Source organism: Bifidobacterium saguinibicoloris (assembly GCF_019331725.1).
Lineage (GTDB): Bacteria > Actinomycetota > Actinomycetes > Actinomycetales > Bifidobacteriaceae > Bifidobacterium > Bifidobacterium saguinibicoloris.
Genome location: NZ_JAHBBF010000003.1, coordinates 57,672 through 235,372, shown reverse-complemented (window position 1 = coordinate 235,372; position 177,701 = coordinate 57,672). Strand labels below are relative to the sequence as shown.

Sequence of the window (177,701 nt, the reverse complement as noted above, 5' to 3'; positions counted from 1 at the left end):
CCATAGGGGCGGCCCGTGGGAGCGTCGGACGGGGGACGGACGGCGGTATGGCCGGCGATGGCGGCGTGTGCGCGAAGTTTTGAACCCCGCGTACTTCTCGGAGACCTCACCGGCGGTCTCGCCCACGCCGGAACCCACCCCACCCCCGGTATGTTGGTGGCGGTGCCCGGCGACGCGGCCACGGTGTTTGCCTCGCATCCGTCACGAACGCGTGTCATCGCCCGTCGTCCTTGCTGCCGCAACGGTTCCGGCCATTTTCGCAACAGAAGGCGGGACCGGGTTTCGTCGCGTGTGCACGAACGGGCGTGCTGTCCACCGGTCATAGGCAGTCACGTTCGGAGACTTCCCCCACGGGGGTCGCGTCGCCTTCGGCTGGGATCGTGGCGGCGCGTCCGTCTCGCGTGACGCGTCCGTGCCGGCCGCTGCCGGCGTCGGCGCGCGCACCCCTCGCGCGCGCATGATGGGGTGCCCCGTCGCGGGGAGAGGGGAAGCGCGGGCATGCGGATAGTGTCCCGGCCGCGAAGACGCCGACGATTCCACCGCCCTTCCCGGTTGTCGGCGGCTCCAATGGCCGGCGAGCGCAGCGCGCGTGACACGTCGTGTGCGCGGTGAATCTCGTTGTCGTCGCGTGGTTGCTGCCGGTGCCCTCGCCCGCGTGTGCCCCGTATTTCGTCCCGGTGGCGTCGTCTAGGCGCGTCCCGTATGCCGTGATGGGGGTTTCCCGTGTCGTGGCTGTCGGGCGTTCTATGGGCCGGTTTCGTGACGGGGCGTGATGGGCGGTGCCGGTGCCGCGTCGTGTTGTGGTGATCGCCGGTGCTTGCTGCCTGTTGTCCCCGACGATTCACGCCGGGACGGATGTGGCGGGCGTTTCGTGGGTGTGTTCGCGTGGTCGTTGCGGGTGCTGTCCCCGTCGTATCGGGTAGGTTCGTCTACCTCTTCGCGCGTAGGTGGGGTGATATGCGCCCTCTCCATGCTGTGACCGTTGCCATGGGGCGCGGTCGGTGCTCGTCGGTGTGCGCTGTTGCCGGTGCCGCCCGAATGACGCGCCGGTGAATAGGGTGCCCAAATCGGCATCCTTGCTTTATTCAGATTGGATTCTCTTGGATTCTATTGGATTACTTGTATTAGGGGTGTCCGAATCGGGCATCCTATGTGACCCGAATCAGGCATCCTATGTGACCCGATTTAGTCACCCTTTGTGACCTGAATCAGGGCGTAAAGGGTGCCCGATTCAGGTCGCATATTCATGTGTGACGGGGTGCTTCGTTCCGCTAAGGGTGCCCGAATCGGGCACCCTTACGACGGCATGGGAAAAGGGGTGTCCGAAACGGATGCCCCCGAGATGCCGGCGAGCGCCAATCAGGTCTTTTCCGGTCCTTGCCATTGGTCGTACATCTCGGCGACGTGCAGACGATAGGCGGCTGTGCTGCCTTTGTGCCCCGGTGAAACGCGCTCGATAATGCCTATGCCGGCGAGTTTCCGAACGTGTTCCGCGAACTTGCGCGGGCTGATACCGAGGGTGTCGCAAGACTTTTCGCGCGACTCGGTGAACAATTGGGCCGGATCTCCCTTCTTGGTCTGTCCATACCGCCGTTCGTCGCCTACGCCCATGCCGCCGTTGTCCCATGCCCTTAGCGCCATGTGCTGCAATACGAGCCGGGTGGTAGCGGCGAGCTTGAGTCGGTCGCGGCCTCCCAGCCATTCCGCTTGCTCGATTAGTCTCTTACCCATCCGTCACCGCCGTTCGCGCTCGCCGGCTGTCGGGTGGTAATATGGGCGTCGTCACCGAAGCCCCGCCCCGTGCGGGGTTTTGTTTGTTCCGGGGCGGCATGTGTCACGCTCCGACCGTTGCTATGGTGTGGGCTTGCATCCATGCTTCCACGACGTCGGATTTGTAGACGACGCGCCTCTTGCTCAGGCGGATGAACGTGGGACCGCGTCCCGTATAGCGCATGTTGTTCAGGTATTTCGTGCTCACTCCCAGCATTTCGGCGGTCTGTGAGTTCGTGAGCGTCTTGGATGCCGTGTCGGGCGTGTTCCTCGCCGCCGCGTTAGTAGTGTGGCTCATTGAGTCCTCGTTTCCTGTGGTCAGGGCGCGGCCGTGCCGCGTCGGGGGCTTGCGGGGCTTCGCCGGCTGCTACCCGGTGAGGCCCTTTTTTTCGTATCCGGTCGTACCGGAGTGTTTATCACATTAGCCAATGTTTGACACGATGGTAAAAGTATGCCTACAATCGGCGTGTTGTTGTTTTGACAGACAAAAGGCTTCGGTGACACGATGACTCAAACGACGGATACCCCTGTGTCCACATTCGGGCAACGCTTGCAGCGCTGCCGCAAATCCCAGAAGATAGGCGCGGAAAAGCTTGCCGAAATGGTGAACGCCGAATATGGCGAAGGAACCACCACGCGAAGCGTCATCACCGCGATAGAGACCGGCCGCAAGCTGGAAGGCGTGACCATGGCCGAAGTACTGCGCTTCGCCCATATGCTTCACGTCTCGCCGCTATGCCTCATTATCGACCTCGAACAACCGTTCTTGCGCGCTGATTTCCCCGGGTTCGATGGGCTATGCAACTATCAAGCCATGCGGCGTATGACGGGCGGTGTCGTTTTCGACAGGTTTACGGAGTCGTACCCGGAATACATGCGCAAGGGACAACGAATCGGGTTGGCGCTTGACGATGCCGTGAGAAGCCGCGCGTCTGTGATTTCTTCGCTAAAAGAGTTGGAAGAGACCGAATCAGGTAAACGCCAAGTCGATTACGTTGCAGAATCCCGTGAAATAGGCCTTAGCGCTGCCGAGTTGGCCGCGATAGAGGAACAGGAACAATGGGAAACCCGGCAATCCATGTGTGTCTCATTGGGGGGTTTCGTGGAACAAAGGCAAATCCTCATTGATGAAGGCGTGATAATCCCCGATGCGAAGAGCGGCCTTGCGGCGAGATTCACGGAATCGGCAGTAACCTTACTGCAAAACAAAGTCGCCCCCTATAAAGTCACGGTACCCCGTTTCGATTCCGAAGACATGTGGGGTGATGCCCTGTGAGTGTCATCGAAGAAAAGTCGAAAGACGGCGTCTTCAAGTACTCCGCCAAGAAGTTCCCCAAAGGTTACGGCTTCGGATTCCGCTACACCGATCGCCAAGGACGGGAACACAAGCGGCGTGGTTTCGAGCGCCGCATAGACGCGCAACGAGAACGTACGCGAGTATTGGCCGAAATGAACGCCGGGAAATACATCGACCCACAACGCGGCCGCTGCACCGTCGCCGACCTCGGCACGGCATGGCTGGAAGCCAAGAAAAGCGTTGTCAAACAAGCCTCATACGACAAATACGCAAGCCTGTGGAACTGCCACGTGAAGCCGAAATGGGGCGCGGTCGCCGTATCCGACGTGACCCACGGCGACGTGCAGCGCTGGGTAAGCGACCTCGCCGGCCGGTACAGCAGCAAACAGACGCGCGGCATCGTGAGCGTACTAGGCATGGTGCTACGTCAGGCCGTGCGAGACAAACGAATCGCCGAAAACCCGTGCGACGGCATCGAACTACCCCGCGCCGAAGTTCAGAAGCCCCGCCGATATCTCACCATGCGGCAGCTGCTCACACTCGGTACGACGGCGAGCGCTCGCAAACGTTGCGATTACTCAACCATGGTGCTGTTCATGGGTACCACTGGTATGAGATTCGGTGAAACCACCGCGTTGCGTGTGAAGAACATCGACCTTGCCAAGGGCACTGTGCGCGTCTGCGAAAACGCCGTGTGGTCTGAGAGCGGGTGGCATCTGAACACCGCGAAGAACGGCGACGATAGAACGGTGGTGTTCCCCAAGGGGCTGTTAGGCGAGCGACTGCGCAAGGCGTGCGAGTTCAAGGACTCCGACGCCCTCGTGTTCGAGCGTCCCGGCGCGCTCAACGATGGGCGTCACCTGACCGAAGCCGACTACATGCGCCCGCCTGACAGGCGCGACGGGTGGTTTGCGGTCTCCGTGGAAGAGGCCGGCTTACCGCCTATGACGCTGCATGATCTACGGCACACGGCCGTGAGCCTTGCCGTTCACGCGAAGGTGCCGGCGAAGGTGGTTCAGGCCATCGCGGGACACAAGACGTTCTCCATGACGATGGACTACTACGCCGATCTATTCACGGATGACCTTCATGTGTACGGCGAAGCGCTGGACAGGGAAGCGGCGAAGGCTCAAGAAGCGCTCATTCAAGAGGCCATGTGCGAGCCGTCCAATACCGTTGCCGTCCAAATTCCGTCCAAAACGACTCAACCCGGAAAACAGAAAAGCGCCAAAAACCTTGGGTTTCAGCGCTTTTCGTGGCTCTCGCCGCGAGTACCCCCAGAGAGAGTCGAACTCTCGTTGTCAGATTGAAAGTCTGGTGTCCTAACCGTTAGACGATGGGGGCGTGACAACTCGCCCAACAATACGCAAGCTGTCGCCGTTGCGCAAGCCCGGCGTGTCGTCGGCCGTTGCGGTCGCGCCCGGTCGTGCCTGATTGTGTCCGGTCGTGTCTGATCGTGTCCGGTCACGCCTTGCGGTAGGTGAAGTCGTGGATGACGCGTCCGGCCTCGAGGCCCTTTCGCTCGAAGTTGGTGAGCACGCGTCCCTCGAACCGCGGCGACTCGGGGAAGTCGGCGTGTGGCATGTCGGCCGCGAGGTCGGCGTTGCCCTTGCCTACGTGTCCGGTGGGCAGGCTCACGGTGACGCCGCCCTCGTTGCGCCAGCCCTCGAGTCCGTCCATCACCTCGTGCACGTGCAGGGCGTAGTCCTCGATGTCGGTGGCGATGCGCCATGCGCCGCCGTCGGTCAGGGTGCGGCGCACGTCGGCGGCCAGCGCCGGCTGGACGATGCGACGCTTGTGGTGCTTCTTCTTCGGCCAGGGGTCGGGGAAGAAGGTCCAGACCTCGGCGGCGACGCCGTCGGCGCACGCCTTGAACAGTTCGGGGGCGTTGACCTGCGCGACGCGCAGGTTCGTCAGGCCGCGTTTGCCGGCGAGCAGCAGCGTGTGCGCCACGCCGGGCTCGTAGACCTCGAGCGCCAGGAAGTTCTCGTCCGGGTGGGCCTCGGCGGCCGCGACGACGTTCTCGCCCTGTCCGGTGCCGATTTCGATGACGAGCGGCTTGTCGTCGCCCCAGAGGCGACGTACGGTCTCCTTGTCGAGCGTGAAGTCGGGGCGCACGTCGAGCGAGCCCTCGCCGTCGTTGATGTCGAGCAGGTAGTCGTGCGCGTAGTTGTCCCAGGCGCGTTGCAGTCGCGCGTCCAGGCGCGCCGACCGGCGGACGAACGACAGCACCCGGTGCATGGGGTGGCCTTCGGCGGTGGTTGTGGCGGTGGTTGCGGTTGCGGCTGCGGTGGTGTCCGGCGCCGTCGGCGCCGTGGCGTCGGCCGTGCCGGCGGCCGTGTCGTTCATGGGGTGCGTGGGGGGCGTCTGGTCCGTGGTGTTCTGGTCCGTGGTGGCCATGGGGCGTGTCTTCCTTTCGGGGGTGTCCGATGCGCGATTCGTCGATCGACGGCCGATCCGCGCGGCTCCGCGATGCGGTCGCCGTTCCGTCGCCGGGCGTCGTTTCCGGGTGTTGCCTTCCGATGTCGTCGTCCGTGCGTCCGTGCGGATGCCTGTTCGTCCGTTTCCTGTGTCCCATTATTCACCACGCGGTCGGAGAAACCGCGTGTGTTCGGTCTTGTTACGTGTTATACTCAAATTGTTCGAAAAAATAACAAATGTGAGCAGAAGCGAACAGCGGCTCGCGTGGTCGGACCGCACGCCAATGTCTCATCAAAGGAAAGGTCAGACATGACTGTTCTCGTCACCGGTGGGTGCGGTTACATCGGCGCCCACGTCGTCCACGCGCTTCACGAGGCCGGCGAAAAGGTCGTCGTCGTCGACGATCTGAGCTACGGCAAGCCCACGCGCATCGAAGGCTCCCGCCTGTACGGCATGGACATCTCCGCGCCGGGCGCCGGCGAGCGTCTCGCCGAGATCCTCGATGCCGAGGACGTCGACGCCGTCATCCACTTCGCCGCCCGCAAGCAGGTCGGCGAGTCCGTCGAGAAGCCGCTGTGGTACTACCAGCAGAACATCGGCGGCATGCTCAACGTCCTCACCGGCATGAGCAAGTCCAAGAAGACCCGCAAGCTGGTCTTCTCCTCCTCCGCAGCCACCTACGGCGTCCCGCCGGTCGACGTGGTGCCCGAGGACGTCGTCCCGATGCTGCCGATCAACCCGTACGGCCAGACCAAGCTGTTCGGCGAGTGGATGGCCCGCGCCTGCGAAGGCCGCTACGGCATCCGCTTCTGCGCCCTGCGCTACTTCAACGTGGCCGGCTGCGGCCCCGTCGAACTCGAGGATCCGGCCATCCTCAACCTCATCCCGATGCTGCTCGACCGCCTCAAGAAGGGCAAGGCCCCGCTCATCTTCGGCGACGACTACCCGACCCCGGACGGCACCTGCGTGCGTGACTACATCCACGTCTCCGACCTGGCCGACGCCCACCTCGCCGCGCTGAAGTACCTCGATCGTGACGAGCGCAAGTACGACGCCTTCAACGTCGGCACCGGCGAGGGCACCTCCGTGCGCCAGATCGTCGACGAGCTCAAGAAGGTCACCGGCATCCCGTTCGAGGAGCATGTCCAGGGCCGTCGCGCCGGCGATCCGCCGCACCTCATCGGCTCCCCGAAGCGCATCAACGAGGAGATGGGCTGGCATGCCAAGTACAACGTCGAGGACATCGTGAAGTCCGCGTGGGCCGCATGGCAGGCCAACCCGGAGCACCACATCGACGTCGAGCACTGGAAGCAGGCCGACTGATCCGGTCCCGTCCGGTGCCGTTGCGGCGCCATTCGATGCCGTGGGGCGCGTCCGTTCGTCGGGCGCGCCCCACGCGCGTTTCGCGCCGGAGGCAGGTGGGCTTTCGAGGTGATGGCGGATGTGTTCGGCGGTGTCCCGGATGATGCCGGTCGCCCTGGGAGTAGGGTGGAAACCGTTGCGATATAAGGCGACACGCCGTAACTTGCACGATGGCTCGGTGTGAGTAATATATCTACTCGTTGCCTCACGGAAACGCGAGAAACAACGGCCGCGTAGCTCAGTTGGTTAGAGCGCCGCCCTGTCACGGCGGAGGTCGCCGGTTCAAGTCCGGTCGTGGTCGCTGGATGGTCTGAAAGCCCGGTTCTCGGGCTTTTATACTGTCTCTGGCTCTGTAGCTCAGTTGGTAGAGCGAGCGACTGAAAATCGCTAGGTCAACGGATCGACGCCGTTCGGAGCCACCACGGGAAACCCCGTGAGCCAAGCAATCACAAGGCTCACGGGGTTTCGCATATTCGCCGCCGCGGTCTGGCCCACCTCCAACTCTGGGGTTATTCACACGTTCGTCCCGCACATTCACTGGCAAAGCGGTGCCTGGAACGGTGCCGTGGCCCCGGAGCAGGAATCCGGGATGTGTGTATGTTCCGGGCCGGCGTGTGGTGGGCCGGAACGCGCGGTGATGCAGTTTCCCTGTTCCAGGGCCGCAACATATGAGCCCGGAACCCGATTCGTGTGGGTATCGCCGTTCCGGACCAAGACCCGGTGGGCCGGAGGGATGCAACAGGGCCGTTCCCGAGTTCCGGGGCCATATCGGCGAGGTGGTTTGGTGATGTGCTACGGAATCGGTTCGTGAAGAGGGGTGTGGGCGATGCGAGTTGGCCGGGTTGTGGCGGGTTGCTTCGCTGAGGGGTGCTTCCGCGAAGTAGGTCGGTTGATTCCTGACGAGTTGTTTCGCGGGGGAGCCGTTCCGCGACGCGGTATGGCCGGATCGTGACGAGCCGTTTCGCCAATGGAGGCGGGTCGACAGGCGCCGGATTTCACATAGTGACCATTATGCGGCCGGATGTCCGAAACGTGACTGAGTGGAACGTGATCGCGCACGGCGTGTGTTCAATGGTGGACGTGAACGAAACAGACAGGACATACGACTACTACGTGGCCGGGCCGTTCTTCGACCCGGAACAGTCGGACAGCATGGAACGGCTGGAACGCACCTTGGAGGACCACGGCAAGACGCTGTTCAAACCGCGGTTCGTCAGCCAGATCGAGGACGTCGGCCCGGACGGATGCTTCCGCGACGACATCGCCGGCATCAACGCCTCGAAGGCCGTCATCGCGAACCTCATGGACGAGGACGCCGGCACCATGTTCGAGATCGGATACGCGTACGCGCAGGGCAAACCCGTGTACGGCTACCGGGAGGGGCTCACCCCCATGGACCGGGTGAACCTCATGGTGGCCCAGGCCGTGACGATGGTGTTCTCCGGGCCCGAGGATCTGGCGAAGTGGCTGGAGACGGGGGAGCACGAGGAGATCGACTACATCCAGTTCTGACGGTCCTGAATACGGCCCAATATGGCCCGTATGCGACGACGCCCGCCGCGGTCCCGAAAGACCGCGGCGGGCGTCGTCATCGGTTCGTCACCCGACGTGCCGTGCCGGACGGCTCACGCCCTCCACCACGGGCGCAGCGGATACCACTTGCCGTCCGGATGTCCCACACGGTCCGGACGGACGGCGAGGAACTGGTGGATCTGGATGCCGTCGAGCTCGAAGTTGAGCGCGCACGCGGCCATGTACAGGCCCCACACCTTCGCACGTTCGAATCCGACCTGTTTCACCGCGTCGTCCCAATGCTCGGACAGGTTATGGTTCCAATGATGCAGCGTCAGCGCGTAATGCTGGCGCAGGTTCTCCTGATGCACCACGTTGAAGCCGGCGTCGTGGATGCAGGATTCGATGAAGCCGGGCGCGCCGAGATCGCCGTCCGGGAAGATGTAGCGGTCCAGAAACTCGTCGGTGCCGGGCTTGCCGTCCGGCTTGTCGTGGCTGATGGTGATCTGGTGGTTGAGGAGACGTCCCATCGGCTTCAGCAGCTTGTACATCTCCTCGAAGTAGCTCTGGTAGTTCTTCACGCCCACATGCTCCATCATGCCGATCGAGCTGATGCCGTCGAAGTCGCGCTCCGGCACCTCGCGGTAGTCCTGCACGCGCACCTCGGCCAGATCCTGCAGTCCTTCGCGGGCGATCCACTCGTTCGCGTACGCCGCCTGCTCCTTGGAGAGCGTGACGCCCAACGCCTTGATGCCGCGACGCGCGGCGGCGATGACCATCGAACCCCATCCGCAGCCGATGTCGAGCAGGCGCTGCCCGGGCTCAAGACCCAGCTTGTCGAGGATGAGGCGCAGCTTGTTGGCCTGAGCGTCCTCGAGGCTCATATCCTCGTTCTCGAACACCGCGCAGGTGTAGGTCATCGATGGGCCGAGGAAGTCGGCGTAGAACTCGTTGGACATGTCGTAGTGGAAGCTCACCGTCTCGGAGTCCGCCTTCTCGGTGTGTGGGAGCAGCCCCTCCTTGATGCGCGCGAACTTGCTCGGCCCCTCGGTGGCCGGCACCGGCGGCCTGCGGAACCCGTGGCTGAGGATGCCCGCCGAGACGCGGGCCAGCGAGACCGGCGTGAACGGCTTGACGTACTTCGCCATCGACACCATCGCGCGCATCGCCGGATACGGGTCGGCGTAGTCGATGCCGTCCACGTCGAAGTCGCCCAGCACATAGGCGCGCACCACTCCGATCTCGTTCGGATGGGCGAGCAGCTGGTACATGCAGTTCGGGCTGGTGATGCGGACCTTGAGCGCGGCGTCCGCCGAACCGAAATGCGAGCCGTCGAACGCGTCCACCCGCACGGGCGCGTCGTCCTTGAGGAACAGGCCCACCATCTCCCCGACCGTCATCGATTTTCCATTCGCCATGTCACTGCCTCCATCCGTGTTCTTGTCATCACCGTGCATGGAACCGCCGCACGGTCCGTATGAAACCCCGTTTCGAGGCATATCCTAGTCCCGGGCTTTTTGGAGGAAACGCCGTGCGCTGTGGAGTATGGCCGCGTGATGATGGTTTCGTTGACATCGCCGGCGTGCCGCGGTTTAGCGCCGATTTCCGCGGTTTCGGCAAGGACGGCGGCCGGAACGGGGCGTCGCCGCGACACCGTCTCAGGGAATTCCCGGGAAATTCTCCGGCGGGATGCCGGCGACGCCCGCAGCCGCGAGTACACTAAGAGGCTGTCGGGCGGTGCAGCGATGTACCGGCCCGCAGTGAACACAATGGACATAGCTTAAAGGAGAGCCTCATGGTCTATCGCATGATCTTCAACCAGACCGCCTACTTCGGACGCGGCGCGATCAAGGAGATTCCGGCCGTCGCCAAGCAGCACGGCTTCACGAAGGCGTTCATCGTCACCGATCCGGTCCTGCTCGAGACCGGCACCGCCGAGAAGGTCACCAAGGTCCTCGACGAGGCCGGCCTGCCGTACGAGGTGTTCTCCAACGTCAAGCCGAACCCGCCGGTCGAGTGCATCAAGGACGGCGTCGAGAAGTTCGCCGCCTCCGGCGCCGACTTCCTCATCGGTCTGGGCGGCGGCTCCCCGCAGGACACTTGCAAGGGCATCGGCATCATCACCGCCAACCCGGAGTTCTCCGACGTGCTGTCCCTCGAGGGCGTGGCGGACACCAAGAACCCGTCCGTCCCGATCTTCGGCGTGCCGACCACCGCCGGCACCGCCTCCGAGACCACCATCAACTACGTGATCACGGACACCGCCAACAAGCGTAAGTTCGTGGCCGTCGACCCGCACGACATCCCAATCGTCGCGTTCGTCGACCCGGACCTGACCGACTCCATGCCGCGCGGCCTCAAGGTCGCCACCGGCCTCGACGCCCTGACCCACGCCATCGAGGGCTACATCACCCCGGGCGCCTGGAGCCTGTCCGACTGCCTGTCCATGCAGACCATCCGCATGATCGCCAAGAACCTCGCCAAGAGCGCCGACGGCGACGTGCCGGCCGGCGAGCAGATGGCGTACGCCTCCTACATCACCGGCATGGCCTACTCCAATGTGGGCCTCGGCCTGGTGCACGGCATGGCCCACCCGTTGGGCGGCCGCCTCGGCGTGGCGCACGGCGTGGCCAACGGCATCCTGCTGGCCCCGGTCATGGAGTACAACAAGGACTACACCGGCGAGAAGTACCGCGACATCGCGGACGCGTTCGGCGTCGAGGACGCCTACACCGGCGATCTGGAGAAGGTGCGCGAGGAGGCCGTGCAGGCCGTCCACAAGCTCACCGTGGACCTGAAGAACCCGACCACGATCTCCGAGGTCGGCGCCACCGAGGCCGACCTCGAGCCGCTGGCCCACGACGCGTTCAACGACGTGTGCACGCCGGGCAACCCGCGCAAGGCCACCGAGGAGGACATCCTCGCCATCTACAAGTCCCTGATGTGATGTGAGGCTGGTTCCCGATTTCCTCTTCCGGGGAATCGGGAACCAGCAACGAACAGGAACGAACAAAGCCCGGAATCGGCTTCGGCCTGATTCCGGGCTTTGTCGTGTTCGGTCGCACAGGGGGCCGGTTCACGGTTCCACAGGTATGGCGATCGTGAACCGGACGTCCCGGACGTCCCGGACGGACCCAAAGTCACTCGTGCTTCTCGTCGTAGGTCTCGTCGGTGGGCGTCTCGTCGTAGAGCTCGTGCCCCTCCTTCTCCGCGAGCTCCATCTGCTCGTTGATCCACGCCGCCTCGGCCGGGTTGATGTCCGCCGTGTTGAGCACCTTCTGCCACACGGGGTAGAACAGGTGCATCACCGGGTACATGGCGGTGAACAGGATCTCCGGCTTGTGCTTGCGCCAATGCTGCGGGTGGGCGTCGAACGTGTTGCGGAACCGCTTCATGTAGTTGCGGAACGAGGAGAGCGACGTGTCCATGCGACGCGCGCTCATGCCGGCGATCATGCGCGGCGAGTACACGGTCTTGAGCCCCTTGCCCATGAGGTGCAGGGAGATGTCGATGTCCTCGTGCATCACGTCGGCCTTGTCCCGGCACACCTCGCCGGCGATCGCATGCCAGGCGGAGGCGCGCAGCGCCATGTTCGAGCCGAACAGCAGCGGCTGGCCGCCGTCCGCGCGGTAGATGCGCCTGCGCAGCGAGTTGTCGCTCTTGAGGCCGAAGTGACGCGACGGCATGTCGTAGTACATCACCGGACCGGTGGCGCCCATCGCCTCCGGGTCCTCGGTGAAGATGCCGGAGACGACCTCCACCCAGTCGGGCTTGATCATGCAGTCCGCGTCGAAGCGGCCCAGCACGTCGCCGGTGGCATGGTTCAGGCCGTAGTCGCGCGTGGGGATGAGGCCCTGTTCGGCGTCCTGGTGCAGCAGCTTGACGGGCGCCTCCGGATGCTCCTTCATGAACCGTTCGACGATGGCGCACGTGTTGTCCGTGGACCGGTTGTCGACGACCAGGATTTCGTAGGGCATCACGGTCTGCCGGATGGTGTTGAGCAGGCAGTCGGCGATGCGTTCGGCCTCGTTCCAGGCCGGGATGACGATCGAGACGTTCAACATGATGTCCAAGAATAATGCTGTCGGCGTACACGGGGTGATGCGGACACGGCCGTGGCGCGCCCTGAAAGCGAACAGCAGGAGAACTTTCCGTGGCCATCGCCCCGGTCGCTACAATGGGGAGCCATGAATCAAAGCGTGCGTGAGCATACCGCAGCCGAGGACGCCGAACAGCGTTGGGATTTCGGCACCCTCTTCCCCTCGAAGGGCGATCCGCGCAAACCTCCGGAATGGTTCAGCCGCGCGTTGCTCTACGTGGCCATCGCCATCATCGTCTTCGCCTTCTGCTGGCGCTCGTGGGGCAAGATCGACTATCTGGTGCTCGACATCATCATCTCCTTCTTCCTGGCGCTCGCCATCGAGCCGATGGTCGTGGCGCTGGTCCGCCACGGCTGGAAGCGCAGCTTCGCCTCGCTGGCCGGCCTGTTGACGGTGGCGGTCGTCATCGGCGTGCTGCTCTCCCTGTTCGGCAGCATGTTCCTCCAGCAGATGATCGCCATGATCTACGGCATCCCCGCCACCTACGAGCAGATCAGGACGTTCGTGGTGGACCAGTTCTCGGTGGACATCCCCGACATGGACAATCTCGGCTCCGAGCTCATGAAGTCCGATCTGCTCAAGAACATCCAGAGCTCGTGGGTGAGCGACTTCGCCGGCACGGCGATCAGCACGGTGGGCGGGCTGTTCTCCTTCCTGCTCCAGCTGCTCACCGTGGTGATGACCACCTACTACATCTCCGCGGCCGGCCCGAAGCTCCGCCGCTCCTTCTGCCAGTGGATGGCGCCGGGCATGCAGAAGCGCTTCCTACTGGTGTGGACGGTGGCGCAGGACCAGATCTCCTCGTTCCTGTTCTCCCGTTCGATCCTCGCGATGATCAACGCCGCCTGCACGGCCATCTTCCTCGAGGTGCTCAACGTGCCGTACTGGCTGCCGCTCGCCCTGTTCTGCGGCGTGGTCTCCCAGTTCATCCCGACGGTGGGCACGTACATCGGCGGCGCGCTGCCGGTGGTGTTCGCGTGGGGCAACCGCGGGTGGACGTATGCGGTGGCGGTGCTCGTGTTCATCATCGTGTACCAGCAGATCGAGAACCTGCTGCTCTCGCCGATCATCTCCCGCCGCACGATGGACATCAACGAGGCCGTGGCGTTCCTTGCCGTGCTGGCGTTCGGCTCCGTGTTCGGCGCGTTGGGCGCGTTCCTCGCGCTGCCGGTGACGGCCTCGCTGCAGGTGATCTTCCGCGTGTACACGCGTCGGTACGAGCTCGTCGATTCGCCGTTGATGAACGATCCGGTGACGGAACGCAAGTCGAAGGTGGTCGAGGCGTCCGAGGCGTTCAACGAGCATGTGCTCCATCCGATCGGCGACCATATGCCGCGTGCGGCCAAGGGCTCCACCAGCCGCGTGCCGATGAACGACGAGATCCGCCGTCTCCAGGAGGCGATCTACGCCATTCCGTCCGACGAGGCGGGGGAGGGCGAGGGCGACGATTCCGCCACCGTCGCCATTCCGAAGGGCGTGCTGTCCCGTCGCGCCGCGTCCGGTCTCAAGGGTGTGGGCGACGACGGTCCGTCCGACGACGACGCGTCGTCCGACGGTTCCGTCCCGTCCGATGACGCGGCTTCGTCCGATTCCTCCGACGTTCCGTCCGATGCCGCGACGGACGACAACCCCCGTGCGAGGTGGCACTGATGGTCCTGCTCACCGTACTCGACATGCTGCTGTTCGTGGTCGGCGCCGTCGGCATGATCTACCAGGGCGCCTGCGTGCTCATGTCCCTGTTCTCCAAGCCGGTGCGTTTCCCCGAGGCGCCGATGGACCGCAGGTACGCGGTGCTCATCTCCGCGCGCAACGAGGAGAACGTCATCGGCAACCTCATCGGATGCATCCACGACCAGACCTATCCGTCCGACCTCATCGACATCTGGCTCGTCGCCGACAACTGCACCGACCGCACCGCCCAGGTCGTGCGCGACCTGGGATGCCACGTGGTGGAACGTCACAACGACAAGCTCATCGGCAAGGGCTATGCGCTCACCTACCTGCTCGACCACATGATCGACGAAGGCATCGCCGACGACTATGACGCCTACTTCGTGTTCGACGCCGACAACCGTCTCGACAGGCACTACTTCGAGGAGATGAACAAGGCCTTCCAATCGGGCTTCCGCATCCTCACCAGCTACCGCAACTCCGTGAACCTCAACGACAACTGGGTGTCCTCCGGCTCCGCGCTGTGGTTCATCCGCGAATCCAGGTTCCTCAACAACTCGCGCATGCTGTTCGGATCCAGCTGCCACGTGGGCGGCACCGGCTTCATGTTCTCCAAGGAGATCATGAAGCGCAACAAGGGATGGAAGTTCCACCTGCTCACCGAGGACCTCGAGTTCACGATGGACTCCGTGCTCCACGGCGACCGCGTCGGCTACTGCGGTACCGCCATCCTCTACGACGAGCAGCCCGTCACCTTCGCGCAGAGCTGGCGGCAGCGCCTGCGCTGGAGCAAGGGCTTCCTGCAGGTGTTCCGGTACTACGGCCCCGCGCTCATCCGCCGCGCCGTCCGCGAACGCGACTTCTCCGCCGTGGACTTCACGCTCCTGCTCTGCCCGTTCACCGTGCTCGGCGTGGCGCGCATCCTTCTGGGACTCCTGTTCGCCGCGTTCGGATTCGTCACCTGGAGCAGCCAGCTGAGCTCGCTCACCGGATGGGCCAACGGCATCGTGCTGTCCATCGTCGCCATGATGGGCCTGGCCGCGTTGACCATCGTGGCCGAACGCAAGCAGATCGGCGCCACCAACAAGGAGCTGTTCGCCTACGTGCTCGCCTTCCCCATCTACATCCTCTCCTACGTGCCGATCTCCTTCCAGGCCATCTTCTCCAAGGCCCAGTGGAAGCCCATCGCCCACAAGGGATGACCGGACGGCCGCGCCGGTCTCAAGGCATGGCGGTACGCTGGTGGGGCAACGGGCCCGTCGGCGAACCGCCACGGGCCATATGGAAGCAGGACATCGACTGGTAAGGACGGTGGAACCAGGTGGCACGCAGGGCACGAGGCAGGAGACCTGTCGGACATCGCGTCATCACATGCGCCGTGGCCGTGGCGTTGACGCTCGCCGGGGGCGTGGCGTACGCGGCCGGCGACATCGCCGACGTCGTTCCCGGACCGCTCACCCTCCGGCAGACCACCGTCCGCACCTACGCCGACCCGGCCTCCACCATTGCGGCCGGGACCATCGCCGGGGACGCGGAGAAGGACAAGCCCATCGACGCCTCCGCGGCGCAGGCGCTCATCGACGCGTTGGGGACGGCCGAAGGCGTCGGCTCGGACTACTCGGCCGTCATCGCCGCCACGGACGGCACCATCGTGGCGCAGCATGAGGCGGACACCCCGCGGGAACCGGCCTCCACCACCAAATCACTCACCGCGTACGCGGCCGCCGCGACCCTCGACATGGGCTCGACGCTCGACACCACCGTCCACCTGACCCACACCGACGGCACCCCCGTCATCGTGCTCAAAGGACACGGCGACATGCTGCTCGGCGCCGGGCAGAGCGACCCGGACCACATCAACGGGCGGGCCGGGCTGGCCACGCTCGCCGACCGGACCGTCGAGGCGCTCGGGAAGCGGGGCATCACCGCCGTGGCGCTCGCCGCCGACGACACGCTCTTCGGCGAGGACCGCACGCCCGACATGGTCGACAACAATCCCGAAGGCCGCTACTACACGCCCATCTCCACGATGGCCATCGACGGCGGACGCGACTGGACCGGACTCGAGACCCAGGACAAGGACCAGTTCACCGAATACCCCGCGCTCTCCCAGCACACCGCGCAGGACGTCGCCGCCACGTTCAAGACGCTGCTCTCCGAACGGGGCATCACCGTCACCGACTCCACCGACATCAGCGGGCAGGAGGACTCCAACCGCATCGCCGCCGTGAGCTCCGCGCCCCTCAACGAGATCATGGCGTTCATGATGCGCCATTCGGACAACACGCTCGCCGAACTGTTCGGACGCCTCACCGCGCTGAAGACCGGACAGGAGAACTCCATCGCCGGCGACACCGCGGCCGTGGCCAAGGTCCTCAAGGACAACGGCATCACCACCGAGGGGCTCACCCTGAGCAGCTGCTCGGGCCTCGCCCCCGGCACCACCATCACCGTGTCCACGCTCATCGGCGTGCAGGCCAAGCTCGCCGACCCGGACGGCGGGGCCGCCGCCGCGTCCGAAGGACTGTCCATCCCCGGTCTCGTGGGCACCGCGAAGAACCGCGTGGCCGACGACGCCGTGCGCGGTCTGGTGCGCGTGAAGACCGGATCGCTCACAGGCGTGCGCTCGCTCGTCGGCAACGTCTCGCGCACCGGCGGCGGCGAGCTCATCTTCGCGGTCATCGTCAACCACGCCAGCAACGAATGGGCCGCCAACAAGGCCATCGACCAGATGGTCGCCGGTTTGGTGAAACTCTAGAACCCTCACAGGAACCACCCAGAAACACGTCACTCTCGTGTGCCAAGATGGTGGGCATGCGAATCGCTGACGTACAAGACGACATCGACCACGAGCTGGTCAGCACAGAGGAAATCCACGCCATCATCGACCGGGCGGCCGCCGAGGCGAGCCGGGACTACGCGGGGAAGGACCCGCTGCTGGTCGCCGTGCTCAAAGGCGCGGTGAACACCATCGCCGCATTCTCGCAGGCGCTGTCCATCCCCTGCCAGCTGGACTTCATGAGCCTGTCCAGCTATGGATCCGGCACTGAATCCAGTGGAACCGTGACGATTCGTCAGGATCTGTCCACCGATGTTCGCGGTCGGCACATTCTCATCGTCGAGGATATCGTGGATTCCGGCAGGACGCTCGCGTGGCTGGTGGAGGAGCTCAAACGCCGCGGCGCCGCGTCCGTCGAGATCTTCGCCCTGCTGGAGAAGCCGTCCAGGCACGAGGTGAAGGTCGATGTGAAGTACAAGGGGCGTGAGATTCCGGACGAGTTCGTCGTGGGCTTCGGTCTGGACTATGCGGAGAAATACCGCAACCTCGATTCGATCGCGGTGCTCAAGCCGCACGTCTACCAAGGAGGACAGGCATGAGCTTCCCCCAGGGGCCGGGACCGAACAACAACGGCGGCAACGGCAACAACCCGTTCACCAACCCGTTCCACCGCAACGACGACAACCGCGGCAACGGCAACAAGCCGAACAGGAACGGCGAGGGCAGGCCGGTCTGGCAGTCCCCGTGGCTGTGGGGCGCCGTCATCGTGGTGCTCGTCGCGGTGATGTTCCAGCTGTTCGCCGGCACCGGCACCCAGACCATCGACACCAAGGACGGCCTGCAGCTGCTCAAGGACGGCCAGGCCACCTACGCGAAGATCGTCGACAACAAGCAGAAGGTCACCCTCGAGCTCAAGGACGACTTCAACAAGAAGGACCCGGACACCGGCAAGAACCACGACTACGGCAAGAAGGTCCAGTTCTACTACACGTTCGCCCAGGGGCAGGATATCCTCAAGGCCGTGGAGAAGGCCGAGCCCTCCAAGGGGTGGAGCGCCGACATCGAGCAGACCAGCATGCTCAGCTACCTGGTCACCTCCATCCTGCCGTTCATCATCTTCTTCGTGCTGTTCTGGTGGCTGATGAGCCGCATGGGCGGCGCCTCCGGCATGCTCGGCATGGGCGGCAAGAAGAACAACGGCAAGCTGCTCGAAGGCCAGACGCCCACCACGAAGTTCTCCGACGTGGCCGGCGAGGACGAGGCCCTCGCCGAGGTCGAGGAGATCAAGGACTTCCTCAAGGACCCGTCCAAGTACAAGGCGCTCGGCGCGCGCATCCCGCGCGGCGTGCTCCTGTACGGCCCTCCCGGCACCGGCAAGACGCTGCTCGCGCGCGCCATCGCCGGCGAGGCCGGCGTGCCGTTCTACGCGATGGCCGGCTCCGACTTCGTCGAGATGTTCGTCGGTCTCGGCGCCTCCCGCGTGCGTGACCTGTTCGACGAGGCGAAGAAGAACGCCCCCGCCATCATCTTCATCGACGAGATCGACGCCGTGGGCCGCAAGCGCGGCTCCGGCATGGGCGGCGGCCACGACGAGCGTGAACAGACCCTGAACCAGCTGCTCGTCGAGATGGACGGCTTCGACAACGACACCAACCTCATCATCATCGCCGCCACCAACCGTCCCGACGTGCTCGACCCGGCCCTGCTGCGCCCGGGCCGCTTCGACCGTCAGGTGGGTGTGGCCGCGCCGGACCTCGAAGGCCGCGAGGCGATCCTCAAGGTCCACGCCAAGGGCAAGCCGTTCGTGCCGGACGTCGACCTGCACATGGTGGCCGTGCGCACGCCGGGCTTCACCGGCGCCGACCTGGCCAACGTGCTCAACGAGGCCGCCCTGCTGTGCGCCCGCGCCGGCGCCCAGCTCATCGATAACCGCGCCATCGACGAGGCCATCGACCGCGTCCAGGCCGGCCCGAAGCGCAAGTCGAAGGGCATGGCCCTCGACGAGCTGCGCAACACCGCCTACCATGAGGGCGGCCACGCGCTCGTCGCCGCCGCGCTCCACCACACCGACCCGGTCACCAAGGTGACCATCCTGCCGCGTGGCCGCGCGCTCGGCTACACCGCCGTCATGCCGACATCCGACCGCTACTCCGAATCGCGCAACCAGCTGCTCGACCAGATGGCGTACGCGATGGGCGGCCGCACCGCCGAGGAGATCGTGTTCCACGACCCCACCACCGGTGCGTCCAACGACATCGAGAAGGCCACGAAGATCGCCCGCACCATGATCACCCAGTACGGCTTCTCCGCGAAGCTCGGCGCCATCAAGTGGTCGGACGACGACGCGCAGAGCGGCGACCTGGAGAGCCTCGCGCCGCACAACTACTCGAACCGCACCGCCGAGATCATCGACGAGGAGGTCCTCAAGCTCGTCGAGACCGCGCACACCGAGGCCTGGGAGATCATCAACGCGAACAGGGACATTCTCGACGAGCTCGTGCGTCAGCTGCTCGTCAAGGAGACCCTCAACGAGAAGGAGCTCGCCCAGATTTTCGCGCCCATCCGCAAGGCACCGGAACGCCAGGTGTGGCTGTCCGACGACAGGCGCCCCGATTCCGACACCCCGCCCGTCGAGATCCCCGAATCGCTCAAGCGATCCGTGGGCATGAAGGCCGGTGAGTGAGCGCATGGCCAGACATGCGCATAGCGTCCCCGACGCCGCCCGCCGTCCCGCGCCGCAGTCCGGAACGCCGAGAGCGCCGAAGGCGCCCGTCCCCGCGGACCGTCCCGCCGTGGACATGCCGTCCGTGGAGGAGCGGACGCCCCGCCCGGCACGGTTGGCGCGTCCCGTCCGGTACGACGAGGACGGCGTGCGCCGGGCCGTGAGGCTGTTCCTCACGTCGATCGGCGAGGATCCGGACCGCGAGGGGCTGGCCGAGACGCCGGACCGCATCGCCCGCGCCGGCCGTGAGCTGTTCGCCGGCCTGTCCGCCTCGCCCGAGCACGTGCTGGAGAAGCGGTTCGCCGTGGACACCGACGAACTGGTGCTCGTCAAGGACATCGAACTGTACTCGGTATGCGAGCATCACCTGCTGCCGTTCCACGGCGTGGCCCATGTGGGCTACATCCCCGCCAAGGACGGTGTCATGGGCTTGAGCAAGCTCGCCCGGCTCGTCGAAGTGTACGCGCGGCGTCCGCAGGTACAGGAACGCCTCACCCAGCAGATCGCCGACGCGCTCGTCGAATACGCCCACGCGCGCGGCGTGATCGTCGTCACCGAATGCGAGCACCTGTGCATGTCGATGCGCGGCGTGAGGAAATCCGAGGCGCGCACCGTGACCTCGGCGGTGAGGGGATTGCTGCGCAACCCAGCCACCAGGGCCGAGGCCATGAGCCTGATCATGAACCATTGACCGATACCGCGGCGAGGCTCCCGATGAGGGAGCCTCGCCGCAGTTATCGGACGGAACACGGAGCCATTGAGGGGAGACGGACATGACGGACCTGCGTGCACTGCACGAAGCCGACCACACGCTGGTGATGGGCGTGCTCAACATCACCGAGGACTCGTTCTCGGACGGAGGCCTCTGGCTCGACCCGGACGCCGCGGCGGCGCACGGCAGGGCCATGGCCGCCCAAGGCGCCGACATCATCGACATCGGCGCCGAATCGACCCGGCCGGGCGCCAAACGCGTGGCCGAACAGGACGAACGCGCCCGGATCGTCCACGCCGTCAAGGCCCTCGCCCCCTCCGGAGCAGTGCTGTCCATCGACACCACGCGCGCCGCCGTGGCCGCCGCCGCGCTCGACGAGGGCGCGCACATCATCAACGACGTCTCCGGCGGCACCCTCGACCCGGACCTGCCCCACGTGGCGGCCGACCACGACTGCCTGTACGTCGTGCAGCATTGGCGCGGCTGGCTCGCCGGCTCGCACGGCGCCACGCCCGACGCCGACACCTCGCACTACGAGCACGGCGTGCTCGCCGACGTGCGCGACGAGCTCATGCGTCAGGTGGACCGCGTGCTCGCCGCCGGCGTCGACCCCGAACGCATCGTCATCGACCCGGGACTGGGCTTCTCCAAACCCGGCATCGAACACAACCTGCCCCTGCTCGCCGGCATCGCCGCGTTCCGCGCCACCGGCTACCCGGTGCTCATCGGCCAATCCCGCAAACGCTTCGTGACCGCCGTCCTCGGCGAGGCCGGCATCGAGGACCCGGACATGGCCGCGCGCGACGACGCCACCGCGGCGCTCAGCGCCCTGTGCGCGGAACACGGCGCATGGGCCGTGCGCGTCCACGACGTGGCGCGCTCCAAGGCCGCCGTCGCCGTGGGCGACGCGTGGCGTCGATACGCCGACGACGCCGACCGTCCCGCGACGCACGAAGGGGTGCCGTCCGGCCGCTGACGGCCGCGACGCCGCAATCGGAAAGGAACCCGATGGATACGATACGACTGACCGGCGTGCGTGCCAACGGCACGCACGGCGTACTCGACTTCGAACACGAGCGCGCGCAGACGTTCATCGTCGACGCGACGCTGCATCTCGACCTGACGCGCGCCGGATTGACCGACGCGCTCGAGGACACCGTCGACTACGGGCGTATCGCCCGCGACATCACCGACGTCATCGAAGGGGACCACGTCGACCTCATCGAGGCGCTCGCGCAGCGCATCGCCGACCGTATCCTCGCCCATGTCGCCGTCGCGGCCGTCGACGTCACCGTGCACAAGCCGCACGCGCCCATCACCGTGCCGTTCGACGACGTGGCCGTCACCATCACGCGCGGACGCACGGAGGGCGCCGCGGAAGCGCACACGACGGACGCGTGCGCCGCGTCCGTCGCCTCGGACGTCATCCACCGCACCGTCATCGCTCTCGGCGGCAACCAAGGCGACGTGGCCGCCACCCTGCGCGCCGCCGTGCGCGACATCGACGCGCTCGACGGCACGCAGATCGTCGGCGTCTCACCCCTCTACCGCACCGCCGCATGGGGCATGCTCGACGGCACCCCCGACTTCCTCAACGCCGTGGTCGAGGCGACCACGCTGCTGGACGCGCGCGACCTGCTCGCCGCGCTGCGTCGCATCGAGACCGCGCACGGCCGCACGCACACCGAACACTGGGCGGACCGCCCGCTCGACCTCGACATCATCGACTACGACGGCAGGGAATCGGACGACCCCGCGCTCACCCTGCCGCATCCGCGCGCATGGCAGCGCGCGTTCGTGCTCGTCCCCTGGTCGGCGCTCGACCCCAAGGCCGACCTGCCCGGCATGCACGGCGGACCGGTCGCCGAACTCGCCGAAGGGATCCTCGCCGAAGCCGACCCCGACGAACCGCCGGTGACGCTCGAGGCGCGCGACTGGATGAGCGGCACGCGCACGGACACGGCCGCGGCGACGACCCGAACGGCGGCGCCTGCGGCGACGACCGCGCCGAATGAAGGACAGGTGGGACAGTCGGACGGCGTGCACGCCGGCGACGGCCTCACCTCCCGCAGAGCCGTCATCTCCATGGACTCCACACGCACCGACGCCGAACGCCTCTTCCGCGAGGCCATCGTCGCCATCGACGGCATCCCCGGCAACCAGGTGGAAGGCATCTCGCCGCTCTACCACGTGAGCAACCTCGACGGACCCGACGCGATGGCCGCCGTCATCCAAGTCGAGACGAAGCTCGGCGCGCGCGAACTCATCGGCGCGCTGGACGCCATCGAACACGGACGCGCCGGCGCGGAACCCGGCGACGGCGCACGCGCCCTCGACCTGGACCTCATCGACATGGACGGCGTGACCTGCGACGAACCCGACTGCCGCGTCCCCTGGCCCACCGCGCGCGAACACGCGTCCGTCCTCGCCCCCTGGATGGACATGGACCCCGAAGCCCGGCTCGGCGGCGACCCGGTCTCCTTCCTGCTGGCCATGGCGCCGGACGCCGGACGCGTGGGACTCCTGTCCGACAACTGGATCATCCAAGGCGGGGAAGGAGACCTCCGATGAACGCGCGACGCACCCCCTGGTGGCATCCGGCCGTCGCGATCGCGGCGGGCGTCGCCGCCGGCGCCGGCGTGGCCGAACTCGGCGAACGGTTCAACCTCACGCTCATCGGCGCGCCATGGTTCGTGGCCGCCGTGCTCATCGCCATCGGCGTCATCGTGCTCGTGCTCGCCGTCAACGTGCACAAATACGCCAACACCGACCCACGCAAACGCCCCAACACGTTCATCAACCCCACGCTCGCGTTCAACACGCTCGTCCTGTGCAAGGCGCTCATCCTCGCCGGGGCGGCGCTCGCCGGCTGGTACGGCGGGCAAATCATCCCCGCCGTGGCGCACATCGAGGCCGAATACTACGCGCAGGCGGTGCTCGAATGCGCCGTGACCGCCGTGGTCTGCCTCATCGACATGGTCATCGGCATCGTGGGGGAGCGGCTGTGCCAGCTGCCGCCCGGCGAAGGGCCGGAGAACCCCAGGATGCGCAAGGCCGCCAAGGAGCGCGGTGTGGCGCCGACCGCGGCGAAGACGGGGCGCTGACGTCATACATGTGAAGGGCCGGCGACGGATGCCCATCCGTCGCCGGCCCTTCACGAGTGCGCGATTCCGTTGGTCGCGTTGGTCGCGTTGGTCGCGTCGGTCGCGTCAGTCCTGCGGGACGCGGATCATCGCCTCCTGCGCGATGGCCGCGACCAGCTCGCCGTCCTGCGAATACACCTTCGCGAGACCCAGCCCCCTGCCGTGCGCGGCGGTAGGCGTGTCCTGCACGTACAGATGCCACTGGTTGATATCGACGTCCCGGTACCACCACATCGAATGGTCGATGGAGGCGTACGAGATGCCCGGCGTGGAGATCGACAGGCCGGCGCGTCGCAGCACCGGCTCCATCATCACCTGGTCGCAGCCGAGCGCCAGCATGGCGCGGTGCATGAGCTGCGGCACCTCGACCTCGCCGTCCGCCTTCATCCACACCATCTGGCGGCCCGAATCGGCCGCGGCGGACTCCTTGTCCGGTCCGAGCATGATCGTGCGGGTGATGTGGCGGATGTCGAACGGCGACTTCTCCGCATAGTAGTTCGCGAACGGCGACTTGCCGGCGTAGGGGGCCATGAGGTCCTTCGCGCTGGTCAGCGACTCCGGATCAGGCAAGTCGGACGGCATCGGGTCGGCGAACTCCACGCCGGACTGCCCCTCCAGCTGGAACGAGGCGATGGCGGTGAGGATCGGTCCCTCCGCCTGCGTGACGTTGACGCGGCGCGCGGAGAACGACCGTCCGTCGCGCAGCGTCTCCACGTCGAACAGCAGGTCCTGACGAATGTCGCCGGGGGCCACGAAATAGCCGTGGATGGAGTGCGGCAGACGGTTCGGGGCCACCGTCTTCGCGGCCGCCATCAGCGACTGCGCGATGACCTGGCCGCCGTACACGCGTCCGGTGGGGAAGTAGAGGCTTTCGCCGTTCACGTACGTGTGGTTGCGGTAGTCGGAGGGCCTGCCCAGCTTCAGCACCTTCACCAGGTGCTCCAATGGTGTCGTCGTGCCGTCCGTCATGGTCTTCCCCTTAGCTGCGTTCGATGGTCGAATGTTCAATTGTGCGTGATACATAACGCCCGGTCGATGGTATCGCAACGACGGTCCGCGCGGGACCGTCCGTCCGGGGCGTGATGGTCATCACTGATGGTCATCACTGTAACGGCGGGGCGTTAATGGCTGGCGGGACGATTGTAACGAGCGCGTGAGCTACGTGAACGGCCGGTTATGACGAGGAGCCGCGGCGCGATCTGGGCGGCCGCGGATGGTGCGGATGGCGCGGGGGTGGCCGCGAAGACGGGAGGAGCCCGCCACCGATGGTGACGGGCTCCTGCGGTACGGCGTGCGGCCGGCGTGACGCGTGGCCGACGGCGGTGTGTCACGCCGCCTGACGCGTCAGCCGCGCACGAGCTTCTTGTGCAGACGGTGCGGACGGGCCGCGTCCTCGCCGAGGCGGGCGACGCGGTTCTCCTGGTACGCCTGGAAGTTGCCTTCGAACCAGTACCACTTGGCCGGGTTCTCGTCGTCGCCCTCCCACGCGAGGATGTGCGTGGCGACGCGGTCGAGGAACCAACGGTCGTGGGAGATGACCACGGCGCAGCCCGGGAAGCCGAGCAGCGCGTTCTCGAGGCTCTCCAGCGTCTCGACGTCGAGGTCGTTCGTGGGCTCGTCGAGGAGCAGCAGGTTGCCGCCCTGCTTCAGGGTCAGGGCGAGGTTCAGACGGTTGCGCTCGCCGCCGGAGAGCACGCCCGTGAGCTTCTGCTGGTCGGAGCCCTTGAAGCCGAAGCTCGCCACGTAGGCGCGGGTCGGCACCTCGACGCCCGCCACCTCGATGAAGTCGAGGCCGCCGGAGACCGCCTCCCACAGGTTCTTGTTCGGGTCGAGGCCCTCGCGGTTCTGGTCGACGTAGCTGATCTTCACGGTGTCGCCGATCTTGAGCTCGCCGGAGGTCAGCGGCTCGAGGCCCACGATCGTTTTGAACAGCGTGGACTTGCCGACGCCGTTCGGACCGATCACGCCGACGATGCCGTTGCGCGGCAGCGTGAAGCTGAGGTCGTCGATGAGCACGCGGTCGCCGAACGCCTTGTGGATGTGGTTGGCTTCGAGCACCAGCGAACCCAGACGCGGGCCGGCCGGGATCTGGATCTCGGAGAAGTCGAGCTTCTTGTTGTTGCGCGCCTCCTGCTCCATCTGATCGTAGCGCTCCAGACGGGCCTTGTTCTTGGCCTGGCGGGCCTTCGGGGAGGAGCGGACCCAGTCGAGCTCGTCCTTGAGGCGCTTGGCGAGCTTCGCGTCCTTGGCGCCCTGGATCTCCATACGCTTGGCCTTGGTCTCCAGGTAGGTGGAGTAGTTGCCCTTGTACGGGTACAGGTGGCCGCGGTCGACCTCGCAGATCCACTCGGCCACGTTGTCCATGAAGTAGCGGTCGTGGGTGACGGCGATGACGGCGCCCTTGTACTGGTGCAGGAACTGCTCCAGCCACAGGATGGACTCGGCGTCCAGGTGGTTGGTGGGCTCGTCGAGCAGCAGCAGGTCCGGGGCCTCGAGCAGGAGCTTGCACAGGGCCACGCGGCGGCGCTCGCCGCCGGAGCACACGTTCACCGGGGTGTCCGGATCCGGGCACTGCAGGGCGTCCATCGCCTGCTCGAGCTGGGAGTCAAGATCCCAGCCGTTGGCGGCGTCGATCTCGGTCTGGAGCTTGCCCATCTCCTCCATCAGCGCGTCGAAGTCGGCGTCCGGGTTGGCCATCTCCTCGCCGATCTCGTTGAAGCGGGCGACCTTCTCTGCGATCGGGCCGAACGCCATCTTGATGTTCTCGCCCACGGTCTTGGTGTCGTCCAGCGGCGGTTCCTGCTGCAGGATGCCGACCGTGTAGCCCGGGGTCAGGGTGGCCTCGCCGTTGGACACGGTCTCGAGGCCGGCCATGATCTTGAGCAGCGTGGACTTGCCCATGCCGTTCGGGCCCACCACGCCGATCTTCGCTCCCGGCAGGAAGCTCAGCGTCACGTCGTCGAGGATGACGCGGTCGCCGAACGCCTTGCGGGCCTTGATCATCTGGAATACGAATTCTGCCACTTGCAGTTACTCCTTAAAGGTTGGAATTCCGCCGTTCCTTGGTTTGCACATGTCGGCCGCCCCGTGCGGCGTCGCCGTCGGCGCCCGTCCGCATAGCGGCCGGACGCAGGCCAAACCACCGCCCACCATGCTATCGGAAGGGCTGGAATGGCGGCGTTCGTCGCCATGTGCGCGTGCGCCGGCCCGGGCAGGCGAGGGCCGGTGCGGAGGTTCCTACAATATGAGGAATGAATGAAATCGAACGGCGGGATGCGGCAGGCACGCGCCGGCATGACGGGGACGCGACGGATGCGTCCTCCCCGGTTCCGGCGGTACCGGCGTTGCTGGCGGCGTTGGTCTTCCTGGTGGCGTTGAATCTCCGGCCGGCGATTGCGGCGGTCGGCCCGGTGCTGGCGCGCATCGGCGACGACCTCGGTTGGGGCGAGGGCGTGCTCGGCGTGCTCGGCGCGATGCCGCTGTGGGCGTTCGCCGCCGTCAGCCCGTTGGTGCGGTTCGTGACGAGACGGCTCGGCGTCGACCGCACGATCCTCGTCGCGCTGCTCGTGCTCGCCGCCGGCGACCTCGTGCGGTCGTTCGGCGGTCCGACGGGGGTGTGGCTCGGCACGTTCGCCGTCGGCGCGGGCATCGCCGCCGGCAACGTGCTCGTCCCGGTCATCGCGAAACGCGATTACGCGAGGCATGTCGCCCTCGCCGCCGGCGTCTACTCAGGCTGCATCACCGCCGGTTCCGCCATCGCCGGCCTCACCTCGGCGTGGCTCGCCACGTCGCTCGGCGGATGGCGGCCGTCGCTCGCCGTATGGGCCGTTCCGGCGTTGGCCGTCGCCGTGTTGTGGTCGGTCCGCGTGGCATGGGGCTCGCGGAACGGCCGCGGCCCAAGGGGCGTGAAGGGGGCCGTGAGTGGGGCCGTCGCGCCGATGGGCCGTCCGCCCGCGCCCGCATCCGGTCCGGTCCCGGCCGAAACGTCGCATCCCCGCCCGCTGTGGCGCCGCCCGATGACGTGGTGGGTCACGCTGTTCATGGGATTGCAGTCGGCCGCGTTCTACACGATGTCGAACTGGCTGCCGTCGCTCGTCTCGGCCGCGGGCTTCACCGAAACGCAGGCCGGCGTGCAGCTGTTCGTCTTCCAATCGTTGGGCATCCTGTCCGGACTGCTCATCCCCGCGCTGATGCACGTGCGCGGGAACCAGGTGTGCGCGGCGCTCGCCGCCAGCGCGCCGATGGCCGTCGCCGGCATCGGCTGGCTGGCGGCTCCCGCGGCGTCGCCGCTCTGGAGCGTGGTCGGTGGCATGGGGCAGGGCGCTTCGCTGGTCGTCGCGTTCACGCTGATCTCGCTGCGTGGGCGCACGCCGGAGGAGACGGTCGCGCTGTCCGGCATGGCGCAGTCGATCGGCTATCTGGTCGCCTCCGTCGGTCCGCTCGCCTTCGGTGCGCTGGCCGAATGGTCCGGCGCGTGGACCGCGCCCCTCGTCCTGTTCACCGCGCTCGCCTTCGGCCAGTGCGTGGTGGCGGTGCTCGCCGGCGACGCGCGTCGGCCGTCCGACGACGCGTGAGGCCAGCCCGGTCCGTCACGGTGAGTTTCGCGTAACATTCGCCCGTACCATGACATTGTTTGATATGCAACAATCGCCGCGGGGTGCGGCGGAAAGGACGGGTACATGAACCAGACGGACGAACGGGATCTGCGGTCGCTGCGTGCGGGCGAGGGGACGGAGGCCGCCCGACGCGCGGCCGGCGCGCCGGCGGCCGGCTCCTCCACGTCCGCCAAGCGTCCTGTCCCCGCCAGGCTCGTCGTCTGCGTGGTCGCGCTCGCAATCCTCACGTTCCTCGGCATCCTGTCCGAGACGTCGCTCAACATCGCCTACTCCACGCTGATGGGGGAGTTCTCGATCGGCGCGTCCACAGTGCAATGGCTCACCACCGGATACCTGCTGCTCCTGTCCGTCGCAATTCCAAGTTCGCCGTTCATGGTGCGGCGGTTCGCCACGAGGACCCTGTTCGTCGCGGCCGTCGCGGTCTTCACGGTCGGCACGCTGATCGGCGCGCTCGCCGTCAGCTTCCCGATGCTGCTCGCCGCGAGACTCGTCATGGCGCTCGGCACCGGCATCTCCCTGCCGCTCATCACCACCATCATCCTGGAGAAGGCGCCGCTCGAACAGCGAGGCGCGATGCTCGGCATCGTGAGCCTCGTCACCTGCGCCGCGCCCGCCATCGGCCCCGTGTTCGGCGGCGTGGTGATGGAATACCTCGACTGGCATTGGATCTTCTATACGATGCTGCCGTTCCTCGCCGTCTCGTTCGCGATGGGCGTCGCCACCGTTCCGGAGATTCGGCATAAGGGCGATGCGGAGCGGGCTTCGATCAGCGTGCCGTCGCTGCTGATGGTCGCGCTCGGCCTGTCCGGCCTCATCGTGGCGGTGAGCTTCTTCGCCGAATGGAACGGCGACTGGCGGTTCTGGATGACGCTCGCCGCGGCCGTCATCGTGCTCGCCGTGTTCGCCGCCGTGCAGCTGAGGATGGCCCGGCCCCTCGTCGAGGTGCGTGTGTTCGCCTATCCGGGATTCTCGCTCGGCATGCTCATCCTGCTCATGGCCTCCGGTGGCGTGCTAGGCCTCAATTTCATGCTGCCGATCCTGCTGCAGCGCGGGTTCGGCTTCGGCTCGCTCGTCGCCGCGCTCATCCTGCTGCCCGGCGCGGTGGTCGGCGCGCTCGCCGCGCCCATGATTGGAGGCGCGCTCAAGCGGCATTTCCCGCCGAAATTCATCCTCGTCGGCTTCGCCGGCGTCACCGTGATGGATGTGGTGCTGATCGTCGCCTCCCGCAATGTGTGGGCGGTTGCCCTCTCCTACGCGCTGTTCATGGCCTGCTCCGGATTCGTGCTCGTGCCCGACCAGACCCACGCCCTGAACCAGCTGCCGTCCCGTCTCAACGCCGACGGTTCGGCCGTGATGAACACCGTCCAGCAGCTCGCCGGCGCGGTCGGCACCGCTGTGGCGAGCACGCTGATCTCCGAATTCTCGGCGATGGCGGCGCGCGGTGGCGTGGGGGAGTCCGTCTCCTATCTCCAGGGGTTCTCGTGGAGCATGTGGCCCATCACGGGCATGGCCGTGTGCGGCGAGGCGCTCGCCGCGCTCATGTTCCGGTTCTCCATGCGCCGTCCGCCGGAGCTGGTCGAGGCGTAGTCCGGGACCCCGGCGACGCCTCGACCCTCACACGAAGACGAGCTGCACGAGCACCATGTAGAGGACGGTGCCGCCGGCGATGGACAGCAGCATGCTGTGCCGCCACTTGTGCAGCAGGATGATCGCGAGCACGGAGATCGCCTCGGGAATGCCGTGCGAGCCGGAGGTCAGGGACGTGTCCTTGAGCGCATAGACGACCAGCAGTCCGGTCATCGCGGCCGGCAGCACGTGCCCGAGATACTCGACGACCCGTGGCGGACGCTTGGAATCGGGGAACAGAAGGAACGGCAGGAACCTGGTGAGCATGGTGCCTACCGCCACCACGGCGATGGTGGCGACGGCCTGCCAGACGGTCATGGTCATCATCGTGCGGTCTCCTCTCCGTTGGTTGCGTCGCGTCCGTCGTTGCCGTCACGTCCGTCCCCGGCCGCTCCGGCCGCGTCGCCGTCGCGCCCGTCGTCCAGCCATGGGCGCAGCGCGAGGAACAGGACGAGCATCAACGCCAGCGAGGGGATCATGAAGCGGTCCGGGCCGAGCACGACCAGACACGCCAGCGAGGCGAGCACGCCCACCAGCGCGGGGGCGTGGCGCCGCAGCGCGCGCAACGCCGCGGACGGGCGGTCATGGCCGCGGTCGTCGTGCGGCACGTCCGTCTCGTCGACCTCGTCCCACTGGCCGAGGAGGATCGTGAGGAACAGCGCGGTGAGCACGAATTCGATGCCCTTCGTGCTGAACGGCAGCAGGCCGCCGATGAGCCATCCCAGCGCCGTGCCTATGATCCAATACCACCGGTTGAGCAGCGAGACGAACATCATGAACCAGCCGCGGTCCACGTCCTGGGGGATGCGTGCGCCGGAGTTGATGGCGAAGCTTTCGTCGCACATCGCGAAGATCAGATACGGCTTCTTCCAGCCGAGCCCACGGAACCTGTCCAGCATGGACAGGCCGTAGAACAGGTGGCGCGCGTTGACCATGAGCGTCAGCAGGAACGCGGCCAGTGGCGCGAACGCGCTCAGCAGCAGGTTCACGGTGACGAACTCCATCGACCCGGCGAAGATGAAGTAGGCCATCGCCACCGGATACCAGAAGGCGAAGCCCTTGGCGTGCATGAGCAGCCCGTACGAGCAGCCGAGGAACAGGAATCCGGCGGCGATCGGCACAGTCAGCGGGAACGCCGTCCTGAACGCCGCCGGTATCGTCCCGCCTCTCCTCCGTGCATCCGTGATGCCGTTGCCCATGCCTCGCACGTCCTTTCCTTCCTTCCGGCTGCTCGGCCGCCGGATGCCGTGGGGGCGGTTCCGGCGAACCGTGGACAGATGAATGCTAGTCGATGGGGTGCGGTCCGTGCCTCCCGCCGTCCATCGGGCGGAAGCCGCGCCGGGCGTCCGCGCCGTCCGGCGCGACACGCCGGGTTTGGCGATTGCGGCAAGTCATGTAATATATCCACTCGTGCCTTGATGAAAGGTGCGAAACGGCCGCGTAGCTCAGTTGGTTAGAGCGCCGCCCTGTCACGGCGGAGGTCGCCGGTTCAAGTCCGGTCGTGGTCGCCACTGCAAGGGCTTCCGATTCGTCGGAAGCCCTTTTTCGTTTCCGCCGCCGTACAATGGTCGATGACGACATCGCCGCGCACAGGGGAGGGCAACTATGGGAACGAATATGGCCGACGGGGACGTGATCTGGACGCAGCGCAAGCGCAACTGGTGCCGTACGCCGTTCACCTTCACCGTCTACACGCTCACCGCGGACGAGCTCGGCGTGAAGACCGGCGTGCTGCGTCAGACGTTCGACACCACCAAACTGTTCCGCATCATCGACATCACCATCGAACGTTCGCTGCTGCAGCGCCTGTTCGGGCTGAGCACCATCGTCATCGACGCGCGCGACCAGTCCAGCGGCGGACGCATCGTCCTGAAGAACGTCATCCACGGCTTCGACGTGCGTCGCGTCCTGCAGCATGCGGTGGACGACGCGCGCAACGTGAACCGTGTGAGCACGCGCGAGTTCATGGATTCCGACGGCGACGGATACACCGACGGCTATGCCGACGGCGGATACGGAGATGGTCCGGCGTACTGAGTCCGATCCGGCCGCCCGCGGGCGGCCGTAGGTCGACGGCCCGTCGCGTCGCGCACACAGGATGTGCGCGATGCGACGGGCCGTTCCGTTTGCGTGGGGTCGCCGGCCCGCGCCCTGTGTCCCGTAACGTCGTGCGTGGGTTCCGCCGTGTGGCGCCGCAATGCGATTGCAACGGTTTTCGCCGCGATTGCGGCACTGCTTCCAGCGTGAGGCGACGAGGACGTCGGTGCCTGAAGCGTTGGGGGAGTAGGGTTCCGGGCACCCGGTAAAGGTGCATTGACATGGAACGCCCGGCGTGTTCCGTGGAACCGACGGCAACGGATTCGTGGGAACCTTCATGTCCTTTGTACCGTTGGGGCCATCAAGGCAAACGGCCCGAACGCAGTGGTGAGGGCCGGCACGACGGACGTGACGCGACCATCCGAAGGAATCGAGGCAGACCATGCGCAACGACACCGATTTCCATGTCCCGGGCATCAGACCGGGCGGCGTGCTGCTCGCCGGCGAGGCCATGGGCCTGTTCACCGCCGGACAGGAGGGCCCCTGCAGCACCGTGGGCACCTTCCAGGCCTCCGTGGCCGGCGCCGAGCTCAACGTGGCCATCGGCCTCAAGCGGCTCGGACAGCATCCCGCATACCTCACCAAGGTGGGCGACGACCCGCTCGGCGTGCGCATCCGCATGCTCATGGAATCCGAGCGGCTCGACCAGCGTCTGGTCTCCGTGGACGCGCGCCACCACACCGGCTTCATGATGAAGACCCGCGAGACCAAGGGCGACCCGAAGACCTACTACTACCGCAAGGGCTCCGCCGCCTCCACCATCTCCAGCGCCGACATCGACGCCGTCGACCCGTCCGGCCTCTCGCTCGTCCATCTCACCGGCATCCTGCCGCCGCTGTCCCCGTCCACGATGGATGCGGCCGAGGCGATGGTGGTGTTCGCCCGACGCAACAACCTGTTCCTGTCCTTCGACCCGAACCTCCGCCCCGCCCTGTGGGTGAACGAGGCCGTGATGAAGTCCACGCTGCGCCACCTGTGCGCGCAGTCCGACCTCGTCCTGCCGGGCATCGCCGAAGGACGCGAGCTGTTCGGCGTGGACGACGTCGAATCGATAGGCCGGGCGTTCATCGACAACGGCGCCCGCGTCGTGGTCGTCAAGGACGGGCCGCGCGGCGCCTACGCCACCAACGGTACCGATTCCGTGTACGTGCCCGGCTTCGTGGTGGACCATGTGGTCGACACCGTGGGCGCCGGCGACGGCTTCGCCGCCGGACTGCTCTCCGCGCTGCTCGAAGGCCACGGCATCGCGGTGGCCATGGAGCGCGGATGCGCGGTGGGCGCCATGCAGACGCAGGTCGTCTCCGACAACGAGGGCCTGCCCACCGCCGACCGCCTCGACGAATTCATGATGCTGCACGAACGCGCCACGCCGGCCCAGGCCTCCCTGGTCTGAACGGGCGGCATCCCCGATCCCCATACGAATCGCAATCGCACAATCGCCTATATATAAGGAGACGAACATGAGCACCGCAATCCTGGAACCCGTCGCCACCCTGACGGACAAGCAGCAGTATCTCGACGCGATGACCACGCTGGGCGTCGTGCCGCTGGTCACCCTCAACACCGCGGACGAGGCCATCCCGTTGGCGCACGCCCTGTATGAGGGCGGCGTGCCGATTGCCGAGGTCACTTTCCGGTCCGAGGCCGCGCTCGCCGGCATGGCCCGCATCCACGACTACGTGCCCGAGGTGATGCTCATCGCCGGCACCGTGCACAGCGTGGAGCAGGCGCGCCAGGCCGTCGCCGCCGGCTGCGTCGGCATCGTCACCCCGAGCTTCGACGAGCGCGTGGTGGACTGGTGCCTCGACAGCGACGTGCTCGTCCTGCCCGGCACCGCCGTCCCTTCCGACATCGAGAAGGCGTACGACCGCGGCTTGCGCTACGCCAAGTTCTTCCCGGCGGAGGCGTACGGCGGCGTGAAGACGCTGAAGGCGCTCGCCGGCCCGTTCGGCGAGATGCGGTTCCTGCCTACCGGCGGCGTGAACCTGAAGAACGTGGCCGACTACGCCGCGCTGAAGAACGTGTTCGCCGTCGGCGGCAGCTTCCCGGTGCCGTCCGCCGCCCAGAAGGCGCAGGACTGGAATGCCGTGGCCGAAGCCTGCCGTTCCGCCCGCGAGGCCGTCGCGAAGGCGCGCGCCTGACCTGCGGCCGTCCGCGGCCCATCCCATTCCCGCCGGCGCCCGTGACGGGGCCATCTCCTGCCTCGATCCCGTCACCGCGCCGGCGTTTCCATGACAAGACGAAGGAGCATCGATGACCATCAATTTCGGAGTCCGCGGCCATGACGTGCCGTTCGACGGGACGCCCGAGGATCTGGCGCGCGGCATCGCCGCCACCGGCGCGCACAACGTGCAGTTCGCGCTGAACGCGCTGTTTCCCGACCTCAAGTCCGGCGCGGAGGAGATCAACCCCGGCATGGGCATGTATTTCCGTCGTGTGCTCGGCGAACAAGGCATTGGGATCGCCGTGCTCAGCTGCTACATCAACATGATCCATCCGGATCCGGAGATCCGGGAGGGGCTGCTGCGCAAGTTCGAGGCGTATCTGCGCCACGCGCGCTACTTCGGCGCGCCCATGGTGGCCAGCGAGACCGGATCCGTGCTCGAGACGCTCGGCGTGTATACGGAGGCCAACTTCACGGAGGACGTGTATCTGGACACCGTGGGCGTGATCCGGCGACTCGTCGCCGCCGGCGAACGCCACCACACGCTCGTGGGCATCGAACCCGGCCGCAACCATCCCATCCACGACCTCGACACCATCCGCCGGCTCATCCACGACATCGACTCGCCGTGGATGGGCATCGTGCTCGACCCCTCCGTGCTCATCGACGGCGAGACGTTCACCGGCCAGATCGACCTCATCGAGGAGGCGTTCCGCACGTTCGGCGACCGCATCGTGGCCATGCATCTCAAGGACTTCCGTCCGGTGCCGGGACAGCGAGAACTGGAAATGTGCGACATCGGCGAGGGCGTCATGCGCATCGGCGACGCGCTGCGCGTCGTGGAGCGGTACCGTCCGTACCTGCCGGTCATCACCGAGGAGACGAAGGGGGACGCCATCGCACGGGCCATCGCCACATACCGCGACGTGTGACGCATCCGGCGGCGTGTTTCCGCGGAAAATGCACAATCCGCGGAAACACGCTGCAAATGAATTTCCATATTTGTGGAAAATGATGTAAACTCTTGCATGAAAGCGACAACGACACCTCCAGTCGCTTTCTCGCCGGGGACGGTCAAGGCAGACCCAGCCCGGCGCTCCGCACCATCAGAAACGAGGACACATGGACACACCACAGATGCCGGCCACCCGTGACCAGCTGCTGCGGCTGATCGACGCCATGTCCGACAATCTCGTCACCATCGCGTCCAACGACGGCGAGGGATTATGGAAAGTCGGCGACGTCGTCATCGACGACAAAAGCTGGAACGTCTGGAACTGGCCGCAGGGCGTGGGCCTCTACGGCCTGTACCGCACCTTCGAGGTCACCGGTTCCGCCAAGGCGCTCGACGCCGTCCGACAATGGTACGAACGCGCGTTCGCGCAGGGCACCCCGCCCAAGAACGTCAACACCATGTGCCCGCTGCTCACCATGGCGCTGCTGTACGAGCGCACCGGCGACCCCAAACTGCGCCCCTACCTCGAGCAGTGGGCGAAATGGGCCTACGAGGACATGCCCCGCACCGACCACCGCGGCATGCAGCACATCACCCTGGGCGAACCCCACCACAACCAGCTGTGGGCCGACACCCTCGTCATGACCGTGCTGCCCCTCGCCAAGATCGGCAGGATGCTCGGCATCTCCAAATACGTCGAGGAGGCCAAGTACCAGTTCCAGATCCACATCAAATACCTGGCGGACAACGCCAGCGGCCTGTGGTACCACGGCTGGACCTTCGATGAACGCCACAACTTCGTCGGCGCCCACTGGGCCCGCGGCAACTGCTGGGCCACCATGGCCATCCCAGAGGCCATCGCCATCCTCGGCCTCGACGAGCGCGACGCGCTGCGCACCTGGCTCGTCGAGACCCTCGAGGCGCAGGTCGAGGCCCTGGCCGAACACCAGGACGCCAGCGGCCTGTGGCACACGCTCATCGACGACGAGACCTCGTACCTCGAATCGTCCGGCACCGCCGGCATCGCCTACGGCATCCTCAAGGCCGTGCACACCGGACTCCTCGACGAACGCTTCCTCGACGTGGCCTACAAGGCGGTCAAGGGCCTCATCGCCCAGATCGGCCCGTACGGCGAGGTCGGCAACGTGTCCGTCGGCACCGGCATGGGCGCCGACCTTGACTACTACCGCAACATCGAGATCTCCCCGATGCCCTACGGCCAGTCGCTCACCATCCTCGCCTTCACCGAAATGCTGGTCTCCTACTGCTGACCGGCCATCCAGACCAGCCGCCGCACCGCGATCTTCCAACCTCCTTACTCCTGCGCGGCGCGGCGGCATCCACACCCATAACCGAACACGCTCCAGCTCTCCGACAACCAAGCGGGACACCCGCGGAAAGGACACACACCATGAGCTACGACATGAGCAGATTCTCCCTCGAAGGCAAGGTGGCCCTCGTCACCGGCGCCAGCTACGGCATCGGCTTCGCCATCGCCTCGGCCTTCGCCGCCGCCGGCGCGAAGATCGCCTTCAACGACATCAACGAGGCCGCCGTCGAACGCGGACTGAAGAACTACGCGGAAGCGGGCATCGACGCCAAGGGCTACGTCGCCGACGTCACCGACGAGGAGGCCGTCGCCGGCCTCGTCGAGAACATCGAGCGCGACCTCGGCACCATCGACATCCTCGTCAACAACGCCGGCATCATCAAGCGCATCCCCATGCTCGAGATGTCCGCCGCCGACTTCCGCAAGGTCGTCGACGTCGACCTCAACGCGCCGTTCATCGTTTCCAAGGCCGTCATCCCCGGCATGATCGCCAAGGGCCACGGCAAGATCATCAACATCTGCTCGATGATGAGCGAACTCGGCCGCGAGACCGTCGCCGCCTACGCCGCCGCCAAGGGCGGGCTCAAGATGCTCACCCGCAACATCTGTTCCGAATACGGCGAGGCCAACATCCAGTGCAACGCCATCGGCCCCGGCTACATCGCCACCCCGCAGACCGCGCCGCTGCGCGAACGCCAGCCCGACGGCTCCCGCCACCCGTTCGACGCCTTCATCGTGGCCAAGACCCCGGCCGCCCGCTGGGGCACCCCCGAGGACCTGCAGGGCCCGGCCATCTTCCTCGCCTCCGACGCCTCCGACTTCGTCAACGGCCACGTGCTCTACGTGGACGGCGGCATCCTGGCGTACATCGGCAAGCAGCCCCAGTGAGCGGAGACGCGCGATGACGGAGCGTCCGCGGCGTTGCCCTCGGTCGACGTGCCTTCGCACGCCTTCCCTCGGTGCGCCTTGCGGCCACACGCGTCATCGTGGTCTCCCATACAACCAACCGCCACCCATCACAAGGAACCAACGCATATGAGAATCGCACTCATCAACGAGAACTCGCAGGCAGCCAAGAACGACGTCATCTACGGCGCGCTGAAGAAGGTCGCCGCCACCCACGGCCATGAGGTCGACAACTACGGCATGTACGCCGCCGACGACGCCGCTCAGCTCACCTACGTGCAGAACGGCATCCTCGCCGCCGCCCTCCTCAACACCAGGGCCGCCGACTTCGTCGTCACCGGCTGCGGCACCGGCGAAGGCGCCATGCTCGCACTCAACAGCTTCCCCGGCGTGATCTGCGGACACGTCGAGGACCCGCTCGACGCCTACACCTTCGCCCAGATCAACGACGGCAACGCCGTCGCCATCCCGTTCGCCCTCAAGAACGGCTGGGGCCAGGAGCTCAACCTCGAATACACGTTCGAGAAGCTCTGGCTCGAGGAGCCGGGCGGCGGCTACCCGAAGGAGCGCGTCGTGCCCGAGCAGCGCAACAAGCGGATTCTCGACGGCGTGCGCGCCGCCGCCTACCGTCCGCTTGTCGACATCTACAGGGACCTTGACCCCGAACTCGTCAAGGGGGCCTTCGCGGGCGAGCACTTCCGCGAACTGTTCACCGCCAACGCCGAGGACGGCGAGATCAAGGACTACGTGCTGTCCCTGATCGACTGACCGACGGCGTTTGCACGACCTTTCGCAACCAAGGCCGGGGAGCATCATGCGCTCCCCGGCCTTTCCCATAAACGGCGTCCATATTGGAAACGCTTGTGCAAATCGGGTGGTACACCGCTGTGTACCATTGGAAACCAATGATGACTTTTCGAAACGGAGGTCCATACATGTCGGAAGCCACCATCACCGACGTCGCCAAGGCGGCGGGCGTGGCCGCGTCCACGGTCTCCCGCGCCCTCAACGGAGGCAACGTCAAGGCCGAGACCCGCGAACGCATCATCCAACTCGCCCGTCAGATGGGGTACCGCAACGGCGCCGTGGCCGCGGCCCCCGCCCCGTCCGGCGACGGCAGCAGCCGCGGCAACATCGCGGTGCTCGTCACCGACATCGGCAACTACTACTTCACCGACATCTTCAAGGGTCTGTTCTCCGTGGCCCAGAACGCCAAATACCGTCTGTTCGTGACCGACATCGACGTCTCCACGGACCGCGGCGAGACCATCCAGAGCGTCATCGGCGCCTCCGAGGGGCAGCTGCTCGTCTCACCGCGTCTGAGCGACGCCGAGCTACGCCGCTACTGCGACCCGGCCACCACCGTATTCACCAACCGCCAGGTGGAGGGCTACTCGTGCGTGGGCATCGACGACGCCTCCGGCATCCTCCAGGCCGTGCGGCACCTCGCCTCCTTGGGGCACCGCACCATCGCGTACGTCTCCGGCGCCGGCAACTCCTACGCCAACAAGGTGCGTTGCGCCACCTGCGTGGATGCCGCCAAGTCCTTCGGTATGGACTGCATCGTCATCGGGCCGTTCGAACCGTCCTACGCGGGCGGCGTCAACGCGGGCGACGCGCTCCTGCTCGAGCAGGGGATCACCGGCGTGGTGGCGTTCAACGACCTCGTCGCCTCCGGCGTGATGGGGCGTCTGCAGGAACGCGGCGTCGACATCCCCGGCGAGATGAGCGTGATCGGCGTGGACGACAGCATCCTGTCGCGCGTGGTGCGCCCGCAGCTCACCACCATCGACGTGAGGCAGGAGCGCATGGGCGCCCTCGCCATGCAGATGCTCATCAACAAAATAGAGTCGTTGGCGCTCGGCGACGAGGACCCCGAATATCGGGAGCCGCGGGTGGAACTCGTTCCGGAAATCCTCGTCACCAGGGAATCCACGGGCATGGCGCCGGTGCTGGAACCCCCGGAAAGCCAGGAACCTCCGGAAACGGCGGAAAACAAGGATTGAGAGAAGCGGCGAAAGCCGCTTCTCTGTTGTTTGCACGCCTTGCTGCAATGATTTGTGGAAATAATTGCGGAAACAAGTTGCAACAAGGCGTGTTGTTATGGAAATCTTTGCTATAGTCTTTCTTGTCAAGGAAAACGTCATAGAAGACGGATTCCACACAGCCGACGGTCGATGAAGATCACGCCTTCGGCAGTACAAGAAAGGTTCGCAGGATGAAGACCTATAAGAAGATCGTGGCCGCGATCGCCGCCGGTGCGGCGATGTTCTCGATGGCCGCGTGCGGCAACTCCACCTCCTCCGATGGCAAGGACGCCAACACCCTGACCGTCGCATGGTGGGGCAACCAGCAGCGCAACGAGCGCCAGGCGAAGGTCAACAAGCTGTTCGAGGAGGCCAACAAGGGCGTGACCGTCAACGGACAGTTCTCCGAGTGGGACGACTACTGGAAGAAGCTGTCCACCAACGCCGCCGGCAAGCAGATGCCCGACGTCATCGCCATGGACTACTCCTACCTGCAGCAGTACGTCGACAACGGCCTCCTGCTCGATCTCGACGACTACCTCGGCAAGACCATCAAGACCGACGACATCGACAAGAACGTGCTCCAGGCCGGCAAGCTCGACGGCAAGACCTATGCGCTGAGCCTCGGCAACACCGCACCGGCCCTCATCTACAACAAGACCCTGCTCGACAAGGCCGGCATCGAGGTCCCGGACCAGATGACCACCGACGACTTCATCGACATCTCCAAGCAGGTGTACGAGAAGACCGGCGTCAAGACCAACTACCGCTACTACGAGGCCTCCGAACTGCTCGAATACCAGCTGCGCGGCGAAGGCAAGACCCTGTTCGGCGACGGCAAGCTCGGCGCCAGCGCCAAGGACGTGGAGAAGTACCTCGACGTCTACCAGACCGGCATCGAGGACGGCTGGCACATCGCCCCGGAGATCTTCGCCCAGATCAAGGCGGGCTCCGTGGAGCAGGATCCGCTGGTCTACGGCTCCGACCCGTCCGCCCGCTCCTGGTGCTCCTTCAAGTTCACCTCGCACTTCACTTCGATGCAGTCCGTGCTCACCGACGGCACCGAACTGGCCATGACCACCTGGCCGGCCAAGAACGTCAAGAAGGCCGACTACGTCAAGCCCGCCATGTTCTTCGCAATCTCCAAGAGCGCCAAGAACCCCGAGCTCGCCGCCAAGTACATCGACTTCTACACCAACAACGAGAAGGCCGTGAAGGCCATGTCCACCGACCGCGGCCTGCCCATCAACTCCAAGATGATGGACGCCCTCGAGCCGACCCTCGCCGACACCGACAAGAAGTCCGTCGCCTTCCTCAACGACCAGGTGATTCCGAACAGCTCCAAGATCAACCCGCCGGCCCCGGCCGCCGCCACCGAGTTCAACTCCACGATGCTGCCCACCGCCGAGGAGAACGTCCTGTACAAGAAGAACACCGCCGCCGAGGCCGCCAAGACCTTGGTCGACGAGGCCAACGACGCGCTCGCCAGCGGCAAGTGACGAAAGCGAGCGTGACAGCCACAAGCCGAACACACTTGTTCTGACGGACCCGGACCGGGGTGACGAGCCTCTTCCCGCCAACACACCTCCTCCGGTTCCGGTCCGCCAGGACATGCCAACCCCACCAACCCCGCGGCGATCCGCCGGACCGCCGACTCCCTCCCTCCTCCTTTTTCTCCTTTTCCTTCCCATCTTCTCCTTCACGATTCGGGCCGGGACACGGCTGGACATGCATGTGCCCCGGCCCGAACCGTGTACGACCACACCTCTTCAGCATCAGATTTCGAAAGGCATTGCCATGTCTCACGCAACCGCAGTCGCCCCCAGGGCGAACGGTCTACGGGCCAAGACGACATCCGGGGTGAGCTTCCGCAAGGAAGGCGCGATCCGCGGCTTCCTGCACAAGGAAAGCGTCTCAGGGTATGTCTGCGCCTCGCCGTTCATCATCGGCTTCCTCATGTTCATGATCGTCCCGATGGTGCTCTCGCTGTACTACTCCTTCACCGACTACAGCATCATCGGCGAGGCCTCCTGGATCGGCCTCGACAACTACGTCGAGATGTTCACCAAGGACGACCTCTTCTGGAAGTCCCTCGGCGTGACCTTCCTGTTCGCCCTCATCTCCGTGCCGCTCAAGCTGATCTTCGCCCTCCTCGTGGCCATGCTGCTCCTCAAGAACTCCAAGGCCTCCGGCTTCTACCGCGCCGCCTACTACCTGCCGTCCATCCTCGGCGGCTCCGTGGCCATCGCCGTCCTGTGGAAGCAGATGTTCGCCTCCGACGGCACCATCAACCAGGTGCTCGGCCTGTTCGGCGTCAAGTCCGACTTCGCATGGCTCGGCAACACGAAGACCGCCATCTGGACCCTCATCATCCTGGCCGTCTGGCAGTTCGGCTCCTCCATGCTCATCTTCCTCGCCTCCCTCAAGCAGATCCCCGCCGAACTGTACGAGGCCGCGAGCGTCGACGGCGCCAGCAAGTGGACGCAGTTCTGGAAGATCACCCTGCCCCTGCTCACCCCGACCATCTTCTTCAACCTGGTCATGCAGATGATCAACGGCTTCCTGGCCTTCACCCAGTGCTACATCATCACGCAGGGCAAGCCGATGAACTCCACGCTGTTCTACATGGTGCACATGTACGACGAATCCTTCACCAACTACCATGCCGGCTACGGCGCCGCGATGGCGTGGGTCATGCTTCTTCTGGTCGGCGCCGTCACCCTGTTCCTGTTCGCCACCAAGCGTTTCTGGGTCTACGACGAGGAGGCCTGATCCATCATGACCGCTGCAACCGCTTCCACCACCGTCACCGCGTCCAAGCCGCGCATCAAGCCGGGCCGCGTGGTCTACCACGTGCTGGTCTGCGCCTTCGCGCTGCTCATGCTGTACCCCATCGCATGGATGGTGTTCAGCTCCTTCAAGCCCACCAAGACCGTGTTCACCACCGCCGGCCAGCTCCTCCCGACCACGTGGACGCTCGACAACTACGTCAACGGCTTCCGCGGCTTCGAACCCGGCATCCCGTTCTTCCGCTACATCGGCAACTCGCTGTTCATCGCCGTGACCGCCACCATCGGCACCGTGTTCTCCTCCGCCATCGTGGCCTACGCGCTGAGCCGCCTGAGGTTCAAGGGACGCAGGCTCCTGTTCGTCGCCATGATGATCTCGATGATGCTGCCCGCCCAGGTGCTCATGGTCCCGCAGTACCTGTGGTACCAGAAGCTCGGCTGGACGAACTCCTACCTGCCGCTCATCGTCCCCTACTGCTTCGCCATCCAGGGCTTCTTCATCTACCTCATGATGAACTTCATCGAAGGCATCCCGAAGAGCCTCGACGAGGCCGCGAAGATCGACGGCTGCTCCTTCTACGGCATCTTCGCCCGCGTCATCTTCCCGCTGCTCACCCCGGCTCTCGTCACCGGCTGCATCTTCTCCTTCATGTGGCGCTGGGACGACTTCCTCGGAGCCCTGCTGTACGTGTCCGACACCGAGAAGTATCCGGTGGCCTTGGCTTTGAAGCTGTTCTCCGACCCCGGCTCCTCCTCCGACTACGGCGCCCTGTTCGCCATGGCGTCCGTCTCCATCCTTCCCTCCGTCCTGATCTTCCTCTTCTTCCAGAAGTACCTGGTGGAAGGCGTCAGCACCTCGGGTCTGAAGGGATAACACCAACCAACCAACAACCGATGCGTCCGGCACCATGCTTCTTGCTTCTCCTTCCTTCCGGCATGGTGCCGGACGCATCGCCGTCACGTGGTTTCCATCTGTTCCATCCGTCCTTACGAAAGTGGTGCGCCATGAGCCTGTATTCGATGCTCTACAACGGCGGCGCGCATGAGAGCGACCGCCAGGCCAACCCCAAGGGCATCGCCCTGTTCTTCGCCGTCATCAGGTGGCATTGGGGCCGGCTGATCGGCCTCAACCTCATGTTCATCCTCTCCTGCCTGCCCGTCGTGACCATCCCGTGCGCGATGACCGCGATGAGCGCGGTGGCCGGACGTCTGGTGCAGCGCCGCGTCTGCTATCCGGTCCACGACTATTGGCGTGCGTTCACGCGCGAATGGAAACGTTCCAGCCTGTGCGGCCTGGCGCTGTTCGGCGTGCTGGCGCTCGCCCTGTTCGGCGTGCTGTTCTACCCGCGTTCCGGCATGCCCGCCGGCATGGCGCTCGGCGGCGTGTGCCTCGTGGTGGCCGTGTTCGACGTCATGACCATGATGATGGCGTTCCCGATGGTGGCGTTCACCGACCTGCCCGTGCGTCGGGTGCTCAGGAACGCGGCGCTGGTCACGCAGATGCGTCTGGGATGGATGCTGCTTGCGTTCGCGGCCTCGGCCGTGGTGCTCGTCGCCACCTACGCGTTCCTGCCGTACACGGTGGTCGTCATGCCGCTGTTCGGTTTCTCGCTCATCGCCCTGATCGGCGTGTTCGCCGCATGGGATGGCATGAAGCGGTTCGTCGTGGTCGATTCCGGTGATTTCGGGCGGGAGGATGCGCGATGAACGGCAAGGTGACGATCTACGACGTGGCGAAGCTTGCGGGCGTGGCGCCGTCCACCGTCTCGCGCACGTTCGCCGCCCCCGGGCGCGTGAGCGCCGCCACCGCGCAGAAGGTGCAGGAGGCCGCCGACGCGCTCGGCTATCACGCCGCCCCCGTGCCCACGCGCAGGTCCGGCACCGGCAAGGGCCTCGTGGCGGTCATCGTGCCGGACCTGTCCAATCCGTTCTTCGCGGCCATCTGCCGCAGCGTGCAGGACGAATGCTCGGCGCGCGGCTTCGGCATGGTGGTGAGCGAATCGCGCGAGGTCGTGGCCAAGGAGCGCATCATCTTCGACGAGGTGCTGCCCTACGTGCGCGGCGTGCTGCTCGTGTCCCCGCGCATGCCCGACGTGATGATCCGCAAATGCGCCCAGCTGTGCCCCATCGTGGTGGTCAATCGCAACGTGCGCGGCGTGCCCAACGTGATCATCGACATCGGCGACGCCGTCAAGCAGGCCATCCGCTACTTCGCCATGATGGGCTTCCACCGGATCACCTACCTGGACGGCCCTCCCACCTCCTGGGTGGGCGGCGTGAAATGGCGCACCATCTCCGACGAATGCAACGCGCGCAACATGACACTGCGCCGCTCCCACCCGTGCCTGCCCACCATCGACGGCGGCACCGTGTTCGTGGACGAGTATCTGGTGAACCCCACCGGGGCCGTCATCGCCTACAACGACCTCATGGCGCTGGGTTTCGTGGCCGGCATGCGCAAGCGCGGCTACGACTGCCCGGATTCCGTGTCCGTCATCGGCTTCGACAACGACAAGGTGGCGGCGCTCAACAACCCGTCGCTCACCTCCATCCACATGCCGGCCGCCGCGTTGGGCGCCGACGCCGCGGCGGCTCTGCTCAGCCGTCTGAGCGGCGGCGACGTGCCCGGCACCTCGGTGACCGTGCCGGCCCGACTGGTGCTGCGCCACAGCGTGGGTCGCGCCGCCTGAACCGCAAGGACGTCGCCCCGGGGAAGGGGTGCCGAAAAAACGAAAGTGAGGACGTCCGATGAGGGACGCACGACATGCCGCGACGGTGCGGCGATTGGGGGCCGTGCTGTGCGCGGCCGGCATGGCGATGACGTTGGCGTGCGCGCCGCAGGCGGCCGTGGCGGACGATGGGGGCGTCGCGTCCGTCGTCGGCACGCACGCCGCGGCCTCCGGGGACGGGCGGCTGATGGAGAACCTCGCGCGCGGCGTCGTCGCCGTGCGCCGCAACGCCACGGAGGTCATCGTCACCTGGCGTCTGCTCGCGAAGGACCCGTCCGACATCGCGTTCGACGTGTATCGCACGCCCGCCGGCGGCGCGCCGGTGAAGCTCAACGACGCGCCGCTGACCGGCGGCACGAACCTCGTCGACACGACCGCCGACCCGGACGTCGACAACACGTACCACGTCGTCCCCGTCATCGACGGCGAGGAGATGACGGCACAATACGGACGGAGCACCGGGGGAGACGCGAACTCGTTCACCCTCAAGGCCGGCGCCGCGGCCGAACCGATCGTGCGCATCCCCGTGGACGCCTCGCACGACCCGATCGCCTACCTGTGGCCCGGCGACCTCGACGGCGACGGCGAATACGACTACGTCATCGACCGCCAGCCGGAAGACACGTCCACGGCCGCCGGCACGCAGAAACTCGAGGCGTACTCCTCCGACGGCACGCTCCTGTGGCGCGTGGACCTCGGACGCAACAGCCTCGACCGCGGGCGCATCGAAGGCGGATCGGCCACCGTGGACCAAGGGTCCGCCGACGGCGTCACCGTCTACGACCTCGACTCCGACGGCAAGGCGGAGGTCGCCGTGCGCATCGCGAACGGCACGACCTTCGCCGACGGCACGACGTACGAGGGACTCGACGGCGACGTGCGGCAGGCCATCGCCGTCATCGACGGCGAGACCGGCGCGATGCGCGCCGTCGCGCCCGTACCCGAGACGTACCTCGCCGACGGGCCCATGTACGCGCGCTTCGGCGTCGGCTACCTGGACGGGCGCACGCCCAGCCTCATCGCCGCGTTGAAGAACCGGCAGGACGGGACGAACGGCAAACCCAACGCCGGCGACTTCAACCTCATGTACACCGCGTGGGACTTCGACGGCACGTCGCTGAACCGCCGGTGGGAATGGGACGCGCCTGCCGACCTCACCGACGACGCGCACAACATCCGCATCGTCGACGTGGACGGCGACGGCCGCGACGAGACCTGCTCCATCCTCTTCTGCTTCACCCCGGACGGCACGCTGCGGCAGTCGTTCGCCGCCTCCGAGGGCACGCACCACGGCGACCGGTTCTACATCACCGACCTGCTGCCGGACCGCGACGGGCTCGAAGGATACGCGGTGCAGCAGCTCAACCCGAACGGCATGAAGGAATACGTGTACGACCCCGCCTACGTGGGGGAGGAGCCCGGTGCCACCTTATGGAAATACCCGGCCTCGAGCGGCGAGTGGGACGGCGTGGCCGAGGACGTGGGACGCGGCATGGTGGGCGACATCGACCCCGACGTGCCCGGCGCCGAGGTGTGGTCCAGCAGCACCGGCCTCAAGAACGCCGCCACCGGCGAGACCATCGCGCCGCGCCAGGCGGGCGTCTCCGGCAGCATCTGGCCCGACATGGGCGTGCTGTGGGACGGCGACCTCGGCCGCGAACTGCTCAACTCGATGACCTTCAACGAATGGGATCCGGCCGCGAAGAAGCTCAGGCGCATCACCTCCGCCTCCGGCACGGGGCTCAACGCGAAGAGCTTCGGCGCCGTGGCCTCGCGCGGCGGCTACGAATCGTCCGGCACACGCACCTTCCGTCCGCTGTTCTACGGCGATCTGTTCGGCGACTGGCGCGAGGAGGTGGTCTACACGGACGCCTCGTTCGGGGAACTACTCATCTTCACCACCGACCAGCCCACCGACTACCGGGTGGCCACATTGGCGCAGAACCCCGCCTACCGCAACGACATGACCGTCAAGGGCTACATGCAGGACCACGAGCTCGACTACTACCTGGGCTTCGACACGCCGCTCGGCACCGACGGGCAGCCGATCACCCCGGAACGGAACATCGAACCGATCGGCGCCGGCGGGGAGACGGACGGTCCCGAGGGTACGGGCGGCGATGCGGGTGGTTCCGACGGATCCGGCGACGGTACGCAGGGCTCCGGCGGAACGGGGGACGGCTCCGGCGGTGGCGCGTCCGAGACCGGGAAACCCGATGCCGGGGACGATTCACCGCAACATCATGCAAATGGTTTCGAACAAATGGAAACCCTTGCCAACTCGGGTTCGTCGGTGTCCGCGGCGCTCGCGGCGGCACTGATGGCGGCCGTATTCGGGGGAGCTGTGCTGCTGGCGCGCCGCCGGCGGTAGTGTCCGTTGCAACAACGCGCGTCCGTTGCCAAAGCAATTCTATGCTTGGGTGGCGGACGCGTTTTTTCATGTTATGCTGTATCTAAGCAAATTAATGGAAAGTTTGCAGAAAATATGGCAAGCCAAAGTTGGCTTTGCCTCAGGTCCACCGCAACGCCGCATCCGGCATCCATAGTGGGCCGATCAGAGGAAAGGAAACGCATGGGTGCATTCAGACAATGGGCTGCACGCGTCGTCACGATAGGCGTCTCCGCCGCAATGGCCGCGGCGATGATGCCGACGACGTCGGCCTTCGCCGACGCGTCCGCGGCCGCGGGCTTCACCGGGTACACCGACAAGACCGCGCTCAAGGAAGCCGGACGGAACGTCGTCAAGGCGGGAAGCCTGCTCGTCGCCGACGACTCCGCCCCAGCCGGCGACGGCACCACCTACTACGTCGACTCCGCGGGCGGCGACGACGCCGCCGACGGCACCAGCGAAGCCACCGCATGGAAGACCTTCGCGAATGTGAACGCCAAGGAGTTCCAGCCCGGCGACCGCATCCTGCTCAAGGCCGGAAGCACCTGGACCGCCGAAGGCGACGCCGTCGCCAAGGAGGCCTACGACTACACCACGTGGAAGAACGGTGCCGGCACCGACGTGGACGGCGCGGCCCCCACCGCCCTGCTCGCGCCCAAGGGCTCCGGCACCGCCGAGAAGCCGATCGTCCTGTCCAGCTATGGCGACGGCGACGCGGACGCCGACCCGGCCCCCAAGCTGGAAGGCCGCGGCGTCGTCAACGACGTGCTGCAGCTCACCAACCAGCAGCACTGGGACATCTCCAACCTCGACATCTCCAACCTCACCGACGGCTTCGACCCCTCCAGGTTCACCTCCGACGAGGACCCCAAGGCCGGCGACCTGAGGGGCGTGCACATCCAGGGCGAAAGCGCCGGCGTCCTCGCCGGCTACGACATCCACGGCCTGTACGTACACGACGTGTCCGGCCAGAAGTGGGCCATCGGAGCGTGGGGCCTCGACCGCTCCAAGCGCACCGGCGGCATCATGTTCGAAGGCCTCAAGGGCGACGCGAAGACCGCCTCCACGTTCACCGACGTGACCGTGCGCGACAACGTGATCGCCAACACCTCCTTCGGCAACCTCGTCTTCAAGCAGTTCTCCGGCATGGGCACCGACAAGTACAAGGACCACGCCCCCGGCTGGGGCGACCGCGCCGTCGGCAAGGCCGCCGTGAACGGCACCGTCAAGGAGGATTCGGACTGGGCCCCGCACACCGGCGTCACCATCTCCGGCAACTACATGACCAACCGCGACACCCAGTTCGGCTGGGACTCCATGTACCTCACGTCCGTCAAGGGCGCCACCGTGGAGAACAACGTGGTGGACGGCGCCGGCGTCTCCGGCATCGAGATGTACTACGCGGACGACATCGTCGTGCAGAACAACGAGGTCGCCGAGCTCGCCGCCCGCCCCAACGCCGCCGACTCCAACGGCATCGACCCGGACCGCGGCACCTCCAACATCGTCATCCAAGGCAACTACGTGCATGACTCCGGCGAAGGCATCCTCCTGTGCGGCTTCGGCTTCAGCACCGCCGTCGTGCGCTACAACATCATCCAGGACGTCGAACGCTACTACGTCAACGGCCACGGCTCCACCGGCGTGAACGCCATCTACAACAACCTGATGGTCAACACCATCAAGCCGTGGAGCAAATCCAACGGCAACGTCGGATTCTTCGGCTCGTCCGGATCCAGCTACTTCAACACGAAGAACCTCCACTACGTGTTCAACAACACGTTCGTCAACCTCAACGCCAAGGACGTCAAGGGCGTCACGTTCTCCGACTCCAAGACCGGCGTCACCTTCTCCAACAACGCCTACTGGGGCGAGCACATGACCCCCGCCGCCGCGGACCAGGCCGCCGTCACCGACGACCCGAAGATCGGAAACCCCGCCGAAGGCCTCGACAACGCGAAGCCCGGCGAAGGCTCCCCGCTCATCGGCGCCGGCAAGGCCGTCGACCTCGCCGCCATCATGCCCGGCTTCACCGCCACCGGCGCCGACGGCGCGAACGACAACCCGATCGCCGCCGACTTCTTCGGCAACCCGATCGCCGATCCGCCGTCCATCGGCCCCGCCGGCGTCCAAGCCGACGCCGAGGCCGGCACCGTCACCGGCACCGTGAAGACCGCGGACGGCACGCCCGTCGAAGGCGCGACCGTCACCGCCGACGGCGACGCCGCCAAGACGGCCTCCACCAACGCGGCAGGCGCGTACACGCTGAGCCTCAAGGCCGGCGGCCACACGCTCGTCGCCACCGCCCCCGGCCACAAGGACTCCGCCGCCACGACCGTCACCGTCGCCAAGGGACAGACCGTCGCCGCCGACCTCACGCTCGGCGAGGCCACCACGACCACCGGCACCATCGCCGGCACGACCACGGTGAACGGCAGCGCCGTCGGCGGCATCACCGTCACCCTCAAGGACAAGGACGGCAAGACCCTCGACACCACGACCAGCACGCTCGGCTCCGCCGACCCGGCCCACCCCGGCGCCTACTCGTTCGCCGTCGCCCCCGGCGAAGGCTACACGGTGACCGCCTCCCGCAAGAACTACGCGACCCGCACCGTGACGGACGTGGCCGTGAAGCTCGCGCAGACCACCACCGTCGACTTCGACCTCGTCAAGACCACCGACGACACCACGCTCGGATCGCTCACCGCCACCTCCGCCTACGGCGACCTCACGTTTACGCAGGCCGAGGACGGCACGTACGCCGCCGACGCCGGCCCGTACGCCGAGACCGCGACGCTCACCGCCAAGGCCAACAGCGCCGGAGCCAAGGTCGCCATCAACGGCGGCACGGCCTCCGCCGCCGCCACCGCGGACGTGCCGCTCGCCACCGGACCGAACAACGTCGAACTCGTCGTCACCTCCAAGAGCGGCAGGACCGCCACGTACACGGCCGTCATCACCCGCGCCGACGCCACCCAGACGGCCGCGCTCAAGGCGCTCGCCGTGGACGGCCACGAACTCACGCCCGCCTTCGACCACACGCGCCTCGGCGCCGAGAACCCGTACACCGTCACCGTGCCGGACTCCGTGAAGAGCCTCACGCTCACGTTCACGCGCGGCTGGGACGGACAGACCGTGCTCGTCAACGGCGCCAAGACCACCGGCGACACCGCCGACGTGGCCCTTACGGACGGCGAGAACACCATCGACGTGAACGTCGACGAATTCGCCGGGGACACCGCCGACTACGTCATCAAGGTCGCGCGCTCCGGCTCCGGCGGAACCACGCCGAACCCGCCCGCCACTGACCTCAGCCCGCTGCTCTCCGCCGACTTCACGCAGCAGACCGACCCGGAGAACCTCGGATTCACCGGCAACGCCGCCGTGACGGACGGCACGCTGACCGGCGGCACGGACCTCGCCGCCGGCAAGGCCGTCAAAGCCGCGCTGCCGATCGCCGTGCGCGCCCAGAAGACCGCCGAAGCGCAGTTCACGTGGAAGGCCGACGCCACCGCCAAGTCCGGCATCGAACTGCGTGACGCCTACGGACGCCTCCTGTTCGCCATCGCCGCCGGCAACGACGGATCCAAGCAGACCGTACGATACGCGACCGCAGCCCCGCGCGACATCGAATGGACCGCCTCCACCGTCGGCGCCAAGCAGTTCAGGAACGGTGAACCCACCTGGACCGCCACCGAAGCCGACGCCACCGCCGCCTACCAGGTCAAGGTGCGCGCCGACTTCACGGCCGGCACGGTGACGTACGCGATCACCCCCGCCGCGGGCGGCGACCCGATCGTCTCCGGGGAGGCGGCCACCCGCGCCACCTCCATGGCCGCGCTGTTCGCCGTCAACTACGAAGGCACCGCCGTCCACACCATCGACGACGTGCTGTTCGCCGGCGCGACGAAGGCCGCCGACCTCGACCTGCCGCTCAACGGCAAGACCGCCTACGCGTTCGGCGACTCCATCGTGGCCGGACACAAGTACGCGGACGCCAGCTTCGCCACCTTCGCCGGAGCCGAGGAGGGCGTGACCGTCCGACGCTACGCGCAGAACGGCGCCACCGTCATCAAGGGCGCCGCCGACTGGTCCACCCGCTACCTCGCCGCGCAGATTGACAAGGCGCCGGCCGCATCGCCGGACATGGTGATCTTCGACGGCGGCACCAACGACGCCATGTCCATCGACAAGGCCAGCGACAAGTGGACCACCGCCATGTACGAGGAGCAGCTGGGCGGCGTCATCGACCAGATGAAGGCCAAGTGGCCGGACGCGAAGATCGTGTTCGTCCAGGTGCCCAAGCTCAACACCCGCGACGCCGCGATCCAGGCCACGCTGCACGACATCCAGGACAAGGTGTGCGCCGCCAAGGGCGTGACCGTGGCCGACGTGTACGACACGTTCGAGGTGACCGACGCCAACCAGGGCGAGTTCTCGTTCACCGCGCTCGGCTCCACCGGCCTGCCGCAGACCAGCGGCTCGACCTCCGGCACCCACCCGAACTTCCCGGCCATCGAACGGTACTACGTGCCCGTCGTCCGCGCCGCCATGCGCGCCGCGTTCGCCGGCGGCGACACCCCGAACCCGCCCGACGGAGGCAGGGACGACGGGGACAAGCCCGCCGAGAAGCCCGACGACGGACAGTCTGGTGGCAAGCCCGACGCCGCGAAACCCGCCGACGGCACCCAAGACGGGACGCTCGTGCGCACCGGATCCGCCGTCGCCGCGATCGCCGCGCTGGCCGTCCTCGCCCTGGCCGGCGGCCTCGCGACCACCGCCATCCGCCGGGAACGCCGCTGACGACCGACCCGACCACCCACTTGGCGCGCCGCCTCCCGGAATCGCGACGACCGCGATGAGAGGAAGCGGAAGGCGGCGCGCCGACCCCCATGCCCACCCATCAACCACTCACACAACCGATCCGCCATCGTCGACGACGGCGGACGCACACACAGGCCGCACCCACCGGAGGGCACGGCCGCGACATCCAAAGGATGGTCCATCAATGAAGACAGACAAGAACAGGAGGCCATGGCTCAAGCGGGCCGTGGCCGCGCTCGCCGGAGCCGCCACGCTCGGCACCGTGGCGATCGCGGGAGCGCCCGCCGCCTACGCCTACGACGGCTCCCTCGACACCGCCGACAACGGCACCTCCTGGACGGCCGAGCAATACGCCGACCGCGCGCTCACCGTGGTCCCCACCACCCAAGGCGTGCTCGCCACCTGGCGCCTCTACGCGAACGACGCGAAGGACACCACGTTCACGCTCAAACGCAACGGCGCCGTCGTGTACACGGGAACCACCACCAACTACACCGACAAGGACGGCAAACCCGGCGACACCTACACGCTGTCCGCCAGCAAGGGCGCATACGGCGAGGAGACCGCCACCGCATGGGCCTCCAAGTCCCTCACCCTGAAGCTCGACCCGCCGGCCGACCAGCAGATGCCCGCCGGACAGACCACCGGCGTGGACCAGGTCGCCACCTACACCGCCAACGACATGTCCACCGCCGACCTCGACGGTGACGGCGTGCTCGACCTCGTCGTCAAATGGGATCCGAGCAACTGGCAGGACAACTACTACGCCGGCTTCACCGGCACCACGTTCCTCGACGGCTACACGTTCGACCGCTCCACCGGCGCCACCAAGCGCCTGTGGCGCATCGACCTGGGCGTGAACATCCGCTCCGGCGCGCACTACACGCAGTTCCAGGTATGGGACTACGACGGCGACGGCAAGGCCGAAGTGCTCGTCAAGACCGCCGACGGCACCTCCACCTACAAGGACGAGGCCGGCAAACTCGTCGAGACCGGGCACGTGGGCGCCGCCAGCGCCGAGGACCTGCCCACCGACACGGTGAGCGGCGCCGCCAAGCACGACTACCGCATGACCGGCAAGGCCAGCGACCCGAAGGACAAGAAGAACGGCAAGATCAACTCCGGCCCGGAGTATCTCACCGCCTTCGCCGGCGACGACGGCCACATCATCGACACCACCGACTTCCAGCCGAGCCGCGACGACGGACTATGGCACTGGGGGCCCTCCGACGCGAACATCGTCGACCGCTTCCTCGCCGCCACCGCATACCTCGACGGCGAGAACGGCAGACCCTACGCCGTGTTCTCCCGCGGCTACTACTTCCGCACCGAGATCGCCACCTACTCGCTCCAGGACGGCAAGCTCAAACTCAACTGGCACTTCCGCGCCAACAAGGACACCTCGTCCGGCAAGGACCCGAGCTGGGTGGAGAACCCCGACTTCGCGCAGCAGGGCTTCCACAACCTGTCCATCAACGACGTGGACGGTGACGGCAAGGACGACATCGTCTTCGGCTCCATGACCGTCAAAAGCGACGGCACCGGCCTGGCCAGCTCCAAGCTCGGCCACGGCGACGCCCAGCACATCAGCGACTGGAACGACGACGGCGTGCTCGACACGTGGAACGTGCACGAAGGCAAGCGCGACGCCACGCTCACCAACCCGGCCACCGGACAGGTGATGTTCCGCCAGTCTGTGAGCGGCGACAACGGCCGCGGCATGGCCGCCGACATCGACGCCCGATACCCCGGCGCCGAACTGTGGAGCGCGATGGACGCGAACACTTACAACGCCGTCACCCCCGCGCCCGCTGACAAGACCTCCTGCACCGCCAAGAGCCCGACGCCATGCGTCAAGAAGATCTACAGCAAGGTCAAGCCCGCCAGCGCCAACTTCTCCCTCCACTGGGACGGCGACCTGCTCGACGAGCTGTTCGAATACAGCGGCACGCAGGACTCGTCCATCACCACCGCACACCAGGACCGCGTGGCCCCGCAGGTGCAGAAGTGGAACCCGGAGACGCAGACCACCGACGTGATCTGGGAGGATGCGGCCGCCTCCACCAACAACGGCTCCAAGGGCAACGCGAACCTCATCGGTGACATCATGGGCGACTGGCGCGACGAGATCATCGTGCGCGACACCAAGGACCCGTCCATCGTGCGCCTGTACTCCACGGACATCGCCACCCCGTACTCCATCGCCACGTCCCTCCAGTCCCGCTCCTACCGTGAGGGCCTCGCTTGGCAGAACACCGCCTACAACCAGCCGGCCCACCGCCAGACCATGCTCTTCGCCGGCGTGACCGTCCCGACCGTCACCGCCACGAAGCACGGCGCCGACGCCGCCGTCACCTGGACCGCCGCCACCGACGGCCGCATCTGGGGCGTGGGCGTGGGCGGATACCGCGTCTACCGCGCCGACAAAGGCTCCACCGAGTTCACCGCCGTGGCTGACGTGCCCGCCGACACGCTCGCCTACACCGACACCGGCCTCGACAAGGCCAAGGACTACACGTACCGCGTGGCCGCCCTCATCGACGGCAACCCCTACTACCAGTCCTTCGACGCGGACACCGCCGCCGGCGAAGTGACCGACCCGACCGCCGACCTCGTGTTCGCCGACGGCTACCCGCAGCTGTTCGACAAGGACGGCAAGCAGGTCACGCTCACCCCCGTGAGCGGCAAGACCGACACCTACGCCGCCACCGTGCCGCTCGCCAACAGCAAGGTCACCGTCAAGGCCAAGGCCGCGAACGCCGGACACGTGGTGTACATCGGCTCCAAGAAGGTCGAAAGCCGCGACCTGACCATCAGCCTCGAAGGCCTCAACAACGTGCACGTGTTCGTCAAGAGCGCCGACGGCAAGCTCAGCCGCGACTACCTGCTCCAGATCACCCGCAAGGACGAGACCACGCCGTCCGCGGACAAGACCCGTCTGAACCGCCTCATCGACGCATACGACGGCGAGGACTCCGCCCTCAAGGAGGACGACTACACCGCCGAGGCATGGGCCGCATTCCAGAAGGCGCTCGACGCGGCCAAGGCCGTGGCGGCCGATGCGGACGCCACGCAGGACGAGGTCGACGCCGCCGTCACCGCGCTCGCCGCGGCCAAGACCAAGCTCGTCACCGACGGCAGGAAGCCCGCCGCGGAGAACAAGGCTCCGGTCGTCACGCTCAACGCGGGCGTGGATGCGGCCGTGACCCTCGACTACGGCGCCGACTTCGCGCAGCCGACCGCCGATGACGTCACCGTCACCGACGACACGGACGCCGACCTCAAGGCCACGGTCGCCATCACCCTCGACGGCAGGACCGTCGACAAGATCGACACCACCGTGCCCGGCACGTACACCGTCACCTACACGGCCACCGACTCCGGCAAGCTCACCGGCACCGCGACCCGCACCATGACCGTCGACGAGAAGCCCGCGCCCGCAATCAACACGGCCAAGCTGGAACTCGCCGTCAACGAGGCCAAGGCCAAGGCCGCCCTCGGCGAGGACGCCTACATCGCCGACACGTGGACGCCGTTCGCCACGGCCCTCGCCGAGGCCGAGAAGGTGCTCGCCGCGCCGACCGACCAGAAGGCCGTGGATGCGGCCGCCGACGACCTCGCCGCGAAGACCGCCGCGCTCAAGACCAAGCCGGCCGTCACCCCGACCCCGGATCCGGACGGCGATGGCAAGGGCGACCAGGACGGTGACGGCGGCCAGAACGGTGACGGTAAGGACGATGGCGGCAGGGACGACGGCGGTTCCGATGCCGACGGCAAGAATGACGGCTCCGGTACGACGCGGCGCCTGTCCCGCACCGGCTCCTCCGTGGCGACGGTCGCCGCGGCCGCCGTGCTGACGCTCGCCGCCGGCGGCGCCGCGTTCGCCCTGCGCAGGCGCGACACCGACCGCTGACCCGCAGCCCACACGGGTTCCCGTCGGCCGGTCGGCGATCCGTCCGGTCGGCCGACGGGAACCCCGCCCATCCCATTCCCGTATCCGGCGCTTCCGCGCGACGCGCCCGCACGGCGCACGGAAGCACGCCGCACACAATCCCCTCAACGAAGAAGGAAGACACATGCACACCCGCAACCCAGGGCGTCCCATCGCCGCGGCGGCCCTCGCCCTCGCCACCGCGTTCGCCACCGCGTTCGCCACGGCGGCACCCGCTGCGCTCGCCGCGGACGCCACCGCCTCCGCCGGCATCGTCGCGACGTCGGAAGCCACGACGCCCACGGCCGGCGCCACCGGCACCATGACCGCCACCACCCAGCGCGTATTCGACAACGTGCAGTACGTGGACGGCTCCACCAACCCCGCCCAACAGCTCTTCATCCAACTGCCCGAAACCGGCTCCGGACCCTACCCGGTGCTCATCTACATCCACGGCGGCGGATGGAGCAAGGGCAACTACGGCTCCATGGCCGAAGTGCTCACGCAGAAGGCTGACGTCAAGGCCGCCCTCGCCAAGGGCTACGCCGTGGCCGCCGTCAACTACCGGCTCACCGACGAGGCCCAGTGGCCCGCCCAGATCCTCGACGTCAAGGCCGCCGTGCGCTACCTGCGCGCCCACGCCGCCGAGTACGGCCTCGACGCGGAGCATTTCGCCGCGCTCGGCGCCTCCGCCGGCGGACACCTCGCCCAGTTCCTCGGCGTCACCAACGGCGACGACACCTGGGACGACGCCACGATGGGCAACGCCGGCGTTTCCAGCGCCGTGCAGGCCGTGCTCTCCGACTACGGCATCGCCGACCTCACCCGCTACAAGTCCACCAACCTGCTTGGATCCGGATACACCGCCGACCAGGCGAAAGCCGCCAGTCCGCTGAACTACGTGACCGCCGACGACGTGCCGTTCTACATCGCGCACGCCGCCGATGACAACAAGGTCAGGCAGCAGATCAGCAAGGACTTCGCCGCCAAGCTCAAGGAGACCATCGGCGCCGACAAGGTCGTCGAATACTACCCCGAGACCGGCGGGCACGGCAGCGCGGCCTTCTACAACGAGACCGCCATCGCCAACGAACTCGACTTCCTCGCCAAGGTCATGCCGCTCGGCGGAACCGGGGCCGGTTCGGAAGGCGGCACGGAAGGCGGGGCCGGGAATGGCTCCGGCACCGAAGGTGGCTCCGGATCCGCGGACTACGATCCCGCCTACCCGGACAACCACCAGGGCGAGAACACCACCGACTACCTCATGGCGTACTTCGTGACCGCCGCCGACTACAACCTGTGGGAGGAGCAGGTCTACTTCGCCACCAGCCATGACAGCCGCGAGTGGACCGACCTGCACAAGGCCACGCTGCCCGTGCTCACATCCACCGTGGGCTGCAACGGCATCCGCGACCCGTTCCTGCTGCGCTCCCCGGACGGCTCGAAGTTCTACATCCTCGCCACCGACCAGAACCAGGTGAACAAGGGCAACCCCGGCTGCGGATGGAACGTGGACGGCTCCCGCAAGATCATCATCTGGGAATCCACCGATCTGGTGAACTGGAGCCAGCCGCGCGCCGTGGACGTCGGCTCCAAGATCCCCTCCAGCGCGAAGAAGGAAGGCATGGTCTGGGCTCCCGAAGCCGTGTGGGACGAGGAGAACCAGCAGTACTTCGTGTACTGGTCCACCAACTCCGGTGTGGACGACCAGTACGGCCGCTCCGACTCGCCGAACCAGTACTACGCCACCACGAAGGACTTCGTGACCTTCTCGGACCCGGTCAAGTGGATCGACCGCAAGGGCTACACGCTCGACTCCACGATGATGAAGGCCGATGACGGCTACTGGTACCGCGTGCACAACGCCGGCATCATCGAACGCACGAAGAACCTGTACGCCACCTCCTTCAAGGAGAAGACCCGCAAGGCCGACGACACCAAGGAATGGAAGTACCTCACCCAGGTGCAGTCCGCGCTCTCCGTGAACAACAAGCAGGTCGAAGGCAACGAGTTCCTCGTCACCAACAAGGACGACATCGACGAGCTCGGCTACAAATACGCCATCGTGGCCGACCAGTTCAAGGAGGAGAAGGGCTTCGGCATCGTGAGGACCAACGACCTCGCCGCCACGACCCCCGCCGAATGGCACCGCGACGACCTCGTCGACTTCCATCAGGACCCGGCCAAGGGTGAGACCATCAAGAAGCACGGCAGCTTCCTCAACATCACCAGCGAGGAGTACGACCGCATCCACGCCGCCTTCGACAATGACAAGTGGCCGGTCACGTTCGATGCCGCAGGCGGATCCGCCGTGGCGATGGAGACGTTCGGCAAGGGGGAGAAGGTCACGAAGCCCGCCGACCCGACCCGCGACGGCTACACGTTCAAGGGCTGGGTCCTCGCCTCCGACGCCACGCAGGTCTTCGACTTCGATCAGGCCATCGAGAACCCGACCGGCCCCATCAACCTCGTCGCCCAGTGGGAGAAGAGCGCGGAGACGCCCGACCCGGATCCCGATCCGGAACCGACGCCCGACCCGGACAAGCCCGGCACACCCGATCCGGACACGCCGACCGACCAGACCAAGCCCGGTGACGGAGCCGCCGACGGCAAGGACAAGACCGACAAGGCCGACCCGGCCGACGGAAACGCGCGGACGAAGCCTCTGGCGCGCACCGGCGCCAACGTGGCCGGCCTCGCGGCCGTGGCCGTGCTCATGACGCTCGCAGCCGCCATGGCCGCGTACATCAGGCGCAACCCGATGCGCTGACGTCGGCACCGACCAGACGATCCGAACAGGTCCCGGACGCGGCCGTGGAATCAAGCGATTCCGCGGCCGCGTCCGCGTATGTGGCGGAGGCGCGGCGGCGAGGCGCGGAGAATCGGCTGGGCGCGGAGAATCGGCTGGGCGGCGGGGAGGCCGATGGGGGACGTTCTGTCGGACCATGGATATGCCAGCCGCTGCAACAGGCTGCAACTCATTGACGGGCGGCGGCGCGGCGGCGATAGTCTGGCCGCGGAAACCGCCGGACCGACGCCGCGCCCGGCCATATTGAGGAGGACATATGCCGTTGCCCGTTCCGCCGCGAGACTGCGGCTACGACCATGACCACGCCGTCGCTCTGGCCCGTCGGGAAGGCGTCACCGACGCCGAATTCGCCGAAGCCGCCGAATACGGGCGTCTGCTCGACGCGCACCGGGCTTGGGGGCTGCCGTTCAACGGCTACTGCAACGCCGCCGGATACGGCTATGTGCAGGAGCCGACGTTCGCCGTGGCCCGGGACGGTTGGAACGCTTATGAGGCGTTCAGCCGGCTCAGCCGCGGCGCGCAGACCGCGGTCGTCTACGAGAGTCTGACCGCCGGGCATGACGTCGACCACGAATCGGCGCGCCAGTTCCTCAAACACGAACGCGGCGTCATCATCCATGCCAACCAGCCGTACTGATTGGAAACGGGACGTTCTTCTTCAAGGCGTGCCGCGGGTGCCGTCCGTCGTCGTGCATGCGGCATCGGGGCTTACGGTCGTTTTGGCCGTTTCGGGCGTTCCAGGTGGCGACGCGCCAGATCGAACGTGTAGACGGCGAGGGCGAGCCAGATCACCGAAAACGAGATAAACCGGTGGGCGGGCACATGCTCCCCGAGCACCATGATGCCGAGGACCAGCTGGATGGTGGGCGTGATGTACTGGGTGAAGCTCAGCGTGAGGAATGCCGCATGCCGCACGCCGTACGAGGTGAGCACCAACGGGACGGCGGTGAGCAGGCCGCAGCCGCCGAGCAGCGCCCACACCCACCACGGTTCGCCGGCGGGCACGCCGAAGCGCGGCTGGACGGCGAGCGCCGCGAACGCGAACGGCGCGAGCACGCCGGTCTCGAACGTCAATGATTGGAACGGGTCGAGCGGGATGAACCGTTTGATGAGACAGTATCCCGAGTAGCTGACGGTCATGAGCAGCGCGAGTCCGGGGAACGCGCCCGTGTCGAGCACGTAGAGCGCGCCGCCCGCGAGCGCGATCGCCATCGAGACGAGGCCGAGACGCGTGGTCCGCTCGCGCAGGATGATGAGCGCGAGCGCCATGTTGATGAGCGGCATGAGGAAGTTCGCGGCGCTCGCCTCCGAGGTGCGTCCCACGGCGACGAGTTGGATGTACACCACCCAGTCGATGGTGACGAGCACGGCGGCGGCGACCTCGGCCCAGAAGATGCGTGGCTCGTGCCACATGGCCTGTACGGCCTCGACGAATCCGCGCCAGCGTCGGGTGAGCAGCATGAACAGGATCATGACGGCGGCGGCGGTGACGATGCGGTAGAGCATCACGTTCATCGAGGGGACCGTGGCCAGGGCGGCCCAGTAGAGCGGGAACATGCCGTACACGAACGCCTGCGCGAGCGTCGCCGCGACGCCCTTCGGCGTCTGGATGACATGCTGCGGGGAGTGGGTTCCGTCGTCCGCCGCGTCCGCCGTGACGCGTCCCTGTGGCATATTGTCTCCTGTCCTATGGTCGCCGGTCACCGGAGCGTTCCGGGCCCTCCGTAGGGTACCGCCTACGGACGATCGGCGAACGTGCCGGCGAGGAACGTGAGCGCGAGGTCCGGCCAGATCTGGACGGCCGGCACCACGTTGTCCGGGTCCGGTTCGCCTGCGGCTCCCGGCGAACCCGCCCTGGCCGTGGCGCGTGTGGCCAGCGACAATCCGTGCCCGCCTTCGGGGAAGAGATGCGCCTCCACCCGCACTCCTGCCTCGTGGCAGGCTTGGATGAGCATCAGCGTGTTCTCCACGGGCACGGTGGGGTCGGTCATCGTATGCCATACGAACACGGGCGGCGTGCGTCCGTCGATATGCCGTTCGATGGACAGCATGTCCAACAGTGCGGCATCATGCCGGTGCTCCGGCCCGAGCAGCGTGCTGATGCTTCTGCGATGCGCGTGTGGTCCGGTCGTGATGACCGGGTAGGCGAGCAGCAATGCGTCCGGGCGGACCTCCTGCGGTTCCGTGAACCCATGTTCCCGCAGCGCGGCCTCGCCGGATGCGGTGGCGAGCGTCGCCGCGAGATGGCCTCCCGCCGAGAAGCCGAGCAACGCCACGCGTGCGGGGTCCACGCGCCAATCGTCCGCATGGGCGCGGATGAGGCGCATGGCTTGGGCGGCCTGCAGCAACGCCACGGGGTGGCGGCTCGGCGCGCACGAGTATCGCAATATGAACGTCTGGTATCCGGCCGCCGTGAACCGCAGTGCGATCGGGTCGGATTCGCGGTCGGAGGTCATCGCGTATCCTCCGCCGGGCAGGATGAGCATCGCCGGCCGGGCCGTATCGGCCATCTCGCTACTGGATTCGGCCACGTAACCGGTGAGTCGTGCCGTGCTGCCGTCGATGCCGGTTATCGTCTTCTCCACTATGCGCATGATTCGATTATCACCCGAAGTGCGGCGATCCGTCCGTCGACCGATGGGATTCGTGGACGCGTGAGGGCCGTGGGACGGAGCGTCACTCCGTCCCACGGCCCTGGAGGTGGTGGAAGTATGGGCGCCCCATTGCGCCGGTGCGCGTCGCGCAGGCGCGGATCAGTACTTGTTGGCGCCTTCGCCGATGAAGTTCACCTTGAAGCCGCGCTGGTAGTGGAGGAACATGCTGGCGCCGTAGCGGTCGACCGGACGGTGGGTGAACAGCATGCGGATCGCGAACGCGGTCTGCACGTCCTCCGGCAGCGCGAGGAACGCCTTGTGGGCGTCCCAGTAGGGTTCGCGCACGATGGCGGCGTCCGGCACGTAGGCGTAGCCGTAGCCGTCGTCGTTTACGTAGCCCATGAACGGCAGGTCCCAGGCGTTGTAGCGGGTGAGCTTGTTCTTGTAGTCCTCGACCTCGGCGATGGCCTCGTCGCTGATGCCGAACGACTTTGCGACCTTGTTGGCCTCGGCGGTCTTCTCCTCCGGGGTCTTGTCGAACATGTCGAAGTTGACGGTGATGACCTTGTCCTGCTGTGCCATATCGGCTCCTTTCGCCATAAACGAACATGGAAGATGTTCGTTTATGACGTGAGAAAATGTACGTTCTTGTTGATGACGATTGCGGATTTATTGACTGCCTGCGCTGTCGTCTGCAACACAGACTAGCACGATGTGAGCGTTCACCATGTTGGAATCATGCGATTTTCGATCTTGTTTACGTGGACTTCACCTGAGTGGTCGGTATTGTGCGTCTGCTTGGTTTCATGTTCGGATTGCGATGATGTTCGATGGTGATGATGGTAGAAAACATGTCGAAACGAACATTCATGGTCGCCTCGACGGAGCCGTGCGGCGTGTCGCGTGACCGTCCGCGGCGCCGGTACAATCGTGTGGGTCGCCCCCGTAGCTCAGTCGGTTAGAGCAGCACCCTTATAAGGTGTTTGTCCTGGGTTCAAGTCCCAGCGGGGGCACTTCGTGCCACTGGTTTCTGGCTCACTGTCGTTCGCCTTCGCCTAAAAACGCCTCTGGCGTTTTCTTCACGGCTCAGCCCGCGGGGGCACGTTCCGTGCCACTGGTTTCTGGCTCACTGTCGTTCGCCTTCGTCTAAAAACGCCGTGTCGCGGCGGGGGTCTATCATCTTGAAGGTTCCGGTTCACGCCAGCCATAGGGGCATGGCGACCCGGGTCACCTGAATTCCTTAGGAGACACTATGAAGCAGGGTATCCATCCCGATTACCATGCCGTCGAGGTCCTGTGCTCGTGCGGCAACACCTTCGTCACCCGTTCCACCTACAAGGGCGACCACATGACGGTCGACGTGTGCTCGAAGTGCCACCCCTTCTACACCGGCAAGCAGAAGATCCTCGATACCGGCGGCCGCGTCGCCCGCTTCGAGCGTCGCTACGGCAAGAAGACCAAGTAGCAAACGTGACGCCAGTCCCCTCGTGCGGGACGGGGCGCGCCTCGGCGCATACCCGTCCCGCACGCCACGGGACTGGCGTTTTTGTATGCCCTGACCGGGCCATGACCGGCGGGCGGCGCGCATCCGCGCGGCCGACCACCACAGCCGGCACCTCATACCTCCCGGAACGTCCAGCCGACGTTCCGCCCGACACTCCCACAACCCACCGCGCCGGACCGCACCGGCGCCATCAGACAGGAAGACGCGCCCATGGCAGACGAACAGTTCCCCGCGGCGGCCACCGCACTGGAGGAATACCGCTCCATCGAAGAGCAGATGGCCAGCCCGGAAGTGGTGACGAATCCGGACAAGATGCGCAAACTGGGACGGCGCCACGCCGAACTCGGCGCCATCGTCTCCGCATATCAGGCGTACCTGTCCGTGCGCGACGACCTCGAGGCCGCGCAGGAGATGGCCGGTGAGGACCCGGACTTCGCCGAGGAGGCCAAGCGGCTCGAAGCCGAGCTGCCGGCCGTCGAGGAGAAGCTCCGCACCGCGCTCATCCCGCGCGACCCGGATGACGCGCGTGACACCATCATGGAGATCAAGGCCGGCACCGGCGGCGAGGAGGCCGCGCTGTTCGCCGGCGACCTCATGCGCATGTACACGCGTTACGCCGAGAAGCGCGGCTGGACCGTCACCGTCCAGTCCGAGAACACCACCGAGCTCGGCGGCGTCAAGGACGTGCAGATGGCCATCCGCGCCAAGGGCACGCCCGCCCCGGAGGACGGCGTGTGGGCCTCCCTCAAGTACGAGGGCGGCGTGCACCGCGTGCAGCGCATTCCCGTCACCGAATCCCAGGGCCGCATCCAGACCTCCGCGGCCGGCGTCATCGTCTTCCCGGAGGCCGACGAGGACGACGACGAGATCGAGATCGACCCGAAGGACCTCAAGATCGACATCTTCATGAGCTCCGGCCCCGGCGGCCAGTCCGTGAACACCACGTACTCCGCCGTGCGCATGACCCACCTGCCCACCGGCATCACAGTGAACATGCAGGACGAGAAGTCGCAGATCCAGAACCGCGCCGCCGCGCTGCGCGTCCTCAAGAGCCGTCTGCTCGCCATGAAGCACGAGCAGGAGGCCGCCGAGGCCGCCGACATGCGCCACTCCCAAGTGCGTTCCCTCGACCGCTCCGAGCGCATCCGCACCTACAACTTCCCGGAGAACCGCATCGTCGACCACCGCACCAACTACAAGGCGTACAACCTCGACCAGGTGCTCGACGGCGACCTGCAGGCCGTCATCGACTCCGACATCCAGGCCGACGAGGCGGAGCGCCTCGCCAACCAGAAGTAGCCGCGGACGGGCCGTGCCGAACGGTCCGCGCCCGGCCCGCATATCGATCCGAAGACGATGGGGAGGATGGTCGTGTCCCTGACCGATGTGATCCGCGATGCGGCGGCGACGCTGCGCGAGGCCGGCGTGGACACGCCGGAGCATGACGCGAAGCTGCTGCTCGCCGAAGCGGCCGGCGTGGACCTGCGCGACGTGGACAAGGCCCTGCTGATGGGGGAGCCGCTCGCGTTCGACGAGGCCCGCTTCGACGGGATGGTCGCCCGCCGCGCCAAGCGCGAGCCGTTGCAGTACATCGTGGGGCATGCGCCGTTCCGCTACCTCGACCTCGAGGTCGGTCCCAGCGTGTTCATCCCGCGTCCGGAGACCGAGATGGTCGTGCAGGAGGGCATCGACTGGATCGTCCGCAACCGCATCGCCACGCCGCGCGTGGTCGACCTGTGCGCCGGATCCGGCGCGATCGGCCTGTCCGTCGCCACCGAGGTGCGCGGCGCCGAGGTGTGGGCCGTCGAACTGTCACCGGACGCGTGCGCGTGGACCGAACGCAACCGGGAGCGCGTCGCGCGCCGCGACCCGCTGGCCGGCTACGACTATCATCTCGAACGCGGCGACGCGACCAGCCCGCTCACCCTGCCGCAGCTCGACGGCACCATCGACATCGTCATCACCAACCCGCCGTACGTGCCGCAGACGCAGGTGCCCGAACAGCCCGAGGTGCGCGACCATGACCCGGACATGGCCCTGTACGGCGGCTCCGCCGACGGCGTCCTCATCCCCGAGCGGATCGTCCTGCGCGCGGGCTGTCTGCTGCGTTCCGGCGGTGCGCTCGTCATGGAGCATGACGTGACGCAGGGCGACCGCCTCGTCGCCTTCGCGCACGCCAACGGCTTCGCCGAGGCGCGTACCGGGAACGACTGGACCGGCCGCCCCCGGTTCCTGTTCGCCGTCAAAGGCTGACTACGCGGCGTACTTCTGGTAGACGGAGGCGTCCGCGTCGGTGATGGTCCTGATGACGCGCGCCGGGTTGCCCACGGCCACCGAATTCGCCGGGATGTCCTTCGTGACGACCGCGCCGGCGCCGATCACGCAGCCGTCCCCGATGGTCACGCCGCCCAGCACCGTCACGTTGCCGCCGAACCAGCAGTTCGACCCGATGACGATGGGACGGCCGTACTCGTAGTCGTAGGAGGTGCCGTCCTCGCGCGTGCGCACGTTGCGGTCCTGCCATCTGAGCGGGTGCATCGGCGGCAGCAGGGACACGTTCGGCCCGAACAGGACGTCGTCGCCGATGGTCACCGGCGCGCAGTCGAGCACGGTGAAGTTGAAGTTCGCGAACACGCGGTCGCCGATCGTCGTGTGGCAGCCGTAGTCGAAGAAGACGGGGCCCATCACGTCCAGGTTCCCGCCGTGGCCCGGCAGCAGCTCGTCGAGGATTGCGGCGCGTTCGGCCGCGTCGTGACGCGAGGTGGCGTTGAAGCGGGTGCACAGGTCGGCGGCCTTGTCGCGCAGTGCGGCGAGTTCCGGATCGGAGGCGTCGTACAGCTTGCCGGCGAGCATCTCCTCGCGTTCCGACGCGCGCGGCGTGCGCAGCTCCACCGGCGGGACGGGGGAGGGGAACGGTCCGTCCGATGCGGACGCTGTGGACGTTGCGGGCTGCGACGGTTGCGCGGGTGTGGTGTCGGTCATGGATGCTCCTTTGCGGGTGGCGGATGCGTGCGGCGCGGATGCGGCCGTCCCGTCCGGGCGGCGGTGGCGTCGTGGACGGCACCAGCTTAGGGCTGCGACCGTACCCGGTACGGCGATGCGAACGTTTGCGGAGTGTCGTCGCGTGGCGCCGCCGGATACCGTTCCGGGGCGTTCGCCCGCGGGGTCCCGCGCCGTCCAATCGGCGGCAGGTCTGGTCGTCGGGGCGCGATGGTGCAATGATGGATTGTGGAAAATCAGGTTCAGGAGGCGTGTGATGAGTGAGATTCGCGCGATCGACGAGGCGTCGCTGGCGCTGGCGGCCTCGATCGTGAGGGACGGGGGACTGGTGGTCATCCCCACCGACACCGTGTACGGCATCGCCGGGGACCCGCGCGACCGCCGCGCCATCGACCGCATCTACCGGCTCAAGCGGCGGCCCCGGTTCAAGGCGCTGCAGGTGCTGCTCGCCGACATCGCCGACATCGACGGGCTGGGCCTCGACCTGCCGGTGCCGCTCAACCGTCTCGCCGCACGATTCATGCCCGGCGCGTTCTCGCCGATCGCCGTGGCGCGCGAGGGCTGCACGCTCGGCACGCTCGCCGGCGACGGCACGCAGGGCGTGCGCGTGCCGAACTCGCAGGCCGCGCTGCGCGTGCTCGCGGCCACCGGTCCGCTCGCCGCGTCCAGCGCGAACCTGTCCGGCGGCCAGAGCGCGCAGACCGTGCACGAGGCGGTCGAGGCGTTCGGCGACAGCGTGTCGCTGTACCTCGACGGCGGCGCCACGCCCGGGCACGTGGCCTCCACCGTGGTGGCCGCCGACCCGCACGAGCGTGACGGCATCCGCATCCTGCGCGAGGGCATCATCCCGCAGAGCGCCATCCGCGCCGCGCTGCACGTGAACGGAGGGGGACTGGGCGCATGAGGATCTACCTGTTCATCGCGGCGGTGGCCGGCGGCGCCACCTATCTGCTCACGCCGATCGTGCGGCACGTGGCCATCGAGATCGGCGCCGTGGGCGAGGTCCGCGCGCGCGACGTGCACACCGTGCCCACGCCCCGCATGGGCGGCCTCGGCATGATGTTCGGCTTCGCCGTGGCCATGCTGTTCGCCAGCCGCATCCCCTTCATCCAGGGGCTGTTCCAGGAGAGCAGACAGGCGTGGGTGGTGCTCGCCGGCGCCGTGATGATCTGCCTGCTCGGCATGGCCGACGACCTGTGGGACCTCGACTGGATGCTCAAGCTCGCCGGACAGCTGCTCATCTCCGTGTTCGTGGCGTGGGGAGGCCTGCAGATCATCTCTCTGCCGATGGGCTCGCTCGTCACGGCCTCGCCCAGCCTGTCCATGGCGATCACCGCGTTCCTCATCGTCGCCTCGATCAACGCGGTCAACTTCGTCGACGGCCTGGACGGCCTCGCCTCCGGCATCGTGGCGTTCGGCGGCGTGGCGTTCGCCATCTACTCGTACATCCTGGCGCGCACCTCGCCCTCCTACGCTTCGATGGCCACGCTCATCGATGTGGCGCTCGTCGGCATCTGCGTGGGCTTCATTATGCACAACTGGCATCCGGCGAAGCTGTTCATGGGCGATTCCGGCTCCATGCTGCTCGGCTATCTCATCACCTGCGCGTCCATCGTGATGACCGGGCGCATCGACCCGGCCTCCGTGCACACCAGCGTGTACCTGCCGGTGTTCATGCCGATCCTGCTGCCCATCCTCGTGCTGTTCCTGCCCGTACTCGACATGTGCCTCGCCATCACGCGGCGTCTCGCCAAGGGCCAGTCGCCGATGCACCCGGACCGCATGCACCTGCACCACCGCATGCTGCGCATCGGGCATTCGGTGCGCGGCGCCGTGCTCATCCTGTGGGCGTGGGCGGCGCTCATCTCGTTCGGCTCGCTCGGCATCCTATTCTTCAAGGCGTGGCACGTGTTCATCGGCATGACCGTGGCGGCCGTGGTGCTCGCCGTGATCACCATGTACCCGTACCTCAAGCACCGCATCCCGGAGCTCAGGGCGGAGAGCGAGGGCGCGCAGCACGTGCGCGACGGACGTGAGGGACGCGACGGCGACGGCAAGTAGCCATGCGAACGGGCGGTGAACCGTCGGGGAACGGGAGCGGAACGACGGCATGAGGTCCGGCGGAACGCCGTATAGTCGTGTTCCCCGTCCAACGTCAACACACATTCATATAGTGGTCACATGGCTACAAACCTCGATATGAACGCAGAATCCGCGTACGCTCCCCTTCCGCCGATTTTCGCGAAGCTCGGCCTCGCCTATGACGATGTGCTGCTGCTGCCGAACGAGACGGACGTCATCCCCTCCGAGGTGGACACCACCACCCACCTGACCCGCAAGATCACGATGAAGGCCCCGGTCCTCTCCGCCGCCATGGACACCGTGACCGAATCCGAGATGGCCATCGCCATGGCCCGCAACGGCGGCATCGGCGTGCTGCACCGCAACCTCTCCATCGACGACCAGGCCGCCCAGGTCGACGTCGTCAAGCGCTCCGAGTCCGGCATGATCACCGACCCGCTGACCGTCAACCCGGACGTCACCCTCGCCGACCTCGACAAGCTGTGCGGCAAGTTCCACATCTCCGGCCTGCCGGTCGTCGACAAGGACAACAAGCTCGTCGGCATCATTACCAACCGCGACATGCGCTTCATCGCGTCCGAGGACTACGACCACCTCAAGGTCAAGGACGTCATGACCAAGGAGAACCTGGTCACCGGCCCGTCCAACATCTCCAAGGAGGACGCCCACCGTCTGCTCGCCGAGCACAAGGTCGAGAAGCTGCCGCTCGTCGACGCCGAAGGCCACCTGACCGGCCTCATCACCGTCAAGGACTTCGTCAAGACCGAGCAGTACCCGGACGCCACCAAGGACGAGCAGGGCCGCCTGCGCGTCGCCGCCGGCGTCGGCTTCCTCGGCGACGCCTGGCAGCGTGCCTCCGCTCTGATGGAGGCCGGCGTCGACGTGCTCGTCGTCGACACCGCCAACGGCGAGGCCCGCCTCGCCCTCGACATGATCTCCCGCCTCAAGCACGACTCCGCGTTCGACGGCGTGCAGATCATCGGCGGCAACGTCGGCACCCGCTCCGGCGCCCAGGCGATGATCGACGCCGGCGCCGACGCCGTCAAGGTCGGCATCGGACCGGGCTCCATCTGCACCACCCGCGTGGTCGCCGGCGTCGGCGTCCCGCAGCTGACCGCCGTGTACGAGGCCGCCCAGGCCTGCCGCGCGGCCGGCGTGCCCTGCATCGCCGACGGCGGCATCCACTACTCCGGCGACATCGCCAAGGCCCTCGTGGCCGGCGCGTCCTCCGTCATGCTCGGCGGCACCCTCGCCGGCTGCGAGGAGGCCCCGGGCGAGAAGGTCCTCCTGCACGGCAAGCAGTACAAGCTGTACCGCGGCATGGGCTCCCTCGGCGCGATGGCCCCGCGCGGCAAGAAGTCCTACTCCAAGGACCGCTACTTCCAGGCCGACGTCACCTCCAACGACAAGGTCGTGCCGGAGGGCGTCGAAGGCGAGGTGCCGTACCGTGGACCGCTCAACGCCGTGCTCTACCAGATGCTCGGCGGCCTGCACCAGTCGATGTTCTACATCGGCGCCCACAACATCGGCGAGATGGCCGAGAAGGGCCGCTTCATCCGCATCACCGACGCCGGCCTGCGCGAATCCCACCCGCACGACATCGTGATGACGGCCGAGGCCCCGAACTACTCCGGCTTCCACGCCAACTGATCCGCGGCTCCCGTCCATCGGACGACACGATCCGGCATTACGACGAAAGGCTCCCCAAGGGGAGCCTTTCCCGTTTTCCGGGACCTTCCGGAACCGTCCGGCGGGGGTACGGCCCGGCGCGACGCCGTCTGATATGTAGGAGCCGCGATATAGTCTGAACTGTTCTTTGAAGACGGACCAATGACGAAAGAGGACTGACGATGGTTGACGCACATGACGCCGAAACCTACAGCGCGAAGGACTCGCGCCTCATCTGGATCGACTGCGAGATGACCGGACTCGACATCTTCGGCGGCGACGAGCTCGTCGAGGTGTCCGTCGTGCCCACCGACTTCGACCTGAACGTGCTGGACGAGGGCGTCGACTACGTCATCAAGCCGAGCGACAAGGCCGTGGCACACATGAACGACTTCGTGCGCCAGATGCACACCCGCTCCGGCCTCATCAACGAGTGGGAGCACGGCCTCAGCCTCGAGGAAGCCGAGCGGAAGGTCACCGAGTACGTACTCCGCTTCACGCCGGAGGGAGTCAAACCGCTGCTCGCCGGCAACACCATCGGAAGCGACAAGAAGTTCCTTGACCACTACATGCCGGACCTCATGAGCCACCTGCACTACCGCAGCATCGACGTGAGCACGTTCAAGGAGCTCGCCCGCCGCTGGTACCCGGCTGTGTACGAGAACCGCCCGCCGAAGAACGGCGGCCACCGCGCGCTCGCCGACATCATCGAATCGCTCGACGAGCTGCGCTACTACCGTGCTGCCGTCATGGCGGCGGCCCCCGGCCCGGACGCGGCCGAGGCCGCGCGCATCCGCGACGAGATCGTCGCGACCAGCATCAACGCGGCGGAATAGACGGATAGACGGAACGGGCGGGCGGCGTCGCGTCCCACGCCGGGGACGCGCGCAGCGCGCGGAAGCTCATCGGAGAGACGGAAGGAACGGAAATGATGGACATGACAGGGAACACGCCGTATATGCCTCCGCAGGGACAGGGGGCGGCCTTCCCGCCGCCCCAGCCGCAGCCGCGTGTGCCGTTGCCACCGATGCCGCCCCGACCGCAGCAGCAGGTGCCGTTGCCGCCCATGCCGCCCCGGCCGCAGCCGCAGCAGCCTGCGTACCCGCAGCAGCCGGTCCAGCAGCCGGTCCAACAACAGGCACCCCAGCCGCAGCCGGCCGCGCCGCAGCCCCGCCCCAAGGGTGAAGACGTCCCCTGGGGACAGCGCGACTTTTCCGCCCAGGCCCACGCCGCGCTCAAACACTACTTCGGCTACGACGAATTCCGCCCCGGCCAGTTCAAGGTAATCAACTCCATCCTCAACGGGCGTGACGTGATGGCAATCATGCCCACCGGCGCCGGCAAATCCATGTGCTACCAGCTGCCCGCCACCGTGCCGAACACGCTCACCCTGGTGATCACGCCGCTGCGCGCCCTCATGCGCGACCAGGTGCAGCATCTCGAGGCGCGCGGCATCCCCGCCGCGCTCATCGACAGCCAGGTCGACTGGCGCGGGCGCAACGCCATCTACCAGTCCGCCGCCACGCACGGCCTCAGGATGCTGTACGCCGCCCCCGAACGCCTGCAGAGCCGAGACTTCCTCGACTTCGCCTCGAAGGTGCGCATCGACATGATCGTGGTCGACGAGGCGCACTGCGTGCTGCAATGGGGTTCCGACTTCCGCCCCGACTACCGCAACATCGCCGATTTCGTGCGCAGACTGCCGCACCGGCCCGTCATCGCCGCGTTCACCGCCACCGCCACACCCGCGCAGCGCGATGAGATCATCAACAACCTGGGGCTCGACCACCCCTACCGCATCACGACCAGCTTCGATCGCCCCAACATCCATTTCCGCGTCATCAAGGCCACGCCGAAGGAACGCATGGAGCAGATCGTCGCCTGGGCGCACATGCACGCCGAGGAATGCGGCATCGTGTACTGCCCGTCGCGCAAGCGCACCGAGCAGATGGCGCAGACGCTCAAGACCGCCGGCGTGAACGCGGAATACTTCCACGCGAAGATGCCCGAGGACCGCAAGGGCGAGGTGCAGGACGCGTTCCTCAAGGGCGACATCCGCGTGATCTGCGCCACCACCGCGTTCGGCATGGGCGTCGACAAGTCCGACGTGCGCTGGGTCATCAACGATTCCGCGCCTGCCAGCATGGAGGAGTACTACCAGATGGCCGGCCGCGCCGGCCGCGACCGCGACCGCTCCACCGCCGTGCTCATGTGGAGCGACGGCGACTTCGTGAACCTCCGCCGGCGACTCGACGACGCCGGCAGCGCCCTGACCGACCCCAATGACCAGAAGATGGCCCGCCAGGCCGCCACCGAACGCCTCAACGCGGTGAGCCGCTACTGTGAGGCGAAACGATGCCTGCGCGCCGAGATGCTCGCCTACTTCGGCGAGAAGGCGCCGTCCAGATGCGACGACTGCAGCGTGTGCGAACACGAGGACAACACGCTGGCCGTGCTGACCGCCGCCGAACGCAAACGCATCACGGCCGCCGGCAAGCAGAAGACGGCCAAGGCGAAGCAGCCCACCGGGAAGCGGCCGACCGAGAAGCGGCCCAGCGAGAAGAAGCTGGCCCAGCAGGCCGAGGTGGAGGAGCGCAGGAAGGCGCTCGCCGCGCGCGTCGGCGCGGTCGACGGCGGCGAGCGCGCCGCCGCGGAACGCGCCATCTTGTCGATGGTGGCGGACCTGCGCGCCTCCACCGGTGAGGACCCGGCGCTCTCCTCGGTCACGTACACGCTCGCCGGTGAGGACGCCGACTTCATCGTCGAGGCGGGACTGACCTCCCACCCCCGGTTCGGCGAGCTCAAGGGCCGTTTCGACAAGGACCTGCTGCGCGGCATCGTCACGGACATGGTGGACAGGAAGCAGCTGGAGATGAGCAAGCGCCGGCGTCTGAGCCTGCCGGGACAAGGCCAGGCGTGACGGCGCATACGATGTACGCACGATAACCCACAGGAAGAAAGGACCAGACCATGACAGCTCAGGATTGGACGGCCATCGCCCCCGGCCCTCACGACATCCGCCTCGTCGTCGCGGACATGGACGGCACGCTGCTCGACGGCGAAAGCCGCATCCCCGACGGCTTCTGGCCGCTGCTCGCCGACCTCAAGGCCCGCGGCATCGAATTCGTGCCCGCATCCGGCCGCCAGCTCGCCACGCTCAAGTCGATGTTCGAAGGCGTCGACCCAACTGACGCAAACGCCGACGGCAGGGCCATGTCGTTCGTCGCGGAGAACGGCAACGTCGTCGTCGCCGACGGCGACGTCGTCGACGTGCACGGCGTCGGCTGGGACCTGACCCGCACGCTCGTCGACATCGTCGACCGGGCCGTCGCGGACGGCACCCACGACATCGGCCTGGTGGTGTGCGGCCTGAAGACCGCGTACATCCAGCGCAAGGACAAGCCGTTCGTCGACGAATGCCTGAAGTACTACCACGCGTTGGAGATCGTCGACGACCTGCATGACGTGCTCGGCACGCCCGGCGAGACCGTGCTCAAGCTCGCGATCTTCGACTTCGGCGACGCCGAGCCGATGGCCGCCGACCTGCTTGGTGACGTGGCGCGCACGCACGCGGTGGTCGTCTCCGGCGCGCATTGGGTGGACATCATGGACCCGGACACCAACAAGCGTCAGGGCGTGGTGGCGCTGCAGCGGCATTTCGGCGTCACCCCCGCCCAGACCGCCGTGTTCGGCGACTACCTCAACGACCTCGAGATGCTCGAGGCCGGCGAATGGTCGTTCGCGATGGCCAATGCGCACGATGACCTCAAGGCGGCGGCGCATTGGATCGCCCCCGCCAACACCGAGCACGGCGTCCTCAAGGCGGTGCGCCGGCTCATCGGTTCCGACGGCGAGTAGGGGCGGACCGGTCCATGCGGCAGAGCGAGGCCCTCGCGATCCTGAACGCCGGCGCGAACGTGTTCCTGACGGGCGCGCCCGGCGCGGGCAAGACGTACGTGCTCAACGAGTTCATCCGTGACGCTCGCGCGCGCGGCGCCGACGTGGCCGTCACCGCGTCCACCGGCATCGCCGCCACGCACGTCGACGGGCAGACCATCCACTCGTGGAGCGGCATCGGCCTCGCGAACGTGCTCACGCCCAGCCTGCTCAAGACCATCAGGACCAGACGCCGGCGCCGCATCCAGGCCACCGACGTGCTCGTCATCGACGAGGTGTCGATGCTGCACGCGTGGCTGTTCGACATGGTCGACCAGGTGTGCCGTGAGATCCGCCGCGATCCGCGCCCGTTCGGCGGCCTGCAGGTCGTGCTCTCCGGCGACCTGTTCCAGCTGCCGCCCGTCTCCGTGGCGGCGCGCAACCGGGACGTGCTCCCGCCGCCGCCCGAATTCACGGCCGCACGCGAACGCTACGCGAAGGCCGGGCTCGACCCGGAGGGCTTCGTCACCGAATCGCTCGTCTGGCAGGAGCTCGCCCCGGTCGTCTGCTATCTGACCGAACAGCATCGTCAGGACGACGGGCGTCTCCTCACCGTGCTCACGCACATCCGCGAAAGCCGCGTGGACGACGACGACCGGGACGCGCTCGTCACCCGCCTCGGCGTGGCGCCGGCGGAAGGCGTGGTGGCCACGCACCTGTTCCCGATGAACCGTCAGGCCGACAACCTCAACGACATGCGGCTCGCCCGCATCACCGCCGACCCGCACGAGTTCTTCGCCGAGCAGCGGGGCCCCGCGAACCTCGTCGCACGCCTCAAACGCAACATGCTCGCCCCGGAACGGCTCGTGCTCAAGGAGGGCGCGGCCGTCATGGCCCTGCGCAACGACGCCGACCACCAGTTCGTCAACGGCTCGCTCGGCACCGTGCGCGCGTTCGCGGACGAACGCAAGGGCGGATGGCCGATCGTCGCATTCGAGAACGGCAACATCGTCACGATGAAACCGGTCTCCTGGGAGATGACGGACGGCGACGTCGTGCTCGCCTCCGTCTCCCAGGTGCCGTTGCGCTGCGCGTGGGGCATCACCATCCACAAGTCGCAGGGCATGACCCTCGACCGCGCCGTCATGGACCTCAAACGTACGTTCGCGCCCGGCATGGGCTATGTGGCGCTCTCCCGCGTGGAACGGCTCTCCGGCCTGTATCTGGAGGGCGTCAACAACCGCATGTTCGCGGTCTCTCCCGAGGCGGTCATGCTTGACGGCGACCTCAGGGAGGCGTCCGCGGCGGCGTCCGACCGTCTCGCCGACGCCGGCCCGTCCGCGTTCCGTCCCGGCGCGTCCGGCGGCGCCGCTTCGGGGTCCGATGCGGCGTCCGACGACGATTTCGCCCAGCCGTTGTTCTGACCGTCCAAGCCGGATTGTTCGCGCGGAAGCGACGTCGACCCGACTACCATGGGAGTCGAAGAGGTGGTCGTCATGAAGCGTTCCCTTTCCGTGCGTCCGGCCGCGGTGGCCGGCGCCTTCTATCCCGCGGACCGTGACGAGCTGACGGGGATGATCGACCGGCAGCTCGACTACGGGCGCAAGCTGGTCGCGGCCATGGGGGAGTCCCTGCCCGCCGGCGCGCCGAAGGCGGTGATCGTGCCGCATGCCGGATACGTCTATTCCGGCACGACGGCGGCGCTCGCCTACGCGCTGCTCGCACGCGGACGTGGCACGATTCGCCGCGCGGTCATCGTCGGACCCACGCATCGCGTGGCCGTGCGCGGCGTCGCCTGCTGTTCCGCCGACGCGTTCGAGACACCGCTCGGCGTGACGCCGATCGACGTCGCGTCCGAACGCCGCGCGCTGGGACTGCCGTCCGACACGCCGTTGCGTTCCGGCATGACGGCCGCGCCGGACGCCCCCGCGCCCGCGCTCATCGTCCACGACCCGACGCATGCACGTGAGCATGCCGTCGAGGTGCAGATCCCGTTTCTTGAGACCGTGCTCGGTCCGGATCTCGAAATCGTGCCGTTGAACGCCGGCGACGCCTTCCCGCGCGAGGTCGGCGACGTGCTGCGCGCCCTGTGGGGAGGGTCTGAGACCGTCATCGTCATCAGCTCCGACCTGTCCCACTATCATCCGCAGGAGGTCGCGCGCGCGTTGGACGACGAGACCATCGACGCGATCGCGCATCTCGACGGGCCCATCCACCCGCGTCGCGCATGCGGCGCGTATCCGGTCGACGGCCTGCTCGACGTGCTGACGCGTGGACTGCGTCCGAAAGCGCACGGCGACGGTCCTGCCGACGACGACGTCGCGTTCGACCTGCGGCTGCTCGGCCGCAGCACGTCCGGCGACGACGGTGTGGTCGCGCCCGCCGGCGAGCCGCGTCCGCGCATGGACGACCCGGACGAGGCCGTCGTCGGCTACGCGTCGTTCGCCGTCTGGCAGACGGCCGTGGCGGCCGATGACGACGGCACGGCGACGGCGGAAGCGGCGGTCGCGGCCGGAAGCGCGGACGCCGAAGGCACGGCGGACATGACCGATGAGGACGGCGGCGACGCCGACGCATCGCACGGCGACGTGCTGCTGCGCCTCGCACGCGCCGCGATCCGCGAACACCTGGAACTGGACGACGCGCCCGAGGATCGGCCGAACGCGATCATCGAACGCCACCCATGGCTCTACGGGAACGGCGCGAGCTTCGTCACCCTCACCGAAGGCGGGGATCTGCGCGGCTGCATCGGCACGCTGCAGGCGTACCGGCCGCTCGGCTGCGACGTGGCCGCCCACGCGGTCGACGCCGCCAGCCGTGACCCGCGCTTCGCGCCCGTCACCGCGGAGGAATACCCGCTGCTCGACGTCGAGGTGTCGGTGCTGGGCAAACCCGAACCCATCGAAGTCGTGACGCCCGTATGGCGGCGCGGGGACGACGGCATGACGGCCGCCGAACCGTCCGTGCACCCCGTGCGCTCGCGCAACGAACTCGAACGGGCCTTGAGACCCGGCGAGGACGGGCTCGTGCTCGTCGAACGCGGCGGACGCGGCCGCCGGGCGACGTTCCTGCCGCAGGTATGGGAGCAGCTGCCCTCCCCGCACGATTTCGTCTCGCACCTGCTCGCCAAGGCCGGCCTGCCCGCGGACCTCGACTGGCGGGACGGCGAGATCGCCTGTGAACGCTACGAGGTGACGGCGTATGCCGAACACGCGTGAGACGGCCTACGCCGGACACGCCGGCGGCGGGACCACGATCATATCGGCCGCGGACGCGCGGGCCAAGTACGGCCCCGCGCTCGGACGCTGGCAGACGCGGTTCGCAGACGGCACCGGACGCGCCCGCTGCGAACTGTGCCCGCGGCGCTGCGTGCTGAGACCCGGCCAACGCGGCTTCTGCTTCGTGCGCTCCAACCACGAAGGATTCATCGTGTCCGACACGTACGGGCGCAGCTCCGGCTTCGCCGTCGACCCGGTGGAGAAGAAGCCGCTCAACCACTTCCATCCCGGATCGAGCGTATTGAGCTTCGGCACGGCCGGATGCAACTCCGGATGCCGGTTCTGCCAGAACTGGGACATCTCCAAGGCGCGCGACTTCGACCGGCTCGGCGTCGAGGCGAGCCCGGAGCGGATCGCGGCCGTCGCCGCCGAACGCGGCATCGACTCCGTCGCGTTCACGTACAACGACCCCATCGTGTTCGCCGAATACGCCATCGACACGGCGGCCGCCTGCCGTGCGCGCGGCATCCACCCGATCGCCGTCACCGCCGGATACATGGCCGCGCCGGCCCGGCCCGAATTCTACGGGATGATGGACGCCGCCAACATCGACCTCAAAGGGTTCACCGAGGACTTCTATCGGAAGGTCACCGGCACGCACCTGAAGGACGTGCTCGACACCATCGACTACGCGGTCAACGAGGCGCGCACCCCGGACGGACGGCACGTGTGGGTGGAGCTCACCACGCTGCTCATCCCCGGACTCAACGACGACGACGCGCAGCTGCACGCCGAATGCGCATGGATCCGCGAACACTGCGGACCGGACGTGCCATTGCACTTCTCCGCGTTCCACCCGGCGTGGAAGATGACCGACGTGCCGCCCACGCCGCACGCGACGCTGACCCGCGCCCGGACGATCGCGATGGGGGAGGGACTGCGGTACGTGTATACCGGCAACGTGCACGACAGCGAGGGCGACACCACCTACTGCCCGAACCCGGACTGCCATGCCGCGCTCATCGTGCGCGACTGGTACCGGATCGTCGAGGACCGATTGCGCGGCACGGACGGCCGCTGCCCCGCATGCGGCACGCCGATAGCGGGCCGCTGGGCGTAACGGACGGCGGCGTCGTACACGTCGTGCGCGTCGGGCGGCCCGTCGGGCCGCCCACGTCCGGTCAGCGCAGGTCGCCGATGCGCGAGGCGAGCGTGCGCATCGACTTCAGGCTCGCCTCGTACCGTGCGGCGGTCGCGATGAGCAGCACGCCGGCGATAAGCAGCCACACCCACCAGAAATCACGGGAGAACGCGCTGATCCACGGCCACAGCACCGTGACGACATGCACGACGAGCACCACCGAACCATACACCAGCGGGAACTGCAACCGGCCGATCGCACCCAGCAGCACCATGCCCACGGCGATGGCGAACAAGGCGAACATGCGCAGGAACGACGGCGTCCCCCGCCAGCTGATGAGCAGCGAAGGCGCGGTCAGCAGCACCAGTCCCGGCGCGAGCGCCGGCGCGCTGCGCAACGCCGGCCACAGCATCATCCAGCGCAGACCCACCAGCAGCGCCGCCACTCCCACGATGTCGATGATCAGATCGATGGACACGTACGGGTGCGGCGTGAACAACGTGGACAGGAACAGATAGGCCGTGGCGATGACGGCGAACGCCACGGCGATGATGCCGTTCGCATCCATGCCCTTGGCGGCGGTCACCGTGGCGGTGCGCTCCGCCGGAACGGGGGCGGCCAACGGCATCGGCTCCGGCTGGGGCATGGGGGCGGCGGAATACGCCGGAGCGGGCATGACCTGGCCGACGGGCGCCGGGCCACCCATCGGCGGCTCGGGCATCGGACCGGCATATCCGGGGGCGGAGGCCGGGGCCGGCACCGGATTCAACGGCGGCATCGGACCCAACGGCGGCATCGGACCGCCGCCGGGAGCCATCGGACCTTGCGGGGGCGCCGGACGCAGCACGACGGTCTTCTCCACCGGACGCGCGGCAAGCATCCACGCGCCCGCCGCGCCGGCCGCCAACGCGCCGTAGGCCGTCAACGACGGCAGCAACGACGGGCCGTCGAACCGGGAGAACTCGCTGCACACCATGATCGTCGCCAGCGCGGAACCGGACAGCGTGGCGGCCACACGCTCCGGCGCGCTTACCACCGTGACCCGATCCGACGTGAGACAACCCACGCCCACCGCGATCGCGGCCACGAGCACCGTCGCCAGATTCGCCCAGGCACGGCCCCAATCCTCGCCCAGCATCGGACGCAGCACCCGCAGCAACGGCACCGACACGCTCGCCGCCGCCACGACCAGACCGATCACCGGCGGCACACGCAGCCCGTGCGCGACCGGGCGGCCCGCGGAACCGCGCCGCACATGCAGCACCGTGAGCAACAGCAGCCAGACGGCCAGCACCAGCGGCAGCGGACAGAGCGCGAACCACAGCGGGTCGCCGTAATCCATCCCCGGATACAACAGCAACGACGCCGGCGCAGACAGGGCCATCGCCACGATCGCGGCGCACAGCCACTCGAAATCCGCATGGCGGGAACGCCTGTCGGACGGCAACAGGAACGCCAACGCGACCGCCGTCAACGCGCCGCCCGCCAACTCAAGCGAGACCAGCGTCTCGCCACCCCGCACCGGCAGGGCGTACAGCATCATCATCACCGACAACGGCAGCGCCGGCGTCACGAACAACGCATACGCGCGCAACGGCGGCACGTCCTCCCCATGCGGCATCAGACGCAGCCCGAGCGCCACGAACGACAGCACGGCGAGCAGGATGCCGGACAGCAGCCTGTCGCCGCCGGCCGCGGCCGGAATCGGGGAGACGTCGCCGAACAGGAACGCGCTCGCCGACAACGCGAGCAGTCCGGCCCACGACAGGCCCTCGGCCGTGACGCGCAGACGCCGGGCGAGCGGGACGCCGGCCGCCAGCGCGGCCGCGCCGACCACGCCGATGCAGACCGCGCGGCCGAAGTCGCCGAGCAGACCGTACGCGAACCATCCGAACGCGATGACGGCCAGCACGACCAACGCCACGCCCAGCACGAGCAGCAGCGTCTGCACGCTCGAATGGGGGCGCCGCGGCGGGTAGGGCTGCGGTTGCGTCTGCGGCTGTGGCTGCGTCTGCGGATAGGGCTGCGGGCCCGATTGCGGATACGGCGACGGCTGCGGGTACTGCTGATATGGCGTCTGCGGATACGGCGACGTTTGTGGCTGCGGTTGCGGCTGCGGGCCCGATTGCATTCCCGGTTGCGGATACGGCGACGGCTGGTACGTCGACTGATATGCCGGCTGATATGGCGGCTGCGGCTGCATGTCCGGTCGTGGCTGTGGTTGCGTCATCGCGCCCCTCCTGTTCCCCTATGTGTCACCATTGTCGCACCGAACGACGGGAAAACCAAGCATGCGCGGATGGGATGCGGGGAGCCGGGGCGGCTTGTCGTTTGACGTGAATATCTTGGAGCCTATGACTTCCAAAACCCTTCGTATGTCTACCCTGTTCCTGCGCACCCTGCGCGAGGACCCCGCCGACGCGGACGTCGATTCCGCGAAGCTCCTGCAGCGCGCCGGATACATCCGCAAGGCCGCGCCCGGCATCTGGACCTGGCTGCCGCTCGGCCTGCGCGTGCTCAACAAGATCGAGGCCATCATCCGCGAGGAGATGGCCGGCATCGGCGCCCAGGAGGTGCACTTCCCGGCCCTGCTGCCGCGCGAGCCGTACGAGGCCACCCACCGCTGGGAGGAATACGGCGACAACATCTTCCGTCTCAAGGACCGTCACCAGGCCGACTACCTGCTCGCGCCGACCCACGAGGAGATGTTCACCCTCCTGGTCAAGGACATGTACTCGTCCTACAAGGACCTGCCGGTCACTCTCTACCAGATCCAGACCAAGTACCGCGACGAGTTCCGTCCGCGTGCCGGCCTCATCCGCGGCCGCGAGTTCGTGATGAAGGACGCCTACTCGTTCAGCATCGACGAGGAGGGCCTCAAGAAGGCGTACTACGACGAGCGCGGCGCGTACGAGCGCGTGTTCCAGCGCCTCGACCTCAAGTACGTGCCGGTGTTCGCGATGTCCGGCCCGATGGGCGGCTCCGCATCCGAGGAGTTCCTCGCCCCGATGCCGATCGGCGAGGACACGTTCGCGCTCGCCCCGTCCGGCAAGGCCTGGAACGTCGAGGCCCTGCACACGCCGGAACTGCCGGAGATCGACGCCTCGAACACTCCGGCCGCGCACAAGGAGGCGACCCCGGACGCCAAGACCATCGACAAGATGATCGAACGCGCCGACGCCGACCATCCGCGCACCGACGGCCGCACGTGGGCGGCCTCCGACATCCTCAAGAACGTCGCCATCACCGTCAAGCACCCCGAGGACGAGGACCACGACGAGCCGTGGCGTGAAGTCGTCGTCGTGGGCGTGCCGGGCGACCGCACCGTCGACATGAAGCGTCTCGAGGCGCAGTTCGCGCCGGCCGAGATCGAGGAGGCCACCGAGGACGACCTCAAGCAGCACCCCGAACTGGTGCTCGGCTACATCGGACCGATGGTGCTCGGCCCCCAGGCGAAGGCCGCGGGCGTCGAGAACCCGTGCCGCTACTTCGTCGACGCGCACGTCGTCAAGGGCTCCGCATGGTTCACCGGCGCCGACGAGCACGAGGTCGACTACTACGACCTCGTCTACGGACGCGACTTCGAGGCCGACGGCACCGTCGAGGCCGTCGAGGTCCGTCACGGCGACATGAGCCCGGACGGCTCCGGCCCGTTGAGCTTCGAGCGCGGCGTGGAGATCGGCCAGGTCTTCCAGCTGGGTCTCAAGTACTCCAACGCGCTGGGCCTCAAGGTCCTCGACCAGAACGGCAAGGCCGTCCCGGTGTGGATGGGCTGTTACGGCATCGGCGTCTCCCGTGTGCTCGCCTGCGTCGCCGAGACGCACCACGACGAGCGCGGCCTCGCCTGGCCGACCGTCATCGCGCCGGCCCAGGTGCACGTCGTCGCCACCGGCAAGGACGAGAAGGCGTTCGAAGGCGCCGAGAAGCTGGTGGAGGAGCTCGAGGCCAAGGGCGTCGAGGTCATCTACGACGACCGCAAGAAGGTGTCCCCGGGCGTGAAGTTCAAGGACGCCGAGCTCATCGGCGTGCCGGTCATCGCCGTGGTGGGCCGCGACTACGTCAACGACGGCACCATCGAGGTGCGCGGACGCGACGGCTCCGACAAGGTTGCCGTGCCCGCCGCCGACGCCGTCGACGAGCTGCTCAAGCGCCTGTAAGGGGCATGCCGCGTGTGGCCGGATGATGTTCCGGCCGCACGACAGGCGGTCCGACAGGCGCCATCGAATGGCATAAGGCGGTATGGGAATCCCGTCGCATCCCTGTTTCGTTTCGGGGATGCGGCGGGATTGTTCGTATGTGGGGATGCGTCCATGGAAAGACCCTTGGCACGAATGTGGATAACCGGTCCGCCATCCACACGCCGTCCACAACACGCCCGGCGGGCGGGGCTCCGACCACAATGCCCGGTCCCCGTTGCCGCACCGGCCTCCGATGCCGCACGCTGGAGACACCGAAGGGCCGATGCGGACCCGGACGGGACGCACGGCGACACGGCGGCCGGCGCACGTTTTCGTCGCAACGCATGCGGTCCTTCGGTCCAATCGTCGAACCGGCCGATCGGCCGCATACGGAAAGGACCGCACATGGGCATCCAACAAGGGCTGGTGACCGTCACCGGCAACCTCGGGGCCAACCCCACCTCGTTCTCCGGCAAGGACGGCACGCCGGCCTGCTCATTCAGGGTGGGCGTGACGCCGCGCTACTACGATTCGCGTTCCGGGCAATGGCGCGACCGGAACACCTCATGGATCAACGTGCGCGCCTACCGCACGCTGGCCATGAACATCATGGGCTCGCTCAACAAAGGAGACCCGGTCATCGTGACCGGCACGCTGCACAGCGACCGCTGGCAGAAGGACGGCGTGGACCGGGAGATGCCCGTCATCGAGGCGAACGCCGTCGGCCACGACCTGAGCCAGGGTGTCGCCAACTTCGGACGGCGCAGGCAGCCGAACATGGGACAGCCGAACATGGGGCAGCAGGCCAACACGCAAGGCAACATGCAGACCAACGTGCAGACGGCCGGCGGCTCCGGGGGTGCCGGCACAGTGCAGGCACCGGTCGTGCAGGCACCCGTCGTACCGCCGCAGCCGGCCGGCGTGCAGATTCCCGCCGCGCAACCGCAGCCGGCCGGACAGCCGGTCGACCTCGCCACCGGTGAGATCCGCGAGACCGGCGCGACGGCCGGTGGCGGTCCCTCCACCGCCGTGCAGACGGCATCGGCCGACGGAACACCCCTATCGGAGCCCGAGGACGGCTTCGAGCCGGGCGACTTCCAATAGGACGCGTGCGGGTGACGGATTCCGCGGCAACGGAAACGGGTGTGCCCGGACGGATGTGGGCATCCGTCCGGGCACACCCGGGATGGCCGCGGCGCGGCCCGTGCGGCGTGGTCCTACGGACCGCTACCAGATGCGCACGCGCGCTTCCGGCGCGAGGTACATCGGGTCGCCCGGCTTCACGTCGAACGCCTGGTAGAACAGGTCCACATTGCGCACGATGCCGTTCGTGCGGCATTCGGCGGGGGAGTGCGGGTCGATCTGCAGGTACTGCTCGGCCAGCTCGTCACGGTTCTTCGTGCGCCAGATCGATGCGTAGCTCAGGAAGAAGCGCTGCAGACCGGTGAAGCCGTCCAGCTCCGGGGCGGTCGCGAGCGACGCCTCGATGGCCTCGGCGGAGCCGTCCTCGGGACGGCCAGCGGCCTTGTCGAGTGCGAACGCGTACGCCTTGAGCGCGATGTTCACGCCGCCCAAGTCGCCGATGTTCTCGCCGATCGTCAGCGCGCCGTTGACGTGCGGGGCCTTGTCCGGCTCGTCCGCGTACTTCTCCTGAAGCTGCTTGGGCACGAACGCGTCGTACTGCTCGATGAGCGCCTTCGTGCGCGCCTCGAAGTTCGCCTTGTCGTCGGCCGTCCACCAGTCGTGGAGCCTGCCGTCGCCGTCGTACTGGGCGCCCTGGTCGTCGAAGCCGTGGCCGATCTCGTGACCGATCACCGCGCCGATGCCGCCGTAGTTGGCCGCGTCCTCCGCGTCCGGGTCGAAGAACGGAGGCTGCAGGATGGCCGCCGGGAACACGATGACGTTCATCGTCGGCTCGTAGTAGGCGTTCACCGTCTGCGGGTTCATCAGCCATTCGTCCTTGTCGACCGGCTTGCCGGCCTTGCCCAGCTCGTAGCCCATCACATACAGGGCCACGGCCTTCATGTTGTCGGCGAACACCGCGTCCTCGTGCACGTCCAGCGCCGCATAGTCGCGCCAGTGGTTCGTGTAGCCGATCTTCGGCGTGAACTTGGAGAGCTTCTCCAGCGCCTTCGCCTTGGTGTCCTCGCTCAGCCAGTCCGAGTTCGTGATGGACACGCGGTACGCGTCGATGAGGTTCGCGACCAGCTGCTCCATGCGCTTCTTCGAGCTTTCCGGGAAGTGGCGGCGCACGTACTCGCGGCCCACGTCCTCGCCGCACACGCCGTTGACCATGCCCACGCCGCGCTTCCAGCGGTCGCGCTGCTTCTTCTGGCCGGACAGCACCTTGCCGAAGAAATCGAAGTTCGTCCGGTCGAACTCATGCGACAGGTAGGAGGCGCCGCCGACGATCATGTGGACGCGCGCCCACAGCTTGAGGTCCTCCAGATCGGCCGCTTCCCAGAACGCGTCGAGACCGGTCAGGAAACTCGGCTCGTGCACGATCACGCGGCTGAAGACCGCGCGGAAGTCGAGCGGCTGCACGGCCGACGCGGGCTTGGCGTCGTAGCCGGCCTGGCAGGCGTCGATCCACGCGCCGATGTCGAAGTGCTTCAGCTCCTCGGACAGCTCGGCGAAGTCGGTGGGGTTGTAGGTCTTCACCGAGTCGCGCGTGGCCACGTTGTCCCAATGGTTCGCGGCGATGCGGGTCTCCACGTCGAGGAAGCGGCGGGCCATGTCGAGAGCCGCCTCGCTCGGAGTGGGGATCGGGGATTCGCCGGAATCCGCGGCATCCTCGTCGGAGGCGTCGCCGTGCGTCGGAATCTCGTCGTCGACGTTCGGATTGTCCTCGGCGGCGGGCGCGTAGCCGGCGTTCACCAGCTGGGTGGCGACCATGCGCACGTACGCCTCGCGCACCGGCGCGTAGTGGTCCTCACGGTAGTAGGCCTCGTCCGGCAGCAGCAGGCCGGCCTGCTCGATGTGCAGGATGTTGTGGTCCGGGTCGCCCGGGTCGCCGTAGACGGCGATGCCGAGGATGTCGGAGCCGCCCTCGGCGTTGAGCCTGCCGAGCGCGCGGGTCATGCCCGCCTTGTCCGTCACGGCGTCGATGATGTCGAGCGCCGGTCTGATCGGGCTGATGCCGGCCTTCTCGATCGCTTCGGTGTTGAGGAACGAACGGTACAGGGCTCGCGATTTCGCGGCCGGACGGCCTTCGCCGTGCTCCGGGGCGTCGCCGGATTCGTCCTCGTCCTCGAGGATGTCGCGGATCTGGTTCTCCGCGTCCTCGGCGAGCTTGTCGAACGAACCGTAGCGGGAACGGTCGTCGGGCAGACGGTACGTGTCGATCCACGGGCCGTTCACGTAGCGGAACAGGTCCTCGGAGGGCTTGATGACGCCGGAGAACGACGCCGGATCGATGCCGGCCTTCAACGCCGGCGTGGTGGTTGCTGATGTTGCACTCATACCGCCCAGCCTAGTCCCCGCGGCGGGCATCCGGTTGATGTATGGGGATGGTTGGATGTGCGGGTAGCAGGATGGAGGGCGATGGATTGATGGCGGGACGGGGTTGGGGGAGTCGTTTCCGTGCCAATCCCGTCGTATCCCTGCCATCTTTGGCGCGCTTCCGACGCGCATGGCCGGTCGGCGTCGGTTCCATGCCAGCCGTGGCACGCATGCGATGCTGAGGGGCCTCGTAGCATCGCCTCCGTGCCATCCTTGGCGCGCTTCCGACGCTGGGGAGTTTCGTAGCGTCGCCTCCCTGCCATCCGTGGCACGCATGCGACGTTTCCGTCCCGTTGGCGCCGGTTCCATGTAAGCCGTGGAACGCTCCCGACGCGGATGGCGCGCTCCCTACGCGTATGGCATGTTTCCGACGCCGGTGTCCGGATGCCGGTGCTGCATCATCGGAGAACGTTATGTGCCGGAGGACACGCGAATGGGCGCTCCACCTGTCAGGTTGCTCCGACATCAGGTGAGGGGGAGGTGTCATGCCCGTTCATATGTTCCATGAAGGCCTGCCACTCGTCCATTTTTTCCGTCAATCCCGTATCGGCATACATGTCGCGTGTTTTCTGCCGTACGTCTTGTCCTTGGCGTTCCGCGTCGAGCGCATTCTGGTAGAGTTCGTCGATGGGGTGCTCGAGGGCGTCAAGGATACCTTCGAATGATGCGATGACTTTGTGTCGGGATGCCTCGAGAAAGATGTCAAACATATCGAAATCAGTGTCGGGCATGAGATTCGTAAGGTCTGCGGCGAGGTGGTGCAGTTCCGCGTTCTGTTGCGGAATGAACAATCCTTGGGGGAGCATAAGCGTCATGACACGTATCAGCTTCATACTGTTGATGTGCCAAGCCAGCTGTGCCGCGAACCTGCTGATGGTGTGTCGCTGTTCCAGGAATTCGCTGAGTGCCTCCCGGACGTTCTCGTCCGCAGATATGTTGTGGCGGTGGAGATTGCCGATGGCCTTTGTGGAGAGTCCTGTATATGCGGCGGCTTTGTCTTCAGCCGGGGTGGTGCCGTCGTCCTCTCCGGTCAGGTAGGCCACGCTGACGCCGAAGGTGTCGGACAGCATGAGCAGGTAGTCGTAGCGGGGGAATGCGGTGTCGCCGTCATGTTCCCCGAGATGGATCCAGCGATATAGGGTGCTTGCGCTGATGCGTTCGCCATAACGGTCGAACAGGATGTTCCGCAGACGCTTCTGCGTGATGCCGGTGCTGCCGTCGTCATTGTGGTAGTCGGCCATGCATGAGGCAAGACGTTCCCGAAAGTCACGTTGGCGTTGCGCTTGAAGATGACGGAATCGTTCATTTATGGATGAATTATCGGATAATAAATGCGACATGCTCTAATTCTACTCATTGATAGAGGGTCTCAGGGTTCGTATGCTGACACTCGTCACGCTATTTCGAACGTCTGAGGAGATGATCATGAAACAGCAGATTTGGAATTCGGCGGCGTTGCAGTTCGGAATCGGTACCGTGGGAGTACTTGCAGGAAGCCTGTTGATGTGGTGGTCATCTTCCATCGGCAAACATGGGACGGACGACGGTGCGGTCCCATCGGCGGCGAGAAGCGATATCTCATCCCCGTCGTCGGATATGGCTGAGCGGGCGGCGGTGGATGCAGTGTCCGGACGCGACATGTGTGAAGACATCGCAACCGAGAAAAGCGGAGACCGGCTGCCTCTCATGCGGACCATGCTGATTCGTTGCAGAAACTACCGGCATGAGGCGAACATCGTCATGGAGACGATGTCAGAGGTATACCGGTTGGATGAACTCGCCCGAGAGGAAATCGACGACGTACGGCGGTCGTTGCTTCGATCCCAGGAGGCGACCTTGATTAGGCAGACCATGGAATCGGCTGTCCGCTGCACTCTCGATTATCATCTGGCGGAAGTGGATGGACAGGAGGATCTGCACGAGCTCATCGAATGCGCCGCGCCGTTCATCGGAGACGGTCTTGCCGTCGAGATGCATAAGACGAGGTCGTTATGCAATTATGCGATTCATCGTAAGGAGCTGTTCAACGAGAGGGAGCGGTTCTTCCATGCGGTGAAAATCCCAGGCAAGATGCTGCATCTCATCGAGCGCTGCGCCGACGGGGATTCGACGATGCCTTTCGCCGGAGGTGATTGATGATGACGAGGATGTCCGCGCGGATTCTCGGGGAGAAGATGGGGTTGACGGCTCGCGAGGTCAATGTGCTGCTCAAGGACCGGGGCTTTCTGGAAGGAGAGCCCGGCGCATACCGCATCACCGACGAGGGATCCGAACATGGGGAGACCGTGTTCCGGAGCAATGGGTATGGCGGGTCCGCGGCGCGCTCGTGGGAGTACGACATCTGGGACGAGGACGTGATGTATGAGATCAGCGACCTTCAGTGGCCGGACATCGCATGGTGGTGTGACGGCTGCGGGGCATATCTCAACGACCAATCCGGATTCACCGATCGGAACGGTCACTGGCAGTGCGCGATGTGCGGATACGACGACCCCATCGATGAATCGCGGATACGCCGATGACGGCTCACGCCGTCCCGAAGGTCACGCGTCGCCGAGAGGCCTGACCACGAGCGCCTGGCCCAATTGCGCGCACAGCGCATTGCAGATGGCGTTCACATGGTCGTCGTTCTTGCCCCACACGTCCACGAGACCGACCTCGAGCACCGAGGTGATGGTCACCCACGTCCGTCCGTCGGGCCCTTGGGTGACCTGCGCGGTCACCCTTTCACCCCACGAGGTGAGACCGACGCCCTTGCTGAACATCACCATCCACGATTCCGGGTGGGGCATGGCGGGTCCCAGCCCGTCCACACCCGGCCCGATGCGCGTGAGCGCGTTGTAGACGTCGATGGGACGTTGCGGGAACGATACGGTCGTCGTCCTTCCAGCTCCCCAACCCATGGGAACCTCCTTGGTTCGTGGCCCTCGGCTCCACCCGGCGGCCGGGACGGCACCGATCAGTACAGCACGATCTGCCGGTGGAGGATGGCCTTGTTGCCCTTGGCGGGCGTCGCCTTCCAGTCTACGCCGCGGAATCCGCTGTGTCCGGCGTGACGGTCCGCGTACTTGTGCATCCATTCGAAGCACTGCTGCGTTTGGATGGCGTCGCTCAGCGCGCGATGCTCCTCGTTGTCCGCGATGCCGAACCGTTGGATGAGGTCGAGCAGACGGTGGCGGCGCTGTTCGGGGAACATGGCGCGGCTGATCTGCATGGTGTCGTAGTCCAGACAGGAGAACGGCTCGCCGAGCACCTGACGGCAGTTGTAGTCGATGAAGCTCAGGTCGAACTTGATGTTGTGTCCGATGAGCGGTTCGATTGCGGCGATGCCGCCGGCGGCCTCTCCGTCCGCCGCGTTCTCCACCCCGTTCCCCGCAGCGTCCGCCGCGTCCTCCGCCGCGTCCGCGCCCTGCGCGAGCCACGCGGTGAACTCCGGCAGCACCTGGTCGATGGGGTCGAGCCCGGAGACCATGTCATCGGTGATGCCGGTGAGCTTGACCACCTGCGCCGGAATCGGCTTCAACGGGTTCACCAGACGCTGGAACCGGTCCACGATGCGCCGGTCGCGCACGCGCACCGCGCCGATCTCCGTGATCGCGCAGCTGTTCGGATAGAAGCCGGTGGTCTCCAGGTCGAGCGCCACGTAGTCGGACGGGAACCCCTCCACGCGGGGCGCGCGGGCGGCCTCCGCGGGTTCCGCGGCCTCAGCGGTGACGTCCTCGGAATCCGGCTGCCGGCCGAACGTGGTGATGCCGGAAACGGTCATGGTGTGCTCCTGTCCCTCAAGTGCGGTGATGGGCGTGGATGCCGTGCCCCTGCGACGGCGGCACGAAACGCCCACCCCATAGTAGACGGACATGCGGAGACGGGCGGACATGCGGGGACGGGCGGACATGCGGAGACGGGCGGACATGCGGAGACGGGCGGACATGCGGGGACCTGTCCGGGCCGCACGGCGGGGCGCCCGCTTCGCCCTCCGCGCCCGCGCCGTCCTATATTGGTGGGATATGCGTTCGGAACGACGGAAGGACGGATGATGACGCGGATCGTGGCGGGAATCGTGGCGCACGTGGACGCCGGCAAGACCACGCTGTCCGAGGCGCTGCTGTACCGCACCGGTGAGATCCGCAGGCTCGGCCGCGTGGACCACGGCGACGCCTTCCTCGACACCGACGCCCTCGAGAAGGCGCGAGGCATCACCATCTCCGCGCATCAGGCGCTCGTCGAATACGGCGACCTCGGCCTCACCCTGCTCGACACGCCCGGCCACGTCGACTTCGCGGCGGAGACCGAGCGTGTGCTGCGCGTGCTCGACTACGCGATCCTCGTGGTCTCCGGCACGGACGGCGTCCAGGGCCACACCGAGACGCTGTGGCGTCTGCTCGACCGCTACCATGTGCCCACGTTCGTCTTCGTCAACAAGTGCGACGCGCCCGGCTTCGACCGCGACGCCGTGCTCGCCCAGCTGCGCCGGCGTCTGTCCGACGCGGTCCAGTCGCTGCCTGCGATGGGGGAGGCGTCCGACGACGCGACGCCCGTGCCGTTCGGCGACGAGGTGGAGGACGTCGCCGCGTTGGACGAGCGGGCGATGGACGAGTATTTCGACGCCGGTTCGCTTACGTTGGGCCGCGTGCGCGCGATGGTCGCCGCACGCGCGCTGTTCCCCGTGTTCTTCGGTTCCGCGTTGAAGCTCGACGGCGTCGGCGAGTTCCTCGACGGGTTCGCCGCGTACGCGCGCGAACCCGTCTGGCCGGCGGGGTTCGGCGCCCGCGTGTTCAAGGTCTCGCACGACGACAAGCACAACCGGCTCACCTGGCTGCGGGTGACCGGCGGCACGCTCAAGGCCAAGTCGCTGGTGCGTACGGGCGTAGGCGCCGGAGGCGACGCCGACGCGGATGTTCCGTCCGACGCGCCTGTGGACGCCGACGCCGGCGGATACACCGAGAAGATCGACCAGGTGCGTGTCTACAACGGCGCGCGGTTCGACATCGCCACCGAACTGCCCGCCGGCGCGGTGTGCGCCGTGACCGGCCTCGAACACACGTTCCCCGGCGAAGGGCTGGGATGCGAACCCGACGCCGCATCGCCCTCCATGCAGCCGGTCCTCACCTACACCGTGCTGCCCGCCGGTGCGGCCGGTGCGGCCGGAACGGACGGCGCCGGCGGCGACGTCCCGTCCCCGGCCACGACGTCCCGGTTCGACGACCTCACCCTGCACAAGGTCCTCACCGCCCTGCGCGAGCTCGAGGACGAGGACCCGCTGCTGCACGTGAACTGGGTGGAACGCGTGCAGGAGATCCACGTGCAGCTCATGGGCGCGATTCAGCTCGAAATCATCCAGCAGACCCTGCATGAACGGTTCGGATTGGACGTGTCGTTCGGCACGGGATCGATCCTCTACCGCGAGACCATCACGAAGCCCATCGAAGGCGTCGGACACTTCGAACCGCTGCGGCACTACGCCGAGGCGCACATCCTCATCGAACCGGGGGAGCCGGGCAGCGGCGTGAAGGTCGCGTCGGCCCTCACGACGAACGAGCTCGACCGCAACTGGCAGCGGCTCATCCTCACGCATCTGACCGAGCGCGAGCATCTCGGCGTGCTCACCGGCTCGCCGCTCACCGACGTCGTGATGACGCTCGTCGCCGCACGCGCGCACCTGAAGCACACCGAAGGCGGCGACTTCCGTCAGGCGACGTACCGGGCGATCCGGCAGGGGCTGATGGAGGCGCGTTCCGGCGTCGTCGGACACGCCGTCGTCGGACGGGACACGCAGCGTCCCGCGTACGCAATCGACGATGACGACGCCGACGACGCGACGGCGTCGTCGGCGAAGTCGGAGAAGACGGACAAGGACGCGACGGGCGGGACCGCCGCGTCGGACGACGCCCGCGCCGAAGCCGTCACGGCGATGGCGAAGGCCGTCGCCGCCGACCCGGGCCATTGCGTGGTGCTGGAGCCGTGGTACCGGTTCCGTCTCGAAGTGCCGGACGACATGCTGGGACGCGCGATGGCCGACGTCCAACGCATGTCCGGCACGTTCAGCCCGTCCTCGCAGGACGGCGGATACGCGCTCATCGAAGGCGAGGCGCCGGTCTCCGAGATGCGCGACTACGCGATGGACGTCAACGCGTACACGCACGGACGCGGCCGGCTCGCCCTCACGTTCGGCGGTTACCGGCCGTGCCACGATCAGACGCGCGTCATCGAGGAGGCCCGGTACGATCCGGAGGCCGACCTGGACCACACGCCCGATTCCGTGTTCTGCGCGCACGGCGCCGGATACCCGGTGAAATGGTACAAGGTGCCCGAATTCATGCACGTGCCATACGCCACGGCGTGAGAACGCGACGCGCGCCGCACGCGCCTGACGCGGCGGCGTCGGACGGCGTCACCAGATCCGCGGACGGACCAGACCGTTCGACTCGAGGAAACGCTGCACGTCGCGCAGTTCGTCCATGTTGATGGAATGCGCCATGCCCGGGTAGATGTGCTCGCTCAACGTGCCGTGCGCGCGCCAGAACGCGCCCATCGCCGCCACGTCCGCGGACGGGAAGATGTCGTCGGCGGCGCCGTGGCCGTAGAAGACCGGCGGCTGCGAGGCCTCGAGCGCCTTGTCGCCGTCCATCACGCCCGGCGCGAGCCAGCCGGAGAAGCTCACGGCCGCCGCATAGCGGGCCGGATCGAAGCGCAGCATGTGCGCCGCCAGCAGACCGCCTTGCGAGAAGCCCATCGTGACCACCGGACGCGCGGCCGGGACGTTCGCCTTCACCCACGCGTCGATGGCCGCGGACGCGTCGTACGCCTGACGGGTCAGCGACTCGCCCTCCGGCACACCCTCATGCGCCCAATCGCCGAACCACGTGTAGCCCATGCCGTACGCGATCGGAGCCCTGAGGCTCGCGTAGTCGGCCGAACCGGCGCCGCAGTAACGCAGCAGGTCGGGCAGGTCGTATTCGTTGGAACCCCAGCCGTGCAGCAGCACGAACACCGGGTCGGCGGAGGAATCGGAACCGTTCAGACGTGTCAAAGCCTTGGTGATTGTCATAGGACTTGTCATGATTCCCAGTGTAGGCGGGCGCCGGGCCGGCTGCGGTGTGCATAACACCCCATAAGCAACCCGTATAACGACACCCCGTTTCATGCGGGACGCGTGCGTTATCGTCGATACCAGCCGCGCGGGGAAGGGCTCCGCGCAACGCCACGCGAACACGATAGGGGGTGCGCAATGACCAGGTTCAACACTCAGCTCGTGCACGGCCTGCCGGTGGGCGACAACGCCACCGGCGCCGTGAACCCGCCGATCTACAACTCAACGACATATGCCTTCGAAGGGGTCGGGTCCATGCCCCGCTACGACTACGCGCGCAGCGGCAACCCCACCCGCGAGTTCCTCGAGCGCCAGATCGCGCAGCTCGAGCACGGCACCCGCGGCTTCGCGTTCGCCTCCGGCCTCGCCGCCATCCACGCCACGCTGAGCATCTTCAAGCCGGGCGACCGCATCGTCGTCGGCAAGAACATCTACGGCGGCACCTATTCGCTGTTCCACGAGTACTTCGGCGAGCGCGGCCTCGTCTTCGACTCGGTCGACACGCACGACTTCCAGGCGCTGACGGCGGCCGTCGCCGGCGACCCTGCGAACGACGTGCCCGCGGCGAAGGCCGTCTACTTCGAGGTGCTCACGAACCCGCTGCTCGACGTGAACGACGTGCGCGGCATCGCGAACGTCGCCCACCGTTACGGGGCGCTCGCCATCGTGGACAACACGTTCGTCACCCCGTACCTGCAGCGTCCACTGGATCTCGGCGCCGACATCGTCATCCACTCCGCCACCAAGTACCTGGCCGGCCACTCCGACGTGAACGCCGGACTCGTGGTGAGTCTCGGCGAGGAGGTCGGCAACAAGCTGTACTTCGCGCAGAACCGCTTCGGCGGCGTGCTCGCGCCTCTGGAATGCGACGCGGTGCGCCGCGGCATCCAGACGCTCGCCCTGCGCATGGACCGCCAGCAGGCCAACGCGAAGGCCATCGCGCAGTATCTGCTCGCCCATCCGCTCGTCAAGACCGTGAACTACCCGGGTCTGCCCGGGCGCGAGGCCGAGCTGCGTGAGAAAGGTCTCAAGGGTGCGGGCGGCGTGCTGAGCTTCGAGGTCGTGCCCGGCGTGGACCCGGCCGACGTGCTCGACAACCTGCACGTGTTCCGTCTGGCCGTCTCGCTGGGCGCGGTGGAGAGCCTCGCGGAGCTGCCGTGTCGCATGACGCATTTCGAACTGCCGCGTGAGGAGCGGCTCAAGGTGGGCATCACCGACGAGCTCGTGCGTCTCGCCGTCGGCATCGAGGACGCCGCCGACCTCATCGAGGATCTGGGGCAGGCGTTCGACATCGCCTACTCAAGGTATCTGGAACGTCACGCGGGAGCCGACGTGTTCGCGCAGCTCGCGTCCGGCGTGTTCGCCTGACGGGAGCGACGGAGGGGCTCGGAAAGGGGAAAGTCGTTGCGGCCGGTTCGGGGGATCCGGCCGCGACGACTTTTTCGCGTGTTCTCCGATGTGCTTCCTCCGACGTTCCGTGGGATGCGGCCTGTCCGCCGCATCACAAGGCCCCGGCATGCGTCCGCATGCCGGGGCCGAATCGTGTCGTCCATGCCGCGGCGCGTCCGCGCCGGCGGAGGCCGTCACTCGGTGAAGCCCTGCTCCCTGATCTGTTCGAACAGCTTCACGTCCGTGGTGCGTGTGGCGAGGCCGGCCACATAGTCGGTGAATCCGGTCAGTGGATTGTCCGGGTTGCGGCGCTCGTAGTAGTCGTGTACGTCCTTGTCGAAGTCCGCGAGCGCGCCCACGAGGTCCGGCGTGTCCCCGTCGGACGGGTAGACGTCGTCGAAGTATTGGAATGCGATCGGCGGGCGCGGCTTGAGCTCCGGCACCTTGACCGGCTTGCCGATGGCCAGGCCCAGCACGGGGAACACGTGCTTCGGCAGGTGCAGGGCCTCGACGAGCTGCGGGACGCCGCGGCTGATGGCGCCGAGGATCACCGCGCCGAGGCCCAATGATTCCGCCGCGGTCTCGGTGGCGTGCACGGCGAGCACCGCGTCGTCGTACGCCTGCAGGAACAGGTGCGTGGAGGACAGGACGCCGCCGGCCGTATCGACGCCCTTCTCCTCGGCGATGCGCAGGTTGCGGTGCTGGTCCGCCAGGAAGATGTACAGCAGGGGAGCGCGGGCGATGCGTGCATGCCCGCAGATCGAGGCGACGAGTTCGCGCAGTTTCGGATCCTTGACGCGGATCACGGACCACGAGCTCAGCGATTCGCTGGTGGCGGTCTGCCGGGCCGCCTGTTCGATGGCGTCGATGGTCTCCTGGTCGATGGGTTCCTCGGCGAACTTGCGGATGGTGCGCCGGCTTTCCAGGATGCCGAGCGTGGCGTTCCGGGCCGGATCGGCGCCGGCGCTTTCGGGCGGGAACGGGATGGCGGATGCTGTCATGGTGACCTCCTTGTCGATGGCCTGGAACGGCCGTATGCGTGGTGCAAGCCGTTGCTGCCGATTGTAGGCGTCATGGCCGGTCGGCGGCGGACGGCTCGCGGTCCGCCGCCGACCGGCGCACGGTCACAGCGTGCCGGGGAACGGGTCCTCCACGCCGTGCGGCCAGTCGAGCGTGCCGGTCTCCACGCCGTACAACTGGAGGAGCGCGGCGGCCACGCCGGCGGTGCCGTCGCTGTAGCCGATACGCGTGCCGATGTTCTCCGGGTGCAGGCGCTCCCACGCCACGGGCCAGTCGGAGGAGCCGTCCTCGTGGCGGTACTCCCAGCCGAGCAGCACGGCCGCGGCGCGTTCGGCCAGCGCCTTCCAGCGCGCGCGGTGCCCGTTCACGTCCGCCGCGTACAGGTCGACGAACAGTTGGAGCAGGCCGGCCGTGCCGCAGCACTGGTTCGGCGTGTTCCACAGGCCCTTGGACATGTGTTCCGGGGCGCCCCAGGATTCGAGCCCGTCGACCATGTCCTCGATGACCTTGAGATACCGTTCCTCGCCGGTCTTCTCGTACAGCTTGTAGTAGAACGAGCTCGTGCCGGCCGGCCCGTGGCAGTGGCCCAGATAGTAGAACGGCTTGCGTGTGCCCAGCAGGTAGGGCAGCAGCGCGCCCTTCTCCTGCGGGACGAACTGCGTGGCGAGGTAGCGTTCGCATGCCTTCGCCGCCTCGAGGTAGCGTTCGTCGCCGAGCACGTCGTTGAGGAGCAGCAGCAGGTATCCGGCTCCCGCGGTGCCGTAGGAGAAGTTCAATGGCTCGTAGGGCATGATGCCTTTGAAGCCGTCGTATTTGAGCCCCTGCGGCCCCGGCATGCCGTCCGCGAGCGCCGGCCCGGGCACGGGCTCGCCCTGGGCGAGGAACCATGCGGCCCCTTCGGCGATGAGGTCGCGCACCCAGTCCTCGGGGACGCTTTCGTACAGGCGGATGAGGTACAGGAGGATGCCGCCATCGAACGAGAGCGCCGTGTTGCCGGTCCAGTGCGCGCCCGCGCCGTCATGCACGGCGGTGTCGCGGTAGTATTCGCCCACGGCCCGCGCGGCGTCGGCGAATTCCTGTACGCGGTAGTGTTCCGCGAGGTACAGGAGGATGGCGCCCGCGCCGCCGACGCCGGAGCCGTAGCCCTCCTCGTAGGAGGGGAAGTTCGAGGTGTCGTGCGTGAGCGTGAGTGTGCGTTTGTCGATGATGTCGCGCCAGTGCAGCGCCAGATAGTGGCCTGCCTTGATGGCGATGCGGTCGTATTCGCCCTGCGAGGTGATTCGCGCGAGTTGGCTGTAGAGGAAGGCGAGGCCCGCGACGCCGGCGTACAGGGTCAGGCTCGGGTTGTCGCCTGGCGTGTCCGGCGACCAGTGGATGCCGTCGGCGTCCTCCACCTGGCGCGTGGCGATGAACCGTTCGGCGCGCAGCGCGGCCTCGAGATAGTCCTTCGGCGACGTGGCCTCGCGCGTGGGATACGCCTTGCCTCGCGCGAATTCGTAGCGCGGGTCCGCGTATTCGCCCGGCAGGGTGGCCGTGCTTTCGGCGGGGTTCGCCGCGGCCGTCCGTTCGGCCTTCGGCGTGGTGGTCGTTGCTGTCATGTGTTCCCCTTCATGAGATGGATGTCATGAGATGGATGGCCGGCGGTCGCGGGCTCACCAGAGCTTGTATTCCTCGGCCTGTGCGGCGAGTTCGTCACGGAAATCGGGGTGGGCGATGGCGATGAGCTCGCGCACGCGGTCCGCCACGGACTTGCCCTTGAGCTTGGCGATGCCGTATTCGGTGACGACGTAGTCGATTTCGTTGCGGCCCACCGTCACGATGGAGCCCGGCGTGAGGATCGACTTGATCTTCGAGACGGTGCCGTGCTTCGCCGTGGATTTGATGGCGATGATCGACTTGCCGCCGCGCGAGTGGTTCGCGCCGATGGCGAAGTCGGCGGCGCCGCCGGAGCCGGAGTACTGCAGCGTGCCGATGCTCTCCGAGCAGACCTGCCCGGTGAGGTCCACCTCGATGGCGGAGTTCACGGAGATCATGTTGTCGTTCTTGGCGATGATGTGCGGGTCGTTGGTGAAACTGCCGGGCATGATCCACACGGCCGGGTTCTCGTCCACGAATTCGAACAGCTCCTGCGTGCCCACCACGGACGTGGCCACGATCTTGCGCGGCAGGAACGTCTTGCGCCTGCCGGTGATGACCCCGTCCTTGGCGAGCTGGGCGATGGCGGTGGTGACCACCTCGGTGTGCACGCCCAGGTCGTTCTTGTCGCCGAGGAAATGCGCGGCGGTGTCCGGGATCTTGCCGACGCCCAGCTGGATGGTGTCGCCGTCGTGGATGAGCGAGGCCACGTTGCGTCCGATGGAGATGTCCGCCTCGTCCGGCGTCTGCTCGGGGATCATGTCCACCGGGGTGGTGTCTTCGGTGATGAAGTCGACCTCGGAGATGTGGATCTCCGTGTAGCCGAGCGTGCGCGGCAGTGTGGGGTTGACCTCGACGACCACCTTGTCCGCGTGGGCCATGGCCTCGCGTTCGAAGCCGCCGGCCACCAGATGGAAGTAGCCGTGCTCGTCCATCGCGGAGACGAGTGCCACGTACAGGTCGATGTGTTCGGCCTTCTCGTCGCGCCCGTAGCCGTTGTGCACGTTTGCGGGCACGAAGTCGGTGATCTTCGCGTCGTGGATCCTGATGCTCGGGAAGTCGGTGAACGTGGTGCGCGCCTGGATGTGGCCCTTGTACCGGTCGGTCTCGAGGAACGGGTAGGAGTGGGCGAACTGGCAGTGCAGGAGCGTCACGTCCTTCACGTCGTCGCCGATGGTGTGCAGCTTGCGCAGGAACCCCGGCGGCTCCTTGATGCCGGTGTACAGCACGTTGTGGTCCTTGATGGTGCGCAGCACCTCTTCGACGGCGACGTGTTTGTGGGCGTATTCGGCTTCGTATGAGGTCATGGTCGGGGTTTTCCTTGGGTCGGTGTCCGGTGTCCGGAACGGGTTTCGGTTGGTTTCCTGCCGGTTTCGGCCGGGGATGCGATGGATGGCCCGCGGGCCGTGGGGCGTCAGTGGATGCCGGGGATGGAGTCGACGAGGCGGCGTGTGTACGCGTGCTTCGGGTCGCCGAGCACTTCGGCCACCGTGCCCTGCTCCACCAGGTTGCCTTTCTCGATGACGGCGACATGGTCGGCGATCTGCGCCACCACCGCCAGATCGTGCGAGACGATGATGTAGGTCAGTCCCAGCTCCCGCTGCAGTTCGTCCAGCAGGTCGAGGATCTGCGCCTGCACGGTCACGTCCAGCGCGGACACCGGCTCGTCGAGCACGATGATGCGCGGCCGGATGGCCAGCGCGCGTGCGATGGCGACGCGCTGGCATTGGCCTCCGGACAGTTCGCCGGCCCGCGCCTTGAGCACGGACTGGGGGAGCGCCACGCGTTCGATGAGTTCGGCGGCGCGCGCGTCGCGCGTCGCCCGGTTGCCGATGCGGAACGCCTTGAGCGGCTCCTCGATGGCGTCGCGGATGCTCATGCGCGGGTCGATAGAGTCGAACGGGTTCTGCTGGACGAGCTGGATGTTGCGGCGCGCTTCGCGCAGGCGGCGTCCCCTGAGCGCGGAGACGTCCTGTCCTTCGACGAGGATCGTGCCGCTCGTCGGCTGCTCCAGCGCGAGCAGCATGCGCAGCAGCGTGGTCTTGCCGGAGCCGGATTCGCCCACGATGGCGAGCGTCCTGCCCGCTTCGGCCTTGAGGCTCACGTGGTTGGAGGCGGCGAACTCGCGTTCGGGGGCGTCCACCTTGAACAGTTTCGTCACGTCGCGCCATTCCACGGTGCCCAGGGTTCCGTCGGCTTCGGCCTGCGCCTCGTCGACGATGCGGTCCACGTCCTCGCCGAGGTCGCGTTCCGTCTCCTCGTCCACGTGGAACGCGGGGGCGGATTCGAGCAGGCGGACGGTGTACGGGTCCCGCGGGTGTTCGAGCACGCGGGCGGTGGGGCCCTGTTCGACGATGACGCCGTGGTTCATCACGATGACCGTGTCGGTGCGGTCCGCGGCCACGGCCAGGTCGTGCGTGATCATGAGCAGCGTGATGCCGCGCTCCCCGACGAGCCTGTCGAGCAGGTCGAGCACCTTCTTCTGCACGGTGACGTCGAGGGCGCTGGTGGGCTCGTCCGCCACGATGACGTCCGGGTCCGAGGCGAGCGCCGCGGCGATGAGCACGCGCTGCTTGAGCCCGCCGGACAGTTCGTGCGGATACTGGCCGGCGCGCAGCTTCGGATCGTCGAAGCCCACTTCGGACAGCAGCTTCAGTGTGCGCTCGCGAGCCTCCGCCTTCGTCAGGTCCTGATGCGCGCGGATCACCTCGTCGATCTGCGCGCCGATCTTCATCGTCGGGTCGAGGCTGGTCTGCGGGTCCTGCGGGACGAACGCCACCACCTTGCCGCGCAGGGACCGGCGCTCGTCCTCGTCCGCGGCGAACAGGTCGTGGCCGAGGACCTCGGCCTTGCCGGACGTGCGCGCGCTGGACGGCAGGATGCCGAGCAGCGCGTCGGCGATGGTGGATTTGCCGGAGCCGGATTCGCCGACGATGGCGGCGGTCCGCCCCCGCGCCACGGTGAAGGACGCGTCCTTCACGGCATGCACCTCGCGCCGGTTGGTCACGTAGGTGATGGTGAGATGCTCGATGGCGATGGCGGGGACGTCGTCGGCGGGGGAGGCCTGCGGGGACGTGGCTTCGAGGACGGCGGTGGCGGGGACGGTATTGGCGGTCACTGGTTCACCGCCTTCTTGGCCGCGTTCGCCAGCACGGTGACGGACAGGACCGTCGCCACGACCACGAGACCGGGGATGAGCGGCACCCACGGGCTGGTGAGCAGGTAGTTCTTGCCGTCGTTGATGAGTGTGCCCCATTCGGCGGCCGGCGGCTTGGCGCCGAAGCCGAGGAAGCTCAGCGTGGCCACGGCCATGATGACGCGGCCGAAGTCGAGCAGGGCCAGCACGACCACCGGGCCCAGCGAGTTGGGCAGGATGTGGGTGAGCACGATGCGCAGCGGGGAGCATCCGCACACGCGGGCCGCGTCCACGTAGGAGCGCTCCTTGACGGTGAGCACCTGGGAGCGGGTGGTGCGGGCGAACGCCGGAATCATGCCGATGCCGATGGCGATGGCCACGGGGATGGTGCCGAAGCCGATGGCGGTGACGATGGTGATGGCGAGCATGAGGCCCGGGATGGCGAGCAGCACGTCCACGAGGCGCATGACCGCCGCGTCCACGGCACGGCCGGCGTATCCGGCCACGATGCCGATGGCGAGACCGCCCAGCGCGGCGATCGCCAGGGACAGCAGGCTCGCGGAGATGGTGGCGCGGCCGCCGTAGACCACGCGCGCGAACATGTCGCGTCCCAGCTGGTCGGTGCCGAACCAGTGCGCGGCGCCCGGCGCGAGCAGCTTGTCCGCGGGGACGGTCCGGGTCGGGTCCACCGGGGTGACCAGCTGCGGCAGCAGCGCGGAGACGATGACCAGCGCGGCGACGACCCCGGCCAGGAAGGTGGCGGGATGGCGCAGCGGGTAGGAGAGCGTCGAACGCAGGCGCTCGGACAGGGTGATCCCCGCGGCGGGACGGAGGACGGAGACGACGGCGCCGTTCACGGCGGCACGCTCCACGGGGGCGACGGACAGTTCACTCATGATGCGATCCTTTGCGACGAGTATCCGATGCGCGGGTCGAGCAGCGGATAGATGAGGTCCACGACGAGGTTGACGACGACGAATGCGGCGGCGGCGAGCACCACGGTGCCGAGCACCACGGGAATGTCCTGCGTGGAGACGGACTGTTGGATGAGGGAGCCCAGCCCCTGCCGGGAGAACACGGTCTCGGCCACGATGGCGCCGGTGACGGTGTCGCCGACGATGAGGCCCAGGATGGTGAGCACCGGCAGCGACGCGTTCTTGACGGCATGGCGGATGATGATGCGGCTGCGGCCCAGACCGTGGGCCACCGCCACCTTGACGAACGGCTCGTCGAGCACCTCGTCGAACCCGCTCATGAGCAGACGGCTCAGCAGCGCGGTGGTGGGGATGGACATGGTGACGGTCGGCAGGATGAGCGACTGCCAGCCCTGATTGCCCATCGAGGGCAGCCATCCGAGCCAGAAGCAGAACACCTGCATGAGCAGCAGGCCCACCCAGAAATGCGGCACGGAGACGCCGAACGTGGGCAGCGCATCGAGGACGGAGCGGATGACCCTGTTGTTGGTGAACGCGGCGGCGAACGCCAGCAGGAACGAGACGACGAGCGCCAGGGCGATGGCCAGCAGGCTGATGAGCAGCGTGCTTGAGACGCGCGAGGCGATGAGCTGCGCCACCGGCTGGTCCAGCTGGTAGGAGATGCCGAAGTCGCCGTGCAGTGCCCCGACGAGCATCGACGCGTACTGCTGGAGGGGGTTGTCGCTCAGCCCGTACGTGCGCTTGAGCACGGCAATCTGGTCGGCGCTGAGCGTGGAGAGGTCGGCGCCCTTCGCCTGCGCGATCATCATCAGCGGGTTGGCGGGCAGCAGTTCGAGGATGACGTAGGCCACGGTGTAGGCGGCCCACAGCACCAGGACGGCCTGACCGAGCCGGCCCAGGATGTAGCGGATCCGATATGCCCTCATGCGCATGTTCCTTTCAGATGGTCCGGCCTCCCACTGTCCCCAGCCCGACCGGAAGCCGGGGAGGCGATGTCCCGAAACGACGTGACGGACGGACCCCGGCGAATACGCTCCGAATGTACGGCAGCGCGGAATCGGCGTGCAACCGTGCCTTTATACCCGTTGGTTATAGGGTGTTCTAAAACGCCGGCGCCGCAATCGTCGGCGCGGCCGGCGCGTACGCGGATTCCTCCCGCGCCGCGCCGGGATGTCCAAAACCCTATAGCCGCCCCTTATAGGCTCGCCCCGGAAAAAGCGATACCGCGCCGCCGGTTCGCGCGGCCGCGGTTTGCTATGTTCGGGTCAGTATGCAGAGCCGCCCGTGCCGTCACGGCGGGGAAGGAATGGGACCGATGCCGAAATTCGCCACACAGGCCATCCATGCGGGATACGATCCCGCCGACCACGACCATGCGGCCGTGCCGCCCGTCTACGCCTCGGCGGCGTTCGACCTGGGCGACGCGCTGCGCGGTGACGCGTTGGCCGCCGGCGACCTCGACGGTTTCGAATACTCGCGCGTGGCCAACCCCACCGTGGACGCGCTGGAGCGGCGTCTCGCCGCGTTGGAGGGCGGCATCGGCGCGGTGGCCGTCGGATCGGGCATGGCCGCCGTCACTTACGCGCTCATGTGCGCCGGCGAGGGCGGCGGGCGCATCATCGCCCCCTACGACCTGTACGGCGCGAGCGTGGACGCGCTCGGCGATTTCCTGCCCCAGTTCGGCATCCACGCGGACTTCGTCGACGACATCAACGACCTCGACGAGGTCGCCTCCAAGATCGGCCCGGACACGCGCGCCGTCTTCGCGGAGACCGTGGCCAACCCGTCCACGGCGGTGCTCGACATCGAACCGCTGGCCGAGCTCGCCCACGCGCACGGCGTCGCCCTCATCGTCGACAACACGGTGCCCACACCCTACCTGCTGCGGCCCATCGAACACGGGGCGGACGTGGTCGTCCACTCCACCACGAAGGGCATCACCGGACACGGCAACGCCATCGGCGGCGCCATCATCTCCGGCGGCACGTTCGACTGGGCCAACGGACGTTTCCCCCAGTTCACCGCGCGCCAGCAGGTCATCAGCGACGACCGCGCGGGCGTATGGCACAGCTTCGCGGAGAAATTCGGGACGGCCGCGTTCATCAAGCGCATCCGCATCAAATACCTGCGCACGTTCGGCGCCGTGGCCAGCCCGTTCAACGCGTATCTCTCGCTCGTCGGCCTCGAGACGCTGCCGCAGCGGGTCTCGCGGCAGGTCGAGACCGCCACGCGCATCGCCGCGCACCTCACGCGCACGCCGCACGTGGTGAAGGTCAACTACTCCGGGCTCGGCAACACCCCGCAGTTCGAGCTCGTCCGCCGCTACTTCCCGAACGGCGTGGGACAGATCCTCTCGTTCCTCGTGGACGGCAGCGCCGACAACGTGCGCCGCATCATCGACGGCACGAAGCTGTTCTCCTACGTGCCGAACATCGGAGACGCCCGCTCGCTCATCGTGGACCCGGCGCACATCACCCACCGCGAGGTGCCCGCCGAGGCGCGCATCGCCGCCGGCGTCACCGACAACCTCATCCGCCTGTCCATCGGGCTCGAGGACGCGGGCGACCTCATCGCCGACCTCGACCAGGCCATCGCCGGCGCCTACTGACGCCGGCCGCGGACGGGACGGCCTCCGCAGCCGCACGTATACGAAGGGGCGCGTCGGAACCTGTGTTCCGACGCGCCCCCTGTCGTGTGTGCCCGAGACGTGTCACGCGAGCAGCGCGGCACCGTCCTTGACGACGATGAGCGCGACGATCGCGAGGATCCACACCACGTCCACCATGAGGTCGTAGTTGAGACGGTAGTACGTGTCGAGTCCGCGCGGGGAGTCCCCGGAGCCGCCGGGCAGCCGCTGCACCACCGCGGTGGCATGGCTGAGCGCCATGAACTGGATGGTGGTGGAGAACATGAGCGCCAGGCACCACGGGCACAGCGCGTTGATGACGAACAGGGACTGCGAGGTCAGCCAATACGAGTACAGGAGCGCCGCCAGGCCGCCGAACCACGTGCAGGCGGCGAACCAGCGCGGCACCTTGACGCGCGCGAGCCCGATCACCGCGATCGTGACGAACACCGATTCCGCGGCGATGCCGAAGAACGCGTTCGGATAGCTCAACCCGCCGAGCCTCACGATCTCCGACTGCCAAGACTGCGCCACCGTCGAACAGGACAGCACCGCGTTCACGTCGCAGCCGAGCTGCCGGTCCGGATGCCGTGCCAGCTGCAGCGTCTCCGCGCTCAGCACGAACGAGACGAGCAGCGCCACGGCGGAGGCGAGCAGCATGACCAGATACGTCCACGTGGCGCCGTGACGCCACCCCTCGGGGCGCAGGACGGGTGCGTCCGTCGTCTCCTTCTCCGCCTCGCCATCCGCGCCGGTCTTCCCGATGTTCTTCCCCATATGTCGTTCCCTTCCTGAAAAACCCGATTCCCGGACCATGTCCGCGTCGTCAGAGCAGCGTGACGTCGCCGACGAGCGTGGCCGATCCGGTGAGCGTCACGTCCGTGCCGGTCACGTCGACGCGCAGCGTGCCGCCGCGCACGGTGATCAGCCAATGGTCGACGCCCGTCTTCGCGCGCAGCGTGACCGCCGTGGCGCACAGGCCGGTGCCGCAGGAGAGCGTCTCCCCGCAGCCGCGCTCGTTGACGCGCATCGTCGCCTCGCCCACGCCGGTCGCCTCATCGATCTCGTCGACGCGTACGAACTCGACGTTCTGGTCGCTTTCGATGACCGGGGCGACCACCGGCTTGACGACCAGGTCGAGGTCCTCGACGACCGGCAGCGTGGAGAACGCGTCCTCCACCAGGGCCACCACGTGCGGGTTGCCCATGTCGACGAACGTGCCGCGCGCCGCGCCGGGCGTGCCGGGAATCGTCACCTCGTACCCGTCGACGTCGCCGATCCGCCACGCGCCCATCTCCACGCGGAACACATCGCGTCCCAGACCCTCCACGTCGCCCAGAGCGGTGAGCGTCTTGACGCCGGCGCGAGTGCCCAGACGGAACACGTCGCCGGAGAACAGGCCGCGGCGCTGCGCGAACAGCGTGATGGCGCGCGTGCCGTTGCCACACATCTCCGCGAGCGAGCCGTCCGCGTTGCGGTAGTCCATGAACCAGTCGGCGTCGTGCGCGGCGCAATCGGCCACCTGCTCCGGCGTCAGGTCGGACACGTCGGCCGGATGCGCCAGACGGATCAGGCCGTCGCCGCCCACGCCGAAATGACGGTCCGTGAGGAACCGCACCTCCTCGGCGGTCGGTTCGAACGTTCCTTCCGGATCGGCGTAGACGACGAAATCGTTGCCGGTGGCGTGCGCCTTGGTGACTTGCTGCGGGATGCTCATGGCGTTCAGCTTACTCACCGCGTGCGGGTTTGGCACGGCCGTCTCAGGTGAGTAGGCTGTCGGATGAATGACGTTGGACGTGGGATGGCGTCGCGCGGCGTGCGCCCGCGACGCCGGGCGCAAGGAGGATGCGTATGGCTTCGACGGCTCCGATCGGCGTGTTCGATTCGGGTTTGGGCGGCATTTCGGTGGTCCGGCAGCTCAGGCGGGACATGCCCCATGAGCGCGTGCTCTACTACGGCGACTCCGCCAACGCGCCGTACGGCGTGAAGACCCCGGAGCAGGTGCGCGAGCTCAGCTTCGCCATCGTCGAACGCTTCATGCGTCAGGGCGTCAAGGCCGTGGTCATCGCCTGCAACACGGCCACGTCCGCCTCCGTGAACGAGCTGCGCGACACGTACGACATCCCGATCATCGGCATGGAGCCGGCGCTCAAGGTGGCGTGCGACCGCGGCGACGTGCCGTCCGACCCGCACCACATCCCGCAGCGCGTCATCGTGGCCGCCACGCCGCTGACGCTGCGCGAGCGCAAGTTCGCGAAGCTTATGAAGCGTTTCGACTCCGACAACGAGATCTTCAAGGAGCCGTGCCCCGGGCTCGTGGACATCGTCGAATCCGGCCGGCTCGGCGACCATGACCTGGTGATGCGCACGCTGTACGGCTACTTCGACCAGTACGACCTCGACCGCATCGACTCGGTGGTGCTCGGCTGCACCCACTTCGTCTTCTACCGCGACTACTTCCGCGAGCTGCTGCCCGAACGCGCCGCCGTCATCGACGGCAACGAGGGCACCGTGCGCCACCTGGGCGTCGTGCTCGAATCGCTGGGACGGCTTGCGCCGGAGGACGCGGCCGGAAGCGTCGAACTCGACAACTCCGACCCGTCCGAGCGCATCGCAAGCCTGTCGCGCCAGCTGCTCGACGCGTGAACCGTCCCGCGGCCGACGGCCGGAAGGCCGGAAGGCCCGGTTATGCGACGGATGCAACGGAAACGTCCGGTTCACGTCGCATTGTCCCGCCGCGGGGCGTAGGCTCGCCGTATCGTTTCGGCGGACCGCGTCGTTCCGGCGTACGGGACGTGCGGACGGATGCAAGGGGGATCGCAATGGGATACAGGACCGCGATGATCGACGTGGGCGGCGGCTTCCGCGCCATCTTCGGCTGCGGCGTGATGGACTACATGCTCGAGGAGGGCATCGACGTCGACATGTGCTACGGCGTCTCCGCGGGCGCCGCGAACATGACTTCGTTCATCGCGCGCCAGCACGGCCGCAACCACACGTTCTACACGAAGTTCGCGTTCCGCAAGGAGTACGCGAGCGCGGAGAGCTTCTTCAGAAACCACAACTTCGCGAACCTCGACTACATCTACGGCACGTTGAGCAATCACGACGGCGAGTATCCGGTGGACTTCGAGGCGTTCGAGGCGAACCCCACCGGATTCACGGTCATCGCCTGCAACGCGGAGGACGGGTCGACGAAGTACTTCGACAAGTCGCGCATCCGCTACGACGACTTCGACGCGGTGAAGGCGTCGTCCGCCGTGCCGGTGGCGTGCGAGCCGTACGTGGTGGACGGCGTGCCGTACTACGACGGCGGCATCGCCGATCCGGTGCCTGTGCAGAAGGCGCTGGACGACGGCTACGACAAGGTGATCCTGATCCTGTCGCGTCTGCGCGACGAGGTGCGCCAGCAGAGGAAGGACCTTGCGCCGGCGAGGATCCTGGAGCGCACGTATCCGGCGGCCGCCGAACGGCTCCGCATGCGCTACAGGACGTACAACGAGGAGATCGAGCTGGCGAAGCGCTATGAGGAGGAGGGGCGCGTGCTCATCCTCGCGCCCGAAGACCTGTATGGACTCAACACGTTGAAGAAGAGCTTCGAGGGTCTGGAGATGATGTACCGCAAGGGGTATGCGGCCGCGGCCGCCATCCCCGCGTTCCTCGAGGGGTGAGCGAGGGGTGAACGGTCCGGCGCGTCCGGTCCGGCGGACCGGACGCACGTGCGTATGCGGGCCGTGGGCGGTTCAGCGCCGTACGTTCATGAGTGGTTCGCCGGCCGCGTAGCGTCGCACGTTCTCCAGGGCGATGGCGATGATGCGCCGTTCGGTGGCCTCCAGATGGTTGCCGCCCGCCACATGCGGGGTGATGAGGCAGTGCGGTTCGTCCCATAGCGGGCTGGACGCCGGCAGCGGCTCCGGTTCGGTCACGTCGAGCCCCGCGCCGTGCAGCTGGTCCTCGGCGAGCGCCGCCGCCAGGGCGAGCGGGTCGACGGCGTTGCCACGTCCCGCGTTGAGCAGCACGCACGTGGATTTGAGCAGGTGGAGACGCTTCGCGTCGATGAGATGGTCGGTCTGCGGTGAGGCGGGCACGGCGAGCGCCACCACGTCGGCTTCCGGCAGGAGCGCGTCGAGCTCATCGAAGCCGTGCATCTCATCGATGCCGTCCGCCGGCTTCGTGCGGTCGCGGCGCACGCCCACCGTATGCGCGCCGACGGCCTTGCACAGTGTGGCGAAATGCGCGCCGATGTCGCCGGTGCCGATGACGAGCACGGTGGCGCCGGCCGGGGTGAGCGCGCGGCCCAGGTCGTGCCAGCGGCGTTCGTCCTGCTGGCGCGCGTAGGCGGGGATGTTGCGCATGAGCGCCCACATCATCGCGAACAGGTGTTCGCCGACGGTCTGCCCGTAGGCGCCGGTCGCGTTGGTCACGGTGACGCCTTCGGCGAGGACGCCGGGGGCGACGTATCTGTCGACGCCGGCGCTCCACGTCTGCAGCCATTCCAGCCGCGGATATCCGGAGCAGTCCTCCGGCGGGATGTTGCCGACCACCGCCGTGGCCGCGCCCCTGAGGTCCGCGGGCACGCGGGCCTTCCAGACCATGGTGCCGCGCTCCATCGGGTTGCCGGCGAACTCCTGGCGCACGCCGGGGGCGGCCGCGCGGAACGCCGCGCGTTCCTCGTCGGTGAGGGGGAGACAGTTGACGATGAGACGTTCGGATGCCTGTGCTTCGTTCATGGCTTCGTTCATGACGCCCAGTGTAGGCCCGCATGGCTCCGGGCGGGAGGGGCGCGCACGGATGTCGGATGAAGTTCACCTTCGGTATCGGGCGGTTCCCGCCGCGCGCTGATAAGCTGGGACCAGCAGCCGGGTCGACGGAGGTCCGGCGTGATCGAAGGGATCTGATCATGGGAGCGGTATTGGGAACGTTGATGGGGCTGGTGCTCCCCATCGTGGTGGTCGTCATCGTGCTGCTGTGCACGTCCGTCTACATCGTGCCGCAGCAGCAGGCGTACATCATCGAACGTTTCGGCAAGTTCCAGTCGGTGCAGTTCGCCGGCATCCACATGCGCATCCCGTTCGTCGACCGCATCGCGATGAAGACGAACATGCGTGTCAACCAGCTCAACGTGCAGCTGGAGACCAAGACGCTCGACAACGTCTTCGTCACCGTCGTGGCGTCCACCCAGTTCCGCGTCAACGCGCAGAACGTGGCCACCGCCTACTACGAGCTGCGCGATCCGGCCGGCCAGCTGCGCTCCTACATGGAGGACGCGCTGCGCAGCGCCATCCCCGCCCTGACGCTCGACGACGCGTTCGCCCGCAAGGACGACGTGGCGTTCGACGTGCAGAAGACCGTCGGCGCCGAGATGAGCCGCTTCGGCTTCACCGTCGTCAAGACGCTCATCACCGCCATCGACCCCTCGCCGCAGGTGAAGAATGCGATGGACTCCATCAACGCCGCCCAGCGCGAGAAGGAGGCCACGCGCCAGCGCGCCGAGGCCCAGCGCATCCAGATCGAGACGCAGGCCGCCGCCGAGGCCGAGAAGACCCGCCTCCAGGGCGAGGGCCAGGCGAACTACCGCCGCGAGATCGCCAACGGCATCGTCGACCAGATCAAGAGCCTGCAGGCCGTGGGCATGAACATCAACGACGTGAACAACGTGGTGCTGTTCAACCAGTACCTCGACGTGATGCGCTCGCTGTCCGAATCGAACAACGCGAAGACCGTGGTGCTGCCCGCCTCCACGCCCGGCGGCTACCAGGACCTCTACGAGCAGGTCACCAAGGCCATGCTCACCGCCTCCGAGACGCAGGGCCGCTGAGCCGCGTCGCGGGGCCGCGCCACGGGTTACGATAGGACACATGACGCGATACAAGACGCCGGCCGCACCGCCTGCGGCCGGATGGGACCTGCATTGCCACACCGTGTTCTCCGACGGCACCCGGACACCGGCGCAGATGGTGGACGAAGCGCGGCGTCGCGGCCTGCACGGCGTGGCCATCACCGACCACGACACCGCCGCCGGCTGGCCGGACGCCGAACGGGCCGCGCACGAGGCCGGACTGCCGCTGATCCGCGGCACGGAGATCACCGCCGACGACGACGGCGTGTCCGTGCACATGCTCGGCTTCCAATACGATCCGCGCAACGTGCGCATCTCCCAGCTGTTCGCCTCCACCCGCAAGGCGCGCCTCGAACGCACGAAGCACATGGTGGAGCGCATGGCCGAGGACCTGCCCATCACCTGGGAGTCCGTGCTGGCGCAGGTCAAGGAGGGCGGACGCACCACGGTGGGCCGTCCGCACATCGCGGACGCGCTGGTCGCCGCCGGCGTGTACCGCACCCGTTCGGAGGCGTTCGCCGACGCGGTGAGCGCGGGCTCGAAATACTACATCCCCACGCCCTCGCCCACTACGCACGAGGTGGTGCGGGCCGTGGGGGAGGCGGGCGGCGTGGTCGTCATCGCCCACGCCGGCGATCCGAGCCGCAACCGTCGCCTGCTGACCGACGCCCAGATCGAGGCGCTCATCGAGGAGGGACTCGACGGGCTCGAGATATGGCATCGCGGCAATCCGCCCGAACAACGCGAACGGCTGCTCGCCATCGCGCGGCGCCACGGGCTGCTCGTCACCGGCGGCTCCGACTGGCACGGTGCCGGCAAGCCCAACGTGCTCGGCGAGAACCTCACCGACGACGCCACCGTGCGCGAGATCGTGCGTCGCGGCGCCATCGCGCTCGTGGAATAGATCGTGGAACAGACGTCATCGGCCGGACACCGCCGGCCGGGTATGGGAAGGCCCCGCGGCGTGCGCCGTGGGGCCTTCGTCGATGGGATGCGACGCGTCGTCCGTCACAGGGCGCCGAAGCCGACGGCGTGCTTGGTCTCCGAGCCGACGATGGCGTAGCCGAGCGCCCCGGCCGGCACGATGATGCGGCGGCCCTTGTCGTCGGTGAGGGCGATGGGCGTGCCCTCGGCCACGGCCTTGGCGATCGTGTCGTTCACCGAGTCCGCGGAGTCCTCGGTGCTGAAGGTGACGGTGCGCGCCACGTTGCGGATGCCCAGTTCGATGTCCATGTTGCTCCTTCGTAGGTGGTCCTGTCCGCGGTCCGTATGGTCCCGCGGTCCGATTGTTCCATTGTGCCCGGGCCGGCCGTCCGGCCGGTCCGGGCGGTGCCGTTTTACGCGTTGGGCGTGGCCGTGACCTGCGCCTCGCCGGTGTCGTCCGGGTCGACGTCCTCCGTGTCTGCGGCGTTCGGGTCCTGTCCGTCCGGGGTCGCCGCGTCGGAGGCGTCGTCGGCGGGGGAGGAGGCGTCGTCGGAGGCGATGGCATCGTCGGCGACGGAACCGGCCGCCGTGACGTGCGCCTCGCCGGTGTCGTCCGGGTCGACGTCCTCCGTTTCGGCGGCGGACCGGCCGTCGGATTCCGACGTTTCGGACGTTTCGGACGGCTCCGACGTTTCGGAAGCGTCGACGGCGACGACCTCGTCGAACGTCTCGTCGTCGAATTCGAGGCTGGCGCGGGCGTCGCGCAGCGCACGCTCCTCGCGTTCCAGCAGCGGGATCACGATGGTGGCCGACGTGTCCGGATCGGGCTCGCGCACGGCGGCTTTGATGTCGCGCTCGCCGGTGTCGTCCGGGTCGACGTCCGACGGGACGGACGACACGTCCGCGGTCGTGGAACCGCCGCGGAACGCGATAGTCACCGACGAGTTCGGTTCGGGCATGTTCGGGTAGGAGGGCGGCATCGGCTGCGGCGACGTCGACCCGGTGCCCGCGTCGCGGACCTCGCCGGCCGCCCGGATCGGCGTGTTGTTCGTGTCGTCCGTCTCGCCGGACGGCACCGCGATGCGTCCCGCGGCCACGATGTTCGCCGACCCGGTACGGTCGTCCGCGTTCGCGGACACGTTCGCGACGGTCGCGGCGTTGCGGCCGGCCTCGGCGCGACGCCGTTCGCCGTCCTTGAGCAGCGTGCCTACGGTGATTGTCGACGGCGGATCGCCGGCGCCGGGCGCGTTCCCCGCGCCGGCCGCGGCCGGACGCGCGGAGCCGGGACGCTTCGCCGCCGGACGATCGGACGCCGCCTGCACGGTGATGCCCAGCTGGTGCGCCAGACGGTCCACCTGCGCCTTGAACTGGATGATCTTGGCGGAATCTCCGCGGCTCAGCGCCTGGATGAAATCGCCCACCTGCTCCATCTGCACCCACAGGTTGGCCCTGAGCATGATGAGATCGTCGAGACGGTTGCCCATCATCCGGCCGTATGCAGTGAGCACAGCGTTGCGATGCGATTCGTCGAGCTTGGCGAACACCCACGCCAGATCGCGCGCCGGATCGTTGACCTGCATGTTCTGCCAGTTGTTCACGGCGGTGATGGTCGAGCCGTTGAAGCGCACGTCGCCGTCCTCGAACCCACCGTGCACCAGGCACGTGGTGAACGACCACAGGCCCTCGGTGCCCATGATCTTCGTCCAGCTCGCCGTGATCTCCGGCGGCACGTGGCCGGCGTTCTTCAACCGGGCGATCCACGCGGTGAGCTGCGCGCGGATCTGACTGGTCACATGCACCGGATAGCCGGATTTCGCGATGAACATCGGGTTGAGACGATGGATGGCGCCGATCGCGGTGCCCATCGACGCGCAGTCGTCCAGCGTGAGCAGGTCCAGCGGACGCTCGCGGCCGTCCTGATGCTTCGACACCATCACGGCGGTGTCGCCGGTGGGGCCGCGGCGGTTCGTGCCCGGCACGAACGCCACCACACGGTCGAGCGCGAAGCCGAGCCCGCCCGGCTCGCGCGCGTCGGCCAGCGCCCTTGCGGCCTTCACGCGCGCGGCGAGCCGCTTGCGCCCCTCCTCGTCGTCGGAGGCGTACACGTCGTACGTCGTGCCGGTCACGTCCCGGACCTGCGCCTGGTCGACGCCGTTCGTGCGCGTCACGCCGGGGAACACGCCGGCGACGGCGACGGACGGCATGGCGGCGGAGGCCAGGGCGGCCAGCATGAGTTCATTACGTTCAGTCACCCTTCCAACACTAATACAACGACGCCCGCGCGAGCGGCGGGACACGTCGCGGCGGACGCCGGCGGACGGTCGGACGCGCACGGACCCGGACAGGCCGCGACGGTCCCGCGGGCGGACCCGCCATGTGGCCATGCCGGTTGCCACAATGAGAGCCATGGATGTGGCATTGGAGGGATTGGACGAGGCGCAGCTGGCCGCCGCCACGGCGTTGGAGGGGCCGGTGCGCATCATCGCCGGCGCCGGCGCCGGCAAGACGCGCACGGTGACGCGGCGCATCGCCCACGCCTGCGCCAGCGGCGCATGGGATCCGGAACGCGTGCTCGCCGTCACCTTCTCCGTCAAGGCCGCCGCCGAGATGCGCGTGCGGCTGGGCGGCCTCGGCGTGGGCGACCGGGTGCGCGCCGCCACCTTCCACGCGGCGGCGCTCTCCCAGCTGCGCCGCGTGTGGACGCACGTCTGCGAGGCGCCGTTCCCCCGATTGGCGGAGGACCCCCGCGACGTCACCGCCCGCGCCATGCGCCGCGTCGACCCCACGTTGGACGAGGACGACGTGAGCGTGCGCGCCGTGCGCGACGAGATCAACTGGGCGAAGATCTCCCTGGTCGCGCCGGACCAGGTGGAACGCGTGGCGGCCGTGACCGGACGGTGCCGTCCCGCAGGGCTCGAGCCCGAGCGGTTCGCCGACGTATACGACGCGTACGAGCGGGAGAAGACCGTGCGCGGCGAGATGGACTTCGACGACATCCTGCTCATGGCCTGCCACGTGTTCGAGGAGTTCGGTGAGGAGACCGAGCCGATCCGCCGGTCCATCGGCTGGCTCACCGTGGACGAATACCAGGACGTCTCGCCGCTGCAGCACCGGCTCATGCGCCTGTGGCTGGGGGACAACCGCAACGTGTGCGTGGTGGGGGACCCGGCGCAGACCATCTACTCGTTCGCCGGCGCGTCCAGCTACGACCTGCTCGCCTTCGCCGACGAGTTCGCGCCGCTCGCGGCGGACATCTCCCTGAACACCGACTACCGTTCCACGCCGCAGATTGTCTCCTACGCGAACCGCGTGCTCGCCGCCTCGCCGGTCCGTCACGAATACCTTCGGCTCTCCTCCGGCCGGGACGGCGGACGGCGCGTCGAACGCACCGTCTACGAGACCGACCTTGACGAGGCCCGCGGCGTGGCGGCGCGCATCGCGCGGCTCGTCTCCTCTGGCGTGAACCCCTCGGACTGTGCGATCCTCACCCGCATCAACGCACAGCAGGCCGTCTGCTGCGCCGCGCTCTCGCGCGTCGGCATCGGATACCGGGTGCGCAGGGACTCGGGCGGAGCGGGGCCGACCCCCGTGGCCGACCTGGACGCCGCGCAGCGCGTGGCCATGGCGCAGACGCTGCGCGAACGCGACGAGGCGCGGCGCGCGGCCGGCGGTGCCGCCGGCGCCCCGGGTCATGCGGACGGCGACCTCAGGGCCGTCATGGCGAAGCTGGGCCGCGTCACCGTCTCCACCGTGCACGCCTCGAAGGGCCTCGAATTCAAGCACGTGTTCGTCATCGGATGCTCGGAGGGCCTCATGCCCTATGGCTCGCCGGCCCCCGGCGACGCGCTGGAGGAGGAGCGGCGGCTCATGTACGTGGCCGTCACGCGTGCCGAGGACACGCTGCACATGTCCTACGCCAGATCCAAGGACGGCTCGGGGCCGCAGCAGCGCAGGCTCAGCCGTTTTCTGAGCTGAAACAGGACGGCGTCGGACGCATCGCGTCCGACGCCGTGGTCATGCGCACTCCGCGCCTGTCCATCCCGCGCGGGAACCCGGGTCAGTTCCCGGACTTCGCGCCGTCGTCCGGGGCGTCGCCGTCGGTGCCGTCACCGGACGCGTCGTCGGACGCATCGGAGGCGCCGCCGTCCTCACCGAGCAGCTTGGACAATTCCGCATCCCAATCGGTGCCGTCGGACGCGGCGCCGGCCGCGGAACCCGCGGCGGGGGAGCCCCCGGCGGGATGCGCCTGGTTCGCGCCGCCCTGCGCACCGGCCCCGTCCTCGGCGAGCACCGGCAGCAGGTCCGGATGCGACCACTTCGCGTCGCGGGCGTCCACGCCCTCCGCCGTGGTGGTCATCTCCCACAGGTTCGCCGCCTCGCGCATGCGCTTCGGCCGCAGCTCCAGACCCAACAGGCTTTCGAAGGTGCGTTCCGCCGGGCCTCCCACCGCGCGCTCGCGGCGGATCATCTCACGCAGCTGCTCGATGTGCGGGATGTGGGCCATGCCGGCGCGCCACACCACGCAATCCACCCAGCCCTCGACCATGGCGAGCAGCGATTCGAGCGCCGCGAGCGCCTCCTTCTGCTCCGGCGTGTCCGGAATGCCCACCTTGGTGAGGTTCACGGCACCGGAGATCGAATCCGGGTCGAGCGCGCCAGCGTCACGCAGCTGCTCCTCCATTGCATCCAAGTCGATGGAGATGCCGCGCGCATACTTGCCGATCAACGCCTCGAAGCGGGGCATGAGCCACGGCACGGCCGAATAGAGACGCGCGTGCGCCACCTCGCGCAACGCGAGGAACGCCATCACCTCGTCGGCCGGAATCGGATCGGGACGGGCGAAATCCTCGAACAGCGCCTTGACCTGCGCGTCGTCGGCGTTGGACGGAACGTCATCGGACGCGTCCGTCGAACCGGACGGAACGCCGTCGGACGGCGCCTTCGCCGACGTGAAGCCGATCGGATTGCCGGAACCGGACTCCGACGCGTCCGCATCATCCGCGTCCTTGCCGTTCACGCCGAACACGTCGGCGTTCAGCTGCCTCGCGTACTCCTCCACGTTCTGCGCCACCAGCGCGCCCGCCGGACTGGACGACAGCGCGATGCCCTGGTCGAAGCCGCCGTGCACCTCGCGGCTGAGCGAGCCCGCCGCATGCCCCAGCTGCATCGCGAACGACGTGTTGCCGAGCAGCTTGAGCAGCTGCTTCGGATCCTTCATGCCGTCCGGGATCGGAATCGGCACCGGACCGGCGAACATGCCCGCGACCTCGCCGTCGAACGCGCCGCCGAGCCGCTCGGACAGCACCGAGGACAGGGCCTCGCCCATCGAGGCCGCCACCGGCGCGGCGAACTTCGCCCACGCGTCCAACGTGTCCTCCACCCAGCCGGCGCGGGTGAGCGCCTTCGGCTCGCCCGGCGCCGGATCGAACGCGCACGCGGTGTCCAGCCACAGGTTCGCCTCGCTCATCGCGCGGCGCACCTTCGCGCCCTCCTGCGCGGAGACCGAGGGCCACGAGCCGTCCGCGTTCGCCTGCTGCAGCGCCAGCGACTTCGCGAGCTTCACGTTGATGGGGCCATCCTCCACCACCTGGCGCATGTCGCCCATCGTGTTGAGCCCGCCGGCGGTGAACGCGGCCATCATCTGCTGCACCTCCGCCGGATTCGGCAGCGTGCTCGGATCCTGGCTCATGAGCTGCTCGCGAATCGAATCCGGCAGCTGCGAGATCTGCTGCCAGGCGAGCTCGCCCTGTACCGGGCCGAAGCATTTGATCAGCCACTCGTGGATAGCGTTGTCGTCCATGTTCGTGCCTCTCTGTAGCGGAACCCCGCGGGAGTCCCGGCGTGACGGTCGCTCCCCGTCCGGTCGCTCCCATCTTGTTGCTCCCATCTTAGGAGGGGAGGCTCCCGTTTCGCGCAAAGCGTGCGCTGGTATGATGCCCGGTATGTCGATTCTCGAACCGGTCCGCGCGCGCCTCGACGGCCTCGGGGCGGCCGTGACGCGCTACCTGCGCGCCCGTTCGCCGCGGTATCTCGCCGGCGCGTGCGCCGTAGTGTTGTGCGTGGTCACGCTCTGCCTGCCGAGCGCCTACTCCACCGAATGGCCCGGCCTCACGCGCGACGTGCTCGGCACCGTGGATGTGGACGGCGGGACCGAGCACGTCATCGACGTCTCCGGGGCGGCCACGCACAAGGACTCCGGCAGGTTGCTGCTCGTCACCGTCTCCGCCAACGGCGTCCCCGGCTATCCGGTGACCAACGCGGAGGTGGTCTGGGCGCTGCTCGACCCCGCGCGGACCGTCATGCCGCGCGAGGCCGTGGTGGCCCCCGGGCAGACCACCGGCGAATACCGCGAGGAGACGAGCAAGGAGATGTCCTCCTCGCAGGAGAAGGCCGTCAAGGCCGCCAAACGGTTCCTGAAATCCCAGGGGTTCGACGGGTCCGCGCTCGCGAAGCTCGACGTGACGATGCACGTGGACGACATCGGCGGCCCGTCCGCCGGCATGATGTACACGCTCGGCCTCATCGACAAGCTCACGCCCGAGGACGAGACCGGCGGCAAAACCATCGCCGGCACCGGCACCATCAGCGCGTCCGGCAAGGTCGGGGCCATCGGAGGCATCCGGCTCAAGATGCGCGGTGCGAAACGCGACGGCGCCACCTGGTTCCTCGCGCCCGCCTCGAACTGCGACGAGGTCGTGGGCCACGTGCCCGCGGGACTGCGCGACGTGAAGGTCTCGACCATCGACGAGGCGTACGAGGCGCTCGTTGCCATCGGCAAGGGGAAGGGCGCGGACCTGCCGCACTGCACGGCCTGATACGCTCCCGTCCGGCCGATTGTCCGCGCCGCCCGACGCGACGTCTCACTATTCATCGCGTGTTAACGCGTGTGTTCGTCGTGTGTTGGTATGGTGTTGTCCTGTGAATCAAACCGCATCGCAGAACGCTGAGGAATTTGGCTTTAAGCCCGGAGACATCGTGCAGGAATGGCTGTGGGATGACGACGTGGACGATTCGATCCGAGAGAAGATCGAGGATCTCACCGGCGAGGACCTCGTCGACGAGGACTACGACTCCGCCGTGGACGGCGTGATTCTGTGGTGGCGTGACGGCGACGACGAGGACGAGCTGTCCGACACGATCGTCGACGCGTATGCGGTGGTCGGCGACGACGGCCCGCTGTGGGTGCTCACCCCCAAGCCGGGACGTCCGGGCGCCGCCAGCTCCAGCACCGTGCAGTCCGCGGCGAAGACCGCCGGTATGAACGCGGCCACGCCGATCACCGTGAGCCCCGATTGGAACGGCATCCACCTGCGCGCCTACGGCAAGGGCCGCTGACGGCCGAGGCGGAATCGAACGGCCAGGAACGACGAAAGGCTTGGAACCACGTGAGGGTTCCAAGCCTTTTCCATTGCGCGCCGATGGGCGTCCGTGGGCGATGAGGGGCTCGAACCCCCGACATCCACCGTGTAAAGGTGGCGCTCTAGCCGACTGAGCTAATCGCCCGCAAGGGAACACCATAGCGCAGGCACCGCCGTGAAGGCAAACGGAGGATGTCCGACGCTCTCTTATATGTGCATTATGTGAAAATCAGTGGTTCCGGTGTGCCGGGTGGGGAATCAAGCCTGCTTTTCCCGTGTTTTCGCAGTCCCATGTCACCATTGCGTCGCATCGGTCACGTAAGGTGGCTCACAGTACCGTTTGTTCCTCTAGGAGGTTGATAGCCCATGGCGCAGCAATCCGAAGCCGGAATTCCCAAGGCGGGCAAGCGCAAGTGGGGATACGACCCCGCCCAGGTCGACGCGTTTCTCGAACGCGCGCACGCCCTGTACGACAGCGAGGGCGCACAGCTGACCCAGCGGGACATCCAGAACGTCTCCTTCGACCTGACGCGCGGCGGATACGTCATCGCGCAGGTCGACGCGGCGCTCGCCCGGCTCGAACGCGCCGTGGTCGACAAGCAGACCACGTGGGAGATCTCCCAGCACGGCCGCGTGGCGTGGAAGGCGCAGACCGAGGAGCTGTACCGCGAGATCGCGCGTCACGCCGACCGCGGCGCGGGCGAGCGCTTCGGCTCCGGCAAGCCGCGCGTCCCCTCCTACGACCGCAAGCAGGTCGACAAGCTCACCGACCAGATCGTCGACAAGTGCGCCGCCGACCTCGACCTCGACGGCGTCTCCCGCAAGGACGTGAAGGGTCTGGAGAACGTCACGGCCGAGTACGTGGCCAACGCCGTGTTCACGCAGCGCAAGGGCAAGAAGGGGTACGACGAGCGCCAGGTCGACTACTTCCTGAACTCGTGCGTGGAACTGCTCAGCCGTCTCGAATCGTTCGAACGCATCGCCGACTACCTCAACGCGGACGGCACCCTCGACGCGGATGCCGCGCCTGCCTCCGCTGCGAAGGCTGAGGAGCCGGCGCGGAACGCCGACGGCGTCGCCCCGCTGTTCCCCGCGTCGACCCCGCGTCCCGCCGCCCCTGTCCAGGAGCCGTCCCAGGGCTTCGGCCAGGCGGCCTCCTCCGAAAGCTTCGATGCGCTGAGTCAGGCCGAGCAGCACCTGTTCTCCGCGCCCGCCGCGCAGACGCCCTCGCCGGCGGTGTCGGTCCAGCCCGCCGCCTCCGCCACGCCGTCGTTCCTGCCGAAGCCGGGCGACGTGCCGTCCTTCGCGTCGGCGCCCGCATCGCCCATCCCGGCGTCCACGCCCGCTCCGGAGGCGACCCCGTCCGTCCAGCCTTCCGCGACGGCCCCGGCCGCGGTCCCGCCGTCGTTCACGCCCACGGCGTCCGCGACGAGGCCGGTCTCCGTGACGCCCATTCCGGTGACGTCCGCGCCGGCTCCTTCCATGCCTGCACCGTCCGTCATGCCGACCACGTCCATCGACGTGTCGGCGGCGGCCCAGGCCTCCGATTCCTCGCTCGCCGCGCTGTCCCGCGCCGCCGCCCCGACTGTGACGCCTGCGCCGGTGACGTCCGCGCCGGCGTTCCCCGCGTACGAGGCACCGAAGGCGGCCGACACGCCGTTCTCGCCGGCCCCCGTCGCCTCGCCGTCCGTGACGCCGGCCACGACGCCGTCCGTCTCCCCGTCCTGGAGCCTGCCGACGTCCGACGTCACGTCCACCCCCGCGGCCGCACCGACGTCCACGGTCACCTCCGCTGCCGCGCCGGCCCCCTCCACGCCGTCCGCGGGGACGCAGACCCGTCACGCGGCCCACGCCGCGCACACGGACGCCCCGTTCTCGCTGCTGTCCACCACCAGCAACGACCTGGAGATTCCGGACCTGTCGTTCCCCACACTCACTCTCGGCAACGCCAACGCCAACGAAAAGAAGCAGCAGTGATCCACAGCAACACCGTCGTCATCCTCGGCTCCACCGGTTCCATCGGCACGCAGGGGCTTGACGTCATCTCCCGTCATCCCGAACGGTTCACCGTCACCGGACTTGCGGCGGGCGGCTCCCACATCGACCTGCTCGCGCAGCAGGCCGCGCGGTTCCGCGTCCCGCAGGTCGCGGTCTACGACGCCTCCAAAGCCAAGGCGCTGCGCGAGGCGCTCGACCAGGCCGGCGCCCCCTACACGCAGATCCAGGCCGGCCCCGACGCGGTCGTCGCCATGGCCGGCTCCGGCGCCTCCGTGGTGCTCAACGGCATCACCGGCTCCATCGGCCTCGAACCTTCGATCGCCGCGCTGAAGGCCGGATCCCAGCTCGCCCTCGCCAACAAGGAATCCGTCGTGGCCGGCGGCCACCTCCTGTTCGGCGCGCGCGTGCGCGAGGACCAGATCAACCCGGTCGACTCCGAGCATTCCGCCATCTGGCAGTCGCTGCGCTCCGGCACCCATGCCGAGGTCGCGCGTCTCGTCGTCACCGCCTCCGGCGGGCCGTTCCGCGGCATGAAGCGCGAACAGATGACCCACATCACGCCCGAACAGGCGTTGAACCACCCCACGTGGAACATGGGTCCGGTCGTCACCATCAACTCGTCCACCCTGATGAACAAGGGTCTCGAGGTCATCGAGGCGTCCCGTCTGTTCGACGTGCCGCCCGAACGCATCGCCGTGACCGTCCACCCGCAGTCCATCGTCCATTCGATGGTCGAATTCGTCGACGGCGCCACCATCGCCCAGGCTTCGCCGCCGGACATGCGCCTGCCCATCGCGCTGGGCCTGTCCGCGCCGGACCGCATGAGCGACGTGGCCGCCGCATGCGACTGGACGAAGGCCTCCGAATGGACGTTCGAGCCGCTCGACGACGAGGCGTTCCCCGCCGTCTCCCTCGCACGCCAATGCCTCGCCGCCTCGGAGAAGCACACGGCCGTCCTCAACGCCGCCAACGAGCAGGCCGTGCACGCGTTCCTCGACCACCGCCTGCCGTACCTCGGCATCGTGGACACGGTCAAGGCCGTGCTCGACGACATGGACGCCGAACTGCGCGGCGACCCGCTGTTCCGTGACGTGGAGGAAATGGAGCGACTCGAGCTCGAGGCCCGCCGCAAGGCCGACGAACTGATAGACAGGCAGTAGCGCATTATGTTCCGGTGCTCCCGCTGACGGCGTCCCCGTCAGCGGGAGCACGCATGTAATCCCACGGATACCCGAGGAATGGTGACATCGTTGAGCATTGAAACCCCGTCCGCAAAGCCCTTCCGCAAGACCGGCGACCCCGTCGAGCTGACCAGCGAATCGCCGCTGCACCCGCGCCGCAAGTCGCGCCGCATCATGGTGGGGCCGGTGCCGGTCGGAGGCGGCGCGCCCATCTCCGTGCAGTCGATGACCAACACGCTCACCGCCGACGTGCCCGCCACGCTCCAGCAGATCGCCGAACTCACCGCCGCAGGCTGCGACATCGTGCGTGTGGCCGTGCCGAGCCAGGACGACGCCGACGCGCTGCCGGAGATCTGCCGCAAGTCGCCGATCCCGGTCATCGCCGACATCCACTTCCAGTCGAAGTACGTGTTCCAGGCCATCGACGCCGGCTGCGCGGCCGTGCGAGTCAACCCGGGCAACATCCGCAAGTTCGATCAGGTCGGTCCCGACATCTGCAAGGCCGCGACCGATGCGGGCATCAGCCTGCGCATCGGCGTCAACGCCGGGTCGCTCGACAAGGAGCTGTACGCCAAATACGGCGGTCCCACCCCGGAGGCCCTCGTCGCCTCCGCGCTCAAGGAGGCCCGCATGTTCGAGGACGTCGGCTTCCACGACTTCAAGATCTCCGTCAAGCACCACGACGTCATCACCATGGTGCAGACCTACCGTCTGCTCGCCTCCAAGGGCGACTGGCCGCTGCACCTCGGCGTCACCGAGGCCGGCCCGCAATGGCAGGGCACCATCAAGTCGTGCCTCGCGTTCGGCGCGCTCCTCGCCGAAGGCATCGGCGACACGATCCGCGTGTCCCTGTCCGCGCCGCCCGTCGAAGAGGTGAAGGTCGGCTGCAAGCTGCTCGAATACATGGGCCTGCGCCCGCGCAAGTTCGACATCATCTCCTGCCCGAGCTGCGGCCGCGCGCAGGTGGACGTCATCCAGCTCGCCTCCGCCGTCACCGAAGGCCTCAAGGACATCACCGCGCCGATCCGCGTGGCCGTCATGGGCTGCATCGTCAACGGCCCGGGCGAGGCGCGCGAAGCCGACCTCGGCGTCGCCTCCGGCAACGGCAAGGGCCAGATCTTCATCAAGGGCAAGGTCATTAAGACCGTGCCCGAGGACCAGATCGTCGAGACGCTGCTGACCATCGCCAACGACATCGCCGCGCAGATGGAATCGGAGGGCAAGGTGCCCGAAGGCTCCACCGGACCGGTGGTCGTGCCCATCCAGCATCCCGGACGCTGAACGGCGGCCTGCGGCATGGCGGACGTACGGGGACGAAAGGAAGCGACCGGACGGCGGACGGACCGCGGCGGGAACGCCCGGACGGCCCCATGGTCGAACGGGCGCAGACTCTCGGTGAGCCTGCCCATCTTCATCATCCTCATCGGACTGCTCGTCTCCGTCTCCAACCTCACCACCGTGCCGTGGGACAACGAACCCACCGGACAGACCATCGCGACCCTCAGCAGGGACACCGCCGTCACCTTCCGGGCCGAAGGCGACGGCGGCGGCGAGACGGACGCGTCCGGCGGCGAATCCGGCCTCTACCAGGTGGAGGAGGAATCGTACGCGCTGACCATCGCACGCGACGGCACACAGGTCGGCAAGGCCGTGGAACAGCCCGTCGACCCCGAATCGGACGCCACCTGGCAGGTGCAGGGCAAGGGCGAGGACGCCACGCAGACCATCACCATGCTCGTCCGCCGGCCGGCCGGCGCGTCCGGCACCCGGCCCGCCATCCTGTTCATGCACGGCGCCGGCTTCGGCACCGCCTACAACTCGTTCGGCGACATGGCCGAAACGCTCGCCTCCGCGGGCTTCGTCACCGCCGTCATCGACAAGCCCGTCTGGGACACCACCGACGTGAACCGCGACTATCCCGCCTCCGCGCGGGCCTACGACGCGGCCATCCGCATGCTCAGGAAACGCGCGGACGTCGACGCCGCCAAGATCGGCATCTACGCCACCAGCGAATCCACATGGATCAGCCAATACCTGCTCGCCGAAGACCACGACGTGGCGTTCCAGGTGCTCCTCAGCCCCATGGTGTTCACCCCGCGGCGCTCGCTCGGCTTCTTCATCTCGCAGGACTTCGCGCTCGTCGGCGCCAACGACGGCTATCAGTCCATCGTGCGCCGCGTGTTCAACGCCGACACCGCGTTCTTCGGCCTCGACAACTTCGACCTGGACCTGCCCGAATCGTCCGCCTACGCGATCCCCACGCTCGTGGCGTACGGATCCAAGGACGTGATGACCGCGCAGGTCGAAGGCGTCGAACGCATCCTGCGCGAAGCCCACAAGGCCGGCAATTGGGACGTGACCGTCCGCAGCTATCCGGTGGCCAACCATGTGCTCAGACTCGGCGACGAGGCGGAAAGCGGCACCCGGTTCGCGGACGCGTACGTGGACGACGTGGTCTCCTGGACTTCGGGCGTGGCCGCGGGGAGACGACAGACCAGCGAACGCGTGGCCGGCGACACCATCTACCAGTCCATCGCCGTGCCCGATGACCTCCAGCCCCGGCGCTCGCTCACCGTGTACGGCGCCATCCTGCACGCGGGCACCATCCTCCTGCTCGTCGCCACCGCCGTGGCATGGCTGGCCGCGCTGGGACGCCGCATCCGGTTCCGTCTATGCCGCGCCAACCGCGGCGTGCCCTATCCGGGGCTGGGTTTCCGCAACGGGTTCGGCAACGCGCTCATCACGTTGACCGTCACCACCATGGCCACGCTGCTCCTGTTCGCCGCGGGTCTGGGACAGGTGGTCATGGGCGTGGTCAAACTCGCATGGGGCGCCGCGCCCGCCGAACAGCCCGGCGTGATGTGGTGGAGCTGGCCCGTCATCCAGGTGGTGAGCACGCTCGTGGTCTGGGCGTGGTCGCGCGTGTTCGCCCGGCTCATCGAAGTGGCCGTGGAACGCGGCATGCTGGATTGGCCGCCGCGCCCCGGAGCCATCCGCGGCGTGGTGACCGGCGCGGAGCCCGTGCTCGCCGCCACGCGCTTCGGACGCGTGCTGTTCTGGCTCACCGCCGTGTCCATGCTCCACGTCCTGTTCTTCTTCGCGTTCTGGGGGCTGTTCATCTACTGAGCCTGTGCGCGCGACGTCCGATTCTATAGGAACGGATGTTTGGCAGGCCGTGTGAGATGGAGAAGCGTCCGATTCTATAGGAACGGATGCGTATGGGTCTGCTTTGGTTCCGGGAACGTCCGATTCTATAGGAACGAATGCGTATGGGTCTGCTTTGGTTCCGGGAACGTCCGATTCTATAGGAACGGATGTTTGGCAGCCCGTGCGGGCCGCGGCCGCGGCACGGCCGTAGTATGGTCCCATGCCCCTCTACAGAGACGAAGGCGTGGTGCTGCGTACCGCCAAGCTCGGCGAAGCCGACCGCATCATCACCCTGCTGACCAAGGCCCACGGCAAGGTGCGCGCCGTCGCCAAAGGCGTGCGACGCACCAAATCGCGGTTCGGCGCGCGCCTCGAACCGTTCATGCGCGCCGACCTGCTCATCGCCACAGGGCATTCGCTCGACGTCGTCTCCCAGGCCGATTCGATCGCCGCGTACGCCGGCCCCATCACCGCCGACTACGACGCGTACACCGCGGCGAACGTCATCGTCGAGACCGCGGACAAACTCGTCACGGCCGAGAACGAACGTACCGTCGCGCAGTACCGGCTGCTCATCGGCGCGCTCAACGCGCTCGCCAGGCACGCCCACGCGCCCGCGCACATCTCGTCGTCGTACGTGATGCGCGCGCTCGCCATCGCCGGCTGGGAGCCGCGGCTCACCAGCTGCGTGGTGTGCGGTGGTCGATGGGATGCGGGCGACGTGTTCTTCTCCATCCCCGCCGGCGGCCTCATGTGTGCCAGGGACCACACGCCCGAATCGCGTCGCGTGCCGGCCATCGCGGTCACGCAGCTCAAGGCGCTCGTCGAGGGCGACTGGCCCGTGCTCGACGGCCATGATCTCATGCCGGAGACCGTGCGTCTCGTGGAGGATTGGGCCGAGTACTACCTGGAGCGTCCGCTACGTTCCATGAGGCTGCTAGATTGACAACCATGGCTTTCGAAAACGTCGACTACACTTCGCTGGACATCCCCGCCGCACCGTTCTCCGACCCCTCGCGCATCCCCGATTTCCCCAAGGACAAGGTGCCGCGCCATGTCGGCGTCATCATGGACGGCAACGGACGTTGGGCCAAGCAGCGCGGCATGATCCGCACCAACGGCCATCAGGCGGCCGAACCGGTCGTCTTCGACACGATCGCCGGCGCCATCGAGGCCGGCGTGCGCTACCTGAGCCTGTACACGTTCTCCACGGAGAACTGGAAGCGCAGCCCGCAGGAGGTGCGGTTCCTCATGGGCTTCTCGCGTGAGATCATCCACCGCCGCGTGGCGCAGATGGACGAGTGGGGCGTGCGCGTGCGCTGGTCCGGCCGCCGCCCCAAGCTGTGGAAGTCGGTCATCGACGAGCTCGAGGTGGCGCAGGAGCGCACGAAGCACAACAAGGTCATCGACGTGGTGTTCTGCATCAACTACGGCGGGCGCGCGGAGATCGCCGACGCCTGCGCCGCCATCGCGCGCGAGGTGCGCGACGGCAGGATCAGCGGCGACCGCGTCACCGAGAGGATGATCGCCGATCACCTCTACCTGCCCGACGTGCCCGACTGCGATCTGGTGATCCGCACGTCCGGCGAGCAGCGCACCTCCAACTTCCTGCCGTGGCAGGCCGCCTACGCGGAGCTCGATTTCGTGCCTGAGCTGTTCCCCGACTGCGGCCGCGACGTGTTGTGGCGGTCCATCGACCACTACATCCACCGCGACCGTCGCTTCGGCGGCGTGAAGAAGTAGCGTCAGACGCCGCACAGCGCGGCGAGCCGGTCGGTGAACCCGTCCACGAAGCGGGGTGCGTCGACGCCGAGCGCGACGTGCGTGCGCGGCGCGTCCGGTGTGACGAGGCCCATCGGGTCGCCCGTAGTGCGGCCGCGCACGCCGGTGAAGTCGCCGGTCGCGGTTTCGGCGCGCATCGCGACGTCGACGCACGTCACGAGCGTGGGGTCGAGGGCGACGGCCGCCGCGAGCGGGTCGTGCAGCGGCATGCCTCCGGCGAAGATTGCCGGATCCGCCTCGAGGTTCGCGGCGATGGAGAATTCGGCGAGTCCGGCGAGGAACCGTCCTCGTTCCGTGCCGGACTCGCGCCACCGTTCGGCGGCGTGCCGCGGCAGCAGGCACCGGTGCGTCACGTCGAGGCCGATCATCGTCACGTCCGCGCCCGCGTGGAACACGCGGTCCGCGGCCTCCGGATCCTGGATGACGTTCGTTTCGGCGACCGCGTCCCAGCAGTTGCCCGGTTGGGTGAGTGTGCCGCCCATCATCACGAGCCTGAGTTTCGGCGCGATGTCCGGCGCGCGGGTGATGGCCGCGTCCACGTCGGTGAGCGGTCCGGTGGCGAGGATGGTGACGTCGCGGCCGTATCGCCGCACTTGGTCGATGATGAGGCCGACGCCGTCGTCGTGCCGTTTGTCGTGTGCGTTGTGTGCGGCGTGGTCGCGGGCGATGCCGGAGGAGCGGCCGTGCGTGACCGGGACGGCCGGGTTCGCGTGCGGATCGTCCGTGCGGTAGCCGCCGACCGACACGACGGGGGAGTGGAGGTGCGATGCGTCGTCGCCGCGCGCGGCGACGACCGTCGTCGTATCGGGCGATGCCGCGGTCCGGCCGCTCAGTCCGCCCAGACCGTCGACGCCGTGGAACTGCGCGCATCCGGCGTCCGGAATGAAGGCGTCCGCCCACGAGGGATGCGTGGCCCCGTGGAGCACGGGGATGTCGGGGCGGCCGAACAGGTCGAGCGTCAGACGCGTGTTGGCGAAGGCGGTCGGCTCGTCCACGTTGCCGTAACCGGCGACCACGCCGATCAGGTCGCATTCGTCGGGCGAGGCCAGCAGGTACGCCAAAGCCAGCGCATCGTCGACGCCGGTGTCCACGCAGGCGACGACGCGGGCGGGGGAGCGGACGGTCATAAGGTCTCCTTGATGTGACAGGGCGGTGTCTCATCGGACACCTGCAGCGACGGGCGGAAGCGGTGGACGGATGCGGAACCGCCCGCCGGCGGATGGCCGGCGGGCGGTGTTCGGAGAACGGTCGCGATGCAACGTACGATGCCGCGCGACACGGCGTGCACGACGACGCGGAAGCCACGTCACGTGCGCCACGTCGGCACCGGATCACTTGCCAAGGAACTCGTTGGTGGCGAGATCCTTCGTCTGCGGGGCCGTGTGGATTACCTTGTCGTGGGAATCCGTGTAGGCGTCCTCCTCGGCCAGGAAGTCGAAGTACTTCTGCGGTTCGGTGAAGTCGTTGGTGCCGAGCACGAACGAGCCGTCCTTGATCTTCGCCGGATCGCCCCAGTACTGGCCGTCGACGATGGTGTGCATGCTCTTCTTGACGAAGTCGAGCTTGAGGTTCGCGTCCTTCGCCTCGTCCACGAGGATCTTCGCCGCGTCGTCCGGGTGCGAGTACGCGTACTCGTAGCCCTTCTGCGTGGCCTGCGTGAACTTCCTTACCAGCTCCGGGTTCTCCTTGATGGTCTTGTCGCTGGTGATCACGCCGATCGAATCCGCGTTGCCGGGCACGCCGTAGTCCGGTTCGGTGAAGCAGTTGAGCTTCGGACCGTACATCTCGGCCTGCACGCCCTCCCAGGTGGCGTAGAAGCCGCCGAAATCGGCCTTGCCGGATTCCATCGTCTGGAAGGTGGAGGTGCCGACGGTGACCTTGTCGAACTCGCCCTTGCCGCCGTCGGTCTGGATCATGCGGCGGATCACCGCGTCGGACTCGTTGGAGCCGAACGTGGCGAACGTCTTGCCGTCGAAGTCCTTCGGGGACTTGATGGACGTGTTCGAGGCGAGTGAGCACCAGATGGCGCTCGGCTTCTGCTGGACCTGCAGCACCTGCTTGATCTTCGCGCCCTTGAGCGCGTACATGCCCACGTTGGTGAGGTTGGACAGGGCGAAGTCGGCCACGCCGTTGTTCACGGCCTGCTCGGCGCCGGCTTGGGCCACGGCCACGATGTCCACGTCGTAGCCCTGGTCCTTGAACCAGCCCTTGTTCTTCGCCACGTAGACGCCGATGTGGTTGGTGTCCGGCGCCCAGGACAGCATGAACGTGACCTTCTTGAGGCCGTTCGAGGAATCGGAGGAGTCGTTGGCCTGGCCGCACGCGGACACGCCGAAGGCCATGGCGACGGCGCCCACGAGGGCGATCGCCTTGTTCACAAGGCTGTGCTTCATGATGAATCCCTAGTTCGTTGTCTCTCTATCGTTCTCTGGGTGTCTTGCTCCCAGGCGGAACCGGCAGAGAACGATAGGGAGGGCCGTGGGTTCCGCCCGGCCGACGCCCCCGACGGCCCCGAACGTCATGAGGAAAAGGGGCCCGCCGGTTTGCCACACGTCGGCTCATGGCGGTTGCCATTATAGGGGCATGCGGCTACCGGGACGTCCGGTCACTGGTCCGCGTCCGGATCCTCGTCGTCGCCCGCCGGACCGAGCAGCAGGCGTTCACTCGCGTTCACGGCGAGCATGAGTAGGCAGGTCATGATGATGATCGTGAACGTGGCGGAGAAGATGAGCGGCGTACGGAACGAGTTGTACGCGGCCTGCAGCCAGATGCCCAGGCCCTTGCGCGCGCCCAGATACTCGGCCGTCGAGGCGGTGGCGAAGATGTATGCGGCGGACACGCGCACGCCGCCGTAGATCTGACGCGCCGCCACGCGCAGCTTCACATGCCACAGCGTCCATGCGCGCGTCGCGCCGCAGGTGAGTGCCACGTCGGAGTAGAACGACGGCACCGCCTCCAGGCCGCGCACCGTCTGCACAGCGATCGGAAACAGGCCGAACACCGCGACGATCACGATCTTGCCGGACGTCTCGAACCCGAACCAGATGAGGAACAGCGGGGCGATGGAGATGAGCGGCATCGTCTGCGCCGCCGCGAGCAGCGGGTAGAACGCCGCGTTGAACGTGCGCGAGCAGTACAGGGCGATGCCGATGAGCACGCCGAACAGCACTGCATACAGGAAGCCCACCACGCCCTCGTACGTGGTGACCGCGGCGGCCGGCCCCAGCGTGTCCCACACCTCGAGGGTGGCCTGGAATATCTCGCTTGGCGCCGGGATCATCGTGGATGGGACGTGGGCGAGCCGTACCCACGCCTCCCATGCGACGAACAGCAGGACGACGGCGATGACGGTGGGGATGCGACGCTTGAGACGGTTCGCGAGGGACATGGGAATTTCACCTTGCCTTCCGCGCCTGCCTGCGGGCGGGCGCTCGCGGCCGGGACGTGGAGCAGTAAGGTGAGGAGCCTGCGCGTCTTCGGCCATGGATGTTCTAGCCGCGTCACAGTATAGGGGCACCGGGGGCCACCGCGGCGGTCGGGACCATGCGGGAGAAGCGCGGGATACACGCGAGGCATGCGTGTGGCTGTTGTGTCAGTGTGCGGGGTGGATGGCGGATGGCGGCGGATGATGGCGGACGATGGCGGGAATCGGGCGATGGCGGATGGCGGGAATCGGGCGATGGCGGATGGCGGCGAATGGCGGGAATCGACCATCATGGCCGTGCGCCCGCATGACAGGGGCCCAAATAGACGAAATCCGCGATTTACAGCGCGAAATGGACGTTTTCAACGTGGGAATTGTCCTATTTAACGCTGTAAATCGCGGATAACGGGTGTTTCAGCCGGGAAATCGGCGGGCAGTAGCCCTGAATTCCCCGACTTTGCGGATGCGTCGCCGATCAGGCGAGGCCGGAGAGCCTGTTGATGAGCTCCGGGTCGCGGGGCGCGCCCTTGTCGGCGTCACTCGCCGGCGCTGATGGCGCGCAGCACGTTGACCATCTCGATGGCGCCGAGCGCGCAGTCGAAGCCTTTGTTGCCGGCCTTCGTGCCGGCGCGTTCGATGGCCTGCTCGATGTTCTCGGTGGTAATCACGCCGAACAGCACCGGCACGTCCGAGTTCAGCGACACCTGCGCGATGCCCTTCGCGGTCTCGTTGCACACGAGGTCGTAGTGGGAGGTGCTGCCGCGGATGATCGCGCCGAGGCAGATCACCGCGTCGTAACGCCCGGTGGACACCATGCGCTTGGCCGCGATCGGGATCTCGAACGAGCCCGGCACCCACGCCACGTCCACGTCCTCGTCGGCCACGCCGTGGCGGCGCAGGCCGTCCTGCGCGCCGGACAGCAGCTTCGAGGTGATGAACTCGTTGAACCTCGCCGCCACGATGCCGATGCGGATCGGCTTGCCGGCGGTGGAATCGTCACCGGCGGCGGAAGTGGTGCCGGCTACCAGTTGTCCTTCGAATACGGTCATTTCAGTTCTCCTTTGTCGTGGTCGCCATGTTCGTCATGGTCGACATGTTGGTCGTGGTGGACAGGTTCGTCATGTCCGACAGGGAGCCCAGCAGGTGTCCCATCCGGTGTTCCTTGGTGGACAGATAGTTCGCGTCGTACGCGTTCGCGGGGATGACGATAGGCATGCGCGAGGCGATGACGATCCCCGCCTGCTCCAGCTGGCCGATCTTGTCCGGGTTGTTGGTCATCAGGTCGACCGACGCGACGCCTAGGTCGCGCAGCATGGCCGCCGCCGTCTCGTATTCGCGCGCATCGGCGGGGAACCCGAGTTCCAGGTTCGCGTCGAGCGTGTCGAATCCGCGTTCCTGCAGCTCGTAGGCGCGCAGCTTGTTGAGCAGTCCGATGCCGCGTCCCTCCTGGCTCAGATACAGGATGACGCCGCGTCCGGCCTCGGCCACGCGCCGCATCGCCTCGCGCAGCTGCGGCCCGCAGTCGCAGCGCTGGGAGCCGAACACGTCGCCGGTCAGGCACTGCGAGTGGATGCGGCACAGGACGGGCTCCCCGGAGACGATGTCGTCGCCCATCACCAGTGCCACGTGCTCGCCGCCGTCGTCCGACTCGTAGCCGACCATCGTGAACCGCCCGTATTCGGTGGGCAGGTTCATCCGCGCGACGCGGCGCACCGTGTGTGGGAACGCGTGCGTGCGACGGTATTCCTGCAGCTGCGCGATGGTGATGTAGGCCAGTCCGTGCTCGTCGGCGAAGCGCTTGAGGCCGTCGCGCCGCATCATCGTGCCGTCGGCCTTCATCATCTCGCAGCACAGTCCGCACGGCTCGAGTCCGGCCAGCCGCGCCAGGTCGACGGTCGCCTCCGTGTGTCCGTTGCGTTCCAGTACGCCGCCGGGGCGCGCGACGAGCGGGAACATGTGCCCGGGGCGGCGGAAGTCCTGCGGCCGCGTGTCCGGGTCGACGCACGCCAGCGCGGTGAGCGAGCGGTCGCGCGCGCTGATGCCGGTGGAGGTGGTCACGTGGTCGATTGACACGGTGAACGCCGTGTGGTGGTTGTCCGTGTTCGCCGTGCACATCGGCGGCAGGTCGAGCCGCGTCGCCAGCTCTGGGCTCATCGGCGTGCAGATCAGACCTCTGCCGTGCGTGGCCATGAACGCGATGTTGCTCGGGGTGGCGTGCCGGGCCGCGCAGATGAGGTCGCCCTCGTTCTCGCGGCTCTCGTCGTCCGCCACGACGACGATGCGTCCCGCGGCGATGTCCCGGATGGCGCGCGCCACCGGATCGTCGTGCGCCTGATCGTCATGTTGTGTGTGCTGTGCTGCCATGTTCGTCCTTCGTCCTTGGTGTGTTTTCCGATGTGTTCCTGATGCGTTTCCCGTTGCCCTGCGTGATGCCTGCGTGATGCGCCGGCGTCAGAACCCGTGCGCGACGAGGAAGTCCTCGGTGATCGGTCCGGCCCCGGACGGGCCGCCCTGCGCGCCGCCGCCAGCCGGCATGGCCAGCAGCCGATCGACGTACTTGGCGATCGGATCGGTTTCGAGGTTGACCACGTCGCCGATGCGCCGTTCGTCCAGCACCGTGTGCGCGGCGGTGTGCGGGATGATCGACACGCCGAACGAGTCGAGTCCGGCGTGCGTCACCGTCAGGCTGATCCCCTCGACGGCGATCGATCCCTTCTCGGCGATGAACCGCATGAGCGCGTACGGCGCGCGGATCGTATAGACGACGGCGATGCCGTCGCGCGTGATCGACGTGACCACGCCGGTGCCGTCGATGTGTCCGGAGACGATGTGTCCGGAGAACCGTCCGTCGGCGGGCATCGCGCGCTCCACGTCCACATGGTCGCCGCGGCGGAGCGAGCCGAGGGAGGAGCGTCGCAGCGTCTCGTGCATCACGTCGGCGGTGAACGCCGTGCCGCGCACGGATGTGACGGTCAGGCACACGCCATTGACGGCGATGCTTTCGCCGATCGCCGTGCGGTCGGTCACCACCGTCGGCGAGTCGACGGTCAGCCGCGCGAAATCCGCGCCGTTCTCCAATCCGACGACCGTGCCGAGGTCCTCAACGATTCCGGTGAACATAGTCGACGCCTCCTTCGATGACGATGTCGTCGCCCACCGCGGCGACGGTGCGGTGCGTGAGGAGGAAGGCGTCGTCCGGCGCGCCGACGCCCGCGCCGCCCACCGGGCCGGGCGCGGTACGGCCGCCGAACAGTTTCGGCGCGACGTAGGCGCTTACTTTGGTCACCACGCGATCGCGCAGCGCGGACCAGGCGAGTTCGCCGCCACCCTCGATCATCACGCTGTCGACGCCGCGCTCGCCGAGCGTTTCGACGATGGCGGCGACGGAGGCGTGCCCGTCGGCGTCGGCCGGCACGTGGAGGATCTCGCAGCCCGCGTCGCGGTAGGCCTGCGCGCGGGTCTCGTCGGTCGAGCAGGTGGCGATGATCGTGGGCGTCTCGCGCGCGGTGGCGACGACCGCCGCGTCATGAGGCGTGTTGAGATCGGTGTCGCATATCACGCGGATCGGGTCGTGGCCGCCGTCGATGCGGCAGGTGAGCTGCGGATTGTCGGCGATGACCGTGCCCACGCCCACCATGATCGAGGCGAACCGGCCGCGGTCCGCGTGCACGCGGCGGCGCGCGGCCTCGCCGGTGATCCAGCGCGACAGGCCCGATGCGGTGGCAATGCGGCCGTCGAGCGTCATCGCGTATTTGAACATGACGAACGGCGTGTGCGTGGTGATGTAGTGCAGGAAGATTTCGTTGAGCGCGTCGCATTCCTCGCGCAGCACGCCCTGCGTGACCTCGATGCCAGCGTCGAGCAGCCGACGCACGCCTTTGCCGGCGACCAGCGGGTTCGGGTCGGGGGAGCCGACCACCACGCGGGCGATTCCGGTGTCGATGAGCGCCTGCGTGCACGGCGGCTGCTTGCCCGTGTGGCAGCAGGGTTCCAACGTGACGTAGATCGTGGCGCCGCGCACGTCGACGCCGTCGCGTTTCGCGGCTTCGAGCGCGGCGCGTTCGGCGTGCCAGCCGCCGAAATGGTCATGATGTCCGGTGGCGATGATCGCGCCGTCGCGCGCGATGACCGCCCCCACCATCGGATTTGGGTTGACTTTGCCCGCTCCGAGTCGTGCGTGGCGCAATGCCACGGACATGAGGTCCCTATCGTCCACGAAATCCCCTTTCCTTGCGATAGGGCATGTCCAGGGTGCTTCATGGTGGCGGTGGGGCCGTGTGCCGGTTTTGGTTCCGGTTGCCCGGGCATCGGTCGAGATGCGTCATGCTTCGCGGCGCCGAAACGCGAACACCCCGGATTCCGTTCGAAATCCAGGGTGCTCGAGATGGGCCGCATGATGCGCATCGCCGATGCGCGCACGCGACAGTATGCGGTCGCGTGCGCGGGCCGATGGTCCACGCCGCCGCAGCTTCTTTCATCCAGACTATGACTGTCGGTACCGGAATCTCACCGGTTCGGCATCGCGACTGCTGATTGCAATCGTGATGCTCGCGGACTGAACCGCCGATCGGGAATTTCACCCTGCCCTGAAGATGCGTATTGAATTGTCGGTTCGGCAGTATACGAGCGGGGTGTAGAGGACAAAGGCCGACGTCCCATGTAGTGGACGTCGGCCTTTGCGCGACGGATTCCGATCAGGCGAGGCCGGAGAGCCTGTTGATGAGCTCCGGGTCGCGGGTGGCGCCCTTGTCGGCGGAGCGGGCGAACGCGGCGTAGGCCTTGAGGGCCTGGCTGACCTTGCGGTCGCGGTGCGCCACGTAGCCGTCGCCGGCCTCGAGTTCGGCGCGGCGTTCGGCGAGCTGCTCGTCGGTCAGCTCGACGTTCACCTGACGCGCCTCGATGTCGATGTTGATGATGTCGCCGTTCTTGATGAGGGCGATCGGTCCCTTGTTCGCGGCCTCGGGGGCGATGTGGCCGATGGCCAGGCCCGAGGAGCCGCCGGAGTAGCGGCCGTCGGTGAGCATGGCGACCTGCTTGCCGATGCCCTTGCCCTTGACGAAGGAGGTCGGGTAGAGCATCTCCTGCATGCCCGGGCCGCCCTTCGGTCCCTCGTAGCGGATGACCAGCGCCATGCCCGGCTTCAGGGTGTCGTCGAGGATGACCTTGATGGCCTCCTCCTGGGACTCGACGACCAGCGCGGGTCCGCGGAACTTCCAGATCTCCTGCGGCACGCCGGCGGTCTTGACGACGCAGCCGTCGGGGGCGAGGTTGCCGCGCAGCACGGCGAGGCCGCCCTCGTGGATCTCCGGGTGGTCGATGTCGTGGATGGCGCCGTTGACGCGGTCGGTGTCGAGCGTGTCAAACAGCGTGGTGTGCGTCCACGGCTCCGGGGAGATGATGTGGCCGGGGGCCGCCTTGTACATCTGCTTGGCCTCGTCGGTGCAGGTGGGGCGCATGATGTCCCAGTCGTCGAGCTTGGCCTCGAGCGACGGGTAGTCGATGGAGTGGACGTCCTTGTGTAGCTTGCCGGCGCGGTCGAGCTCGCCGAGGATGCCGGTGATGCCGCCGGCGCGGTGCACGTCGGAGATCTCCCACTTGCCGGACGGGCTGGCCTTGCAGATGCACGGCACGGTGTGCGAGATGCGCTCGATGTCGTCGAGCGTGAAGTCCACGTCCGCGGACTGGGCCATCGCGAGGATGTGCAGCACGGTGTTGGTGGAGCCGCCCATGGCGACGTCCATGGTCATCGCGTTCTCGAACGCGTGCTTGGTGGCGATGGAGCGCGGCAGCACGGAGTCGTCGGAATCCTGGTAGTACTGGTTCGCGATCTTGACGACCTGCTGCGCGGCGCGCTTGAACAGGTCCTTGCGGTAGGAGTGGGAGGCGAGGATCGTGCCGTTGCCGGGCAGGGCGAGGCCGATGGCCTCGGTCAGGCAGTTCATCGAGTTCGCGGTGAACATGCCGGCGCAGGAGCCGCAGGTCGGGCAGACGGTCTTCTCGTAGTTGAGCAGGTCCTCCTCGGAGACGTTGTCGTCGGCGGAGGCGTACATCACGGAGATGAGGTCGGTGTTCTTCTTCACGGTGCCGTCGGCGAGCACCGTGGTGCCGGCCTCCATCGGGCCGCCGGAGACGAACACGGTCGGGATGTTGAGGCGCAGCGCGGCCATGAGCATGCCGGGGACGACCTTGTCGCAGTTCGGGATGCAGATCAGGGCGTCGGCGCAGTGCGCGTTGCACTGGTATTCGACGGTGTCCGCGATGATGTCGCGGGAGGGCAGGGAGTACAGCATGCCGGTGTGGCCCATGGCGATGCCGTCGTCGACGGCCATGGTGTTGAACTCGCGGGGGATGCCACCGGCTTCCTTGATGGCTTCGGAGACGATGCGGCCGACCTTGTTGAGGTGGACGTGGCCGGGGAGGAACTCGTCGAAGGAGTTGGCGATGGCGATGATGGGCTTGCGGCCCATATCCTCCCCGCTGACGCCGGCGGCGCGGTAGAGGGCACGGGCGCCTGCGAAGACGCGGCCCGACATGAGTTTTGCAGATCGCATTTCAGTCATGGCATCTATTCAAGTCCCTAATCGGGACACGCGTTTTGTCAAGAGTCAGTATGTGGAATTCACGAGGATGTTACGTTGGTAACGTTCACGCCGGGCGCGGCTCGGGCGGGTCAACAGCCGGATGTCTTCTGCACGCCGCGGCCCCGGCCGGTCAGGCAGGTCCCCGGGCATGGCTATACTCGTTGCGGTTGAGATAGTTTTTCCATGATTGGGAGCATGAATATGGCAGAAGAAACCGAGACCGAGACCACCGAGGTCAAGGGCAACGAGGAGTTCGGCACCAGCCCCACCCCCGACGGTCTGGCCAGCCCGACGATCGACGATCTCATGGAGCATGCGGACTCCAAGTACGCGCTGGCGATCTTCGCCGCCAAGCGCGCCCGTCAGATCAACTCCTACTTCACCCAGCTCAACGAAGGCCTGCTGCAGAACGTCGGCCCGCTCGTCGACTATCAGAACAACGAGAAGCCGCTGTCCATCGCCTTCCGCGAGATCGACGAGGGCCTGCTCGAGGAGACCCTCGGCGAGGACGACCTGAGCGAAGGCAACTGATCTTCCGACGCACACGCCGTCCCGAATCCCCGGACCCTTCGGACCCACTGGAATCGCGGGGAGAATCCCGACACACGCTTGCCCCACGGCGGCGTGTCGTGTAGAACTGGACGGCAGGAGCGAACGACCTGAGGCTCGCGCCGGCCGTGCACGCGATGATTCGCGCGCACGGTTTGGCACGGGCCTTTTTCGTAGCCGCGAGGCTGCGTCCAAGGCGCGCGGCAACGCGCGTCCGAAGCCCGTACGGTCCCCAACAACAGAACAATCCGTATCATTGTGCCTCGCCGGCGGATATGCGCGAGCGGGGCGATAAGTCCGAAAGAGGGATGATATGACCAACCACGAGCGCAAGCTCATCTCCGCCGAATCCGTCACCGAAGGCCATCCGGACAAGGTGTGCGACCAGATCTCCGACGAGATCCTCGACGACCTGCTCCGTCAGGACCCGCAGTCCCACGTCGCCGTCGAGACCTCCGCCGCCACCGGCGTGTTCCTCGTCTTCGGCGAGGTGACCTCCGAAGGCTACGTGGACGTGCAGGCGAAGGTGCGCGAGACGCTGCGCCGCATCGGCTACACCTCGTCCGAGGTCGGCCTCGACGCCGACTCCTGCGGCGTGATCGTCGCCATCACCGGCCAGAGCGCCGAAATCAACCAGGGCGTCTCCCGTCTGAGCGAGGCCGAGGAATCCGCCGCCAGCCGTGAACAGCGCTACGAGGCGCAGGGCGCCGGCGATCAGGGCGTCATGTTCGGCTACGCCACCGACGAGACCGACGTGCTCATGCCGCTGCCGGTGCATCTGGCCCACCGTCTGGCCTACCGTCTGGCCGAGGTGCGCAAGAGCGGCGAGGTGCCGCACCTGCGCCCGGACGGCAAGACGCAGGTCACCATCGAATACGACGAGGACAACAAGCCGCTGCGCGTCGACACAGTCCTCATCTCCACGCAGCACGATCCCGAGGCCACGCACGAATGGCTCGAGAAGGAGCTCAAGGAGCATGTCATCGACCCGGTGCTCGACGACGTGCTCGGCGACACGCTCAATCACGACGACTACCGTCAGCTCGTCAACCCGACCGGCTCGTTCATCCTCGGCGGCCCGGCCGCCGACGCCGGACTCACCGGCCGCAAGATCATCGTCGACACGTACGGCGGCGCCGCCCACCACGGCGGCGGCGCGTTCAGCGGCAAGGACCCGTCCAAGGTGGACCGTTCCGCCGCGTACGCGACCCGCTGGGTGGCGAAGAACATCGTCGCGGCCGGTCTCGCGCACCGCGTGGAGGTGCAGGTCGCGTACGCGATCGGCGTGGCCGAGCCGGTGTCCATCAACGTCGAGACGTTCGGCACCGAGATCGGCGGCGTGACCCGCGACCAGATCCAGCAGGCCGTGCGCAAGGTCTTCGACCTGCGCCCCGCCGCGATCATCGACGAACTCGACCTCAAGCGCCCGATCTACGCGAAGACCGCCGCGTACGGCCACTTCGGCCGCACCGACGTCGACTTCCCGTGGGAGGCCACGGACAAGGTCGACGAGCTCAAGGCCGCCGTCGCCGAACTCGCCTGACCACGCACCTGGCGCACGGACACGCCTGAACGATAAGGGACCGGTAGATATCTACCGGTCCTTGTCGTTGCCGCTACCATGGGTCCCATGACAGGAACGGACGCGGAACAGCTGGCGTTGGACGGGCTCGCCCCCCGCAGGCGGCGCCGTCGCGCGCCCGCCGAGCATACGCCGGCGGGGAAGGACCCCATCGCGCGCGTCGTGCTCGACGTGCAGGCCACGCACTTGGGCCGCACGTTCGACTATCTCGTCGACGAGAAGGACGCGGATGCGGCCGTGCCCGGCACGCTCGTGCGCGTGCGGTTCGGCGGACGGCGCGTCGACGGCGTCGTCTGGGAGCGCGCCGAACGCAGCGATACCGCGCCCTCCGCCCTGCGCTACCTCGAACGCGTGCTCGGCTGCGACGTGCTCGTCCCCGCCTCCATGCGCCGTGACATCACGCTCATCGCCGACGCGTACGGCGGCACGCGCGCCAACATCCTGCGTCTCGCCGTGCCCCCGCGCGTCGCCAAAGTGGAGAAGGAGCAGCGTCTCGTCGCCGGCTTCAGCCGCGACGGGGGAGCGGCGGCCGGCGGATTCGCCGGACGACGGCCCGCCTCCGGTCCGACGGGACAGGATGGCCGTGGCCTGCCCGATGGCGCGTCGACGCGCGTCGACGCACGATACGACCGCATCGCCGCCATGTACGACGACGGCATGCGCGACCTGCACGACGCGTTGCGCGGCCGCACCTTCCGCTCCTTCGTCGTCGACCCGCTGCCCGGCGTGGGGCAGGCGGCGACGGCGCTCGCCTGGATGGCCGCCGAATCGCTCGCCGCCGGACACGCCGCCGTCATCGTCCTGCCCGGCATGAGGGAGACATACGACGTGCTCGCCTCGCTGGGGGAACTCGGACTGACGCCGTTCGGTCCGGGCCGTTCCGGCACCGGCGGCTGGACCGGCGACGTCGCCGTGCTCAGCGCCGAAATGCCGCCCATGGACCGCTACCGCGCCTACCTGGCCCTCGCCACCGGACAGGTCCGATGCGCCATCGGCCCGCGCGCCGCCATGTACGCGCCCGTCGAAGGGCCCGCCCTGTTCGCCATCATGGACGACATCGCCTACCAGCAGGCCGACGGCATGATGCCCTACGCGCACGCCCGCGGTGTGCTGCGTCTGCGCGCCCGGTCGCACGACGGCGTGTTCGTCGCGCTCGCCAACGCGCGAAGCCCCATCAGCCAACTCGAGGCTACGGAACGCACCGGCATGGCGGACGCGGTGAGTGGACCGAGCACCGCCATCCGCCCGTTGCCCACCGTATTGAAGGACGCGACGCCATGGGTGCGCTGGCTCAACCGCGAGGAGCTCGCCCGGCTCGCCGACCCCTCCATCGGCGCACGCGTGCCCCACGTGGCCGTGGCCAACATCCGCGAGGCGCTGCGCGGCGGTCCCGTCCTCTTCTCCATCCCCTCCGACGGCATCTCGGAGACATTGAGCTGCGCCAACCCGAAATGCCTGCGTCAGGCGCGATGCCGCAAATGCACCGGGCCCCTGCAACGCGTGCGCGGCAACCCCGTGCCGCGCTGCCGCTGGTGCGGCGCCGCCGCCTCCAACTGGACCTGCCCGCACTGCCACGGCGACCGTCTGCGCGTCGTACGCGTCGGCGCCGCCGGCACCGCCGACGAACTGCGCGGTCTGTTCCGCGGCGTCCCCGTCCTGCTGTCCAGCCCCAGCCAGCCCGGCGGACCCATCGAACTCATCGACCACCGGCCGGTCATCGTCATCGCCACACCCGGCGCCGAACCACGCGTCCGCATGCCGCAAGACACAGCGGGAGGCACGCCCCGGTACGGCTCCTACGCGGCCGTGGCGATTCTCGACGCATGGACAAGCCTGTACGCTCCGGGGCTCGACGCCCGCGTGGACACGCTCGCCGCGTGGATGCGCGCCGCAAGCCTCTGCGCACCGCGCACCGTCGGCGGCCAGGTGCTGCTGCTCGGGGAGACCGACCCGGCCATCGCCCAATCGCTCATGCTCTGGGATTCCACGCTCCTCGCCTCGCGCGAACTCGCCGAACGCCGCGAGACCGGCATGCCGCCGGTCGTCAGCGTCGCCTGCGTCTGGGGCAGACGGGACACCGTCATGCGCGCGCTCAAAGCCGTCGGCGCGCTCGACGGCGACATGGCCATCTGCTCCATACAGGATGCACAGTCGACCGAGACGAAGGAGGGAAGTCCCACGGACGACATGGACGCCGCCATGCGGGCCGACCCCTCGCAGACCATGCCCGGCGTGCTCGGACCGGTACCCATCCCGCAGCCGCGCACCGTGGACGCGCGCGAACTCGAAGTGACCGCGGACCGCGTCCGCGCCGTCATCCGCGTACCCCACGCGCGGCGCGAGGAACTCGCCGAACGGCTCAGAAACGAGGCGGCACGCCACGCGGCCACCCGCGAACCGGGCGAACTGCGCTTCCAACTCGACCGCAAGGACCTCATCTGACCCGTCCCGCACGCATGGGAACATGGGAGGCGGAACGCGCCGCACGGCATCGCCCGCAGTGCGCGGACACGACGGACGTAACGAACGGACATCGGACCACGGCAACGGAAGGAGCCACGATGAAGGGTTGGCCGGGCGAACCGGATATGGAATACGACGTGCTCGTCGCGGACGGCGAGGCGGCCGTCAACGCGGGCAAACCCATCACCGACGTCATCTTCGACTTCGGCAACGTGCTCATCTACTGGGATCCCGCCGCCGTGCTCATCCCACGCTACGACCAGGCCACCATCGACCGGTTCCTCGACAACGACATCTCCCGCTTCTACGACGCCAACGACCAGATGGACGGCGGCGCCACCCCCGAGGAGGGCGTCGCTTGGATGCGTGAGCACAGCGGCGACCAATGGGCCGACATGCTCAAGTACTACCTCGACAACTTCGAGGACTCCCTCACCGGCGTCGTGCCCGGCGCGCGCGTCCTCGTCAACGACTTGAAGGCGGCCGGCATCGGCGTATGGGGCCTGTCCAACTGGGAGAAGGAGCTGTTCCCCATCGCCGAACGGGCCACGCCCATCCTCCAGCAGCTCGACGGCAAGGTCGTCTCCGGCTACGTGAAGCTGCGCAAACCCCACAAGGACATCTACGAGCGTGCGCTTCAGGAATTCGGCATCACCGCGGACGGCGCCGTGTTCATCGACGACAAGGCCATGAACATCGTCGGCGCCAATGCGGCCGGCATCCGCGGCGTGCGCTTCCGGGACCCGGTCCGACTGCGCGAACTGCTCATCGAGGCCGGCGTCGGCATCCCCGACGTGCAGAGCGTGGAGTGAGGCAGGACGGGGCGGCACGGCCCATGCCATGACCCGCCGTCCGCATGGTCGGTGAGGATCCTCGCGGCCGGCGCCCCATCCGTTCACCACGAAACCACGAAACCGTGAACCTCGCCCCGCATCCTTGGGTGCGGGGCTCTCATATGCCCACGAAACACCGCAGGGAAAGGAAACCGCATACATGACCAGACTGTTGTTCGCCGGCACGCCCGACGTGGCCGTGCCGTCCCTCAAGGCGTTCGCCGCGGACCCGCGCTTCGAGGTCGCGGCCGTGCTCACCCGCCCCGACGCGCCCACCGGCCGCGGCCGCAAACTGAAGCCCAGCCCCGTCAAGGCCGCGGCGCTCGAGCTCGGCATCCCCGTCATCGACGCGAAACCCCGCGACCCCGGCTTCCTCGACACGCTGCGCGGCCTCGACGTGGACATCGCCGCCGTCATCGCCTACGGCAACATCCTGCCCAAGGACGTGCTCGACGCCGTACCGCTCGGCTGGTACAACCTCCACTTCTCCAACCTGCCCCTGTGGCGCGGCGCCGCCCCCGTGCAGCGTTCCATCTGGGCCGGCGACACGACCACCGGCGCCGACGTGTTCAAAGTGGGCGAAGGTTTGGACGACGGTCCCGTCATCGCCACGATGAGCGTCGAACTCACCGGACGCGAGACCTCCGGCGAACTGCTCGACCGCCTCGCCCACGAGGGCGCGCCCATGTACGTGGACGCGCTCGCGCGCGTGGGGGAGGGGACCGCCGTGTACACGCCCCAGCCCGAAGGCGACTTCGCGTACGCGCACAAGATCACCGTCGAGGACGCGCGCATCGACTTCACCGAACCAGTGGAGGCCATCGACCGTCAGATCCGCGCCTGCACACCGCACCCCGGCGCCTGGTGCGAACTCCACGCCGGCGGCGGGGACGATACGCAGCCGACCACCCTGCACGTGCTGCGCGCACAGCCGGTCGAGCCGGGCGTGAACCCGAACGCGCCTGAATCCCTCGCCCCCGGCGAACTCAAGGCCGGCAAGCGGAACGTGTGGGTCGGCACCGGCACCACGCCCCTCGAACTCACCGAGGTCAAGGCGCAGGGCAAGAAGGCCATGCGCGCCGCCGACTGGGCCCGCGGCGCCCGTCTCGGCGCCGGCGCCCGCCTCGCCTGACCACCACCCGCCTCGCCTGACACCCGTCCCACCACCGCAACCGCGTCGTGGGACGGGCGGGACGAGGTGCGGATGGGCGTGGACTAGCGGCGCAGGAAGTCGAGGACCTTCGTCAGGTCGCGCTCGTTGATGGACGCGTGCGCGGCCAGTTGGGTCTTCGGCTTCGCGCAGAACGCGACGCCGAGGCCTGCGGCCTGGATCATCGGGATGTCGTTCGCGCCGTCGCCCACCGCCACGGTCTGCGCCATGTCGATGCCGTCGCGCTTCGCCCACTCGCGCAGCGCGTGCAGCTTCACCGTCTTGCACACGATCTCGCCGAGCACGCGGCCGGTGAGCCTGCCGTCCCTCACCTCGAGACGGTTCGCGAGCCTGTGGTCGAGATGCGCCTCCTCGGCCAGCCGGTCCACCACCTCGTGGAATCCGCCGGAGACGACGCCCACCTTCCAGCCGTGCGCGTGCAGCACGTCGATGAGCTCGAGCGCGCCGTTCGTGAAATGCAGCCGGTCATGCACCGTGTCGAACACGGAGACCGGCAGCCCCTCCAACAGCGCCACGCGGGCACGCAGCGCGTCGCAGAACTCCAGTTCGCCGCGCATCGCACGCTCCGTCACGGCCGCGATCTCCTCGCCGCAGCCGGCCGCCTCGCCGAGCTCGTCGATGACCTCCTCGTCGATGAGCGTGGAATCCATGTCCATCACCAGCAGGCCCGGCTTCGCCAGCGTGGGCGGCTCCGGGAAGCCCCAGGCGCCCGTCGGGCCGGCCACGGTGGTCTCGTCAAGGGATTGCGCAGTTTCGTCAGTCATGCCTCCGATTGTCGAAAAACCTTGGGACAATGCCCCGTATGATTTCCGACGCCATCCTCGACGCCACCACGACCATGACATCCATGACGGCCTCCCTGGCCACCCCGATATCCGCCGCGTCCGCCGCGACGGCATCCGCCACATTCGCGGCGTCTGCCCAGCCGGTCTGCCCCACCGGCAGCGGCGGCCTCATCCAGACCATCACCGACTGGCTCGTCGTCCTCATGGACGCCGTCGGCGGCCTCGGGGTGGCGCTCGCCATCGCCCTCGAATCCATCTTCCCGCCGATCCCCTCCGAAGTGATCCTGCCGTTGGCCGGCTTCACCGCCTCGCGCGGCACGTTCACCCTCGTCGGGGCGATCGTCTGGGCCACCCTCGGCTCCCTCATCGGCGCGTGGGCGCTGTACGGCATCTCCCGTTGGGTGGGACTGCACCGCATCCACAAGGCCGCCGACGTCATCCCCGGCGTGAGTCGCAAGGACGTGAACAAGGCCAACGACTGGTTCACCCGCTACGGCACGTGGAGCGTGCTCGTCGGCCGCATCATCCCCGTGGTCCGTTCGCTCATCTCCATCCCCGCCGGATTCAACCGCATGAACTTCCTCCAGTTCACCGGCTGGACGCTGCTCGGCTCCGCCGTCTGGAACACGGTCCTCGTCTCCGCCGGCTACTTCCTCGGCGCCGGCTGGTGCTCGATCCTCGGCGTCCTCGACGTGTTCGAGAACGTGGTCATCGTCGCCTTCATCGTGGTCATCGCCGTGTGGGCCGTACGCAAGGTACGTACAGTGATGGGGAACAGGCGACGGAACGACTGAACGACGGGACGTCCCGGAAGGGGACGTCCGGGAGAGGAGACGCGATGGACGATCGTGACGTGCGTGAGCAGAACGCACGCGAACAGACCGCACGCGAGCTCGCGGAGGCGAACGACCGCCTCATGGCGAGGAACCACGCGCTCGCCGAGGCGCTGAACCGCGCCGGCAAGGAGCTCACCAAGGCGAAATCGCAGCTCGCGCAGCTCGCCCAGCCGCCGCTCACCTTCGCCACCATGGTGAAGGTCGATTCGTCCCGCATCGACGACATGGGCGTGCAGCACGCCAGCGCCGAGGTGATCGCCGGCGCGCGGCGCATGGTCGTGCCCGTCGCCGCGAACCTCAACGCCGCGCGTCTCGCCGCCGGACACACCGTCGTGCTCAACGAGAAGATGGTCCTCGTCGAACAACGCGACGTCGACGGCGTCGGCCCCGTCCGCACCGTCGCCGAAACGCTCGACGATGGCCGTCTCGTCGTCACCGACGGCGGCGGCAACCCCACGGTGACGCGCCGCTCCACGCCGCTCGCGCACGCCATGCTCGCCAAAGGCGACCGCGTCGTCGTCGACCCGTCCGGCAGGCTCGCCATCGGCGCGCTCCCGCACGAGGACGACGCGGACCTCGTGCTCGAGGAGACGCCGGACGTCACCTTCCGCGACATCGGCGGCCTCGACCGGCAGATCGACCGGATCCGCGACGCCGTCCAACTGCCGTTCCGTCACCGCGCCCTGTTCGAACGCTACGACCTCAAGCCGCCGAAGGGCGTGCTCCTGTACGGTCCGCCCGGCAACGGCAAGACGCTCATCGCCAAGGCCGTCGCGCACGCGCTCGCCGAAGGCTCCGGCGCCGGACCGGACGGCGCCGGCGTGTTCCTGTCCGTCAAGGGGCCGGAGCTGCTCAACAAGTTCGTCGGCGAATCGGAGCGCCTCGTCCGACTCATCTTCCGCCGCGCGCGCGAACGCGCCGCGGACGGCCGTCCGGTCATCGTGTTCATCGACGAGATGGACTCGCTGCTGCGCACACGCGGCTCCGGCGTCTCCAGCGACGTGGAGACCACCATCGTGCCGCAGTTCCTCGCCGAACTCGACGGCGTGGAGTCGCTCGGCAACGTCATGGTGATCGGCGCCTCCAACCGCGTGGACATGATCGACCCGGCCGTGCTGCGCCCGGGACGCCTCGACGTGAAGATCCGCATCGACCGTCCGGACGCCAAGGCCGCCGCGGCCATCGTCCGCCACTATCTGACCGACAACCTGCCGTTGGAGCCGGGCGTGGACGCGGAGGCGCTCACCGCCGTCCTCGTGCGCGACATCTACACGCGTTCCGAACGCCGTCATCTGGCCGACGTGCGCGACGAGAACGGCGTGTGGCGCGCCCTGTTCCTCGCCGACGTGGTCTCCGGCGCGAGCCTGAGGAACGTGGTGGACCGCGCGAAGACGTACGCGGTCAAGGCGTCCGTCACGTCCGGACGCGACGTGGCGTTGGGCGTGGACATGCTCGCCAAGGCCGTCGAGGACGAGTATGCGGAGACCCGCGATTCGCTCCTCGACTCCGATCCGGTCCAATGGTCGCGCGTCAACGGGTTCGACGCGGGCGCCGTGACCGCCATCCGTCCCGTCGCCGCTTGACGCCTCCGGAACGCCGTCAGTCGGCGACCTGCGGGATCGGCACGCCGGCCGTGATGAGCGTCTGTCTCAAGCCGCGCTCGTCGCGGAAGCGGATGCAGCGCAGGCCCGCCCGATTCGCGCCGATGACGTTCGACGCCCTGTCGTCCACGAACACGGCGGTGGCCTCGTCGATGCTGAACGTCTCCAACGCCTTGCGGTAGATGGCCTTGTCCGGCTTGCGCAGGCGCACCTCGCCGGAGATGACGCGCCCGTCCAGCGCGCGCAGGACGGCGTACGCGTCCTCGGCCATGCCGATGGTCTGGCTCTGCCAGTTGGACAGACCCCACACGCCGAGTCCCGCGGCCTTGACGTCGTCGACGAGCACGCGCATGCCGGGGATCGTGCCGGTGAGCGAGTCGAGGAAGTTGTCGAAATAGTACGTGAGCATCTCCGCCCAGCGTTCGCCGTGAGTCTCGCGCATCCACGCGATGCCGTCCTCCGGACTCATGCCGCAGTCCATGCGGTCGCACGCGTCGTAGAAGCCGGAGACGTCGTTGTCGAGGAACGCCTCGACGCGCTCATGCGAATACCGTGGCATGAACAGCGCCTCCGGATCCCAATCGACCAGCACGTTGCCGAAATCGAAGATCACGTCGCGGATCGGCGCCCCCTCGTGCGCGGCGGACGCGTCGAGCGCGAGCACCTCGTCGAACGGCACCGTCAGTTCCCTCTCACCGGGCCAACCCTTCATCGCGTTTCCTTCCCGTAGCAATGTCCTTATGGACGTCCTTATGAATGTCCTCAACGGATGTCCGTTGCCCAAGGGACACACCCCGTCCCTCGTCTCCCATCGTAGGGCGGACGGAGGCCGTGGAGGGCGGCGTGGCGCACCGTTCCGGGCTTTTGGCAACGGACACGGGACCATGTCGCAGCCAACGGACACGCGATTGTCCGTTGCCAACGGACAAGTTGCAATGTCCCTAGCCAACGGACAAAGATGTGTCGCTGCAACGGACTTTTCGGCTGCAAGGCTGTCATACATTGATGTATGTCAACGAAGCAAGGCAATGGAGACCACCGAAGGAGGCGAATGGCGATGACGGCCGGATACAACAAATCACTGATCAACTACCTGCTGAACCGTCGTGATTTCGTCCCCGGAACGGAGCTGTCCGCGGTCCTCGGCGTGTCCACCAAGACCATCTCCCGCATCGTCAAGCACGTCAACGAGCAGTCCGCGAACGGTCCGATCGTCGAGTCGCAGCGCGGCCGCGGCTACCGCCTCAACTCCTCCAACTACTTCGCCCAGCGCGACCTCGCCGGCGAAGGCGAGAAGAGCGGCGCGCTGAGCTCCGTGGAGCGCCGCGACGAGATCATCAAGCGCCTGCTCATCACCGCTCCCCAGCAGTACCGCATGGACGACCTGTGGGGCAAGTTCTACATCAGCGAGTCCGCCATCGCCGTGGACCTGCGCACCCTGCGCCGCATGCTCGCCAAGTTCAAGCTCGAGCTCGCCCGCAGCGGCGACATCATCTGGGTGTCCGGCACCGAGACCGACATCCGCCGCGCCATGGCCAGCCTGCTCGTCACCGACGACGCGATCGCCAACGGCCAGTTCATGCGCGCCGACCATGACGTGCAGCAGCGCGACGTGGCGTTCGTCTCCCACCAGCTCGACCTCATCGAGGACCTCACCCACGCCGAGGTGCCCTACCCGTACAGCGTCAACCTGTTCACCCACCTGTACATCCTCATCGAACGCTTCCGCGGCGTCGGCTCGCTCATCGACGACGGCGAACCCAGCGAATTCGACGAGGCCATGCTCGAGCACCACAAGGGCGTCACCCAGGTGTGCGAGAAGGTCATCGGCAACTTCGACGCCTACCTCGGCACCACGCTGCCGCGCATCGAGGTCTACTACCTGTACCAGTACCTCACCTCCTCGCGCATCGACTTCGCGCAGCTCGACCCGCACGAGATCCCCGAGGACGTGCGCGAGGTCACCGACGAGCTCATCGACCTCGTCACCGAGGACCCGGCGTTCCGCACCATCGACAAGCAGGGCCTGTTCGCCCACCTGTCGCTGCACATGAAGCCGCTGATGAACCGCCTGCGGAACAACATCCGCGTGGCCAACAACCTGCTCGAGCAGATCAAGCTCGAATACCCGTACCTGTTCAACGTGGTGAGCGCCGCCTGCCTCGAGATCGAGCAGCGCCGCGGCCTGGCCCACATCGACGACGAGGAGCTCGGCTTCATCACCGTGCACTTCGCGCAGGCCGTGGAGCGCGCGCCCATGCCGCTCAACCTGCTGCTCGTGTGCACCACCGGACTCGGCACCGCCCAGCTGCTCCAGGCGAAGATCGCCAAGCGCTTCTCCGGATTCCGCATCGTCGAGACCGTCTCCTCGCGCACCCTCAAGCAGGAGCTCGCCAAGCATCCGGACATCGACCTGGTCGTCTCCACCGTCCGCCTGCCCGAGGAGATCACGGTCCCCACGCTCGTGGTGTCCGCGATGCTCACCCTCGAGGACCAGGACCGGCTCGAGCAGGAGGCCAACCGCATCCGCAGGGAGGCGATGGCCCGATGAGACGATTCATGATCTGGGAGCCCACGCTCGCCGCGCCGGACAAGCGCACGCTCATCGACACCGTGGCCGTCTACCTTGCGCAGCACGGGCTCATCCCGCTCGAACGGTGCCGCGGCCTCGCCGAGGCGCTCATGGAGCGCGAGGACCTGGGCGACACGCTCGCCGCGGAGAACATGGCCATCCCGCACGCCGCATGCCCGGACGCGGGGGAGGGGGTCTTCCTCTTCGTCAAGCTCGCCCGGCCGCTCGCCGACTGGAGCGCGGGGGCGCAGGTGGACCGGTTCGTGTTCACCGTGCTGCCGCCGGAGCCATCCGAGGAGGACGGCGAGGCCGTCAAACGGTTCTTCACCGCGCTGGCCGACGACGACGTGATCGGCGTCTACAGCCGGGGAGACCGCGACGAGGTCGCATCGAACTTCCTCTGACGGACACGGCGGACGCGGCCGCACGGACGCGGCACCCCGACCACACAAGACCAACAACCGACAACCATACGGGACCAATCACAGGAGAAAGGAAACCATCATGGCAGACAACGCCCTCACCCTCAACGACGTGCTCGATCGCAACACGATCCTCACGGACGTCAAGGCCGAAACCAAGGAGGACGTGTTCCGCACCCTCGCCGAGCGCCTGTTCGAGCAGGGCTACGTCGAGTCCGTCGACGCCTTCATCGACGCCCTGCACGACCGTGAGAAGGAAGGCGCCACCGGCATCGGCAACCACATCGCCATCCCGCACGGCCGCAGCGAGACCGTCAAGCGCAACGGCGTCGCCATCGCCATCCTCGACCACGAGATCGATTGGGAGTCCCTCGACGACACCGGCGCCAAGCTCGTCGTCATGTTCACCGTCGGCGCGTCCGGCGAAGGCTCCAACGACCACCTGCGCCTCCTCTCCCTGTTCGCCCGCAAGATGGCCCAGCAGGCCGTCGTCGACGCGCTGCTCCAGGCCAAGGACGCCGACGAGGTCATCGCCGCCTTCCAGGACTGAGCTGTCCCGCGGCCCCACGCCGCGCATCACACACACTTCCAACGCGAAACCAACATAACCAACCAATCAACCAACAAACCAAAGGAGAATCCATCATGAAGATCGTCGGAGTCAGCGCCTGCACCGTCGGCATCGCCCACACCTACATGGCCCAGCAGAAGCTCGAGGACGCCGCCAAGGCCGCGGGCGACGAGGTCAAGATCGAGACCCAGGGCACCATCGGCATCGAGAACGAGCTGACCGCCCAGGACATCGCCGACGCGGACATCGTCATCCTCGCCGTCGACATCAAGATCGCCAACGAGGACCGTTTCGCCGGCAAGAAGGTCGTCAAGGTCTCCACTGAGACCGCCATCAAGGCCCCGAACAAGCTCGTCGCCAAGCTGCACGAGATCGCCGGCAAGTGACACAGCCGTGAGGCCCCGCCCACAAGGCGCGGCCTCCACCCCATAACCGAATAGAACACAGAACAGAAGAGAACAAGAAACAACCACAAGGAAGGAAGTTGCAATGAAGAACTTCTGGAAGGCGGCCAACTTCAAGGGCCATCTGCTCACCGCAATCTCGTACATGATCCCGATCGTGTGCGGCGCCGGCTTCGTCATCGCCATCGGCATGGCGTTCGGCGGCAAGAGCCAGGACGCGCTCGTGTCCGGCCAGTTCGACTTCTTCCAGGCGCTCGCCACCCTCGGCGGCAAGGCCCTGGGCATGCTGCCGGTCATCATCGCCACCGGCATCGCCTTCTCGATCGCCGGCAAGCCCGGCATCGCCCCCGGCTTCGTGGTCGGCCTCGCGGCCAACTCCATCTCCGCCGGCTTCATCGGCGGCATCATCGGCGGCTACATCGCCGGTTGGCTCGCCGTCGCCGTCATCAAGTTCGTCAAGGTCCCGGCCTGGGCCAAGGGCCTCATGCCGACCCTGATCGTGCCGTTCCTCGCCTCCCTCGCCGCCGGCCTGATCATGGTCTACATCATCGGCACCCCGGTGGCCTGGTTCACCGAGTGGCTGACCAACCTGCTGCAGTCCATGTCCGGCGCGTCCAACCTGATCTTCGGCGCCGTGCTCGGCACCCTGTCCATCGTCGACTTCGGCGGCCCGATCAACAAGACCGCGTTCGCGTTCGCCCTGACCCTCCAGGCCGAAGGCCTCAACGGCGCCGTCACCGCCCTGCAGCTGACCAACACCGCCACCCCGATCGGCTTCGGCTTCGCGTTCCTCGTCGCCAAGCTGCTGCGCAAGAACATCTACACCCGTGAAGAGGTCGAGACCCTCAAGTCCTCCGTCCCGATGGGCGTCGTCAACATCGTCGAGGGCACCATCCCGATCGTCATGAACGACCTCGTCCGCGGCATCGTGGCGGCCGGCCTCGGCGGCTGCGTGGAAGGCGCCATCCTCATGTCCCTCGCCCACGGCGAAGGCGCGACCGTCCCGTTCGGCGGCTTCCTCATGCTGCCGACCATGGGCGCCAACTGGTGGGTCGGCCTCCTGGCCATCGCCGCCAACGTGTTCGTCACCGGCGTGGTCTACGCGCTCATCAAGAAGGACATCCCGGCCGACCAGCTCGACGCGGTGAATACCTCCTCCGCCGAGGAAGAGGAACTCGACCTCGACGACATCAAGGTCATGTGACCCGTCCGTCCGCGACGACACGACAGGCCACGCAACAACAACCAACAAGGAACATTGCAACATTAAGGAGCATCAGCTACCAATGACCCGCAAGATTCAGCTCTCCCCGTCCCTGATGACGATGGACCTCGACCAGTTCAAGGAGCAGATCACGTTCCTGAACGACAAGGTCAACTCCTTCCACATCGACGTGATGGACGGCCACTTCGTGCCGAACATCACCCTGTCCCCGTGGTTCGTGGAGCAGGTGCGCAAGATCTCCGACGTGCCGATGAGCGCGCACATGATGGTGATGGACGCCCCGTTCTGGGTCGACCGCCTCATCGAGGTCAAGTGCGACTACATCTGCTTCCCGTCCGAGGTGGCCAACGGCGTGGCCTTCTCCATGATCGACAAGATCCACGCCGCGGGCCTCAAGGCCGGCGCCGTGCTCAACCCGGAGACCTCCATCGAGACCATCAAGCCGTACATCGACCTGCTGGACAAGATCACCATCATGACCATCGACCCCGGCTTCGCCGGCCAGCGCTTCCTCGAGTCGACGCTCGACAAGATCGTCGAACTGCGCAAGCTGCGCGAGGAGAAGGGCTACGGCTACGAGATCGAGATGGACGGCTCCACCAACAAGGCCCACTGGAAGATGATCTCCGACGCCGACCCGGACGTCTACGTCATCGGCCGCTCCGGCCTGTTCGGCCTGACCGACGACATCGAAGCCTCCTGGAACCAGATGGTCTCCGAGTACGAGGAGTGCACCGGCTTCGCGTTCGACAACGGCCTGTACACCACCGCCAAGTGAGTCCCGCCGGCCCCTCGGGGCCGCGTGACCCACGCCCCCAGGCCATCGGCCTGATCCATTCCTGACGGACATGCGCCCGGCACCGCCCACAAGGCGGGCCGGGCGCACGTCTATCATGGGACCACATGAGCGTCAGACGAGTGATGGGAACGGAAACCGAATACGCGGTCTCGCAGCCGGGCGTGGCCTACGGCCAGCCGGTCAGGCTGAGCTTCGACGTGGTGGGCGCCGCCGCCACGGACGACACGCGTCACATCCGCTGGGACTACCGGCAGGAGGACCCGGTCAACGACGCGCGCGGCACGCGCCTCGACCGCGCCGCCGCCCGGCCCGACATGCTCACCGACGCGCCGCAGCTCAACATCACCAACGTGATCGCGCCCAACGGCGGACGCATCTACGTGGACCACGCGCACCCCGAATACTCCGCGCCGGAGACCACCGACCCGTTCGAGGCCGTCGCCTACGACCACGCCGGCGACCGGCTCATGCTCGCCGCCGCCCGCGCCGCGAGCGCCACGCCCGAGATCGCCGCGACCGGACATCCGATCGTGCTGCACCGCAACAACGTGGACGGCAAGGGCGCCAGCTGGGGCACGCACGAGAACTATCTGATGGACCGGGCCGTCCCGTTCGCGGACGTCGCCGCCCTCATGACCCTCCACTTCGTCTCCCGCCAGATCTGGGCCGGCTCCGGCAGGGTCGGCATCGGCGAGAAGAGCGAGACCCCCGGATACCAGCTCAGCCAGCGCGCCGACTACATCCACGCGAAGATCGGCCTGCAGACCACGTTCGACCGGCCCATCATCAACACGCGCGACGAGCCGCACGCCACCGGCGACAAACGCCGCCTGCACGTCATCGTCGGCGACGCCAACCGCATGGACGTGCCGCAGGCGCTCAAGCTCGGCGTCACCTCCATGCTGCTGTGGGCGCTCGAACACGCGGATGCCGCCGGCTACGACCTCCCCACGCTGCTCGACCGGCTCCGGCTCGCCGACCCGGTGGAGGCCGTCCACACCGTCTCCCACGACCTGACCCTGTCCGCGCCGCTCAAGCTCGGCAACGGCGGCGAGACCACCGCCTGGCTCATGCAGGTCGAACTGCGCCGCGCCGTCTACGAGGTCGCGGCAGCCACGCTCGGCACCGACACCACAGGCGAGCCCGCGTGGGAGGACCGTCAGACCCGCAACATCATGGCCATGTGGGGACAGGCGCTCGCCGACGTCGCCGCCATCCGCCACGCCGACGACGACGCGCGCCTCACGATGCGCGCCGAGGCGGGACGCGTCGAATGGCTCCTCAAATGGCAGCTCCTCGAGAAGCTGCGCCGCAAGACCGGCGCCGCATGGGACGACTCGCGCCTCGCCGCGGTCGACCTGAGCTGGGCGGCGCTCGAGCCGACGAAGTCGGTCTTCGCCAAACTCGCGGCCGCCGGACAGGCCGAACGCCTCGTCGACGACGCGACGCTCGCCCGCGCCGCCGACGAGGCCCCCGCGACGACGCGCGCCTGGCTGCGCGCCGCCCTCGTACGCACGTATCCGGCCGACGTCGTCGCCGCAAGCTGGTCGCACGTCACCGTCCGCACGCCGCGCGCGGCGGGGGAGGACGCGTTCGCCGACACGTACGGCAACACGTCCGCCGCCGAGGCGACGAGCGTGCGTCCCGGCGACCTCGTCAGCCTCGACATGTCCGATCCGCTCGCCTTCCGCAAGGAGGACGTCGAGGGCGCGTTCGCGCACGCGACGTGCGCGGCCGACGTCGTCGGCGCGATTGCGCGCGCACGCTGACCGTCCGCACCGTCCGTCGGACGCCGGCGGACGGCCGGCCAAGTGCGTCGCAGCGGCAGTCGCAGCCGCCGCTCATTGCGCGGATACACCCACAGCGGATAAAATCGGCAGTTATGGCACAACAAGAGAATCTGCGCGACCTCGCGATGAAGGTCGCCGACATCGTCCAGGCCGCCGGCAGGCACGCGCTGCAGGACCAGATGGCCCCGCACAACATGCTTATCTCCCGCGAGAACCCCACCGAGCAGTTCAACGTGGAGGTGGACGGCCGTCTCCTGCGCTACATCTCCGGACGTCTCGCCGACATGGAGCACTTCGACGGCTTCTGGCAGACCCGTCCCGCGCAGTCCCGCCCCGGGCAGCGCTACTGGTGCGTCGGCAAGATCGACGGCGCCATCAACTACGTGCGCAACATGAGCGAATGGACGGTCACCGTCTCCCTGTTCGAATTCAACGAGGAGGGCTCCGCGCAGCCGATCCTCGGCGTCGTGCATGCCCCGGCGCTCGGCGAGACCTACCTGGCCGCCCGCGGGGCCGGAGCGCTGCGCATCCGCAGCACCCCGGTCGGCGAGAAGCGCGAGAAGGTCGTCCCGTCGATGACCTCCACGCTTGACGGCGCCGTCGTGAGCTTCGGCATGTCGTACGTGCCGAGCGAGGCGGAACGCGCGCTCAAGACCGTCGCCGCGTTCGCCGAGGCCCGTCCGGCCGACATCAAGCGCGTCGGCCCCGCGTCGCTCGACCTGTGCAAGGTGGCCGACGGCACGTACGACGCGTACTTCGAGCCGACGCTGCACGAGTGGGACGTCCCCGCGATCTCCGCCGGCGCGGTGGTCGTCTGGGAGGCGCAGGGCACCCTGCGCCGCTGGAACGGCAACGCCATCCACTGGCGTCAGAACAACGACGTCCTGTGCACCAACGGCATGATCGACCGCGAACTCAAGCCCTACCTCGTGCAGGAGTGAGCCTCGCGCGGGCGCAAGGCCGCATGACGGGCCCCGGGATGAGGATCCCGGGGCCCTCGCGTATCGTAGGAAGGCAAACGCAGACCAAGGGAGGACCCATCATGCCGCAGCAGTTCGAACAGCCGCAACAGCAGCCGCAGGCCGAAACGCAGGCCGAAACGCAGGACGCGTCGCTCGGAGCCGCACAGACCGGCGCCGACGTCGCATCGGACGTCGAATTCGGCGCGCTCGACGCGGTGCTCGACGACATCGAATCCACGTTGGAGACCAACGCGGAGGAGTACGTGAACAGCTTCGTGCAGAAGGGCGGCGAGTGATGCCGCAGCTGCGCGACAGCGGCACACGGGCCATCCACGAGAAGGCCGGGGTGCCGGCCGCGGAGCTCGACGGCTTCCAGCGCATCTTCGGCGTCGAGACCGAATACGGCGTGGCCGTCACCGGCGCGGACCATCCCATCGACGCCGGACAGGTGGCGATGACGATGTTCCAGCCGGTCGTCTCCCGCTCCCGGTCCACCAACACGTACCTCGACAACGGCTCGCGCCTCTATCTGGACGTCGGCTCCCACCCGGAATACGCCACGGCCGAGGCGCGCGACCCGATGGACGCCCTCGCCGCCGACGCCGCGGGGGAGCGGATCATGGCGTCCCTCGCCGCGCAGGCGCAGGAACGGCTGCGCGGCGTTCACGGCGCGGGCGCCACGATCCACGTGTTCAAGAACAACGTGGATTCCGCCGGACACGCGTTCGGATGCCATGAGAACTACCTCGTGCGCCGGTTCGTGCCGTTGGAGACCATCGAACGCCAGCTGCTGCCGTTCCTCATCACCCGCCAGCTGTACACGGGCGCGGGCCGGTTCGCCGCGGACGGCTTCCAGATCACCCAGCGCGCCGACTTCCTCGACGAGGCCGTCTCCTCGGCCACCACGCGCTCGCGGCCGATGGTGAACACGCGCGACGAGCCGCACGCCGATCCGGACGCGTTCCGCCGCCTGCACGTCATCATCGGCGATTCCAACCGGTCGCAGTGGGCCACGTGGATGAAGCTCGCCGTGACGCATCTTGTGCTGTGCGTCATCGAGGACTCGGTGCGCCGCGGCGTGCCGAGCGGGTTCGAAGGGCTCGGATTCGCCGATCCGGCCGCCGCGAACCGTGCGGTGAGCCGTTGGCTCGACGGGGGAGCGGCGTCCGGAAACACGGAGTTCGGTTCGACGGTGTCCGCAAGTGCGGTGTCCGGAAGCGCGGGTGACGTCGACCCGCTGGCCATGCAGGAACGTTACTACGCGGTGGTCGCGTCGTTCGTGCGCGACCGTCACGACGCGGTCGACGCGTCGCTGCCGGTGACGTCGGTCGACGACGTGCTCGCCCAATGGCGGTGGGCGTTGGACGCGTTGCACGACCGTGATTTCGCCGCGTTGTCGCACCGCGTCGATTGGGCGGCCAAGTACCGTCTGGCCCAGGCGATGCGCCGCCGCCGTCCGGACGTGCCGCCCGTGCAGCTGGAACGGCTGGAACTCGACTACCATGACGTGGCCAACGGACGCCTGTACGGTTCGCTCGTCGCCCACGGCGGGCTCGACGAGCGTCTCGCCGCCGACGCCGTGGCCGCCGCGCGCCACACGCCGCCGCACGACACGCGCGCGGCCCTGCGCGGCGCGTTCGTGCGGCGCGCTTTGGACGCCGGCGCGCGGTTCTCCTGCGATTGGACCACGATGACGGTCACCTCGCCGGTGCGCCATGAGGTCACGCTGCTTGACCCGTTCCGCGCCGCGCCGACGGAGGACTACGAGGCGTTGATGGCCGCGATGTGAGGGATGGTCCTCCGCTTTCCGATACGAAACAGCCCCGACCGGGTATCCGGTCGGGGCTGTTCCATGCCGTGACGGGGAAGGATCACTTGTTGGTGACGGCCTTCTTCAGCAGGGAGCCGGCGGAGATGCGCACGCCGTAGGTGGCGGGGATCTCGATGGTCTCGCCGGTGCGCGGGTTGCGGCCGGTGCGGGCGGCGCGCTTGACGCGCTCGGCGGAGAACAGGCCGGTGAGCTTCAGGCCTTCGCCGGACTGCAGGGCCTCGACGAACACATCCTGGAAGGCGTTGACGGCGGCCTCAGCCTGAGCCTTGGTCAGGTTGGACTTCTGAGCGATCTTCGAGACGAGATCAGACTTGTTGTATGCCATGAAAGCATCCTTCTTTGTCCGGGGACCGACGGCTAGGCTTGCCGGTCCGTTATTGGTCATCACCGATAATAGCGCATCGTCTTGGCAAAACCGGCGTTTTATAAGGGTTTTCGCGCTTTTTCCCGGCGTCTGGCCGGATTCTTGGCCAAAGTGTGGGGGTATTGCGATGGTTTTGTGAAGATTGGCGTCCGATATGGCCGGAAACCGTTGCGGCGCAACGGTTTCCGGATGTTGGTCACGTTGCCGGTCACGCTGTTGGTCACGTTGCCGGTCACACGAGGTTGCGCTTGTCCAGCCACTTCATGGCCAGCGCGCCCAGCGGGATGCGCAGCCAGTAGTAGAGCGCGCGGTAGAGCAGCGTGGCGGACAGGGCCACGCCGGCGGGCACGCCTGCGGCGCCGAACGAGAACGTCAGCGCGGCCTCCACGCCGCCCAGGCCGCCCGGCGTGGGCACGGCCGAGCCGATGGCGTTGGCCACGAGGAAGATGAACAGCGTCTCGAACGGATTGGTCATCTGGCCGAACGCCAGCAGCGCGGCCCAGAACTCCAGGCCCGTCGCCACGTTGAGCACCAGCATGCCCAGCACGCTGAACGCGAGCTGGCGCGGGTTGGTGAGCACGTCGACGAGCTGGCGCGCGTACGCCTTCACCCAGGGCAGCAGGCGGGTCACCGCATAGTGGCGCACCGGCGGGATCATCATGGCCAGCGCCAGCACCATGAGCACGATGCCGACGATGATGATGAGCGTGTTCGTCGGCACCATCGAGCTCAGGGCGTCCGATCCGGTGAACAGGCCGATCAGCACCAGCATGACCACGGTGCCGCCGTAGTAGACCGCCATGACGGCGCTCATGATCGCTGTGGCCGTGGTGTTCCGGTATCCGCTTTTGCGCAGGAACTGCAGGTTCACGAACGCCGGGCCCACGCCCGCCGGCATGGACACCATGGCGAAGCCCTGCGCCACCTGCGACATGAAGATGCCCATGGGCCTGCGCTTGTCCCGCTCGATGAACGCGCCCAACTCGAGCGAGGAGCCGAGCAGCGCCACCACTTCGAACACCAGGCAGACGATCGCCATCACCGGGTTGGCGTTGCGCACCGCGGCGATCACCTCGTCCGGCTTGAGCTGGGTGAAGACCACCACCACGGCCACCATGAGCAGCACCATGCCGAGGAAGGAACGCAGGGAGAAGCGGGAGAGCTTCACCGGCGCCAGCGATTCGTTCGTCTCCTCGGGGGCGAGGGCGCGCAGACGGCCGCGCACGTCGTCCACCACATGCTTGTCCCAGCCGTCCAGGGCGCGCGTGTCGGACGGGATGGCGGCCTTCTGCACGAACGGCGTGAGCGCGATCATCGTGTCGTCGCCCCACACGTCGCGGCCCGCGGCCACGGCCCGTTCGGGGCCGATGAGCACGGCGAGCAGGACAAGCAGCTGCACATGGTCGAGTGCCACGTTGGGGGCGGCGCTCGCGTCGTCGCCGTTGTGCCATCCGGCGATGATCGGCGTGCCCGATTCGAGGCGCGCCAGCGTGTCCGGGGTGATGCGCCGGTGCGTGTACCCGCGCCGGTTCGCCACCGACAGGAACCGCATGAGCGCCTTGGCATCCGTGTCCGTCAACGTGTTGAGATTGCACTCGTGCATGATGTCGCTGCCCTGCAGCACGAGGATTGACGTCTCGCCCGTGTCCGCTACGCCCCACACGCGCGGCGTGGGCAGACCGCTGTTCTTCAGCCCCAGGATCATGGCCATATGGTGCTGGGTGGCCTCGCGCGGGGAGCGGTCGCGGCGCATGGACACGCCGGTGAACCGGATCCACTGCCACAGCTGGCGCATGTATCCGGCCGTATGCACCTGGCTGTCCAACGCGGAGACGACGAACCTGCGGCCCTGACGGTCCACGGCGTCGTACAGGCGGGACCCCTCCACCAGGTCGTCGTCGAGCGAGGCGCGGAACGCGCCGTGGACCGGCTCGAGATCGAACCGTCTGGTCAGCGAGGTGACGTGCAGGCCCACGCCGGCCAGTGCCTGGGCGAGCTCCTCGCCCCATGCGCCCTGGTTCTTCGTGCCGATGGCGAACCGCAGGAGCATGCCGACGAGACGTCCCGCGGCGAACGAGACGAGCACGCCCGCCACCGAGTTCACGGACAGCAGGATGAGGATGGCCGCCACCACGTACAGGACGTTCCAACCCCATTTCACGGTGGAACGCGTGCGGCGGGGGCCGGCCACGGTGAGTAGCGCGCCGGCGCCCGCATAGAAGTCCGGCAGGAGGCGCGCGCCGAACGTGGAGCTCGGCGAACTCAGCGCGGAGATCAGCGTGATGTTGTCGAACGCCGATATCGCCAGCGAAAGGCCCCAGACGGCGGCGAGCCCCGCGAACATGGCGAGGATCGACAGCACCGACAGCAGCCATTCTCGGCTGGCCAGCAGCTGCGCGATGACTATGAGCACGATGGCCACGATGGCGAGCTGCTGCAGCATGGTGGTGGGCAGGTCCACCATCCAGTTGAGCGCCTGCCCGGCGCTGTGGGCGTCGGATTCGACGCCCATCATGAAGCCGCTGAGATAGGTGGCGGAGAGCATGGCCACGGCGGCGAGCAACACCGCGCCGGCGGCGTGGATGAGGTCGCCGAAATCGTGGATGCGCCGCGGCGGCACGTCGTCGATGTGCGGGGCGTCGCCCGTGGTCTTGCCCGGGGCGGCGTCCGGAATGTCCTGGAAACGCGTTTCCGGCGACGCGGGGGTCATCCCGTCGTCGCCGGAAACGGTCGCATGCGTATGTTCGGTCATGAAGAGCCTTTGTGACGCATTGTCATCGAGGGGCCGCGGCGCGGCCCCTCCGTTGCGCGTATGGGTCAGCGGTCGAAGTCCACGAGCTTCGAGGCGACGCCCGTGTAGGTGGCGGGCGTGAGGGCCTTGAGACGCGCGGCGGTCTCGGGGTCGAAGGACTGCTGATCGATGAACGCCTCGACCTGGGCCTGGCTGATCTCGTGGCCGCGCATGAGCTCCTTGACCTTCTCGTACGGCTTGTCCATACCGGGCAGGCCCTTGAGCTCGCAGGCGCGCATCGCGGTCTGGATCGGCTCGCCGAGCACCTCCCAGTTGGTGTCGAGCTCGTGGGCGATGGCGTGCTCGTTCGGGTGGATGGACTTCAGGCCGCCCATGAGGTTGTGCAGGGCGAGCAGCGAGTAGCCGAGCGCGGAGCCGATGTTGCGCTGCGTGGTCGAATCGGTCAGGTCGCGCTGCCAGCGGGATTCCACCAGCGTGGCGGACAGGGTGTCGAGCAGCGAGCAGCTGAGCTCGAAGTTGGCTTCGGCGTTCTCGAAGCGGATCGGGTTGACCTTGTGCGGCATCGTGGAGGAGCCGGTCGCGCCCTTGACGGGGACCTGCGCGAACACGCCGCGGGAGATGTACATCCACACGTCCACACACAGGTTGTGCATGATGCGGTTCGCGTGGGAGACGGTCGAGTACAGCTCGGCCTGCCAGTCATGGGATTCGATCTGCGTGGTCAGCGGGTTCCAGGTCAGGCCCATGCGGTTGGTGACGAACTCACGGGAGACGGCGATCCAGTCGACGTCCGGGCAGGCGGCGAGGTGGGCGCCGAACGTGCCGGTCGCGCCGTTGATCTTGCCGAGGTACTCCTGGGCCGTGAGGTGCTTCAGCTGACGGTTGAGACGGTAGACGTAGACGGCGAGCTCCTTGCCGAGCGTGGTCGGCGTGGCCGGCTGGCCGTGGGTGAGGGAGAGGAGCGGCATGTCGCGGAACTCGTCGGCCTTGGCGGCAAGGTGGTCGACGATCTCCTCGAACGCCGGGGTCCACACGCGCTCCATCGCGTTCTTCACGCAGCGGGCGATCGAAAGGTTGTTGATGTCCTCGGACGTGCAGGCGAAGTGGACGAGGGTCTTGAGGCGCTCGTTGATGTTCGTGAGCTCGGCCGGGGCCTTGTCGATCTGGTCGTCGATGTAGTACTCCACGGCCTTCACGTCGTGGTGGGTGACGGCCTCGTGCGCGGCGTGGGCCTTGATGCCCTCGGCGCCGAAGTCCTCGGGGATCGCGCGGAGGAACGCCTTCTCGTCCTCGGTGAACGGGTGGACGCCGTCGATGATCGGCTGGTCGCCGTTGCCTTCGAAGCCGTTGGCCAGGAGGATCATCCACTCGACCTCGACGCGCATGCGCTCGCGGTTGAGGGCCGGCTCGCTCAGGTACTCGACGAGCGGGGCGGTGGCGGAGTGGTAGCGGCCGTCGAGCGGCGTCAGTGCGATTGCGGGGGAGATATCGGTAAGCTTCATAGCTCTTTAGGGTACTTGCAGCCGTGAACCGGGGATGAAGGCGCGATTTGTGCCGTTCTGTGCGGTTTCGCTGTGCGGTGTTGTGCGTTTACATGCCTGTGTTCGATGCTCGTATACTGGCGTGCGGCGTTCCCGCCCGAGCCGCACAGGTCAAGGAGCGTCGTCGTTCGTATCACCGTGTGCGGCCTTTCGGCAGGGGGAACCATGTCCGCGAACACCATCCATACCATCCATCCGTCATCCGATTCCGGCGACGCCCATGCCGCCGACGCGCCCAACCTCAGGTGGCGTCCGCTCGACATCGCCGTCGCCGCGGCGCTCGGCGCGGCCTGTGGCGTCATCTTCTGGGGCTTCGACTTCGCGTACATGCCGATCTCCTCGGTGCTCGGCGCCGTCCTGCCGGGCCTCGCGTCCGTCACGCACGCGATGTGGTACTTCTCCGGCACGCTGGCCCTGCTCGTGCTGCGCAAGCCGGGTGCCGCGACGTACGTCAACGTCGTCGGCACGCTCGTCGAGACGGTGATCGGCAGCCAGTACGGCATCGGGTTCGTCATCGTCTCCGCACTGCTGCAGGGCCTGTTCGCCGAAATCCCGTTCGCGCTGACCCGCTACCGCCGCTTCACGCTGCCGGTCGCCGTCGCCTCCGGCCTGCTCGTCGCGCTCGAATACGGTCTCTACCTGCTGTTCTTCCGCTATCAGGGCGTGTCGATCGCGAGCCCGCGCGGCATCGTCCACATGATCTCCGAGCTGACCGGCGGCGCGCTGCTCAGCGGTGTGATGCCGTGGTTCCTCATGCTGGGCCTCGCGAAGACCGGCGTGCTCGACCGCCTCGCCTCCGGCCGCGCCCTGCTCGGGCGCCATCCGGCCGTCTGAGCGGATGAGTGTGAAGCGCGTGAGGGGGCGTCCGGCCGTGCGGCCGGACGCCCCCTCACGCGTCATGACGACGTACATGCCGTCAGATGCCGAACTCCTTCTCCGCCTCGGACTTGACCGAATCGCCTATCAGCTCGGCGGTGTCGGACTTGGCTTGTTCGATGCGGCCGAAGAACGCGTCGGCCTCCTCATAGGAGAGCGGGTGCCCCGCCTCCTCGGCGATCGCCATCACCTCGTCGATGGTCTGCGCCGCGGCCAGCTTGTCATCCAGTGTCTTCTCGTCAATGTCGGTCATGTCGACTCCTCGACTCGCGTCGCCCGCGCATCCGACCCGGCATCATCGACGGCCGGCCGTGCGACGGCGACTGAGGGAACCCCGCCCTCGGAATTCCTTGGCTGGTTTCCGTTCTAGTCGTTTTCCGGCGGGGTGGGTAGCCGTTTCCGACGGCGTGTCCCGCCGGGTCATTCGGATGCGGCAGTGCCGTCGGCGTACCGGCGGCACGCCTCGACGAACGCGCCGGCGAGACGCCGGCTCGGCTCCGCCTCTGGGGTCTGCTCCGGATGCCACTGCACCGCCATGAAGAAGGGACGGTCCGGACGGTACGCGGATTCGACGATGCCGTCCGGCGCGCTCGCCTGCACCACGACGCCCTCGCCCGGATGATGCACCGCCTGATGATGCACGCTGTTGACCTCGAGCCGGTCCGTGCCCATGATCGCGTTGATGGGCGTGCCTTCGGCGAGCGTCACCGCATGCGAGGGCTCGCTGAACGGCGTGCGCTGCCAGTGGTCGAGCGCCCCGGGGACGTCGTCCCTGATCTGCTGGTAGAGGTCGCCGCCCGCCAGCACGCACATCATCTGCAGTCCGCGGCACACGCCCAGATACGGCATGCCGCGCTGGTACGCGGCCTCGAGCATCGTCTTCTCGGCGTGGTCGCGCAGCGGCACCGGCTCGTCCATGCCGGGCAGGTGCTTCCCGCCGTACAGGTCCGGGTCGATGTCGTTGCCGCCGGGGATGAGCAGTCCGTCCGCCCGGTCCAGCATGCCCATGAGATACGCGTCGTCGTCCGAGGGGTCGACGCGCAGCACGTCGGCGCCGGCGAGCTCCAGCATCCGCGGGTAGCCGGGGTCGATGTCGAACGCCCCCGGAACGGTCTCCGAATACTGCATCATCAACGCCACGACCGGCTTCATCAGGCCTCCGCCCCTCTCCGTCCTCTGTTTCGCCCGCACCGCCATGGCGGCGGCCGGATGTACCATGAATGCCACGATTATATGAGCGGAGGCACCCATGGACGAGCGGACAGGCAACACGGCATCCCCCGAAACCCTCAAGGAGGACGCCGGCACGAGCGGCGGCGCGTCCCCGTTCCCCGGCGCCGACGCGCTGCTGCGCGAACTCGCAAGCTCCGATTTCCCCGTCTCCGAGGACGTCGTTGAACGGCTGCGCGGCGTCTACGCGCACCTCGCGTCCATCTCGCCGGATGACCCCGCGTTCGAACGCTACCTGCGCGAGAACGTCGTCTCCGCCGGACTGTTCGACAAGGCCGACGCCATCGACCTGAGCGATTCCGTGCTCGACGTGAGCGTCCGCCACAAAGGCGACGTGGCGCTGCTGCCCGCCTACTTCATCGCCTTCGAATGGTTCCACCGCCGCGAGTTCGACACCGACGCCCGCCTGATGTACTGGCGGCGCTTCGTGCCGATGATGGCCGTGTGCCTCGGCGGCTTCTCCCTCTACCAGTACTCGCTGTCCATGTTCCACCGCTACGCGGGCGACACGGCCAAGGGCGAGGAGGCGGCGCGCCGCGCGCTCGACATCGCCCCCGCGCACATCGGCTTCCTCAACTCGTACACCGAGCAGATTGTGGGCCGCGTGGAGAACGAGCTCATCTCCTCCGGCAGGCAGCGCCCCGAGGACGACGACGAGGCGGCCCTTGAACGCCTGCTCGAACGCTTCGACGCGCTCACCGACGACCAGTGGCACCCCATCTTCCACGTGAGCCGCGGACGCATCCTCGCATGCCTCGCCCGGTACGACGAGTCGCTCGCCGAATACGACCGCGCCGTCGACCTCGAGAACTCGCGGTACAACGACGAATGCGACGATTCGACCGACCCGCGCGAGACCGCCCTGCGCAACAGCACGTATGTGACCGAGATGAACGAGATCTTCGACGCGCGCAACACCTGCAACGTCCTGTCGAACATGCGCTCGCTGTCCGCCGTCATCGACGGCGCGCAGGAGTCGCAGGAGGAACGCGCCCGCATGCTGGACGACAAGATGGACGAGCTTGGCCGGCGCTTCGACAACGAACGCATCGACATGCTCGAGTTCATCGGCTTCTTCGCCGGCATCATCTCCTTCGTCATCGCCTCCATCCAGTTGGGCGACGGCCTGACGTTCCCCACGCGCGCCCTCATGGTGCTCGTCGTCATGGGCTCGCTCCTCGTGGCGTTCGGCGCGTTCTCCGCGCTGCTCGAAAGCGGCAGGGCCGTCCCGCCCGCGGACCGCGCCGGGGAGGCTGCGGGGAAGGGCCGCGGGCATCCGTTCGGCATCCGGGCCGGACTGGTCACGGTCATCGTCGTCGGTCTGGTGGTGATCGCCGTGGCCATGCTGCTGTACCTCGTCATCCGATGACCGCCGTCACGGCGCGGCTGCGCCGACGCGACTAGCATGGGTGGCGGAAGCGCGGCCCGCATCGGACCGCGCGCATGAACAGGGGGCATGTCATGACCGAGACGCAACAGACCGTCGAATCGCCGTCCGTCACGCTGGGCGACGCGAACCATACCGAGATCCCGCAGATCGGGTTCGGCACGTTCCAGATCCCGCCCGAAGACACGCAGCGCGCTGTCGAGGAGGCGCTGGAGATCGGCTACCGCCACATCGACACGGCCGCCGCATACTACAACGAGGAACAGGTGGGCGACGCGCTCGCCGCCACCGGCATGGCCGGCAAGGTGTGGGTCACCACCAAGCTGCGCAACTGCGACCAGGGATACGACGCCGCGCTGGCCGCGTTCGAGGAGTCCCGCCGCAAGCTCAAGGTGGACGTGGTGGACATGTACCTCATCCACTGGCCGTTCACCGCCGCCGGCTTCACCCGCGAGACGTGGCGCGCGCTGCTGCGGCTTCGCGACGAGGGCGCCGTGCGGGTGCCCGGCGTGAGCAACTTCCTGCCCGCCCACCTGCGCTCCATCATCGACGACTCCGGCGAGACGCCCGCCGTGGACCAGGTCGAGGCGCACCCGCGGTTCAACCAGCCCGGCCTGCGCGCCTTCTGCGCGCGCCACGGCGTCACCGTGGAGGCGTACAGCCCGCTGGGACACGGCGCCGACATCGCCTCCGCGCCCGTCACGGCCGCCGCCGAGGCGCACGGCGTGACGCCTGCGCAGGTGGTGCTGCGCTGGCACACGCAGGAGGGACGCATCGTCATCCCGAAGTCGAAGCACGCCGCGCGCATGCGGGAGAACCTCGCCAGCGCCGGCTTCGACCTGACGCCGGCCGAACTCTCCGCCATCGACGCGCTCGACGACCCGCACGCCAACGTGAGCGCGGACCCGGAGACGTTCACGCATTCGCAGTCCTGGGCCGACCAGCACGTGCGCGGCAACATCTGACGCACGTCCCGCCATCGTCGAAGGCCGTCCTCCCCACCGCGGGAGGGCGGCCTTCTGGATATCCGACGAAACACGGCGTACTGTCTATGGCGAGAGGGAAGCGAATGCGACAGGATGTCCATCAAGCATGTTGACGCAATGTCAACATCGTCCCCAAGGAGGCGGAACATGTACTATTCCAACGGCAACTACGAGGCGTTCGCCCGTCCGAAGAAGCCGGAAGGCGTCGACGGCAAGTCGGCCTACATTATCGGCACCGGACTCGCGGCCTTGTCCGCCGCATGCTACCTCGTACGCGACGCGCAGATGCCCGGCGAGAACATCCACATCCTCGAGAAGGACTCCGTGCCCGGCGGCGCCTGCGACGGCGCCGAGATCCCCGGCCTCGGCTACGTGATGCGCGGCGGGCGCGAGATGGACAACCACTTCGAGGTCATGTGGGACCTGTTCCGCTCCATCCCCTCCATCGAGACCGAGGGCGTCTCCGTGCTCGACGAATACTACTGGCTCAACAAGGAGGACCCGAACTACTCGCTGTGCCGCGCCACCAAGGACCATGGGAAGGACGCCGGCACCAACGGCAAGTTCGGCCTCTCCGACAAGGCCTCGCAGGAGATCATGAAGCTCTTCTTCACCCCGGACGAGGAGCTCTACGACAAGCCCATCACCGACTTCTTCGACGACGAGGTGCTGGACTCCAACTTCTGGATGTACTGGCGCACGATGTTCGCCTTCGAGAACTGGCATTCCGCGCTGGAGATGAAGCTCTACATCAAGCGCTACATCCACCATATCGGCGGGCTCCCGGACTTCAGCGCGCTGCGTTTCACCCGCTACAACCAGTACGAGTCGATGATCCTGCCGATGGTCAGGTACCTGGAGGCGCACGGCGTCAAGTTCCATTACGACACCAAGGTCGAGAACGTCGAGTTCGCGATCGGCGGCGGCGACGGGCCCAGGCGCGAACGCACCGGCGTGGGGCAGGACACGATCCTCAAGATCCAGGCGACCTCCGGCGTGTTCAAGCGCAACCCGTACTCGACGCAGACCAAGAAGCTCGCCGTGCGCATCGACATCGACCACGAGGGCGAGAAGTCGTCCATCGACCTGACCGAGCACGACTACGTGTTCATCACCAACGGCGGCTGCGTCGAGAACTCCACGATGGGCTCCCAGCACGCGCCCGCCCCGTGGAACCCGGACCTGAAGCCCGGCGGCGGCTGGGACATGTGGCGGCGCATCGCCGCCCAGGACCCGAGCTTCGGCCACCCGGACACGTTCTGCTCCGATCCGAACGCCACCAAGTGGATGAGCGCCACCGTGACCACTCTGGACAAGGAGATCCCGCCGTACATCCAGCGCATCTGCAAGCGCGACCCGTTCAGCGGCAAGGTCGTCACCGGCGGCATCGTCACCGTCACCGACTCCAGCTGGCTGATGAGCTGGACCCTCAACCGCCAACAGCAGTTCCGCGACCAGCCCAAGGACCAGCTGTGCGTGTGGGTCTACGGCCTGTTCCCGGACAAGCCCGGCGACTACGTGAAGAAGCCGATGACCGAATGCACCGGCGAGGAGATCTGCCAGGAGTGGCTCTACCACATGGGCGTGCCGGCGGACAAGATCGAGGCGCTGGCGAAGAACCACGCCAACACCGTGCCGGTCATGATGCCGTACATCACCGCGTTCTTCATGCCGCGCGCCGCCGGCGACCGCCCGGACGTGGTGCCGGACGGCGCCGTGAACTTCGCGTTCCTCGGCCAGTTCGCCGAAACCCCGCGCGACACGATCTTCACCACCGAGTACTCGATGCGCACCGGCATGGAGGCCGTCTACACGCTCCTCGACGTGGACCGCGGAGTGCCCGAGGTGTGGGGCAGCGTCTACGATGTGCGCAACCTCCTCAACGCGACCGTCAAGCTGCGCGACGGCAAGCCGGTCACGGACATGAAGCTCAACTTCGTGGAGAAGGCTGTGCTGGGCAAGGTGCTGAAGAAGCTCGACGGCACCGACATCGCCACGCTGCTGCGCGAGTACCACGTGATCTGACGGTTGCCGTCTGATACGACGAGGCCCGTTGTGATGTCATCGACATCACAACGGGCCTCGTTCGCGTCAGCGCGGAATTATCGCGGAAGGCGACGGACCGGATCAGGCCACGGCCTTCGCGGCGACGGCCACCGGAGCGGCGGCAGCGGCCTTGGCCGAGCCCTTCTCGCCGTTCTCGGAGTCGTGCGCGATGGCGTGGCGGTCATCGTGGTTGCGCCACCAGCTGGACAGGATGGAGCCGGAGATGTTGTGCCACACGCTGAAGAACGTGGACGGCACGGCGGCCAGCGGGTTCGAGGCGAAGGAGGTCAGGGCGAGGGTCGCGCCCAGCGCGGAGTCCTGCATGCCCACCTCGAAGGTGATGGCCTTCTGCTGCGCGTACTTGAAGCCCTTCGGGTAGATGCGGTACATGAGCTTGGAGAAGCCGAAGCCCAGACCGTAGCCGCACAGGTTGTGCAGCATGACCACCGGGATGGCGAGCAGCGAGGCCGGGGCGAACAGCTTCGGGCCGTTGGCGGCGACCACCACGCCGATGATGAGCAGGATGGCCACCTGGGAGACGATCGGCAGCGCCACGGTGACCTTCTCGATCTTCTTGCCGAAGATCATGTGGCAGGCCACGCCGAGGGCGATCGGGAAGAGCACCACCTTGACGGCGTTGAGGAACAGGGACTCGGCCGGCACGGTCACGTACTGGGAGGCGAGCAGCTGCATGAGCAGCGGGATCATGAACGGCGCGCACAGCGTGGACAGGATGCCGATGGACACGTCGAGCGCCACGTCGCCGCGGGACAGGTAGCTCATCACGTTGGACGAAGTGCCGGACGGGCAGCAGCCCACGAGGATCACGCCCACGGCCAGCGGGCCGGACAGGTGGAAGATCGCGCACAGGGCCACGGCGATGAGCGGCATGATCACGAAGTGCGCCACCGTGCCGACGATCACCATCAGCGGCTGCGTGAGGATGCGCTTGAAGTCGTCAAGCGACAGGGTCAGGCCCATGCCGAACAGCACGATGCCCAGCAGGTAGCCGGTGTAGCTCTTGCCCCACAGCGAGGTCTGGGGCACGAAGTAGTTGAACACGGCCCACACGATCACGATCAGCGTGAACCATTTGGTCAGCCAGTCGGCGAATTTCTTCACATTATCCATCACGATCACCGATTCCTCTCTTGTTCTCTCGTTGATCTACCGGGCAACGATACGAGGGAATCGGCGAGGGAAACGAAAAGGGTCACATGGCGGACATGTGACCCTTTTCGTGGATGCTCCGATGGGACGTGCGTCAGAGGAGCGAGAGCGTCACGTCGAGCGTGAGCGGCTCGTCGGCCTTGAGCTGGTACGGCTCATGCACGGGCGCGCCCCACGAGTCGTCGCCGCCGACGCCCATCTGCCCGGCGAGCAGACGCAGGAACGTGTGCCGCACCGGCGGCAGCTCGTTCATGTGCGTGGCGTCCTCCAGCATGAGCGAGGAGTAGGGCAGCAGGCTCGCCGCGAACGGCGCGGCCGGCTTGCCGTCGGCGTCGAGGCCCGCGCGGTCGCCCGCGGCGACGCGCATGCCGTGGCCGTGCGCGTCGAGCGCCTCGGCCCAGCGCACGCCCTCATGGTTGCCGGTCTCCTGCGGCACCAGATAGGGGGCGACGTCCTGCCCGGCCGTGCGTTCGAACACGCCCAGCCTGCCGCCGTGCAGGCGGTCCCGGTACGTCTCCTCGGGGCCCAGGCCGTAGAAGCGCAGACGGTCGTAGCGCTTCGGCAGCATCCATTCGAGGCCGAACGCCGGCAGCGACGGCGCGTCCTCGACGCCCGGGTACGAGACGGTCAGATGCACGCTTGCGTCGGCCGCGTCCACGTCGTACGCGACGATCACCGGCGTATGGTCCGGGTCGGCCAGCGCGTACGTGTACGTGGCCTTGACGCCGGCCTCGGACGGTTCGAACCCGTAGCCGACGCAGCGCGCGTAGCGTCCGGCGGCGAACCAGCGGGCGCGGTCGAAACCGGAGCCGTTGCCGCGGTCGTTGTCCGTCAGCGGGCGGAAGGTGGTCAGCATCGGACGGCGGAGCACCATCTCGCGGCCGTCGCGCGTGAACGAGACCAGACCGCCCTGCGCGCGGGAGAGCAGCACCTCGGTCGAACCGGCGCGCACGCCCACGTTGGAGCGGCCCATCGTCACCACGCCGTCGCGACGCGCGGCGGACGCGCCGGACGCGCCGGACACGCCGGGCACGGGCACGGGCACGACCTGCGCATGCTGGCCGAACGCGAGCTCGAAGCCGGCAGGCGCCCACGCGGTCGCCTCGGCGAGCCGCTGGCTCACCTCGAAGACGACCTCCGCGTGCCCGGCGCCCGCGCCGGCGAGCGCGGCGACCGCCTTGGACGCGTCCGGGAACGGCACCGGGAATTCGGCGCTTCCGCCGGCGGGCACGTCGAAGCGCAGGTCGGCGCTCCAGTACTCCGTGCCGTCCACCAGCATGCGCGCCGTGAACGTGAAGCCGGCGGTGGAGACGAATAGGTTGCCGTTGGCGATGCGCACGCCGTGCGCGTCCGGCGTGATCCGGACCGGCGCGTACAGGCGCTTCACCTCCTGCAGCTTCGGCGAGGGGGAGTGGTCGGCGAACACCAGGCCGTTGCCGGAGAACTCGTAGTCGCTCGGACGGTCGTCCCAGTCGCCGCCGTACGTGAGCCGCTCGGAGCCGTCCTCCAGCCGCTGCACCAGCGCCTGGTCGATGAAGTCCCAGATGAACCCGCCCTGGTACTTCGGGTAGCGTTCCAGTGCGGTGTACAGGTGCATGCCGCCCACCGAATTGCCCATCGCATGCATGTATTCGCAGGAGATGTACGGCTTCGGCGGGTCCGCGGCCACGTACTCCTCGATCTCAGCGGGCTTCGCGTACATGCGCGACTCCACGTCGCTCACGTCGTCGAACTCGCGCTGGTGGAACACGCCCTCGTAGTGCACCGGACGCGTGGGGTCCTCGCGGCGCGCGTGCGCGGCCATCGCGCGGAACACCTCGCCGGCGTACGATTCGTTGCCGAGCGACCACAGCAGCACGCTCGCATGGTTGCGGTCGCGTCCGATCATCGAGGCGATGCGGTCCACGCACGCGCCCTCCCATTCCGGACGGCTGCCGGGGACCGCCGTGTCCGGCGTCTCCACGTCGCCGGGACGGTCCGGTCCCGGCTTCGACCACGTGCCGTGCGTCTCCAGGTTCGTCTCGTCGATGAGGTAGATGCCGTATTCGTCGCACAGCTCGTACCAGCGGGACTGGTTCGGGTAGTGGGAGGTGCGCACCGCGTTGATGTTGTTGCGCTTGCAGGTGACGATGTCCTCGAGCATCTCCCGCTCGCCGACGGCGCGTCCCAGACGCGCGTCGAACTCGTGGCGGTCGGCGCCGCGGAAGATGATGCGTTCGCCGTTGAGCCGCATGATGCCGTCCACGATCTCGAACCGGCGGAAGCCGACGCGCTGCGTGGCGGCCTCCAGCGTCGTGCCGTCGGCCGTACGCAGGGCGAGCGTCAGCGTGTACAGGTTCGGCTCCTCGGCGCTCCACGGGCGCACGCCCGTCAGCGGCGCGTCCGACGCGATGCGCACGTGCGCGGCGTCGCCGTCCGTGCCGTCGACGTTCCGCTCCTGCCGCCAGACGAGCGTGCCGTCCGCGTCGGTCAGGGTTGCGGCGATTGTGCCGGCGGAGGCGTCCGACGGCCACGCGACGGACGCGTCCACGTCGAGCGAGCCGGCGTGCGCGTCCGCGTCCCAATCGGCCGTGACGTGCGTGTCCACGACGTGCGCCGCCGGGACGGCCGCGAGCTCCACGCTGCGGAACAGGCCGTGCAGACGCCAGAAGTCCTGGTCCTCGAGCCACGTGGCGCTCGCGAACTCGTAGCAGACCACGACGAGCGTGTTGGCGCCCTCGCGCAGCTTGTCCGCCACGTCGAACTCGCTGGGCGTGTACGAATCCTCCGCGTAGCCGACGAACGCGCCGTTGAGCCACACGTAGATCGCGGTAGAGGCGCCGTGGAACGTGAGCGTCACGCGCCTCGCCTCGCGCAGCGCCGCGGCGACCTGCGCGCCGGCGGCGAAGACGCGGCGGTAGACGGCCACATGGCCGCCGCGTGGGATGTCCACGCGCGTCGCGCCGGCGTCGGCGGAGTCGTACGGGGTGAGCGGGCCCTCATGGCCGTCCCACGGGTACTGCACGTTGACGTACTGCGGCTTGAGCAGGCCTTGCGTCTCCAGCGTGGAGGGGACGGGGATCGCGGCGAATGCGTCGTCCGCGTCGTCGTCCGCCGGCGCGTCCTCCACGGAGGCGGCCACGGTCTGCTCCAGCAGGGTGGGGAAGCCGGTCTGAGGTTGTTCGACGACGGCGACCCGCCACGTGCCGTCGAGGCTCTGCACGAGGTCGGACGATTCGCCCGGCAGGGGATCATGGTCGAAGCAGCGGTGGTCCGAATGCGCCTGGTTGCGGTTGACCGCGAAGACCGTGGGGTCGGTGAGCCAGGCCGGGTCGGCGGCGGCCGCGTGGATGATGGTGGGGGTTGTCATGCGCACTTCCTTATGACGGTAACGACGTTGTCTGCTCCGCCATCATACAGGTCGCCGCCAACGTCTCGTCGCGTTCCGGGCGGATACGGCGAGGCGTTGGCGGCGTGCAGGTCTACCGGTTTACCGGTCCATCGGCTACCGCAGTGCGGCGCGCAGACGGTCCTCGAGGGCGACATGCCCGGCGGGACGGCCCTCGGCGTCCGTCTCCGAGCGGTCGATCGTGATGTCCTGCGCGATGACGCCTCCGGACATCACGAGCACCCGGTCGGACAGGCGCACCGCCTCGGCGATGTCGTGCGTGACCATGAGCACGCCCCAGCCGTGCTCCGCCTCGAGCGAGGCGAGCAGGTCCTGCATGTCGTAGCGGGTGAGCGAGTCGAGGGCGCCGAACGGCTCGTCGAGCAGCAGCAGCTCCGGGGTGCGCACCAGGGCGCGCGCGAGCGAGGCGCGCTGCGCCTGGCCGCCGGACAGGGAGGACGGCCACGAGTCCATGTGGTCGGCGAGCTGCACCTGCTCGAGCGCCTTTCGTGCGATCTCGCGCCGTTCGGCCTTCGATCCGGGCAGGCCCAGCGTCACGTTGTCCCAGAGCCTGATCCACGGCACGAGCCGCGAGTCCTGGAAGCCGATCGCCTGCGAGCCGGTGGCGCGCACGTCGCCGCCGGTCGGCTCCAGCAGACCGGCGACGATGCGCAGCAGCGTCGACTTGCCGCAGCCGGACCGGCCGATCAGCGAGACGAATTCGCCGGCGCGCAGCGTGAACGAGACGTCCGTGAGGACCGGCCGGCCGTCGAAGGCGAGCGCGGCGTGCGACGCGTCGATGAGCGGCGTATGGTCCGTGGGCGTCGTGCCGGTGGGCGTCGTCGTGGGAGCTGTCGTGGGAGCCGGCTTCGTGTCGTCCGTCATCGGCGCGCTCACTTCGTGCAGTCGAGCACGTAGTCGTCGAGGTTCGGCTTCGTCTTGATGAAGCCGAAATCGACGTACTGCTGCGCGATGTCGTCGAGCATCTTCCGTCCCTTGGCGTCGACGGGCAGAATCTCCGGCACGTCGAATTTGCGCACCTGCTTGACGATCGAATCGGACGCGCCGAACTTCTTGTACGCGTCGTAGATGAACTCCGGGTCCTTCTGCGCCTTGTCGGACTCCTTGACGAGCGCTTGGTAGAGCTTCTTGACGATCTCCGGGTGCGCGGTGGCGAACTTGCGGGAGACCATGTGCAGGGTCACGTTCTTCGAGTCGTAGTCCTTGCCGGTGGTGATGAGTTTCGCGCCCGGGGTGGCGATTGCGGAGGCGAGGTTCTGGTCGTACGTGGCCAGCGCGTCGATCTTGCCGGAGGAGAACGCGGCGGCGAAGTCGGTCTGGCTCAGCTCGACCTCCTCGACCTTCGCATAGTCGAGCCCGGCGTGCTCGAACGCGGCCTTGAGGATGTAGTCGCCGGTGGCGCCCTTCTTGTCGATGCCGACGCGCTTGCCGTACAGGTCCTTGAGGCTGGTCACGCCGGAGCCGGGGGCGGCGACGAGGCCCTGCGAGTCGCCGTCGTAGTACTCGATCGCGTACGCCACCCACGGTGCTTTCTGGTCGACGAGGTTGATGAAGTAGCCGGTGCCGGTGCTCGACGTGTCGGCCTTGCCGGCGAGGATCACCTTGTAGGCGTCGTCCGGTGGGTTGAACGGGCCGGAGAACTCGGCCTTGTACGGCTCCATCGTGGACTTGACGAAGCTTTCGTCCTTGATGGTCGTCAGGTAGTTCGCGGTCGACAGGTACGCGATGCGGATCGTGTCCGTGTCGGCCTTGCCGGAGCCCTGCGACGAGGCGCCGCAGGCGGCGAGCGAGACGACGGCCGCGGCGGCGCACACGGCGGTCAGGGCGCGGCGGACGGCGGCGCGCACGCCTGCGCGGCGTGCGGTGGGGTGGTTGTCGATGATGGTCATGATGGTCCTTCCTTTTCTTCTTCTTGTTTGCGGTTGTGCGGAGGCGGTTCCGCCGGACGTGCCGGACGTGCGTCAGGCCGCGCGGCGCCTCCATGGCGTCAGCGCCTTCTCCAGCGCGCCGACGAGCGCCTCGGAGCCGAGGCCGAGCAGCGCGTACAGCACGATGCACAGCACCATCTGGTCGGTGCGGGAGAACTGCTGGGCGCGCGAGAGGATGTAGCCGATGCCGACGGTGGAGTTCACCGTCTCGCAGGTGACGAGTGCGATCCACGCCACGGTGATCGCGAATCTGAGGCCCGTCATGAAGCTCGGCAGGGCGCCGCGGAACAGGATGCGGCGGAAGACGAGCGCGCGCGGCAGATGATAGGCGCGGGCCAGTTCGAGCAGCTTCGGGTCGAGGCCGCGGATGCCGTCGCGCAGGTTCACGTAGATGAGGCCGAACACGCCCACGGCGATGAGCGCCACCTTCATCGTTTCGTCGATGCCGAGCCAGATGATCAGCAGCGGCGAGAGCGCGGGGAACGGGATGGCGCGCAGCATGTGCACCGGCTTGTCGATGACGGCGAAGCCGAGCCTCGTCGCGCCGGTGAGCACCGCGGCCGGTACGGCCAGCGCGATGCCCAGCGCCAGTCCGAGGAGCACGCGCACCAGGCTCATGCCGATCGACGGCCACAGCAGCCCCTCGGCCGCGAGGTCGTTCCACGCGGCGGCGACCTCCGCCGGCGACGGCAACGGCCGCGTGTCCGCGGGGGAGAGGGTGGCGCAATACCACCATATGCAGAGGGCGGCCGTCGAGGCCCAGACGCCGCAACCCCTCAGCACGTGCGCCGCTCCGCCCGGGCGCCGGGTCCGCTGGCTCGCGAACCCCGCCTCGGCGGACGCCGTCCCCGGGATGGAAGCGGGTATGGCTTCGCCCCGGATGGTGTGCTGATGGATGGTCGGCGACCGATGGTCTGACGGACACACGGACGAATCGTGCATCTGACATTTCCTTCGTTAGTGCTAACTACATCAGGTTCGACGAGTATGATCTCAGCCCAGCCGACCCGCTTTCGCGTCACTTCCGCGCGGCGGTCCAGCATGTTTGAGGCGTTCGGCCCGGGCACCCCGTGTCGTCCACCATTGGAACTCACATGTTGGACAACGTCGCGCCGTCCGCCCGGACGCGCGCCGGAACGCCCTCGTCCCGCGGGACACGGTCCGTCCGCGGCAGCCGCGGACCGAAGGGTGGACGGCGGGTGTACGCTGGGTGTCCGACAGGTCGCCTTCCGTTCACATACAACGATTGTGAGCGCTCACAACACGCGTGCGGACGGTCTTGCGTGTAGTCCATCAATCACACTATCCTTGACAACGTCATCACAACCCAACGTTTGAAGGAGTAGTTGTGGCAGTAATTGAAAGCGTGTACGCGCGTCAGATTCTCGATTCCCGCGGCAACCCGACCGTCCAGGTCGTTCTGGACACCGAAGACGGCGCCCGTGGTCTGGGCCTGGTCCCGTCCGGCGCCTCCACCGGCGAGGCCGAGGCCTGGGAGCGTCGTGACGGCGACAAGTCCGTCTACGGCGGCAAGGGCGTCCTCAACGCGGTCAAGGCCGTCAACGAGGAGATCGCCCCGAAGGTCATCGGCATGGACGCTTCCGACCAGCGCGCCCTCGACGACCTGATGATCGAGCTCGACGGCACCCCGAACAAGGGCCGCCTCGGCGCCAACGCCATCCTGGGCGTCTCCCTGGCCGCCCTGTACGCCGCCGCCGAGTCCGCCGACGAGCCGCTGTACCGCTACATCGGCGGCACCAACGGCCACATCCTGCCGGTTCCGAACATGAACATCATGAACGGCGGCGCCCACGCGGACTTCGCCACCGACATCCAGGAGTACATGATCTCCCCGTACGGCTTCGACACCTACTCCGAGGCCCTGCAGGCCGGCGTCGAGGTCTACCACACCCTCAAGAACGTCCTGAAGAAGGAAGGCCTGAACACCGGCCTCGGCGACGAGGGCGGCTTCGCTCCGAAGATGAAGTCCAACAAGGACTCCCTGAACTACATCATGGACGCCATCTCCGCCGCCGGCTACGAGCCGGGCAAGCAGATCGGCATCTCCCTCGACGTCGCCTCCTCCGAGTTCTACAACAAGGAGACCGGCAAGTACCACTTCGAGGGCGACGAGCGTGACTCCCAGTACATGCTCGACTTCTACGAGCAGCTCATCGAGGAGTACCCGATCGTCTCCATCGAGGATCCGTTCAACGAGGAGGGCTGGGAAGACTGGACCGCCATCACCAAGCTGCTGGGCGACCGCCTGCAGTTCGTCGGCGACGATCTGCTCGTGACCAACCCGGCCCGCCTGGCCAAGGCCATCGAGCTCGGCGCCGCCAACTCCCTGCTGGTCAAGCTCAACCAGATCGGCACCGTCACCGAGACCCTCGACGCCATCGAGCTGGCCACCGCCAACGGCTACACCTCCATGGTCTCCCACCGCTCCGGCGAGACCCCGGACACCACCATCTCCGACCTGGCCGTCGCCAAGAACACCCGCCAGATCAAGACCGGTGCCCCGGCCCGTGGCGAGCGCGTCGCCAAGTACAACCGCCTGCTCGAGATCGAGGAGGAGCTCGGCTCCACCGCGAAGTACGCCGGCTACAGCGCCTTCAAGGCCTGCAAGAAGTACATCGGCAAGTGAGTCCGCTAGGCCATAGACCGTCCGGACCCTGCGCCGGCCGGCCGGCCTGACGATTCCGATACCCGCCGCGTTCCGTCGAACGCGGCGGGTATTTTGTTGTCCCATGAGCACACGGAACCGGGGTACGCGGACGGAAGACCGATCGTCGAGCACGAAGAGGCGCAGGCGCTCCGGCACCTCCGGACCCATCGCGTTCTTCATCTCCCTGTTCATCGTGGCCGTCGGGCTTATCCAACTCGTCTCCACGTTCAACACCTACGCCACCGACCTCGCCCACCTCAACAGCCTCAAACGCGAGGAGGCGGCGCTCGTCGCCAAGAAGCAGGACCTCGAGAACGACATCTCCCGCTGGGACGACAAGAACTACGTGGCCGCGCAGGCGCGCGAACGTCTCGGATTCGTGTTCCCCGGCGAGCAATCCGTCCACGTGCTCAACCCGCAGGCCGTCACCGGCGACGCCGACGGCGCCGAGACGCAGGACGCGCAGGACTCGCAGAACGACGACACGTCCAACCAGCTGCCTTGGTACAGTGAGCTTTCGTACGCCTTCAAGAAGGCCGACCAGCCCGTCAAGACGGGGGCCGGCGGCACCACGACGAAGAAGGGCACCACGCAGCAGGACGGCACCGCAGGCAGCGCCTCGGAGTCCGACGGCACCGACAAGGAAGGACAGCAGTGACCACCATCGACCCCGCAGCACTGGCGGAACGCATCCTCGCGCAACCGGCGAGCGAGGAGGACATCGCCATCGTCGAACGGCAGCTGGGACGATACCCGCGCGGCATCCTCGCCGTGGGGGCGCGCTGCGTGTGCGGCAGGCCCCTCGCCGTCGTCACGCGCCCCGTCCTGCCCGGCGGCGTCCCGTTCCCCACCACCTGCTACCTCACCAGCCCGGAGGCGGTCAAGGCCGCGTCCCACGTGGAGGCCGAAGGCGCCATGCGCGACTACACCGAACTCGTCGAACATGACGAGGACGTCAAGGCCGCGTATGGGCGCGCCCACGAGCTCTACCTCGCGTTCCGCCATGAGATCGCGGTCCGCGTCAAGGACTCCGAGGAGCACATCGAAGGCACCTCCGCCGGAGGCATGCCCGTACGCGTCAAATGCCTGCACGCGCTCATCGCCCAGTCGCTGGTGATGGGACCGGGCGCCAACCCCATCGGCGACATGGTCCTCGAGCGCGTCAAGGACGAATTCGATCCGGCCGTATGCCGGTGCACCGTGGCGTAGGACGCGCCGGAACGGTGCAGGGGCCGCGGACGGAGACCGTCCGGCAGGCAGGGAAACCAGACAAGGAGCCAACATCATGGGCAACACGGTGACCGTCGCGGGCGTGGACTGCGGCACCAACTCGATCCGACTCAAGATCGCACGCGTCGACGAACACGGCATGACCGAGATCGTGCCGCGCCAGCTGCGTGTCATCCGGCTCGGCCAGGACGTCGACAAGACCCACCGGTTCGCGTCGGAGGCGCTCGACCG

Annotated in this window: 141 protein-coding genes, 6 tRNA genes, 1 pseudogene and 2 riboswitches (1 of these 150 only partly in view); of the genes and pseudogenes, 95 read left to right on the top strand and 53 right to left on the bottom strand. The window is 67.5% G+C overall.

The annotated features are described in order from the left end of the window. Window positions 1-1,359: 1,359 nt before the first annotated feature. Window positions 1,360-1,731, bottom strand: coding sequence for a hypothetical protein (locus KIH78_RS03800; RefSeq protein WP_219131310.1), 372 nt, complete (start codon window positions 1,729-1,731; stop codon window positions 1,360-1,362). A 103-nt stretch (window positions 1,732-1,834) separates the two neighbouring features. After that, the gene (locus tag KIH78_RS03795; RefSeq protein WP_219131308.1) at window positions 1,835-2,068 is read right to left on the bottom strand and encodes a helix-turn-helix transcriptional regulator; all 234 of its coding nucleotides are present in this window, start codon (window positions 2,066-2,068) and stop codon (window positions 1,835-1,837) included. A 207-nt stretch (window positions 2,069-2,275) separates the two neighbouring features. Here KIH78_RS03795 and KIH78_RS03790 point away from each other — a divergent pair, with 207 nt between their 5' ends. Continuing rightward, complete coding sequence (locus KIH78_RS03790; RefSeq protein ID WP_219131307.1) at window positions 2,276-3,046, top strand: helix-turn-helix domain-containing protein; 771 nt, start codon at window positions 2,276-2,278, stop codon at window positions 3,044-3,046. Window positions 3,047-3,219: 173 nt separating this feature from the next. After that, the gene (locus KIH78_RS10865) at window positions 3,220-4,377 is read left to right on the top strand and encodes a tyrosine-type recombinase/integrase (RefSeq protein ID WP_420830107.1); all 1,158 of its coding nucleotides are present in this window, start codon (window positions 3,220-3,222) and stop codon (window positions 4,375-4,377) included. Here KIH78_RS10865 and KIH78_RS03775 read toward each other — a convergent pair. Next, a tRNA-Glu gene (locus tag KIH78_RS03775) sits at window positions 4,340-4,411 on the bottom strand. The genes KIH78_RS10865 and KIH78_RS03775 overlap by 38 nt on opposite strands. A 120-nt stretch (window positions 4,412-4,531) precedes the next feature. Then, window positions 4,532-5,416 carry a tRNA (guanosine(46)-N7)-methyltransferase TrmB gene (gene trmB, locus KIH78_RS03770; RefSeq protein ID WP_219131334.1) on the bottom strand — a complete coding sequence of 295 codons (885 nt, stop codon included), beginning with the start codon at window positions 5,414-5,416 and terminating at the stop codon, window positions 4,532-4,534. 381 nt (window positions 5,417-5,797) lie between these two features. Between trmB and galE the strand changes: the two genes are divergently transcribed. The 4 genes from galE to KIH78_RS03750 all read left to right on the top strand — a co-directional run bounded on the left by galE (window position 5,798) and on the right by KIH78_RS03750 (window position 8,362). Beyond that, window positions 5,798-6,811, top strand: a complete 1,014-nt coding sequence (gene galE, locus KIH78_RS03765) for a UDP-glucose 4-epimerase GalE (protein WP_219131305.1) — start codon at window positions 5,798-5,800, stop codon at window positions 6,809-6,811. A 266-nt stretch (window positions 6,812-7,077) separates the two neighbouring features. After that, window positions 7,078-7,151: transfer RNA gene (locus tag KIH78_RS03760), tRNA-Asp, on the top strand. Between the two features lie 45 nt (window positions 7,152-7,196). Continuing rightward, a tRNA-Phe gene (locus tag KIH78_RS03755) sits at window positions 7,197-7,272 on the top strand. 658 nt (window positions 7,273-7,930) lie between these two features. Then, window positions 7,931-8,362 carry a nucleoside 2-deoxyribosyltransferase gene (locus KIH78_RS03750; protein WP_338024109.1) on the top strand — a complete coding sequence of 144 codons (432 nt, stop codon included), beginning with the start codon at window positions 7,931-7,933 and terminating at the stop codon, window positions 8,360-8,362. A 113-nt stretch (window positions 8,363-8,475) separates the two neighbouring features. On the opposite strand, the gene KIH78_RS03745 is transcribed toward KIH78_RS03750, so the two are convergent. Next, window positions 8,476-9,780, bottom strand: a complete 1,305-nt coding sequence (locus KIH78_RS03745; RefSeq protein WP_219131303.1) for a class I SAM-dependent methyltransferase — start codon at window positions 9,778-9,780, stop codon at window positions 8,476-8,478. A gap of 377 nt (window positions 9,781-10,157) precedes the next feature. On the opposite strand from KIH78_RS03745, the gene fucO reads away from it, so the two are divergent. After that, on the top strand, window positions 10,158-11,309 hold the full coding sequence (fucO, locus tag KIH78_RS03740) for a lactaldehyde reductase (protein ID WP_214311581.1): 1,152 nt from the start codon (window positions 10,158-10,160) through the stop codon (window positions 11,307-11,309). Window positions 11,310-11,502: 193 nt separating this feature from the next. Here fucO and KIH78_RS03735 read toward each other — a convergent pair whose 3' ends face one another. Next, window positions 11,503-12,426 (bottom strand): glycosyltransferase family 2 protein, encoded by a 924-nt coding sequence (locus KIH78_RS03735; RefSeq protein ID WP_219131302.1) that lies wholly within the window; start codon window positions 12,424-12,426, stop codon window positions 11,503-11,505. A gap of 123 nt (window positions 12,427-12,549) precedes the next feature. On the opposite strand from KIH78_RS03735, the gene KIH78_RS03730 reads away from it, so the two are divergent. The 9 genes from KIH78_RS03730 (at window position 12,550) to KIH78_RS03690 (ending at window position 23,450) form a co-directional block, all read left to right on the top strand. Further along, entirely contained in the window at window positions 12,550-14,112 is a 1,563-nt protein-coding gene (locus KIH78_RS03730) for an AI-2E family transporter (protein WP_219131300.1), read from the top strand. Then, window positions 14,112-15,335, top strand: a complete 1,224-nt coding sequence (locus KIH78_RS03725) for a glycosyltransferase family 2 protein (protein WP_219131298.1) — start codon at window positions 14,112-14,114, stop codon at window positions 15,333-15,335. The genes KIH78_RS03730 and KIH78_RS03725 overlap by 1 nt, the downstream gene beginning before the upstream one ends. Window positions 15,336-15,454: 119 nt before the next feature. Beyond that, window positions 15,455-16,891 carry a D-alanyl-D-alanine carboxypeptidase/D-alanyl-D-alanine-endopeptidase gene (locus KIH78_RS03720; protein WP_219131297.1) on the top strand — a complete coding sequence of 479 codons (1,437 nt, stop codon included), beginning with the start codon at window positions 15,455-15,457 and terminating at the stop codon, window positions 16,889-16,891. Between the two features lie 56 nt (window positions 16,892-16,947). Next, a complete protein-coding gene (gene hpt / locus KIH78_RS03715; RefSeq protein ID WP_214311559.1) occupies window positions 16,948-17,511 on the top strand; it encodes a hypoxanthine phosphoribosyltransferase in 564 nt (187 codons plus the stop codon). Further along, window positions 17,508-19,595: an ATP-dependent zinc metalloprotease FtsH gene (ftsH, locus tag KIH78_RS03710; RefSeq protein WP_219131295.1), complete on the top strand. Its 2,088-nt coding sequence runs from the start codon at window positions 17,508-17,510 to the stop codon at window positions 19,593-19,595. Before hpt ends, ftsH begins: the two co-directional genes overlap by 4 nt. Before the next feature lie 115 nt (window positions 19,596-19,710). Further along, complete coding sequence (gene folE / locus KIH78_RS03705; RefSeq protein WP_219131332.1) at window positions 19,711-20,325, top strand: GTP cyclohydrolase I FolE; 615 nt, start codon at window positions 19,711-19,713, stop codon at window positions 20,323-20,325. A gap of 82 nt (window positions 20,326-20,407) precedes the next feature. Further along, the gene (folP, locus tag KIH78_RS03700) at window positions 20,408-21,322 is read left to right on the top strand and encodes a dihydropteroate synthase (protein WP_219131294.1); all 915 of its coding nucleotides are present in this window, start codon (window positions 20,408-20,410) and stop codon (window positions 21,320-21,322) included. A 32-nt stretch (window positions 21,323-21,354) separates the two neighbouring features. Next, window positions 21,355-22,917, top strand: a complete 1,563-nt coding sequence (gene folK / locus KIH78_RS03695; protein ID WP_219131292.1) for a 2-amino-4-hydroxy-6-hydroxymethyldihydropteridine diphosphokinase — start codon at window positions 21,355-21,357, stop codon at window positions 22,915-22,917. Then, window positions 22,914-23,450: a DUF3180 domain-containing protein gene (locus KIH78_RS03690; RefSeq protein WP_219131290.1), complete on the top strand. Its 537-nt coding sequence runs from the start codon at window positions 22,914-22,916 to the stop codon at window positions 23,448-23,450. The genes folK and KIH78_RS03690 overlap by 4 nt, the downstream gene beginning before the upstream one ends. Before the next feature lie 105 nt (window positions 23,451-23,555). On the opposite strand, the gene KIH78_RS03685 is transcribed toward KIH78_RS03690, so the two are convergent. Both KIH78_RS03685 and ettA read right to left on the bottom strand, forming a co-directional pair. Continuing rightward, window positions 23,556-24,458: an acyl-CoA thioesterase gene (locus KIH78_RS03685; protein WP_219131288.1), complete on the bottom strand. Its 903-nt coding sequence runs from the start codon at window positions 24,456-24,458 to the stop codon at window positions 23,556-23,558. A gap of 375 nt (window positions 24,459-24,833) precedes the next feature. Beyond that, window positions 24,834-26,513, bottom strand: a complete 1,680-nt coding sequence (gene ettA / locus KIH78_RS03680; RefSeq protein WP_219131286.1) for an energy-dependent translational throttle protein EttA — start codon at window positions 26,511-26,513, stop codon at window positions 24,834-24,836. A 227-nt stretch (window positions 26,514-26,740) separates the two neighbouring features. On the opposite strand from ettA, the gene KIH78_RS03675 reads away from it, so the two are divergent. After that, complete coding sequence (locus tag KIH78_RS03675; protein WP_219131284.1) at window positions 26,741-28,063, top strand: MFS transporter; 1,323 nt, start codon at window positions 26,741-26,743, stop codon at window positions 28,061-28,063. A 105-nt stretch (window positions 28,064-28,168) separates the two neighbouring features. Beyond that, entirely contained in the window at window positions 28,169-29,692 is a 1,524-nt protein-coding gene (locus KIH78_RS03670; RefSeq protein ID WP_219131283.1) for a DHA2 family efflux MFS transporter permease subunit, read from the top strand. 27 nt (window positions 29,693-29,719) lie between these two features. On the opposite strand, the gene KIH78_RS03665 is transcribed toward KIH78_RS03670, so the two are convergent. Together KIH78_RS03665 and KIH78_RS03660 are read right to left on the bottom strand one after the other, a co-directional pair. Further along, window positions 29,720-30,055 carry a branched-chain amino acid transporter permease gene (locus tag KIH78_RS03665; protein ID WP_219131330.1) on the bottom strand — a complete coding sequence of 112 codons (336 nt, stop codon included), beginning with the start codon at window positions 30,053-30,055 and terminating at the stop codon, window positions 29,720-29,722. Next, the gene (locus KIH78_RS03660) at window positions 30,055-30,930 is read right to left on the bottom strand and encodes an AzlC family ABC transporter permease (protein WP_219131281.1); all 876 of its coding nucleotides are present in this window, start codon (window positions 30,928-30,930) and stop codon (window positions 30,055-30,057) included. The genes KIH78_RS03665 and KIH78_RS03660 overlap by 1 nt, the downstream gene beginning before the upstream one ends. 235 nt (window positions 30,931-31,165) lie before the next feature. Between KIH78_RS03660 and KIH78_RS03655 the strand changes: the two genes are divergently transcribed. The 19 genes from KIH78_RS03655 (at window position 31,166) to KIH78_RS03565 (ending at window position 59,318) form a co-directional block, all read left to right on the top strand. Continuing rightward, a tRNA-Asp gene (locus KIH78_RS03655) sits at window positions 31,166-31,242 on the top strand. Window positions 31,243-31,336: 94 nt separating this feature from the next. Continuing rightward, window positions 31,337-31,768 (top strand): PH domain-containing protein, encoded by a 432-nt coding sequence (locus tag KIH78_RS03650; protein WP_219131279.1) that lies wholly within the window; start codon window positions 31,337-31,339, stop codon window positions 31,766-31,768. A gap of 442 nt (window positions 31,769-32,210) precedes the next feature. Further along, window positions 32,211-33,221 carry a sugar kinase gene (locus tag KIH78_RS03645; RefSeq protein ID WP_219131278.1) on the top strand — a complete coding sequence of 337 codons (1,011 nt, stop codon included), beginning with the start codon at window positions 32,211-32,213 and terminating at the stop codon, window positions 33,219-33,221. A 67-nt stretch (window positions 33,222-33,288) separates the two neighbouring features. Then, window positions 33,289-33,969, top strand: a complete 681-nt coding sequence (gene eda / locus KIH78_RS03640) for a bifunctional 4-hydroxy-2-oxoglutarate aldolase/2-dehydro-3-deoxy-phosphogluconate aldolase (protein WP_219131276.1) — start codon at window positions 33,289-33,291, stop codon at window positions 33,967-33,969. 112 nt (window positions 33,970-34,081) lie between these two features. After that, window positions 34,082-34,924 carry a sugar phosphate isomerase/epimerase family protein gene (locus tag KIH78_RS03635; protein ID WP_219131275.1) on the top strand — a complete coding sequence of 281 codons (843 nt, stop codon included), beginning with the start codon at window positions 34,082-34,084 and terminating at the stop codon, window positions 34,922-34,924. 190 nt (window positions 34,925-35,114) lie between these two features. Next, on the top strand, window positions 35,115-36,218 hold the full coding sequence (gene bglB / locus KIH78_RS03630) for a beta-galactosidase BglB (protein ID WP_219131273.1): 1,104 nt from the start codon (window positions 35,115-35,117) through the stop codon (window positions 36,216-36,218). A gap of 140 nt (window positions 36,219-36,358) precedes the next feature. Continuing rightward, on the top strand, window positions 36,359-37,165 hold the full coding sequence (locus KIH78_RS03625; protein ID WP_236034386.1) for a gluconate 5-dehydrogenase: 807 nt from the start codon (window positions 36,359-36,361) through the stop codon (window positions 37,163-37,165). Window positions 37,166-37,312: 147 nt separating this feature from the next. Beyond that, a complete protein-coding gene (locus tag KIH78_RS03620) occupies window positions 37,313-37,951 on the top strand; it encodes an RpiB/LacA/LacB family sugar-phosphate isomerase (RefSeq protein WP_219131271.1) in 639 nt (212 codons plus the stop codon). Window positions 37,952-38,118: 167 nt separating this feature from the next. After that, window positions 38,119-39,189 (top strand): LacI family DNA-binding transcriptional regulator, encoded by a 1,071-nt coding sequence (locus KIH78_RS03615; protein ID WP_219131270.1) that lies wholly within the window; start codon window positions 38,119-38,121, stop codon window positions 39,187-39,189. Between the two features lie 212 nt (window positions 39,190-39,401). After that, the gene (locus KIH78_RS03610; protein WP_219131268.1) at window positions 39,402-40,709 is read left to right on the top strand and encodes an ABC transporter substrate-binding protein; all 1,308 of its coding nucleotides are present in this window, start codon (window positions 39,402-39,404) and stop codon (window positions 40,707-40,709) included. A 298-nt stretch (window positions 40,710-41,007) separates the two neighbouring features. Then, entirely contained in the window at window positions 41,008-41,982 is a 975-nt protein-coding gene (locus tag KIH78_RS03605; protein WP_219131267.1) for a carbohydrate ABC transporter permease, read from the top strand. Window positions 41,983-41,988: 6 nt separating this feature from the next. Next, complete coding sequence (locus KIH78_RS03600) at window positions 41,989-42,873, top strand: carbohydrate ABC transporter permease (RefSeq protein WP_219131265.1); 885 nt, start codon at window positions 41,989-41,991, stop codon at window positions 42,871-42,873. Between the two features lie 131 nt (window positions 42,874-43,004). Then, the gene (locus KIH78_RS03595) at window positions 43,005-43,706 is read left to right on the top strand and encodes a YesL family protein (RefSeq protein WP_219131263.1); all 702 of its coding nucleotides are present in this window, start codon (window positions 43,005-43,007) and stop codon (window positions 43,704-43,706) included. Continuing rightward, a complete protein-coding gene (locus KIH78_RS03590; RefSeq protein ID WP_219131261.1) occupies window positions 43,703-44,689 on the top strand; it encodes a LacI family DNA-binding transcriptional regulator in 987 nt (328 codons plus the stop codon). Before KIH78_RS03595 ends, KIH78_RS03590 begins: the two co-directional genes overlap by 4 nt. Before the next feature lie 58 nt (window positions 44,690-44,747). After that, window positions 44,748-47,099, top strand: a complete 2,352-nt coding sequence (locus KIH78_RS03585) for a rhamnogalacturonan lyase family protein (protein ID WP_219131260.1) — start codon at window positions 44,748-44,750, stop codon at window positions 47,097-47,099. A gap of 201 nt (window positions 47,100-47,300) precedes the next feature. Further along, a complete protein-coding gene (locus KIH78_RS03580) occupies window positions 47,301-51,920 on the top strand; it encodes a carboxypeptidase regulatory-like domain-containing protein (protein WP_219131259.1) in 4,620 nt (1,539 codons plus the stop codon). Window positions 51,921-52,125: 205 nt separating this feature from the next. After that, on the top strand, window positions 52,126-55,854 hold the full coding sequence (locus KIH78_RS03575) for a rhamnogalacturonan lyase family protein (RefSeq protein ID WP_219131258.1): 3,729 nt from the start codon (window positions 52,126-52,128) through the stop codon (window positions 55,852-55,854). A gap of 163 nt (window positions 55,855-56,017) precedes the next feature. Then, a complete protein-coding gene (locus KIH78_RS03570) occupies window positions 56,018-58,642 on the top strand; it encodes an alpha/beta hydrolase fold domain-containing protein (protein WP_219131257.1) in 2,625 nt (874 codons plus the stop codon). Between the two features lie 295 nt (window positions 58,643-58,937). Beyond that, a complete protein-coding gene (locus KIH78_RS03565) occupies window positions 58,938-59,318 on the top strand; it encodes a glycerophosphodiester phosphodiesterase (RefSeq protein WP_214311485.1) in 381 nt (126 codons plus the stop codon). Between the two features lie 71 nt (window positions 59,319-59,389). Here KIH78_RS03565 and KIH78_RS03560 read toward each other — a convergent pair whose 3' ends face one another. The 3 genes from KIH78_RS03560 to KIH78_RS03550 form a co-directional block, all read right to left on the bottom strand. Beyond that, the gene (locus tag KIH78_RS03560) at window positions 59,390-60,355 is read right to left on the bottom strand and encodes an EamA family transporter (RefSeq protein ID WP_219131255.1); all 966 of its coding nucleotides are present in this window, start codon (window positions 60,353-60,355) and stop codon (window positions 59,390-59,392) included. Between the two features lie 62 nt (window positions 60,356-60,417). Then, window positions 60,418-61,275, bottom strand: a complete 858-nt coding sequence (locus tag KIH78_RS03555) for an alpha/beta hydrolase (RefSeq protein WP_219131253.1) — start codon at window positions 61,273-61,275, stop codon at window positions 60,418-60,420. Between the two features lie 159 nt (window positions 61,276-61,434). Further along, window positions 61,435-61,857 (bottom strand): glycerophosphodiester phosphodiesterase, encoded by a 423-nt coding sequence (locus KIH78_RS03550; protein ID WP_214311480.1) that lies wholly within the window; start codon window positions 61,855-61,857, stop codon window positions 61,435-61,437. 357 nt (window positions 61,858-62,214) lie between these two features. On the opposite strand from KIH78_RS03550, the gene KIH78_RS03545 reads away from it, so the two are divergent. From KIH78_RS03545 to prmC, 4 genes are all read left to right on the top strand, one after another. After that, window positions 62,215-62,288 (top strand) — tRNA-Ile (locus tag KIH78_RS03545). A gap of 239 nt (window positions 62,289-62,527) precedes the next feature. Continuing rightward, window positions 62,528-62,740 carry a 50S ribosomal protein L31 gene (gene rpmE / locus KIH78_RS03540; protein WP_151917191.1) on the top strand — a complete coding sequence of 71 codons (213 nt, stop codon included), beginning with the start codon at window positions 62,528-62,530 and terminating at the stop codon, window positions 62,738-62,740. Window positions 62,741-62,989: 249 nt separating this feature from the next. Next, window positions 62,990-64,078 carry a peptide chain release factor 1 gene (prfA, locus tag KIH78_RS03535; RefSeq protein WP_214311478.1) on the top strand — a complete coding sequence of 363 codons (1,089 nt, stop codon included), beginning with the start codon at window positions 62,990-62,992 and terminating at the stop codon, window positions 64,076-64,078. A 72-nt stretch (window positions 64,079-64,150) separates the two neighbouring features. Continuing rightward, entirely contained in the window at window positions 64,151-65,032 is an 882-nt protein-coding gene (prmC, locus tag KIH78_RS03530; RefSeq protein WP_219131326.1) for a peptide chain release factor N(5)-glutamine methyltransferase, read from the top strand. Here the strand turns inward: prmC and KIH78_RS03525 are convergent, their stop codons facing one another. Then, entirely contained in the window at window positions 65,033-65,761 is a 729-nt protein-coding gene (locus tag KIH78_RS03525) for a sugar O-acetyltransferase (RefSeq protein ID WP_274608261.1), read from the bottom strand. Between the two features lie 274 nt (window positions 65,762-66,035). Between KIH78_RS03525 and KIH78_RS03520 the strand changes: the two genes are divergently transcribed. The 9 genes from KIH78_RS03520 to amrS all read left to right on the top strand — a co-directional run bounded on the left by KIH78_RS03520 (window position 66,036) and on the right by amrS (window position 77,743). Continuing rightward, window positions 66,036-66,683 carry an L-threonylcarbamoyladenylate synthase gene (locus tag KIH78_RS03520; protein WP_214311476.1) on the top strand — a complete coding sequence of 216 codons (648 nt, stop codon included), beginning with the start codon at window positions 66,036-66,038 and terminating at the stop codon, window positions 66,681-66,683. After that, on the top strand, window positions 66,680-67,840 hold the full coding sequence (locus KIH78_RS03515) for an MraY family glycosyltransferase (protein ID WP_219131251.1): 1,161 nt from the start codon (window positions 66,680-66,682) through the stop codon (window positions 67,838-67,840). Before KIH78_RS03520 ends, KIH78_RS03515 begins: the two co-directional genes overlap by 4 nt. Before the next feature lie 120 nt (window positions 67,841-67,960). Continuing rightward, on the top strand, window positions 67,961-69,511 hold the full coding sequence (gene guaB / locus KIH78_RS03510) for an IMP dehydrogenase (RefSeq protein ID WP_214311466.1): 1,551 nt from the start codon (window positions 67,961-67,963) through the stop codon (window positions 69,509-69,511). 200 nt (window positions 69,512-69,711) lie between these two features. Beyond that, a complete protein-coding gene (orn, locus tag KIH78_RS03505; RefSeq protein ID WP_219131250.1) occupies window positions 69,712-70,365 on the top strand; it encodes an oligoribonuclease in 654 nt (217 codons plus the stop codon). A gap of 92 nt (window positions 70,366-70,457) precedes the next feature. Further along, a complete protein-coding gene (locus tag KIH78_RS03500; protein WP_219131249.1) occupies window positions 70,458-72,449 on the top strand; it encodes a RecQ family ATP-dependent DNA helicase in 1,992 nt (663 codons plus the stop codon). A 50-nt stretch (window positions 72,450-72,499) separates the two neighbouring features. Then, entirely contained in the window at window positions 72,500-73,387 is an 888-nt protein-coding gene (locus KIH78_RS03495) for a Cof-type HAD-IIB family hydrolase (protein WP_219131247.1), read from the top strand. A gap of 14 nt (window positions 73,388-73,401) precedes the next feature. Beyond that, window positions 73,402-74,829 (top strand): DEAD/DEAH box helicase, encoded by a 1,428-nt coding sequence (locus KIH78_RS03490; protein ID WP_219131246.1) that lies wholly within the window; start codon window positions 73,402-73,404, stop codon window positions 74,827-74,829. A gap of 72 nt (window positions 74,830-74,901) precedes the next feature. Continuing rightward, on the top strand, window positions 74,902-76,623 hold the full coding sequence (amrB, locus tag KIH78_RS03485; RefSeq protein WP_236034384.1) for an AmmeMemoRadiSam system protein B: 1,722 nt from the start codon (window positions 74,902-74,904) through the stop codon (window positions 76,621-76,623). Continuing rightward, on the top strand, window positions 76,607-77,743 hold the full coding sequence (gene amrS, locus KIH78_RS03480; RefSeq protein ID WP_219131243.1) for an AmmeMemoRadiSam system radical SAM enzyme: 1,137 nt from the start codon (window positions 76,607-76,609) through the stop codon (window positions 77,741-77,743). Before amrB ends, amrS begins: the two co-directional genes overlap by 17 nt. 61 nt (window positions 77,744-77,804) lie before the next feature. Here the strand turns inward: amrS and KIH78_RS03475 are convergent, their stop codons facing one another. After that, window positions 77,805-79,994, bottom strand: a complete 2,190-nt coding sequence (locus KIH78_RS03475; RefSeq protein WP_219131338.1) for a YppG family protein — start codon at window positions 79,992-79,994, stop codon at window positions 77,805-77,807. Window positions 79,995-80,118: 124 nt separating this feature from the next. Between KIH78_RS03475 and KIH78_RS03470 the strand changes: the two genes are divergently transcribed. Next, entirely contained in the window at window positions 80,119-81,921 is a 1,803-nt protein-coding gene (locus KIH78_RS03470; protein ID WP_214311453.1) for a proline--tRNA ligase, read from the top strand. A 426-nt stretch (window positions 81,922-82,347) separates the two neighbouring features. Then, window positions 82,348-83,046, top strand: a complete 699-nt coding sequence (locus KIH78_RS03465) for a single-stranded DNA-binding protein (RefSeq protein ID WP_219131242.1) — start codon at window positions 82,348-82,350, stop codon at window positions 83,044-83,046. 123 nt (window positions 83,047-83,169) lie between these two features. Here the strand turns inward: KIH78_RS03465 and KIH78_RS03460 are convergent, their stop codons facing one another. Together KIH78_RS03460 and KIH78_RS03455 are read right to left on the bottom strand one after the other, a co-directional pair. Then, the gene (locus KIH78_RS03460) at window positions 83,170-85,404 is read right to left on the bottom strand and encodes a M13 family metallopeptidase (protein ID WP_219131241.1); all 2,235 of its coding nucleotides are present in this window, start codon (window positions 85,402-85,404) and stop codon (window positions 83,170-83,172) included. A 488-nt stretch (window positions 85,405-85,892) separates the two neighbouring features. Further along, window positions 85,893-86,684, bottom strand: a complete 792-nt coding sequence (locus KIH78_RS03455; RefSeq protein ID WP_219131239.1) for a hypothetical protein — start codon at window positions 86,682-86,684, stop codon at window positions 85,893-85,895. A gap of 184 nt (window positions 86,685-86,868) precedes the next feature. Between KIH78_RS03455 and KIH78_RS03450 the strand changes: the two genes are divergently transcribed. Continuing rightward, on the top strand, window positions 86,869-87,579 hold the full coding sequence (locus tag KIH78_RS03450) for a hypothetical protein (RefSeq protein ID WP_219131238.1): 711 nt from the start codon (window positions 86,869-86,871) through the stop codon (window positions 87,577-87,579). After that, the gene (locus KIH78_RS03445; protein WP_219131236.1) at window positions 87,579-87,965 is read left to right on the top strand and encodes a Sec23/Sec24 zinc finger-containing protein; all 387 of its coding nucleotides are present in this window, start codon (window positions 87,579-87,581) and stop codon (window positions 87,963-87,965) included. Before KIH78_RS03450 ends, KIH78_RS03445 begins: the two co-directional genes overlap by 1 nt. Before the next feature lie 21 nt (window positions 87,966-87,986). Here KIH78_RS03445 and KIH78_RS03440 read toward each other — a convergent pair whose 3' ends face one another. Both KIH78_RS03440 and KIH78_RS03435 read right to left on the bottom strand, forming a co-directional pair. After that, window positions 87,987-88,346 carry a hypothetical protein gene (locus tag KIH78_RS03440; protein WP_214311443.1) on the bottom strand — a complete coding sequence of 120 codons (360 nt, stop codon included), beginning with the start codon at window positions 88,344-88,346 and terminating at the stop codon, window positions 87,987-87,989. Between the two features lie 56 nt (window positions 88,347-88,402). Next, window positions 88,403-89,209 (bottom strand): 3'-5' exonuclease, encoded by an 807-nt coding sequence (locus tag KIH78_RS03435; RefSeq protein ID WP_219131235.1) that lies wholly within the window; start codon window positions 89,207-89,209, stop codon window positions 88,403-88,405. 270 nt (window positions 89,210-89,479) lie between these two features. Here KIH78_RS03435 and KIH78_RS03430 point away from each other — a divergent pair, with 270 nt between their 5' ends. Next, a complete protein-coding gene (locus tag KIH78_RS03430) occupies window positions 89,480-91,786 on the top strand; it encodes a GTP-binding protein (RefSeq protein WP_236034392.1) in 2,307 nt (768 codons plus the stop codon). A 48-nt stretch (window positions 91,787-91,834) separates the two neighbouring features. On the opposite strand, the gene KIH78_RS03425 is transcribed toward KIH78_RS03430, so the two are convergent. Beyond that, on the bottom strand, window positions 91,835-92,491 hold the full coding sequence (locus KIH78_RS03425) for an alpha/beta hydrolase (protein WP_219131232.1): 657 nt from the start codon (window positions 92,489-92,491) through the stop codon (window positions 91,835-91,837). Window positions 92,492-92,671: 180 nt separating this feature from the next. Between KIH78_RS03425 and KIH78_RS03420 the strand changes: the two genes are divergently transcribed. Then, on the top strand, window positions 92,672-93,901 hold the full coding sequence (locus tag KIH78_RS03420; protein ID WP_214311434.1) for a trans-sulfuration enzyme family protein: 1,230 nt from the start codon (window positions 92,672-92,674) through the stop codon (window positions 93,899-93,901). A 215-nt stretch (window positions 93,902-94,116) separates the two neighbouring features. Here the strand turns inward: KIH78_RS03420 and KIH78_RS03415 are convergent, their stop codons facing one another. From KIH78_RS03415 to KIH78_RS03390, 6 genes are all read right to left on the bottom strand, one after another. After that, window positions 94,117-94,923, bottom strand: a complete 807-nt coding sequence (locus tag KIH78_RS03415) for a nitroreductase family protein (protein WP_214311432.1) — start codon at window positions 94,921-94,923, stop codon at window positions 94,117-94,119. 123 nt (window positions 94,924-95,046) lie between these two features. Further along, window positions 95,047-96,540 carry a lanthionine synthetase LanC family protein gene (locus KIH78_RS03410; RefSeq protein WP_219131231.1) on the bottom strand — a complete coding sequence of 498 codons (1,494 nt, stop codon included), beginning with the start codon at window positions 96,538-96,540 and terminating at the stop codon, window positions 95,047-95,049. Between the two features lie 54 nt (window positions 96,541-96,594). Then, the gene (locus KIH78_RS03405) at window positions 96,595-97,884 is read right to left on the bottom strand and encodes an acetyl-CoA hydrolase/transferase family protein (protein WP_219131229.1); all 1,290 of its coding nucleotides are present in this window, start codon (window positions 97,882-97,884) and stop codon (window positions 96,595-96,597) included. A gap of 107 nt (window positions 97,885-97,991) precedes the next feature. After that, a complete protein-coding gene (locus KIH78_RS10795) occupies window positions 97,992-99,695 on the bottom strand; it encodes a dipeptide ABC transporter ATP-binding protein (RefSeq protein ID WP_219131227.1) in 1,704 nt (567 codons plus the stop codon). Beyond that, a complete protein-coding gene (locus tag KIH78_RS03395) occupies window positions 99,692-100,609 on the bottom strand; it encodes an ABC transporter permease (RefSeq protein WP_219131226.1) in 918 nt (305 codons plus the stop codon). The genes KIH78_RS10795 and KIH78_RS03395 overlap by 4 nt, the downstream gene beginning before the upstream one ends. Further along, window positions 100,606-101,574: an ABC transporter permease gene (locus tag KIH78_RS03390; RefSeq protein WP_214311416.1), complete on the bottom strand. Its 969-nt coding sequence runs from the start codon at window positions 101,572-101,574 to the stop codon at window positions 100,606-100,608. Before KIH78_RS03390 ends, KIH78_RS03395 begins: the two co-directional genes overlap by 4 nt. 389 nt (window positions 101,575-101,963) lie before the next feature. Between KIH78_RS03390 and KIH78_RS03385 the strand changes: the two genes are divergently transcribed. After that, the gene (locus KIH78_RS03385; RefSeq protein ID WP_219131225.1) at window positions 101,964-103,256 is read left to right on the top strand and encodes an O-acetylhomoserine aminocarboxypropyltransferase/cysteine synthase family protein; all 1,293 of its coding nucleotides are present in this window, start codon (window positions 101,964-101,966) and stop codon (window positions 103,254-103,256) included. A 102-nt stretch (window positions 103,257-103,358) separates the two neighbouring features. Here the strand turns inward: KIH78_RS03385 and KIH78_RS03380 are convergent, their stop codons facing one another. Beyond that, window positions 103,359-104,051, bottom strand: a complete 693-nt coding sequence (locus KIH78_RS03380) for a vitamin K epoxide reductase family protein (RefSeq protein WP_219131223.1) — start codon at window positions 104,049-104,051, stop codon at window positions 103,359-103,361. Between the two features lie 49 nt (window positions 104,052-104,100). Beyond that, window positions 104,101-104,991 (bottom strand): diaminopimelate epimerase, encoded by an 891-nt coding sequence (gene dapF, locus KIH78_RS03375; protein ID WP_219131222.1) that lies wholly within the window; start codon window positions 104,989-104,991, stop codon window positions 104,101-104,103. A 134-nt stretch (window positions 104,992-105,125) separates the two neighbouring features. On the opposite strand from dapF, the gene murI reads away from it, so the two are divergent. Then, on the top strand, window positions 105,126-105,920 hold the full coding sequence (gene murI / locus KIH78_RS03370) for a glutamate racemase (protein WP_219131221.1): 795 nt from the start codon (window positions 105,126-105,128) through the stop codon (window positions 105,918-105,920). Window positions 105,921-106,096: 176 nt separating this feature from the next. Further along, complete coding sequence (locus KIH78_RS03365; RefSeq protein ID WP_219131220.1) at window positions 106,097-106,945, top strand: patatin-like phospholipase family protein; 849 nt, start codon at window positions 106,097-106,099, stop codon at window positions 106,943-106,945. A 72-nt stretch (window positions 106,946-107,017) separates the two neighbouring features. Here KIH78_RS03365 and KIH78_RS03360 read toward each other — a convergent pair whose 3' ends face one another. Further along, window positions 107,018-108,004, bottom strand: coding sequence for a D-2-hydroxyacid dehydrogenase (locus KIH78_RS03360; RefSeq protein ID WP_219131219.1), 987 nt, complete (start codon window positions 108,002-108,004; stop codon window positions 107,018-107,020). A 170-nt stretch (window positions 108,005-108,174) separates the two neighbouring features. Between KIH78_RS03360 and KIH78_RS03355 the strand changes: the two genes are divergently transcribed. Then, complete coding sequence (locus tag KIH78_RS03355; protein WP_214311403.1) at window positions 108,175-109,092, top strand: SPFH domain-containing protein; 918 nt, start codon at window positions 108,175-108,177, stop codon at window positions 109,090-109,092. A gap of 40 nt (window positions 109,093-109,132) precedes the next feature. Next, a complete protein-coding gene (locus KIH78_RS03350; RefSeq protein WP_214311401.1) occupies window positions 109,133-110,017 on the top strand; it encodes a PHP domain-containing protein in 885 nt (294 codons plus the stop codon). 104 nt (window positions 110,018-110,121) lie between these two features. Here the strand turns inward: KIH78_RS03350 and KIH78_RS03345 are convergent, their stop codons facing one another. Both KIH78_RS03345 and KIH78_RS03340 read right to left on the bottom strand, forming a co-directional pair. Further along, window positions 110,122-110,346 carry a DUF3107 domain-containing protein gene (locus KIH78_RS03345; protein ID WP_219131218.1) on the bottom strand — a complete coding sequence of 75 codons (225 nt, stop codon included), beginning with the start codon at window positions 110,344-110,346 and terminating at the stop codon, window positions 110,122-110,124. A gap of 419 nt (window positions 110,347-110,765) precedes the next feature. After that, a pseudogene (locus KIH78_RS03340) lies at window positions 110,766-112,268 on the bottom strand (phosphotransferase); the annotation flags it as partial. 166 nt (window positions 112,269-112,434) lie between these two features. Between KIH78_RS03340 and KIH78_RS03335 the strand changes: the two are divergent. Continuing rightward, window positions 112,435-114,012, top strand: coding sequence for an ATP-dependent helicase (locus KIH78_RS03335; RefSeq protein WP_214311393.1), 1,578 nt, complete (start codon window positions 112,435-112,437; stop codon window positions 114,010-114,012). 82 nt (window positions 114,013-114,094) lie between these two features. Here KIH78_RS03335 and KIH78_RS03330 read toward each other — a convergent pair whose 3' ends face one another. Continuing rightward, window positions 114,095-115,837: a zinc-dependent metalloprotease gene (locus KIH78_RS03330; protein ID WP_214311391.1), complete on the bottom strand. Its 1,743-nt coding sequence runs from the start codon at window positions 115,835-115,837 to the stop codon at window positions 114,095-114,097. Between the two features lie 133 nt (window positions 115,838-115,970). On the opposite strand from KIH78_RS03330, the gene KIH78_RS03325 reads away from it, so the two are divergent. Further along, entirely contained in the window at window positions 115,971-116,852 is an 882-nt protein-coding gene (locus KIH78_RS03325) for a YlbL family protein (protein WP_219131322.1), read from the top strand. A 103-nt stretch (window positions 116,853-116,955) separates the two neighbouring features. After that, window positions 116,956-117,372, top strand: coding sequence for a DUF3052 domain-containing protein (locus tag KIH78_RS03320; protein WP_214311389.1), 417 nt, complete (start codon window positions 116,956-116,958; stop codon window positions 117,370-117,372). Between the two features lie 94 nt (window positions 117,373-117,466). On the opposite strand, the gene KIH78_RS03315 is transcribed toward KIH78_RS03320, so the two are convergent. Beyond that, window positions 117,467-117,540: transfer RNA gene (locus KIH78_RS03315), tRNA-Val, on the bottom strand. 221 nt (window positions 117,541-117,761) lie between these two features. Between KIH78_RS03315 and KIH78_RS03310 the strand changes: the two genes are divergently transcribed. The 6 genes from KIH78_RS03310 to KIH78_RS03285 all read left to right on the top strand — a co-directional run bounded on the left by KIH78_RS03310 (window position 117,762) and on the right by KIH78_RS03285 (window position 125,464). After that, complete coding sequence (locus tag KIH78_RS03310; RefSeq protein WP_219131217.1) at window positions 117,762-119,372, top strand: DivIVA domain-containing protein; 1,611 nt, start codon at window positions 117,762-117,764, stop codon at window positions 119,370-119,372. Further along, complete coding sequence (dxr, locus tag KIH78_RS03305) at window positions 119,372-120,553, top strand: 1-deoxy-D-xylulose-5-phosphate reductoisomerase (protein WP_214311652.1); 1,182 nt, start codon at window positions 119,372-119,374, stop codon at window positions 120,551-120,553. The genes KIH78_RS03310 and dxr overlap by 1 nt, the downstream gene beginning before the upstream one ends. A 90-nt stretch (window positions 120,554-120,643) precedes the next feature. Further along, window positions 120,644-121,855 carry a flavodoxin-dependent (E)-4-hydroxy-3-methylbut-2-enyl-diphosphate synthase gene (gene ispG, locus KIH78_RS03300; protein ID WP_420830100.1) on the top strand — a complete coding sequence of 404 codons (1,212 nt, stop codon included), beginning with the start codon at window positions 120,644-120,646 and terminating at the stop codon, window positions 121,853-121,855. A gap of 15 nt (window positions 121,856-121,870) precedes the next feature. Next, the gene (locus KIH78_RS03295; RefSeq protein WP_236034382.1) at window positions 121,871-123,700 is read left to right on the top strand and encodes an alpha/beta hydrolase family protein; all 1,830 of its coding nucleotides are present in this window, start codon (window positions 121,871-121,873) and stop codon (window positions 123,698-123,700) included. A gap of 241 nt (window positions 123,701-123,941) precedes the next feature. After that, window positions 123,942-124,667, top strand: a complete 726-nt coding sequence (gene recO, locus KIH78_RS03290) for a DNA repair protein RecO (RefSeq protein ID WP_219131214.1) — start codon at window positions 123,942-123,944, stop codon at window positions 124,665-124,667. A 5-nt stretch (window positions 124,668-124,672) separates the two neighbouring features. Beyond that, window positions 124,673-125,464: an isoprenyl transferase gene (locus KIH78_RS03285; protein WP_219131212.1), complete on the top strand. Its 792-nt coding sequence runs from the start codon at window positions 124,673-124,675 to the stop codon at window positions 125,462-125,464. A 2-nt stretch (window positions 125,465-125,466) separates the two neighbouring features. Here the strand turns inward: KIH78_RS03285 and KIH78_RS03280 are convergent, their stop codons facing one another. The 8 genes from KIH78_RS03280 to ilvD all read right to left on the bottom strand — a co-directional run bounded on the left by KIH78_RS03280 (window position 125,467) and on the right by ilvD (window position 135,487). Further along, the gene (locus tag KIH78_RS03280; protein WP_219131210.1) at window positions 125,467-126,630 is read right to left on the bottom strand and encodes a nucleoside hydrolase; all 1,164 of its coding nucleotides are present in this window, start codon (window positions 126,628-126,630) and stop codon (window positions 125,467-125,469) included. Between the two features lie 204 nt (window positions 126,631-126,834). Beyond that, complete coding sequence (locus tag KIH78_RS03275; protein WP_214311370.1) at window positions 126,835-127,896, bottom strand: ABC transporter substrate-binding protein; 1,062 nt, start codon at window positions 127,894-127,896, stop codon at window positions 126,835-126,837. A 212-nt stretch (window positions 127,897-128,108) separates the two neighbouring features. Beyond that, window positions 128,109-128,891, bottom strand: coding sequence for an ABC transporter permease (locus tag KIH78_RS03270; protein ID WP_214311368.1), 783 nt, complete (start codon window positions 128,889-128,891; stop codon window positions 128,109-128,111). A 572-nt stretch (window positions 128,892-129,463) separates the two neighbouring features. After that, window positions 129,464-129,976, bottom strand: a complete 513-nt coding sequence (gene ribH, locus KIH78_RS03265; protein WP_219131209.1) for a 6,7-dimethyl-8-ribityllumazine synthase — start codon at window positions 129,974-129,976, stop codon at window positions 129,464-129,466. 1 nt (window position 129,977) lies between these two features. Next, window positions 129,978-131,291, bottom strand: a complete 1,314-nt coding sequence (locus tag KIH78_RS03260; protein WP_219131207.1) for a bifunctional 3,4-dihydroxy-2-butanone-4-phosphate synthase/GTP cyclohydrolase II — start codon at window positions 131,289-131,291, stop codon at window positions 129,978-129,980. An 87-nt stretch (window positions 131,292-131,378) separates the two neighbouring features. Then, window positions 131,379-132,047, bottom strand: coding sequence for a riboflavin synthase (locus tag KIH78_RS03255; protein ID WP_219131206.1), 669 nt, complete (start codon window positions 132,045-132,047; stop codon window positions 131,379-131,381). After that, window positions 132,028-133,143, bottom strand: a complete 1,116-nt coding sequence (gene ribD, locus KIH78_RS03250) for a bifunctional diaminohydroxyphosphoribosylaminopyrimidine deaminase/5-amino-6-(5-phosphoribosylamino)uracil reductase RibD (RefSeq protein ID WP_219131205.1) — start codon at window positions 133,141-133,143, stop codon at window positions 132,028-132,030. Before ribD ends, KIH78_RS03255 begins: the two co-directional genes overlap by 20 nt. A 246-nt stretch (window positions 133,144-133,389) precedes the next feature. Further along, window positions 133,390-133,525, bottom strand: a riboswitch (FMN riboswitch). Window positions 133,526-133,621: 96 nt separating this feature from the next. Further along, entirely contained in the window at window positions 133,622-135,487 is a 1,866-nt protein-coding gene (gene ilvD / locus KIH78_RS03245; protein ID WP_219131203.1) for a dihydroxy-acid dehydratase, read from the bottom strand. 222 nt (window positions 135,488-135,709) lie between these two features. Here ilvD and rpoZ point away from each other — a divergent pair, with 222 nt between their 5' ends. The 5 genes from rpoZ to fmt all read left to right on the top strand — a co-directional run bounded on the left by rpoZ (window position 135,710) and on the right by fmt (window position 142,067). Beyond that, window positions 135,710-136,039, top strand: coding sequence for a DNA-directed RNA polymerase subunit omega (rpoZ, locus tag KIH78_RS03240; protein ID WP_214311364.1), 330 nt, complete (start codon window positions 135,710-135,712; stop codon window positions 136,037-136,039). Between the two features lie 267 nt (window positions 136,040-136,306). Next, a riboswitch (SAM riboswitch) is annotated at window positions 136,307-136,375 on the top strand. Then, entirely contained in the window at window positions 136,371-137,600 is a 1,230-nt protein-coding gene (metK, locus tag KIH78_RS03235; protein WP_219131201.1) for a methionine adenosyltransferase, read from the top strand. (Overlaps the previous riboswitch by 5 nt.) Before the next feature lie 87 nt (window positions 137,601-137,687). Continuing rightward, window positions 137,688-140,081: a primosomal protein N' gene (locus tag KIH78_RS03230; RefSeq protein WP_219131200.1), complete on the top strand. Its 2,394-nt coding sequence runs from the start codon at window positions 137,688-137,690 to the stop codon at window positions 140,079-140,081. A 119-nt stretch (window positions 140,082-140,200) separates the two neighbouring features. After that, window positions 140,201-140,914: an HAD family hydrolase gene (locus KIH78_RS03225; RefSeq protein WP_214311358.1), complete on the top strand. Its 714-nt coding sequence runs from the start codon at window positions 140,201-140,203 to the stop codon at window positions 140,912-140,914. 181 nt (window positions 140,915-141,095) lie between these two features. Then, the gene (fmt, locus tag KIH78_RS03220; RefSeq protein ID WP_219131199.1) at window positions 141,096-142,067 is read left to right on the top strand and encodes a methionyl-tRNA formyltransferase; all 972 of its coding nucleotides are present in this window, start codon (window positions 141,096-141,098) and stop codon (window positions 142,065-142,067) included. 83 nt (window positions 142,068-142,150) lie between these two features. On the opposite strand, the gene serB is transcribed toward fmt, so the two are convergent. Then, window positions 142,151-142,870 (bottom strand): phosphoserine phosphatase SerB, encoded by a 720-nt coding sequence (gene serB / locus KIH78_RS03215; protein ID WP_219131198.1) that lies wholly within the window; start codon window positions 142,868-142,870, stop codon window positions 142,151-142,153. 83 nt (window positions 142,871-142,953) lie between these two features. On the opposite strand from serB, the gene KIH78_RS03210 reads away from it, so the two are divergent. Both KIH78_RS03210 and arc read left to right on the top strand, forming a co-directional pair. Beyond that, window positions 142,954-143,685 (top strand): DedA family protein, encoded by a 732-nt coding sequence (locus tag KIH78_RS03210; protein ID WP_219131321.1) that lies wholly within the window; start codon window positions 142,954-142,956, stop codon window positions 143,683-143,685. Between the two features lie 44 nt (window positions 143,686-143,729). Next, a complete protein-coding gene (arc, locus tag KIH78_RS03205; RefSeq protein ID WP_219131197.1) occupies window positions 143,730-145,310 on the top strand; it encodes a proteasome ATPase in 1,581 nt (526 codons plus the stop codon). A gap of 16 nt (window positions 145,311-145,326) precedes the next feature. Here the strand turns inward: arc and KIH78_RS03200 are convergent, their stop codons facing one another. Next, entirely contained in the window at window positions 145,327-146,040 is a 714-nt protein-coding gene (locus KIH78_RS03200) for an HAD family hydrolase (protein WP_219131195.1), read from the bottom strand. 339 nt (window positions 146,041-146,379) lie between these two features. Between KIH78_RS03200 and KIH78_RS03195 the strand changes: the two genes are divergently transcribed. The 10 genes from KIH78_RS03195 to pafA all read left to right on the top strand — a co-directional run bounded on the left by KIH78_RS03195 (window position 146,380) and on the right by pafA (window position 155,862). Then, window positions 146,380-147,879, top strand: a complete 1,500-nt coding sequence (locus KIH78_RS03195) for a BglG family transcription antiterminator (RefSeq protein WP_236034380.1) — start codon at window positions 146,380-146,382, stop codon at window positions 147,877-147,879. Next, on the top strand, window positions 147,876-148,304 hold the full coding sequence (locus KIH78_RS03190; RefSeq protein ID WP_219131194.1) for a PTS sugar transporter subunit IIA: 429 nt from the start codon (window positions 147,876-147,878) through the stop codon (window positions 148,302-148,304). The genes KIH78_RS03195 and KIH78_RS03190 overlap by 4 nt, the downstream gene beginning before the upstream one ends. Window positions 148,305-148,404: 100 nt before the next feature. Beyond that, complete coding sequence (locus KIH78_RS03185; RefSeq protein WP_219131192.1) at window positions 148,405-148,872, top strand: PTS sugar transporter subunit IIA; 468 nt, start codon at window positions 148,405-148,407, stop codon at window positions 148,870-148,872. 95 nt (window positions 148,873-148,967) lie between these two features. Then, complete coding sequence (locus KIH78_RS03180; RefSeq protein ID WP_214311339.1) at window positions 148,968-149,279, top strand: PTS fructose transporter subunit IIB; 312 nt, start codon at window positions 148,968-148,970, stop codon at window positions 149,277-149,279. Between the two features lie 103 nt (window positions 149,280-149,382). Then, the gene (locus KIH78_RS03175) at window positions 149,383-150,501 is read left to right on the top strand and encodes a PTS fructose transporter subunit IIC (protein ID WP_214311337.1); all 1,119 of its coding nucleotides are present in this window, start codon (window positions 149,383-149,385) and stop codon (window positions 150,499-150,501) included. Between the two features lie 82 nt (window positions 150,502-150,583). Beyond that, a complete protein-coding gene (gene alsE, locus KIH78_RS03170) occupies window positions 150,584-151,300 on the top strand; it encodes a D-allulose 6-phosphate 3-epimerase (protein ID WP_219131191.1) in 717 nt (238 codons plus the stop codon). Window positions 151,301-151,425: 125 nt separating this feature from the next. Continuing rightward, entirely contained in the window at window positions 151,426-153,090 is a 1,665-nt protein-coding gene (gene dop, locus KIH78_RS03165; protein ID WP_219131190.1) for a depupylase/deamidase Dop, read from the top strand. A 113-nt stretch (window positions 153,091-153,203) separates the two neighbouring features. Beyond that, complete coding sequence (locus tag KIH78_RS03160) at window positions 153,204-154,052, top strand: inositol monophosphatase family protein (RefSeq protein WP_219131189.1); 849 nt, start codon at window positions 153,204-153,206, stop codon at window positions 154,050-154,052. Window positions 154,053-154,153: 101 nt separating this feature from the next. Further along, entirely contained in the window at window positions 154,154-154,369 is a 216-nt protein-coding gene (locus tag KIH78_RS03155; RefSeq protein WP_219131188.1) for a ubiquitin-like protein Pup, read from the top strand. Beyond that, complete coding sequence (gene pafA / locus KIH78_RS03150; RefSeq protein WP_219131187.1) at window positions 154,369-155,862, top strand: Pup--protein ligase; 1,494 nt, start codon at window positions 154,369-154,371, stop codon at window positions 155,860-155,862. Before KIH78_RS03155 ends, pafA begins: the two co-directional genes overlap by 1 nt. An 82-nt stretch (window positions 155,863-155,944) precedes the next feature. Here pafA and KIH78_RS03145 read toward each other — a convergent pair whose 3' ends face one another. The 3 genes from KIH78_RS03145 to purB form a co-directional block, all read right to left on the bottom strand. Further along, window positions 155,945-156,229: an HU family DNA-binding protein gene (locus tag KIH78_RS03145; protein ID WP_214311296.1), complete on the bottom strand. Its 285-nt coding sequence runs from the start codon at window positions 156,227-156,229 to the stop codon at window positions 155,945-155,947. Window positions 156,230-156,500: 271 nt separating this feature from the next. Beyond that, window positions 156,501-158,978 carry a lysylphosphatidylglycerol synthase transmembrane domain-containing protein gene (locus tag KIH78_RS03140; RefSeq protein WP_420830105.1) on the bottom strand — a complete coding sequence of 826 codons (2,478 nt, stop codon included), beginning with the start codon at window positions 158,976-158,978 and terminating at the stop codon, window positions 156,501-156,503. A gap of 107 nt (window positions 158,979-159,085) precedes the next feature. Beyond that, entirely contained in the window at window positions 159,086-160,522 is a 1,437-nt protein-coding gene (gene purB, locus KIH78_RS03135; RefSeq protein ID WP_214311292.1) for an adenylosuccinate lyase, read from the bottom strand. Window positions 160,523-160,726: 204 nt separating this feature from the next. Here purB and KIH78_RS03130 point away from each other — a divergent pair, with 204 nt between their 5' ends. After that, window positions 160,727-161,395, top strand: coding sequence for an ECF transporter S component (locus KIH78_RS03130; RefSeq protein WP_219131183.1), 669 nt, complete (start codon window positions 160,727-160,729; stop codon window positions 161,393-161,395). A gap of 82 nt (window positions 161,396-161,477) precedes the next feature. Here KIH78_RS03130 and KIH78_RS03125 read toward each other — a convergent pair whose 3' ends face one another. Both KIH78_RS03125 and KIH78_RS03120 read right to left on the bottom strand, forming a co-directional pair. After that, entirely contained in the window at window positions 161,478-161,690 is a 213-nt protein-coding gene (locus KIH78_RS03125; protein ID WP_214311289.1) for a hypothetical protein, read from the bottom strand. Between the two features lie 167 nt (window positions 161,691-161,857). Then, entirely contained in the window at window positions 161,858-162,589 is a 732-nt protein-coding gene (locus KIH78_RS03120; RefSeq protein WP_219131182.1) for a gamma-glutamyl-gamma-aminobutyrate hydrolase family protein, read from the bottom strand. 97 nt (window positions 162,590-162,686) lie between these two features. Between KIH78_RS03120 and KIH78_RS03115 the strand changes: the two genes are divergently transcribed. The 3 genes from KIH78_RS03115 (at window position 162,687) to KIH78_RS03105 (ending at window position 167,065) form a co-directional block, all read left to right on the top strand. After that, the gene (locus tag KIH78_RS03115) at window positions 162,687-164,036 is read left to right on the top strand and encodes a tetratricopeptide repeat protein (RefSeq protein ID WP_219131181.1); all 1,350 of its coding nucleotides are present in this window, start codon (window positions 162,687-162,689) and stop codon (window positions 164,034-164,036) included. Between the two features lie 92 nt (window positions 164,037-164,128). After that, entirely contained in the window at window positions 164,129-165,019 is an 891-nt protein-coding gene (locus tag KIH78_RS03110; protein ID WP_219131180.1) for an aldo/keto reductase, read from the top strand. 168 nt (window positions 165,020-165,187) lie between these two features. Continuing rightward, a complete protein-coding gene (locus tag KIH78_RS03105) occupies window positions 165,188-167,065 on the top strand; it encodes an oleate hydratase (protein WP_219131179.1) in 1,878 nt (625 codons plus the stop codon). Window positions 167,066-167,167: 102 nt separating this feature from the next. Here KIH78_RS03105 and KIH78_RS03100 read toward each other — a convergent pair whose 3' ends face one another. The 5 genes from KIH78_RS03100 to KIH78_RS03080 all read right to left on the bottom strand — a co-directional run bounded on the left by KIH78_RS03100 (window position 167,168) and on the right by KIH78_RS03080 (window position 174,355). Continuing rightward, window positions 167,168-168,217, bottom strand: a complete 1,050-nt coding sequence (locus KIH78_RS03100; protein ID WP_214311274.1) for a bile acid:sodium symporter family protein — start codon at window positions 168,215-168,217, stop codon at window positions 167,168-167,170. Between the two features lie 133 nt (window positions 168,218-168,350). Further along, the gene (lacZ, locus tag KIH78_RS03095; RefSeq protein WP_219131178.1) at window positions 168,351-171,605 is read right to left on the bottom strand and encodes a beta-galactosidase, LacZ type; all 3,255 of its coding nucleotides are present in this window, start codon (window positions 171,603-171,605) and stop codon (window positions 168,351-168,353) included. Between the two features lie 135 nt (window positions 171,606-171,740). Beyond that, the gene (locus KIH78_RS03090) at window positions 171,741-172,508 is read right to left on the bottom strand and encodes an ABC transporter ATP-binding protein (RefSeq protein ID WP_219131176.1); all 768 of its coding nucleotides are present in this window, start codon (window positions 172,506-172,508) and stop codon (window positions 171,741-171,743) included. 8 nt (window positions 172,509-172,516) lie between these two features. After that, window positions 172,517-173,533: an ABC transporter substrate-binding protein gene (locus KIH78_RS03085; RefSeq protein ID WP_219131175.1), complete on the bottom strand. Its 1,017-nt coding sequence runs from the start codon at window positions 173,531-173,533 to the stop codon at window positions 172,517-172,519. Between the two features lie 72 nt (window positions 173,534-173,605). Then, window positions 173,606-174,355 carry an ABC transporter permease gene (locus KIH78_RS03080; RefSeq protein ID WP_338024108.1) on the bottom strand — a complete coding sequence of 250 codons (750 nt, stop codon included), beginning with the start codon at window positions 174,353-174,355 and terminating at the stop codon, window positions 173,606-173,608. Window positions 174,356-174,920: 565 nt separating this feature from the next. Between KIH78_RS03080 and eno the strand changes: the two genes are divergently transcribed. The 4 genes from eno to KIH78_RS03060 form a co-directional block, all read left to right on the top strand. Continuing rightward, window positions 174,921-176,219: a phosphopyruvate hydratase gene (gene eno, locus KIH78_RS03075; RefSeq protein ID WP_214311266.1), complete on the top strand. Its 1,299-nt coding sequence runs from the start codon at window positions 174,921-174,923 to the stop codon at window positions 176,217-176,219. Window positions 176,220-176,322: 103 nt separating this feature from the next. Next, window positions 176,323-176,898 carry an FtsB family cell division protein gene (locus tag KIH78_RS03070; protein WP_219131173.1) on the top strand — a complete coding sequence of 192 codons (576 nt, stop codon included), beginning with the start codon at window positions 176,323-176,325 and terminating at the stop codon, window positions 176,896-176,898. Beyond that, the gene (locus KIH78_RS03065) at window positions 176,895-177,449 is read left to right on the top strand and encodes a DUF501 domain-containing protein (RefSeq protein WP_219131172.1); all 555 of its coding nucleotides are present in this window, start codon (window positions 176,895-176,897) and stop codon (window positions 177,447-177,449) included. The genes KIH78_RS03070 and KIH78_RS03065 overlap by 4 nt, the downstream gene beginning before the upstream one ends. A gap of 76 nt (window positions 177,450-177,525) precedes the next feature. Beyond that, a protein-coding gene (locus KIH78_RS03060) for a Ppx/GppA phosphatase family protein (RefSeq protein WP_219131171.1) crosses the window boundary here: on the top strand, window positions 177,526-177,701 show its 5' end (the start). Its footprint extends 847 nt past the window's final position; only the first 176 of its 1,023 coding nucleotides appear in the window; its start codon is at window positions 177,526-177,528; its stop codon lies beyond the right edge, outside the window.

Bases quoted from the DNA above. Each gene is read 5' to 3' on its own strand.
- KIH78_RS03580 (WP_219131259.1), top strand. From the start codon at position 47,301: ATGGGTGCATTCAGACAATGGGCTGCACGCGTCGTCACGATAGGCGTC.
- guaB (WP_214311466.1), top strand. From the start codon at position 67,961: ATGGCTACAAACCTCGATATGAACGCAGAATCCGCGTACGCTCCCCTT.
- KIH78_RS03570 (WP_219131257.1), top strand. From the start codon at position 56,018: ATGCACACCCGCAACCCAGGGCGTCCCATCGCCGCGGCGGCCCTCGCC.
- KIH78_RS03295 (WP_236034382.1), top strand. From the start codon at position 121,871: ATGGCGGACGTACGGGGACGAAAGGAAGCGACCGGACGGCGGACGGAC.
- folE (WP_219131332.1), top strand. From the start codon at position 19,711: ATGCCGTCCGTGGAGGAGCGGACGCCCCGCCCGGCACGGTTGGCGCGT.
- KIH78_RS03225 (WP_214311358.1), top strand. From the start codon at position 140,201: ATGAAGGGTTGGCCGGGCGAACCGGATATGGAATACGACGTGCTCGTC.
- KIH78_RS03490 (WP_219131246.1), top strand. From the start codon at position 73,402: ATGCGGCAGAGCGAGGCCCTCGCGATCCTGAACGCCGGCGCGAACGTG.
- KIH78_RS03355 (WP_214311403.1), top strand. From the start codon at position 108,175: ATGGGAGCGGTATTGGGAACGTTGATGGGGCTGGTGCTCCCCATCGTG.
- KIH78_RS03795 (WP_219131308.1), bottom strand. From the start codon at position 2,068: ATGAGCCACACTACTAACGCGGCGGCGAGGAACACGCCCGACACGGCA.
- bglB (WP_219131273.1), top strand. From the start codon at position 35,115: ATGGACACACCACAGATGCCGGCCACCCGTGACCAGCTGCTGCGGCTG.
- KIH78_RS03360 (WP_219131219.1), bottom strand. From the start codon at position 108,004: ATGAACGAAGCACAGGCATCCGAACGTCTCATCGTCAACTGTCTCCCC.
- serB (WP_219131198.1), bottom strand. From the start codon at position 142,870: ATGACTGACGAAACTGCGCAATCCCTTGACGAGACCACCGTGGCCGGC.
- dop (WP_219131190.1), top strand. From the start codon at position 151,426: ATGAGCGTCAGACGAGTGATGGGAACGGAAACCGAATACGCGGTCTCG.
- KIH78_RS03615 (WP_219131270.1), top strand. From the start codon at position 38,119: ATGTCGGAAGCCACCATCACCGACGTCGCCAAGGCGGCGGGCGTGGCC.
- KIH78_RS03475 (WP_219131338.1), bottom strand. From the start codon at position 79,994: ATGACGCAACCACAGCCACGACCGGACATGCAGCCGCAGCCGCCATAT.
- KIH78_RS03185 (WP_219131192.1), top strand. From the start codon at position 148,405: ATGGCAGACAACGCCCTCACCCTCAACGACGTGCTCGATCGCAACACG.
- KIH78_RS03430 (WP_236034392.1), top strand. From the start codon at position 89,480: ATGACGCGGATCGTGGCGGGAATCGTGGCGCACGTGGACGCCGGCAAG.
- KIH78_RS03155 (WP_219131188.1), top strand. From the start codon at position 154,154: ATGCCGCAGCAGTTCGAACAGCCGCAACAGCAGCCGCAGGCCGAAACG.
- KIH78_RS03525 (WP_274608261.1), bottom strand. From the start codon at position 65,761: ATGACCGACACCACACCCGCGCAACCGTCGCAGCCCGCAACGTCCACA.
- KIH78_RS03665 (WP_219131330.1), bottom strand. From the start codon at position 30,055: ATGACCATGACCGTCTGGCAGGCCGTCGCCACCATCGCCGTGGTGGCG.
- KIH78_RS03255 (WP_219131206.1), bottom strand. From the start codon at position 132,047: ATGTTCACCGGAATCGTTGAGGACCTCGGCACGGTCGTCGGATTGGAG.
- KIH78_RS03130 (WP_219131183.1), top strand. From the start codon at position 160,727: ATGTCCGCGAACACCATCCATACCATCCATCCGTCATCCGATTCCGGC.
- KIH78_RS03120 (WP_219131182.1), bottom strand. From the start codon at position 162,589: ATGAAGCCGGTCGTGGCGTTGATGATGCAGTATTCGGAGACCGTTCCG.
- KIH78_RS03110 (WP_219131180.1), top strand. From the start codon at position 164,129: ATGACCGAGACGCAACAGACCGTCGAATCGCCGTCCGTCACGCTGGGC.
- KIH78_RS03590 (WP_219131261.1), top strand. From the start codon at position 43,703: ATGAACGGCAAGGTGACGATCTACGACGTGGCGAAGCTTGCGGGCGTG.
- KIH78_RS03390 (WP_214311416.1), bottom strand. From the start codon at position 101,574: ATGAGGGCATATCGGATCCGCTACATCCTGGGCCGGCTCGGTCAGGCC.
- KIH78_RS03790 (WP_219131307.1), top strand. From the start codon at position 2,276: ATGACTCAAACGACGGATACCCCTGTGTCCACATTCGGGCAACGCTTG.
- KIH78_RS03145 (WP_214311296.1), bottom strand. From the start codon at position 156,229: ATGGCATACAACAAGTCTGATCTCGTCTCGAAGATCGCTCAGAAGTCC.
- KIH78_RS03445 (WP_219131236.1), top strand. From the start codon at position 87,579: ATGATGACGAGGATGTCCGCGCGGATTCTCGGGGAGAAGATGGGGTTG.
- KIH78_RS03280 (WP_219131210.1), bottom strand. From the start codon at position 126,630: ATGACCGTCCGCTCCCCCGCCCGCGTCGTCGCCTGCGTGGACACCGGC.
- KIH78_RS03465 (WP_219131242.1), top strand. From the start codon at position 82,348: ATGGGCATCCAACAAGGGCTGGTGACCGTCACCGGCAACCTCGGGGCC.
- KIH78_RS03730 (WP_219131300.1), top strand. From the start codon at position 12,550: ATGAATCAAAGCGTGCGTGAGCATACCGCAGCCGAGGACGCCGAACAG.
- rpoZ (WP_214311364.1), top strand. From the start codon at position 135,710: ATGGCAGAAGAAACCGAGACCGAGACCACCGAGGTCAAGGGCAACGAG.
- KIH78_RS03595 (WP_219131263.1), top strand. From the start codon at position 43,005: ATGAGCCTGTATTCGATGCTCTACAACGGCGGCGCGCATGAGAGCGAC.
- trmB (WP_219131334.1), bottom strand. From the start codon at position 5,416: ATGAACGACACGGCCGCCGGCACGGCCGACGCCACGGCGCCGACGGCG.
- KIH78_RS03735 (WP_219131302.1), bottom strand. From the start codon at position 12,426: ATGTTGAACGTCTCGATCGTCATCCCGGCCTGGAACGAGGCCGAACGC.
- KIH78_RS03105 (WP_219131179.1), top strand. From the start codon at position 165,188: ATGTACTATTCCAACGGCAACTACGAGGCGTTCGCCCGTCCGAAGAAG.
- metK (WP_219131201.1), top strand. From the start codon at position 136,371: ATGACCAACCACGAGCGCAAGCTCATCTCCGCCGAATCCGTCACCGAA.
- KIH78_RS03515 (WP_219131251.1), top strand. From the start codon at position 66,680: ATGAGGATCTACCTGTTCATCGCGGCGGTGGCCGGCGGCGCCACCTAT.
- KIH78_RS03685 (WP_219131288.1), bottom strand. From the start codon at position 24,458: ATGACGGACGGCACGACGACACCATTGGAGCACCTGGTGAAGGTGCTG.
- KIH78_RS03440 (WP_214311443.1), bottom strand. From the start codon at position 88,346: ATGGGTTGGGGAGCTGGAAGGACGACGACCGTATCGTTCCCGCAACGT.
- KIH78_RS03405 (WP_219131229.1), bottom strand. From the start codon at position 97,884: ATGACCTCATACGAAGCCGAATACGCCCACAAACACGTCGCCGTCGAA.
- KIH78_RS03190 (WP_219131194.1), top strand. From the start codon at position 147,876: ATGAGACGATTCATGATCTGGGAGCCCACGCTCGCCGCGCCGGACAAG.
- KIH78_RS03385 (WP_219131225.1), top strand. From the start codon at position 101,964: ATGCCGAAATTCGCCACACAGGCCATCCATGCGGGATACGATCCCGCC.
- KIH78_RS03325 (WP_219131322.1), top strand. From the start codon at position 115,971: ATGCCCGGTATGTCGATTCTCGAACCGGTCCGCGCGCGCCTCGACGGC.
- ilvD (WP_219131203.1), bottom strand. From the start codon at position 135,487: ATGACTGAAATGCGATCTGCAAAACTCATGTCGGGCCGCGTCTTCGCA.
- KIH78_RS03100 (WP_214311274.1), bottom strand. From the start codon at position 168,217: ATGGATAATGTGAAGAAATTCGCCGACTGGCTGACCAAATGGTTCACG.
- KIH78_RS03085 (WP_219131175.1), bottom strand. From the start codon at position 173,533: ATGACCATCATCGACAACCACCCCACCGCACGCCGCGCAGGCGTGCGC.
- KIH78_RS03650 (WP_219131279.1), top strand. From the start codon at position 31,337: ATGGGAACGAATATGGCCGACGGGGACGTGATCTGGACGCAGCGCAAG.
- KIH78_RS03800 (WP_219131310.1), bottom strand. From the start codon at position 1,731: ATGGGTAAGAGACTAATCGAGCAAGCGGAATGGCTGGGAGGCCGCGAC.
- KIH78_RS03345 (WP_219131218.1), bottom strand. From the start codon at position 110,346: ATGGACATCGAACTGGGCATCCGCAACGTGGCGCGCACCGTCACCTTC.
- lacZ (WP_219131178.1), bottom strand. From the start codon at position 171,605: ATGACAACCCCCACCATCATCCACGCGGCCGCCGCCGACCCGGCCTGG.
- alsE (WP_219131191.1), top strand. From the start codon at position 150,584: ATGACCCGCAAGATTCAGCTCTCCCCGTCCCTGATGACGATGGACCTC.
- KIH78_RS03140 (WP_420830105.1), bottom strand. From the start codon at position 158,978: ATGACCCCCGCGTCGCCGGAAACGCGTTTCCAGGACATTCCGGACGCC.
- prfA (WP_214311478.1), top strand. From the start codon at position 62,990: ATGGCAGACGAACAGTTCCCCGCGGCGGCCACCGCACTGGAGGAATAC.
- ribH (WP_219131209.1), bottom strand. From the start codon at position 129,976: ATGACCGTATTCGAAGGACAACTGGTAGCCGGCACCACTTCCGCCGCC.
- KIH78_RS03645 (WP_219131278.1), top strand. From the start codon at position 32,211: ATGCGCAACGACACCGATTTCCATGTCCCGGGCATCAGACCGGGCGGC.
- KIH78_RS03230 (WP_219131200.1), top strand. From the start codon at position 137,688: ATGACAGGAACGGACGCGGAACAGCTGGCGTTGGACGGGCTCGCCCCC.
- KIH78_RS03605 (WP_219131267.1), top strand. From the start codon at position 41,008: ATGTCTCACGCAACCGCAGTCGCCCCCAGGGCGAACGGTCTACGGGCC.
- KIH78_RS03380 (WP_219131223.1), bottom strand. From the start codon at position 104,051: ATGGGGAAGAACATCGGGAAGACCGGCGCGGATGGCGAGGCGGAGAAG.
- KIH78_RS03660 (WP_219131281.1), bottom strand. From the start codon at position 30,930: ATGGGCAACGGCATCACGGATGCACGGAGGAGAGGCGGGACGATACCG.
- KIH78_RS03270 (WP_214311368.1), bottom strand. From the start codon at position 128,891: ATGTCCCTCGCGAACCGTCTCAAGCGTCGCATCCCCACCGTCATCGCC.
- KIH78_RS03690 (WP_219131290.1), top strand. From the start codon at position 22,914: ATGAACGCGCGACGCACCCCCTGGTGGCATCCGGCCGTCGCGATCGCG.
- KIH78_RS03160 (WP_219131189.1), top strand. From the start codon at position 153,204: ATGGCACAACAAGAGAATCTGCGCGACCTCGCGATGAAGGTCGCCGAC.
- hpt (WP_214311559.1), top strand. From the start codon at position 16,948: ATGCGAATCGCTGACGTACAAGACGACATCGACCACGAGCTGGTCAGC.
- fucO (WP_214311581.1), top strand. From the start codon at position 10,158: ATGGTCTATCGCATGATCTTCAACCAGACCGCCTACTTCGGACGCGGC.
- KIH78_RS03275 (WP_214311370.1), bottom strand. From the start codon at position 127,896: ATGAAGCACAGCCTTGTGAACAAGGCGATCGCCCTCGTGGGCGCCGTC.
- fmt (WP_219131199.1), top strand. From the start codon at position 141,096: ATGACCAGACTGTTGTTCGCCGGCACGCCCGACGTGGCCGTGCCGTCC.
- KIH78_RS03470 (WP_214311453.1), top strand. From the start codon at position 80,119: ATGACTTCCAAAACCCTTCGTATGTCTACCCTGTTCCTGCGCACCCTG.
- amrB (WP_236034384.1), top strand. From the start codon at position 74,902: ATGAAGCGTTCCCTTTCCGTGCGTCCGGCCGCGGTGGCCGGCGCCTTC.
- KIH78_RS03335 (WP_214311393.1), top strand. From the start codon at position 112,435: ATGAGAGCCATGGATGTGGCATTGGAGGGATTGGACGAGGCGCAGCTG.
- KIH78_RS03460 (WP_219131241.1), bottom strand. From the start codon at position 85,404: ATGAGTGCAACATCAGCAACCACCACGCCGGCGTTGAAGGCCGGCATC.
- KIH78_RS03180 (WP_214311339.1), top strand. From the start codon at position 148,968: ATGAAGATCGTCGGAGTCAGCGCCTGCACCGTCGGCATCGCCCACACC.
- KIH78_RS03670 (WP_219131283.1), top strand. From the start codon at position 28,169: ATGAACCAGACGGACGAACGGGATCTGCGGTCGCTGCGTGCGGGCGAG.
- KIH78_RS03310 (WP_219131217.1), top strand. From the start codon at position 117,762: ATGGCGCAGCAATCCGAAGCCGGAATTCCCAAGGCGGGCAAGCGCAAG.
- purB (WP_214311292.1), bottom strand. From the start codon at position 160,522: ATGAAGCTTACCGATATCTCCCCCGCAATCGCACTGACGCCGCTCGAC.
- folK (WP_219131292.1), top strand. From the start codon at position 21,355: ATGGATACGATACGACTGACCGGCGTGCGTGCCAACGGCACGCACGGC.
- KIH78_RS03090 (WP_219131176.1), bottom strand. From the start codon at position 172,508: ATGACGGACGACACGAAGCCGGCTCCCACGACAGCTCCCACGACGACG.
- KIH78_RS03330 (WP_214311391.1), bottom strand. From the start codon at position 115,837: ATGGACGACAACGCTATCCACGAGTGGCTGATCAAATGCTTCGGCCCG.
- KIH78_RS03395 (WP_219131226.1), bottom strand. From the start codon at position 100,609: ATGAGTGAACTGTCCGTCGCCCCCGTGGAGCGTGCCGCCGTGAACGGC.
- KIH78_RS10865 (WP_420830107.1), top strand. From the start codon at position 3,220: ATGAACGCCGGGAAATACATCGACCCACAACGCGGCCGCTGCACCGTC.
- pafA (WP_219131187.1), top strand. From the start codon at position 154,369: ATGCCGCAGCTGCGCGACAGCGGCACACGGGCCATCCACGAGAAGGCC.
- KIH78_RS03125 (WP_214311289.1), bottom strand. From the start codon at position 161,690: ATGACCGACATTGACGAGAAGACACTGGATGACAAGCTGGCCGCGGCG.
- amrS (WP_219131243.1), top strand. From the start codon at position 76,607: ATGCCGAACACGCGTGAGACGGCCTACGCCGGACACGCCGGCGGCGGG.
- KIH78_RS03450 (WP_219131238.1), top strand. From the start codon at position 86,869: ATGAAACAGCAGATTTGGAATTCGGCGGCGTTGCAGTTCGGAATCGGT.
- KIH78_RS03620 (WP_219131271.1), top strand. From the start codon at position 37,313: ATGAGAATCGCACTCATCAACGAGAACTCGCAGGCAGCCAAGAACGAC.
- KIH78_RS03175 (WP_214311337.1), top strand. From the start codon at position 149,383: ATGAAGAACTTCTGGAAGGCGGCCAACTTCAAGGGCCATCTGCTCACC.
- KIH78_RS03745 (WP_219131303.1), bottom strand. From the start codon at position 9,780: ATGGCGAATGGAAAATCGATGACGGTCGGGGAGATGGTGGGCCTGTTC.
- KIH78_RS03725 (WP_219131298.1), top strand. From the start codon at position 14,112: ATGGTCCTGCTCACCGTACTCGACATGCTGCTGTTCGTGGTCGGCGCC.
- KIH78_RS03365 (WP_219131220.1), top strand. From the start codon at position 106,097: ATGGGATACAGGACCGCGATGATCGACGTGGGCGGCGGCTTCCGCGCC.
- dapF (WP_219131222.1), bottom strand. From the start codon at position 104,991: ATGAGCATCCCGCAGCAAGTCACCAAGGCGCACGCCACCGGCAACGAT.
- murI (WP_219131221.1), top strand. From the start codon at position 105,126: ATGGCTTCGACGGCTCCGATCGGCGTGTTCGATTCGGGTTTGGGCGGC.
- KIH78_RS03420 (WP_214311434.1), top strand. From the start codon at position 92,672: ATGACCAGGTTCAACACTCAGCTCGTGCACGGCCTGCCGGTGGGCGAC.
- KIH78_RS03435 (WP_219131235.1), bottom strand. From the start codon at position 89,209: ATGACCGTTTCCGGCATCACCACGTTCGGCCGGCAGCCGGATTCCGAG.
- arc (WP_219131197.1), top strand. From the start codon at position 143,730: ATGGACGATCGTGACGTGCGTGAGCAGAACGCACGCGAACAGACCGCA.
- KIH78_RS03565 (WP_214311485.1), top strand. From the start codon at position 58,938: ATGCCGTTGCCCGTTCCGCCGCGAGACTGCGGCTACGACCATGACCAC.
- KIH78_RS03115 (WP_219131181.1), top strand. From the start codon at position 162,687: ATGGACGAGCGGACAGGCAACACGGCATCCCCCGAAACCCTCAAGGAG.
- KIH78_RS03585 (WP_219131260.1), top strand. From the start codon at position 44,748: ATGAGGGACGCACGACATGCCGCGACGGTGCGGCGATTGGGGGCCGTG.
- KIH78_RS03600 (WP_219131265.1), top strand. From the start codon at position 41,989: ATGACCGCTGCAACCGCTTCCACCACCGTCACCGCGTCCAAGCCGCGC.
- KIH78_RS03520 (WP_214311476.1), top strand. From the start codon at position 66,036: ATGAGTGAGATTCGCGCGATCGACGAGGCGTCGCTGGCGCTGGCGGCC.
- KIH78_RS03425 (WP_219131232.1), bottom strand. From the start codon at position 92,491: ATGACAATCACCAAGGCTTTGACACGTCTGAACGGTTCCGATTCCTCC.
- KIH78_RS03575 (WP_219131258.1), top strand. From the start codon at position 52,126: ATGAAGACAGACAAGAACAGGAGGCCATGGCTCAAGCGGGCCGTGGCC.
- KIH78_RS03635 (WP_219131275.1), top strand. From the start codon at position 34,082: ATGACCATCAATTTCGGAGTCCGCGGCCATGACGTGCCGTTCGACGGG.
- folP (WP_219131294.1), top strand. From the start codon at position 20,408: ATGACGGACCTGCGTGCACTGCACGAAGCCGACCACACGCTGGTGATG.
- KIH78_RS03200 (WP_219131195.1), bottom strand. From the start codon at position 146,040: ATGAAGGGTTGGCCCGGTGAGAGGGAACTGACGGTGCCGTTCGACGAG.
- galE (WP_219131305.1), top strand. From the start codon at position 5,798: ATGACTGTTCTCGTCACCGGTGGGTGCGGTTACATCGGCGCCCACGTC.
- KIH78_RS03555 (WP_219131253.1), bottom strand. From the start codon at position 61,275: ATGCGCATAGTGGAGAAGACGATAACCGGCATCGACGGCAGCACGGCA.
- recO (WP_219131214.1), top strand. From the start codon at position 123,942: ATGCCCCTCTACAGAGACGAAGGCGTGGTGCTGCGTACCGCCAAGCTC.
- KIH78_RS03410 (WP_219131231.1), bottom strand. From the start codon at position 96,540: ATGACAGCAACGACCACCACGCCGAAGGCCGAACGGACGGCCGCGGCG.
- KIH78_RS03260 (WP_219131207.1), bottom strand. From the start codon at position 131,291: ATGGCAGCACAGCACACACAACATGACGATCAGGCGCACGACGATCCG.
- KIH78_RS03675 (WP_219131284.1), top strand. From the start codon at position 26,741: ATGAATGAAATCGAACGGCGGGATGCGGCAGGCACGCGCCGGCATGAC.
- rpmE (WP_151917191.1), top strand. From the start codon at position 62,528: ATGAAGCAGGGTATCCATCCCGATTACCATGCCGTCGAGGTCCTGTGC.
- eda (WP_219131276.1), top strand. From the start codon at position 33,289: ATGAGCACCGCAATCCTGGAACCCGTCGCCACCCTGACGGACAAGCAG.
- KIH78_RS03550 (WP_214311480.1), bottom strand. From the start codon at position 61,857: ATGGCACAGCAGGACAAGGTCATCACCGTCAACTTCGACATGTTCGAC.
- KIH78_RS03500 (WP_219131249.1), top strand. From the start codon at position 70,458: ATGATGGACATGACAGGGAACACGCCGTATATGCCTCCGCAGGGACAG.
- ftsH (WP_219131295.1), top strand. From the start codon at position 17,508: ATGAGCTTCCCCCAGGGGCCGGGACCGAACAACAACGGCGGCAACGGC.
- KIH78_RS03625 (WP_236034386.1), top strand. From the start codon at position 36,359: ATGAGCTACGACATGAGCAGATTCTCCCTCGAAGGCAAGGTGGCCCTC.
- KIH78_RS03195 (WP_236034380.1), top strand. From the start codon at position 146,380: ATGGCGATGACGGCCGGATACAACAAATCACTGATCAACTACCTGCTG.
- KIH78_RS03495 (WP_219131247.1), top strand. From the start codon at position 72,500: ATGACAGCTCAGGATTGGACGGCCATCGCCCCCGGCCCTCACGACATC.
- KIH78_RS03455 (WP_219131239.1), bottom strand. From the start codon at position 86,684: ATGGCCGACTACCACAATGACGACGGCAGCACCGGCATCACGCAGAAG.
- orn (WP_219131250.1), top strand. From the start codon at position 69,712: ATGGTTGACGCACATGACGCCGAAACCTACAGCGCGAAGGACTCGCGC.
- KIH78_RS03350 (WP_214311401.1), top strand. From the start codon at position 109,133: ATGACGCGATACAAGACGCCGGCCGCACCGCCTGCGGCCGGATGGGAC.
- KIH78_RS03610 (WP_219131268.1), top strand. From the start codon at position 39,402: ATGAAGACCTATAAGAAGATCGTGGCCGCGATCGCCGCCGGTGCGGCG.
- KIH78_RS03285 (WP_219131212.1), top strand. From the start codon at position 124,673: ATGGCTTTCGAAAACGTCGACTACACTTCGCTGGACATCCCCGCCGCA.
- KIH78_RS03210 (WP_219131321.1), top strand. From the start codon at position 142,954: ATGACGGCCTCCCTGGCCACCCCGATATCCGCCGCGTCCGCCGCGACG.
- KIH78_RS03560 (WP_219131255.1), bottom strand. From the start codon at position 60,355: ATGCCACAGGGACGCGTCACGGCGGACGCGGCGGACGACGGAACCCAC.
- KIH78_RS03070 (WP_219131173.1), top strand. From the start codon at position 176,323: ATGAGCACACGGAACCGGGGTACGCGGACGGAAGACCGATCGTCGAGC.
- KIH78_RS03415 (WP_214311432.1), bottom strand. From the start codon at position 94,923: ATGACAGCATCCGCCATCCCGTTCCCGCCCGAAAGCGCCGGCGCCGAT.